General features: G+C 63.5%; 187 protein-coding genes, 1 tRNA gene and 1 riboswitch. Of the genes, 94 read left to right on the top strand and 94 right to left on the bottom strand.

Features of this window, described 5'->3' with window-relative positions; all coding sequences use genetic code 11:
- From QCE73_RS02805 to QCE73_RS02785, 5 genes are all read right to left on the bottom strand, one after another.
- Positions 1–189 (bottom strand): hypothetical protein (locus QCE73_RS02805; RefSeq protein ID WP_309879673.1); only part of this gene is annotated, 189 nt, incomplete at its 3' end.
- Positions 155–1,003, bottom strand: a complete 849-nt coding sequence (gene fghA, locus QCE73_RS02800; protein ID WP_035497846.1) for an S-formylglutathione hydrolase — start codon at positions 1,001–1,003, stop codon at positions 155–157. The genes QCE73_RS02805 and fghA, both read right to left, overlap by 35 nt.
- Positions 1,004–1,017: 14 nt before the next feature.
- The gene (locus QCE73_RS02795) at positions 1,018–2,124 is read right to left on the bottom strand and encodes an S-(hydroxymethyl)glutathione dehydrogenase/class III alcohol dehydrogenase (RefSeq protein ID WP_086970359.1); all 1,107 of its coding nucleotides are present in this window, start codon (positions 2,122–2,124) and stop codon (positions 1,018–1,020) included.
- A 38-nt stretch (positions 2,125–2,162) separates the two neighbouring features.
- On the bottom strand, positions 2,163–3,377 hold the full coding sequence (locus QCE73_RS02790) for an AGE family epimerase/isomerase (protein ID WP_309879672.1): 1,215 nt from the start codon (positions 3,375–3,377) through the stop codon (positions 2,163–2,165).
- A 108-nt stretch (positions 3,378–3,485) separates the two neighbouring features.
- Positions 3,486–4,919, bottom strand: a complete 1,434-nt coding sequence (locus tag QCE73_RS02785) for an FGGY family carbohydrate kinase (protein ID WP_309879671.1) — start codon at positions 4,917–4,919, stop codon at positions 3,486–3,488.
- Between the two features lie 334 nt (positions 4,920–5,253).
- Between QCE73_RS02785 and QCE73_RS02780 the strand changes: the two genes are divergently transcribed.
- Positions 5,254–6,645 carry a nucleobase:cation symporter-2 family protein gene (locus tag QCE73_RS02780; RefSeq protein ID WP_035497842.1) on the top strand — a complete coding sequence of 464 codons (1,392 nt, stop codon included), beginning with the start codon at positions 5,254–5,256 and terminating at the stop codon, positions 6,643–6,645.
- Between the two features lie 161 nt (positions 6,646–6,806).
- On the opposite strand, the gene QCE73_RS02775 is transcribed toward QCE73_RS02780, so the two are convergent.
- The 3 genes from QCE73_RS02775 to QCE73_RS02765 are packed head-to-tail and all read right to left on the bottom strand — an operon-like array spanning position 6,807 to position 12,808.
- Complete coding sequence (locus QCE73_RS02775; protein ID WP_187607610.1) at positions 6,807–8,336, bottom strand: efflux transporter outer membrane subunit; 1,530 nt, start codon at positions 8,334–8,336, stop codon at positions 6,807–6,809.
- Between the two features lie 14 nt (positions 8,337–8,350).
- On the bottom strand, positions 8,351–11,524 hold the full coding sequence (locus tag QCE73_RS02770) for an efflux RND transporter permease subunit (RefSeq protein WP_035497840.1): 3,174 nt from the start codon (positions 11,522–11,524) through the stop codon (positions 8,351–8,353).
- A gap of 15 nt (positions 11,525–11,539) precedes the next feature.
- Complete coding sequence (locus QCE73_RS02765) at positions 11,540–12,808, bottom strand: efflux RND transporter periplasmic adaptor subunit (RefSeq protein ID WP_309879670.1); 1,269 nt, start codon at positions 12,806–12,808, stop codon at positions 11,540–11,542.
- 454 nt (positions 12,809–13,262) lie between these two features.
- On the opposite strand from QCE73_RS02765, the gene QCE73_RS02760 reads away from it, so the two are divergent.
- The gene (locus QCE73_RS02760) at positions 13,263–13,901 is read left to right on the top strand and encodes a TetR family transcriptional regulator (protein WP_035497985.1); all 639 of its coding nucleotides are present in this window, start codon (positions 13,263–13,265) and stop codon (positions 13,899–13,901) included.
- Here the strand turns inward: QCE73_RS02760 and QCE73_RS02755 are convergent.
- On the bottom strand, positions 13,890–14,522 hold the full coding sequence (locus tag QCE73_RS02755) for a cysteine hydrolase family protein (protein ID WP_309881894.1): 633 nt from the start codon (positions 14,520–14,522) through the stop codon (positions 13,890–13,892). The genes QCE73_RS02760 and QCE73_RS02755 overlap by 12 nt on opposite strands.
- A gap of 123 nt (positions 14,523–14,645) precedes the next feature.
- Between QCE73_RS02755 and QCE73_RS02750 the strand changes: the two genes are divergently transcribed.
- Positions 14,646–15,602 (top strand): helix-turn-helix domain-containing protein, encoded by a 957-nt coding sequence (locus QCE73_RS02750; protein ID WP_309879669.1) that lies wholly within the window; start codon positions 14,646–14,648, stop codon positions 15,600–15,602.
- Between the two features lie 4 nt (positions 15,603–15,606).
- On the opposite strand, the gene QCE73_RS02745 is transcribed toward QCE73_RS02750, so the two are convergent.
- The 6 genes from QCE73_RS02745 to QCE73_RS02720 form a co-directional block, all read right to left on the bottom strand.
- Positions 15,607–16,398: an SRPBCC domain-containing protein gene (locus QCE73_RS02745; protein ID WP_309879668.1), complete on the bottom strand. Its 792-nt coding sequence runs from the start codon at positions 16,396–16,398 to the stop codon at positions 15,607–15,609.
- 74 nt (positions 16,399–16,472) lie between these two features.
- Positions 16,473–16,850: a DUF427 domain-containing protein gene (locus QCE73_RS02740; protein WP_035497836.1), complete on the bottom strand. Its 378-nt coding sequence runs from the start codon at positions 16,848–16,850 to the stop codon at positions 16,473–16,475.
- Between the two features lie 145 nt (positions 16,851–16,995).
- Positions 16,996–17,478, bottom strand: a complete 483-nt coding sequence (locus QCE73_RS02735; protein ID WP_309879667.1) for a carboxypeptidase regulatory-like domain-containing protein — start codon at positions 17,476–17,478, stop codon at positions 16,996–16,998.
- 138 nt (positions 17,479–17,616) lie between these two features.
- On the bottom strand, positions 17,617–19,119 hold the full coding sequence (locus tag QCE73_RS02730) for a DegQ family serine endoprotease (RefSeq protein ID WP_309879666.1): 1,503 nt from the start codon (positions 19,117–19,119) through the stop codon (positions 17,617–17,619).
- A gap of 175 nt (positions 19,120–19,294) precedes the next feature.
- Positions 19,295–20,596 carry an ATP-binding protein gene (locus QCE73_RS02725; RefSeq protein WP_035497833.1) on the bottom strand — a complete coding sequence of 434 codons (1,302 nt, stop codon included), beginning with the start codon at positions 20,594–20,596 and terminating at the stop codon, positions 19,295–19,297.
- On the bottom strand, positions 20,596–21,258 hold the full coding sequence (locus QCE73_RS02720; protein ID WP_035497832.1) for a response regulator: 663 nt from the start codon (positions 21,256–21,258) through the stop codon (positions 20,596–20,598). Before QCE73_RS02720 ends, QCE73_RS02725 begins: the two co-directional genes overlap by 1 nt.
- Positions 21,259–21,513: 255 nt before the next feature.
- Here QCE73_RS02720 and dacB point away from each other — a divergent pair, with 255 nt between their 5' ends.
- Together dacB and QCE73_RS02710 are read left to right on the top strand one after the other, a co-directional pair.
- Positions 21,514–23,112 (top strand): D-alanyl-D-alanine carboxypeptidase/D-alanyl-D-alanine-endopeptidase, encoded by a 1,599-nt coding sequence (dacB, locus tag QCE73_RS02715; RefSeq protein WP_309879665.1) that lies wholly within the window; start codon positions 21,514–21,516, stop codon positions 23,110–23,112.
- Between the two features lie 256 nt (positions 23,113–23,368).
- Positions 23,369–24,475, top strand: coding sequence for an SGNH/GDSL hydrolase family protein (locus tag QCE73_RS02710; RefSeq protein ID WP_035497830.1), 1,107 nt, complete (start codon positions 23,369–23,371; stop codon positions 24,473–24,475).
- Between the two features lie 99 nt (positions 24,476–24,574).
- Here QCE73_RS02710 and QCE73_RS02705 read toward each other — a convergent pair whose 3' ends face one another.
- The 9 genes from QCE73_RS02705 to QCE73_RS02665 form a co-directional block, all read right to left on the bottom strand.
- Positions 24,575–25,606 carry an L-threonylcarbamoyladenylate synthase gene (locus tag QCE73_RS02705; RefSeq protein WP_309879664.1) on the bottom strand — a complete coding sequence of 344 codons (1,032 nt, stop codon included), beginning with the start codon at positions 25,604–25,606 and terminating at the stop codon, positions 24,575–24,577.
- An 18-nt stretch (positions 25,607–25,624) separates the two neighbouring features.
- Positions 25,625–26,812 carry a 5-(carboxyamino)imidazole ribonucleotide synthase gene (locus QCE73_RS02700; protein WP_309879663.1) on the bottom strand — a complete coding sequence of 396 codons (1,188 nt, stop codon included), beginning with the start codon at positions 26,810–26,812 and terminating at the stop codon, positions 25,625–25,627.
- Positions 26,813–26,878: 66 nt separating this feature from the next.
- Positions 26,879–27,400, bottom strand: a complete 522-nt coding sequence (purE, locus tag QCE73_RS02695) for a 5-(carboxyamino)imidazole ribonucleotide mutase (protein ID WP_035497827.1) — start codon at positions 27,398–27,400, stop codon at positions 26,879–26,881.
- A gap of 52 nt (positions 27,401–27,452) precedes the next feature.
- Positions 27,453–28,343 (bottom strand): phosphoribosylaminoimidazolesuccinocarboxamide synthase, encoded by an 891-nt coding sequence (locus QCE73_RS02690; RefSeq protein WP_309879661.1) that lies wholly within the window; start codon positions 28,341–28,343, stop codon positions 27,453–27,455.
- Positions 28,344–28,494: 151 nt separating this feature from the next.
- Positions 28,495–29,559 carry a class II fructose-bisphosphate aldolase gene (gene fba, locus QCE73_RS02685; protein WP_035497826.1) on the bottom strand — a complete coding sequence of 355 codons (1,065 nt, stop codon included), beginning with the start codon at positions 29,557–29,559 and terminating at the stop codon, positions 28,495–28,497.
- 174 nt (positions 29,560–29,733) lie between these two features.
- Positions 29,734–31,536, bottom strand: a complete 1,803-nt coding sequence (gene pyk, locus QCE73_RS02680) for a pyruvate kinase (protein ID WP_309879660.1) — start codon at positions 31,534–31,536, stop codon at positions 29,734–29,736.
- A 4-nt stretch (positions 31,537–31,540) separates the two neighbouring features.
- Positions 31,541–32,731 carry a phosphoglycerate kinase gene (locus QCE73_RS02675; RefSeq protein WP_035497825.1) on the bottom strand — a complete coding sequence of 397 codons (1,191 nt, stop codon included), beginning with the start codon at positions 32,729–32,731 and terminating at the stop codon, positions 31,541–31,543.
- Between the two features lie 394 nt (positions 32,732–33,125).
- Entirely contained in the window at positions 33,126–33,449 is a 324-nt protein-coding gene (locus QCE73_RS02670) for an AzlD domain-containing protein (RefSeq protein WP_238209858.1), read from the bottom strand.
- Entirely contained in the window at positions 33,446–34,213 is a 768-nt protein-coding gene (locus QCE73_RS02665; RefSeq protein ID WP_309881892.1) for an AzlC family ABC transporter permease, read from the bottom strand. Before QCE73_RS02665 ends, QCE73_RS02670 begins: the two co-directional genes overlap by 4 nt.
- Positions 34,214–34,561: 348 nt before the next feature.
- Here QCE73_RS02665 and QCE73_RS02660 point away from each other — a divergent pair, with 348 nt between their 5' ends.
- From QCE73_RS02660 to QCE73_RS02635, 6 genes are all read left to right on the top strand, one after another.
- Positions 34,562–35,482, top strand: a complete 921-nt coding sequence (locus QCE73_RS02660) for a branched-chain amino acid transaminase (protein ID WP_309879658.1) — start codon at positions 34,562–34,564, stop codon at positions 35,480–35,482.
- Between the two features lie 65 nt (positions 35,483–35,547).
- Positions 35,548–35,745: a zinc-finger domain-containing protein gene (locus QCE73_RS02655; protein WP_008351333.1), complete on the top strand. Its 198-nt coding sequence runs from the start codon at positions 35,548–35,550 to the stop codon at positions 35,743–35,745.
- A gap of 129 nt (positions 35,746–35,874) precedes the next feature.
- Complete coding sequence (gene waaF, locus QCE73_RS02650) at positions 35,875–36,948, top strand: lipopolysaccharide heptosyltransferase II (RefSeq protein WP_035497822.1); 1,074 nt, start codon at positions 35,875–35,877, stop codon at positions 36,946–36,948.
- A gap of 191 nt (positions 36,949–37,139) precedes the next feature.
- Complete coding sequence (locus QCE73_RS02645; RefSeq protein ID WP_035497821.1) at positions 37,140–37,586, top strand: nuclear transport factor 2 family protein; 447 nt, start codon at positions 37,140–37,142, stop codon at positions 37,584–37,586.
- Positions 37,587–37,627: 41 nt separating this feature from the next.
- Complete coding sequence (locus QCE73_RS02640; protein WP_250483115.1) at positions 37,628–38,701, top strand: YheT family hydrolase; 1,074 nt, start codon at positions 37,628–37,630, stop codon at positions 38,699–38,701.
- 6 nt (positions 38,702–38,707) lie between these two features.
- Positions 38,708–39,292, top strand: coding sequence for a DUF2946 family protein (locus QCE73_RS02635; protein ID WP_309879657.1), 585 nt, complete (start codon positions 38,708–38,710; stop codon positions 39,290–39,292).
- Position 39,293: 1 nt separating this feature from the next.
- Here QCE73_RS02635 and QCE73_RS02630 read toward each other — a convergent pair whose 3' ends face one another.
- The gene (locus tag QCE73_RS02630; protein ID WP_309879656.1) at positions 39,294–41,303 is read right to left on the bottom strand and encodes a M48 family metalloprotease; all 2,010 of its coding nucleotides are present in this window, start codon (positions 41,301–41,303) and stop codon (positions 39,294–39,296) included.
- 177 nt (positions 41,304–41,480) lie between these two features.
- Here QCE73_RS02630 and moaC point away from each other — a divergent pair, with 177 nt between their 5' ends.
- Positions 41,481–41,978, top strand: coding sequence for a cyclic pyranopterin monophosphate synthase MoaC (moaC, locus tag QCE73_RS02625; RefSeq protein WP_309879655.1), 498 nt, complete (start codon positions 41,481–41,483; stop codon positions 41,976–41,978).
- 6 nt (positions 41,979–41,984) lie between these two features.
- Here moaC and QCE73_RS02620 read toward each other — a convergent pair whose 3' ends face one another.
- From QCE73_RS02620 to recA, 8 genes are all read right to left on the bottom strand, one after another.
- A complete protein-coding gene (locus QCE73_RS02620) occupies positions 41,985–43,790 on the bottom strand; it encodes a Wzy polymerase domain-containing protein (RefSeq protein WP_309879654.1) in 1,806 nt (601 codons plus the stop codon).
- A gap of 178 nt (positions 43,791–43,968) precedes the next feature.
- Positions 43,969–44,562: a pilin gene (locus QCE73_RS02615; protein WP_309879653.1), complete on the bottom strand. Its 594-nt coding sequence runs from the start codon at positions 44,560–44,562 to the stop codon at positions 43,969–43,971.
- Between the two features lie 123 nt (positions 44,563–44,685).
- Positions 44,686–45,396, bottom strand: coding sequence for a TerC family protein (locus QCE73_RS02610; protein ID WP_309879652.1), 711 nt, complete (start codon positions 45,394–45,396; stop codon positions 44,686–44,688).
- Positions 45,397–45,506: 110 nt separating this feature from the next.
- The gene (gene sucD, locus QCE73_RS02605; RefSeq protein ID WP_035497975.1) at positions 45,507–46,388 is read right to left on the bottom strand and encodes a succinate--CoA ligase subunit alpha; all 882 of its coding nucleotides are present in this window, start codon (positions 46,386–46,388) and stop codon (positions 45,507–45,509) included.
- A gap of 101 nt (positions 46,389–46,489) precedes the next feature.
- Complete coding sequence (gene sucC, locus QCE73_RS02600; RefSeq protein ID WP_035497814.1) at positions 46,490–47,656, bottom strand: ADP-forming succinate--CoA ligase subunit beta; 1,167 nt, start codon at positions 47,654–47,656, stop codon at positions 46,490–46,492.
- Positions 47,657–47,764: 108 nt separating this feature from the next.
- Entirely contained in the window at positions 47,765–48,418 is a 654-nt protein-coding gene (locus tag QCE73_RS02595) for a DUF2889 domain-containing protein (protein ID WP_309881888.1), read from the bottom strand.
- A gap of 117 nt (positions 48,419–48,535) precedes the next feature.
- Positions 48,536–49,519, bottom strand: a complete 984-nt coding sequence (recX, locus tag QCE73_RS02590) for a recombination regulator RecX (RefSeq protein ID WP_309879651.1) — start codon at positions 49,517–49,519, stop codon at positions 48,536–48,538.
- A 19-nt stretch (positions 49,520–49,538) separates the two neighbouring features.
- The gene (recA, locus tag QCE73_RS02585; RefSeq protein WP_035497811.1) at positions 49,539–50,609 is read right to left on the bottom strand and encodes a recombinase RecA; all 1,071 of its coding nucleotides are present in this window, start codon (positions 50,607–50,609) and stop codon (positions 49,539–49,541) included.
- Positions 50,610–50,861: 252 nt separating this feature from the next.
- On the opposite strand from recA, the gene QCE73_RS02580 reads away from it, so the two are divergent.
- The 7 genes from QCE73_RS02580 to QCE73_RS02550 all read left to right on the top strand — a co-directional run bounded on the left by QCE73_RS02580 (position 50,862) and on the right by QCE73_RS02550 (position 58,239).
- Entirely contained in the window at positions 50,862–51,599 is a 738-nt protein-coding gene (locus tag QCE73_RS02580; protein ID WP_309879649.1) for a response regulator transcription factor, read from the top strand.
- A 5-nt stretch (positions 51,600–51,604) separates the two neighbouring features.
- Complete coding sequence (locus QCE73_RS02575; protein WP_309879648.1) at positions 51,605–53,197, top strand: sensor histidine kinase N-terminal domain-containing protein; 1,593 nt, start codon at positions 51,605–51,607, stop codon at positions 53,195–53,197.
- Between the two features lie 232 nt (positions 53,198–53,429).
- Complete coding sequence (locus QCE73_RS02570) at positions 53,430–55,088, top strand: MFS transporter (RefSeq protein ID WP_309879647.1); 1,659 nt, start codon at positions 53,430–53,432, stop codon at positions 55,086–55,088.
- Between the two features lie 95 nt (positions 55,089–55,183).
- Positions 55,184–55,260 (top strand) — tRNA-Met (locus QCE73_RS02565).
- A gap of 117 nt (positions 55,261–55,377) precedes the next feature.
- Entirely contained in the window at positions 55,378–56,238 is an 861-nt protein-coding gene (locus QCE73_RS02560; protein ID WP_309879646.1) for a MurR/RpiR family transcriptional regulator, read from the top strand.
- 106 nt (positions 56,239–56,344) lie between these two features.
- Positions 56,345–57,676: an aspartate aminotransferase family protein gene (locus tag QCE73_RS02555; RefSeq protein ID WP_309879645.1), complete on the top strand. Its 1,332-nt coding sequence runs from the start codon at positions 56,345–56,347 to the stop codon at positions 57,674–57,676.
- Positions 57,677–57,684: 8 nt separating this feature from the next.
- Positions 57,685–58,239 (top strand): carboxymuconolactone decarboxylase family protein, encoded by a 555-nt coding sequence (locus QCE73_RS02550; protein ID WP_309879643.1) that lies wholly within the window; start codon positions 57,685–57,687, stop codon positions 58,237–58,239.
- Positions 58,240–58,245: 6 nt separating this feature from the next.
- Here the strand turns inward: QCE73_RS02550 and QCE73_RS02545 are convergent, their stop codons facing one another.
- Positions 58,246–59,151, bottom strand: coding sequence for a glutamate/aspartate ABC transporter substrate-binding protein (locus QCE73_RS02545; protein ID WP_238209832.1), 906 nt, complete (start codon positions 59,149–59,151; stop codon positions 58,246–58,248).
- 190 nt (positions 59,152–59,341) lie between these two features.
- On the opposite strand from QCE73_RS02545, the gene QCE73_RS02540 reads away from it, so the two are divergent.
- Positions 59,342–60,010: a glycine zipper 2TM domain-containing protein gene (locus QCE73_RS02540; protein WP_309879642.1), complete on the top strand. Its 669-nt coding sequence runs from the start codon at positions 59,342–59,344 to the stop codon at positions 60,008–60,010.
- Positions 60,011–60,038: 28 nt separating this feature from the next.
- Here the strand turns inward: QCE73_RS02540 and QCE73_RS02535 are convergent, their stop codons facing one another.
- The gene (locus tag QCE73_RS02535) at positions 60,039–60,173 is read right to left on the bottom strand and encodes a hypothetical protein (protein ID WP_309879641.1); all 135 of its coding nucleotides are present in this window, start codon (positions 60,171–60,173) and stop codon (positions 60,039–60,041) included.
- On the opposite strand from QCE73_RS02535, the gene QCE73_RS02530 reads away from it, so the two are divergent.
- Entirely contained in the window at positions 60,151–60,642 is a 492-nt protein-coding gene (locus tag QCE73_RS02530) for a hypothetical protein (RefSeq protein ID WP_404989727.1), read from the top strand. The genes QCE73_RS02535 and QCE73_RS02530 overlap by 23 nt on opposite strands.
- A gap of 372 nt (positions 60,643–61,014) precedes the next feature.
- Here QCE73_RS02530 and QCE73_RS02525 read toward each other — a convergent pair whose 3' ends face one another.
- Genes QCE73_RS02525 through QCE73_RS02515 form a run of 3 tightly spaced genes read right to left on the bottom strand, consistent with a single transcriptional unit; the run spans position 61,015 to position 62,958 of the window.
- Positions 61,015–61,401: a hypothetical protein gene (locus tag QCE73_RS02525; protein ID WP_309879638.1), complete on the bottom strand. Its 387-nt coding sequence runs from the start codon at positions 61,399–61,401 to the stop codon at positions 61,015–61,017.
- 18 nt (positions 61,402–61,419) lie between these two features.
- On the bottom strand, positions 61,420–61,980 hold the full coding sequence (gene bamE / locus QCE73_RS02520) for an outer membrane protein assembly factor BamE (protein WP_309879637.1): 561 nt from the start codon (positions 61,978–61,980) through the stop codon (positions 61,420–61,422).
- A gap of 27 nt (positions 61,981–62,007) precedes the next feature.
- Positions 62,008–62,958: a peptidoglycan DD-metalloendopeptidase family protein gene (locus QCE73_RS02515; RefSeq protein WP_309879636.1), complete on the bottom strand. Its 951-nt coding sequence runs from the start codon at positions 62,956–62,958 to the stop codon at positions 62,008–62,010.
- A gap of 507 nt (positions 62,959–63,465) precedes the next feature.
- Between QCE73_RS02515 and QCE73_RS02510 the strand changes: the two genes are divergently transcribed.
- Positions 63,466–63,717, top strand: a complete 252-nt coding sequence (locus QCE73_RS02510) for a GlsB/YeaQ/YmgE family stress response membrane protein (protein WP_035497970.1) — start codon at positions 63,466–63,468, stop codon at positions 63,715–63,717.
- 58 nt (positions 63,718–63,775) lie between these two features.
- Here QCE73_RS02510 and QCE73_RS02505 read toward each other — a convergent pair whose 3' ends face one another.
- Positions 63,776–64,435 carry a DedA family protein gene (locus QCE73_RS02505; protein WP_035497800.1) on the bottom strand — a complete coding sequence of 220 codons (660 nt, stop codon included), beginning with the start codon at positions 64,433–64,435 and terminating at the stop codon, positions 63,776–63,778.
- Between the two features lie 211 nt (positions 64,436–64,646).
- Here QCE73_RS02505 and mutL point away from each other — a divergent pair, with 211 nt between their 5' ends.
- From mutL to QCE73_RS02490, 3 genes are all read left to right on the top strand, one after another.
- On the top strand, positions 64,647–66,599 hold the full coding sequence (gene mutL, locus QCE73_RS02500; RefSeq protein ID WP_309879635.1) for a DNA mismatch repair endonuclease MutL: 1,953 nt from the start codon (positions 64,647–64,649) through the stop codon (positions 66,597–66,599).
- The gene (gene miaA, locus QCE73_RS02495) at positions 66,596–67,543 is read left to right on the top strand and encodes a tRNA (adenosine(37)-N6)-dimethylallyltransferase MiaA (RefSeq protein WP_309879634.1); all 948 of its coding nucleotides are present in this window, start codon (positions 66,596–66,598) and stop codon (positions 67,541–67,543) included. The genes mutL and miaA overlap by 4 nt, the downstream gene beginning before the upstream one ends.
- Before the next feature lie 186 nt (positions 67,544–67,729).
- A complete protein-coding gene (locus QCE73_RS02490) occupies positions 67,730–69,004 on the top strand; it encodes a hypothetical protein (RefSeq protein WP_309879633.1) in 1,275 nt (424 codons plus the stop codon).
- Between the two features lie 167 nt (positions 69,005–69,171).
- Here the strand turns inward: QCE73_RS02490 and purM are convergent, their stop codons facing one another.
- Positions 69,172–70,227 (bottom strand): phosphoribosylformylglycinamidine cyclo-ligase, encoded by a 1,056-nt coding sequence (gene purM / locus QCE73_RS02485; protein ID WP_035497797.1) that lies wholly within the window; start codon positions 70,225–70,227, stop codon positions 69,172–69,174.
- Between the two features lie 249 nt (positions 70,228–70,476).
- Between purM and hda the strand changes: the two genes are divergently transcribed.
- From hda to QCE73_RS02450, 7 genes are all read left to right on the top strand, one after another.
- On the top strand, positions 70,477–71,271 hold the full coding sequence (gene hda / locus QCE73_RS02480) for a DnaA regulatory inactivator Hda (RefSeq protein ID WP_035497796.1): 795 nt from the start codon (positions 70,477–70,479) through the stop codon (positions 71,269–71,271).
- A gap of 11 nt (positions 71,272–71,282) precedes the next feature.
- Positions 71,283–71,969, top strand: coding sequence for an HAD family phosphatase (locus tag QCE73_RS02475; protein ID WP_035497795.1), 687 nt, complete (start codon positions 71,283–71,285; stop codon positions 71,967–71,969).
- Positions 71,962–73,542 (top strand): polynucleotide adenylyltransferase PcnB, encoded by a 1,581-nt coding sequence (gene pcnB, locus QCE73_RS02470; RefSeq protein ID WP_035497794.1) that lies wholly within the window; start codon positions 71,962–71,964, stop codon positions 73,540–73,542. Before QCE73_RS02475 ends, pcnB begins: the two co-directional genes overlap by 8 nt.
- A 78-nt stretch (positions 73,543–73,620) precedes the next feature.
- Positions 73,621–74,178, top strand: a complete 558-nt coding sequence (gene folK, locus QCE73_RS02465; protein WP_309879632.1) for a 2-amino-4-hydroxy-6-hydroxymethyldihydropteridine diphosphokinase — start codon at positions 73,621–73,623, stop codon at positions 74,176–74,178.
- Entirely contained in the window at positions 74,175–74,855 is a 681-nt protein-coding gene (locus QCE73_RS02460; protein ID WP_035497792.1) for a deoxynucleoside kinase, read from the top strand. The genes folK and QCE73_RS02460 overlap by 4 nt, the downstream gene beginning before the upstream one ends.
- Positions 74,856–74,902: 47 nt before the next feature.
- Entirely contained in the window at positions 74,903–75,718 is an 816-nt protein-coding gene (gene panB / locus QCE73_RS02455; RefSeq protein WP_309879631.1) for a 3-methyl-2-oxobutanoate hydroxymethyltransferase, read from the top strand.
- A gap of 98 nt (positions 75,719–75,816) precedes the next feature.
- On the top strand, positions 75,817–76,116 hold the full coding sequence (locus tag QCE73_RS02450; protein WP_035497790.1) for a hypothetical protein: 300 nt from the start codon (positions 75,817–75,819) through the stop codon (positions 76,114–76,116).
- Positions 76,117–76,128: 12 nt separating this feature from the next.
- Here the strand turns inward: QCE73_RS02450 and QCE73_RS02445 are convergent, their stop codons facing one another.
- Entirely contained in the window at positions 76,129–77,058 is a 930-nt protein-coding gene (locus tag QCE73_RS02445; RefSeq protein ID WP_309881886.1) for a CopD family protein, read from the bottom strand.
- 463 nt (positions 77,059–77,521) lie between these two features.
- Between QCE73_RS02445 and QCE73_RS02440 the strand changes: the two genes are divergently transcribed.
- The 4 genes from QCE73_RS02440 to QCE73_RS02425 all read left to right on the top strand — a co-directional run bounded on the left by QCE73_RS02440 (position 77,522) and on the right by QCE73_RS02425 (position 82,084).
- A complete protein-coding gene (locus QCE73_RS02440) occupies positions 77,522–78,268 on the top strand; it encodes a cytochrome c (protein ID WP_035497789.1) in 747 nt (248 codons plus the stop codon).
- A gap of 21 nt (positions 78,269–78,289) precedes the next feature.
- Positions 78,290–79,588: a cytochrome c gene (locus QCE73_RS02435; RefSeq protein ID WP_309879630.1), complete on the top strand. Its 1,299-nt coding sequence runs from the start codon at positions 78,290–78,292 to the stop codon at positions 79,586–79,588.
- A 100-nt stretch (positions 79,589–79,688) separates the two neighbouring features.
- A complete protein-coding gene (locus QCE73_RS02430) occupies positions 79,689–80,309 on the top strand; it encodes a hemolysin III family protein (RefSeq protein WP_035497787.1) in 621 nt (206 codons plus the stop codon).
- Between the two features lie 239 nt (positions 80,310–80,548).
- Positions 80,549–82,084, top strand: coding sequence for a DEAD/DEAH box helicase (locus QCE73_RS02425; RefSeq protein ID WP_309879629.1), 1,536 nt, complete (start codon positions 80,549–80,551; stop codon positions 82,082–82,084).
- A gap of 9 nt (positions 82,085–82,093) precedes the next feature.
- On the opposite strand, the gene QCE73_RS02420 is transcribed toward QCE73_RS02425, so the two are convergent.
- The 4 genes from QCE73_RS02420 to ggt all read right to left on the bottom strand — a co-directional run bounded on the left by QCE73_RS02420 (position 82,094) and on the right by ggt (position 86,870).
- Complete coding sequence (locus QCE73_RS02420) at positions 82,094–82,606, bottom strand: hypothetical protein (RefSeq protein WP_309879628.1); 513 nt, start codon at positions 82,604–82,606, stop codon at positions 82,094–82,096.
- Positions 82,607–82,645: 39 nt separating this feature from the next.
- Positions 82,646–83,470, bottom strand: a complete 825-nt coding sequence (locus QCE73_RS02415; RefSeq protein ID WP_035497784.1) for a ferritin-like domain-containing protein — start codon at positions 83,468–83,470, stop codon at positions 82,646–82,648.
- 280 nt (positions 83,471–83,750) lie between these two features.
- The gene (locus tag QCE73_RS02410; protein ID WP_309879626.1) at positions 83,751–85,103 is read right to left on the bottom strand and encodes an MFS transporter; all 1,353 of its coding nucleotides are present in this window, start codon (positions 85,101–85,103) and stop codon (positions 83,751–83,753) included.
- A 129-nt stretch (positions 85,104–85,232) separates the two neighbouring features.
- On the bottom strand, positions 85,233–86,870 hold the full coding sequence (gene ggt, locus QCE73_RS02405; RefSeq protein ID WP_309879625.1) for a gamma-glutamyltransferase: 1,638 nt from the start codon (positions 86,868–86,870) through the stop codon (positions 85,233–85,235).
- A gap of 464 nt (positions 86,871–87,334) precedes the next feature.
- On the opposite strand from ggt, the gene QCE73_RS02400 reads away from it, so the two are divergent.
- Positions 87,335–87,532, top strand: a complete 198-nt coding sequence (locus tag QCE73_RS02400; RefSeq protein WP_035497782.1) for a hypothetical protein — start codon at positions 87,335–87,337, stop codon at positions 87,530–87,532.
- Positions 87,533–87,608: 76 nt separating this feature from the next.
- On the opposite strand, the gene QCE73_RS02395 is transcribed toward QCE73_RS02400, so the two are convergent.
- Positions 87,609–87,989 carry a hypothetical protein gene (locus tag QCE73_RS02395; RefSeq protein ID WP_309879624.1) on the bottom strand — a complete coding sequence of 127 codons (381 nt, stop codon included), beginning with the start codon at positions 87,987–87,989 and terminating at the stop codon, positions 87,609–87,611.
- A 224-nt stretch (positions 87,990–88,213) separates the two neighbouring features.
- Here QCE73_RS02395 and glpK point away from each other — a divergent pair, with 224 nt between their 5' ends.
- Entirely contained in the window at positions 88,214–89,710 is a 1,497-nt protein-coding gene (glpK, locus tag QCE73_RS02390; protein WP_309879623.1) for a glycerol kinase GlpK, read from the top strand.
- A gap of 114 nt (positions 89,711–89,824) precedes the next feature.
- Positions 89,825–89,988, top strand: a riboswitch (FMN riboswitch).
- A gap of 151 nt (positions 89,989–90,139) precedes the next feature.
- The gene (gene ribB / locus QCE73_RS02385) at positions 90,140–90,877 is read left to right on the top strand and encodes a 3,4-dihydroxy-2-butanone-4-phosphate synthase (RefSeq protein WP_309879622.1); all 738 of its coding nucleotides are present in this window, start codon (positions 90,140–90,142) and stop codon (positions 90,875–90,877) included.
- A 12-nt stretch (positions 90,878–90,889) separates the two neighbouring features.
- Here the strand turns inward: ribB and QCE73_RS02380 are convergent, their stop codons facing one another.
- Genes QCE73_RS02380 through QCE73_RS02370 form a run of 3 tightly spaced genes read right to left on the bottom strand, consistent with a single transcriptional unit; the run spans position 90,890 to position 93,188 of the window.
- On the bottom strand, positions 90,890–91,576 hold the full coding sequence (locus tag QCE73_RS02380; protein WP_309879621.1) for an HAD family hydrolase: 687 nt from the start codon (positions 91,574–91,576) through the stop codon (positions 90,890–90,892).
- A 37-nt stretch (positions 91,577–91,613) separates the two neighbouring features.
- Entirely contained in the window at positions 91,614–92,792 is a 1,179-nt protein-coding gene (locus tag QCE73_RS02375) for an MFS transporter (RefSeq protein ID WP_309879620.1), read from the bottom strand.
- A gap of 12 nt (positions 92,793–92,804) precedes the next feature.
- On the bottom strand, positions 92,805–93,188 hold the full coding sequence (locus tag QCE73_RS02370; RefSeq protein WP_309879619.1) for a VOC family protein: 384 nt from the start codon (positions 93,186–93,188) through the stop codon (positions 92,805–92,807).
- 113 nt (positions 93,189–93,301) lie between these two features.
- Here QCE73_RS02370 and QCE73_RS02365 point away from each other — a divergent pair, with 113 nt between their 5' ends.
- The 16 genes from QCE73_RS02365 to QCE73_RS02290 all read left to right on the top strand — a co-directional run bounded on the left by QCE73_RS02365 (position 93,302) and on the right by QCE73_RS02290 (position 109,056).
- The gene (locus QCE73_RS02365; RefSeq protein ID WP_404989759.1) at positions 93,302–94,273 is read left to right on the top strand and encodes a LysR substrate-binding domain-containing protein; all 972 of its coding nucleotides are present in this window, start codon (positions 93,302–93,304) and stop codon (positions 94,271–94,273) included.
- 112 nt (positions 94,274–94,385) lie between these two features.
- On the top strand, positions 94,386–95,747 hold the full coding sequence (gene miaB / locus QCE73_RS02360) for a tRNA (N6-isopentenyl adenosine(37)-C2)-methylthiotransferase MiaB (RefSeq protein WP_309879617.1): 1,362 nt from the start codon (positions 94,386–94,388) through the stop codon (positions 95,745–95,747).
- A 21-nt stretch (positions 95,748–95,768) separates the two neighbouring features.
- Positions 95,769–96,887: a PhoH family protein gene (locus tag QCE73_RS02355; protein WP_309879616.1), complete on the top strand. Its 1,119-nt coding sequence runs from the start codon at positions 95,769–95,771 to the stop codon at positions 96,885–96,887.
- Positions 96,884–97,348: an rRNA maturation RNase YbeY gene (ybeY, locus tag QCE73_RS02350; RefSeq protein WP_309879615.1), complete on the top strand. Its 465-nt coding sequence runs from the start codon at positions 96,884–96,886 to the stop codon at positions 97,346–97,348. Before QCE73_RS02355 ends, ybeY begins: the two co-directional genes overlap by 4 nt.
- A 34-nt stretch (positions 97,349–97,382) precedes the next feature.
- Complete coding sequence (locus QCE73_RS02345; RefSeq protein WP_309879614.1) at positions 97,383–98,075, top strand: gamma-glutamylcyclotransferase; 693 nt, start codon at positions 97,383–97,385, stop codon at positions 98,073–98,075.
- Positions 98,076–98,306: 231 nt separating this feature from the next.
- Entirely contained in the window at positions 98,307–98,606 is a 300-nt protein-coding gene (locus tag QCE73_RS02340) for a type II toxin-antitoxin system HigB family toxin (protein WP_309879613.1), read from the top strand.
- A complete protein-coding gene (locus tag QCE73_RS02335; RefSeq protein ID WP_309879612.1) occupies positions 98,603–99,022 on the top strand; it encodes a helix-turn-helix domain-containing protein in 420 nt (139 codons plus the stop codon). Before QCE73_RS02340 ends, QCE73_RS02335 begins: the two co-directional genes overlap by 4 nt.
- Positions 99,023–99,155: 133 nt before the next feature.
- Positions 99,156–100,061 carry an HlyC/CorC family transporter gene (locus QCE73_RS02330; RefSeq protein ID WP_035497772.1) on the top strand — a complete coding sequence of 302 codons (906 nt, stop codon included), beginning with the start codon at positions 99,156–99,158 and terminating at the stop codon, positions 100,059–100,061.
- 77 nt (positions 100,062–100,138) lie between these two features.
- A complete protein-coding gene (lnt, locus tag QCE73_RS02325; protein ID WP_309879611.1) occupies positions 100,139–101,806 on the top strand; it encodes an apolipoprotein N-acyltransferase in 1,668 nt (555 codons plus the stop codon).
- Between the two features lie 183 nt (positions 101,807–101,989).
- Complete coding sequence (glyQ, locus tag QCE73_RS02320; protein WP_075583802.1) at positions 101,990–103,018, top strand: glycine--tRNA ligase subunit alpha; 1,029 nt, start codon at positions 101,990–101,992, stop codon at positions 103,016–103,018.
- Positions 103,019–103,035: 17 nt separating this feature from the next.
- A complete protein-coding gene (gene glyS, locus QCE73_RS02315; RefSeq protein ID WP_309879609.1) occupies positions 103,036–105,135 on the top strand; it encodes a glycine--tRNA ligase subunit beta in 2,100 nt (699 codons plus the stop codon).
- A 9-nt stretch (positions 105,136–105,144) separates the two neighbouring features.
- Positions 105,145–105,717, top strand: coding sequence for a D-glycero-beta-D-manno-heptose 1,7-bisphosphate 7-phosphatase (gmhB, locus tag QCE73_RS02310; RefSeq protein WP_035497767.1), 573 nt, complete (start codon positions 105,145–105,147; stop codon positions 105,715–105,717).
- 12 nt (positions 105,718–105,729) lie between these two features.
- Positions 105,730–106,503 carry a 1-acyl-sn-glycerol-3-phosphate acyltransferase gene (locus QCE73_RS02305; protein ID WP_035497765.1) on the top strand — a complete coding sequence of 258 codons (774 nt, stop codon included), beginning with the start codon at positions 105,730–105,732 and terminating at the stop codon, positions 106,501–106,503.
- Positions 106,504–106,585: 82 nt separating this feature from the next.
- Entirely contained in the window at positions 106,586–107,506 is a 921-nt protein-coding gene (locus QCE73_RS02300) for a M48 family metallopeptidase (protein WP_035497960.1), read from the top strand.
- A gap of 81 nt (positions 107,507–107,587) precedes the next feature.
- Positions 107,588–107,974 (top strand): lactoylglutathione lyase, encoded by a 387-nt coding sequence (gloA, locus tag QCE73_RS02295; RefSeq protein ID WP_238209787.1) that lies wholly within the window; start codon positions 107,588–107,590, stop codon positions 107,972–107,974.
- A gap of 152 nt (positions 107,975–108,126) precedes the next feature.
- Positions 108,127–109,056 (top strand): DMT family transporter, encoded by a 930-nt coding sequence (locus QCE73_RS02290; RefSeq protein WP_309879608.1) that lies wholly within the window; start codon positions 108,127–108,129, stop codon positions 109,054–109,056.
- A gap of 1 nt (position 109,057) precedes the next feature.
- Here QCE73_RS02290 and QCE73_RS02285 read toward each other — a convergent pair whose 3' ends face one another.
- Positions 109,058–110,074, bottom strand: coding sequence for a DedA family protein/thiosulfate sulfurtransferase GlpE (locus QCE73_RS02285; RefSeq protein ID WP_035497759.1), 1,017 nt, complete (start codon positions 110,072–110,074; stop codon positions 109,058–109,060).
- 150 nt (positions 110,075–110,224) lie between these two features.
- Between QCE73_RS02285 and QCE73_RS02280 the strand changes: the two genes are divergently transcribed.
- Positions 110,225–111,085 (top strand): MBL fold metallo-hydrolase, encoded by an 861-nt coding sequence (locus tag QCE73_RS02280; protein WP_309879607.1) that lies wholly within the window; start codon positions 110,225–110,227, stop codon positions 111,083–111,085.
- Here QCE73_RS02280 and QCE73_RS02275 read toward each other — a convergent pair.
- On the bottom strand, positions 111,082–111,717 hold the full coding sequence (locus QCE73_RS02275) for a FadR/GntR family transcriptional regulator (protein ID WP_309879606.1): 636 nt from the start codon (positions 111,715–111,717) through the stop codon (positions 111,082–111,084). The two genes, QCE73_RS02280 and QCE73_RS02275, sit on opposite strands and share 4 nt — an antisense overlap.
- Before the next feature lie 182 nt (positions 111,718–111,899).
- Here QCE73_RS02275 and dgoD point away from each other — a divergent pair, with 182 nt between their 5' ends.
- Positions 111,900–113,048 carry a galactonate dehydratase gene (gene dgoD, locus QCE73_RS02270; RefSeq protein WP_309879605.1) on the top strand — a complete coding sequence of 383 codons (1,149 nt, stop codon included), beginning with the start codon at positions 111,900–111,902 and terminating at the stop codon, positions 113,046–113,048.
- A gap of 5 nt (positions 113,049–113,053) precedes the next feature.
- On the opposite strand, the gene pabB is transcribed toward dgoD, so the two are convergent.
- The 4 genes from pabB to grpE form a co-directional block, all read right to left on the bottom strand.
- Positions 113,054–114,841: an aminodeoxychorismate synthase component I gene (gene pabB, locus QCE73_RS02265; protein ID WP_309879604.1), complete on the bottom strand. Its 1,788-nt coding sequence runs from the start codon at positions 114,839–114,841 to the stop codon at positions 113,054–113,056.
- Between the two features lie 37 nt (positions 114,842–114,878).
- Positions 114,879–116,015: a molecular chaperone DnaJ gene (gene dnaJ, locus QCE73_RS02260; RefSeq protein ID WP_035497750.1), complete on the bottom strand. Its 1,137-nt coding sequence runs from the start codon at positions 116,013–116,015 to the stop codon at positions 114,879–114,881.
- A gap of 236 nt (positions 116,016–116,251) precedes the next feature.
- Positions 116,252–118,207 carry a molecular chaperone DnaK gene (dnaK, locus tag QCE73_RS02255; protein WP_035497748.1) on the bottom strand — a complete coding sequence of 652 codons (1,956 nt, stop codon included), beginning with the start codon at positions 118,205–118,207 and terminating at the stop codon, positions 116,252–116,254.
- A gap of 249 nt (positions 118,208–118,456) precedes the next feature.
- Positions 118,457–119,047: a nucleotide exchange factor GrpE gene (grpE, locus tag QCE73_RS02250; protein ID WP_238209780.1), complete on the bottom strand. Its 591-nt coding sequence runs from the start codon at positions 119,045–119,047 to the stop codon at positions 118,457–118,459.
- 361 nt (positions 119,048–119,408) lie between these two features.
- Here grpE and QCE73_RS02245 point away from each other — a divergent pair, with 361 nt between their 5' ends.
- Positions 119,409–119,570, top strand: a complete 162-nt coding sequence (locus QCE73_RS02245) for a hypothetical protein (RefSeq protein WP_181291003.1) — start codon at positions 119,409–119,411, stop codon at positions 119,568–119,570.
- Here QCE73_RS02245 and QCE73_RS02240 read toward each other — a convergent pair.
- The 3 genes from QCE73_RS02240 to hrcA all read right to left on the bottom strand — a co-directional run bounded on the left by QCE73_RS02240 (position 119,542) and on the right by hrcA (position 122,182).
- Positions 119,542–119,949, bottom strand: a complete 408-nt coding sequence (locus tag QCE73_RS02240; RefSeq protein WP_035497744.1) for an RNA-binding S4 domain-containing protein — start codon at positions 119,947–119,949, stop codon at positions 119,542–119,544. The two genes, QCE73_RS02245 and QCE73_RS02240, sit on opposite strands and share 29 nt — an antisense overlap.
- 25 nt (positions 119,950–119,974) lie before the next feature.
- Positions 119,975–121,042, bottom strand: coding sequence for a ferrochelatase (gene hemH, locus QCE73_RS02235; RefSeq protein WP_035497742.1), 1,068 nt, complete (start codon positions 121,040–121,042; stop codon positions 119,975–119,977).
- Positions 121,043–121,165: 123 nt separating this feature from the next.
- Positions 121,166–122,182, bottom strand: coding sequence for a heat-inducible transcriptional repressor HrcA (gene hrcA, locus QCE73_RS02230; protein ID WP_035497740.1), 1,017 nt, complete (start codon positions 122,180–122,182; stop codon positions 121,166–121,168).
- Between the two features lie 185 nt (positions 122,183–122,367).
- On the opposite strand from hrcA, the gene QCE73_RS02225 reads away from it, so the two are divergent.
- Positions 122,368–123,264: an NAD kinase gene (locus QCE73_RS02225; RefSeq protein WP_035497738.1), complete on the top strand. Its 897-nt coding sequence runs from the start codon at positions 122,368–122,370 to the stop codon at positions 123,262–123,264.
- A gap of 31 nt (positions 123,265–123,295) precedes the next feature.
- On the top strand, positions 123,296–124,948 hold the full coding sequence (gene recN / locus QCE73_RS02220) for a DNA repair protein RecN (protein ID WP_309879603.1): 1,653 nt from the start codon (positions 123,296–123,298) through the stop codon (positions 124,946–124,948).
- Between the two features lie 9 nt (positions 124,949–124,957).
- On the opposite strand, the gene glnE is transcribed toward recN, so the two are convergent.
- Complete coding sequence (glnE, locus tag QCE73_RS02215; protein WP_309879602.1) at positions 124,958–127,750, bottom strand: bifunctional [glutamate--ammonia ligase]-adenylyl-L-tyrosine phosphorylase/[glutamate--ammonia-ligase] adenylyltransferase; 2,793 nt, start codon at positions 127,748–127,750, stop codon at positions 124,958–124,960.
- A 183-nt stretch (positions 127,751–127,933) separates the two neighbouring features.
- Between glnE and QCE73_RS02210 the strand changes: the two genes are divergently transcribed.
- The 4 genes from QCE73_RS02210 to aroG all read left to right on the top strand — a co-directional run bounded on the left by QCE73_RS02210 (position 127,934) and on the right by aroG (position 136,142).
- Positions 127,934–132,223, top strand: coding sequence for a YhdP family protein (locus tag QCE73_RS02210; protein WP_035497734.1), 4,290 nt, complete (start codon positions 127,934–127,936; stop codon positions 132,221–132,223).
- 68 nt (positions 132,224–132,291) lie between these two features.
- The gene (locus QCE73_RS02205) at positions 132,292–133,122 is read left to right on the top strand and encodes a carbon-nitrogen hydrolase family protein (protein WP_035497733.1); all 831 of its coding nucleotides are present in this window, start codon (positions 132,292–132,294) and stop codon (positions 133,120–133,122) included.
- Positions 133,123–133,270: 148 nt separating this feature from the next.
- Positions 133,271–134,737 (top strand): metalloprotease TldD, encoded by a 1,467-nt coding sequence (gene tldD, locus QCE73_RS02200; RefSeq protein WP_035497732.1) that lies wholly within the window; start codon positions 133,271–133,273, stop codon positions 134,735–134,737.
- A gap of 331 nt (positions 134,738–135,068) precedes the next feature.
- Positions 135,069–136,142, top strand: a complete 1,074-nt coding sequence (gene aroG / locus QCE73_RS02195; protein WP_035497731.1) for a 3-deoxy-7-phosphoheptulonate synthase AroG — start codon at positions 135,069–135,071, stop codon at positions 136,140–136,142.
- A gap of 70 nt (positions 136,143–136,212) precedes the next feature.
- Here the strand turns inward: aroG and QCE73_RS02190 are convergent, their stop codons facing one another.
- A complete protein-coding gene (locus QCE73_RS02190; protein WP_309879600.1) occupies positions 136,213–137,160 on the bottom strand; it encodes a hypothetical protein in 948 nt (315 codons plus the stop codon).
- 35 nt (positions 137,161–137,195) lie between these two features.
- A complete protein-coding gene (locus QCE73_RS02185; protein WP_309879599.1) occupies positions 137,196–137,759 on the bottom strand; it encodes a cob(I)yrinic acid a,c-diamide adenosyltransferase in 564 nt (187 codons plus the stop codon).
- A 251-nt stretch (positions 137,760–138,010) separates the two neighbouring features.
- On the opposite strand from QCE73_RS02185, the gene QCE73_RS02180 reads away from it, so the two are divergent.
- The 6 genes from QCE73_RS02180 (at position 138,011) to proC (ending at position 145,085) form a co-directional block, all read left to right on the top strand.
- Positions 138,011–139,429: an FAD-linked oxidase C-terminal domain-containing protein gene (locus QCE73_RS02180; protein ID WP_309879598.1), complete on the top strand. Its 1,419-nt coding sequence runs from the start codon at positions 138,011–138,013 to the stop codon at positions 139,427–139,429.
- A gap of 110 nt (positions 139,430–139,539) precedes the next feature.
- Positions 139,540–141,051: an FAD-linked oxidase C-terminal domain-containing protein gene (locus QCE73_RS02175; RefSeq protein WP_404989758.1), complete on the top strand. Its 1,512-nt coding sequence runs from the start codon at positions 139,540–139,542 to the stop codon at positions 141,049–141,051.
- Positions 141,052–141,195: 144 nt separating this feature from the next.
- Complete coding sequence (gene glcE, locus QCE73_RS02170; RefSeq protein ID WP_035497728.1) at positions 141,196–142,284, top strand: glycolate oxidase subunit GlcE; 1,089 nt, start codon at positions 141,196–141,198, stop codon at positions 142,282–142,284.
- Positions 142,285–142,292: 8 nt separating this feature from the next.
- The gene (gene glcF / locus QCE73_RS02165) at positions 142,293–143,519 is read left to right on the top strand and encodes a glycolate oxidase subunit GlcF (protein ID WP_309879595.1); all 1,227 of its coding nucleotides are present in this window, start codon (positions 142,293–142,295) and stop codon (positions 143,517–143,519) included.
- Between the two features lie 44 nt (positions 143,520–143,563).
- Positions 143,564–144,259 carry a YggS family pyridoxal phosphate-dependent enzyme gene (locus tag QCE73_RS02160; RefSeq protein WP_309879594.1) on the top strand — a complete coding sequence of 232 codons (696 nt, stop codon included), beginning with the start codon at positions 143,564–143,566 and terminating at the stop codon, positions 144,257–144,259.
- Between the two features lie 13 nt (positions 144,260–144,272).
- Positions 144,273–145,085, top strand: a complete 813-nt coding sequence (proC, locus tag QCE73_RS02155) for a pyrroline-5-carboxylate reductase (RefSeq protein WP_309879593.1) — start codon at positions 144,273–144,275, stop codon at positions 145,083–145,085.
- A 51-nt stretch (positions 145,086–145,136) separates the two neighbouring features.
- On the opposite strand, the gene QCE73_RS02150 is transcribed toward proC, so the two are convergent.
- The gene (locus tag QCE73_RS02150) at positions 145,137–146,066 is read right to left on the bottom strand and encodes a class I SAM-dependent methyltransferase (RefSeq protein ID WP_309879592.1); all 930 of its coding nucleotides are present in this window, start codon (positions 146,064–146,066) and stop codon (positions 145,137–145,139) included.
- Positions 146,067–146,099: 33 nt separating this feature from the next.
- On the opposite strand from QCE73_RS02150, the gene QCE73_RS02145 reads away from it, so the two are divergent.
- On the top strand, positions 146,100–146,342 hold the full coding sequence (locus QCE73_RS02145; protein ID WP_309879591.1) for a hypothetical protein: 243 nt from the start codon (positions 146,100–146,102) through the stop codon (positions 146,340–146,342).
- Positions 146,343–146,701: 359 nt separating this feature from the next.
- Here QCE73_RS02145 and ubiA read toward each other — a convergent pair whose 3' ends face one another.
- The 5 genes from ubiA to recG form a co-directional block, all read right to left on the bottom strand.
- Complete coding sequence (gene ubiA, locus QCE73_RS02140) at positions 146,702–147,562, bottom strand: 4-hydroxybenzoate octaprenyltransferase (protein ID WP_309879589.1); 861 nt, start codon at positions 147,560–147,562, stop codon at positions 146,702–146,704.
- A 117-nt stretch (positions 147,563–147,679) separates the two neighbouring features.
- Complete coding sequence (locus QCE73_RS02135) at positions 147,680–148,168, bottom strand: Dps family protein (RefSeq protein ID WP_035497719.1); 489 nt, start codon at positions 148,166–148,168, stop codon at positions 147,680–147,682.
- Positions 148,169–148,312: 144 nt separating this feature from the next.
- Positions 148,313–148,465, bottom strand: coding sequence for a hypothetical protein (locus tag QCE73_RS02130; protein WP_309879588.1), 153 nt, complete (start codon positions 148,463–148,465; stop codon positions 148,313–148,315).
- Between the two features lie 226 nt (positions 148,466–148,691).
- Positions 148,692–149,651, bottom strand: coding sequence for a hydrogen peroxide-inducible genes activator (locus tag QCE73_RS02125; RefSeq protein WP_035497718.1), 960 nt, complete (start codon positions 149,649–149,651; stop codon positions 148,692–148,694).
- 130 nt (positions 149,652–149,781) lie between these two features.
- Complete coding sequence (recG, locus tag QCE73_RS02120) at positions 149,782–152,040, bottom strand: ATP-dependent DNA helicase RecG (protein WP_187607517.1); 2,259 nt, start codon at positions 152,038–152,040, stop codon at positions 149,782–149,784.
- Positions 152,041–152,043: 3 nt separating this feature from the next.
- On the opposite strand from recG, the gene queA reads away from it, so the two are divergent.
- The 5 genes from queA (at position 152,044) to secF (ending at position 158,007) form a co-directional block, all read left to right on the top strand.
- Positions 152,044–153,090: a tRNA preQ1(34) S-adenosylmethionine ribosyltransferase-isomerase QueA gene (gene queA / locus QCE73_RS02115; RefSeq protein ID WP_309879587.1), complete on the top strand. Its 1,047-nt coding sequence runs from the start codon at positions 152,044–152,046 to the stop codon at positions 153,088–153,090.
- A gap of 46 nt (positions 153,091–153,136) precedes the next feature.
- The gene (tgt, locus tag QCE73_RS02110; RefSeq protein ID WP_309879586.1) at positions 153,137–154,297 is read left to right on the top strand and encodes a tRNA guanosine(34) transglycosylase Tgt; all 1,161 of its coding nucleotides are present in this window, start codon (positions 153,137–153,139) and stop codon (positions 154,295–154,297) included.
- A 209-nt stretch (positions 154,298–154,506) separates the two neighbouring features.
- Positions 154,507–154,836: a preprotein translocase subunit YajC gene (gene yajC / locus QCE73_RS02105; protein WP_035497714.1), complete on the top strand. Its 330-nt coding sequence runs from the start codon at positions 154,507–154,509 to the stop codon at positions 154,834–154,836.
- Positions 154,837–154,963: 127 nt separating this feature from the next.
- Positions 154,964–157,030, top strand: a complete 2,067-nt coding sequence (gene secD, locus QCE73_RS02100) for a protein translocase subunit SecD (protein WP_309879584.1) — start codon at positions 154,964–154,966, stop codon at positions 157,028–157,030.
- A gap of 26 nt (positions 157,031–157,056) precedes the next feature.
- Positions 157,057–158,007 (top strand): protein translocase subunit SecF, encoded by a 951-nt coding sequence (gene secF / locus QCE73_RS02095; RefSeq protein ID WP_035497712.1) that lies wholly within the window; start codon positions 157,057–157,059, stop codon positions 158,005–158,007.
- A 115-nt stretch (positions 158,008–158,122) separates the two neighbouring features.
- Here the strand turns inward: secF and QCE73_RS02090 are convergent, their stop codons facing one another.
- A complete protein-coding gene (locus QCE73_RS02090) occupies positions 158,123–158,866 on the bottom strand; it encodes a DUF5672 family protein (protein ID WP_309881883.1) in 744 nt (247 codons plus the stop codon).
- On the opposite strand from QCE73_RS02090, the gene QCE73_RS02085 reads away from it, so the two are divergent.
- Entirely contained in the window at positions 158,756–159,127 is a 372-nt protein-coding gene (locus tag QCE73_RS02085) for a hypothetical protein (RefSeq protein ID WP_309882022.1), read from the top strand. The two genes, QCE73_RS02090 and QCE73_RS02085, sit on opposite strands and share 111 nt — an antisense overlap.
- A gap of 142 nt (positions 159,128–159,269) precedes the next feature.
- On the opposite strand, the gene QCE73_RS02080 is transcribed toward QCE73_RS02085, so the two are convergent.
- From QCE73_RS02080 to QCE73_RS02070, 3 genes are all read right to left on the bottom strand, one after another.
- Positions 159,270–159,848: a YceI family protein gene (locus tag QCE73_RS02080; RefSeq protein WP_035497711.1), complete on the bottom strand. Its 579-nt coding sequence runs from the start codon at positions 159,846–159,848 to the stop codon at positions 159,270–159,272.
- A 56-nt stretch (positions 159,849–159,904) separates the two neighbouring features.
- Complete coding sequence (locus QCE73_RS02075; RefSeq protein ID WP_309879583.1) at positions 159,905–160,462, bottom strand: YceI family protein; 558 nt, start codon at positions 160,460–160,462, stop codon at positions 159,905–159,907.
- 116 nt (positions 160,463–160,578) lie between these two features.
- A complete protein-coding gene (locus tag QCE73_RS02070; RefSeq protein ID WP_309879582.1) occupies positions 160,579–161,148 on the bottom strand; it encodes a cytochrome b in 570 nt (189 codons plus the stop codon).
- A 460-nt stretch (positions 161,149–161,608) separates the two neighbouring features.
- On the opposite strand from QCE73_RS02070, the gene QCE73_RS02065 reads away from it, so the two are divergent.
- The 5 genes from QCE73_RS02065 (at position 161,609) to QCE73_RS02045 (ending at position 166,088) form a co-directional block, all read left to right on the top strand.
- Positions 161,609–162,289: a paraquat-inducible protein A gene (locus QCE73_RS02065; RefSeq protein ID WP_187607509.1), complete on the top strand. Its 681-nt coding sequence runs from the start codon at positions 161,609–161,611 to the stop codon at positions 162,287–162,289.
- Positions 162,286–162,975 (top strand): paraquat-inducible protein A, encoded by a 690-nt coding sequence (locus QCE73_RS02060; protein ID WP_309879581.1) that lies wholly within the window; start codon positions 162,286–162,288, stop codon positions 162,973–162,975. Before QCE73_RS02065 ends, QCE73_RS02060 begins: the two co-directional genes overlap by 4 nt.
- On the top strand, positions 162,968–164,641 hold the full coding sequence (locus tag QCE73_RS02055; protein WP_309879580.1) for an MlaD family protein: 1,674 nt from the start codon (positions 162,968–162,970) through the stop codon (positions 164,639–164,641). The genes QCE73_RS02060 and QCE73_RS02055 overlap by 8 nt, the downstream gene beginning before the upstream one ends.
- Complete coding sequence (locus QCE73_RS02050) at positions 164,638–165,339, top strand: PqiC family protein (protein WP_309879578.1); 702 nt, start codon at positions 164,638–164,640, stop codon at positions 165,337–165,339. Before QCE73_RS02055 ends, QCE73_RS02050 begins: the two co-directional genes overlap by 4 nt.
- Positions 165,340–165,476: 137 nt before the next feature.
- The gene (locus QCE73_RS02045) at positions 165,477–166,088 is read left to right on the top strand and encodes a glutathione S-transferase C-terminal domain-containing protein (protein WP_309879577.1); all 612 of its coding nucleotides are present in this window, start codon (positions 165,477–165,479) and stop codon (positions 166,086–166,088) included.
- A gap of 266 nt (positions 166,089–166,354) precedes the next feature.
- Here QCE73_RS02045 and QCE73_RS02040 read toward each other — a convergent pair whose 3' ends face one another.
- The 3 genes from QCE73_RS02040 to QCE73_RS02030 form a co-directional block, all read right to left on the bottom strand.
- Complete coding sequence (locus tag QCE73_RS02040; RefSeq protein WP_035497706.1) at positions 166,355–166,912, bottom strand: TetR/AcrR family transcriptional regulator; 558 nt, start codon at positions 166,910–166,912, stop codon at positions 166,355–166,357.
- Positions 166,913–167,064: 152 nt separating this feature from the next.
- The gene (mnmA, locus tag QCE73_RS02035) at positions 167,065–168,195 is read right to left on the bottom strand and encodes a tRNA 2-thiouridine(34) synthase MnmA (protein ID WP_035497705.1); all 1,131 of its coding nucleotides are present in this window, start codon (positions 168,193–168,195) and stop codon (positions 167,065–167,067) included.
- Positions 168,196–168,202: 7 nt separating this feature from the next.
- Entirely contained in the window at positions 168,203–168,685 is a 483-nt protein-coding gene (locus QCE73_RS02030; protein WP_309879576.1) for an NUDIX hydrolase, read from the bottom strand.
- Between the two features lie 227 nt (positions 168,686–168,912).
- On the opposite strand from QCE73_RS02030, the gene QCE73_RS02025 reads away from it, so the two are divergent.
- Genes QCE73_RS02025 through QCE73_RS02015 form a run of 3 tightly spaced genes read left to right on the top strand, consistent with a single transcriptional unit; the run spans position 168,913 to position 171,841 of the window.
- Positions 168,913–170,058 (top strand): Re/Si-specific NAD(P)(+) transhydrogenase subunit alpha, encoded by a 1,146-nt coding sequence (locus tag QCE73_RS02025; protein WP_035497703.1) that lies wholly within the window; start codon positions 168,913–168,915, stop codon positions 170,056–170,058.
- Positions 170,059–170,077: 19 nt separating this feature from the next.
- On the top strand, positions 170,078–170,398 hold the full coding sequence (locus tag QCE73_RS02020) for an NAD(P) transhydrogenase subunit alpha (RefSeq protein WP_035497951.1): 321 nt from the start codon (positions 170,078–170,080) through the stop codon (positions 170,396–170,398).
- Positions 170,399–171,841 (top strand): NAD(P)(+) transhydrogenase (Re/Si-specific) subunit beta, encoded by a 1,443-nt coding sequence (locus QCE73_RS02015; RefSeq protein WP_035497701.1) that lies wholly within the window; start codon positions 170,399–170,401, stop codon positions 171,839–171,841.
- A 71-nt stretch (positions 171,842–171,912) separates the two neighbouring features.
- Here QCE73_RS02015 and QCE73_RS02010 read toward each other — a convergent pair whose 3' ends face one another.
- On the bottom strand, positions 171,913–172,131 hold the full coding sequence (locus tag QCE73_RS02010; protein WP_075583800.1) for a hypothetical protein: 219 nt from the start codon (positions 172,129–172,131) through the stop codon (positions 171,913–171,915).
- 224 nt (positions 172,132–172,355) lie between these two features.
- Here QCE73_RS02010 and QCE73_RS02005 point away from each other — a divergent pair, with 224 nt between their 5' ends.
- The 9 genes from QCE73_RS02005 (at position 172,356) to ruvB (ending at position 181,963) form a co-directional block, all read left to right on the top strand.
- On the top strand, positions 172,356–173,660 hold the full coding sequence (locus QCE73_RS02005) for a class I SAM-dependent RNA methyltransferase (RefSeq protein WP_238285092.1): 1,305 nt from the start codon (positions 172,356–172,358) through the stop codon (positions 173,658–173,660).
- Positions 173,661–173,836: 176 nt separating this feature from the next.
- Complete coding sequence (locus tag QCE73_RS02000) at positions 173,837–175,234, top strand: aminopeptidase P N-terminal domain-containing protein (RefSeq protein WP_309879574.1); 1,398 nt, start codon at positions 173,837–173,839, stop codon at positions 175,232–175,234.
- A 2-nt stretch (positions 175,235–175,236) separates the two neighbouring features.
- The gene (locus tag QCE73_RS01995; protein WP_309879573.1) at positions 175,237–176,433 is read left to right on the top strand and encodes a UbiH/UbiF/VisC/COQ6 family ubiquinone biosynthesis hydroxylase; all 1,197 of its coding nucleotides are present in this window, start codon (positions 175,237–175,239) and stop codon (positions 176,431–176,433) included.
- Between the two features lie 211 nt (positions 176,434–176,644).
- Entirely contained in the window at positions 176,645–177,739 is a 1,095-nt protein-coding gene (gene dusB / locus QCE73_RS01990) for a tRNA dihydrouridine synthase DusB (RefSeq protein ID WP_187607498.1), read from the top strand.
- On the top strand, positions 177,736–177,969 hold the full coding sequence (locus tag QCE73_RS01985; protein ID WP_008351548.1) for a Fis family transcriptional regulator: 234 nt from the start codon (positions 177,736–177,738) through the stop codon (positions 177,967–177,969). Before dusB ends, QCE73_RS01985 begins: the two co-directional genes overlap by 4 nt.
- Positions 177,970–178,033: 64 nt before the next feature.
- Positions 178,034–179,599 carry a bifunctional phosphoribosylaminoimidazolecarboxamide formyltransferase/IMP cyclohydrolase gene (gene purH, locus QCE73_RS01980; protein ID WP_309879572.1) on the top strand — a complete coding sequence of 522 codons (1,566 nt, stop codon included), beginning with the start codon at positions 178,034–178,036 and terminating at the stop codon, positions 179,597–179,599.
- A gap of 88 nt (positions 179,600–179,687) precedes the next feature.
- Complete coding sequence (ruvC, locus tag QCE73_RS01975; RefSeq protein ID WP_035497948.1) at positions 179,688–180,230, top strand: crossover junction endodeoxyribonuclease RuvC; 543 nt, start codon at positions 179,688–179,690, stop codon at positions 180,228–180,230.
- A gap of 33 nt (positions 180,231–180,263) precedes the next feature.
- Positions 180,264–180,845: a Holliday junction branch migration protein RuvA gene (ruvA, locus tag QCE73_RS01970; protein WP_035497690.1), complete on the top strand. Its 582-nt coding sequence runs from the start codon at positions 180,264–180,266 to the stop codon at positions 180,843–180,845.
- Between the two features lie 56 nt (positions 180,846–180,901).
- Complete coding sequence (gene ruvB, locus QCE73_RS01965; RefSeq protein WP_309879570.1) at positions 180,902–181,963, top strand: Holliday junction branch migration DNA helicase RuvB; 1,062 nt, start codon at positions 180,902–180,904, stop codon at positions 181,961–181,963.
- Between the two features lie 262 nt (positions 181,964–182,225).
- Here ruvB and QCE73_RS01960 read toward each other — a convergent pair whose 3' ends face one another.
- The 19 genes from QCE73_RS01960 to tssH form a co-directional block, all read right to left on the bottom strand.
- Positions 182,226–183,383: a type VI secretion system ImpA family N-terminal domain-containing protein gene (locus QCE73_RS01960; RefSeq protein ID WP_309879569.1), complete on the bottom strand. Its 1,158-nt coding sequence runs from the start codon at positions 183,381–183,383 to the stop codon at positions 182,226–182,228.
- 5 nt (positions 183,384–183,388) lie between these two features.
- Positions 183,389–184,453, bottom strand: a complete 1,065-nt coding sequence (gene tssG, locus QCE73_RS01955; protein WP_309879568.1) for a type VI secretion system baseplate subunit TssG — start codon at positions 184,451–184,453, stop codon at positions 183,389–183,391.
- The gene (gene tssF, locus QCE73_RS01950) at positions 184,453–186,345 is read right to left on the bottom strand and encodes a type VI secretion system baseplate subunit TssF (protein ID WP_309879566.1); all 1,893 of its coding nucleotides are present in this window, start codon (positions 186,343–186,345) and stop codon (positions 184,453–184,455) included. Before tssF ends, tssG begins: the two co-directional genes overlap by 1 nt.
- A 79-nt stretch (positions 186,346–186,424) precedes the next feature.
- Positions 186,425–186,985 carry a type VI secretion system baseplate subunit TssE gene (gene tssE, locus QCE73_RS01945; protein WP_309879565.1) on the bottom strand — a complete coding sequence of 187 codons (561 nt, stop codon included), beginning with the start codon at positions 186,983–186,985 and terminating at the stop codon, positions 186,425–186,427.
- Positions 186,986–186,989: 4 nt separating this feature from the next.
- The gene (locus QCE73_RS01940) at positions 186,990–187,778 is read right to left on the bottom strand and encodes a type VI secretion system accessory protein TagJ (protein ID WP_309879564.1); all 789 of its coding nucleotides are present in this window, start codon (positions 187,776–187,778) and stop codon (positions 186,990–186,992) included.
- A complete protein-coding gene (locus tag QCE73_RS01935) occupies positions 187,775–188,479 on the bottom strand; it encodes a TagK domain-containing protein (RefSeq protein WP_309879563.1) in 705 nt (234 codons plus the stop codon). Before QCE73_RS01935 ends, QCE73_RS01940 begins: the two co-directional genes overlap by 4 nt.
- A 333-nt stretch (positions 188,480–188,812) precedes the next feature.
- Positions 188,813–189,367: a hypothetical protein gene (locus QCE73_RS01930; RefSeq protein WP_309879562.1), complete on the bottom strand. Its 555-nt coding sequence runs from the start codon at positions 189,365–189,367 to the stop codon at positions 188,813–188,815.
- A 16-nt stretch (positions 189,368–189,383) separates the two neighbouring features.
- Positions 189,384–191,543: a LysM peptidoglycan-binding domain-containing protein gene (locus tag QCE73_RS01925; protein WP_309879561.1), complete on the bottom strand. Its 2,160-nt coding sequence runs from the start codon at positions 191,541–191,543 to the stop codon at positions 189,384–189,386.
- A 2-nt stretch (positions 191,544–191,545) separates the two neighbouring features.
- Entirely contained in the window at positions 191,546–192,100 is a 555-nt protein-coding gene (locus tag QCE73_RS01920) for a hypothetical protein (RefSeq protein ID WP_309879560.1), read from the bottom strand.
- Positions 192,081–195,026: a type VI secretion system tip protein TssI/VgrG gene (locus QCE73_RS01915; RefSeq protein ID WP_309879558.1), complete on the bottom strand. Its 2,946-nt coding sequence runs from the start codon at positions 195,024–195,026 to the stop codon at positions 192,081–192,083. The genes QCE73_RS01920 and QCE73_RS01915 overlap by 20 nt, the downstream gene beginning before the upstream one ends.
- A gap of 61 nt (positions 195,027–195,087) precedes the next feature.
- Positions 195,088–199,101, bottom strand: coding sequence for a type VI secretion system membrane subunit TssM (gene tssM / locus QCE73_RS01910; protein ID WP_309879557.1), 4,014 nt, complete (start codon positions 199,099–199,101; stop codon positions 195,088–195,090).
- A gap of 31 nt (positions 199,102–199,132) precedes the next feature.
- Positions 199,133–200,407, bottom strand: a complete 1,275-nt coding sequence (tssL, locus tag QCE73_RS01905; protein WP_309879556.1) for a type VI secretion system protein TssL, long form — start codon at positions 200,405–200,407, stop codon at positions 199,133–199,135.
- Between the two features lie 71 nt (positions 200,408–200,478).
- Positions 200,479–200,742: a PAAR domain-containing protein gene (locus QCE73_RS01900; protein WP_309879555.1), complete on the bottom strand. Its 264-nt coding sequence runs from the start codon at positions 200,740–200,742 to the stop codon at positions 200,479–200,481.
- An 11-nt stretch (positions 200,743–200,753) separates the two neighbouring features.
- Positions 200,754–202,097, bottom strand: coding sequence for a type VI secretion system baseplate subunit TssK (gene tssK, locus QCE73_RS01895; protein WP_309879554.1), 1,344 nt, complete (start codon positions 202,095–202,097; stop codon positions 200,754–200,756).
- Between the two features lie 33 nt (positions 202,098–202,130).
- Positions 202,131–202,646, bottom strand: a complete 516-nt coding sequence (tssJ, locus tag QCE73_RS01890) for a type VI secretion system lipoprotein TssJ (protein ID WP_309879552.1) — start codon at positions 202,644–202,646, stop codon at positions 202,131–202,133.
- Between the two features lie 99 nt (positions 202,647–202,745).
- Positions 202,746–203,231: a type VI secretion system tube protein Hcp gene (locus QCE73_RS01885; protein WP_309879551.1), complete on the bottom strand. Its 486-nt coding sequence runs from the start codon at positions 203,229–203,231 to the stop codon at positions 202,746–202,748.
- Positions 203,232–203,355: 124 nt separating this feature from the next.
- Positions 203,356–204,852 carry a type VI secretion system contractile sheath large subunit gene (gene tssC / locus QCE73_RS01880; RefSeq protein ID WP_309879550.1) on the bottom strand — a complete coding sequence of 499 codons (1,497 nt, stop codon included), beginning with the start codon at positions 204,850–204,852 and terminating at the stop codon, positions 203,356–203,358.
- Positions 204,853–204,890: 38 nt separating this feature from the next.
- Positions 204,891–205,421 carry a type VI secretion system contractile sheath small subunit gene (gene tssB / locus QCE73_RS01875; RefSeq protein WP_309879548.1) on the bottom strand — a complete coding sequence of 177 codons (531 nt, stop codon included), beginning with the start codon at positions 205,419–205,421 and terminating at the stop codon, positions 204,891–204,893.
- Positions 205,422–205,476: 55 nt separating this feature from the next.
- On the bottom strand, positions 205,477–208,185 hold the full coding sequence (gene tssH, locus QCE73_RS01870) for a type VI secretion system ATPase TssH (RefSeq protein WP_309879547.1): 2,709 nt from the start codon (positions 208,183–208,185) through the stop codon (positions 205,477–205,479).
- Positions 208,186–208,396 lie beyond the last annotated feature (211 nt).

Below are 208,396 nucleotides of genomic sequence, written 5' to 3'. Positions count from 1 at the left end.
GACCGCGGGCGGTGAGAAGCTGCTTTCTTTGGTTACTTTCTTTGCAGCAGCAAAGAAAGTGACCCCCGCCCCGGGGAGGGGCAGTGCTAATAGACCACCGCGAAATCGGGATTCCACGAAAGCGAAAGCGAAAGCGAAAGCAAAACCAAAAAGCTCACCGACACAAAACCCGCGCATGATGCGCGACATGCTCCCCGACGAAAGTCGAAATAAAGAAATACCCGTGGTCATACCCTTCATGACGCCGCACGATCACCTCGTGCCCCGCCCCCCGCGCATTGCGCTCCAACACATCCGGATGCAACTGCTCGGCAAGAAACTGATCCGCCAATCCCTGATCGACGAGAATACCGCCTTCGAACCGCGCCGCCGCATCCCCCTTGATGAGTTCGCTAGCATCGTATTGCTTCCACGCTTCGCGATCGTCCCCGAGATAGCCCGAAAACGCCTTCACGCCCCACGGACACTGCGAAGGCGCCGCGATCGGGGCGAACGCCGACACCGACCGGTACAGCTCAGGATTGCGCAACGCGAGCACGAGCGCGCCATGACCGCCCATCGAATGTCCGAAGATGCCGATGCGATCCTCACGCACCGGCAACTCGGCGAGCACCGTCTCGCGCAATTCCTGCGTCACATACGAGTACATCCGATAACGCCGTGCCCAAGGCTCGCGCGTCGCATCGACATAAAAGCCCGCCCCGACGCCGAAATCCCACGCATCTTTCTCGCCCGCAATATCCGCCCCGCGAGGCGAAGTATCCGGCGCGATCAACGCGATACCGTGTTCCGCCGCATAACGCTGCGCGCCCGCCTTGATCGGAAACGTCTCTTCCGTGCAGGTGAGGCCAGCGAGATAAAACAGCGCAGGCACTTTTCCGGACGACGCCCGCGCAGGCAAAAACACGGAGAAACGCATCGGCAGGCCGATAGTCTGCGATTCGTGCCGATAGATGCGCTGCACGCCGTCGAAGCATCGATGTTCTTCCACGAGTTCCAGCATGGCGTTTTCCTCGCTCAATAAATGACGACGGAACGGATCGACTCGCCCTTCTTCATCAGGTCGAAGCCGTCGTTGATCTGCTCCAGCTTGAGATGATGCGTGATCAGATCGTCGATATTGATCTTGCCTTCCATGTACCAGTCGACGATCTTCGGCACGTCCGTGCGCCCGCGCGCGCCGCCGAACGCGGAGCCTTTCCATTCGCGGCCCGTCACGAGCTGGAACGGGCGCGTGCTGATCTCTTCGCCCGCCGCCGCCACGCCGATGATGAACGACTGGCCCCAGCCCTTGTGCGTGCATTCGAGCGCCTGACGCATGAGCTTCACATTGCCGACGCACTCGAAGGAATAGTCCGCGCCGCCATCGGTCAGTTGCACGATATGGTCGACGACATTCTCGACTTCCTTCGGGTTGATGAAGTGCGTCATGCCGAACTTCTTCGCGAGTTCGACACGGCCCGGATTGATATCCACGCCGATGATCTTGTCCGCGCCCACCATCTTCGCGCCCTGAATCACGTTCAGCCCGATGCCGCCCAGCCCGAACACGACCACATTCGCGCCCGCTTCCACCTTCGCCGAATAGACGACCGCGCCGACGCCCGTCGTCACGCCGCAACCGATGTAGCAGATCTTGTCGAACGGCGCGTCTTCGCGGACTTTCGCGACCGCGATTTCAGGCACCACGATGTAGTTCGAAAACGTCGATGTGCCCATGTAGTGGAACAAAGGCTTGCCGTCGAGCGAGAAACGCGACGTGGCATCGGGCATCAGGCCTTTGCCTTGCGTCGCGCGAATCGCCTGACAGAGGTTCGTCTTGCGCGACAGACAGAACTTGCACTGACGGCATTCCGGCGTATACAGCGGAATGACGTGATCGCCCTTTCTCAACGTGCCGACGCCCGGCCCGACATCCACGACGACGCCCGCGCCTTCGTGTCCGAGAATCGCCGGAAAGATGCCTTCCGGGTCCGCGCCCGACAGCGTGTAGTAATCGGTGTGACAGATGCCCGTCGCCTTGACTTCGATCAGGACTTCACCCGCGCGCGGGCCTTCGAGATCGACTTCCTCGATCGTCAACGGCTTGCCGGCTTCCCATGCGATTGCTGCTTTCGTCTTCATCGTTCAGCTCCTGTAGTTTCGGTGATGCGGATTCTCTTTTAGCGCACGACGTTCAGGACTTCGTAGCATGCGCCCATCGTGTGATAGTCGACCTTTCCGGCCGGGCTCTTCTCGTCGCTGTACTGGCGGTTGTCGCGCGTGAGAATGCGATACCACGCGCCCCACTTGTGATCGACGAAATGCTCCCAGCTATACGCCCACAGGCGGTCGTAATCGTTCCAGTAACGCACGGCGAGCGCGGCGTCGCCGTCGCGTTGCGCGTGGTCCGCGAGCAGCGCAGCCGTCGCGAGCGATTCCGCCTGCACCCAGAAATACTTGTCCTCGTCGTAGAACTTGCCGTCGGGATCGAAGCCGTACACCATTCCGCCGTGCTCGTGGTCCCACGACAGTTCCAGCGCGCGGTCGAACAGTTCGCGCGCACGCGTGACATGCCACGCCTCGGGCCGATGACGGTCGAGGATCAGCAGCAGCTTCGCCCATTCGGTCTGGTGCCCCGGCTGAAAGCCCCACGGCCTGAAGATGTTGCTGCGATCGCCCTTGTTGTAATCCCAGTCGATCGACCAGTCCGGCTTGTAGTGTTCCCACACGAGTCCGCCCGCGAGCGCGGCCTGACGGTTCACCATGTTGTCGGCGAGCAGGGCCGCGCGGTCGAGATAGCGCGCTTCGCCCGTCGCTTCGAACGCGGCCAGCAGCGCCTCGCAGGCGTGCATGTTCGCGTTCTGGCCGCGATAGTCGGACACCTGCCAGTCGGCGCTCGCTTCGTCCTTGTAGAGGCCGTGCTGCGCATCCCAGAAATGCGTCTCCATCAGGTTCCAGGTTTCGTCGAGATAAGCGCGCGCCTCGTCGAATCCCGCTTCGACCGCCTTCGCATAAGCGAGCACGACGAACGCGAGGCCGTAGCAATGGTTGGTCGCATCGGTGACTTCGCGTCCGTTCAGTGTCCACGCATAGCCGCCCGTCTGCGGATTGCGATGAAACTCGCGCAGGTATTCGATGCCATGCGCCACGCCGCCGCGATATTCGTCGAGACCGAAGTGCTTGTACGCCATCGCGTAGTTGAAGACGAAGCGCGTACTCGACACGAGATGTCGCGAGGTGCGGTCGTAGATCGTGCCGTCGTTCTTGTAGTAGTGGAAGAAGCCGCCCGCAGGATCCATGCAGTGCGGATGGTAGAAGGTCATCGTGCGCAACGCGTGATCGAGCAGGAACGCGCGCGCGCGGAAATCGGGATGTGACGGCGAAGGTGCGGGCATGGCTGAGTTCGATGTGGTCTCGACGAAGCGCGCTTCGGTTACCGCTCATATGAAGCGACGCTTCATGCTCCCCGACGCGGATTGCATCGGGATTAAAGGTACGAAAGTTTAAGCGGACTCGCGCCCGATCGTGAACCAGTCTTCGGTACGCCTGTACAGATCGATGAAACGCGCGAGCCGTGCGTCGAGCGAAGCGTTCGCTTGCGGCGTCGCGACGAGCGTCGCCATGGGTGCGAGCGATGCGAGATCGTCGATGCGCCAGTGGCCCGCCGCGATGCCGCCGAGGATCGCCGCGCCGCGCGTCGCCGCGTTCGGGCAGTCGACGGCGTGCAGCTCGACGCGCAATGCGTCCGCGAGCAACTGCCGCCAGCGCGCATCGACGGAGCCGCCGCCCGCGAGCAGCATCGAATCGAGCGGCGTGCCGTTCGCGCGAATCGCGTCCAGTCCGGCACGCAAGGCGAATGCCACGCCCTCGAACGCGGCGCGCATCATCGTGGCGCGTGTGTCGTCGAGACCGAGTCCGAGCCAGCCGCCGCGCGCGCCGGGGTTCATCCACGGGGAGCGTTCGCCGCTCAGATACGGCAGGAAGCTCACGGAGGCGCTGGCGTTCGCGGCGAAGGCATCGTCGTAGGCTTGCGGCCACGACGCGTAGCCGAGCCACCCGCGCACCGCTTCCAGCGCGACGCCGACGTTCTGCATCGCCGCCATGCGATACCACGCCCCCGTCGCCGCACGATAGGTGTGCAGGCCGTGCACGGGCGCGGGCGCAGCGGCGCACATCACGACGATCTGGCCGCCGGTGCCGGTGGTGAGCAACGCGTCGCCGTCGGCCGACAGCCCGCTGCCGAGCGCGGCGCACGGCGTATCGCCCGCGCCGACGGCCATCGGAATGCCCGCGCGCAAGCCGAGTTCCGCCGCCGCTTCGCCCGATAACGCGCCGCCGCGCTCATGCGATGCCGCGAGCGGCGCGAACCATGTGCGCGGCAAGCCGAGCGCGTCGATGAGCGCATCGTCCCATTCGCCCGATGGCGCCGCGAGCGCGGTCGCGCAGGCATCGGAGGCATCGGTGACGAAGCTTCCGCCGAGCTTCGCGCGCAACCAGTCCTTCGGCTGCAACGCCCGGCGCGCGGCCTTCGCGATCTCCGGTTCGTGCGCCACGAGCCAGCGCAGCAGCGGCCCCGCCATCCCAGGCGCGACCGGATTCGGCTGCGGCGCGGGCCATGCGTCGAGCAGATCGCGGGCGCGCGTATCGGGCCAGAGCATCGCGGCGCGCAGCGCGTGGCCATCGGCGGCGGTCGGCACGACGCCGTGCATCTGCCCGGAAAAGCCGATTCCGCTCACCGCTTCACGCTCGTCCGCCGGCAAACGCGACGCGGCGCCGACGAGCGCGGAGTACCACGCATCGACCGTGGTTTCGGCCCAGCCGGGCTGCGCGCTGGTCACCGAATACGCCGCGCTCGACGATGCGATTTCGCGCCCGTCTTCATCGACGATGGCGAGTTTCAGGGAGCCCGTACCGAGATCGATGCCTAAAAAACGCATGGGATTCCGAGTCTGAAAAGACGTTAGGGAAAACGCGTAAAACGCGGGTATACCCCGCGATCGCGCGATGAACACGAAAAACGGACTATACGCGCGGCGTGATGAACATCATAACGAGCGCTCGAAGAAAGCGGCCTTTCGTCACGCGACGAAATTCCGGCGATGTGCGTCAAACCCTTTGCAGCAAGGACTTGCGCATGTTCGCGCCACCGGTGGCGCGCGAAACCCATATCGACGGGCGAACGCGACGTATAGCGCCGCGTGGTCTTGTTCGTGCGTTCCGATGCACTTAACTTGGAGGCCATTCAAATGGAAGGTGACATAGGAGAGAGACATGGCTTCAAGTTCGGTGAACCCGTCCGTGCATCCGTGCGACGAACGGCTGCCCGCCGGTCAACTGCTGACGCTCGGCATACAGCACGTTCTCGTGATGTACGCGGGCGCGGTCGCGGTGCCCCTGATCCTCGGCGCGGCGATGGGACTGCCAAAAGACCAGGTCGCGTTCCTCATCAGCGCGGACTTGTTCTCGTGCGGCGTCGCCACCTTGATTCAGACGCTCGGGCTGTGGATCTTCGGCATTCGCCTGCCCGTGATCATGGGCTGCACGTTCGCGGCCGTCGGCCCGATGGTCGCGATCGGCACCAATCCCTCGCTCGGCATTCTCGACGTGTTCGGCGCGACCATCGCGGCGGGCGTGATCGGCATCTTCCTCGCGCCGATGATCGGCAAGCTGTTGCGATTCTTCCCGCCGGTCGTGGTCGGCACCGTGATCGCGGTGATCGGTCTCTCGCTGATGGGCGTCGGCATCAACTGGGCGGCGGGCGGCGTCGGCAATCCCGAATACGGTAATCCGGTGTTTCTGCTGCTGTCGCTCGTCGTGCTCTCGCTGATCCTGCTCATCAACAAGTTCGCGCGCGGTTTCATCGCGAATATCTCGGTGCTGCTCGGGATCGTCGCGGGCTTCGTGATCGCCGCGCTGCTCGGCCGCGTGAACATGGATGGCGTCGCGCACGCACCGTGGGTCGGCATCGTGCTGCCGTTCCACTTCGGCATGCCGCATTTCGATGCGCTCTCCGTCGCGACGATGGTCATCGTCATGTTCGTCACCTTCATCGAATCGACGGGCATGTTCCTCGCGGTCGGCGATCTCGTCGAGCGTCCGGTCGATCAGAAAGCGCTCGTGCGCGGCCTGCGTGTCGATGGACTCGGCACGCTGATCGGCGGCATCTTCAACTCGTTCCCGCATACGTCGTTTTCGCAGAACGTCGGTCTGATCGGCGTGACGGGCGTGAAGAGCCGCTTCGTCTGCGCAACGGGCGGCGTGATTCTCGTCGTGCTCGGCCTCTTCCCGAAGATGGCGCAGGTGGTCGCTTCGGTGCCGCCGTTCGTGCTCGGCGGCGCGGGCATCGTGATGTTCGGCATGGTCGCGGCGAACGGCATCAAGACGCTGTCGCGCGTGGACTTCTCGAAGAACCAGCACAACCTGTTCATCGTCGCGGTGAGCGTCGGGATGGGCATGGTGCCGGTCGTCGCGCCGAAGTTCTTCACGCAACTGCCGCATGCGCTGGAGCCGATTCTCCATAGCGGGATTTTGCTGGCGTCGGTGTCGGCGGTCGTGTTGAACATCGTGTTCAACGGCGTGCGCAAGGAACGCGACGCGCGGCGCGATGCGCGAGAAGCCGCGCATGAGTTCGAAGGCGCGGCCCACGCGGGCGACGCGCACTAAGGATGTCGTGACCCTGGAAGTGCTTGCTGGGTGTTTGCGTTGGGCGCCGCGGTGAAAACCGCGGCGTTTTTTTTGGCTGACCGATTTGTCGCGAGCGCCGAAAAGCGCGCAAGAAAAAGCCCGGCGCGTGGCCGGGCTTCGTTTCAATCACGTCGGGCAGATCAACTCGCCGCGGGCGCCGAGGCCGGCTGCGGCGGCGCGCTCTGCGAGCCGTAGTCGACGGGCGCATCGGCGGGGCGCGGCGCTTCGCCGGCACGCTCGATCCATCCGCCGCCCATGAACTGATACAGATCGACGAGGTTGGTGAGGCGATTCAGCCGCGCCGTGATCAGCAACTGCTGCGCTTCGTACAGCGCCGTCTGCGCGGTCAGCACCGCGAGATAGCTGTCCACGCCATTGCGATAGCGCAGGTCCGACAACTCCAGACGCCGGCTCTGCGAATTCACGAAACGCTCGAGCGACTTGATCTGCTCGTCGAACGTGCCGCGTGCCGCGAGGCCGTCCGCGACTTCGCGGAACGCGGTCTGGATCGCCTTCTCGTAGTTGGCGATCTCGATGCGCTTCTGCACGTTCGCGAGATCGAGGTTGGCCTTGTTCTGGCCGCCCTCGAAGATCGGCACCGTGATCTGCGGCGCGAACGACCACGCAGCCGAACCGGGCTTGAACAGACCGCCGAGCGTCGGCGAAAGCGTGCCGAAGCTGCCCGTCAGCGAAACGCGCGGGAAGAACGCCGCACGCGCCGCGCCGATGTTCGCGTTGGCCGCGAGCAGCGACTGCTCCGCCGCCGCGATATCGGGACGGCGCGTCAGGAGATCGGACGGCAGACCCGCCGGAATATCCGACAGCAGGTTCTGCGTGTCGAGCGGCATGCCGGGCGGCAGGTCCGCGGGCAACGGTTCGCCCACGAGCAGCACCAGCGCGTTTTCCGCCTGCGCGCGCAAACGCGACTGCGTTTGCAGATTCGCCTGCGCCTCTTCGACGACGCCTTCCGACTGGCGCAAGTCCAGTTCGGTGCCCGTGCCGTTGTCGTACTGCAGCTTCGTGATGCGGAACGACTCCTGCGCCGTCTTCAGCGTGTTCAGCGTGACGGTGAGCTGATCGTCGTAGGCGATCATCGTCAGATACTGATCCGCCACCGACGACACCAGCGCGATCTCCGCCGCCTTGCGCGATTCCGCGGTCGACAGATATTGCGCGAGCGCCTGATCCTTCAGGCTGCGGATGCGCCCGAAGAAGTCGATTTCCCACGACGCGTTCAGGCCGACCGAATACGTGTTCGAGATCGTCTGGTCGAAGAACGACAGATTCCGCGGCGTGCGCTGCTTGCTCTGCGACGCGGCTGCGTCGAGCGTCGGGAACAGGCCGGCGCGCGTGATCTGATACTGCGCGCGCGCCGCCTCGACGTTGAGCACCGAGACGCGCAAGTCGCGATTGTTCTTCAGCGCGAGCTCGACGATCTTCTGCAGACGCGCATCGGCGAAGAAATCGCGCCAGCCGATCTCGGGCGCGCTCTGCCCGTTCGCGCTGCGGCCATTGCTCGCCGACGACGACGCGTCCGGCTGGTGCGCGTACACGCCGCCTTCCGGAAACGTCTGCGTGACGGGCGCCGCCGGCTGCTCGTACTTCGGCTGGAGCGTGCAACCCGCGGCGAATACCGCTACGGCGGCCGCGATCAAGGAATGTTTAAGCATTTCTATGTCCTTCCTTATCGGGAGCCATTCTGCGAGCCGCCATGCGGACCTTCGATATCGCCCGATGTACCCGGCGACGGCACGTCCTTGCTCTTGCTGAATTTCGAGATCACGACGAAGAACATCGGGATCATGAAAATGGCAAGGAAGGTCGCGGTCAACATGCCGCCGATCACGCCGGTGCCAATCGCGTGCTGGCTCGCCGAGCCCGCGCCGTTACTGATCGCGAGCGGCATCACGCCGAGAATGAACGCGAGCGACGTCATGAGAATCGGGCGCAACCGCAGGCGCGCCGCTTCCATCGCCGCTTCCACGGTCGACATGCCCTGGATGCGCAACTCGCGTGCGAATTCCACGATCAGAATCGCGTTTTTCGCCGACAGGCCCACCGTCGTCAACAGACCGACCTGGAAGAACACGTCGTTTTCCAGGCCGCGCAGTGTCGCGGCGAGCAGCGCCCCGAGCACGCCGAGCGGCACGACCATGATGACCGAGAACGGAATCGACCAGCTTTCGTACAGCGCCGCGAGACACAGGAACACGACGAGGATCGAGATGCCGTACAGGATCGGCGCCTGCGAACCCGACTGACGTTCCTGATACGACAGACCCGTCCACTCGTAGCCGATGCCCGCCGGCAGCTTCGCCGCGATCGCTTCCATGGCCGTCATCGCCTGGCCGGTCGACTTGCCCGGTGCTGCCGCGCCCTGGATTTCCACCGCCGAGATGCCGTTGTAACGCTCGAGCTTCGGGGACCCGAAGGTCCAGTTGCCGGTCGCGAACGCGCCGAACGGCACCATCGTTCCCGCGCCATTGCGCACGTACCACTTGTTGATGTCTTCCGGATTCATGCGGAACGGACCGTCGCCCTGCACGTAGACCTTCTTGATCCGGTTATCGACATCGAGGAAGTTGTTCACGTACTGCGACGCCCAAGCGATCGAGAACGTCTGGTCGATGTCCGAAATCGCGACGCCGAGCGCGTTGGCCTTCTCGCGGTCGATGTTCACCTTGAACTGCGGCGTGTCGTTCAGGCCGTTCGGACGAACCTGCGCGAGCGTCGCGTCCTTCGACGCCATGCCGAGCAGCATGTTGCGCGCTTCCATCAGCTTCGCGTGACCGAGGCCCCCGCGATCCTGCAGCTCGAAGTCGAAGCCCGCCGCGGTGCCGAGTTCAGGGATCGAAGGCGGATTGACCGGGAAGATCATCGCGTCCTTGTAGGGCGCGAAGTGCATGAACATCCGCCCGACGAGCGCCTGCACCTTCTGGTCGCTGTGCTGCCGGTCCGCATATTCCTTCATCCGCACGAACACGAGACCGGAGTTCTGGCCGCGGCCCGCGAACGAGAAGCCGTTCACCGTGAACACCGATTCGACGATCGCCTTCTCGTCCTTCAGCAGATATTCCTGCACGTCCTTCAGCACATGCGCCGTGTATTCCTGCGTGGAACCGGCCGGCGCCTGCACGAGCACGAACATCGTGCCCTGGTCTTCGTCAGGCAGGAACGACTTCGGCAGACGAAGGAACAGCATGCCCACCGCGACGATCACCACGATATAGATGATCAGCCAGCGGCCCGAGCGCCGGATCACGTGCTGCACGCCGCTGTGGTACTTCTCCTGGCTCTTGTTGAAGGTGCGGTTGAACCAGCCGAAGAAACCCTTCTTCTCGGGCTGATGCCCTTCCGGATGCGGCTTCAGGATCGTCGCGCACAGCGCCGGCGTGAGAATCAGCGCGACCATCACGGACAGCACCATCGCCGCAACGATCGTCAGCGAGAACTGCCGGTAAATGGCGCCGACCGAGCCGCCCGAGAACGCCACCGGCACGAACACCGCCGACAGCACGAGCGCCACGCCGATCAGCGCGCCGGTGATCTGGTCCATCGCCTTGCGGGTCGCCTCGCGCGGCGATAAATGCTCCTCGGACATCACCCGCTCGACGTTTTCCACGACCACGATCGCATCGTCCACGAGCAGACCGATCGCGAGCACGAGGCCGAACATCGACAGCACGTTGATCGAAAAGCCCACCGCCGACATGATCGCGAACGTGCCGAGCAGAACGACCGGCACCGCGATCGTCGGGATGATCGTCGCCCGCAGGTTCTGCAGGAACAGATACATCACGAGGAACACGAGCACGATACCTTCGATCAGCGTCTTGACCACTTCCTCGATCGACAGGCGCACGAACGGCGTCGTGTCATACGGATACTTCACGACGAGGCCGTGCGGGAAGTACTTCGAGAGGTCGTCGATCTTGGCCCGGACCGCCTTCGCCGTGGCGAGCGCGTTCGCGCCCGTCGCGAGCTGGATACCGAAGCCGGCCGTCGGCTGCCCGTTGTACTTCGTGTCGAAGTTGTAGTTTTCGCCGCCGAGATCGATCTTCGCGACATCCTTCAGGCGCACTTGCGAGCCGTCCTGATTCACCTTCAGCAGGATGTTGCCGAACTGCTCGGGCGTGCGCAGCAGCGTCGCTTCGGTGATGGTCGCCTGAAGCATCTGCCCCGCCACCGCCGGCGTGCCGCCGAGACCGCCCGCCGCCACCTGCACGTTCTGACTGTTGATGGCGTTCTTCACGTCCACGGGCGTGAGCGCGTAGTTCGTGAGCTTGGTCGCATCGAGCCAGACGCGCATCGCGTACTGCGAGCCGAACAGCGTCGTGGTACCCACGCCGTCAATACGCGAGAGCGGATCCGCCACGTTCGACGCCACGTAGTTCGCGAGGTCGTACTTGCTCATGCTGCCGTCTTCGGACACGAACGCGAGCACGAGCAGGAAGCTCGAACTCGATTTCGTGACCTTCGTGCCGAGCTGCTGCACGACCTGCGGCAGGAGCGGCGTGGCGAGCTGCAGCTTGTTCTGCACCTGCACCTGCGCGATGTCGGGGTTCGTGCCCGCCGCGAACGTCAGCGTGACGGTCGCCGTGCCCGAGTCATCCGATGTCGACGACAGATACAGCAAGTGATCGAGACCGGTCATCTGCTGCTCGATCACCTGCGTCACCGTGTTTTCGACGGTGCTCGCGGATGCGCCCGGATACGTCGCGCTGATCTGGATCGCAGGCGGCGCGATCGTCGGATACTGCGCGACCGGCAGCGTGAAGATCGACGCCATCCCCGCCAGCATCAGGATGATCGCGATCACCCACGCGAAGATCGGTCGATCGATAAAAAACTTTGCCATGTAACAGGCTCCCTTTTATTGCGCGCCCGAAGCGGCCGATGCTGCCTGCGCACCACTCGCGCCGCTTGCGTTCGCCGGAGCGGCGGCGGCGCCCTGCGCGCCCGATGCGCCCGGCGCCTGAGCTGCCTGCGCGTCCGACGCCGGATACGGGAATTTCGCGTCGACCGGCTTCACCTGCATGCCGGGCTTCGCCTTTTCCACGCCGTTCACGATCACCCGATCGCCCGGGTTCAGGCCGCTGTCGACCACCCAGTTGTTGCCGTAGGTGGCGCTCGTGACGAGCTGGCGCAGTTCGACCTTGTCGTCCTTGTTGACGACGAGCGCGGTCGGCGTGCCCTTCTGGTCATGCGTGACGCCGATCTGCGGCACGACGAGCGCGTGATCGTTCGTGCCTTCCTGAATGCGCGCGCGCACGAACATGCCCGGAAGGAGCACGCGGTCCTTGTTCTGGAAGATCGCGCGCACGGTCACGGAGCCGGTGCTCTGATCGACGCTCACGTCGGAGAACTGCAGCTTGCCCTGCTCCGTGTAGGTGCGGCCGTCTTCGAGCACGAGCGTGACCTTTGCGGCGTGGATGCCTTCGGTCTGCAGGCGGCCTTCCTGGATCTGCCGGCGCAGTTGCAGGCCTTCGACGCTCGATTGCGTCAGGTCGACGTAGATCGGATCGAGCTGCTGCACGGTGGTCAAGAGCGTCGCGGCGCTCGCCTGCACATACGCGCCCGGCGTGACCTGCGAAAGGCCGGTGCGGCCGGTGATCGGCGAGACGACATCGGTGTAGCCGAGGTTGATCTGCGCGGTATCGACCGATGCCTTGCCCGCGGCGACATCCGCCACGGCCTGGCCTTGCGCGGCCACGGCGTTGTCGTAATCCTGCTTCGACACCGCGTTGGCCGCGACCAGGATCTTGTAGCGCGACACGAGCGCGTTCTGCGACGCGACGTTCGCCTGCGCCTTCGCCAGCGTCGCCTTCGCGTTGTTCAGCGTGGCGATGTACGGCGCCGGATCGATCTTGTAGAGCCGCTGACCGGCCTTGACCTCGGAGCCTTCCGTGAACTCGCGGCGCAGCACGATGCCATCGACCCGGGCGCGCACTTGCGCGACGAGGTAGGCGTTGGTGCGGCCCGGCAAATCGACGACGACCGGCACGCTCGTCGGCTGCACGGTGACGGTGCCCACTTCGGGCGTTTGCGGCGGAGGCGCTGATTGTTTTTGCCCGCACGCTGCCAGGAACACGGCAGCCGTCGCGGCGGTGATTAAGCGGAGTGGAATCCGTTCGACGCGCATGGAGCGACCTCTGTCTAAGACGAAGAGTGAAGTAAGTGCGCGGCGGCCTTCCCCGGGCAATGCCGCGCACAAGCGTCCTTCAGGACGCTGCCAATAAACAAAACTTATCCGACGATTGAGCGGCGACGCCGGCCAGCGGCCGGCATTTCATGCACGTGCGCGACGCTCTGAAGCGCCGCCAGTGGCCCAAGGACGGCCGAACGCGCAATGGAAACGAAAGCTTAATTCGGAATCTGCTCGCCCGCGGCTGAAATTTGTGAATATCGGTGGACGGGTGGTATTGTATATACATTCGTGGATGAATGTATAAATGCGTACAGGTTTATCCCCATTCGAGGCGAAAAACACCTTTGCAGGCGTTCGACTTCGGTCGGCCAACCTTAGACAAGGGGCGCGCGACGCCCCGTTCAACGGCAGCAAGAGCAGGAGCAGACGGCCCGAAAGGCCGCACGATATGGTCAGACGAACCAAGGAAGAAGCGCAGGCGACGCGCAATCGAGTTCTCGACGCGGCCGAGCGCGTCTTCTATGAGAAAGGTGTATCGCGCACGACGCTCGCGGATATCGCGCAGGCGGCGGGCGTGACGCGCGGCGCGATTTACTGGCATTTCGCCAACAAGGGCGATCTCTTCAACGCGATGTTCGACCGCAGCCTGCTGCCGCTCGACGAGCTCGTCGCGACCACGCTCGACGGCAAGGAAGAAGACCCGCTCACGCGCCTTCGGGAGCTGTTCGTCTGGTGCATGCGCAACATCACGGCCGACGAGCAGCGCCGGCGCGTCTTCGACATCCTCTTTCTGAAATGCGAGTTCGTCGAGGAAATGGGACCGGTGCGCGAGCGGCATCAGAACAACATGCGCGACGGCATGGAGCGCATCGAGCGCGCGCTGCGCAATGCCGTCGAAAAAAAGCAGCTTCCCGCGACGCTCGACACGAACCGCGCGACGACCATGCTTCACTGCATGTTCACCGGCATCCTGCACGATTCGCTGATGCTGCCGGACCTCGTCCATCCGGAGCGCGACGCCGAAGCACTCATCGACGCGTGCTTCGACGCGCTGCGTTGCAGCCCGGCCCTACTCTCAACGGCCTGAATTCGAGGCGCGCGCCCGCTGATTCGACGCGTAGATGTTGTCGCGCGCGGGCGGCTCGCCGCTTTCCAGCGCGCTGATCCAGTCGTCCGTGGCGAGCACAGCGGCGAAACGTGACTGCATCACCACCGTGAACACGCGGTGAATCTCTTCCGCACTCGCACGGCCCGCGCTGTTTTCGTAGGGCACGGCGCCCGTCGCATCCACGAGGAATTCCACCGCGAGACCGGCATGCACCGCGTGCTTCACGGTCGAGTCGTCGCAGTTGTGCGTCATGTAACCCGCGATCACGATCGTGTCGATGTCGTGCGCCGTCAGCCAGTCGGCGAGATCGGTGCCGGCGAATGCGCTCGGCAGCGATTTCTCGACGTAATGCGCACGCGGCCGCGACGCCACCGTTTCGTGCAGCTCGGCCATCGCGGAGCCGCGCGCGAAGATCGGCGCGCTCGCCGGCGCGAAATTCTGCACGACGACCACCGGCACGCCGTGCTTTTCGGCCGCATCCATCGCGCGCGCGATATTCGCAAGCGACACGTTCACATCGGGATATTCGATCAACAGGTTGCCATCGACGTACTCGTTCTGCACATCGATGACGATCAGGGCGCGGCGCGGCATGGTCAGCTCCTTGGTGGATGGTCGAAGCATTGTCGCTGCGCCAGCGCGATGTCCAGAAGTGGCCCGATCGCCAACTTTCATCGGAATCGGGCCAAAATGCACGTATTCGATGTTTTGCCGGAGCCGCGCATGACCCGCCATTCGATCGCCGTCGTCGCGTTCGACCGCATCAGCCCGTTTCACCTCGCGGTGCCGTGCATCGTGTTCGGCGAGGAGCGCGGCGGGATCGGCGTGCCGTCGTTCGACTTTCGCGTCTGTGCCGCCGAACCGCACGCGCTCGCGACATCCGCGGGCTTCACGATCGCGGCCCGGCATTCGCTCGATGCCCTCGCCGACGCCGATGTGATCATCGTGCCGTCGTGGCGCGATCCGGACGAGCTGCCGCCCGCTGCGCTGCTCGATGCGCTTCGCGCGGCGCACGCACGCGGCGCGCATATCGTCGGGCTGTGCCTCGGCTCGTATGTGCTCGCGGCGGCGGGCCTACTCGACGGCCGCGCGGCCACGACGCACTGGGCGTGGGCCGATGATTTCGCGCGGCGCTATCCGCGCGTGCGGCTCGATCCGAACGTGCTCTATATCGACGATGAGAACATCACGACCTCGGCCGGCACCGCGGCGGGACTCGATTGCTGCCTGCACGTGCTGCGCAGGCTGGCGGGCTCGCACGCGGCGAATCAGGTGGCGCGCCGGCTCGTCGTGCCGCCGCATCGGCAGGGCTCGCAGGCGCAATTCATCGACGAGCCGATTCCCGAACGCCAGAACGGCGAAAAGCTTGCCGGACTGCTCGACTGGCTGCGCGCCAATCTGCAAACGGATCATTCGCTCGATGCGCTCGCCGCGCGCATGGCGATGAGCCGTCGCAACTTTACGCGGCGCTTTCGGGAAACGACGGGCGCGACGGTCGGCGCATGGCTCGTCGGGCAACGTATCGCGCTCGCGCAGCGCTTGCTCGAAGATACGGACCTGCCGATCGATCGCATCGCGGAACGAAGCGGCTTTCGCACCGGCGCGACGCTGCGCCAGCAGTTCGCAGAGACGCTGAAGACGTCGCCGTCGGCTTATCGACGGGCGTTTCGCGGGACGTAGCCGGTCATTGCAGCCCGATGTGCTGCGCGAAATACGCGAACAGCGCGACGCACACGAGCATCACCGCCCAGGCCCAGATGGGCAAGCCGAGCGGATGCGGATCGTGGGAATGATCGCGCTCGTGATGCCCGAAGGCATGTCCGTGCAGACGATGCCGCAGCACGCCGCTCGCGTGGGCATCGGCGGACGGTGCGCGCATCGCGCCGGGGCGACGCGAGAATGCCGCCGACATCGCGCTCGGCCGCAGGAACACGTGCCGGCGTTCGGCGCGCTCGCCCGCCGCGCGCATCGACGGCAAGGCGTGCTTCGCGCGCACCACTTCGCAGAATTCGGCGAAGAATTCGTCGGCGCCTTCGCGCAGCGCGTTTTCGATCTGGCGTGCAGGCAGGCCGGCGAGCGGCCCCGAGACCGTCGCCCAGACGGTGTATTCGATCCAGGTCGCGCCGCCGCCGTCGTCCGGATTCAACGCGACCGCGATCTGTCCGCGCAAGGAGCCGACGCCCTCGCCGCGCGCCTTGAAACTCAACGTGCGGGCGTACACGGCATCGTCGGATTGGGCGATCTCGCTTTCCACATGCCCCGCCTGACGCGTGCGCCCGGCGGCATGCGCGCGGATCTCGTAGCGCGCCCGCAGCGCGCCGAGCGGCACGGTCAGCGTGAGGACATACTCGCCGCCGGGCGTGCGCGTGAACGACTCGCAATTGTCGAGGCTCGCGCGCAGCAGCGCGAGATCGGAGAGCGCCTCCCGGACATGCGCCGGGTCGAGCGGAACGCACAATGCATCGGTGACTTCCATCCGAGCCTCCGGCAAAAGGATCGCATGCGTTCGTTATGGCTGAGCGGGCGCGAGGTGTCTGTTCGGCTGCGCGCCTATGACGTTTCGTCGATACGATCGACACGCGAAACGTAAAACGCGAGATAGCCCTTGATTTTCACGGCGGCGTCGAGCGGCGATTCGTAGCTCCACGCGGCGTTCTCCACCGGGCCGTCTTCGGTCAGCAGATGATAGTGCGTGGCCTCGCCCTTGATCGGGCACTGCGTGGTGTGGATGGAGCGTTCCAGACGCGCCATGTTCACGTCGGCGCGCGGGAAGTAGTGCACGTTTTCCGCACCCGGCTCGATGAGCGTGAGGGACGCGTGCGTATCGGCGTAGGTCACGCCCTGATGGATCACGCGGCAGCGGCGGCCATTCAGCGTGATCTCGATGTGATGCGCCGTCTGGTGCCCGTCGTTCAGTTCCGTGCCCATCGTGCTGCCCCTCCCGCGTGAAAACCGACATCCCAAGAAAAAGCCACGAGTCATCGAGACGCCCGCGGCTTAATTATGAGACAAACTTCCGATTCTGCGTGAGCGCTTTCGATGCCCCGGGCGTATCCCCTTTGGACGCTCGCGCTTACTGAATGTTCCAGTGGAACGCCGCCTTGGCCTTGCCGGGCCCGGCGATCGTCACTGCCTGCTTTTTCTCCTGATCCTTGTACTTCGCGTAGACCGTATAGCTGCCCGGCGGCAGCTTGACGAGCATGTAAGGTCCCATCGACTCGGCGGAAAGCGCTTCGCCGCCCTTGCCATCGACGATGCGTACGTGCACACCCGAGAGGTAATCGGCGGTCGGGCCCGTGAAGCGCAGCGACAACGGCCAGTGCGCCTGTTCACGCAACAAGGCGCGCGACTCGTCGAGGCCCACGCCGCCCGACGTATAGGAGACGTCGCCTTGCTGCTGAATTTGCGGCAGACCGCCGCCGTTGGTGTTGCCCGCGCTCGACATGTCGCTCGTCGTGCCGCCCGATGCCTGCGCCCAGGCGCCGCCCGCCATGCCGGCGCTCATCGCCGCAACGAGAACTGCGGCCGTCAGCCTGCACGTGGTCTTGTTCGTCATGTTTTTGCTCCTTAGTCCGATGCCGCCGCGCCCGGGAGCCGGCGGCGTCACGCCCGATGCGTCGATTTCACGCGATGGGGCACCAGGGAACCGTGGAGCATGGTTCGTGCCCGCATCGCGTGGACCAGCGCACGCGCGTCAGCCGAGATCGACCGGAACGAAGATCTGGGCATCGTCGCGCTGGATCAGCAGCGCGATGCTGTCGCCCGCGCGCTGGACCATCGACTTCAACTGTTGCACCGACGTGACCGGCTGGCCGTTCACGGCGAGAATCACATCGCCCGGCTGGATTCCCGCGTTCGCCGCCGCGCCGTTCGACTGCTGCACGAGCAGGCCGCGCGAGAGCGAATCGCTCTGCTTCTCTTCCGGCGTGAGCGGGCGCACCGCGACGCCCAGACGCGCGTCCTGCGCCGATGCGCTGTCGTCGCCGCCCGTGTTCGCGCTCGCGGTCTTCGCATCCTTCAGCGCGCCGATCGTCACGGAGAGCTCCTTCGCGCCCTTGTCGCGCCACACCGTCACTTTCGCGGCGGTGCCCGGCGAGAGGCCCGCGACCTGCGACGGCAGCGAGGTCGAATCGGTCACCGGCACGCCGTTCAGCGCGGTGATCACGTCGCCCGGCTGCAAGCCGCCCTTCGCGGCCGGTCCGCCCGGCTCGACCGAACTCACGAGCGCGCCTTGCGGCGACTTCATGCCGAACGAGTTCGCGAGCGTCTGGTTCATGCCCTGCACCGTCACGCCGAGACGGCCGCGATCGACGTGACCCGTCTTGATGAGCGCGTCCTTGACCTTGATCGCCTCATTGATTGGGATAGCGAACGAAAGGCCCTGGAAGCCGCCCGTCTGCGAATAGATCATCGAGTTGATGCCGATTACTTCGCCCTGCAGATTGAAGAGCGGACCGCCCGAGTTGCCCGGATTCACGGGCACGTCGGTCTGGATGAACGGCGTGTAGTTTTCGTTGGGCAGCGCGCGCGACTTCGCGCTGATGATGCCCGAGGTCACGGTGTTGTCGAAGCCATACGGCGAGCCGATCGCGACGACCCACTGGCCGACCTTGCTGCCGTTGGGATCGCCGATTTTCACGGTCGGCAGGTCCTTCGCGTCAATCTTCAGCACGGCGACATCCGATTGCTTGTCGGCGCCGATCACCTTCGCGCGATATTCGCGCTTGTCCGTCAGCTTCACGGTGACGACGTTGGCGTTGTCGACGACATGCGCGTTCGTCAGGATGTAGCCGTCGCTGCTTACGATGAAGCCGGAGCCGAGACCTTCGCTCGGACGATCCGCGCCGGGACCGCCATCGCCGCCGCCGAAGCCGGGCATGCCGCCGAAGCGCTTGAAGAACTGGTAGAGGGGATCGTCCGGATCCATCGGCAATTGATTCTGGCTGCGGCGATTCGACGTCTGCTTGACGACGTGCTTCGCGCTGATGTTCACCACGGCCGGACCGTAGGTTTCGACGAGACCGGAAAAGTCAGGAATGCCAGTTTTTGCCGCGGCTTCGGCGGGCATCATCGCCGCCGCGGCTGGCGCGATGACCTGCGGCGCCGGCACGTTGTTGTGTCCAGCCACGTAGCCCGCCGACAAGGCAACTGCAACGGCCGCTGCGACGGCGCTGCGGGTGAGGATCTTCGCTTTCATCGTGTGCTCCTGACGAGGGGATGCGCTCTTGAAATAGCGCGCTGATTCGATGGAGCAAGATTACGGGGTGTCGCTTAATCCTTTCTTAAAAAACGAAAAAGGGCGTCTGTTCCCGCGAACAGACGCCCTTCGTAATGCTGCTTGCTTATACGTGAGAGACGCCACGAACGCGGCATCAGAACGTCACGATGACCTTGAGCCCGCCCGCTTCCGATTGTCCGAGCGACACTACTGCACCGTGCTGAACCGCGATGCGACGCACGATCGCGAGACCGAGCCCGCTGCCCGCCACGTCGGTGCGTGCGCGATTCGCGCCCTCTCCCACGCGATAGAATCGGTCGAACACGCGTTCGCGTTCTTCTTGCGGGATGCCCGGCCCGGTATCGGAGATTTCGACGACAGAACGCCCGTCCCGCGACATCAGGCAGACGTCCACGCGTCCACCTTTGGGCGTGTACTTCGTCGCGTTATCGATGAGATTGTTGAACATCACGCGCAGCGAATCCGCATCGCCCTTCACGGTCGCCGGCTCGCTCGCTTCGATGCCGAGATCGACGCCGCGCTCCTGCGCCACCAGCACATAACCGCGCACGCATGCTTCGAGCAGTTCCCGCAAATCGACTTGCGTCTCGACGCCCTTGCCGTCGGGCTCCGATCGCGCTAGCGCGAGCAATTGTTCCGCGAGCCGCGTGGCGCGCGCGATGCCTTCATGCAGATCTCCGAGCGCTTCGCGGCGCGTTTCGTCGTCCTGCGCGCGCGCGACGAGCTGCGCCTGAATCTGCACGGCCGCGAGCGGCGTGCGCAGTTCATGCGCGGCATCGGCGACGAAGGCTTTTTGCGTATCGAGCGCAGCCGACAGCCGCGAAAGCAGCGCATTCAACGCGCGCACGACCGGCCGCACTTCCTGCGGCAGACGTTGATCGGAGAGCGGATCGAGCGCCTCGGGATGACGCGTATCGAGCGCGCGCGTCACGCGCTGCAAGGGCGCGAGTCCGAGCCCGACGATCACCCAGATCGCGAGCCCGAGCAGCGGCAGCAGCAGCACGAGCGGCCACAGCGTGCGCCACGCGACGCCTGCCGCGACGCGATTGCGGATCGACAGCGGCTGCGCGAGCTGCACGACGTTGTCGCCGACGATCGCGCTATACACGCGCCATTCGCCGCGCGGCGTGGATTCGGTGGAAAAACCCAGTTCGGCGTGCGGCGCGAGCGGCACGCGCGGATGCGAGTAGTACATCAGCACGCCGTTGCGATTCCAGATCTGGATGACGACGCCCTCGTCGCTCTCGCTGCGCGAACTCAGCACCGAAGAAAACGGCTCCGACGGCAGCGCGGCCGCGATCTGCTGCAACTGGTAATCGAAGAGTTCGTTGGCTTCCGCGAGCGCCTGCCGATAGATGAGCCATCCTGCAAAGCCCACGCCGACGATCACGAGCGCGAGCAGCCAGATCAGCAATTGCCGGCGGATCGACCGCATCAGGCGTCCTTCGCGACCATGTAGCCTAGGCCACGCACGTTGCGGATGAGATCGGCGCCGAGCTTCTTTCTCAGCGAATGGATATACACCTCGACGGTGTTGCTGCCGATTTCCTCGCCCCAGCCGTAGATCTTTTCTTCGAGCTGGCTCTTCGACAGCACCGCGCCGGGCCGCGCCATCAGCGCTTCGAGCAGCGCGAATTCACGCGCCGACAGCGATACCGGCGCGCCCGCGAGCGTCACCTGATGACCGACCGGATCGAGCGTCAGTTCACCGTGCCGCACGAGCGACTCGCCCCGCCCCGCGTGCCGGCGGATGAGCGCACGCATACGCGCGCCGAGCTCGTCGAGATCGAAGGGCTTGACGAGGTAATCGTCCGCGCCGGCGTCGAGCCCTTTCACGCGATCCGCGATGGCGTCGCGCGCCGTGACGATCAGCACCGGCAGCGAGTTGGCGCGCGCGCGCAATGTCTTCAGCACGTCGAGGCCGTCGCGTTTGGGCAGACCGAGGTCGAGCAACATCAGGTCGTAAGACTCGCCCGTGACCGCGGTCAGCGCGGCCTCGCCGTCCTGCACCCAGTCGACTGCGAAGCCGTCCGCGCGCAGCGCCTTGCGCACGCCTTCGGCAATCATCCGGTCATCTTCGACAAGCAGGATTCGCATGGCACATGTCTGTTCGTGGTTACATGGGCGGCCTCAAAGCCGCGACCCATTGTAGCCGCGCAGGCTCGCCACAGGCTTAAACGGGACTTAACCGCGCGGATCGTCCACTTTCGGAAGACAACGACGTGTCGCGCCCGATTCCGCATCGCCCGGCGGCGATTTTCCGCCCGTACGATTTCCGCAAGGCAGCTTGTCTACAATAGCCGCTTCCCGCGCGCCGCCGCCCGTCATCAGCCCCAATAACAACGCTCGTCCATGCCGCCTGTTTTTCGTTCCGTGTCCTCCCGTCTCTCTTCCTTCGCGCTCGCCGCAGCCTTCGCATGCGTCGCGCTCGGTCATATGCCGGATGCACATGCGCGCGGCGGCGGCTCGAAGGCCGATTCGCAAGGTCACGCGCCGCAGCGCGCGGCAATCGGCGGGGCCAAGTCGAAGCGCGCGAAGGCCGAGCGCGCCGCTAAGGCGAGCGTGCCCGCCGGTCCGCTGCCCGCATCGGTGATGACGGCGCTCGCGCACGCGCACGTGCCGCTTTCGTCGATGAGCGTCGTCGTGCAGCGTGTCGGCGCGCCGCTGCCGCTCGTGTCCGTCAACGCGAACGAGCCGATGCTGCCCGCCTCGACGATGAAGCTCGTCACCACCTACGCCGGCCTCTCGATGCTTGGCCCGGACTATCGCTGGAAAACGACCGCGTATGCCGACGGCGAAGTCGATGCGCAGGGCGTCCTGCACGGCAATCTGTATATCCAGGGCACCGGCGATCCGAAGCTCGTGCCGGAAGAACTGATCGATCTCGTCGAGCAGGTGCGCAAGAACGGCATCACGGGCATCGACGGCGCGCTCGTGCTCGACAAGCGCTACTTCGACGCCTCCACGCGCGATCTGCCCGCCTTCGACAACGATGATTCCGCGCCCTACAACGTCGGCCCGGACCCGCTGCTGTACGCGTTCAAGTCGCTGTCCTTCACGCTGACGCCGAGCCCCGACGGACAAGTCGCCATCGACGTGCTGCCGCAACTCGCGCAGTTGCAGATCGACAACGAACTGCGCGTCACGCGCGGCGCGTGCACCGGCTCGCTCCAGGCGGCGTCGCCGAGCGTCGCGCAGACGCAGGGCGGCTTCGTGCAGGCATCGTTCATCGGCGACTATCCGTTGCGTTGCGGCTCGCGCACGATCAACGTCGCCGCGCTCGATCACTCGACGTTCTTCGCGGGCGGCTTCCTCGCGCTCTGGAAGCAGGCGGGCGGCACGTTCCAGGGCGCGACACGCGAAGGCGCGACGCCGTCGAATGCGCGGCTCGTCGGCACGCATCGGAGTCCGGTGCTGTCGGACGTCGTGCGCGACATCAACAAGTTCAGCAACAACGTGATGGCGCGCAACCTGTTCCTCACGATCGGCGCGGCGCAAGCGAAGCCGCCCGCGACGACCGCGAAATCGGCAACGGCGATCCAGGCGTTCCTGAAGCGCAGCGCCCTGTCGATGAGCGGCTTGACGCTCGACAACGGCTCGGGTCTTTCGCGCGACGAGCACATCTCCGCGAGCTCGCTCGCCGATCTGCTGATGGCGGCGAACGCAAGTCCGGTCGCGCAGGTGTTCGTCGAATCGCTGCCGGTCGCGGGCGTCGACGGCACGATGCGCAACCGTCTCACCAACGCGGGCGCGCTCGGCAATGCGCACATCAAGACCGGCACGCTGCGCGACGTGCGGGCGATCGCGGGCTACGTCGGCGCGGCGAACGGCGAGAGCTATGTCGTCGTGAGCTTCATCAACGATCCGCGCGCCGAAGGCGCGCGCGCCGCGCACGATGCGCTGCTCGAATGGGTCTACGAAGGCGCGCGCAAGCCGGGCGCGGCGGATTGAACGGCGCTCGCGGTATCGGCTGAGCACGCCGTCCGCGGGCACGGACGCCCGAACGGACCGAAGATTTCTTCTACGAAGTGACACCCGGGAAGATGCGCGCGGCGTGTACGCTGTCGGGCACGCCGCTGGCCCGGTGCGGGTGTGCATCGGGCGGGCGTGCGGCATCGCTTAAACTCGCAGGTACGCGGCGTGCGGATCGCACAAGGTCAGGCGCCGCAATCGAACTAGAAAACACCGAAGAAGGGAGACGAGGTCCATGAAGAAGCAACGCTCGACGCGCGCCGCACTGGTGCGCTTTGCCCAAGTCGCGACGGCCAGCGCGGCCTTTGCCCTGATCGCCGCGTGCGGCGGCGGCGGCGATGACAACAATTCCACGCCGGCGGGCGGCGTGAAGCTGCAGATCGTTTCGTTCGGCGACAGTCTTTCCGATGTCGGCACGTATGCGCCGGTCGCGGCGGCGAACTTCGGCGGCGGCCGATTCACGACGAATCCGGGTCAGGTCTGGGTGCAGAATGTCGCGCAGTATTACGGCGACACGCTCACGCCCGCGATGACAGGCGGCTTCGGCACGCCGCCTGCCGTGCAGGCGGGTCTCGGTTACGCGCAGGGCGGATCGCGCGTGACGAATCCGATCGGCATCGGGCACGCGACGACCGATCCGGCGAACTACACGCAGGCGCTGACGGTTCCGGTCGTCACGCAGCTTTCGAACTATCTGTCGGCACACGGCAGCTTCAATTCGAACCAGCTCGTCATCGTCAACGGCGGCGCGAACGACATCCTGTTCAATCTGCAGGCCGTGCAGGCGGGTCAGCTTACGCCGACCGCGGCTACGGCGGCGATCGTTCAGGCGGCGATCGATCTCGCGGGCGTGATCGGCAAGGTCGTGCAGAGCGGCGCGACGCACGTGCTGGTGTCGAACGTCCCCGATATCGGCACGACGCCGCAGGGCATGATGAGCAACGCGACGACGCGCGCTTTGCTCTCGCAGGCGTCGCTCGGCTTCAATCAGGCGCTGGCGGCGGCGCTGACGCAAAGCGGGCTGATGTCGAAGGTCATTTACCTCGACATCGTTCCGCCGCTCGCCAATATCACCGCGAATTTTGCGCAGTTCGGCTTCACCGTGTCGAACACCGGCACGGGCTGCAATCTGCAGGCGATGGCCGCGGCGGCGCAGAAGTTCGGCGAGCCGAACCCGCAGGCTTTCGCGACCTCGCTGTTCTGTTCGCCGGAGACGCTGACGGTCGCAGGCGCGGATCAGACGTACATGTACGCCGATACCGTGCACCCGACGACGCATCTGCACGCGCTGTATGCGCAGACGGCTGAGCAGACGATCGCGAAGTCGGGCTTGGGTAAGTAAGCGGGCTCTTTGGGTCGTAAATGGAAAACCGCCCGGCGATCTCTCGCCGGGCGGTTTTGTTTCGAGGCCTGAAAAAGCGATGAGTTACGGCGCGCGCAATCACGCTTCCTCTTCGAACGCCGCCGCCGCCCTCCCCAGCCGATCGTTCACCGCGACCCACTCCACCGTCTCCGGCAGTTTCTCGATCAGAATCCGCTCGACATTCGCCCGATCCAGCGCACGCAACAAGCCGTACAAGTTGCGCGCATAACTCTGCGGATCTTCCGGCGCGGCGACGAAATGCACATGCCCCGCGTGCGCCCATTCGCCCGCGCTCGACGGCCGGGCCACCAGCGCGACTCGTCCGCCACCCGATCGATCGAACGCCGCGAGCAACGGCTCGATCGACGCAAACGGCAGCAACGCCAACGGCGTACGCGGCGCGTAATGCGCCTTCAGCGTCCCCGAGGCGCGCGGCGCCGTGGCATCCGACCCATCCGGCAACCTCGGCGCAATACCGATCACATCCGCGATCTGCCGCGGACTCACATGCCCCGGCCGCAGCAGCGCCGGAAATCCGCGCGACAGATCCAGAATGGTCGATTCGATGCCGACGTCCGCCGCTCCGCCATCGAGCACATGCACCGCGCCGCCAAACTCGTCGCGCACGTGCTGCGCGGTCGTCGGACTGACATGACCGAAGCGGTTGGCCGAAGGCCCCGCGACGCCGCCCTGCTTGCCGGTGCCCATCCGCCGCTCATGAAACGCCGACAGCAGTTGCTGCGCCACCGGATGCGACGGACACCGCACGCCGACCGAATCCTGGCCGCCGCTGACCGCCGCCGGAATATGCGCCGCGCGCTTGAGAATCAACGTCAACGGGCCTGGCCAGAAGGCATCGATGAGCTTCTGCGCGTCGGCGGGCAGCTCGCGCACCCAGTAGCCCGGATCGGCTTCGGGCGCGAGGTGCACGATCACCGGATGATTCGCCGGACGGCCCTTCGCCGCGTAAATGCGCGCGATGGCGTCGGGATTCTCGGCGTCGCCGCCGAGCCCGTAGACCGTCTCGGTCGGAAACGCGACGAGTTCGCCCGCGTCGAGCAAGGCGGCGGCTTCGTCGATCTGCGCCGCGCTCGGATAAATGATGGTCATCGCTTCTACTACAAAGGCTCAGTCGAGCGGGATATGCAGCATGCGCGCGCAGTCGCGCGCCGCCGTGCGCGCTTCCTCGAGCGTCGCCGCCGTGAAGTTGATGTGGCCCATCTTGCGGCCCCGGCGCGCATCTTCCTTGCCATACAGATGCAGCCGCGCGGCCGGCATCGCCGCGACTTCCGTCCATGCGGGCGAGCGGGCCTTGTCGCCGTCGAACCAGATATCGCCGAGCAGGTTCAGCATCGCGGCGGGCGAATGCTGGCGCGTATCGCCGAGCGGCATGCCGGTCATCGCGCGGACCTGTTGCTCGAACTGGCTCGTGGCGCAGGCATCGACCGTGTAGTGGCCGGAATTGTGCGGACGCGGCGCCATTTCATTGGCGATGAGCGTGCCGTCTTCCAGCACGAAGAATTCGACGCACAGCACGCCGACATAGCCGAGCTTCGCGGCGATGGTGAGCGCCGCGTCCTGCGCCTGAGCGACGAGCGATGCCGACGCATCGGGCGCGGGCACGACCGTCTTCGCGAGAATGCCGTTCACATGCACGTTCTGCGCGAGCGGGAACACCGCCGACTTGCCGTCGCCGCCGCGCGCGATCAGCACGGACACTTCGTACTTGAGCGGCATGCGCTTTTCGAGCACGCACGGCACGCCCGACAGCGATGCATACGCGTTGCGCACGTCCGCGACGTTGCGCACGCTGACCTGTCCCTTGCCGTCGTAGCCGAGACGCGCGGTCTTGAGAATGCCCGGCAGCACCGCCGCGATTTTATCGTCGGGCAGCGCGGCGAGCGCCTGCGGCGATTCGATCACGACATGCGGCGCGACCGGCACGCCCGCCGCCGCGATGAAGCGCTTCTCCGCGACGCGATCCTGCGCGATTGCCACGCAGCCCGCGGCCGGACTCACGAACGTGCACGACGCGAGAAATTCGAGGCTTGAAGAAGGCACGTTCTCGAATTCCGTCGATACCGCCGCGCACAGGCGGCCGAGTTCGGTGAGCGCGGCGCGGTCGTCGTAGGCGGCGCGGATGTGGCGATCCGCGACGGCGCCGGCGGGGCTCGTCTCGTCAGGATCGAGCACGGCGACGCGATAGCCCATCGATTGCGCGGCGAAGCAGAACATGCGGCCGAGCTGGCCACCGCCGACCATGCCGAGCCATGCGCCCGGCAGGATGGGAGAGATCGGGGAATTTTGTGGGTTCATCGTGGGCTTGGGTGGCTGGCTGTGGGCATCAGCGATTGCGCGGCGCGCGGTCCGCGCGCGGGGTCATCAAAGCGGCGGCAGCGCCATGTCCCGCGCCGCCTGATTCTGCTTCACACGGAATGCGGCCAGCGCGTCGGCGTATTTCGCCTCGGCGACGCTCAACATCGACACCGCGAACAGCGCCGCGTTCGCCGCGCCCGCCTCGCCGATGGCGAAGGTCGCGACCGGCACGCCCTTGGGCATCTGCACGATCGAATGCAGCGAATCGACGCCCTTCAGATACTTGCTCGCCACCGGCACGCCGAGCACCGGCACGGTGGTTTTCGCGGCCAGCATGCCCGGCAGATGCGCCGCGCCGCCCGCGCCCGCGATGATCGCGCGCACGCCGCGCTCACGCGCGCTTTCGGCGTAGGCGAACATCTCGTCCGGCATGCGATGCGCCGAGACGACTTTCGCCTCGTACGGCACGCCGAATTCCTGAAGCATCGCGACGGCGTGCTTCATCACGTCCCAGTCGGAACTGGAGCCCATCAACACGCCGACGAGCGGCGCTTCGTGCGTGTGGGCGCCGGTCTGTACTTCGCTCATTCCTTTTCCCTTGAAATGCGCGTGCCGCTTCCCTGAAGCGGCACATATCGGATTACGACAAAGTCTTGCCCGTGAGGCGCTGCAACGCTTCCTGATACTTTTCCGACGTCTTCGCGATCACGTCGTCGGGCAGCTTCGGCGCGGGCGGCTCCTTCTTCCACGGTTGCGTTTCGAGCCAGTCGCGCACGAACTGCTTGTCGAAGGACGGGGGATTCGTGCCGACCTGATAACCGTCGGCGGGCCAGAAGCGCGACGAATCGGCGGTCAGCACTTCGTCCATCAGGAACAGCTCGCCCTTGTTGTCGAGGCCGAACTCGAACTTCGTATCCGCGATGATGATGCCGCGCGTCGCCGCGTACTCGGCCGCTTCCTTGTACAACTGGATGGAGATGCGCTTGATCGTCGCCGACAGCTCCGTGCCGATGCGTCGCTCCATCTCATCGTAGGTGATGTTTTCGTCGTGATGACCCATTTCGGCCTTCGCCGCGGGCGTGAAAATAGGCTCGGGCAGTTTCTGCGCGTTCTGCAAGCCCGGCGGCAGCTCGACGCCGCACACCGCGCCCGTCGCCTGATAGTCCTTCCAGCCGCTGCCCGCGAGATAGCCGCGCACGACCGCTTCGACGAGAATCGGTTCGAGCCGCTTCACGACGACCGCGCGGCCCGTCACCTGCTCGACTTCTTCGGCGGCGACGACGGTCGAAGGATCGATGCCCGTGTTGTGGTTCGGCACGATGTGACCGAGCTTCTCGAACCAGAAATCGGCCATCGTGTTGAGCACGCGGCCCTTGTTCGGAATCGGCTCGCCCATGACGACATCGAATGCGGAAAGGCGGTCGGTCGTAACGATCAGGAGCTTGTCCTGACCGACTGCGTAATTGTCGCGGACCTTGCCGCGGCCGAGCAGCGGCAGCGATTTGATCGTGGATTCGTATAGCGTGGACATCGTCATGTACCGGAAGGGTTCTGAAATGGTGAACGCCGCGCTTCGCCTTCGAGCGCGGAAAGAGAGAAAAAAAGCGAACGGGCTCCGAACCCGGAACCCGTTGATTTTACTTTACAAATAACGCCTGGCTCAGATCAGGCTTATTTCGCGCTCATTTCACGATCTGCGCGAGCGCGCCGGACTTGTACTTCTCGGCGATCTTGTCGAGCGAAACCGGCTTGATCTTGCCCGCCATGCCTTCGCAACCGAACTGCATGTAGCGCTGACGGCAGATTTCCTTCGCCGCTTCGCGCGCGGGCTTGAGGTAATCGCGCGGATCGAACTTCGACGGATTTTCGAACAGATAGCGGCGAATCGCGCCGGTGATCGCGAGGCGCAGATCGGTATCGATGTTCACCTTGCGCACGCCGTGCTTGATGCCTTCCTGGATCTCTTCGACCGGCACGCCGTAGGTTTCCTTCATGTCGCCGCCGAATTCGCGTATCTCAGCCAGCAGTTCCTGCGGCACCGACGACGAGCCGTGCATCACGAGGTGCGTGTTCGGAATGCGCTGGTGAATTTCGCGGATGCGGTCGATGGCGAGGATATCGCCCGTCGGCTTCTTCGAGAACTTGTACGCGCCGTGCGACGTGCCGATCGCGATCGCCAGCGCATCGCACTGGGTCTGCTTCACGAAGTCGGCGGCCTGCTCGACATCGGTGAGAAGCTGCTCGCGCGTCATCGTGCCTTCGGCGCCGTGGCCGTCTTCCTTGTCGCCCTTCATCGTTTCGAGCGAGCCGAGCACGCCCAGCTCCGCTTCGACGGTGACGCCGATCGAATGCGAAAACTCCACGACCTGCTTCGACACCGCGACGTTGTATTCGTACGACGCGACGGTCTTGCCGTCGGCTTCGAGCGAGCCGTCCATCATCACGCTGGTGAAGCCGGAGCGGATCGCGGCCATGCACACGGCCGGCGACTGGCCGTGATCCTGATGCATCACGACCGGAATATGCGGATACGACTCGACGGCCGCTTCGATCAGATGACGCAGGAACGCTTCGCCCGCGTACTTACGCGCGCCGGCGGACGCCTGCATGATGACGGGCGCGTTCACTTCGTTCGCGGCCGACATGATCGCCTGCACTTGTTCCAGATTGTTGACGTTGAATGCCGGGAGGCCGTAGCCGTGTTCGGCCGCGTGATCCAGCAGTTGACGCATTGATACGAGAGGCATTGTGGTGAAACTCCATGATGTGAAACGAATTCTGCAGCGCGCTCGATTCCGCTCTCGGGCGGTTTTCGGCTTTATCGTTGCGTGGACTGACGCATCGGTCTGCGTCGTCTTGCGCGCTTGAGCGAGCGCCCGCCGCTGCTCGCGCGGCGGGCGCTCCGGACTTCCCGAATACGCTTAGAAGTGGTCGCCCACACGCACGATCTTCAGCGTGTTGGTGCCGCCCGCCTGACCCATCGGCTCGCCGACGGTGAGCACGACCATGTCGCCGCGCGCCGCGTAGCCCTTCGACACGACCACTTCGAGCGCCTGATTCAGCGCGGTGTCGCGGTCCATGTTGGTATCGACGTGCAGCGGCGTCACGTTGCGGTACAGCGACATCGTGCGCTCGCTCGACACGCGCGGCGTCAGCGCGAAGATCGGCACGTGCGTCCAGTGACGCGACATCCACAGCGCGGTCGAGCCGGATTCGGTCAGCGCGACCACGGCCTTCGCGCCCAGGTGATACGCGGTGAAGAGCGCGCCCATCGCGATGGACTGGTCGATGCGCGTGAACGTGCGGTCGAGGAAATCGCGATCGAGCTGCGACTCTTCCGACTTCTCCGCTTCGACGCAGATGGCGGCCATCGTTTCGATGGTCGTCACCGGATACTTGCCTGCTGCGGTCTCGGCGGAGAGCATCACGGCGTCGGTGCCGTCGAGCACGGCGTTCGCCACGTCCGACACCTCCGCGCGCGTCGGCACGGGCGCGTGGATCATCGATTCCATCATCTGCGTGGCGGTGATCACGAGCTTGTTCGACTCGCGCGCCATGCGGATCATGCGCTTTTGCAGCGCCGGCACCGCCGCGTTGCCCACTTCCACGGCGAGATCGCCGCGCGCGACCATGATGCCGTCCGATGCGTCGAGAATGCCCTGCAACGCCGGAATCGCTTCGGCGCGCTCGATCTTCGCGATCATCTTCGGCTTGATGCCGTACGGCGCGCCCGCGATGTTCGCGAGCTGACGCGCCATCTCCATGTCGGTTGCGTTCTTCGGGAACGACACCGCCACGAAGTCCGCGCCGAGCGACATCGCCGTCTTGATGTCCTCCATGTCCTTCTCGGTCAGCGCGGGCGCGGTGAGGCCGCCGCCCTGGCGGTTGATGCCCTTGTTGTTCGAGAGCTCGCCGCCGACCTTCACCGTCGTGTGGATTTCCTCGCCGATCACGCGCGTCACGTCGAGCACGATGAGACCGTCGTTGAGCAGCAGCACGTCGCCCGCGCGCAGATCGCGCGGCAGATCCTTGTAATCGAGGCCGCAGCGCTCGTTGTTGCCGAGCGGACAGTTGGCGTCGAGGATGAACGGATTGCCCGCGACGAGCATCGTCTTGTTGTTCTCGAACTTGCCGACGCGGATCTTCGGGCCTTGCAGGTCCGCCATGATCGCGACTTCGCGGCCCACCTGACGCGCCGCCTCGCGGACGATTTCGGCGCGCTGGCGGTGGTCGTCGGCGGTGCCGTGCGAGAAGTTGAAACGTACGACGTCGAGACCCGCCTGCAGCATTTGCAGCAGGATGTCAGGGCTCGTGGAAGCCGGGCCGATGGTGGCAACAATCTTTGTAGCGCGATGCATGGAATTCCTCGTCTCAGTAGGATCGCCCGTAACTACGCTGCGAGCACGTTGCGCTTGCGGCGAGGTGTTGCTCACCGGTTGCGCGCGCGCGCCGGATCGTGCCGGCGTCGCTTTGTCGATTTCTTTCAGGGCATGGGCGGGCAGGCCGCCGATGATGACCGGAGGCGTCGGCGGCACTGCGGCCGCGGCTTCGCCTTCGGGTGATGCCTGATCGGGTTGAGCCGCTTCCGCGATCGCCAGGGCTGCTTCAGCGGCGGCATCGAGCGCGCCGCTGTCGATCACGTCCTGCGTCACTTCGTCTTGCGCGCCGCCGGCTGCTTGCGCGCCCTTCTTTCCTGCTTTCGCCGGATTGCTTCGGGCCGTCAACGCCTTAAGCCCGCGACTCGAGCACTTCCACCGCGGGCAGCGTCTTGCCTTCCAGGAACTCCAGGAACGCGCCGCCGCCGGTCGAGATGTAGCTCACCTTGTCGGCGATGTTGTACTTCGCGATGGCCGCGAGCGTGTCGCCGCCGCCCGCGATCGAAAACGCCGACGAGCTGGCGATCGCCTGCGCGAGCGTCTTCGTGCCGTTGCCGAACTGGTCGAACTCGAACACGCCGACCGGGCCGTTCCAGACGATCGTGCCGGCCGTTTCGAGCTGCGCCGCGAGCGCCTTGGCCGTATCCGGGCCGATGTCGAGGATCAGGTCGTCGTCGGCGACATCCGCGACGGGCTTGATTTCCGCCTTCGCGGTCGGCGCGAATTCCTTCGCCGTCACGACATCGCTCGGAATCGGCACCGATGCGCCGCGCGTGCGCGCCTGCTCGATGATTTCCTTCGCTTCGTCGACGAGATCGGCTTCCGCGAGCGACTTGCCGATCTTGAGACCCGACGCCAGCATGAACGTATTCGCGATGCCACCGCCGACGATCAGCTGATCGACCTTCTCGGCGAGCGACTTCAGAATGGTGAGCTTGGTCGACACCTTCGAGCCCGCGACGATCGCGACCAGTGGACGCTTCGGGTTGCCGAGCGCCTTGCCGAGCGCGTCGAGTTCGGCGGCGAGCAGCGGGCCCGCGCACGCGACAGGCGCGTACTTCGCGATGCCGTGCGTCGTGGCTTCGGCGCGGTGCGCGGTGCCGAACGCGTCGTTCACGTAGACATCGCAGAGCTTCGCCATTTTTTGCGCGAGGCCGTCGTCGTTCTTCTTCTCGCCCTTGTTGCAGCGGCAGTTTTCCAGCAGCACGACGTTGCCCGGCTGGACCTGAACGCCGTCGACCCAGTCGGCGACGAGCGGCACGTCGCGCCCGAGCAGTTCCGACAGACGCGCGGCGACCGGCGCGAGCGAGTCTTCCGGCTTGAACTGGCCTTCGGTCGGACGGCCCAGATGGGACGTGACCATCACGGCCGCGCCCGCGTCGAGGGCGGCCTTGATCGCCGGGACGGAGGCGCGCACGCGCGTGTCTTCGGTGATGTTGCCGTTATCGTCTTGCGGCACGTTGAGATCCGCGCGGATGAACACACGCTTGCCGGAGACTTTGCCTTCGGCGATCAGATCGGTGAAACGCAGTACTTTCGTCATGGGAGTCAACGTAGGTAAAGAAGCGGTTCGGGCGGGGACGGCCGTCGGGGCGGCCGGTTCGTGGAGTCGCCGCGTGCGGGCCGCCGGGCAGGACGGCTCGCGCGCGGATCAGGCTGGAGGCGAAGGCCGCGCGGTAAAGCCGAACGCGCGTGCCGGAAGCGGGAGAAAGGGATCGGACAGATGAATCCGGAGATGCGCGCGAGACCCGCTCGGGCGCAGCGACGCAGCCGGGAGCGGCGGATTGGAAAATCGTAGCGCGGTGACTGCCGGACACACTTTCGACCTCGCTCACTCGGGAAAGACCATCATTTTAACCGATCGCCTTGACGGCTTTTAGCGGGCAATCGTTGATGACGCGTATTTGGCGACGACGCATTCATCACGCTCGGCGACTTCACGCCGCGAGCCGCAGCAGCGTGAACACGAGCATGCCGACGGCGATCGTGCCCATCATGCCGCGCCGCCACAAGTAGTATGCGAGCCCGGCCGCCGACGCCCACAGCGCATGATTCGACAGTGCGAGCGAAATGCCCGTGGACGTCTCCAGCAGATCCGGCACGACGACGCCCGCGAGCGCCGCGGCGGGCGCGTAGCGCAGCACGCGCTGCACGCGCGGCGGCAGCACCATGCGCTCGCCGCCGATCAGAAAGAGCGCGCGCGTCACCGCGGTGACGAGGCCCATGCCGAGAATCGCGAGCCAGACGTGCAGCGCGCTCATCGGAGAGGCCTCGTCGCGGCGGGCTTGTCGTCCTTGTCGCCGGCGACGGGCTTCGGTCCGGTGCGCTCCGCGATCACGTCCGCGAGCGTACCCGCGAACAGCGCCGCGAACACCGCGAGCGGCAGGCCGAAGCGATACGGCAGATCGAACGCCAGCAGCGCGACCACACTGGCGACGGCGACGGCCGCGAGCGTCGAGCGCGTCGCGATCGCCGAAACGATGAGTGGAATCAGCGCGAGCGTGCCCGCGAGTTCGAGGCCCCAGTTATCGGGGATCAGGCTCGCGAGCAGAATCCCGATCACCGACGAGCTCTGCCACGACAGCCAGCTCGACACCGCCAGCCCCCAGAAGAACGCTTCCTTGCCGGGCTGCCAGCCGACCGGAAAATTGCGCTTCGAAAACATCAGGTAGATGATGTCGCCGTTGAAATAGCCGAGCAGCAGGCGGCGCTTGAGCGGCAGATAGGAGAAATGCGGCGCGAGCCCCGCGCTGAAGATGACGAAGCGCAGGTTGACCATCGCGGCGGTCAGGAGAATGGTCCAGAGCGGCAGCTTCGCGGCGAAGAGCGGCAGCACCGCGAGTTGCGACGAGCCCGCGTACACCGCGAACGACATGCCGAGCGCCTGCGGCACGGTCAGCACGGACTTCGTCATCGCGATGCCGGTCACGAGACCCCAGGAGAACGTCGCCAGGACGGCGGGCGAGAAGGTGCGCACGCCCTCGAAAAACGCGCGGCGATTCGTGTCGGACAGCCGGTCGAGCATGAGCGAATGCGAGGCGAACAGGACAACCCGTGATGCCATTGCGCGGCCTCGATCGATTGCGCGATGGATCGGGAAAAACCGGGAAAATCGGAAATGGTGAGCTTCGCCGTTTCGTTCCGCTTTTTTTCAGCGGACGGCGAAAGGGAAATTATAGCGTCGTGAAAGGCGCTCCAAGATCGGTTTCGTCGCGAAAAGACGCTAAAATGACGGTCTTTCGCTGCCTTTGCGCCCTCGCCGCGCGTCTTCCCCAAGGAATCCACGCAAGAAAGCGCGCCGGGCGCCGCTGCCCCTTCAGAACGCGGGCGGCCTGCCGAAACCCACTTGAACCGAGACAGCTAGGAGAACCGTATGTCAATGGCCGACCGCGACGGCAAGATCTGGATGGATGGCAAGCTGATCGACTGGCGTGATGCCAAGATCCACGTTCTGACGCACACGTTGCACTACGGCATGGGCGTTTTCGAAGGCGTGCGCGCGTACAAGACCGCGCAGGGCACGGCCATCTTCCGCCTGAAAGAACACACGAAGCGCCTGCTGAACTCGGCGAAGATCTTCCAGATGGACGTCCCGTTCGATGCCGCCACGCTCGAAGCCGCGCAACTGGAAGTCGTGAAGGCGAACGATCTGGAAAGCTGCTACATCCGCCCGATCATCTGGGTCGGCTCGGAAAAGCTCGGCGTTTCGGCCAAGGGCAATACGATCCACGTGGCCATCGCCGCTTGGCCGTGGGGCGCGTACCTCGGTGAAGACGGCCTCGCGAAGGGCATCCGCGTGAAGACGTCGTCGTTCACGCGCCATCATGTGAACGTGTCGATGGTCCGCGCGAAGGCGTCCGGCTGGTACGTGAACTCGATTCTCGCGAATCAGGAAGCCGTCGCCGACGGTTACGACGAAGCCCTGCTGCTGGACGTCGACGGTTACGTGTCCGAAGGCTCCGGCGAGAACTTCTTCCTCGTGAACAACGGCAAGATCTACACGCCGGACCTGGCCTCGTGCCTCGACGGCATCACGCGCGACACCGTCATCACGCTCGCGCGCGATTTCGGCATCCCGGTCATCGAAAAGCGCATCACCCGCGACGAGGTCTACACCTGCGACGAAGCGTTCTTCACCGGCACCGCCGCCGAAGTCACGCCGATCCGCGAGCTCGACAACCGCACCATCGGCTCCGGCGCGCGCGGCCCGATCACGGAAAAGCTGCAAAGTGCGTTCTTCGACGTCGTCGGCGGCAAGAACGAGAAATACGCGAGCTGGCTCGCGAAGGTTTAATCGACCTCATGCGACGCGGCGGGCCGAACGCTCGCCGCGCGCTGGACATCTGACAAGAGATAGCAATGAGCGACCTGAAGGAAATGCCGCTGGTGGAATTGTCGGCGAAGGACCTGCCCGCCTTCTGCCCGAACCCGAAGATGCAGCGCTGGAGCACGCATCCGCGCGTGTTCATCGACGTGACGCACGGCGAAGCGCGCTGCCCGTACTGCGGCACGCGCTACAAGCTGAAAGACGGCGAAGTGCTCAAGGGCGGTCACTGAGAAGCCGTCGGGCGCCGGCCGCGCCCTGATCGTTTGCGCCGCGCAGCATCGGCGCACGTCAACCCACACCAATCGACGGCCCGCCCCAAGGCGGTGGGCCGCGTTTATTTTGAGATCGGATAACGACAGATGCGCCGTGCGCTGGTTATAGCACCGAACTGGATCGGTGACGCATTGATGGCGCAGCCGCTCTTTACGCTCTTGCGCAAGCTCCATCCGCGCATCGCGATCGATGCCGTCGCGCCCACCTGGGTCGCGCCCGTGCTGGAACGCATGCCCGAGATCCGCGATGTCTACGCGACGGACCTCGCCCACGGCAAGCTGCAACTGCTGCGCCGCTGGCAGCTTGCGAGCGATTTGCGCGATGTCGGCTACGACGCCGCCTACGTGCTGCCCAACTCCGTCAAATCCGCGCTGATTCCGTGGATGGCGGGCATCAACTTGCGCATCGGCTACAAGGGCGAGAGCCGCTACGGGCTCTTGAACGTGCGCCACGCGAATCCGCCGAAGACCGAGCGCCCGCCGATGACCGCGCATTACGCCGCCCTCGCCTACACGCCGGGCGCGAAGCTGCCGTTCGTCGACAGGTTCGCGCAGCCCGAAGCGGCCGCGGCGCCCGACGCGCAGACCCTTCCCGTGCCGCGTCTCGAATCCGATCCGAACGAGGCCGCTCGCGTCTCGACGCGCTTCGATCTCGACACGCGCGCGCCGCTCGTCGTGTTTTGTCCGGGCGCGGAATACGGCCCGGCCAAGCGCTGGCCGCCGGAGCATTTCGCGTCGCTCGCGCAGTTCATCGCGCAGTCGTTCCCGTATGCGCGCATCATCGCGCTCGGCTCGAAGAAAGATGCGCCGATCGCGCAGGCCATCGCGGAGCGCGCGCCGATGGTCCGCAACCTGTGCGGTCAGACCTCGCTCGGCGAAGCGTGCGCGCTCATTTCGCGGGCGAGCGCGGTCGTCACCAACGATTCCGGCCTGATGCACGTCGCGGCCGCGTCGCGCCGGCCGCTCGTCGCGGTCTACGGCTCGACCGATCCGCGCCACACGCCGCCCTTGTCCGATCTCGCAAAGGTACAATGGCTGCATCTTGAATGCAGTCCGTGCTTTGCCCGCGAGTGTCCGCTCGGCCATCTGAACTGCTTGCGCGAACTCTCGGCCGAACAGGTCTTCGGCGATCTGCGCGGGATGCTGCTCGCGCATCGTTGATGTTGCGCTCACGCGTCGAAACGCGTGTCCAACAAGACGGTTTCCAGCCGTGTGTGCGGGTGCGGACACGCGAATGTCTCCGAACGGGGGCATGCTTTGACCAATGACCGATGCAGCGCGCCGTTCCGTTGCCTGCCGCCATCAGCGGCTTCGCGCGACGCGCAGCACCGAATGCCAGAGACCCACGAGCCATGCCACGTTTCGCCCGCCTCTTCGAAGCCGCCGCCGATACTCTCAACGCTTACTATCAGGCAGTCGCGGACAACAGCATCGACAGTGTGATGTCGTTGTGGATCGACGAGGATTTCGCCACCTGCGTCTGCGCGGACGGCACGCATCTGCACGGGCTGGAAAGCATCCGCGCCGGTCTCGGCAAGCAATTCGAAACGCAGGCGGTAACCATCGAGCCGCTCGATATCCGCGTGTACGACAGCCTGGGGACGGTCGTGTATGCGATCGCCGAGGCGCATCAGCCGGCCACGCCGGCGAGCGTACCGCGCATGATCTACACGACTTACGTGATGGTTCACGAGCGCGGCGAATGGCGCATCGCGCATATTCACGCGAGCGAGATGCCGATGGAAACGGCGGGCCAGTTCGCGGCGAAGCTGCGTCACGGCCAGGGACCGCTGCACTGAAGACTTGAAGCGCTGAAGAAGACGTCTGTCGGGGAGGGGCCATGAAGCGCGATCCGTTGTTGAAACACGATTCGTCGTTCGTGGACAAAGCGCCTGCCGTAGCACTGAAGGCAACCGCGCGCGTGCCGGGGCTGCCGGGGGCGGACTGGCTCTATAACGCCCCGCGCTGGCTGCCGACGAGCCATGCGCAGACCATCGTCCCTGCTCTGTTCGGCCGCAAGCCTGCCGTGAGTTATCGCCGCGAGCGCTGGAACACGCCCGATGGCGATTTCATCGATCTCGACTTCCTCACGCACGATCCCGGCGACGAACCCGCCGCGAACGCCCCGCTCTTCGTGCTCTTTCACGGCCTCGAAGGCAATTCCGACTCGCACTACGCCCGCACGATGATGGCCGCCGCCCGCGCGCGCGGCTGGCACGGCGTCGTGCCGCATTTTCGCAGTTGCAGCGGCCCGCTCAACCTGCTGCCGCGCTTCTATCATCTCGCGGACAGCGCCGAAGTCGACTGGATCCTGCGTCGGCTCGCGCAATCGCATCCCGGGCCGATCGTCGCGGCGGGCGTATCGCTCGGCGGCAACGTGCTGCTGCACTGGCTGTGCAAGAACGGCAAGGATGCGTCGATCGTCAGTGCCGCCGCAGCCATCTCCGCGCCGCTCGACGTCCATGCGGGCGGCCTCGCGATTTCGCAGGGCTTCGGCATGGTCTATACGCGCAGCTTTCTGAAGTCGCTGAAGAAGAAGGCGCTCGCGAAGCTCGGCCAGTATCCCGGTCTTTACGATCGCGACGCCGTGCTCGCCGCGCGCACGCTCTACGAATTCGACAACGTCGTCACCGCGCCGCTGCACGGCTTTCGCGACACCAATCACTATTGGTCGACAGCGACGATCCGCGCGCATCTGAAGCACATCGAAGTGCCCGCGCTGCTTCTGAACGCGCGCAACGATCCGTTCCTGCCCGAGTTCGCGCTGCCGTCGGTGGCCGAAGTGTCGGCGCGCGTCACGCTCGACCAGCCGAATCACGGCGGGCACGTCGGCTTCATGACGGGACCGTTTCCCGGCCGGATCGACTGGCTGTCGCTGCGCGTGTTCGGTTATCTGGAGAACTTCGTTTCGTGAACCACCATGGATGAAATCGTCAGGCAGGCGCTCGCCAAATGGCCCAATGTTCCGCATTGCACGGGCTGGCTGCTGCTCGACCGGCGCGGCCAGTGGCGCATGCGCGACGACGCCGCGCAGACCGCCGGCGAACTCGGCACGCCGATCCGGCATGAAGCGCTGCTGGGCTTCATCAATCGCAACTACGAGAGCGATGCCGACGGTCAGTGGTTCTTCCAGAACGGTCCGCAGCGCGTGTACGTCGAGCTGGCGTACACGCCGTGGATCGTGCGCCTGCACGCGGCGGACGGCACATTGCGCCTGACCGATCAGGCCGGCGCGTCGTTCGGTCCTGCGCACGCGTTCATCGACGACGAAGGCGGCATCCTCTTTTCCGATGACGCATCGCCCGCGCGCGTGGCCGCCCTGCACGATCACGATATAGAACTGTTCGCGAATCACGCGTCGCTCGACGATGCGGGCAAGGGCGGCGTGTTCCATTGGCGCGATGGCGTCGATCTGCCCGTGCAGCCGATCGCGCGCGCCGACGTCGCGACGCGCTTCGGTTTCGTCTCGAGTCCCGCCGACCGCGCCGCCGCGAAGAAAGACTGATCTAGCTGTTCTTCTCCATCTCGCGCTCTTCCTTGTAGCGCGTCTCGAAATCGCGCAGGCGCGCGGAAATCGTCGAGAGATCGTAGAAGCTCGCGGTCTTCACATCGCGCGCTTCCTTCAGTTGCCGGATCGCGGATGGCCACGCGCCGTCCAGCGCGAACTTCTCGGCCATCGCCTGATGCTGTTGCAGCGGATCGTTGAGACCCGCGCTCGCCTGCGCGAGATAGAACCACCAGTCGGGCCGCGCCGGTTCGGCGCGCGTTTCGCGGCGTGCGAGCGTCTGCGCTTCGGCAAAGCGGCGTGCGGAAAGCAGCGCCTGCAGATGCACGTCGATGGCCGCGTGCGATTCCGGCCAGCGTTTTTGCGCGATGTCCGCGAGACGAATCGCGTCGTCGTTGCGGCCCGCGCGGCGCGCGATGTCGGCCGCGAGCACGTCGAGGCTCGGCGTGCTGCGTAGCGCCGGCGGCGCGGGCTGGGCTTTCGTCGCCGGCGCCGGCGCCGACCGGCCTTCTACATGAACCGGCGGCAGAGCGATGTCGCTGCTCGCGCGAGACGGCTTCGCTGGCGTCGAATCGGGCTGCGGCGCGTTGCCGAGATTCAGCGCCGCCCGTGCGTTGTTGAGCGGCGTTGCGGTCATCGAAGGGTCCGCGTTGCGCAGCGATTGCTCGCCGCCCTTGCGCGACGTCACGGCCGGCGCGGCCGCGACCGTTTCCTGCGATGGCCGCGCGCGATCCTCCTGCCGAACCTGCGCCGATGCCGCCGCCGTGCTCGCCTCCTCGCCCTCGAACAGCTTGCGCGCTTTGGCGAGCGCGTCGCTGGCGGCGTCGTAATTGCCCATCAATGATTGCGCGAGCGCGATCCCATACCAGTTCGACGCCGGATTGAGCGCCGTCTGATCCTCGATTTCCGATTTGAGCCGGCTCGCGACCTCGCGATAGTCGCTCGCGTAGTTCACCTGGAGCACGCGGGCGCGGGCGCGCACGAACGCATATTCCGCCGATTGACGCGGCTGCCGGTACGGCACGCGCCGCGCGCGGCCTTCCATGTCGGCGATGCGATCCGTCGTGAGCGGATGCGTGCGCACGTAGGGCGGCACGCCGTTATCGGCCATCGAATAGCGGTCGAGGCGCTCGAAGAACGCGACCATCGCATACGGGTCGTAACCGGCGGCGGCGAGCATCTGAAAGCCGACGCGATCGGCCTCGTGCTCGGCCGCCCGCGAGAAGCGCAGTTGATTGTCGACGGCGAACGCCTGGCCGCCCATCGCGATGCCCATGCCCAGATCGCCGCTATGCGCGAGTAGGCCCGCGAGCATGCCGGCGACCATCGCGGCGAGCGCCGCGTATGTGCTCTTTTCCTGCGTGCCGAGCATCCGTGCGATGTGACGCTGAAGCACGTGCCCCATTTCGTGGCCGATCACCGACGCCAGTTCCGATTCGGTCTGCGTCGCGGCGATTAAACCCGTATTCACGCCGATGAAGCCGCCCGGCATCGAGAACGCGTTGATCTGCGAATCGCGCACGGCGAACAGGTCGAAGTCGGGCCGATAGCCGCCGAGATACTGCACGGCCGCGGCGGCGGACAGCTTCGACGAGATCGAATCGAGATAGTCGCGCAGCAGCCAGTCGTCGAGATAGTCGGGATCGGCGCGCACTTCGCGCATCATCCGCTCCCCGACCTTGCGCTCGGCCTGCGGAGTGAGCGAGCCGCCGGAGCCATCGCCGAGATCCGGAAGCTGCACCGACGAAAGCGGCGCGCGCAGGCCGGACATCGTGCCGGGGCGATTCGCGAAGCGGCTTTCTGCGCCGCCGTAGACGCCGAAAACGCCTTCCGCGACGTTGGCCGGCACATCGCTCCCGACATTTTCCTGCGATGACCGCAATTGCGACGCCGCGAGCGTGCCCGTCGCGTTCGCGGAAGGCGAGCCCGATTGCGCCAACGCCGCGGGCGGCATGGCGAGGGCGATGCACAGCAGGGAGATGAGCACGCGGCTCGGACGTGTCGGATGCATGGCGCGAAACGGTCGAAGCGCCGATGGTCGGCTCGAAAACTAAAACGAGCTTATCGTATCAAGTGTTGCGTGTGGGGCGTCTCGCGTCGGCCGTACGTGGCCGCGGACGGCCGACGTTTCGTGAAAAACCGCGCGAAATCACGCTGGTATGATAGGCGCCCATTCGAAGGAGACGCTATGTCCGGACTCACCCATTTCGATGCCGCCGGAGAGGCCCACATGGTCGATGTCAACGCGAAGAACGAAACGCGGCGCATCGCCGTGGCGCGCGGCTCGATCGCGATGCTCGACGGCACGCTCGCGCTGATCCGCGAAGGCCGCGCGAAGAAAGGCGACGTGCTCGGTGTCGCGCGCATCGCCGCGATTCAGGGCGCGAAACGCACCGCCGATCTGATCCCGCTGTGTCATCCGCTGGCGCTGACGCGCGTCGCGGTGGATTTCACGATCGACGAAGCGCTGCCCGGCGTGCATTGCGAAGTGCGCGTGGAGACGGTCGGGCGCACGGGTGTGGAGATGGAAGCGCTGACCGCCGTGCAGGTCGGATTGCTCACGATCTACGACATGTGCAAGGCGGTGGATCGCGGGATGACCATCACGAACGTGCGCGTGATGGAGAAGCATGGGGGGAAGTCGGGCGACTGGGTGGCGGCGGATCAAACAGCGCCGGCACCCTGACCTTCCTCACTCCTCGTCGTCTTCCGCTGACGGCACCTGACTCTGCGCCGGCACCCCATACAGCTTCACCAGATCCGCCCTGAAGGGAGCCAGCGACGTGCCGGCTTCATCGACCAGATCGTAGACGGCGGCAAGCTGCTTCGGCCAGTCGTGTAGTTGCGTCGCGAAAATCTTCAGGCGCGCCATCGTGTCGAGCGCTTCGGCGCGTTGTCCGGCGAGCGCCTGCAGCACCGCGTATCGGCGCAGCACCGTTTCGCCCGGCAACAGCGCGATCGCCTTCCTGTGCGCGGCGAGCTTCGCCTCGACGTTCTGCGCGTTGATCGGCAGCAGCGTCGCCGCACCGTATTCGCCCCATGCCGTGAACAGGAACGAAGGATTGTCGCGATACTGCTCCGCCGGCCGCGAGCCGTAATAGAGCACTTCGGCGCGATTGTAGTCACGCAGCGTCGGATAAAGCGCCGCCAGCCCGCCAAGCACGAGCACGACATACACGCCATACGACAGCGGACGCGCGACGAGCCGCAGCGGCCGCGTCTCAAGCAGCCCGATGACGAGCATCGCCGGCATCAGGAAGAACATGTACTGCTGCGGATACTCAACGAGCGCATGCATCATCAACACGCCGAGCAGCGACAACGCGAAAATGCGCGCCGGCGTCTGCGGCGCGCGCAGCACGCGGATCAGCCAGAACACGATGCCCGCGACGAGAATCGCCATGCCGAGCGCGCCCGTTTTCGCGAGCAGGTCGATGAAGATGTCGTGCGCGTTATTCGCAATCTCCACGCCGCCGAGATCGCGGACGAGATCGAACTGATAACGCGGAAACTCGCCCCAGCCGACGCCCAGCATCGGATGCGTCTTGAACATCGTCCAGCCGTATTTCCAGAGCGCCAAGCGCGGCGCGATCTGACTGGCTTCCTGCATGCGCTCCGCCGCCGATTGCGCAAGCCCGAAGTCGTAGCGGACGTTCGCCCAGCGCACCGCCGCGTTCACGGCGAAGAAGACGATTGCAAGCAGAACCGGGACGATCCACGCGCGCACATCGCGCCGGCCCGGCCCGTCGAAACCTTCCGACACGACCGGACGCCCGATCACGAACGCCATCCAGAATCCGGCGACGACGATCACCGCCGTTTGCAGCCACGGCCCGCGCGAGACCGTGAGCGCGAGGCCGAGCGAATACACCGCCGACAGAATCAGCCACAGCACGATCGGGAGCCGCCGCGCCTGCACGAAATACAGCGCGCCCGCCAGCGCGAACGCGATCACGGTCGCGAGGTGATTCGCCTGCGCCATGTTGCCGAAAGGACGCCGTTCGACCATCACGTTGTACGCGACCACGAACGGCGTGAACTTCACTTCGAGATGCAGCAACTGCACGATCTGGCAGAAGACCGCGAACAGTCCGCCGACCATCAACGCAGCCGCGCCGATTCTCAGCGTCTTCTCCGCGAGCCCCGCCCGCACGAGTCCGAAGCCCGTATGCACCGCGACGAACGACGCGAGCAGATACGCGCCGCCGAGCCAGTTCATCGATGGCTGAGCGACCGGCAGCAGCAGCGTCTGCGCGACGAGCAGCAGGCCGAACGCGAGCGGCATCAGCGCGACGACCGGCGATGCGAACGGCACCTTCGGCTCGGACACGCGCACGAGCAGCGCGACCGTCGCGCCGAGCGCCAGATAGAGCGCGAGCGCGCTGTATTCGGCGTAGAAAGTCGGAATCGGATACGTGTGGTTGACGACCGCGAAGGGAATCGTCAACGCAAGACACAGAACGGCAAAACAGAGAAAGCGTGCGTATTGGGAAGGCATAGGGACAGGGAACGTCGGCAACCGGCGCACTATACAAAACTTTGCCCCCGCTGTCCGTCGAACGGCCGGAATTGCTACGAAATCGCTGCTTTTCGCGCAAAAACGACGCTGCATCGACGCGGCGGCGCCGTAAATCCTGCCGCCGCGCTTCCCCCTGCATCGCGATCTTTCGCACCGCTTACGCGCGGCACTCCGGCGGGGCAAGGTTCGCCCGGAGCGTCGCCGCCTGCGCGGGCAATGGGCCGGCGCCCGGCGCGGGCAGCGACGAATCCGTTTTCGCCGCCGCGAAGCATTCCCATGTCACCGATCCCGCCTGCACGACGCCGCGGCTCAGCGCGATGCGCGCGGTCGGGGTATCGGCGTTATCGGGCGTCGAAGGCACGAGCACGAGCGTGTTCGATCCCTCGGGCGCGACGCGCGTCGTGTAGGCGATCGTGATCTGCCCGGTGTCGCTGTCGACGTGAATCGACTCGACGTTGCGCGTTCCGGGTGGCGACGCGAAGCCGCCCGCGAGATCCGCGCCGCTCGCCGCGTTCTCCGCAACCCCGAGCCGCGCCGCCGCCGCGAGCGTGATGCCCTCGCCCACGCGACTTCGCGCGAGATAATCCTGATACGCGGGTATCGCATACGCCGCGACCACACCGACGATCGCAAGCACGATCATCAGTTCGATCAGCGTGAAGCCGCGCGTCTGCACTTCGTCCGCGCGCCGCCCGAACCACCATGCGCGCCGTTCGCGCGGCGCGTCCAAATCACAAGCCATCGTCGTCATTGCTGCTCCAGAAAATCAAAAAGCGCCCCGCCGCGAGATGCGATCAGGACGCTTCGATCGTATGGAGGGAGCGCAACGAGCAACAGTCGGCCAAGTGGCCTAGGAGATTTCGTGGGCGCGCGCTCAGCCGGCCGCGCGATTGCCCTCGGCGAGCGCGCGGCGCTTTAGCAGCCAGCCCAGCGCGACGACCAGGAACGCCCCGGCGACGCGCGCCGCATATCCGGCGACCTCGGTATTGAGCGCGGGCCATCGGTCGATGAACGGATCGTCGATGATGAGTCCGCCCGCGATCCATCCGAGCAGTCCCGCGCCGACCAGCACGACCGCTGGAAAACGGTCGAGCAGCTTCAGCACCAGCGTGCTGCCCCACACGATGAGCGGAATGCTCACGATCAGCCCGAAGATCACCAGTGCGAGCCGATGACGCGGATCGGCGGCTTCGGCAGCGCCGGCGATCGCGATCACGTTGTCGAGGCTCATCACGGCATCGGCGACGATGATCGTCTTCACCGCCGCCCACAGACGGTCCGATGCGTTGATCTCGTGCTCGTCATGATCCGGCTGCATCAGCTTCACGCCGATCCACAAAAGCAGCATGCCGCCCACGAACTTGAGGAACGGAATGTCGAGCAACATCACGGCGAACGCGATAAGCACGACGCGCAGGATGATCGCGCCGAGCGTGCCGAGCACGATGCCTCGCGTGCGCTGCTGATCCGGGAGGTTACGGCATGCGAGCGCGATCACGACGGCGTTGTCGCCGCCGAGCAGGATGTCGATCACGATGATCTGGACGACCGCGCCCCAGTGAAGCGTCGAAAAGAATTCAAACATGAGGCAGAAATAAAAAAGCGAGGAAGCAATGCTCCCTCGCTTTTTGTTGGCTTATATACGAAAGGAATCAGTAAGAGTACCAAACCCTCGCGTAAATTGCCCGCTCGATGTCAGAGAACCGACTTCAGCAGACGCGCCATCTCCGACGGATTCTTCGTGACCTTGATGCCGCACGCGTCCATGATTTCGAGCTTGGCGTCCGCCGTGTCCGCACCACCCGAGATCAGCGCGCCAGCGTGGCCCATGCGCTTGCCCGGGGGCGCCGTCACGCCCGCGATGAAGCCGACGACCGGCTTCTTCATGTTGTCCTTGATCCAGTAAGCGGCGTTCGCTTCGTCCGGACCGCCGATCTCGCCGATCATGATGACGGCGTCCGTGTCCGGATCGTCGTTGAACATCTTCATCACGTCGATGTGCTTGAGACCGTTGATCGGATCGCCGCCGATACCCACCGCCGACGACTGGCCGAGGCCGAGCGCCGTCAACTGGCCGACCGCTTCGTACGTCAGCGTGCCCGAGCGCGACACCACGCCGATGCGGCCTTTCTTGTGGATGTGACCCGGCATGATGCCGATCTTCAGCTCGTCCGGCGTGATCGTGCCGGGGCAGTTCGGTCCGAGCAGCAGCGTCTTGCGGTTTTCGCGGCGCATGCGGTCCTTGATTTCGAGCATGTCGCGAACCGGAATGCCTTCCGTGATGCAGATCGCGAGATCGAGATCGGCCTCGACGGCTTCCCAGATCGCGGCGGCTGCGCCCGCGGGCGGCACGTAGATGACCGAAACGGTCGCGCCGGTTTCCGCCTTCGCTTCCTTGACGGATGCGTAGATGGGAATGCCTTCGAAGTCTTCGCCGGCCTTCTTCGGATTCACGCCCGCGACGTACGCTTCACGGCCGTTCGCGTATTCGCGGCACGCGCGCGTGTGGAACTGGCCGGTCTTGCCGGTGATGCCCTGCGTGATGACCTTCGTGTCTTTGTTGATCAGAATCGACATGTAGTGACCTCTGTTCGTTTGGCGTCGCCAAAGCTCGCGCTCGGCGACCGCCATTCGTATCTGGTGGAACGCTCTCTTAGGCTCGGTAAGCGAAACCGCGCTTACTTGCCTTCGGCTGCCGCGACGACCTTCTGCGCGGCTTCTTCCATGCTGTCCGCCGAGATGATCGGCAGGCCCGAGTCGGCCAGCATCTTCTTGCCGAGGTCTTCGTTCGTGCCCTTCATGCGCACGACGAGCGGCACCTTCAGGTCCACGGCCTTCGACGCCACGATCACGCCTTCCGCGATCACGTCGCAGCGCATGATGCCGCCGAAGATGTTCACGAGGATGGCCTTGAGGTTCGGATTCTTCAGCATCAGCTTGAACGCTTCGGTCACCTTTTCGGTCGTCGCGCCGCCGCCGACGTCGAGGAAGTTGGCCGGCTCGCCGCCGAACAGCTTGATCGTGTCCATCGTCGCCATCGCGAGGCCCGCGCCGTTCACGAGACAGCCGATGTTGCCGTCGAGCGAGATGTACGCGAGGTCGAACTTCGACGCTTCGACTTCAGCCGGATCTTCTTCGTCCAGATCGCGGTAAGCGACGATTTCCGGGTGACGGAAGAGCGCGTTCGAATCGAAGTTGAACTTGGCGTCGAGCGCGATGACCTTGCCTTCGCCGGTCAGGATCAGCGGGTTGATTTCCGCGAGCGATGCGTCGGTTTCGTAGAACGCCTTGTACAGACCTTGCAGGATCGCGCGCGCTTGCGGAATCGATGCGTCGGGAATGCCGATCTTGCGTGCGAGGTCATCGGCGTCTGCGTCTTGCAGGCCGGTCGACGGCTCGACGGCGAACTTGTGCAGCAGCTCGGGCGTCTTTTCCGCGACTTCTTCGATGTCCATGCCGCCTTCGCTCGACGCCATCACGACGATCTTCTGCGAAACGCGGTCGAGCACGAGGCCGACGTAGAGTTCCTTCTTGATGTCCGCGCCTTCTTCGATCAGCAGGCGATTCACCTTCTGGCCTTCGGCGCCGGTCTGGTGCGTGATGAGCTGCATGCCGAGGATCTGGTTCGCGTATTCGCGGACCTGCTCGATCGACTTCGCGACCTTCACGCCGCCGCCCTTACCGCGGCCGCCGGCGTGAATCTGCGCCTTGACGACCCAAACCGGGCCGCCCAGCTCTTCCGCGGCCTTGACCGCATCATCCACCGAGAACACGGGTTTGCCGCGCGGGACCGCGACGCCGAATTTCCGCAGGATTTCCTTACCCTGGTACTCGTGAATCTTCATGCGTGATTCCTTCAGTCTGAGAGTTGGAGTGAACTTCTATGTGCTTGAACCGCTTATTTTTCGATTCTTGTTTGAATTCCATGCGTGCGCGCAAGCGCTGCCTGCGCGCTACGAGGCGGACTTTGTCTCCGGCCTGTCCTGTACCGTTGTGCCGGTGTCCGTTTGCCCGGCGGGTGCGTGGCCGAACCAGCGCGGGTAATACTCTTTGACCGCGGGGCCCTCGAAACGCAACGCGTGACATCGGCCGAGCTGGAACGGCGGCTCGTCCTGCGGTGCGGTGGCGGAGGGATTGGCGGCGTCGGATTGATTGAACGGATTGCCGTCCTCGATCTTCCAGACGTCGCCGGCGAATGCCTGAATGGCCGCGGTCGGCAAGACGCCGCACAGTTCGGTGAGATGCGTGCAGCCGGCCGCGCCGCGCAGCAGACGGCTGGCTTCGCGGCGAAAACTTTGGAGCAGATTGAGTCCGATGAGCTTGCGATAGACCGGGTTGGACTCGGCGCACAGCGCGCCATAGGGCGACCAGTCCGACGATGCTTCGACGTCGACGATGGTGAGCTTGCGGTCGATGGTGATGCGCAGCCAGAGTTCATGGATCGGCAGGCCGTGTGGCCGGACGCCCGTGGCGAGGCGAAAGTCGCGCGGCTTCTCATCGGTTAGACAGGCGTCGATATCCCAGAGGCCATCGTCGCGCTCGAACGCTTCCAGCCGAATCGCGCGACGGTGGCGCAATTGTCGGGGAGCGGGAGGCGAGAGAGGCATGCTGGAAGTGAGCCGGTACAGGGGAAACCGTGGAATTTTAGCATATTGGGTATTTGGAGCCGGACATGCGTTCCACGAATGAAACGTGCGTGCGATTTCGCCCAAGCAGGCCGACATTCAGTCGTCGACGATCTCTTCGCTCCAGTCTTCGTCGCCGCCCTTCAGGATCTTGCCGATCGTGCCGCTCGAAAAGCCGCGCGCGGCCAGAAAGCGCGCCTGCTTCGCCCGTTCGGCGGGCGTCTCGGGCGGCACGCCGTACTTCTTCTCCCACACGGCTTGGGCGCGCGCGGTTTCGGATTGCGCGAGCTTGTCGGCGGTTTCACTGATGAGCTCATCGCCGACGGCATGGCGCTTCAACTCGCTGATGATCCTGCTGCCGCCCATTCGCGACGCCCGCCGATGCACGACGCTCTCGACAAAGCGCTCGTTCGACAGCCAGCCATCGCGTTCGAGGCTGTCGAGCAGCGATTCGAGCAAATCGGCTTCATCGACGTACGGGCGCAGCTTGCGCGACAACTCCGCCCGGCTATATTCGCGCCGCGAGAGAAACGCGAGCGCGCGTCCCTTGAGCGAGCGCTGCGGGCGTTTGGGATTGTTGACTTCGGTCGCCGAAGGCTTTCGGGTGCGTTGACTGGAGCGGCTGTAAACCGGTTCGGCCGATTCGCCACTTGCCGGCTCGGCAGGCGCGCATTGTTCGAAGGGCTCGAAAGGATCGGCGTCTTCGAACGGGTCCGTGAAGGGAATGAGATCGGGTTCGGAGGGTTTGCTTGCGGGCGCGGCGGGCTGCGGCGCGCGATCGACGGGACGTGCTTTCGGCTGCCCTGTCGCCTGGTTCAGAATGGCGCGCGATTGATCCTGACTCAGGGCGCTTTTGCTGGCGACCTCGCTGTTTACACCGTCTTTAGCGGGCTCAAAAACGCGACGCGCCGACGCGAATGACTTCGCGTCGGCGCGCTGCTTGCTATTGCGTTTGGAGCCGCTCGACTTCGACGATGCACCACGCCGCTCGCTGCTTCGTTCGTAGCGATCGGCAGAGTCGGAACCGCTCTCGGTTCCGTCATCCGCCATGTCAGCCTTCGATCCGAACCGACGCTTCTGCATCGTCCTTCAAGCCTGATGCTTACTCGTCGTCGGCCGTTGCAGCGCCTGCGACAGCAGCTTCGCCCAACGCGGCGACACCCAGCGATGCGCGGATCTTGTTTTCGATCTCGCGTGCGATGTCCGGATTTTCGCGCAGGAATTCGCGCGCGTTGTCCTTGCCCTGACCGATGCGATCGCCGTTGTAGCTGTACCAGGCGCCGGCCTTGTCGACCAGCTTCGCCTGCACGCCGAGATCGATGATTTCGCCCTGACGCGAGATGCCTTCGCCGTACAGGATGTCGAAGATGGCTTCGCGGAACGGCGGCGACACCTTGTTCTTCACGACCTTCACGCGCGTCTCGTTGCCGATGACTTCGTCGTTCTTCTTGATCGAGCCGATACGGCGGATATCCAGACGCACCGACGAATAGAACTTGAGCGCATTACCGCCCGTGGTGGTTTCCGGGTTGCCGAACATCACGCCGATCTTCATGCGAATCTGGTTGATGAAGATCACGAGGCAGTTCGTGCGCTTGATCGTACCGGTGAGCTTGCGCAGCGCCTGCGACATCAGACGCGCTTGCAGACCCGGGAGCGAATCGCCCATTTCGCCTTCGATTTCCGCCTTCGGCACGAGCGCCGCGACCGAGTCGATGACGATCATGTCGATGGAACCGGAGCGCACCAGCGCATCCGCGATTTCCAGCGCCTGCTCGCCCGTGTCCGGCTGCGAGATCAGCAGATCCTGCGCGTTCACGCCGAGCTTTTGCGCGTATTGCACGTCGAGCGCGTGTTCTGCGTCGATAAACGCTGCCGTGCCGCCGAGCTTCTGCATCTCCGCGATCACCTGCAGCGTGAGCGTGGTCTTGCCCGACGACTCCGGACCGTAGATTTCCACGACACGGCCGCGCGGCAAGCCGCCGACGCCGAGCGCGATGTCCAGTCCGAGCGAACCGGTGGAAACCACCTGAATGTCTTCGACCGCCTCACCTGCGCCGAGCCGCATGATCGACCCTTTGCCGAATTGCTTTTCGATCTGCGAGAGCGCGGCGGCCAGGGCCTTGCTCTTTTCCGCAGTCATTCCAGCCGGGCCTTTCTTGCTTTCTTCCATGAATCGTCCTTTGCTATGATGAACGGCGTCTGAGGCAGTGTTCACGGGCTTTTCCGTTGCTCGATCGAGCATACGAAACCACGCTTCACACTCACGCAGACACTGTATAAAAAAACAGTAGTTTTTGCAAGCATGCAACAGCGCGGCGCAGCTTTTTTTCCACGCCGCGCGAGACGCGCCAAAACTACGAAACACCTGGAGACCGCCGCGCCGGGCGACAAACGGTGCCGGCAATATAAGGCGCACACGACGATGCGAATCCTCATTGCCGAAGACGACAGCATACTCGCGGACGGCCTCGTCCGATCACTCCGCCAATCGGGATACGCCGTCGACCATGTGAAGCATGGCGTCGAGGCGGACACCGCGCTTTCCCTTCAGACTTTCGACCTGCTGATACTCGATCTCGGCCTGCCGCTCATGCCCGGTCTCGAAGTCCTGCGCCGCCTGCGCGCGCGCAACTCGCAGATGCCCGTGCTGATCCTCACCGCCGCCGACAGCGTCGATGAACGCGTCAAGGGCCTCGACCTCGGCGCGGATGACTATATGGCCAAACCCTTCGCGCTGAACGAGCTCGAAGCACGCGTGCGTGCGCTCACACGGCGCGGCGCGGGCGGCGGCCCGACGGTCGTCAAGCACGGTTCGCTTTCCTTCGATCAGGTCGGGCGGATCGCGACGATCGGCGATCAGGTCATCGATCTGTCCGCGCGCGAGCTCGGCGTGCTCGAAGTGCTCTTGCAAAGGACGGGCCGGCTCGTGTCGAAGGAACAGCTCGTCAATCATCTGTGCGAATGGGGCGAGGAAGTCAGCAATAACGCGATCGAGGTGTACGTGCATCGGTTGCGCAAAAAGATCGAGCCGAGCGGCGCGAAGATCATCACGGTACGCGGCCTCGGTTACACGCTGGAGAAAGCGGGCGTCACCTCGCCTGGCACGAACGGCGCGGGGCCTCAACCGTCGGGCGTCGCCGTCGGCCAACACTATAAGTAGCCTGCATGGCGTCGCCCGCTTCCACCGAATCGCCCGAGTCGCGAGAGTCGAAAAATCACGCAAAAGCGAGCGCCGACGATTCCGACGCCCAGCGCGACGCGCGCTATGCCAACCCTTTCGCGCCGCCCGACGAGCTCGAGCCCGACGACGAGACGCATCCGCGTTCGCTCTTCGGCGAGATTCTCGACTGGATGCTCGCGCCGCTTCTGCTGCTCTGGCCGATGAGCATCGCGGTGACGTATCTCGTCGCGAAGTCGATCGCGAACGGGCCGTTCGACCGCGCGCTCGAAGCCGACGCCTACGTGCTCGCGCGCCAGATTCAGCCGGTCAACGGCGTCGCCGAATTGCGGCTTCCGGACGCGACGCGCGATTTCCTGCGCGCCGATAACGTCGACAGCGTGTTCTTTCAGGTGCTCGGCACGCGCGGCGAGCTGGTCGGCGGCGACCGCGACATGCCCTTGCCGCACGACGACGATCGTCCGCAGCCGGGCATCGTCGAGTTTCGCGACGATGTGCTGCGCGGCAACGACATCCGCGTCGCGTATACGACCGTCGATCTGCCCGGCCTCGCGCCCGGCCGCGATCCGGACAGCGCGCAGCCGGTGCTCGTGCAGGTGGCCGAAACGCTCGACAAGCGCAGCCAGCTCGCCAACGACATCATCAAGGGCGTGATCCTGCCGCAGTTCGTGATCCTGCCGCTCGCGATCATCCTCGTATGGTTCGGGCTGTCGCGCGGGCTCGCGCCGCTGCATGCGCTGCAATCGAACATCCGCGCGCGCCGCCCCGACGATCTCTCGCCGCTCCAGGCGGGCAGCGCGCCGCCGGAGATCGCGCCGCTCGTCGCGTCGTTCAACGATCTGCTCACGCGCCTCGAACAGAACATGGAGTTTCAGAAGCGCTTCATCGCCGATGCCGCGCATCAGATGAAGACGCCGCTCGCGGGCCTGCGCATGCAGGCGGAACTGGCGATGCGCCAGGATGTATCGACGGAAGTGCAGCACTCGCTCGAACAGATCGCGATGAGTTCCGAGCATGCCGCGCGCCTCGTGACGCAACTGCTCGCGCTCGCACGCGCCGAGAATCGTGCGACGGGGCAGATATTCACGCCGATCGTGCTGACCGATCTCGCGCGGCTCGCCGTGCGCGACTGGGTGCAGGCCGCGCTCGCGAAACGTATGGACCTCGGTTATGAAGAGCCGCCGTTTCCGGTCGAAGTGGAAGGCAACGTCGTGATGTTGCGGGAGATGCTGTCGAACCTGATCGACAACGCGATCCGCTACACGCCGGCGGGCGGGCGCATCACCGTGCGCGTGCGGACCGACGATAACGATCTCGATCTCGTGCATCTCGAAGTGGAAGACACGGGCCTCGGCATTCCGGCCGCGGAACGCACGCGCGTGGTCGAACGCTTCTATCGCATACTCGGGCGCGAGGGCGACGGCAGCGGACTCGGCCTTGCGATCGTCAAGGAGATCGCGACGATGCACGGCGGCTCGCTCGCCATCGAAGATCATGTGTATCAGGAGAGCCCGAGACTCGCCGGAACCCTCGTACGGGTCAGCCTCCAGCGGGTTTTTCCTGCCCGGGACAAACCCTGAGCGTAAGTCTCGCCTAGCCGGTTTGCTCGCGCGAGAAGAACGAGCTTAAAAGAATTTAAACGATCGTTCGAATCACATGCCGGCCAATTCCGCGAACATCCCCGTTACGGCCTCGATGTTGCCCGTCAGTCACCGCGTCAGAACGCCGTAAGTTTTCGTTCCAATAATCTTTGCACCGGAGCCGCCTAGTCGCGGACCGATGTATTCGAAAATTCAAATCAGGAGACGATACATGGCTACGGTTGAGGGGCGCGTGTCACACGCACCGATGACGGCGGAGGAGAAGAAAGTCATCTTCGCCTCGTCGCTGGGCACGGTGTTCGAATGGTATGACTTCTATCTGGCGGGCTCGCTCGCCGTCTATATCAGCAAGACCTTCTTCTCGGGCGTCAATCCGACGGCCGGCTTCATCTTCACGTTGCTGGGCTTCGCCGCGGGCTTCGCGGTGCGTCCGTTCGGCGCGATCGTGTTCGGCCGGCTCGGCGATATGGTCGGGCGCAAGTACACGTTCCTCGTGACCATCGTGATCATGGGTCTGTCGACGTTCCTGATCGGCTTCCTGCCGGGATACGCGACGATCGGCATCGCGGCGCCGGTCATCTTCATCGCGATGCGGCTGCTGCAAGGTCTCGCGCTCGGCGGAGAGTACGGCGGCGCGGCGACGTACGTCGCGGAGCACGCGCCTTCGAACAAGCGCGGCGCGTGGACGGCGTGGATCCAGACTACCGCGACGCTCGGCCTGTTCATCTCGCTGATCGTGATTCTCGCGGTGCGCACGATCATGGGCGAAGAGCAGTTCGGCGCATGGGGCTGGCGCATTCCGTTCCTCGTGTCGATCCTGCTGCTCGCCGTGTCCGTGTGGATTCGCATGAAGCTGCACGAGTCGCCGGTGTTCGAGCGCATCAAGGCGGAAGGCAAGACGTCGAAGGCGCCGCTCACGGAAGCGTTCGGCGAATGGAAGAACCTGAAGATCGTGCTGCTCGCGCTCTTCGGTCTGACGGCGGGCCAGGCGGTCGTGTGGTACACGGGCCAGTTCTACTCGCTCTTCTTCCTGACGCAGACGCTGAAGGTCGATGGCACCAGCGCGAACATCATGGTCGCGGTCGCGCTGCTGATCGGCACGCCGTTCTTCGTGTTCTTCGGTTCGCTGTCGGACCGTATCGGGCGCAAGCCGATCATCATGGCCGGCTGTCTGATCGCCGCGTTGAGCTTCTTCCCGCTCTTCAAGGCGCTCGCCCACTACACGAACCCGACGCTCGAAGCCGCGACGCAGAAGTCGCCGATCGTCGTGATCGCCAATCCGGACGAGTGCTCGTTCCAGTTCAATCCGGTGGGCACGGCGAAGTTCACGAGCTCCTGCGATATCGCGAAGAGCGCGCTGTCGAAGGCGGGTCTGAACTATGAGAACGTGGCGGCGCCCGCGGGCACGCAGGCGCAGATCAAGGTCGGCGAGACGGTGGTGAACACGTACGACGGTAAGGCCACCGACGCGAAGGCGCAAGGCGCGGCGTTCGACAAGACGCTCGCCGGCACGTTGAAGAGCGCGGGCTATCCGGCGAAGGCCGATCCGGCGCTGATCAACTGGCCGATGGCGATCGTGGTGCTGACGATCCTCGTGATCTTCGTGACGATGGTGTACGGGCCGATCGCGGCGATGCTGGTCGAGATGTTCCCGGCGCGAATCCGCTATACGTCGATGTCGCTGCCGTATCACATCGGCAATGGCTGGTTCGGCGGCTTCCTGCCGGCGACGGCCTTCGCGATCGTCGCGGCCAGGGGCGATATCTACTCTGGCCTGTGGTATCCGATCGTGATCGCGCTGGCGACGTTCGTGATCGGCATGCTGTTCGTGAAGGACACGCGCAAGTCGAATGTCTATCACGAGGATTGATGCGGGCTTCGCCTGCCCTTCCACGCGGTTCTTAAGAATTCGCGTGGAAGGGGTTGACAGCCTGTACGACGCTCGCCATAATCTCGTCTTCTTTCGGCGAATTAGCTCAGTCGGTTAGAGCGACGGAATCATAATCCGCAGGTCCGGGGTTCGAGTCCCTGATTCGCCACCAGCTTCAAGAAAAAGCCGCTGTCCCACAAGGACAGCGGCTTTTTGCTTTCCTCCTCACGCGCGTTCCCCATCCCCCTCATGCTTAAATAGCGCATCCGCTTCCTCAAGCATCCAGAACGTGCCCACCTTCGACCAACTCGCCGCGACCATCCGCGACCGTTTCCCCGACCTGAGCCCGCAATTCCAGGCCGGCGCCGCGTTCCTTCTCGACTATCCCGACGAGGTCGCAGTCCTCTCGATGCGCAAAGTCGCCGAACTCGCGAAGGTGCAACCCGCCGCGATGGTCCGTCTGTCGCAACAACTCGGCTTTCCCGGCTGGAACGAACTCCGCGAAATCTTCGTGAGCCGCGTCCGCACGCGTCCCGAACCGCTGACGACGCGCGCCCGCTCGCTCGTAAAGAGCGGCGCCGACAATCACCTGAGCCGCGATCTCGCGCAAGCGCAATCGCACAACCTCGATCTCACGCTCGCGCAAAACGCCGACAGCGTCGTCGATGCGGCGAAGGCACTGAAGAAGGCGCCGCATGTCCACGTCGCGGGCTTTCGTTCGTGTTATCCCGTCGCGTTCAGCCTGCTCTACGGCTATCGCCTGTTCCGCCCGTCAGTGAGCCTCGTCAGCGGCGAGGCCGGCACGCTCGAAATGCAGTTGCGCGGCATCGAAAAGCGGCACGCCGTGGTCGTCGTGAGCTTCGCGCCGTATTCCGTCGAAGCAGTGCGCGTCGCGCAGGCGGCTATCGAGCGCGGCGCGAAACTCATCGCGCTCACGGACAGCGCCGTGTCGCCCATCGCGTTGAATGCGGATCACACGCTGATCTTCTCGCACGAATCGCCGTCGTTCTTTCCATCGCTCGTCGCGGCGTCGGCGCTGGCGGAAATGCTCGTCGCGCATCTGCTCGCGCTCGAAGGCAAGGATGCAGTCGCCAATCTGGAGCAGGCCGAAGCCGCGCTGCACTCGCAAGGCGCGTACGCGGCGAGCTGACCGGGCGCGCAACACGCTGCCGATGCATGCACACTTGACAACAAATGTTGTTGACGCGTTAAAATCACACATCGCGTGTTGCGAGCGCATTCAAAAGGCAGGGATCATGTCCACGGTATTTCATCGGGCGCCGCGCGCCAAGCTTCCCGTCGCGGTTCGTGGCGACGGCATCGAGATCGTCGATTCGACCGGCAAGCGCTACATCGACGCGTGCGGCGGCGCGGCCGTCTCGTGTCTCGGTCACAGTCATCCGCGCGTGATCGACGCGATCCAGCGCCAGGTGCAGCAATTGCCCTACGCGCACACGTCGTTCTTCACGACGGAGCCCGCCGAAGCGCTCGCGAACCTGCTCGTCGAAGCCGCGCCGAAGAATCTCGGTCACGTCTATTTCGTGTCCGGCGGTTCGGAAGCAATGGAAGCCGCGCTCAAACTCGCGCGTCAGTATTTTGTCGAGAAAGGCCAGTCCGAACGGCGACATTTCATCGCCCGGCGGCAGAGCTATCACGGCAACACGCTCGGCGCGCTCGCTATCGGCGGCAACGCATGGCGTCGCGAGCCGTTCCTGCCGATCCTGATCGAGGCGCATCACGTCACGCCCTGCTTCGCGTATCGCGAGCAACGAGCGGGCGAAACCGACGAAGCCTTCGCGCAACGTCTCGCCGACGAGCTCGAAGCGAAGATTCTCGAACTCGGCGCGGAATCGGTGGCGGCGTTCGTCGCGGAGACGGTCGTCGGCGCGACGGCAGGCGCGGTGCCGCCGGTGCGCGAGTACTTCCGCAAGATCCGCGCGGTCTGCGACAAATACGGCGTGCTGCTGATCCTGGACGAAGTGATGTCCGGCATGGGCCGCACCGGTTATCTGTTCGCGTGCGAGGAAGACGGCGTATCGCCCGATATTCTCGCGATCGCGAAGGGACTCGGCGCGGGCTATCAGCCGATCGGCGCGACGCTCGTCAGCAACGAGATATTCGACACAATCGTCGGCGGCTCGGGCTTCTTCCAGCACGGGCACACGTATATCGGTCACGCGACGGCGTGCGCGGCGGCGCTCGAAGTGCAACACGTCATCGCCGAAGACAAGCTGCTCGACAACGTGAAGGCGCGCGGCGAGCAGTTGCGCGCGGCATTGCGCCAGCGTCAGGAGAATCATCCGTTCATCGGCGATGTGCGCGGGCGCGGCCTTTTCACCGGCGTCGAACTGGTGCGGGATCGCGAGAGCAGGACGCCGTTCGATCCCAAGCACAAGCTGCACGCCGTCATCAAGAGCGAGGCGATGAAGCGCGGCCTCATGGTCTATCCGATGGGCGGCACCGTCGATGGCCGCATCGGCGATCATGTGCTCATCGCGCCGCCGTTCATCACCACGGCCGAACAGATCGAGACGATCGTCGAGCGTCTCTCCGATGCAATCGACGGCGCGCTTTCCGCCATCGCATGAGAACGATCATGAGCAAACGACTCCCCGACTTCCAGCCCGCCGCCGCATCCGACGAACAAAAAGCCGTGTTGCAGGACATCCTGAACGGCCCGCGCGGCAATCTCAACGGCCCGTTTCTCGGCTGGATCTTCAGCCCCGAACTCGCGCAGAACGCGCAGAAACTCGGCGCATTCTGCCGCTACAAAACGGGCCTGCCGCTGCGGCTTTCGGAACTCGCGATTCTCGTGACCGCGGCGCGCTGGCGCTCGCAGGCGGAATGGCACATCCATCATCCGATCGCGCTCGATGCCGGCCTCCCCGCCGATATCGCTGAAGCCGTGCGCCGCGGCCAGACGCCCGCTTTCGCCGATGCCGACGACAAACTCATCTTCGATTTCGCGACCGAACTCTATGAAACGAAGCGCGTGAGCGATGCGACTTACGATGCCGCCGTCGCGCGCTTCGGTCATACGGTCGTCGTGAATCTCGTCGGCTTGCTGGGCTATTACGCGCTCGTCGCGATGACGCTCAATACCTTCGGCATGCGCGCCGAAGGGCAGACCGAGCTGCCCTTCAGCGAATAAGCATCGTCACTCGAACGCCTTGTCGTTCGGCTCGGCGTAGAGCTTCTGCATCGTCTCGCTCATCGGAAAATCGAAGTTGATGTTCTTGGGCGGGACGGGCTTCATGAACCACTTGTCGTACATCGTTTTGATCTCGGGGCCCTTCATCACCTGGCTCATCGCATCATCGACGAGCTTTTTGAATTCCGGATCGTCCTTGCGCATCATGAAGCCGTACGCCTCCGACGACTGCGGCGTGCCGACGAGCACCCAGTCCGACGGCTTCGCGGTCAGCGAGCGCGTGCCTGCCAGCAGCACGTCGTCCATCATGTAGGCGACCGCGCGCCCGGTTTCGAGCGTCGCGCGTCCCTCGCCGTAGTCCTTCGCGCTGATGATGCTCATGTTCATCTTCTTCTCTTCGTTCATCTTGCGAAGAATGCGCTCGGACGTCGTGCCCTGATTCGTCACGACGGTCTTGCCCGCGAGATCGGGAAAATCCTTGATGCCCGAATCCTTCTTTGTGAGCAGGCGCGTCGTCGCGACGAAGAATGTGTCGGAAAACGCGACCTGATTCTGCCGCGACACGAGATTGGTCGTCACGCCGCATTCGAGATCGACCGTGCCGTTCTGCACGAGCGAGATCCGGTTCTGCGACGTCACCGGAATGAAGCGCACGCGTAGATCCGGATGCTTAGTCTTCGCCTTGACCGCATCGATCACCTTGTTGCACAAGTCCTGCGAAAAGCCGACGACGTTATTGTTCGCATCGACATAAGAGAACGGCACCGACGTTTCGCGGTGGCCGATCGCGATCAGGTTGACGCTCTGAATCTTGGCGAGCGTCGGCTGCCCGTCCTGGCCGTAGCTCGCGCCCGTGACGAGCGATAGCGCGGCGAACGCGACAGACGATGCCAGCAGCGGCGTGGATTTCATGACGACCTCGTTTCATGTGTAGTGATACATATGTTGCCATCGACAAAATAATTGCAACATATGTATTCGCCCTAGGCCGGCTTGAAACCGTGCGCGCTGCGACGTTTGCTTACAAATGTCACAGCAAACGCGTGCACCGCCTGCGTCGGGCGGCGTTATAGCTGGCAGGCACCCACAGGAGTCGCTTGCCATGAACGCCGTTCCCGAAATTCAAACGAAGCCGTCCCGCATTCATCCGCTCGTCGCGGCAGCCGCTGTGTCGATCATCCTCGCGTGCGGCACCGGCGTCGCGGCGATGACGGGCCTCCTGCCGTCGTCGAAGGCGACCGCCACGACGGTCACGGCTTCACCGCTCGTCGATGCCCAGACGGCCAAGGCCGTGCCTGTCACGCAGGCTTCGCCGGCCGCGGCGCAACAGCCCGCGTCGCTGCCGCGCGCCGTGCGCGGACATCATCCGACGCCGGTGCACCGGCCCGCGCCGGTTCAGGAAAACACGTCCTCCACGCCGAATCCCGCGCCCGCCTACGACCCGTACGCCGGCGAAGTGACCGCCGTCAACGCCGTGCAGGCCGCGCAGCCGACGACCGGCATCGGCGCGATCGGCGGCGCGGTGGTCGGCGGGCTCGCGGGCACGCAGATCGGCAATGGCCGCGGACGCACGGCGGCGACGATCATCGGCGCGATCGGCGGCGGGCTCGCGGGGAACCAGATCGAACACGTGGTTCACAAGTCGACGACCTATCAGGTGCAGGTGCGCATGAACGACGGCAGCGTGCGCAGCTTCAACTACGAAGCCGCGCCGGGCGTCGCGGTCGGCCAGAAGGTGCACGTCTCCGGCGAAACGCTGACGCCCGCCTGAGCGAGCGGTCGCGCGCCTTAAGACAGCGCTAATTTTCCGGTGCGATGATGCTTTCCACGCCAAACGCATCCAGCAAATACGGCGTCCCGGCGCAGCAGACTGCGCCGGCCCGCGCGAACACCTCTTTCGGGAGCCCTGCCGTGAAGAAGAAATCGACGAACATGAAATCCGCCCGTCCCGCGATGTCGCCGCTCTTGCGCGCGCTGACGTACAGCCGCGCGGCGCGCGAACCGATGATCGACGCGATGCTGCTGCGTTGCTATGCGGCGCTCGACGCGTTCGATCGCGGGCACGGCTCGCAGCCGCTCTTCATGACGCTGTGCCGTCATATGCTGGTCGCGGAAGAGTTGTGCCAGCTCGGCCACGCGCCGGAATTCGAAGACGACATCACGCTCGCGCACGAGGCGCTGGTCGAACTGGATGCGCGTCATTCCGCCGACGGCGCCTGGACGCTCGACGCCGATGAACACGCGCGCCTGTGCGCCGCGCTCGCCGTGCTGGCGGAGCAACTCGAAGTCGCGACGCTCGAACACATCGCTCAGGCCGAAGCGCGCATGGTCACTCAATCGCTCGTCGCGGCGAACATGCGTTCGGACATCGGGCATCCGCAGGCGGTGTCGTCGGCAGGCTGAATATCGCTACGGGATCAGTACTTTCCCTCAATGTGCTTATCAATTGCGGATGTGTTTGCAACCGTACATTCTTAGGAATGGCGCTTGGCAATACTTATTCCAGCGCACGGGGGGAAGCAGCAGAACGCGCTGAGAGACCGACGAACAGGATGGGCGGCACTCGACCGGGTGACGGGTAGAAGCGAAGCGCGTGAACAAAAAACCAAAGCGCAAGTTTTTATCGACGACGCGGCGAGTAGCAGGCGAAAGATGCCGGCGCCCCGACAAAGAAGCTCAAAAGCCGGCAGCCGCCGGCTTTTTCTTTTGCGATGTCTGCGGTGTCGCGTGGTTTCGGATTTCGACGCGATGCGCTGAACGGCGTCTGAGACGCGCTCAGCGAAAGTCCGCAAAAAGGCTTTCCGCGCATTCGACGCACCAGTTACGCGACACCTTGTCGGGAAGCGCATCCCACAGGTGGCCGTATGCGCACTTCCAGCGCAATGGCGTCGCGGCATCGACATAGCGGCGCGAGAGCAACGCGCCGCCGCGCACCCGCGCCACTTCGCGCAGACGCTTCGTCTCCAGTTCGAGGCGCTCGGCCGCGCAATTCATGCAGCGCACGTTCTGCGCGACGCCGACCGTCCTGTCCCAGCGATGCCCGCGGTCGCACTCCCAGCGAGTGAGCGTTTTTTCGCCAGAATCGCGCAGCATCTGATCGCGATAACGCGACGCCTCGTCCATCAGACGAAGGCGCGTGTTGCAGATGACGTAATCGCTCATCGTTCTCGTGCTTTGGTGTCAGCGCTGACCGCCGCGGATCGCTTCGGACCGCGAGGTCGTCACGACGATGCCGTCAGGACCGAAGTGCGCGTTGAACATCGCGTCCTGATTCACGCCGTCTTCGAGCCAGTGCCAGCTCCAGACGCGCTCCTTCTTCAGGCGATACTCCGCGATCTCGGTCGGCTTGCCGAGCAGTCTGCGCACTTCGTCCATCGTCATGCCGGGCCGCACCTTCGCGAAGTTTTCCGCGGTCAGCACCTGCGTCACGGAGACGAAGAGGCCGTCCGAATCGACATCGACCATATAGGTGCTGGTTCCCGCCGGACCGCGCGGATATTCCAGGCGCTTGCTGCCGTCGGTGAATGAGCGCTCGGTTTCAGGCTCGCCCATCTGATCGCGGATCTGCGCCTCCGTCGTGACGCCGGGCTGCAGGTTTTTGAGCAGCAGGGTATCCGGCTTCACTGCGTTGAAGAATGCCTTGAGCTTGTTCAAGCCTTCCTCGCTCTGCTGCTGATCGCATCCCGAAAGCAGCGATGTCAACGAAGCCGCGGCCAGCGCGGCGATTACGATCTTCTTCACCTTCTATCCCCTTCCTGCCGCGCCGGATCAGCCACCCGCCGCGCCGAGCAGCGGCATCGGATCGACTGCCGCACCCGACTTTCTCACTTCGAAATGCAACGATGGCGTGCCGCTCGGTCCCGTGCCCATGTCCGCGATGGTGGCGCCCTGCTTCACGGTATCGCCTTCCTTCACGAGCAGCTTCTCGTTGTATGCGTAGGCGGTCAGATAGTCGTTGCCATGCTTGACGATGATCATGCGGCCGTAGGAACGCAAGCCGCTGCCCGCGTACACCACCTTGCCCGACGCCGCCGCCTTGACCGGCTGTCCGACCTTGCCCTCGATATCGATGCCCTTGTTGCCGCTCGCGCCGAACTTGCGCACGACGTCGCCATGGACGGGCCAGACGAAGGTGCCCTTCGGCGCGGTCGCGGTGACGGCCGATGGCCGCTCTTCGTTCGCCGCAGCGGGCTTGTCGGCCGCGGGCTTCTGCGCCGCCGATTTCTCCGCTGTCGATTTCTCCGGCGTCGGCAAAAGCGGCGGCTGCGCGATCTTCGACGTGGCGGCCGATGCGCCCGCAGCCGTCGAAGCCGTCGTCGATGCGCCCGGCGGCGCGACACGCAACACCTGCCCGACGTTCACCTGCCTGCTTTCCGGCAGCGTGTTCCATTTGGCGAGATCGGCGGGCTTCTGCTTGAAGGTGCGCGAAATGCCATAGAGCGTGTCGCCCGGTTTCACGCGATAGAAGCCCGGCTCGACCGGCGCGGCAACCGTGGGCCCGAGCGGCACGACCGGTGCGGGCGTCACGCCGGGCGATGTGCCCTGCACGACCGGCGGCGCGCTCAACGCCGAATTTTCGACGATCGGCGCAGGCGTGCGCGGCGTCGACGTGCAGCCCGCCAATCCCGCCGCCATCCCCGCCACGAGCGCCAGGCCCGCGATCGCCCCGCGCGAATCGGCTACGAAGCCTTCCTTGTGCATCACCACCAGCTTTCTCATGCTTGTCGTCTTGAACTATTTCAACTTGCCGGTTGCGCTCGTCGGCGCGGCGTTTTTCATCACGCGCAGACGCTTATCGCCACCCCGTACACCGCCGTTCCGCCGCATCGGAGAATGCCACAGCCGGACGCCAACGCCATGAATGCCAGCGCGACCCACAGTCCGGACATCGCGCGCATCCGCTCACCACACACACTTCTCAAATACCTAAGAAACACGATCCCGCCAGCATAAAACATTACAGAAACAAATTCGCCTCAGTGACCTAAACGACACACTCCGGGAAATGGCCGACCAAACCCTTTGGCATTCTAACTTTTTGACTTAAATGGCCGCGTTCATGCGTCGTCGGTTGTCCGGTTCATCGACGCTCGCCCAGATTGACAATCCTTGACATTTGACGGGCCACTGTCACGGACATTTCCGCTACATTGCCCGCGCCCGGATGCAGGTTTCGATTGCATCCCGCAACCATCAATTCGACAGGAGTCTCAACTCATGCAAATCATGCAACACGGAATCATCCTCAGTCTGATCATCGGCGGTGTCGCTGGCTGGCTCGCCGGCCTCATCATGAACGGCACGGGCTTCGGCGTGATCGTGGATATTCTCGTCGGTATCGTCGGCGGCGTGATCGGCGGATGGATCTTCGGCACGCTTGGCCTCTCGTTTGGCGGCGGCATCCTCGGTACGCTGATCACGGCCGTGGTCGGCGCGGTGGTGCTGCTTTTCATCATCCGCCTGTTCCGCCGCGCCTGACGCAACTGCGCAGCGCCCGCGAGGCCGGCATTCGTCGGTCTCGCGGGATTCCCCAGGCTCAAGCCTTCGAATTGCGGCGGCTCATCTTCCAGAGCGCGCCGATCGCGACCGGCACGACGGCGGCGCCGATCCCCACCAGCACTATCACGTTCAGATACTGCTTGATGAACGGAATGTTGCCGAAGAAATAGCCGAGCAGCACGAGCAGCAGCACCCAGATGAGCGCACCCATAATATTGAAGAACTGAAAGCGCGCGTGACTCATCGACGAAACCCCCGCGACGAACGGCGCGAAGGTCCGCACCACCGGCACGAAACGCGCGATCACGATGGTCTTGCCGCCGTGCTTCTCATAGAAGTTATGCGTCTTTTGCAGCGCGGCCCGGTCGAGGAAGCGCTCCAGCACGGGAATGTTCGTGTCGAAGACTTTGGGCCCGATGGCGCGGCCGATCCAGTAATTCACCGTGTTGCCCGTCACCGCCGCGATGAGCAGCAGCACGATCAGCGCGACCAGATCCATCTCGTGCGACGCCGCGAACGCTCCGCCGATGAACAGCAGCGAATCGCCCGGCAGGAACGGAAACACGACGAGCCCGGTTTCGCAGAACACGATCAGGAACAGCACCGCGTAGACCCAGGCGCCGTAATTCTGGATGAAGACGCCAAGCGACTTGTCGATGTGAAGGATGAGTCCCAGGAATTGCAGCAACGTATCCAAAAATCTTTCCTCAAAAAGTTGAGCCGGCGAAGGAAAAGCGGCGCATCGGCATCGAAAGCGGGAGTCGCGCCATGATACCGAACCGGTACGTCGGGCCGGTTAAAAAACCGTATCGCGGCGTGATCGTGCGGTGCGTTGGCGGGCATGGACGGCCAGTCCGGCGCGAAATGGACGAAACGGCCGAAACGATGCGAATCGTTATAATTTCGCCATGTCCGAGCTCAACGAAACTTCCGCTGGCGATTTGACCGCCGACGGCGCGCGCCGTTCGCGTGCCATCGCCCCGCTGCCCGACCAGCTCATCAGCCAGATCGCCGCGGGCGAGGTGGTGGAACGGCCGGCGTCGGTCGTCAAGGAATTGCTGGAAAACGCGCTCGACGCGGGCGCGACGACGTTGCGCATCACGCTCGACGAAGGTGGCGTGAAACGCATCGTGATCGCCGACGACGGCAGCGGCATTCCACCGAACGAGCTTCCGCTCGCGCTGATGCGCCACGCGACGAGCAAGATCCGCTCGCTCGCGGAGCTGGAAGCCGTCGCGACGCTGGGCTTTCGCGGGGAAGCGATCGCGTCGATCGCATCGGTTGCCGAACTGTTCATCACGAGCCGCACCGATAGCTGCCCGCACGCCACGCGCATCGACGCGCAGACGGGGGCGATTTCGCCGGCGGCCGGCACCGTCGGCACGACGATGGAAGTGCGCGAGCTGTACTTCAACACGCCCGCGCGCCGCAAGTTCCTGAAGAGCGAGCAGACCGAACTCGGCCACTGTCTCGACGTGATTCGCCGCACGGCGCTCGCGCGGCCCGACGTCGCGATTTCGGTGATGCATAACGGCAAGGCCGTCGAGCACTGGAACGCGAGCGATCCGCAAACGCGCGTCGCGAAGATTCTCGGCGAGGTGTTCGAAACCGCGCATCTGCCGCTCGACGAGCGCGCCGGGCCGCTCGCCGTCTATGGCTGCGCGGGCCTGCCGACCGCGAGCCGCGGTCGCGCCGACCAGCAGTATTTCTTCGTGAACGGCCGCTTCGTGCGCGACAAGCTGCTCACGCACGCGGTGCGCGCCGCGTATGAGGACGTGTTGCACGGCAATCGCTATCCGGCGTACGTGCTGTTCCTCGATCTGCCGCCCGAATCCGTCGATGTGAACGTGCATCCGTCGAAGATCGAAGTACGCTTTCGCGATTCGCGCTCGATTCACCAGTATGTCTTTCACGCCGTGCAACGCGCACTCGCGCGACATGCGGGCGCTTCGCCGGAGACGACATCGGGCGGGCACGCGGCGCAATTGCAGCCGACCGGCCCAGCGTCGTTCAGCGCGAAGCCGTTTGCCGGTGCGCCCGACACGCTCAATCTGAAAAGCGAGAACGGCACGAACTGGATGCGCCAGTCGCGCATGACGCAGGGCACGCTGCCGGTCGCGCAGCCGCTCGCGCTGTATGACGCGCTCTTCGGCCGCAAGGACATCGGCGCGGGCACGCCGAACGCGACGACTTCCATCGACACGCCTTATCCGGGCGTGGACGAGCGGCCATCGGCGCCGGTCATGGCGAACGACAGCGCGCTCGATCACGCCAGCGAACAGCCGCTCGGATTCGCCGTCGGCCAGATTCATGGCATCTACGTGCTGGCGCAAAACGCTCGCGGTCTCGTGATCGTCGATATGCACGCGGCGCACGAACGCATTCTCTATGAGCAATTCAAGCACGCGCTCGCCGATCGCGCGATCGCGGTGCAGCCGCTCCTGATTCCCGTGTCGATGACGGCCGAACCGGTCGAGATCGGCATCGTCGAGGAAGAGCGCGACACGCTCGATGCGCTCGGCTTCGATCTCGCGGTGCTGTCGCCGACATCGATCGCGATCCGCGCGGTGCCCGCGTTGCTGAAGGACGCCGATCTGCAATCGCTCGCGCGCGCCGTGCTCGCCGACCTGCACGCGTATGGCGGATCGCGCGTGCTCACCGAGCGTCAACACGAATTGCTGGGCACGCTCGCGTGTCATAACGCGGTGCGCGCGAATCGCCGGCTCACGCTCGACGAGATGAACGCGCTCCTGCGCCAGATGGAAGCGACCGAGCGCGCCGATCAGTGCAATCACGGCCGGCCGACGTGGTTTCAGCTCACGCTCGCCGATCTCGACCGCCTTTTCATGCGCGGACAATGAGCGATACCGCTTTGCGCGTGGCCTGTCTGCTCGGGCCGACGGCGTCCGGAAAAACGGCGGCCGCGCTCGCTTTCGCGGCGCGGCATCCGGTCGAGATCGTCAGTGTGGATTCGGCGCTCGTCTATCGCGAGATGGATATCGGCACGGCCAAGCCTGACGCGGTGGAGCGCGCGGCGGCGCCGCATCATCTGATCGACATCATCGATCCCGCCGAGACGTATTCCGCCGCGCAGTTTCGCGCCGATGCGCTGCGGCTGATCGGCGAGATCGTCGCGCGGGGAAATGTGCCGTTGCTGGTCGGCGGCACGATGCTGTACTACAAGGCGCTGACGCAAGGTCTCAACGATCTTCCCACAGCCGATGCCGACGTGCGCGCCGCGCTCGACGCCGATGCCGCACGCGACGGCTGGCCCGCGCTGCACGCGCGGCTCGCAACCGTCGATCCGCAAACGGCCGCGCGGCTCGCGCCGAACGACTCGCAACGCATCCAGCGCGCGCTCGAAATCTTCATGCTGACCGGACAGCCGATGTCCACGCTCCTCGCCGCACCACGCACCCAGCATGTGGATGCGCCGTATCGCTTCGTGCCGATCGCGCTGGAGCCGTCCGATCGCGCGGTGCTGCATGCGCGCATCGCGGCGCGCTTCGATGCGATGCTCGCACGAGGTTTCATCGACGAAGTGAGACGGCTGCGCGCGCGCGGCGATCTCGATCTGTCGATGCCGTCGATGCGCTGCGTCGGTTATCGGCAAGCGTGGGAGTACCTCGACGGCGCGACGGGCTACGACGAGATGCGCGACAAGGGCATCTTCGCGACGCGGCAGTTGTGCAAGCGTCAGTTGACGTGGTTGAGGGCGATGCCGGAGCGTGTCGTCGTGGATTGCTGCGCGGAGGATGCGACGGAACGGGCGTTGGAGGCTCTCGTTCGCAGTCCGAAAATCTGAAAAAACAGACCGAAACATTGCGTGTAATCGTTTCAAACCGCTAGCATCTTCCAATCCGCCTGGTGCAAAGAACGCGCTACCAAGCGGAGATGCTGTTCCATCTATATTTCGCATGACGAACTAATTGCCTTCAGGCAGTCATTTTTTGGCGAAGGTGGAACCGGTTTCAATCAAACGAGGAAAATAATGTTGTCGAGAAAGCAGCAGGTTGCAACGCGCGCAATGCGCACGTGTTTGGTGCCCGCCGCAAGCTTCCTCATAGCGGTAACGCTGAGCGCGTGCGGAGGTTCGGATGGAGTGGCAGGCGGAGATATCGCCAGCGTGGCGAAGAGCGCGGGCGCGCCTGCGGGCGCTTCGGACGCCGTGACTCAAACAAGCGATGCGTCGAGTTTCTTCGATGGAATCTTCAATACGACTTCCGGCGCCGGCTACTACATATTCGGCTGGAATTCCATTCAAAGCCCTAAGACTGGCGGAGCGCTCTTGAAGGATCCGGTGAGTCCGCCTGCGGGCTCCATGACGGAACCAGCGCCCCGCGATACTGGAATCACGCGTACCCGGTTCGGCGTGATCGACGGTTCCGATACCACGCTGCGTCAGTCTTATGTTCCGCTTACCGGGAACGACACGCTGCAATACAGCAAGATGGTGTACATCACGGCTGAAGGCGCGTTCCCCGCGGACAGTTTGCCTTACGACGATCTCGGCCCGCAAACGAAGATCTTTCAGCGCTCGCCCGACGGATTCGATTTCGGCGTAAAGGGCATGTCGACGCCGCTTTATCATGTGACGCTGGACGTGCAGAACGTGGCCGGACAGTCGGTGAAGTCGGTTGTCAAGCTTTTCCAGGGAGGTGACCCGGTACCGCCCCCAGACTTGCTCTATCCCAAGACAGTCACGGTGGACTATGTTGCAAATCCGCTTACCGTGAACATGCCCCGTCTGGTCTTTCCGTCGTCGGACACGACACTCATGCCTGCAGGCTCACAGTTGTTCGTGCCGACCTACACGGCTCAAACTGAATTCCTTCGCGTCGATCTTTCGAAAGTTCAATTCGACGGAACCATGCAAGACTTCAAAAAGAGTACTGTCATTCCAATAAGGGATATCAAGACGCTCGGTGGCTACCAAATCTCGGCGCCAGCGGGTACGGGAGCTGACAGCGGTCGATTCCTGACTGCCGATGACAAATATGTCGAGTATCAAGGTAAAGTTTATCTAGGCGAACTAATCTCCTCCGGGACGCGTTTGACCGCACCAGTTTCCGAAACCTCGACAACGATCAAATATCACGTGACAGCTCCGCGCCCGGCCTTCAACAAGATCGCCGCCGCGTTCCTCACGAGACAACTTGGTTCTACTCCCCAGCAGACCCATGACGTTATGTATATTCCGGGTAGCTGTTACCAGTGGATGTACATAGGTGGCAATTCGACATACGAAAGTCGCTGCGGTTATTAAACCAACTGCTTTCAATATAAGGCGCATCAGTTCGATTTGAACCGCCGTGCAATAACGCTTGGCTCGAGCAAAAATGGCGAGGGCGACCGTAATCGACCCGCCAAAAAACAGAAACCCTCGCGCAAAGCGAGGGTTTTTGCCTTCGAACAAGCCAGATCGCGCGGCGCTCAAACCACCACCGTCTGCGCCTCCCCTTCCTTGCTCTCGCGCACGACGCCGATCTGCCACACCTGCTCACCCGCGGCGGAAAGCAAACCGGTCGCCGCCTGCGCATCTTCCGCCGCGACGATCACAGCCATCCCGATACCGCAGTTGAACACGCGATGCATCTCCGCATCCGCGACGCCGCCGTGCTTCTGCAGCCACGCGAACAGCGGCGGCAACGGCCACGCGCGATGATCCAGCTCGGCCGTGAGCCCTTCACGCAGCACGCGCGGAATGTTCTCGACGAGCCCGCCGCCCGTGATATGCGCCATGCCTTTAACGGTCACGCTTTGCATCGCCGAAAGCAGCGGCTTCACGTAGATGCGCGTGGGCGCCATCAGTGCGTCGGCGAGCGAGCGGCCGTCGAAATCGGCGTTCAGATCGGGGTTCGCGCGCTCGATGATCTTGCGCACCAGCGAATAACCGTTCGAATGAATCCCGCTCGAAGCCAGCCCGAGCACGACATCGCCCGGCTTGATCGTGCTGCCGTCGATGATCTTGCTCTTTTCCACCGCGCCGACCGCGAAGCCCGCGAGATCGTATTCGCCATCGGGATACATGCCCGGCATTTCCGCCGTCTCGCCGCCGATCAGCGCGCAGCCCGCCAGCTCGCAACCGGTCGCGATGCCCTTCACGACGTCCGCCGCCGTATCGACGTCGAGCTTGCCGCACGCGAAGTAATCGAGGAAGAAGAGCGGCTCGGCGCCCTGCACGAGGATGTCGTTCACGCTCATCGCGACGAGATCCTGGCCGACGGTGTCATGCCGGTTCAGCGTGAACGCGAGGCGCAGCTTCGTGCCGACGCCGTCCGTGCCCGACACGAGCACCGGTTCCTTGTACTTCTTCGGCACTTCGAAGAGCGCGCCGAATCCGCCGATGCCGCCCAGCACGCCGTCGCGCAATGTTTTCTTGGCAAACGGCTTGATCCGGTCGACGAGCGCGTCGCCCGCGTCGATGTCCACGCCCGCGTCGCGATACGACAAACCCTGGGCGTCCGGAGCGGATTTCGGTTGATTCATGGGGAGGAAGCGAGAAGGTCGGTAAAATGCGATTTTACCCGATGATGACCCGACGACGGTCGGCAGACTGGATTTTCCCGCGTTCGCCAGAAATCGCGAAGGCGCTCTTTTCGAGATCGAAAGCGGTCTCGACGGCGCCCGAACCATTGGCGCACAGGGCGCTCCGCTGCGGCTTTGCGCGTATACCCGCAGCTCATCCGGCCGTTTTCAAGATATGCCCGACTCAAGGCCCGACGACACCGATCTCCCGTGCAACGCCAACTGACGCTCGATCTGGGCACGCCGCCGCCCGCCACCTTCGACAATTTTTTCGCCGCCGGCAATCACGAACTGATCGCGCGGCTGCGTGAGCTCGAAGGCGCACTCGCGGCCGGGCCGGTCGCCGACCGCACGTTCTACGTGTGGGGCGAGCCGGGCAGCGGCCGCAGCCATCTGCTGCAGGCGCTCACCTACGAAGCGAACGGACTCGCGCGCTATCTGGGCCCGCAAAGCGCGCTCAACGCATTCGGTTTCGATCCGCAAGTCACGCTCTACGCCGTCGACGATTGCGACCGGCTGTCGGCCGCGCAGCAGATCGCCCTCTTCAATCTCTTCAACGAAGTGCGCGCGCATCCGACGAGCGCGCTCGTCGCGACCGGCAACGACGCGCCGCTCGCGCTCACCGTGCGCGAAGACCTGCGCACGCGGCTCGGCTGGGGTCTCGTGTTCCATCTGCAGCCGCTTTCCGACGACGCGAAGGTCTCCGTGCTGAAGCACGCGGCGCGCGAACGCGGCATCGTGCTTGCCGAGGGCGTGCCCGGCTATCTGCTCACGCATTTCCGGCGCGACATGCCGAGCCTCATGGCCCTGCTCGACGAACTCGACCGCTTCTCGCTGGAGCAAAAGCGCGCGGTGACGCGCCCGCTCCTGCGCACGATGCTCCAGCAAACCGGCCGCGCCGCGCCGCTCGTTTCCGTGTCCGCGCACGAACGGACGCCGGGCGATCCGGCCGCGCCCGATTCCGGCCCGGCCGCGCCGGACAACGCCCCGACCCGCTTCAAGTAAAATGCGCACCCATGAACCTCGCCCTCTTTGATCTCGACCACACGCTCATCCCCACCGACAGCGACCACGAATGGGGCCGCTTCATGGTGAAACTGGGCATCGTCGAGGCGGAATCCTTCGCGCGTCAGAACGATGCCTTCTACGCCGATTACAAGGCGGGCGTGCTCGACATCAACGCATATCTGCACGCGATGCTCGCACCGCTCGCCAAGTACTCGCGCGAGCAACTCACCGACTGGCACGCGCAGTTCATGCGCGAGGTGATCAATCCGCGCATCGTGCCGGCGGCCGTCACGCTGGTGCGCGAGCATCAGGACGACGGCGATCTCTGCTGCCTCGTCACGGCGACCAACGCGTTCATCACCGCGCCGATCGCGGAAGCCTTCGGCATCGAAACGTTGATCGCATGCGAAGTGGAAACCGTGGACGACCATCCGCACGGCGCGCTCACCGGCCGGCCCACCGGCACGCCGAGTTATCGCGAAGGCAAGATCGTGCGGGTCGAGCAATGGCTCGAATCCATCGGCAAGAAGCTTTCCGATTTCAAGCACAGCTATTTCTACAGCGATTCGCACAACGACATCCCGCTGCTGGAACGCGTCACCGATCCTGTCGCGACCAATCCCGACGACACCCTGCGCGCGCATGCGCAAGCCAAAGGCTGGCGCATCCTGAACCTGTTCGACACACGTGATTAAAAAACTTATCCGCAAGCTGTTCGGGCAAGATAGCGCCGACTCCAACGAAAGCGCAGCGAACGACATCCCGGCTGATTCGCCCGACGCCAAACCCGCTCGCAAGAGCACGCGCAAGAAGGCCGCCGCGCCCGTGAAGCGCGACCCGAACGTGCCGGTCATCCTGTCGTCGGACATTCACGGCATCGATCCGTCGCTGATCTCGAAGAACGCGGTCCGCGTGACAGATGGCCTGCAGCACGCGGGGCATCGCGCGTTCATCGTCGGCGGCGCGGTGCGCGATCTGCTGCTCGGCGTCGCGCCGAAAGACTTCGACGTCGCCACCGATGCCACGCCCGATCAGGTGCAGAAGCTCTTTCGCCGCGCGCGCATCATCGGGCGGCGTTTTCAGATCGTGCATGTGCAGTTCGGCCAGGAGATCATCGAGACATCGACGTTTCGCGCGTTGATGGACGTCCCGCCCGAGCCGGCTTCCGAACCGCCGCGGCGGCTCAGGCGCGGCGAGCTCGATGGCCGCACGCATGCCGTCGATGCGAGCGGCCGCGTGTTGCGCGACAACGTCTGGGGCGAGCAGCACGAAGACGCCACGCGCCGCGACTTCACCATCAACGCGATGTACTACGATCCGGCCACGCAAACCGTGCTGGACTATCACGACGGCATGGCCGACATCCGCGCGCGGCTGCTGCGCATGATCGGCGATCCGGCGACGCGTTATCGCGAAGATCCGGTGCGCATGCTGCGCGTCGTGCGTTTCGCGGCGAAGCTCGGCTTCGAGATCGACGAAGCCACGCGCGCGCCGATCAAGGACCTCGCCGACCTGATGAACAACGTGCCGGCCGCGCGTCTCTTCGACGAGATGCTGAAGCTGCTGCTCTCCGGTCATGCGCTCGCGTGTCTCACGCGTCTGCGTCAGGAAGGCCTGCATCACGGCGTGCTGCCGCTGCTCGATGTCGTGCTCGAACAGCCGCACGGCGAGAAGTTCGTCACGCTCGCGCTCACGAGCACCGACGAGCGCGTGCGTGCGGGCAAGCCCGTTTCGCCGGGCTTTCTCTTCGCCACGCTCTTGTGGCACGACGTGCAGACGCGCTGGCAGCAATACACCGCGAACGGCGAATATCCGGTGCCCGCATTGCATCGCGCGATGGACGATGTCCTCGACATGCAGACCGAGAAGCTCGCGATCCACAAGCGCTACTCGTCGGACATGCGCGAGATCTGGAGTCTTCAGCATCGGCTGGAAAAGCGCGGCCGCAGCGCGCTTAAGCTGCTGGAACACCAAAGATTCAGAGCGGGGTATGATTTCCTGCTACTGCGTTGCGAATCGGGCGAGCTCGATGCGGCCATCGGCCAGTGGTGGAGCGACTTCATCGACGCCGATCATGCCGAGCGCGAAACGCTGCTGTCGCAAGGCGGCAAGGAGCGCAGCAGCGGCCCGAAGAAGCGGCGTCGTCGCAGCAACGCGAAACGTCGCCCGGGCGAGCCGGGTGCGCCCGATGATCAAGCCGCGCAAGGAAACGATGGCGACGCGATCCCGAGTGCGGCGAACAAGCACGAAGGCGCCGACAACGAGTAACGCCGGTTTTGGTTACAGTAGCGAAGAGCGATCCTGCTTTCCCGCTTTTCGCTGTGACCCACGCGTAGGACTTCTGCCATGACGATTGCTTATCTGGGCCTGGGGGCGAATCTCGGCGATGCGCGCCAGACCCTGAAAGACGCAGTCGTGTGTCTCGCCCAGCAGCACACGATCACCGTGCTCGCGAAATCGAGCGTCTATCGCACCGCGCCGGTCGATGCATCGGGCGACGACTACTTCAATTGCGTCGTCAAACTCGAGACGAGCCTCGCCGCGCGATCGCTGCTGCGTCTGTGTCATCACATCGAGGAACAGTTCGGGCGCGAGCGTCCGTATCGCAATGCGCCGCGCACGCTCGATCTGGACATCCTGCTGTACGGCGCATCGAGCATCGACGAAGCGGATCTCGTCGTGCCGCATCCGCGCATGACCGAGCGCGCTTTCGTGCTCGTGCCGCTCGTCGAGCTGGAGCCCGATCTCATTCTTCCCCAGCGCGGCCGCGCCGATGCGTTCATCGCGGGCGTCATTGATCAGCGCATCGAAAAGGTCGCGACGTGCCAGTGCATCGTCGGTGCGAATCCGCGTGACACCGACGCAACCGCCACCCCTTCCAACGACAAGACAGACTGCCGATGAGCGTTCCGCCACTCACCGTGACCGCGCCGCAACTGCGGCCGCCGCATCGTTATATCGCGATCGAAGGGCCGATCGGCGTCGGCAAGACGACGCTCGCGACGCTGCTCGCCGAACGCTGGTCGATGCGCACGCTCTTCGAGCGCCCGCAGGACAATCCGTTTCTCGAACGCTTCTATCGCGATACGACGCGTCACGCGCTCGCCACGCAGTTGAGCTTCGCGTTGCAGCGCGCATCGCAGACACAGGAAGCCGCCGATATCGTGACGAGCGGCGCCGCGTTGATGACCGACTTTCTCACGCAGAAGAGCGAGCTCTTCGCGCGTCTCACGCTGCCCGACGACGAGTTTCAGCTATACAGGGACGTCGCCTCGCGCATACATTCGAGCGGGCCCGCGCCCGATCTCGTCGTCTATCTGCAGGCGAGCCCGGAAGTGCTCTTCTCGCGCATCCAGAAACGCGCGCTGCCGATGGAGCTGCAAATCTCCGATTCGTATCTGCGCGCGCTCTGCGATGCGTATAACGACTTTTTCTATCACTATGACGCGACGCCGTTGCTCACCGTGAATGCGGAGCACCTGAACCCGCTTGCATCGGATGACGATCTCGCGCTCCTCGTCGAGCGCATCGAATCGATGCGCGGACGCAAGGAATTCTTTGTCAAAGGCGTATCGGTCTGAGCGCGTCGCGCAGCCACCCTCTTTAGCGACTCTATAGTGAAACGATCATGACGTATCTGCAGGAAACGAATCGCTCGACGATCACCGTACCCAAGCTTCAAACCATGCGCGAGACCGGCGAACGCATCGCGATGCTCACGTGCTACGACGCGAGCTTCGGCGCGCTGCTCGAACGCGCGGGCGTCGATGTCATGCTGATCGGCGATTCGCTCGGCAACGTGCTGCAAGGGCACAGCACGACGCTGCCCGTCACGCTCGCCGACATCGCGTATCACACGGCATCGGTCGCGCGCGGCAACCGGAGCGCGCTCATCGTCGCGGACATGCCGTTCGGCACGATCGGCTCGAAGGAAGATGCCTACGCGAACGCCGTGCAACTGATGCGCGCGGGCGCGCAGATGGTCAAGATCGAAGGCGGCGAATGGCTCGCGGACACCGTGCGCTTTCTGGTCGAGCGGTCGATTCCGGTGTGCGGGCACGTCGGGCTCACGCCGCAATCGGTGCACGCGTTCGGCGGCTTCAAGGTGCAGGGCAAGTCCGAAGCGGCCGCCGAGCAGATGAAGCGCGACGCCATGGCGCTGCAGGACGCGGGCGCGCAGCTGATCGTGATCGAAGCGGTGCCTACGCTGCTCGCGCGCGATGTCACGGAGGCGCTCGCGATTCCGACCATCGGCATCGGCGCGGGTATCGACTGCTCGGGACAAGTGCTCGTGCTGCACGACATGCTCGGCATCTTCCACGGCAAACGGCCGCGCTTCGTCAAGGATTTCATGCAAGGCCAGTCGAGCATTTTCGCGGCCGTAGAAGCCTATGTGCGCGCCGTGAAGGACGGCACTTTCCCGGGCCCCGAGCATACGTTCTGAGCGATGCCGCGCGCCCACGATCTGCGTTTTTTCGTACATACTGCCAAGCTTCCTGCGCGTACCCTTGCCAATAGTCACTAAAAAGAGCGAGAACGATCATGTGGCACGTCCTTCCCGATGAATATGTCCGAGCCCAACTGGCCGTGGGCTCACTCGTCGCGCTGGGCGTGGCGCGTGTGGTGGCGGCGGGAATCGGCGCGCAGCATAACTGGCGCATCGCGGCGGTGACGCGCTGGTTCATCGGCGCCGCGGTCGTGTTCTGCCTGCCGCAGTTGCTCGAAGTGATCTTCTTCGCGGACTCGCATACGGCGTTGGTCGAGCTGCAAGGCAAGATCATCGGCTGCGCGGTGGCACTCTTTTGCGCGCCGATCGTCTCTCACAAACTCGGCTACGAATAAGCGCGCGCGGCTTCAGCCCGCGAGCGCCGATCCGGGCACGCTGTGCGACAGCACGGCCGCCGCCACGAACACCCCGGCCATCATCACGGCTTCGATGCGCATCACGTTGATGACCGTGTGGGCGTCCATCGTCGATGCCGAGCGTTGCAGACGCGGCAACGCCGACCATCGATTCAGCGCGCCGAACGCGAGCGCCGCCGCGACCAGCGCGAGTTTGACGATCAACACGTGACCCCAGACGCTCGCAGTGAGCGCCGCGAGCGAGCCGCCGACGCCGCGCCAGCCGTTGAACGCGCCCGTCAGGACCACAAGCGCAACCGCGACCGACGCCGCTTTCGACATGCGTGCGACCGTGCGAATCAGGACCGCGCGCACCACCGACGTATCGAGCGCCGGCAACACGAACGCACCCGCGATGACGATGCCGCCCCACGCGGCCGTCGCGAGCAGATGCAGCGTTTGAACGCCTTCCGCGAGAGAGAACGCGCCTGCATCGGCGGCGTGGCCGATCGCCGACTTGCCCGCCGCGACGATCAGCGCTGCAAGCATCGCCATTCCGATCCGCGCCATCGACAGCGAAGCGCCGCTCGCCGCGAGCAACAAAAGCACGCTGCCCACGAGCGCGACCGACCAGCCGATGCCCGCGTGCGTGCTCGTCGCGACGAGCCACAAGGACGCGCCCGCTTGCGAAATCGGCGCACCGCTCATCGCCGCCGATTGCAGCCATAGCGAGACGAAGCTGCACAAAATCAGCACGATCGCGGCGATCGGACCGCTGCGCGCAGCACGCCGCCAGCCATATCGCGCAGGCGACACGGCTGCGAACGCTTGTTCGCGCGACAGCCAGCCGTTCAGCAGCAATGCGCCGAGCGCGCAGGCAAAGGCGAGATCGGCGAGCGCCGCGAAGGCCATCTGCGCAAGCCAGAGAGGATCGTCGTTCATCATGCGGAAGCGGTCGCGGTGCGAGCGGGCATCGCCGAAAGGAAGCTCATCGAAGGAAGTCTGCGGAGTCTAAACGAACGTCCACGGTGCAGCACAGCATCGAACGTCGTCGAAACGCCTTGAATTTTTGCCGGGGGCTTCCGAAACTGCATGAAGCACATCGATCAGGCGGCTCCCGCGTCGAGTCGAATATTTGTCGAAACGCAATGGACGATTCGTGCCTATTAAGTTCGTCGCGGGCGGTCAAGAGCCGCGCGGCATATTGTCGCGAATGCGCTGCAGCGGGACTTAGAGCGAGATTGTGTCAAATAGTCATCATCATGCATCGATGATAGAATGCCGCGTCGCATCAGAGGCTCGTCGAGCCGCTGTGGCCGTGGTCCGCCACCCACCGCCCCCTGCGTGGCCGTGGTTCGCCACCTTCGCACCGAGCCGCACGAAGCTCGGCAGGTCCCCGAATTTCATGGAGTGTCGCGTGTTTTCAAGACGCATTTTTCGTCCGCTGCTCGCTATGGCTTTTGCCTCGGCTCTGGTAGGCAGCGCTGGCGTTTTCAGCTCCGCCGCGCAGGCGCAGAACCAGCCGATCGCACCGGACACGATGGCCGCGCGCGTGCAAGGCTGTACGGCGTGCCACGGCGTTCATGGTGAAGGCACGGACAACGACTACTTCCCGCGTCTTGCCGGCAAGCCTGCCGACTATCTGTACAACCAGCTCCAGAATTTCCGCGAAGGCCGGCGCAAGTACCCGCCGATGAACTACCTCGTCACGTATCTCTCGGACGATTACCTTCATCAGATCGCGACGTACTTCTCGAATCAGCGTCCGCCGTATCCGCCGCCCGCCAAGACGAACGTCTCTTCGACGACGCTCGCGCGCGGCCAGCAGATCGTGCTGAACGGCGATGCATCGAAAAACATTCCCGCGTGCGCGGCTTGCCACGGCAAGGGCCTGACCGGCATGCAGCCGGCCATTCCGGGTCTCGTCGGCCTGCATTCGGACTACATCAGCGCGCAAGTCGGCGCATGGAAGTCGGGCACGCGTCACGCGAAGGCGCCCGATTGCATGCAGCAGATCGCCTCGCGCCTGACGGATGACGACGTGACCGCCGTCGCCGCATGGCTGTCCACGCAAACCGCACCCGCCAACCCGGTGCCCGCGCCTGCTGGCTCGTTGAAGATGCCGCTCAAGTGCGGCAGCGAACTGCAATAAGGCGTCTGGAGCGACAACATAATGAAACGCAAGTCCCTGTTCGCACTTTCCTCGGCTGCCGTGGTGGCAGCCGTCGCAGCCGCCGCCGTTCTCTGGTCGGGCGGCGATAATCTGCATTCGGGCGGCGCCATCGCGGCGACGCCGGCCGACAAGGCCGCGCTCATCAAGCAAGGTGAATACCTCGCGCGCGCCGGCGACTGTATCGCGTGCCACACGGTGCGCGGCGGCAAGCAATTCGCGGGCGGCCTGCCGATGGCCACGCCGTTCGGCACGATGTTCACGCCGAACATCACGCCTGACGATCAATACGGCATCGGCAAGTGGACCTCCGACGACTTCTATCGCGCGATGCACACGGGCCGTTCGAAGGACGGCAGCCTGCTCTACCCCGGCTTCCCGTTCACGAGCTACACGAAGGTCACGCGCGCCGACTCCGACGCGATCTATGCGTACCTGCGTTCCGTGACGCCCGTTTCCGAGCCGAGCCGTCCGCATGAACTGCGCTTCCCGTTCAATAACCGCAACCTGCTGATCGGCTGGCGCACCCTCTTCTTCAGCGAAGGCGAGTACAAGCCGGATCCGACCAAATCGGTCGAATGGAACCGCGGCGCGTATCTGGTCGAAGGCCTCGGCCATTGCGCGATGTGCCATACGTCGATCAACGCGATGGGCGGCCCGGTCAGCTCGGCGGCCTTCGCCGGCGGCCTGATCCCGCTGCAGAACTGGTATGCGCCGTCGCTCACGTCGAACAAGGAAGCGGGCCTCGGCGACTGGGACCTGAAAGACATCAACGATCTGCTGAAGACCGGCGTGTCGCAGCGCGGCGCGGTGTTCGGCCCGATGGCCGAAGTGGTCCACAACAGCCTGCAGTACATGACCGACGCGGACGTCAACGCGATCTCGACCTATCTCAAGTCGATCCCGCAGAAGAAGGAAGCGCCGGAAGTCATGCAGCTCGAGACGTCCGAGAAGTTCGGCGGCGAGCTGCTGACGCTGGGCAAGAAGGTCTACACCGAAAACTGCGCGAAGTGCCATCAGGAAACCGGTCTTGGCAAGCCGCCGGCGTATCCGCCGCTCGCCAACAACCAGTCGATCCAGATGCCGTCGGCCGTCAACCCGATCCGCATGACGCTGAACGGCGGCTATCCGCCGAGCACGGAAGGCAATCCGATGCCGCACGGGATGCCGCCTTTCGCGCAGTCGTTGTCGGATACGGAAGTGGCCGCGGTCGTGACGTACATCCGTATGTCGTGGGGCAACCACGGCACGCCGGTGTCGCCGCAGCAGGTGAGCAATCTGCGTTCGGCACCGCTCGACTGAGGTACGCCGCGGTCATCCGTCAATAGAGCGTACAATACGCATTTGGGGCGCAGCCTTCGTAGTTGGGGCCGCGCCCCTTGTCTTTTGGCGGATCCAATTCATGCACGCAGGCGAGCGTTTCAACAGCATCAGCCATCTGATCGGCGCGCTGCTGTCGGTGGCGGGTCTGGCGACGCTCGTGACAATGGGCGCACTGGACGGCGACGCCTACAAGGTCGTCAGTTTCGCGGTGTATGGCGCGATGCTCTGCGCGCTCTACATCATCTCGACGCTGTATCACTGCGTGCGCTCGCCGCGCATGAAAGCGATACTGCAAAAGTGCGATCACTCGGCCATCTACTTGTTGATAGCCGGCAGCTACACGCCGTATACACTAGTGACCTTGCGTGGTCCCTGGGGCTGGTCCCTCTTCGGCGTGAGCTGGGGACTTGCGGTGCTCGGCATCACGCAGGAACTGACGCTCGGGCGCCGAACCCGCAGCGTATCGATGGTGCTGTACGTGCTGATGGGATGGCTCGCGCTCGTAGCCATTCATCCGCTCGTGACGGCGCTGCCGCCCGCGGGGACCGCGTGGCTGGTGGCGGGCGGGGTCGTGTACACCGCGGGCATCTGGTTTTTCATCAACGACGAGCGCATTCGGCATGGACACGGAATCTGGCATCTGTTCGTGCTCGCAGGCAGCCTGTGTCAGTTCGTGAGCGTCGCGCGCTACGTCGCGTGAGCATCGGCTGAAACGGGCGCCGCCGCGTCGAAGTGTCCATCGATGCAACTTAGCGCCAGATGACGTGTCTTGATAGCACGTCGACCCTCGCGGCAACGTCCGGCGATCGCTGATCGCCGAATGGCCCGCCGCCCGATTTTTCTTCGAGCGATGCACATGCGCTCTGCCGGCCGAACCACGATTCGCCGCAGCCTGATTCGCATGCGCGCCGCTCGACACAACGAATAAGTATCCAATTTATGTCTTTTGATTCACTCGGTCTGTCGGAACCTCTGCTTCGCGCCGTCAACGAACTCGGCTATTCCAGTCCCACTCCCATCCAGCTCCAGGCGATTCCCGCGGTCCTGAAAGGCGGCGACCTGCTCGCGGGCGCGCAGACCGGTACGGGCAAGACCGCCGGCTTCACGCTGCCGATCCTGCAACGCCTGTCGCAACTCGCGCCCGCCTCGGGCGGCGCGAAACGCCCGGTGCGCGCGCTGATCCTCACGCCGACGCGCGAACTCGCCGCGCAGGTCGAGGAAAGTGTCCGCGCGTACGGCAAGTATCTGAAGCTCAAGTCGACTGTGATGTTCGGCGGCGTCGGCATCAATCCGCAGATCGATGCGCTGCGCCGTGGCGTCGATATCGTCGTCGCGACGCCGGGACGTCTGCTCGATCACATGCAGCAAAAGACGATCGACGTTTCGCAACTCGAAATTCTCGTGCTCGACGAAGCCGATCGCATGCTCGACATGGGCTTCATCCACGACATCAAGCGCGTGCTCGCGCGTCTGCCGGCTAAGCGTCAGAATCTGCTGTTCTCGGCCACGTTCTCCGATGAGATCAAGGCGCTCGCGGACAGTCTTCTCGATTCGCCCGCGCTCATCGAAGTCGCGCGTCGCAATACGACGGCCGAAAAGGTCGAGCAGAAGATTTATCCGGTCGATCGCGATCGCAAGCGCGAGCTGCTCACGCATCTGATTCGCGGCAACAACTGGTTTCAGGTGCTCGTCTTCACGCGCACGAAGCACGGCGCGAACCGCCTCGCCGAGCAATTGACGCGCGACGGCATCAGCGCACTCGCGATTCACGGCAACAAGAGCCAGTCGGCACGCACGCGCGCGCTCGCCGAATTCAAGGATCAGACGCTGCAAGTGCTGGTCGCGACCGATATCGCGGCGCGCGGCATCGACATCGATCAACTGCCCCATGTCGTCAACTTCGATCTGCCGAACGTGCCGGAAGACTACGTGCATCGCATCGGCCGCACGGGTCGCGCAGGCGCGGAAGGCGAAGCGGTATCGCTGGTGTGCGTGGACGAGCATCAATTGCTGAAGGACATCGAGCGCCTCATCAAGCGGCCGATCCCGAGCGAAGTGATCCCCGGCTTCGAACCCGATCCGAACGCAAAGCCGGAACCGATCCAGCGCCGCAGTCAGGGCCGCGGCCAGGGACAAGGTCAGGGTCAGGGGCGTCAGAATCCGCGTAACGCCGAGGCACGTCCGAACGGCGAAGCGCGACGCAATGGCGAACCGCGTCGCGAAGGCGGCCGTCCGACCGGAGAAGCCCGTGGCGCGCGGCCGGTGAAGGGCAACACTGGCAACGCTCAGCCTTCGCGCGAAGCGCGCAATCCAAGCAAGCAAAGCAAGCCGAGCGCAAACGCGGCCCCCGCGCAGCGACGTCAGGAACCGGTGCAGACCGGTCACGCCGCGAATTCGCGCAAACCGTCGGGGAATCCCGGTGCGCTGCTCAGCGGCCGACGCGATGCGTTGCGATCGGGCGATCGCAGCCGCTAAAGCGATGTTTCAGGCGGCGGCGCTCGCCGCCCGCTTCAGCCATTCGAGTTGCTCGCGCCAGCGCGCGAGCGCCGATTGCGCATCAGTCAGTTCGAAGACGATTCCGTTCGTGAGTCGCGCATATCCCACCCGCTGAACTTCACCAGTCTCGATCGTGCCAACGAAGCACGCCAGCGGCACGTCGTCGAGCGGCACGCGGCGCGCATCCAGATGCACCTGATAGAACGCCTCGTCGAATACGAAGGCGAGAGTCGCGCGTCCGGTCGCGGTGATGGCCTGCGCCGTCCGCGACGACGGCCATAGCGCGAAAGCAAGCGTGCGCGCATCCGGCGCAAGCAGCTCGCCGACGCCGAGCAGCGCGGTTCGCACGCGATGTCCGTGATCGGCCGCGCACAGCGACGCGGTGAAACCAGTATCGACGCCGGTGAGCGTACCGTCGAAGAGCGCACGCAACTCGGGCGGCCACTCGTCGAAAACGGTGTGTGAAGAGAGCGACGGCTGCGGTGCGTTGGAATCGGACATGGAAAGATGCCGGCTTTGAACCGGCATCGTCGAGCAAGGTTAGCGGAAGAACAACTGCGTCATCTTCGAGAGCGGATAGTGCACGCCGGGCTGAATGCGCGCGGGCAAATCGAGCGGCTTGAGCAGCATCTTGATGGCCTGATCCGCGGACAGATTGCGCCGCACGAGCGCATTCACGCGCGCGGAAAGTTCGCGGTTGTACTCGGCATCCTGCGCACGCTCAGGATAACGAACGGCGAACACGTGCCGCAGCGCGATTTCCGAATCCTCGCTCTTCAACTCCATCACGCGCCGCACGAGCGCGCCGAGCACGGCCAGGCGGCCATTGCCTTCGATCTTGTTCCACTTCTTGAAGAAGTGAAAAAAGTGCTTGTAGTGCCGCACTTCGTCCGTACGGATGTTGTCGGTGATTTCCTTCAGCACCGGCTCGTCCGAACAATCGTTGATTGCACGATAAAGCGTGGCGGTTCCCGTCTCGACGACGCAACGCGCCACCATTTCGAGCGCTCGCTTCTTCTCGAACTCCTCGTAGGAACACGTGAGCGAGTATTCGTCGAAGAAATTCCTGAACGCGGTGTCCCAGTCGAACTCCGGCCACACGTGGTGGATGTACGTCTTGAGCGCCCTTCCGTGCTGCATCTCTTCGGGCTCCCATTCATCGTTCAGCCACGCCGAGATCTCGGGATCGTCGTGAAAATACTTGCTGAGATTGCTCGTATAAAGATCGGTGCCGCTCTCGATGAACGAGCAGGCGCACAACAACAAGAGAAGATGCTCGTTGGATGCAGCCTTCTGACGATCGATCCGCGAGAGATCGATATCTTCGATGCGCCAAGGCATCACGTGTGTACTGTTTGTATGCATATATCGCGCTCCCAGGCTGGACTGAACGCGCCATCGGCCGACAAGAGCCGGCCGAGGTTCAGGCGACGCCGTGAACGATTCAGTCCTGGCGTCCTCAACTTCAAGTGTCAGCGGCTCGTTTTTCCATCTTAGCCGCCCTGCAATGAGTTTGCAGACTTGGGGACAGACTCACGCGCGGCGCGCCGGTTCCGTGCGTGCCGAATTCTTACAACGTCTGACGAGTAGTTGTGGATGCGCTAGAGCATGAAACGTGCCGGCTGAGCCACGGCAATTGCTTCGATTACGCGCGAGAACTACGTGTTACGCGCATGCGCCACGCGACGATCGCCAGCGATACACCCGATAACACAGCAGCCAGCAGCACGTAGTAGCTCGGCGCGAGCTTGTCGCCGGTGACGTGAATGAACGCTTCGACGATCGTCGGCGCGAAGCCTCCGAACAACGTGACGCCGAGCGCGTAGCCGATCGACAGGCCGGTCGAACGCACCCGCGTAGGGAATATCTCCGACATGAGCGCGGGCATCGGACCGGAATACGCCGCCTTCAGAATGCCCGCTACCGATTGCAGCATGACGAGCGATGCAATCGTCGGATGCGCCTGCAGCCACGCAAACATCGGATAAATCGTTACGCCCATGAAGATCGACGTGGCGAGCATGATGCGGATGCGCCCGAGCCGATCGGAGAGCGCGCCCATCAACGGCGAAAAAATGAACTGAAGTCCGCCATTGAGCACCACGACGGCGAACGATGCCGTCGCCGGAAGATGCAACTGCTTGACCGCGTACATCGGCATATAGAGCTGCAGGACGTACACGCCGACTGTCGATTGCGCCACGATGCCCACGGCGAGCAGCAGGTTCAGCCATTGGTTCGAGAAGGAAACGCCGGGGGCACTTGCCTTCGCGTTGGAGCGCGTCGCGAGAAACTCCGGCGTTTCGTCCAGGTGCGAGCGGATGTAGTAGCCGACCGGCCCGACGAGCAGACCGAAAACGAAAGGAATGCGCCAGCCCCAGCTTTCGAGCTGCGGCTGCGGCAGCCAGGCGCTCAGAACCGAGCCGAACGCCGCAGCCATGATGGCGGCGAGTCCCTGGCTCGCGAACTGCCAGCTCGCGTAGTAGCCACGCCGCGCTTCGCTATGCTCGACCATGAACGCGGTCGCGCTGCCGAACTCGCCGCCGACCGCAAAGCCTTGCACAAGACGCGCGAGCAGGATCAGCAGCGGCGCAGCGATACCGATGTGTCGATACGAAGGCATCACGGCCATCGTGAACGTGCCGACCATCATCAGCAAAATGGCGAGCGTGAGCGCGGCCTTGCGCCCCTTGCGATCGCCGTAGACGCCGAGCACGATGGCGCCCAGCGGCCGCATCAGGAACGAGATGCCGAACGTGCCGATAGCCAGCATGGTCGACAGCCATTCATCGTTCGACGGAAAGAACGCCTTCGCGATGACCGTCGCGAAATAGCCGTAGACGAGAAAGTCGAACCACTCGAGTGCATTGCCGATCGATGACGAGAACACGATGCGACGGATCATCGCCCTCGATGGCGCCGCTTTCGGTGCGGATGTTTCGCCATTCGCCGGCGCTGCGCCCTGTGCATCGCGCGCTCCATACGTTTGTTCGTTCATGATTTCTCCTCCCCCTGCTTCCCCATCGTGGATACGGGCGTGCGTATCCCTGTCGCCTGCAAAATCGCAGCGATCGATGCGGTTTTTTTATGACGGAGACCGCTCGATGCGCGGTCTCCGATGGTGGCTTTAGAACCCTGCTGCGAGTCCGTCGCGCCGGCTGTCGCTTGCCGCGACATACCCGCGCTCGGGATCGTTGCGATCGAGCTTCCAGATGTATTGGCCCGAGCCGAAGTCCATGTACGGATCGTCGACGGACTTGATCGTGTGGCCGAGGCCTTCCAACGCACGCGCGGTTTCGGGATCGAGCGTGGCCTCGATGTCGATCGTGAAATCGCGATTCACCTTCCATCGCGGTGCATCGCACGCCGCCTGCGGCTGCTGCCCGTAGTCGAGCATGCGCACGATCGATTGCAGATGGCCTTGCGGCTGCATATCGCCGCCCATCACGCCGAAGCTCATGACGGCTTCGCGCTGACCATCGACTTCCTGCGTGAGGAACGCCGGGATGATCGTGTGGAACGGGCGCTTGCCGCCTTCCACGACGTTCGCGGACTTCGGATCCATGGAGAAACCGCAGCCGCGGTTTTGCAGCGCGATACCCGTGTCGGGCACGACCACGCCCGAGCCGAAGCCCATGTAGTTCGACTGGATGAAGCTCACCATCATGCCGCGCTCGTCGGCGACCGACATGTATATGGTGCCGCCAGCCTTCGGCATGCCGAAGTCGAACTGCGTCGCCTTCGACGGGTCGATGAGCTTGGCGCGCTGCGTCAGATAAGCGTCGTCGAGCATCTGCTCGGGTGTCACTTCCATGGAACGCGGATCGGCGACGTAACGATAAACGTCGGCGAAGGCGAGCTTCATCGCCTCGATCTGCAAATGCTGCGACTCGATGCGATCGACGCTCAGCGCGCTCACATCGAACTTGTCGAGAATACCGAGCGCGATGAGCGCCGCGATGCCCTGCCCGTTCGGCGGAATCTCATGCACCGTGTAGCCGCGATAGTCCTTGCTGATCGGCTCGACCCAGTCCGCGCGATAGTTGCGCAGGTCGTCCATCATCATCGCGGCGCCGCCCTCACGCGCGAACGCGGCGATGCGCTCGGCGATCTCGCCTTCGTAGAACGCACGCGGGCCATGCTGTGCGAGCAGGCGCAGCGTTTTCGCGTGGCCCGGGAAGCGCACGAGTTCGCTCACTTCGGGCGCGCGTCCGCGCGGCATGAACACGTCCGCGAAGCCTGGCTGATCCTTAAGCTCCGGCACCGCCGCCGCCCACTTGTACGCGACGATGCTCGCCACCGCATGACCACGCTCGGCGATCTCGATGGCCGGCTCCATCAGGTCCGCGAAGGGCAGCGAGCCGAACTTCGAATGCAGCGCCTCCCATCCGGCGATGACGCCCGGCACCGTCACCGCATCCCAGCCGCGCTTGGGTTGCCGGGCGAGGCCGTTCTCTTCGCCGTACTTGCCACGGAAGTAGTCGACGTTCCACGCCGCCGGCGACACGCCCGACGCGTTCAGACCATGCAGCTTCTTGCCATCCCAGACTAGCGCGAAGGCGTCGCCACCCAGCCCGCATGACACGGGTTCAACGAGGGTGATGGCCGCCGCAGCAGCGATGGCTGCGTCGACGGCATTGCCGCCTTTCCACAACATGCGCAGGCCGGCCTGCGCGGCCAGCGGATGCGACGTTGAAACGATATTGCGGGCGAACACCGGCAGGCGCGGCGTGGGATAGGGGTTTTGCCAGTTGAAGCGAGTCATTGAATGAAGTCCGAGATACCTGCGGGCAGAACATGGCGGGCGATTTTGTGAGCCGGCCGGGCAAAAGAGGAATATTGCATTGTCCGCTTAATCCAAAACAAATTCATTTATCGTATAAATTAATGAAAAGTGCGCATGAATCGGTCGCAGAGTTCCGCTCCGATCGTTGCGCTTACAAAGCACCTTGTTTGTGTGCGCCGCCGCACGAACTTCAAGTTGATTCTCCGAATTTGCGTAAGCGATGGACCGCTTCCACAGCCGGAAAAAGTCAAAGCGAAAATTTTCAACGCGCATTTGGCACTTGTCAGACACTTGCCTACAATCCCAATTCCCGGCATTCGCAGTACAAAAATTCAATGCGTTTGCCCGGCGTTTTTTCAGTTTTCCCGTACAACGTTTCGAAGCAAAAAGATCCGGCTTACAAAGCCGGCTGCTTATGCCGTTCGGTCGTCATGGAGAACACAATGCTGAGTCCGCACGAATTTGCCACGCTGCTACTGGTTCAGGAAGCACCCAATCAGGTCGATATGGAACGCCAGGAGCTCGACGCTCTGCTCGAACGTCAGCTCGTTCAACTCGAAAATCTCGCATCCGGACGCCAGCAATGGCGCCTCACCGCCACCGGCGATTCGACCGTCAAGGCTTTCAAGCGTTACTCGTAGCACGCGTAGCAGGGCTCGGGACGCGGCCCTCGGCCGCGTCCGCTTCACCTCCTCTCATATCTCTCGACGAGTCACTTCAGCCGGCACGCAGGGTCGGGTCGACCGCGGCACGCCAGCTCAGCGCCTGTGCTCGCTGATCCAGGAAGAAACTCGCCCACGCGCTCTGCGCCTCGAGACCGGGATTCGCCTGATAGGTGCGATAACGCTCGGCGATCGCCGTCTGGAACGCGCAGAAGCGCTCTCTCGACAGCCCGCCGCGTCGCTCGGCCACATAAGCGTCGTAAAAGGTCGAATAGACCGATTGCGCATCCGCGCCGTAATCGACCGGAGACGTTCCGCACATGCCCTGAAGAGCACTGAACGAGGGCGCGCCCATCGTTCCGTCCAGACTGGGCGTTCCCACGCAGCCCGCCAGCAACGCCGCACTCAGCACGCCTGAAACCCACAGCATTCGCATGGCACTCACCTTCGATCGAATTTCGTGCCGCCAGTATCGGACGAACGGAACCGTCGCGCCACTCGGCCAAATGGCATAGGCCAAATGACATTCGAGCCAGATGTGTCACGCGGCCTATGCCATTCGGCCAGGTTGTCCGCGGGGCCTCGCTCCGATAGATTGCGCAAACGGACATCGGCTGGCGCGGCACGACGCGTCGATGTCGGCTCAAATCGGAGATGACCATGCAGGATCAGTACATTCTCGCGCTCGACCAGGGCACGACCAGTTCGCGCGCCATGCTGTTCGACAGAAACGGCAACGTCGTGTCCGTGGCGCAGAAGGAATTCCAGCAGATTTATCCGGAAGCTGGCTGGGTCGAGCACGATCCGCAGGAGATCTGGTCGACGCAGGCCGGCGTCGCCGCCGAAGCCGTCACGCGCGCCGGCGCGAGCGCTTCGTCGATAGCGGCGGTCGGCATCACGAATCAGCGCGAAACCACGATCGTCTGGGACCGCGAGACGGGCAAGCCGATCTACAACGCGATCGTCTGGCAGGACCGTCGCACGGCCGGCTTCTGCGACGAACTCAAATCGCGCGGCCTCGAATCGATGGTGCGCGCGAAGACGGGCCTGCCCATCGACGCGTATTTCTCGGCGACGAAGATCCGCTGGATTCTCGACAACATCGAGGGCGCCCGCGACAAGGCGAAACAAGGACGACTCGCGTTCGGCACCGTCGATAGCTGGCTCGTATGGAATTTCACGCGGCAGGGCCTGCATGTCACGGACATCACGAACGCATCGCGCACGATGCTCTTCAACATTCATGAGCGACGCTGGGACGACGAGCTGCTCGACGCGCTCGACATACCGCGCAGCATGCTTCCCGAAGTGCGCACGTCGTCCGAGATCTATGGCACGACGCGAGGCACCGTGTTCGCCGCGGACGTCCCGCTCGCGTCGCTTGCCGGCGATCAGCACGCGGCCCTCTTCGGACAGATGTGCACGGATTCCGGCATGGTGAAGAACACCTACGGCACCGGCTGCTTTCTCGTCATGAATACGGGCGACAAGCCGATCGAGTCGCGCAACAACCTCGTTACGACGATCGCCTGGCAGATCGGCGATGAGGTCAATTACGCGCTCGAAGGCAGCATCTTCATCGCGGGCGCCGTCGTGCAATGGCTGCGCGACGGGCTCGGCCTCATTCGCCACGCAAGCGAAATCGAAACGCTCGCGCGCGGCGTGCCGCATAGCGACGGCGTCTATCTCGTGCCCGCGTTCGCCGGGCTCGGCGCGCCGCACTGGAACGCGCGCGCACGCGGCACGCTCTTCGGCGTGACGCGCGGCACGACATCGGGTCATATCGCGCGCGCGGCGCTCGATTCGATCGCCTATCAGTCGCTCGACGTGCTTAAGGCAATGGAAGCGGACTCGGGCATGCGCATCGGCGAATTGCGCGTCGATGGCGGCGCCTGCGCGAACAATCTGCTGATGCAGTTTCAGGCCGACATCCTCGGTGTCGAAGTCGCGCGCCCGCGCGTCGCGGAAACGACGGCGCTCGGCGCGGCGTATCTCGCGGGGCTCGCGGTCGGCTACTGGAAGGATATCGATGAACTCAAGGCGCAATGGCAACTGGAGCGCCGGTTCAGTCCGTCGATGCCGGAACCGGAGATCGAGTCCTGTATCGCCGGATGGCAACGCGCGGTCAACGCAGCGAAGGCATGGGCCGACAGCTAGCGAAGCCGAAGCGCTCATGTCGTTTTCCGGAACGCCGCGCCATGCGGCGGTGCAAAAATCGCCGGCGTGCGGTATCCTAAAAAAGCTGTCGAGGCTTCGGCCGCGCAGCATTCAGTACGTCTTCAGGGCGGGGTGTAATTCCCCACCGGCGGTATGTGGCGAGGCCTCGCGGCCGGACCATGAGCCCGCGAGCGCCCGCGCCGGCATCATGCGCGGGGTCAGCAGATCTGGTGAAATGCCAGAGCCGACGGTCACAGTCCGGATGAGAGAAGATGTGCAGATGGTCATGTCCGTTCCCCTTGGCGAGTCTTGCATCGCGCCGAACCGGACGACGCCGCGCCTTCGGGCGTGTCGCCGCGGGGTGTCGTTCTGTCTGTTTGCAATGCCCTGAAACGTTTTTCGCTTAATTTTCTCGCGAGAGCGTTTCACATGTCCCAGACCCAAGCCAGCAACAGCCTGTCGTTCGCCGCACCCTCCGTCGTCGCTGACGACGCCTTTGCCGATCTTTCCCAGCTCGCTTCGCTCGACGTTCCGCCGCGTATCGCCGCAGCGCTCGACGCCATGCGCGAAGGCCGCCCCGTCGTCTTGCAGGACGATGACGATCGCGAAAACGAAGCCGATCTGATCGTCGCCGCCGAGAAACTCACCGACGCCACCATGGCCCTTCTGATCCGCGAATGCAGCGGCATCGTGTGCCTGTGCCTGCCCGACGACCGAGTGCGCGCGCTCGAACTCCCGCCGATGGCCGCCGCCAACGGGAGCCGCTACGGCACCGCGTTCACGGTGTCGATCGAAGCGCGCGAAGGTGTGACGACGGGTGTATCGGCGGCGGATCGCGTGACGACGATTCGCGCGGCCATCGCCGATCATGCGAAGCCTGGCGATATCGTCCGGCCGGGCCACGTCTTCCCGCTGCGCGCGATGCCGGGCGGCGTGCTTGCACGGCGCGGCCATACGGAAGGCACCGTCGATCTGGCGATCCTCGCGGGACTCAAGCCCGCGGGCGTGCTGTGCGAACTGATGAACCCGGACGGCACGATGACGCGTGGCGAGCAAGTCGAGCGCTTCGCGCAGGAGCATCGCCTGCCGATGCTGACCATCGCCGAACTGGTCGCATTCCGCACGGCGCTCGCAGCGGCGCGCGAGACCGTGGAAGAAGCAGCCTGAGTCTCTACGCGCTCAGGACAGCACGTCGCCGAAATCCCCGCGCACGCCCGCGGCGACGAGCCCGGGAAGTTCGTCCATGTGCTCCATGATCCGTGTGATGCCGGTTTCGCGCAGCACCTGCGCGTAGCCGGACGGAATATGGCTCGCACCGACGAACGCGATGGTCTTCATGCCCGCCGCGCGCGCCGCCGTCAGCCCGGCGACGCTGTCTTCCACGACGAGACAGCGCTCGGGCGCGACATCGAGCGTGCGCGCCGCGAGCAGATAGACATCGGGATAAGGCTTCGGCCGTTCGACCTGCTGCGCACTGAACACGCGCGCGCCGACGACTTCGTCCAGGCCCGCGCGCCGCACCGAAGCGCGCACGCGCTCCAGACGGCTGTTCGACACCACCGCGACCGGCAAGCCGCAAGATTCGAGCGCCGCGCGCACGCCGGCGATCGGTCCGACCGAGCGGGCGAGTTCCACCGCGACGCGCGCCTCGATCGTGTTGACGAAATCCGGCGGCATCACGATACCGAACTTCGTCTCCAGATAGGTCAGGAAGCGCGAAGTCTGCTGCCCGAAAGCCGTCTTGACGGCCGGTTTGAAGTCGATGCCGGGAAACGTCTCGGTCAGGACGTCCAGCATCACGCGATCCGCGATGACTTCGCTATCGACGAGCACGCCGTCGCAATCGCAGATGAGATGATCGATCATGTTGGCTCGAATTACGTTGAGCCAACATGATAAGCGTTCAGCAAGCGTCGGCTGCTTTTACTTCGGATGTAATGCGCGGCGCATCCAGGCGCGCGGCGAACCACGTCACCGCGAGGGCCGCGAGCGCGACCGCCGCTGCCGCCCACGGGAGCGCATCGAGGCCGTGACCGTGCGTCAGCACCGCGCCGCCGAGCCACGCGCCGCCTGCATTGCCGACATTGAACGCGCCGATATTGAGCGTCGATGCGAGATTCGGCGCGTCCTTCGCCTTCTCGACCACGCGCGCCTGCAACGGCGGCACCGTCGCGAACGCCGCGATGCCCCACACGAAAATCGTGACGATCGCGCCGATCTGACTGTGGCTCGTCTTCGCGAACACGGCCATGATGATCGCGAGCGCGAACAGAATGCCCATCAGCGAAGGCATCAGCGCGCGGTCGGCGAGCTTGCCGCCGATCGTATTGCCGATCGTCAGCCCGACGCCGAACAGCACCAGAATCAGCGTGACGGCGCGCGGCGAGAAACCGCCGACCTGTTCGAGAATCGGCGCGATATACGTGAACACGACGAACACGCCGCCGAAACCGAGCACGGTCATCGAGAGCGCGAGCCAGACCTGGCCATCGCGCAGCACGCGCACTTCGCGTCCGAGTCCGCTGGGCGCGGCATCGTGACGATTCGGCACGAGCGCGGTCACGCCGAGCGCGGAAAGCACGCCCAGTCCCGCGACGATCCAGAACGTCGCGCGCCATCCCAGCTCCTGACCGATGAACGTCCCGAACGGCACGCCCAGCACGTTCGCGAGCGTGAGCCCGGTGAACATTAGCGCGATGGCGCTTGCGCGCTTGTCCGCCGGCACGAGCGACGCGGCCACGACCGCGCCGATGCCGAAGAACGAGCCGTGCGCGAACGACGTCACGACGCGCGCCGCCATCAGCAGGCCATAGTCCGGCGCGACCGCGCACAGCACATTGCCGACGATGAACACGAGCATGAGCCCTTGCAGCGCGAGCTTGCGCGGCAGCTTGCTCGTCAGCACGGCGAGCAGCGGCGCGCCGACTGCGACGCCGAGCGCGTAACCGGTGACGAGCAGGCCCGCTGACGGAATCGACACCGACAGATCGTGCGCGACGTTGGGCAGCAGGCCCATGATGACGAACTCCGTCGTGCCGATGGCGAACGCGCTGATCGCCAGCGCGAGAAGGGGAAGAGGCATGGTGGCTCCAGATCAGAATTGGGCGGTCACGAATTCGACGACCACGCCCGGGCCCAGCCGCACGAAGAGCTGAAGCTCGCGGGCGAGCGGCACTTCGGCGAACTGGTAGGCATAGCCGTGGCAATCGAGACGTTCGAGCAATGCGCGCCACTCGGCTTCGTCGTCGATGCGCAGCGCCAGATGGTCGATGCGCATTGCGCCCGGCCGTTCGGCGGAATGCGACTCCGCGACGCCCGAGGCGACCAGATGCACCGCCGGCCGCGCGCCGAGATAAAGCCAGTAGCCGCCGACGCCGAACGGTGGCCGTGGCCCGACTCGCATCCCGGCGATATCGACGAAGAAGCGCATGAACGCATCGCAGTCGGGCGCGACGAGGGTGACGTGATCGAGTTGCATGACGCGAATGCTCCGCAAAGGGTTAACGCTTAGGCGGCATTTTGCGGGCTATGCATCGCTTTGAGAATTGGTCTACGCTTTGAATCATTATCAAACTGGATTTGAAAATGACGATGGATCGGCTCGGCGACATGCGCCTTTTCGTGGAAGCGGCGGCGGCGGGCAGTCTGTCGGCGGCGGGGCGCAAGCTCGGACTGTCGCCGGCTGCGGCGAGCGCGCGGCTCATCAAGCTGGAAAAAGCGCTGCGCACGCGGCTTTTCGAGCGCACGACGCGCCAGTTGCGCGTCACCGACGAAGGCCGCCTGTATCTTCAGCACTGCCGCATCGCGCTGCAGGCGATCGACGACGCCGAAGCCGCGTTGCAGGCCGGCCAGAACGTCGTGCGCGGCAAGGTGCGCATCTCGGCGACGTCGAATTTCGGGCGCTCGATGCTGCGCGGCTGGATCGACGAATTCAGCGCGCTGCATCCGGACGTACGGTTTGCGCTCACGCTGTCGGATTCGGTGTCGAATCTGTTGCTGGAGGAGATTGATCTCGCGATTCGCTTCGGCGCGCCGCCCGACAGCGGACTCGCCGCTCGCGCGCTCGCACCGAACCGACGCGTGCTGTGCGCATCGCCCGAGTATCTCGCGCGCAAGGGCGTGCCCAGGACGCCCGCGGAGTTGATGGGTCACGATTTCGTCGTCGTGGTCACGGCAAGCGGGCCGCTCAACGAGCTCGATTTCGTGCGCGGCGACGAGCGCTACGCGTACACGATCCCGCTCGCGGACGCCTGGGAAACCAACGACGGCGCGATGACTCGCGCGTGGGCGCTCGCGGGCCACGGCATCGCGCATAAATCGATATGGGATATCGCCGCCGATGTGCGCGCCGGCACGCTGAAGATGGTGCTGCCCGACTGGTGCACGCATGAGGCCGCCGTGCACGCCCTCTTCCATGCGAACCGCTACATGGCGCCGCGCGTGCGCGTGCTGCTGGATTTTCTGGTCGGGCGTTTCGAGAAAACGACGCACGAATTGCTCGGCGATCTGGCGTATCCGCCCGAGCCGCGCCCATCGCGTCAGGAATGGCCGTCGGCGCTATAATATCGGGCTAAATTACAGCAAAAAGCGGGCAGATCGCTGTAGAAGTCCGCGAAACTCCTTCAATCCCCTTTACCAGCGCCCCCAGATCAACCACTGTGACCGGCGACGATTCATGACCAAGAAAGTTTATGTAAAGACCTTCGGCTGCCAGATGAACGAGTACGACTCCGACAAGATGGTCGACGTGCTCGGTGCAGCGGAAGGACTCGTCAAGACGGACACGCCCGAAGACGCGGACGTCATTCTCTTCAATACGTGCTCGGTGCGCGAAAAGGCCCAGGAGAAAGTGTTCTCCGATCTCGGCCGCGTGCGCGAGCTGAAGGAAGCGAACCCGAATCTGCTGATCGGCGTCGGCGGTTGCGTCGCGAGCCAGGAAGGCGCGTCGATCGTCGCGCGCGCGCCGTATGTCGATCTCGTGTTCGGTCCGCAGACGCTGCATCGCCTGCCCGCGATGATCGATCAGCGCCGCGCTACCGGCCGCGCGCAGGTCGACATCACGTTCCCGGAAATCGAGAAGTTCGATCACCTGCCGCCCGCGCGCGTCGATGGACCGAGCGCGTTCGTGTCGATCATGGAAGGCTGCTCAAAATATTGCAGCTATTGCGTCGTGCCCTACACGCGCGGCGAGGAAGTCTCGCGCCCGCTCGATGACGTGCTCACCGAGATCGCCGGCCTCGCCGATCAGGGCGTGCGCGAAGTCACGCTGCTCGGCCAGAACGTGAACGCCTATCGCGGCGCGCTGACCTTGGGCTCGCATGACATCGCGGATTTCGCGACGCTCATCGAGTACGTCGCGGAGGTGCCGGGTATCGAACGCATTCGCTATACGACCTCGCATCCGAAGGAATTCACGCAGCGCCTCATCGACACCTACGCGAAAGTGCCGAAGCTCGTCTCGCATCTGCATTTGCCGGTGCAGCACGGCTCGGACCGCATTCTGATGGCGATGAAGCGCGGCTATAGCGTGATCGAGTACAAGTCGGTCATCCGCAAACTCCGCGCGATTCGTCCGGATCTGTCGCTGTCGACGGACTTCATCGTCGGTTTCCCCGGCGAGACCGAGGACGATTTCAACAAGATGATGGCGCTCGTCGACGAGATGAGCTACGACACGAGCTTTTCGTTCATCTACAGCCCGCGCCCCGGCACGCCCGCAGCAAACCTGCACGACGATACGCCGCGCGAAGTGAAGCTCAAGCGTCTGCAACATTTGCAGGCGACCATCGAGGAAAACGTGCAGCGCATCAGCGCATCGATGGTCGGTAGAGTCGAGCGTATTCTGGTCGAGCGGCCCGCGCGCAAGGACCCGAACGAGCTTGCCGGGCGCACGCAGAACAACCGCGTCGTCAATTTCCCCGCGCCGGCCGAATCGCACGCGCGGCTGATCGGCCAGATGATCGACGTGAAGATCGTGCATGCGTATCCGCACTCGCTGCGCGGCGAACTCGTCATGGCGCCCGAGCTGACGCACTAAAGAAAGGAACTCAAGTTCACCTTGAAGAACGCTCCTACGCAGCATCTGGAATTCACCGCACCGCGCGAGGACAACGCGCGGCTCGCCAACCTCTGCGGCCCGCTCGACGAAAACCTGCGGCAGATCGAGCAGGCGCTCGACGTGACGCTTTCGCGGCGCGGCCACAAGATCGCGATTCGTGGCCGTGGCGCGAAAGTCGCGCTCGCGGCGCTCGAGAACTTCTACAACCGCGCGCGCGATCCGATTTCCGTCGACGACATTCAGCTTGCGCTCGTCGAGGCGCGCCATGCGACGCGCCGCGCGAGGGATGCGCGCGAAGCCAACGGCGAAGAAGGCGAAATCGATCCGCGTTTTCGTGGCGATCCGGATCATCCTTTCGATGAACCGAGCGCGACGATCGACCTCGGCGAAGACGAAGATCACGGTCCGAAGCTCTACACGCGGCGCGCCGATCTGCGCGGACGCACGCCCGCGCAGCGCGAGTATCTGAAGCAGATCATCGCGCACGACGTGACCTTCGGCATCGGGCCGGCGGGCACGGGCAAGACGTATCTCGCGGTCGCCTGCGCGGTCGATGCGCTCGAACGCGATCAGGTGAAGCGCATCGTGCTGACGCGGCCGGCCGTCGAAGCGGGCGAGCGGCTCGGCTTCCTGCCGGGCGATCTCGCGCAGAAGGTCGATCCGTATCTGCGTCCTCTGTATGACGCGCTTTACGATCTGCTCGGCTTCGACAAGACGGCGAAGATGTTTGAGCGCCAGATGATCGAGATCGCGCCGCTCGCGTACATGCGCGGGCGCACGCTGAATCACGCGTTCATCATTCTCGACGAGGCGCAGAACACCACGCCCGAGCAGATGAAGATGTTCCTCACGCGTATCGGCTTCGGCTCGAAGGCGGTCGTCACCGGCGACACCACGCAGGTCGATCTGCCGCGCGGCCACAAGAGCGGGCTGATCGAGGCGCAGCATGTGCTGTCGGAAGTGCGCGGCATCGCGATCACGCACTTCACGTCGGCGGATGTGGTGCGGCATCCGCTCGTCGCGCGCATCGTCGAGGCTTACGACGCGCAATCGCAGAAAGATGCGGCGATCGCCGAGGCCGCACGCGTCGCGCAACAATCGCAGCCAAAGCCCGAATGAAGCCGCGCCTCGCTTTGACGATGCAGTTCCCGGCGGCAAAAGCGTATCCGTCGCACAAGGCGATCCTGCCGCGCGCGACGGTCGCCCGCTGGATCAAGGCCGCGCTTTTCGCCGATGCCGAACTGACCGTGCGCTTCGTCGATGAGGAAGAAGGCCGGATGCTCAATCGCACGTATCGGCAGAAGGATTACGCGACGAACGTGCTCACGTTCGCCTACGCGGAAACCGAGGACGATCCCGTCGCGGGCGATCTGATTCTGTGCTGCCCGGTCGTCGAGCGCGAGGCGGACGAACAGGGCAAGCCGCTTGCCGCGCATTATGCGCATCTTATTGTCCACGGCACGCTGCATGCGCAGGGCTACGACCACGAAGTCGAAAGCGAAGCGCAAGAGATGGAATCCATCGAGACGGATATCATGCAGTCTCTGGGATTTTCCGATCCTTACGTGCCTTTGACCTGAAGCCGGTCGATGTCCTCGATGTTTTGAACGCGCCGTGAACGACAAGACGCCCGAACCCGCGCAACCCGCACTTTCCGAAGCCGACCCGACGCCCGCGCCCTGCCCGGACTATCCGCCCGCGCTCGGCGAATCCGCGCTGCTGACGGACGAGGAACTGGCCGCGTCGCGCGACGCGGCGCTCGTTCATTGGGACCGGACGTCGGATTTATGGCTCTTCGGTTACGGCTCGCTGATCTGGAACCCCGGCTTGCCGACGCTCGAAGCCGTGCGCGGCAAGGTGCATGGCTACCATCGCGGGCTCTATCTGTGGTCGCGCGTGAATCGCGGCACGCCGGAACAGCCTGGCCTCGTGCTGGCGCTCGATCGCGGCGGCTCGTGCACCGGCATGGCGTTCAGGCTCGCGGGCGCCGATGCGATCGAGCATCTTCAGGTGCTGTGGCGCCGCGAAATGGCGATGGCTTCGTATCGGCCCGCGTGGCTGCCCTGCACGCTCGCGGACGGACGGCGCGTCGAGGCGCTTGCGTTCGTGATGCGTCGCGATGCGACTTCCTATACCGGCAAACTCGCCGATCCGATCGTGCGCACCGTGCTCGGCTGCGCGAGCGGCCGTTACGGCACGACGCTGGATTACGTCAGCCGGACCGTCGAGGCGCTGCGCGAAAGCGGGATGCCGGATCGGGCGCTCGAAGCGTTGTTGAAGCGGTGTCAGGCGCAGGGGAATAAATGACGCGCGTGCTTTTTGCATACGTATGAATTTCTCGCTGCGCATCGTCCGTTCGGCTAACGCTCGCGGTCGGACATACTTTTCGCATAATTTTCCGTTAGGGTTTTGCTTCGAGGCAATCCAGAGGCACACGAACTTCGCATATTGCGAACTTCGCGTTTTGCGAATAAAGTAGATTCCGATTCGAGGCGCATGCGATGACCGAAGCGAGATCTGTAGAGGCGAGAAAGCGGGATGCGGGTGATTTCACGAAAAGTGCTCACGGAATTCATTGACAAACATCCTGCCGCGTCGAGTTCTCTCCTTGCGTGGTACAGATTGGCCGTCAAATGCCAGGCGGATGATTTGACCGGTTTGCGGAAAACCTTCAACACGGTCGACTATGTTCCGGCGCAGTACTACGTGTTCGATGTGGGCGGCAACAATTTTCGCGTGATCGCCGCAATCCACTTCAATCGGCAGATGTTGTTCGTCCGCCATGTGTTGACGCACAAACAGTACGATCAATGGACCGAAGCAAACCGACGTAAATGAAAGCTCGTAGCTCATCGGGAGGCGCTCCCGAATTCGCGAAGACGTGGATCGCGCTACAGGAACAGATTTTCCTCAAACCGATTCGCAACGACGATGACTATCGCAAGATGGTCGCGCTTGCCAACGAACTGGCCGATCACCTCGAAGGTGACGAAGGTCCGCTTGCAGACCTGTTTGGCGTGGTCACGGATCTCATCGAGGTATGGGAATCGCATCAGCCGGAACTGCCGAAGGCCGAGCCGAAAGACGTGCTGCGCTATCTGCTGGACACGCACGACCTCAAGCAGAAGGATCTCGCCGACATCGCTTCGCCGACCGTGATCAGCGACATCCTCGCCGGCCGACGCGCGATCAGCAAGAGCGTCGCGAAGGCATTGGCCGAACGATTCGGCACCGACGTCAGCGCTTTCGTGTGATCTCGACCCATCATGTCCGGACGTTTGCTGCACTCATCCAAATATGCCCGCCGCGCCACCCAGCCCGCGTTTTTCCTTGGTGTATGCTTAAACTTCCGCTAACCTGCGCCCGGGAACTCCCGGGCGCTCCGCTATGAACGAACCCTATCCCAGTCGACGCCACACCGACAAACCCGTGGAAAAGCGCTCTCTTCTCGAACGCCTGACCGATTTCATCTCGCACGAGCCCGAATCGCGCGACGAACTTCTTGAAGTGCTCCAGGACGCGCACGAGCGCAACCTGCTCGACGCCGATTCGCTCTCGATGATCGAAGGCGTCTTTCAGGTGTCCGATCTCTGCGCGCGCGACATCATGGTCCCGCGCGCACAGATGGACGCCATCAACATCGCGGAAACGCCCGCCGAATTCATCCCCTTCGTGCTCGACAAGGCGCACTCGCGCTATCCCGTGTACGAAGGCAATCGCGACAACATCATCGGCGTGCTGCTCGCGAAAGATCTGCTGCGCTACTACGCCGAAGAAGAATTCGACGTGCGCGGCATGCTGCGCCCCGCCGTTTTCATTCCCGAATCGAAGCGCCTGAACGTGCTGCTGCACGACTTTCGCGTGAACCGCAATCACATCGCGATCGTCGTCGACGAATACGGCGGCGTGGCGGGCCTCATCACGATCGAAGACGTGCTGGAGCAGATCGTCGGCGACATCGAGGACGAATACGATTTCGACGAAGAAGCCGGCAATATCATCGCGACGCCGGACGGCAAGTATCGCGTGCGCGCGCTGACCGGCATCGAACAATTCAACGAGGAATTCGGCACCGATTATTCCGACGATGAAGTCGATACCATCGGCGGCCTCGTCACGCATCGCTTCGGGCGCGTGCCGCATCGCGGCGAGAAGGTGCGCATCGACGATTTCGCGTTCGAGATCCTGCGCGGCGACGCCCGGCAGATTCACGTTCTTCTCGTGCGGCGCGTGCCGAACCTCGCGCAGCAACATCATCACGCGGGCGACGACGAAGACGAATTGCGCGACTGAGCGCATCGCGGGCGTCGGAACGAATCCGCGCCCGCATCTTCCCTTCGTACGCTTTCGTTTCATCTCGACCGTCATCAATGGCCGATTCATCGTTTCGCTCCATCTCCCGTCAACGCGACGCATCCGTCATCGCCGAGTCGCCGCGCGCTTTGCCCTTCTGGCATTACCTCGTCGCCGCCGTGCTCGGCGCCGTCAATACGCTCTCCTTCGCACCGACGCCGCACGGCGGCTGGATAGAGCTCGTCATCTTCGCGCTGTTTTTCGCGTGGCTCACGCGCACCGACAACTGGCGCAGCGCCGCCGCGACCGGCTGGGCGTTCGGCTTCGGCAACTTCGTGACCGGCGTGTGGTGGCTCTATGTGAGCATGCATGTCTACGGCGGCATGGCCGCACCGCTCGCCGCGGCCGCCGTCGCGCTGTTTTCGCTGTATCTCGCGATTTATCCGGCGCTGTCGAGCGTGGTTTGGTCGTTCGTCGCGGGCCGCGCGCGCTTCGGCGATGAAGACATCGCGACCGCACGCGACATCGATGCCTCGCAGCGCTTTGCGCCGACATGGCACGGGGCGTTTGCGTTCGCGAGCGCGTGGGCGCTCGGCGAATGGCTGCGCGGACTCGTGTTCACCGGCTTTCCCTGGCTCGCGAGCGGTTATGCGCAAGTCGACGGACCGCTCAAGGGCTTCGGCTCGATCGTCGGTGTATATGGTGTCGGCTGGGTGCTCGCGCTCGTCGCCGCGCTGATCGTGCAGGCGATCCATCACTTTCGCAAGTCGCGGCGGCTCGCCTACGCGCCGGGCATCGCGGCGATCGCGCTGATCGTCGCGGGCATGTTGCTGTCGTTCGTCCAATGGACGACGCCCGCCAATGCGCCGCTCGACGTGCGTCTCCTGCAAGGCAACGTGAAGCAGGAGATGAAGTTCGAACAGGCCGGCGTCGATGAATCGCTCGCGCTCTACCAGCGGCTCATCACCGAGAAACCGGCCGATCTGATCGTCACGCCGGAAACCGCGCTGCCCGTTTTGTCCGTGCAGATTCCTCAGGACTTCGCCGTCGCGATCCGCAACTTCGCGGACAACACGAACTCGTCGATTCTCTTCGGCGCGATCGGCGTCACGATTCTTCCGGACGGCCGCGCGACCGATTTCACCAACAGCCTCTTCGGGCTCACGCCGCACGTGAACGGCGTGTATCGCTACGACAAGCATCATCTCGTGCCCTTCGGCGAATTCGTGCCGCTCGGCTTTCACTGGTTCGTGCGCATGATGGGCATTCCGCTCGGCGATCTCGCACGTGGGCCGGTCGCGCAGAAAGCGTTCATCGTGCACAACCAGCCGGTCGCCGTCGACATCTGCTACGAGGACATCTTCGGCGAAGAGATCGCGCGCACGATCCGCGAGCAGGAAACGCCCGCGGGCATTCTCGTCAACTCGACGAATCTCGCGTGGTTCGGCAATACGATCGCGCTCGATCAGCATCTTCAGATCGCGCGCATGCGATCGATCGAAACCGGCCGGCCGATGCTGCGCGCTACCAACACCGGCATGACAGCGGTGATCGCGGCGAACGGCGATGTCGTGTCGAAGCTGCCGACCTTCACGACCGGCGTGCTCGAAGCGCACGTACAAGGAACCTCGGGCAGCACGCCGTATGTGACGAGCGGGAACATGACGGTGATCGCGATATCGCTGTTGTTGCTCGCGTTCGGGTTCGCGTTCGCGCCGAACCGGAAACGTCCGGGCACGCACTGAACATCGACTGAAACGCGGCCGCGTCGCACCGGGCGACGCGGCTCGCGCGGCCCGCCCTTCTCCCAAAAAGCCGCACCCGCCCTGCCGTTCGGCTAAAATTCTCCGTTTCAGCACTTTGGCCGAGCCTCCGAGTCGCGTCGTCACGACGATGGCCGCGCCGCGTCCGCCCCGCACAAGGCAATCATGCTCACATTCCAGCAAATCATTCTGACGCTGCAGTCCTACTGGAACGAGAAGGGCTGCGCGCTCCTCCAGCCGATCGACATGGAAGTCGGCGCGGGCACCTCGCACGTCCACACGTTCCTGCGCGCGATCGGCCCCGAGCCGTGGCGCGCGGCCTACGTTCAACCGTCGCGCCGCCCGAAGGACGGCCGCTATGGCGAGAACCCGAACCGCCTCCAGCACTACTATCAGTATCAGGTCGTGCTCAAGCCCGCGCCTGAAGACATCCTCGATCTGTACCTCGGCTCGCTCGAAGCGCTCGGCTTCGATCTGAAGCAGAACGACGTGCGCTTCGTCGAGGACGACTGGGAGAATCCGACGCTCGGCGCGTGGGGTCTCGGCTGGGAAGTGTGGCTCAACGGCATGGAAGTGACGCAGTTCACCTACTTCCAGCAGGCGGGCGGCATCGATTGCAAGCCGGTGCTGGGCGAAATCACCTACGGCCTCGAACGTCTCGCGATGTACCTGCAAAAGGTCGAGAACGTGTACGACCTCATCTGGACCGAATGGGAAGAAGACGGCCCGAACGGCCGCGTGCTGCGTCAACTGACTTATGGCGACGTGTATCACCAGAACGAAGTCGAGCAGTCCACATATAACTTCGAGCACGCGAACGTCGATCTGCTCTTCACGTTCTTCAAGAGCTACGAAGAAGAAGCGAAGAAGATGATCGATGCGAAGCTCGCGCTGCCCGCGTATGAACTCGTGCTGAAGGCAGGCCACACGTTCAATCTGCTCGATGCGCGCGGCGCCATTTCCGTGACGGAGCGCGCGGCGTACATCGGTCGCATCCGTGCGTTGTCGCGCCTCGTCGCGCAGGCTTACTACGATTCGCGCGAAGCGCTCGGCTTCCCGATGCTCGGCAACCCGGTGCGAGGCGATCGCGATCTCGTCACCGACGAGCAGGAAGCGCAGCGTCCCGCATGGGCGCCGCCGCTGAAACCGGAAAGCACGCCGCCGGGCGAACGCAGCAACAACGAACAGGTTTGACGAGGCTCGACAGAACAATGACGCAATCCAACCACGCTTCCCTGCTCGTCGAACTGCTCACCGAAGAACTGCCGCCGAAAGCGCTCGCGCGTCTCGGCACCGCTTTCGCCGAAGGCATCGTCGAGCGTCTCGCCGCGCGCGATCTGATCGACGGCGCGCCCGCGTTCGAAAAGTACGCAACGCCGCGCCGCCTCGCCGTGCTCATCAGGAACGTGCGCGATGTCGCGCCGGAAAAGCAGGTGCGCGAGAAAGTGCTGCCCGTGTCGGTCGCGCTCGACAAGGAAGGCAACCCCACGCCGCCGCTCGCGAAAAAGCTCGCTGCGCTCGGCTTCCCCGACTTCCCGCTCGCCGAACTCGAACGCGCGCAGGACGGCAAGGCGGAAGCGTTCTTCCTGCGCTACGCCGCGCCCGGCGCGACGCTCGCCGACGGTCTGCAAGCCGCGCTCGACGAAACTCTCGGCAAGCTGCCGATTCCGAAGGTCATGACCTATCAGCGTCCGGACGGCACCAGCGTGCAGTTCGTGCGTCCGGTGCAGCGCCTCGTCGCCATGCACGGGCGCAACGTCGTGCCGGTGAGCGCGCTCGGCGTCGATTCGGGCGATACGACCGTCGGTCATCGATTCATGTCGGAAGGCTTCGTTGCGATTCCGAACGCCGACGAATACGCCAACACGCTGCGCAGCAAAGGGCATGTCGTCGCCAATTTCGACGATCGCCGCGAATCGATTCGCACGCAGCTTCTGGCGTTCGCCGGCGACGACCGCGTCGTGATGCCCGAAGCGCTGCTCGACGAAGTGAACGCGCTCGTCGAATGGCCGGTCGTGTACGAATGCCGCTTCGACGAGGAATTCCTGCAGGTGCCGCAGGAATGTCTCATCCTCACGATGCAGACCAACCAGAAGTATTTCGCACTCACCGACCAGCACGGCAAGCTGCGCTCGCGTTTCCTGATCGTGTCGAACATCGATACGAAGACGCCCGACGAGATCGTCGAAGGCAACGAGCGCGTCGTGCGCCCGCGTCTCGCCGATGCGAAGTTCTTCTTCACGCAGGACAAGAAGAAGCGTCTCGAAGACCGCGTGCCGCTGCTCGCGAACGTCGTCTATCACAACAAGCTCGGCTCGACGCTGCAACGCGTCGAGCGTGTCGAGGCGCTTGCAGGCGAAATCGCACCGATGGTCGGCGTCGATGCCGCTTTGACGCGCCGCGCCGCGCGTCTCGCGAAGGCCGATTTGCTGACCGACATGGTCGGCGAATTCCCCGAGCTGCAAGGCACGATGGGCACGTATTACGCGCGTCACGACGGCGAGCCGGAAGAAGTCGCGCTCGCGTGTTCGGAGCACTATCAGCCGCGCTTCTCGGGCGATGAAACGCCGTCGACGGGCGTCGGCGCGGCGGTCGCGCTCGCGGACAAGCTGGAAACGATCGTCGGCATCTGGGGCATCGGTCTCGCGCCGACGGGCGAGAAAGACCCGTTCGCGCTGCGCCGTCACGCGCTCGGCGTGCTGCGCATCCTGCTGGAAAAGAAGCTGCCGATCGATCTGCGCGATCTCGTCGGCATCGCTCAACGCCAGTTCGCGGGCATGCCGCAAGTCGCCGATTCGACCGAAGCCATCTACGCGTTCTTCCTCGATCGCCTGCGTGGTCTGTTGCGCGAACGCGGCTTCGAAGCGAACGATATCGAAGCGGTGCTGAGCCTGAACCCGACGCGTCTCGACGACATCGTCGCGCGCCTCGATGCCGTGCGCGAGTTCGCCGCGTTGCCCGAAGCGGCGGCGCTCGCGGCCGCCAACAAGCGCATCTCGAACATCCTGAAGAAGTCGGAGCAAGGCGCGCCTTCGTCGGTGAACAAGGAACTGCTCGTCGAAGCGGCAGAGAAGAATCTCTACGCGCAGATCGAACAGGTGACGCCGCGCGTGCAGAGCCAGCTCGCGGCGCGCAACTATACGGAAGCGCTGACCGCGCTCGCCGCGTTGCGCGAGAGCGTCGACACGTTCTTCAACGACGTGATGGTGAACGCGGAAGATCCCGCGCTGCGCAACAATCGGCTTGCATTGCTCAACGCATTGCATCAGCAGATGAACTGCGTCGCCGATATTTCGAAGCTCGCTGCCTGACGCGCCGCCATGGTCATGAACCGAAAACTGGTCATCCTCGATCGCGACGGCGTGATCAACGCCGACTCCGATGCGTTCATCAAGTCGCCGGACGAATGGGTCGCCATTCCCGGCAGCCTCGAAGCCATCGCGCGCCTGAATCAGTCGGGCTATCGCGTGGCGATCGCATCGAATCAGTCGGGCATCGGGCGCGGTCTCTTCGACATGGCCGCGCTGAACGCGATGCATCAGAAGATGAATCGCGCGGTCGCGGCCGTCGGCGGACGTATCGACGCGGTGTTCTTCTGCCCGCACACGGCGGAAGATCAATGCGATTGCAGAAAGCCGAGGCCCGGCATGTTGCAGCAGATCATCGATCGCTTCGAGATCGATCCTGAAGACACGCCCGTCGTCGGCGATTCGCTGCGCGATCTGCAAGCGGGCGCGGCGCTCGGCTTTCCCACGCATCTCGTGCTCACCGGCAAGGGCGAAAAGACGCTCAAGGAAGGCCAGTTGCCCGAAGGCACCGTGGTTCACAAGGACTTGCGCGCGTTCGCGCTCGAGTTTCTCGCACGGCATCAGGACCGCTCCGCGGCCCAGTAACACCGAGACGTCATGCGCTTCATCCGTTCGCTGCTGTTGATGCTTTACTTCATCGTGTACACGACGCCGTACGCGATCGCCTGTTTCATTGCGTTTCCGTTCATGCGCGCCGACAAGCGCTACTGGATGGCGGCCGGCTGGTGCAAATCGACCATCGTCGTGCTGCGGCATCTGATCGGGATTCGCTACACGATCGAAGGCATGGAGAACCTGCCGGACGGTCCGGCCGTGCTGCTGTCGAAGCATCAGTCCGCATGGGAGACGCTCGCGTTTCCCGCGCTGATGCCGCGCCCGCTCTGCTACGTGTTCAAGCGCGAGTTGCTCTACGTGCCGTTCTTCGGCTGGGCGCTCGGGCTGCTCAAGATGGTCCACATCGATCGCAAGCAGGGACGCGATGCGTTCGCATCCGTCACGAGCCAGGGCCGCGCGCGCATGGACGAAGGCGCGTGGGTCATCATGTTTCCCGAAGGCACGCGCACGCGCGTCGGCAGCCAGGGCAAGTACAAGACCGGCGGCGCGCGCTTCGCCGTCGTGACCGGCGCGCCGGTCGTGCCGATCGCGCACAACGCCGGTCACGTCTGGCCACGCAATTCCTTCATCAAATATCCGGGTATAGTCACGGTGTCGATCGGCAGGCCGATCGATACAGCCGGTCTCACGCCCGAGGAAGTGAACACGCGCGTCGAAAGCTGGATCGAGGCGGAAATGCGCCGCATCGATCCGCACGCTTACGCCGCGCCGAACGCGCAGCCGGGTGAAGCCGGCGCCGCGGGCGCGGGCCGCTGAAGCGGCAGCGTTCGAATCGAGCCGCGGCGTGCCTTACTCATTCTTCTCGTCATTCCTGCGCCGTGAGCGCAAAGCCGAGCCGATGCAGAAAGCCCCATCGCGACAGCGCCCCGCCGTCGCGCTCGATACCCTGCAACTCGATCTGCCGTTCGAGCATGCGCCGGCATACTCCGGCGCACCGCCCGCGAACGGACCCGCTCCGCTGCGCGGCGATGTTCCCGCCGCCGATCCCGTTCCCGTTCTCACGCCCCCCGCTCCGGCTACACCGCTTCCCGATGGCGTGCGTCTGCGCCGCATCGCGTTGAAGGCGGGCGCGCTGGAGTATCGGTTGAGGCGTTCGGCGCGGCGCACGATCGGCTTTTGCATCGACGGCACCGGGCTCGCGATCACCGCGCCGCGCTGGGTGACGATCGCGGACATCGAAAGCGCGATCCTCGGCAAGCAGAACTGGATCGTCAAGAAGCTCACCGAATGGCAGACGCGCGTCGAGCAGCGCGCGCTGCCGCGCATCGACTGGAAGGATGGCGCGCAGTTTCCGTATCTCGGCAAGACGATCAGCGTGTCGCTCGGCTCGTCGGCAAGCGCGCTTTCTTTCGACGACAAGACCAACGTGCTCTCGCTCGCGCTGCCCGCACTCGCCGACGCGCAGCAGATCAAGGATCGCGTGCAGGGCTGGCTGCAATCGGAAGCGAAGCGCATCTTCGGCGAGCGGCTCGCGGTGTATGCGGCGAAGCTCGGCGTCGAGTATCGCGCGTATGCGTTGTCGTCGGCGGCGACGCGCTGGGGCAGTTGTTCCAGCGACGGCAAGATCCGCCTGAACTGGCGGCTCATTCATTTCCCGATGTCGATCATCGATTACGTCGTCGCGCACGAGCTCGCGCATCTGCGCGAGATGAACCACAGCCCGCGCTTCTGGCAGACGGTCGAATCCATCTTCCCCGAGTTCCGCGAAGCGCGGCATACGCTCAAGCATCATCCGCCGGATCTGCTGCCGGCGCTCTGAGGTGTCGTCAGCGTGCGGCGGGCGCCGACGGTACAATTTCCTTCCTGTCCCCCGCAAACGACACACAACAGGAACCCCACCATGCGACTCCTCCATACGATGCTGCGCGTCGGCGACCTGCAGCGTTCCATCGATTTCTATACGCGCATTCTCGGCATGAAAGTGCTGCGTCAAAGCGAAAACACCGAGTACAAGTACACGCTTGCGTTCGTCGGCTACGGCCCGGAAAGCGAGAACAGCGTCCTTGAGCTGACCTACAACTGGGGCACCGACAAGTACGATCTCGGCACGGCCTACGGCCATATCGCGCTCGAAGTCGACGACGCCGCCGGCGCATGCGAGCGCATTCGCCAGGCAGGCGGCAAGGTCACGCGTGAAGCCGGACCGGTGAAAGGCGGCACGACGGTGATCGCGTTCGTCGAAGATCCGGACGGCTACAAGGTCGAGCTGATCGAAAAGCATTCGTAACGCACGCAGCACATCGCGCGCCGCGCATTCGTCGCGGCGCGCAATCTCCACGGGCTCATCACGACCTTTCGCTCATCGAAGGCCGTTCGCTGGCACAATCGACGCTCCAAATCAGTGCATGGCCTCTCCGGCCACGCTTACCGAGCCAGCCGATGAGCACGCCGTCCGTCTCCCTGCGCCGCGCCCCCGACGCCACCGCCATCATCGTGATGATCGCGCTGTGCGGCGCGTGGGGATTCCAGCAAGTCGCGATCAAGGAAGCGAACGCATCGATTCCACCGATGCTGCAAGCCGGCATCCGCTCGCTGATCGCGACATGCCTCGTGTGGATATGGACGCGCACGCGCGGGGTGCCGCTCTTCCAGCGCGACGACACATTGCCCGCCGGCCTGCTCGCGGGCCTGCTGTTCGGCGGCGAGTTCGTCTGCATTTTCTTCGGCCTGAGTCTCACCACCGCGACACGCATGGCCGTGTTTCTCTACACCGCGCCCTGCTTCACCGCGCTCGGCCTGCACTGGTTCGTCGCGGGCGAGCGACTTTCGCGCACGCAGTGGTGCGGCATCGTGCTCGCGTTCTGCGGCATCGCGCTCGCGTTCGCCGACGGCTTTTTGCACGGCAATCCGAACAGCGCATCGACGATGCGGGGAATCGCGGGCGATGCGCTCGGCATCATGGCCGGCATCTTCTGGGCCGCGACGACGGTCGTCGTGCGCGCGTCGTCGCTATCGCATGCGAGCGCGAGCAAGACGCTGTTCTATCAGCTGGCGGTGTCGGCGGTGCTGCTGCTCGTGCTCGCTGCGGGCATCGGACAGACGCACGTCGGCGCCGTCTCGCCGCTCGCGATCGCGAGCCTCGCGTATCAGGCGATCGTCGTCGCGTTCATCAGCTATCTGACATGGTTCTGGCTGCTCACGCGCTATATGGCGTCGCGGCTTTCCGTGTTCTCGTTTCTCACGCCGATCTTCGGCGTCACCTTCGGCGTGCTTCTGCTCGGCGAGCAGTTCACCGCGCGGTTCATGGTCGCCGCGGCGATGGTGCTCACGGGCATCGCGCTGGTGAACCGTCCCGCGCGCCGGACGTAGCTCACTCCGGCGCGGTCGCGCGAATCGTGACCATGTCGTGATCGATGTCGTCGTCGTGACCGGACGCGGCACGGAGGTGCTCCGCCGGCATCGGTTCGACCGGATAGCCGTGCTTCTCCCACGCATCCAGCCCGCCCTTCAGCGGCCGCACATGGCTGAAACCCTTCGCGCGCAACTGCCGCGCGATGATCTTCGCGGTCGCCTCGTTCGGGCACACGCAATACACAACCACCTCGTGCTCCGAATACAACTGATCGACGCGATCCGGCGAATCGAGGTCCAGCGCGATCGCGCCGGCGATGCGATACGGCTCGCGGCGACGAATCTCCGCCGGGCGCGCATCGTAGATCACAGGCGGCGCGTCGGAACGCATCATCGAGTCGAGCTGATCCGGCGTGATGTGATACTTCGCGAGCCACTGGCGAAACTGTTCGCGCCGGATCCATCGATACAGCAGGAAGCCGAGCGCGACCATCACGAGAATGTCGATCACCGTCGTGCCATTGGCGCGCACCAGCACGACGAGCCGCGCGATTTGTTCCTGCAGCGCCGCGCCGCCGAGCATCCAGAAACTCGCCCACGCCGTCGCGCCGATCAGGTCCCACAAGATGAACACGCGCACTTCGATCTGCGTAGTGCCGAGCAGCGGCGCCGACACGAGCCCGAGCCCCGGCACGAACTTCGACAGCGCGAGCAGCGGCACGCCGAAACGCTCGAACCAGCGGCGCGCGGTGCGCAGCGTCGAATCGATGGACAGCGAGAAGCGCACGAGCGAATTGAGAAAGCGGCGGCCGTAGAGGCGGCCCGCGGCGAACCAGAGCGAATCCGCGATGAGCACGGCGAGCACCGCGGCCGCGAGCATCTGCCAGAACGGCGCGTTGCCGGCGGCGACGATCGTACCGGCGAGAATCAGCATCGGCGCGGCGGGGACGGGCACGCCGAGTTGCGTCGCGAGGACGCTGACGAAGACGGCCCACGCGCCCCACGACGACGCGAGCGAAGTCGGGACGTGCGGCATTCGAACCTCTTGATCGAGCTTTCGTGGAGGTGAGCGCCGGCGCGTTGGGGTCCGGCGCAAAGGGTTACACTGTATCGCGATCCCGACAAACACGCCCAATCGATCCGGGCGACGAGAGCGGGACGCGAGGCAACAACCGGGGGAGTCAGCGTGCAAGCCATCACTCAGCCTTTCTTCGACATCAACACCGGCACGATGACGTATGTCGTCTACAAGGAGGCCGGTTCGGCAGCGGCGATCGTCGATCCCGTGCTCGACTACGATCCGAAAGCCGCGCGCACCTCGACGCAATCAGCCGATGCGGTCGTCGCGTTCGTGCGCGAAAAGCGGCTCTCCGTCGAATGGATTCTGGAGACGCACGCACATGCCGACCATCTTTCGGCGGCGCCGTATCTGAAGCGCACGCTGGGCGGGAAGATCGCCATCGGCGAATCGATACGCGCCGTGCAGGGCGTGTTCAAGAAGATTTTCGATCTCGAACCGGAGTTTCAGCTCGACGGCTCGCAATTCGATCATCTGTTTTCGGACGGCGAGCGCTTCACGATCGGCGAGATCGAGGCGACCGCGCTGTTCGTGCCGGGCCACACGCCCGCCGACATGGCGTATCGAATCGGCGATGCGGTGTTCGTCGGCGACACGCTCTTCATGCCGGACGTCGGCACCGCGCGCTGCGATTTTCCCGGCGGCAGCGCACGCAGGCTGTATCGATCGATCCAGCGCCTGCTCGCGCTCGATCCGGAAACGCGCCTCTTCGTCTGCCACGACTATCCGCCCGACACGCGCGACCCGCAGTGGCAAAGCACGGTGCGCGAGCAGCGCGAGAAGAACATTCACGTCGGGGGCGGCAAGACCGAAGACGAATTCGTCGCGATGCGCGAGGCGCGCGACGCGACCCTCGGCATGCCGACGCTCATCTTGCCCGCGATCCAGGTGAACATCCGCGCCGGCCACTTTCCTGACGCGGCCGGCAACGGCACGACCTATCTGAAGATACCGTTGAACGCGTTTTAGCCTTCGATTCTGCCGCGCGTCACGCCGAGCAAATTGGCCATCGCGCGGCGCGCACCGGCCGAATCTCGCGCGACGATCGCCTTAAACACGGCCGTATGTTCCGCGAGCGACGCGTTGTAGACATCGGCGCGCTTGGCGTTCAGCCGCAGTTGGCCTTCCAGCGTGCGCTCGATCAGCGCGCCGAGCGGTATCAGCAATTCGTTGCTGCACGCGGCGAGCACGCACAGATGGAAATCGAGGTCCGCGCGCACCCATTCTTCGACATTCTGCGCGCCGACCATCGCCTGATGTGCGCGCGTGAGGCGCTCGCGCGTGCGTTCCTCGTGGTTATCGGCGGCGAGCGCGGCGGCGTACGGCTCGATCATCTCGCGCATTTCCTGAAGCTTGAGCGCGAATTGCAGCGGCGGCGCGACGCGCGAATACCAGTCGAGCATGTCGGAATCGAGCAGATTCCAGGCATCCTTCGCGCGCACGCGCGTGCCGACTTTCGGCCGCGACTCGATCAGCCCTTTCGACGTGAGCGTGCGCAACGCCTCGCGGAGCACCGTGCGGCTCACGCCGAAACGCTCCATCAACTCCGCTTCGCGCGGCAAGGGCGATCCGGGCGCGACGTCGCCACGCAGAATCGCCATGCCCAGTTCATGCGCCACGCGGCCATGTAGATCCCGGTGAATGATGGTCTCCTTTAGGTATGGGCACGATTATGGAGTATTCGGCTGATGTTTCGAAAGGTCCGTCAGAATTCAATAATACTATTAATATGCCTAAACGGCGGCTTTTTGCTAACATGTAGATCCCTTCAAGGAGACGCTCAATGAAAATCACGAAGCTCGAGACCTTCATCGTTCCGCCACGCTGGTGCTTCCTCAAGATCGAAACGGACGAAGGCATCACCGGCTGGGGCGAGCCGGTCGTCGAAGGCCGCGCGCACACGGTCGCCGCCGCCGTCGATGAACTCGCCGATTACCTCGTCGGCCGCGACCCGCGCAATATCGAAGACCTCTGGCAGGTCATGTATCGCTCCGGCTTCTATCGCGGCGGTCCTATCGGCATGAGCGCGATCGCGGGCGTCGATCAGGCGCTGTGGGACATTCTCGGCAAGTATCACGGCGTGCCGGTTCACGCGCTGCTCGGCGGCCAGGTGCGCGACAAGATCAAGGTGTATTCGTGGATCGGCGGCGACCGTCCGAGCGATGTCGCGAACAACGCGCGCGCGGTGGTCGATCGCGGCTTCAAGGCCGTGAAGATGAACGGCTCGGAAGAGTTGCAGATCATCGATACCTTCGACAAGGTGCAAGGCGTCATCGACAACGTGCGCGCCGTGCGTGAAGCGGTTGGTCCGAACGTGGGCATCGGCGTCGACTTTCATGGCCGCGTTCACAAGCCGATGGCGAAGGTGCTCGCGAAGGAACTCGATCCGTTCAAGCTGATGTTCATCGAAGAGCCGGTGCTGTCGGAGAACGTCGAGGCGCTGCGCGATATCGTCAACCAGACGAGCACGCCGATCGCGCTCGGCGAGCGGCTCTACTCGCGCTGGGACTTCAAGCACATTCTGGCGGGCGGTTATGTGGACATCATTCAGCCGGACGCGTCCCATGCGGGCGGCCTGAGCGAATGCCGCAAGATCGCGACGATGGCCGAAGCCTACGATGTCGCGCTCGCGCTGCACTGCCCGCTCGGTCCGATCGCGCTCGCGACCTGCCTGCAGATCGACGCGGTGAGCTACAACGCGTTCATTCAGGAGCAGAGTCTCGGCATCCACTACAACAAGGGCAACGACCTGCTCGATTACATCAAAAATCCGGAAGTCTTCAAGTACGAAGACGGCATGGTGACGATCCCGCAGGGGCCGGGATTAGGCATCGAGGTGAACGAGGAGAAGGTGCGCGAGATGGCGAAGGTCGGGCATCGCTGGCGCAATCCGGTGTGGCGTCACGCGGACGGCAGCGTCGCCGAGTGGTGATGCGTTCAGCGCCGAAGTCTTGCCTTCACGCCGCTGCGTAATGCGTTGCTGATGAGCAGGTCTTCGGCCTGCTGCAAGTCGTCCATCGTCAGCGTGCGTTCGGCGGCGCCGAGTTCTTCGATGAGCACGGCGCGCATCACGCCCGGCAACACGCCGGCGTCGATGGGCGGCGTGAACCACCGGCCGCCGATCTTCACGAAGACGCTGGAACGGCCGCCTTCGGTCAGCTCGCCGCGTTCGTTGACGAACAACATGTCGAAGGCGCCTTCGGCTTCTGCGGCTTTCCATGCGCGATCGTAGTCGGCGCGGCGCGTCGTCTTGTGACGCAGCAGCGGATCGCCGGACGACTGCGGCGCGAAGCCGCGATCGGATGCGAGCAACACATCCACGGTATCCGACGGCAACGGTGCGAGCGGCGCGCTCGTGATCGCGATGCGTCCGCTCTTGTCCAGCGCGATGCGCATACGATACGGTTTGCCCGCGTCGAATCCCGCACAATGCTGCTCGATTTGAGCCGAGAGCGTGGACTCGTCGAACGCAAAGCCGAGATACGCGGCGCTCGCCTTCAATCGCGCGACGTGGTGCGCGTAGTGGCGAACGCCTTCATCGCGCGTCGCATAGATAGTCTCGAAAAGCTCGAAGCCGGGGTCCGCGCCGGTCAGGAAGCGTGCTTTCAACAGACACTCCTCGTATTCGTCGGCGGCGACGCTATCGAGCACGATGCCCGCGCCGATGCCGAGCACGCCACGCCTGCCCGCGGCATCGACGACGATCGTGCGAATCGCCACCGACATGCAGAAATCGCCGCTTGCATCCAGCCAGCCGATCGCGCCCGTATAGAGGCCGCGCGGCGTGCTCTCGATTTCGTCGATCAGCTGCATCGTCCGATACTTCGGCGCGCCGGTGATCGAGCCGCACGGAAAGAGCGCGCGCACGATTCCCGCGAACGAGGTGCCGGGAATCACGCGCGCTTCGATCGTCGATGTCATCTGCCACACCGACGCGTAAGGCTCGACCGAAAACAGCACGGGCACATTCACCGAACCCGTGACCGCCACGCGCGACATGTCGTTGCGCAGCAGATCGACGATCATCACGTTCTCGGCGCGATTCTTCGGATCGTGGCGCAGCGCCTCGGGATCGGCGTCGCGCGGCGCGGTGCCTTTCATCGGCCGGGCGCGCAGCAGATCGCCCTGCTTTTCGACGAACAATTCCGGCGAGCACGACACGACCGATCTGCCATCCGGCAACGCGATCAACGCGCCGTAATGCACGGCCTGCCGCTCGCGCAATCGCCGATACAGCGCGAGCGGCGCGCCGAACACGTCGAAGTTCAGCCGGAACGTGTAGTTGATCTGATACGACTCGCCTTCGCGCAACGCGTCCTGCACGGCGGCGATCGACGTGTCGAATTCATCGCGCGTAACGCTCGCTTCGATGCCCGCGACGCCTGCCGTCAGGTCATCGCCTTCGGACGCGAGCCATGCGTCGACTTCATCGCGCGAAAGCCACGCGCACTCGCGGAACATGAGCACGCGCAGCGCATGATCGTCGCCGCGTCCGATGCTGCCGAACTGGAGATTGCGCCCGAACTCGTAATCCGCGACGACGACCGCATGAAGACCGCCTCGCAGATCGCGCTCGATCTCGCCGCAGACCGCGTCGAGCTCACGCGCATCCACGCACACGCGTTCGTGCGCGAAGTCCGTGTACAAACGACTCGACCGCCTTTCGGCGGTCGCATCGCAATCGTCGAGCAGCGCGAACACCGCGCTGCGCTCTTCGGTTTTCATCGTCATGCTCGCACGACGTACACCGCACTCAACCGCATCAGTCGAAGAAGCTCTTCACGCGGTCGAACCAGCTCTTGCTTTGCGGACTATGCCGCGCGCCGCCCTGCTCCAGCGACTTTTCGAACTGCTTCAGCAGATCGCGCTGCTGCTCCGTGAGCTTGACCGGCGTTTCCACCTGCACATGCACGTAGAGATCGCCGGCGATGCTCGAACGCAAGCCCTTGATGCCCTTGCCGCGCAGCCGGAACGTCTTGCCCGACTGCGTGCCTTCCGGCACCGTGAAGCTCGCGCGGCCCGCCAGCGTAGGCACTTCGATCTCGCCGCCCAGCGCCGCGGTCGTGAACTGGATCGGCATCTGGCAGTGCAGGTCGTCGCCGTCGCGCTCAAACACCGTGTGCTGCTTGATGTGGATTTCCACGTACAAGTCGCCGTTCGGGCCGCCGTTGATGCCCGGCTCGCCGTTGCCCGCCGAGCGGATGCGCATGCCGTCGTCGATGCCCGCCGGAATCTTCACTTCCAGCGTCTTCGTTTCCTTCACTTTGCCCGCGCCGTGGCAGTTCGCGCACGGATCGGGGATGTAGCTGCCGCTGCCGTGACACTTCGGGCACGTCTGCTGGATGCTGAAAAAGCCCTGCGACATGCGCACCTGGCCCTGGCCGTGACAGGTCGGGCAGGTTTCCGGCTTGGTGCCCGGCTTCGCGCCCGAGCCGTGACAGACGTTGCAGTTCACCCAGCTCGGCACGCGGATCTGCGTGTCGTAACCGTGCGCCGCCTGTTCGAGCGTGATCTCCATGCTGTAGCGCAGGTCCGCGCCGCGATACACCTGCGGTCCGCCGCGTCCGCCGCGAGCAGCGCCGCCCGCGGCCTGTCCGAAGATGTCGCCGAAGATATCGCCGAAGGCATCGGCGAAACCGCCGAAACCTTGCGCGCCCGCGCCCGCCATGTTCGGATCGACGCCCGCGTGGCCGTACTGATCGTACGCGGCCCGCTTCTGCTGGTCGGAGAGCATTTCGTAGGCTTCCTTCGCCTCCTTGAAATTCTCTTCCGCCTTCTTGTTGTCCGGATTGCGGTCAGGGTGATACTTCATCGCGAGCTTGCGATACGCCTTCTTGATCTCGTCGTCGCTCGCGTTTTTCGCGACGCCCAGAACGTCGTAGTAATCCCGTTTCGCCATGTCGGTTCGATGCCGCCGCGCTTACCCGCGACGGTTCCTGTCAGATGCTGCGAGTCCGTTGCTTCGACTCGCGCGTAAAACTTCGCGCGCCTCGCCTAAATCAAGACGCCTCTGAAAAAACAACGTGCCCGGAGAGCCGTGAGGCTCGCCAGGCGCGTTACACGTAAGACGCGTGACGCGTCCCGGTGGTGCCACCGAAAGGCGCGCGAGCGTTGCCACTCCCGCGCCCTTGCGGCTTAGTCCTTCTTCACTTCCTTGAAGTCGGCGTCGACGACATCGTCGTGGTGCTGGCTCGCGCCCGCATCCGCCGATGCGCCCGCGCCTGCCGCACCAGCCGCCGCGCTCGCCGCGCCTTGCTGCGCCTGCATGTCGGCGTACATCTTTTCGCCGAGCTTCTGCGAGGCTTGAGCCAGCGCCTCGACCTTCGCTTCGATCGTGGCCTTGTCGCTCGAATTGCTCTTCAGCGTTTCTTCGAGGTCCTTCAGCGCCGCTTCGATCTTTTCCTTCTCCGAAGCGTCGACCTTGTCGCCGTATTCGGCGACGGCCTTCTTCGTGCTGTGGACCAGCGCGTCGCCCTGGTTGCGGGCATCGGCCAGCTCGCGCAGCTTGTGATCTTCCTCGGCGTTGGCTTCGGCGTCCTTCACCATCTTGTCGATTTCCGCGTCCGTCAGACCCGAGTTCGCCTTGATGGTGATCTTGTTTTCCTTGCCCGTCGCCTTGTCCTTCGCGCCCACGTGCAGAATGCCGTTCGCGTCGATGTCGAAGGTCACTTCGATCTGCGGCGTGCCGCGCGGTGCGGGCGGAATGCCTTCGAGGTTGAACTCGCCGAGCAGCTTGTTGCCCACGGCCATTTCACGCTCGCCCTGGAACACCTTGATCGTCACGGCGCCCTGGTTGTCGTCGGCCGTCGAATACACTTGCGAGTGCTTCGTCGGGATCGTCGTGTTCTTGTTGATCATCTTCGTCATCACGCCGCCGAGCGTCTCGATGCCGAGCGACAAAGGCGTCACGTCGAGCAGCAGAACGTCCTTGCGGTCGCCCGACAGAACCTGGCCCTGAATCGCGGCGCCAACGGCCACGGCTTCGTCCGGGTTCACGTCACGGCGCGGATCCTTGCCGAAGAACTCCTTCACCTTTTCCTGCACCTTCGGCATACGCGTCATGCCGCCGACGAGAATCACGTCGTCGATGTCGCCGACCTTCACGCCCGCATCCTTGATCGCGATGCGACACGGTTCGATCGTGCGCTCGATCAGTTCTTCGACGAGCGCTTCGAGCTTTGCACGCGTGAACTTGAGGTTCAAGTGCTTCGGACCCGACGCGTCCGCCGTGATGTACGGCAGGTTGATGTCGGTCTGCGCGGTGGACGACAGTTCGATCTTCGCCTTTTCAGCGGCTTCTTTCAGGCGCTGCAGCGCGAGCACGTCCTTGCTCAGGTCGACGCCCTGTTCCTTCTTGAACTCGCCGATGATGTAATCGATGATGCGCTGGTCGAAGTCTTCACCGCCGAGGAACGTGTCGCCGTTCGTCGACAACACTTCGAACTGCATTTCGCCGTCCACGTCCGCGATCTCGATGATCGAGATATCGAACGTGCCGCCGCCCAAGTCGAACACGGCGATCTTGCGGTCGCCCTTTTCGGCCTTGTCCAGACCGAACGCGAGCGCGGCTGCCGTCGGCTCGTTGATGATGCGCTTCACTTCCAGACCGGCGATGCGGCCCGCGTCCTTGGTTGCCTGACGCTGACTGTCGTTGAAGTACGCCGGTACCGTGATCACGGCTTCCGTGACCGGCTCACCGAGGTAGTCCTCGGCGGTCTTCTTCATCTTGCGCAGCACTTCGGCGGAAACCTGCGACGGCGCGAGGTTCTTGCCGTGCGCCTCGACCCATGCGTCGCCGTTGTCGTGCTTGACGATCTTGTAGGGCATCAGATTGATGTCCTTCTGCACTTCCTTCTCTTCGAAGCGGCGGCCGATCAAACGCTTGACCGCGTACAGCGTGTTGCGCGGATTGGTGACCGACTGACGCTTGGCAGGCGCGCCGACGAGAATTTCGTTGTCATCCATGTACGCGATGATCGACGGCGTCGTGCGCGCGCCTTCCGAATTCTCGATGACCTTGACCTGATTGCCTTCCATCAGCGCCACGCACGAATTCGTGGTGCCGAGGTCGATGCCGATGATTCTGCCCATTTTTTATACTCTCCTAGCTTTGATCGCAGTGGCGTTGCGGCGGCGGTGTGTCGTGCCTGACGCCGGCTTTTGCCGATTTACCGGGCCGAACGCCCAAAATTCATACCTGTACGCAAGATAAGAGCGCCGGTTTCGATTTCAAGACCCTGAACACGATGAGGTCTATAACTTTTTTCGTGCGACGCCGATCTTTCGGTGCGCTGTCGAAGACCGCGAAGGCGGCCGGAACGACGGCGCACCGGCTGCGCATTACTTCGGCGCGGCGACGGTCACGAGCGCCGGACGCAGCACGCGATCCGCGATCACATAGCCCTTTTGCAGCACCGTGACGACGGTGTTCGGATCCTGCTCGGCCGGAACCATCGAAATGGCCTGATGGCGATGCGGATCGAATTTCTCGCCGACAGGATTCAACGCGATGACGCGGCCCTTCTCCAACGCGCCGGTGAGCTGACGCAGCGTCAGTTCGACGCCTTCGCGAACCTTGGCGAGATCCGACGACTGGTCGGCGAGCGCGGCTTCGAGGCTGTCGAGCACCGGCAGCAGGTTCTCCGCGAAATTTTCGATGGCGAATTTATGCGCCTTCGCGACGTCTTCCTGGCTGCGGCGGCGGACGTTTTCCGTCTCGGCCTTGGCGCGCAGGAAGTCTTCCTTGAGCGCCGCGATGGTGGCCTGCGCTTCGGCCAGCGCGGCCTCGGCCTCGTTCGGCGCAGCTTGCGGCGTGGCAGCCGCTTCTGCCGGCGCGGCCTGCGCCGTGCTGGTGGTGTCTGCGGCCTGGCGCGCGTTCTCGTCGGCGGGCGTCGGGTTCTGGCTCGCTGAATTCTCTTGCGTGTTTTCCATGTCGCTCAATATCTATTGCTGTTGAGTTGAATCGGTTGCGAAAGCGGCGGAGCGCAGTCCGGAACGCGTTTTTCGCACTAGCGGCGGAAATTGGGGCGTCGAAGGCATTTTCAAGGCTATTGCGCGAATTTTTCGGACCAATTCAAGCGCTCCGATGGCGCCGAAATGGCCGGTAACCCACACTTCGCCGCAGCGCGCAATTTCAGATTGAGGGAAAGCCCTGACTCGCCTACACTTCAATCAAGCACCGCAGGACGCACGTTTACCCTAATCCTACGAAATGCTTCAATCCGCTTACAGCCCTTGCCCGTTTCCTGAACCGGCCGCTTTCTGACCGGGCAACCCGTTCTCCGGGGATACCATGAAACTGACCTTTGCTATCGCGGTGGTCGCCCTGGTACTCGTCGCGGGAACGACCACCATCTGCATGTCCGGCGTCGTGACGGACCGTAACACCGAGTACGGTGGCGTTCACGCGACCATCGAAAGCTACTTCAATCCGAACGAGAAAATTTGTCGATAGTCCGCCGGTCGCGCTTCGTCGGCCTGCCCTGCAAGCCGGCTGCGGGTTCGCGGAACGTCCTGCGACGCTCGGCTTCGGCCGTGCGCTTCGCCCGGCCTTCCTCGGTTTCCGCATAGAGCGTCTGCGCGACCGTCGCCGGGCCGCGCACGTCGCATAGCCCGCGCACTTCGACCTGCCACACGAGCCGCTCGATATCGATCTCGACGATATCGCCGACACGCACGTCCTTCGACGGCTTCACGTTCGCCCCGCCGATCGTCACACGGCCCTTTTCCACCGCATCGCTCGCGAGCGAACGCGTCTTGAAGAAACGCGCCGCCCAGAGCCACTTATCGATGCGCAAACGCGCGCCAGGTTCCGTCGAAATCTTGTAGTTCATGGGTGAATGCTTGAAAAAGCCGTGCTCAGGCCACCGCGGAAAGCGGCTGCACGGTCTGTACGGGCCACCCCTGCAGATGCTGCGCGGCGATTTCGCCGAGCCCCTTGATCCACGCGGGCGTCGCGTTCAGACAGGGAATCCGGTGGAAATGCCTGCCGCCGGCCTTCAGAAATTCGTCGCGCACCTCGATGCCGATTTCCTCGATCGTTTCCAGACAATCCGCCGTGAAGCCGGGACAGAACACGTCCACGCGCGCGACGCCGCCCGCGCCGAGTTCCGTGACCGTCGGCGCGGTGTACGGCTGAAGCCACTCCGCGCGGCCGAAGCGTGACTGGAACGTGACGCGGCATTCCACCGGCGTGAGCCCGAGCGCGGCCGTGAGCAGGGAGCCGGTCGACTGACACTGGTCGTGATACGGGTCGCCGAGATCCATCGTGCGTTTCGGCACGCCGTGAAAGCTCAGGACGAGCTTGTCGCCCGCGGCGAAATCCGGCTGGCCGTGATGCCGCCAATAATCGCGCACTTGTTCGGCAAGCGCGCCGATATACGCGGGATGATCCGCGTAATGGCGGATCGTGCGGATTTCCGGCTGATTGCGCACGCGCTTGAGCGCGGCGAAGGCATCGTCGAACGCGGTGGCTGTCGTGGACGACGAGTATTGCGGATACATCGGCAAGAGAAGAATGCGATCGGCGCCTTCGAGCTTCAACTGATTCAGCATCGCGCCGATGCCGGGCGACCCATAGCGCATCGCATAGTCGACGATCACGTGATAGTCGTTCGCCGCGAACAGCCGCCGCAGACCCTCGACCTGCTTTTCCGTATGCACGCGCAGCGGCGAGCCTTCGGGCATCCACACTTGCGCATATTTCCTGGCCGACGCGCGTCCGCGAAACGGCAGGATCAGCGCGCGCAGAATGACCTGCCACACGAGCGACGGAATTTCGACGACGCGCGGATCGGACAGAAACTGCGCCAGATACTTGCGCACCGCCCGCGGCGTGGGCGCGTCCGGCGTGCCGAGATTGATCAGCAGCACCGCGACGCGATGCGAAGCGCTGGGCTGCGAGGGCAACTCGAGGTCGAAACGCATAGGGCAAGCAGGCCGGAAGAGTGGTCGTCTAAAAGTTGAGAACCATTATAGCGGCGGGCTTAAGCGGGCATCATTGGCCGAACGGCCTAGTGGCGCGACCTTGCGTGCCGCGCCAAGATGGCGTCACTGATGACTGAGTGACATCGAGAGCAGGCGCGCGGTGATGTCCACGATCGGAATCACGCGGTTATACGCCATGCGCGTCGGGCCGATCACGCCGAGCGTGCCGACGATCTTCCCGTTGACCTCGTACGGCGCTGTCACGACGCTCATTTCCTCGATCGGCACGAGATTGCTCTCGCCGCCGATAAAGATTTGCACGCCTTGCGCGTGGCTCGATACATCCAGCAATTGCAGGAGGCTCGTCTTTTGGTCGAACAAATCGAAAAGCTTGCGCAGCCGCGCCATGTCGGACGAAAGGTCCGCCACTTCGAGCAGATTGCGCTCGCCGGAAATGAGCACGGTGTCCATAGGGTCCGTCTCGGCGGTGCTCGCGACCACGGCCGCCTGCATGAGCGTGGTCATGTCGCCGCGCAACTGGTCGATTTCCTCGCGCAGACGGCGGCGCACTTCGTCGAAGGACAGGCCCGCGAAATGCGCGTTGATGTAATTGGACGCTTCGACGAGCTGCGAGGGCGAGTAGTCGCGCTGCGTCGCCATCATGCGGTTCTGGACGTCGCCTTCGGGCGTCACGATGATGAGCAGGATGCGCTTGTCCGACAGCCGCATGAACTCGATCTGCTTGAACATGTGGCTGCGGCGCGGCGTGAGCACGACACCCGCGAACGACGACAGACTGGACAGCACGCTCGCCGCCGCCGCGACGATTTTCTGCGGCTCCTCGCCCTGCAGCCGGGTCTTGACCGCGGTGGTCATGGCTTCATCTTGCGGCGCTTCTACAGTCAGCATCGTATCGACGAAGAGCCGGTAGCCGCGCGGCGTGGGAATGCGTCCCGCCGACGTATGCGGGCTCGAGACGAGGCCGAGCTCCTCGAGATCCGACATCACGTTGCGGATCGTCGCGGGGCTCAGTTCGAGACCGGAATGGCGTGATAACGTGCGCGAACCGACCGGCTGACCTTCGGCGATGTAGCGCTCGATCAACGTTTTCAGGAGGGTTTGTGCACGTGGGTCTAGCATGGGGAAATTTTAGCTCAACGAGTCGGAGGGCGGCGAGCCGCGCCGTGTGCGCTGCGTTCAACGTCCGCTCCATTCTAGCGATAAACGACGGGCGTGCCGTGCGGCGTCTTGCGGTCCCGTCGCAGCACGCTCGTCCGCCATCGCCCGCGGTTCTTTTCGCTCTCTGACTATGGTGTAATGCCGGCATGGAAATTGGCCAATTCAAGACCGTCGCCCTCGTGGGGCGCACCAACACGCCGGGCATCGAGGCGCCGCTGAGATCGCTCGCCGGTCTTCTGGCGCAGCAAGGCTTCGAGGTCGTGTTCGAGGCGGGCACCGCGAAAGATGTCGAGGTGACGGAGTTTCCGGCGCTCTCCATCGCGGAGATGGGCGCGCGCGCGGACGTCGCGATCGTGCTCGGCGGCGACGGCACCATGCTCGGCATCGGCCGGCAGCTCGCGCCGTACAAGACGCCGCTCATCGGCGTGAATCACGGGCGGCTCGGCTTCATCACGGACATTCCGTTGAAGGCGATGCAGGAGATCATTCCGCAGATGCTCGCCGGGCAGTTCGAGCGCGAGGAGCGCAGCCTGCTCGAAGCGCGCATCATGCGCGACGACAAGCCGATCTATCACGCGCTGGCGTTCAACGACGTCGTGGTGAATCGCAGCGGCTTCTCCGGCATGGCGGAACTGCGCGTGTCGGTGGACGGCCACTTCATGTACAACCAGCGCTCGGACGGCCTGATCGTCGCGACGCCTACGGGCTCGACCGCCTACGCGCTGTCGTCGGCGGGGCCGATCCTTCATCCGCAGTTGCAGGGCTTCGTGCTCGTGCCGATCGCGCCGCATTCGCTGTCGAACCGTCCGATCGTGCTGCCCGACGATTCGAAGGTGACGATCCAGATCATCGGCGGGCGGGACGTCAACGTGAATTTCGACATGCAGTCGTTCACCGCCGTCGAACTGAACGACGCGATCGAAGTGCGGCGCTCGAAGCATACGGTGCCGGTGCTGCATCCGGTCGGTTACAGCAGCTACGCGACGTTGCGCAAGAAGCTGCACTGGAACGAGCATCCGTCGCAGGACGCCTCTTCTCTCTGAACTTCCCGAATTCCCCTTCCCCGAAGCGTCCATGCTCCGTCATCTTTCCATTCGAGATTTCGTCATCGTCGCCACGCTGGACATCGATTTCGATCCAGGTTTCACGGTCTTTTCGGGAGAAACCGGCGCGGGCAAGTCGATCCTGATCGATGCCCTCGCACTCACGCTCGGCGCGCGCGGCGAGGCGAGCGTCGTGCGCACGGGCCAGGCGCGCGCGGATATCACCGCCGAATTCGGCACGCATCCTCAGGTCACGCGCTGGCTGGACGAGCACGCGTTGTCGCAAGACAGCGACTCGGTCATGCTGCGCCGGGTGATCGATTCGGGCGGCCGCTCGCGCGCGTTCATCAACGGCACGCCAGCGACGCTCGCGCAGCTTCGCGAAGTGGGCGAAATGCTCGTCGACATTCACGGGCAGCACGCGCATCAGTTGCTGATGCGTCCCGACGCGCAACGCGAACTCTTTGACACGCACGCGCAGTTGCTCGATACCGCCGGCGCGGTGAATCGCGCGTGGCGCGCCATGCGCGATGCGCAACAGGCCGTCGAGACCGCGCAAACTCGCGACCGCGAACTGCAACTGGAACGCGAGCGTCTCGCGTGGCAACTGAGCGAATTCGACAAACTCGCGCCGCAACCGGGTGAATGGGAAGAAGTGAGCGCGGAGCATCATCGGCTGTCGCATTCGGCAAGTCTCATCGACGGCGTGCAGGGCGCACTCGGCGCGCTCTCCGAATCGGACGAAGCGATGATCTCGCAGCTCGGCACGATCATCTCGAAGGTGCGCAGTCTCGCCGATATCGACCCCGCGCTGAACGACGTGCTCGCGTCGCTCGAACCGGCGGAAATCCAGTTGCAGGAGGCGTCGTATTCGCTGTCGCACTACGCGCAGCGGCTCGAACTCGATCCCGACCGGCTCGCGCAAGTCGAAAGGCGCATGGATCAACTGCACTCGACGGCGCGCAAGTTCCGCCTTCAGCCCGAGACGCTGCCCGAAGAACACGAAGCGCGCCGCCAACAACTCGCCGATCTCGATGCCGCCGCCGATCTCGACGCGCTCAACGCCGTAGCGGAGAAAGCGAAAACCGAATATCTGGCGCAGGCCAAAGTGCTGTCGAAAGCGCGCGCAAAGGCCGCGAAGCATCTGTCGAACGCGGTCACTGCCGGCATGCAGGAATTGTCGATGGCGGGCGGCAGCTTCGACGTCGCGCTCGTGCCGCTCGCGGAGGGCGGTGCGAACGGGCTGGAGCAGATCGAGTTCCGCGTCGCCGGTCACGCGGGCGTCGCGTTGCGGCCGCTCGCAAAAGTCGCGTCGGGCGGCGAACTGGCGCGCATCAGCCTCGCGCTCGCCGTGATCGCGAGCACCGCGAGCCCGACGCCCACGCTCATCTTCGACGAAGTGGACACGGGCATCGGCGGCGGTGTCGCGGAAGTCGTCGGGCGTCTGCTGCATCAACTCGGGCGCGACCGTCAGGTGCTGTGCGTCACGCATTTGCCGCAAGTGGCCGCGCGCGGCGATCAGCATTTCCAGGTCGCGAAATCGCCCGACGATGCCGGCGGCACCGTGAGCACGGTGACGCCGCTCGACAAAAGCAGGCGCGTCGAGGAAGTGGCGCGAATGCTCGGTGGCCTCGAAATCACCGCGACCACGCGCAAGCACGCGAAGGAAATGCTGGCCGCCTGAACGCCGGGCTCAGCCCGCCACGGCGAACACCCGATTCCACAACGCTGTTACCGCGTCGCGTTCGGCCTGAACCTCGGCCGGATCGACGCGCGCTTTCTCCATGCCGTCGAGCCGCAGCGTGTGCTGAAGCTTGCGGTAGTGCCGGTAAGCCGCGCCGATCACATCGGCCTGATCTTCGGCGATCAATCCGCTTTGCGCGGCGATCTTGAGCAGCGTGATGTTGCCCGCGTTGCGTAGAAACGCGCGATGCTCACGCGTATGCAGCAGCACCCAGTACTGCACGATGAACTCGATATCGACCATGCCGCCGCGATCGTGCTTCAGGTCGAACAGCTCGCTGCGATTCGGATGGCCGTCCGCGACGCGCTGGCGCATCGACGCGATCTCGCGTGCCAGTGCGGCGGCGTCGCGCTCCATGACGAGCACGTCGGCGCGAATCTTCTCGAACTCCGCGCCGATTTCCGCGTCGCCCGCGCTGTAACGTGCGCGCGAAAGCGCCTGATGCTCCCAGACCCACGCGGTGTTCGCCGCGTCGCCCTCGCGAATCTGATAGCGGCGAAACGTTGCGAGGTCGGTCACGAGCAGGCCGGATTCGCCGTTCGGGCGCAGGCGCAAATCGACATCGAACAGCGTGCCCGCGCCCGTCGCCGCGGTGAGCCACGTGATGAGGCGGCGCGTGAACATCGCGTAGATGTCGGAGGCGGCGTCGTCGTCATCGTCGTAAAGGAAGATGAGATCGAGATCCGACGCGTAGCCCAGTTCCTTGCCGCCCAGCTTCCCATACGCGATGACCGAAAAGCGCGGCGTCTCGCGATGCCGTTTCGGGAACTGCTTCCACACGGTGCGCACGGTCACGTCGAGCACGGCGTCGGCGAGTTCCGAGAGACGGTCGCTCACATGCTCGACGCTCAGATGACCGGCGAGATCGATCAGCAGAATGCGAAAAACTTCGGCCTGATGCGCATGACGCAGCAGATCCATCTGATGTTCGACGTCCTCGGCGGCGTCGAGCCGCGCGATCAGCGAACGCTTGAACTCGGACCAGTCGAACGGGCTGGCGATGGCTTCGTCGTCGAGCAATTCGTCGAGCAACTGCGGATGGCGGATCAGATAGCCCGCCGCCCAGCGCGAACCCGATAGCACCGACAGCACGCGCTCCAGCGCCGCCGGATATTCGGTCAGCAGCGCGAGATACGCGCCGCGTCTGCCGATGGCATCGAGCAGATCGAACAGACGCACGATGATGTCGCCGCGCTTGCCCGCATCGATCGACTGCACGGCTTCGAGCGCCCGCTGCGCGACGATGTCGAAGCGCTCCCGGCTCTGCGACGGCAAGCCGGCATAACGCGCCGAATTCCACACGCCCGTCAGACGCGAAAGCACCGGCGCGGGGTCCGCGAAGCCGAGTTCCGCGAGACGCGCGGCGAGCTCTTCCTGCGCGGAGTCGTCGGCGAGCGCGCTGCTCCAGATCCACGACGCCGCCGAATCTTCCGAGACGCCGCAGCCGCCCTGCCCGCTCACCTTGTCGGCGAAGATCGCATCGAACTGCTGCTCGACGAGCTCGCGATGCGCGTCGAGCTTGTCCATCAGCGCGGCATAGTCCACGAAGCCGAGCGACTTGGCGAGCAACGTGCGCTCGTCGTCCGCGACGGGCATCGCGTGCGTTTGCGCGTCGTTGCGATATTGCAGCCGATGCTCGACCGTGCGCAGGAACAGATACGCGTCGGACAGTGCCTCGCAGACATTGGGCGCGAGCAGGCCGTTGGCGGCGGCGCGGTCGAGGACCGCGAGCGTCGGACGAATGCGGAAATCCGCTGCCTGGCCGCCGCGAATCAACTGGAATACCTGCGCGCTGAACTCGATCTCGCGGATGCCGCCGCGTCCGAGCTTGATGTCGTCGGCCTTGTCGGGACGCATCGACGCGCGCCGCCGCGCTTCCTGCCGAATCTGCTGATGCAGCGAGCGGATCGCCGCGATCACGCCGTAGTCGAGATAGCGCCGGTAGATGAACGGCGTCGCGATCGCTTCGAGCTGCTTCGCGAGGCGCTTCGCGGAATCGCTCTGCGTCTCCGAAACGAGCCGCCCCTTGATCCACGCGTAGCGCTCCCACTCGCGGCCCTGCACGTAGAAATACTCTTCGAGCATGCCGAGGCTGCACACGAGCGGGCCGGAATCGCCATTGGGCCGCAGCCGCATATCGACGCGGAACACGTAGCCGTCCTGCGTGATCTCCGCGAGCGCGCCGATCAGACGTTTGCCGAGCCGTGTGAAGAATTCCTGCGTCGGGAGTGCGGAGCGCGTGCCGCCCGAGGTCTCGCCGTCCTCTTCATAAACGAAGATCAGGTCGATGTCCGACGATGCGTTCAGCTCGCGCCCGCCGAGCTTGCCCATGCCGACGACGCCGAGCGTCAGCCGCTCGCCGTCCGGTCCGCGCGGCTCGCCGAAGAGCGCTTCGAGATCCGCCGACAACACCGCGAGCGCACGCTGCACGGTGACTTCGGCGAGATCGGTCATCGCGCCGGTGACTTCGGCGACGTCGGCCGCGCCGGCGAGATCGCGCTCCATCACCGTACAGAACACGTCGGTTCGAAGACGCCGCAGCGCGGTCTTGAGCGCGGCTTCGTCGAGCACGCCGTTTTCGGTGCATGGCGTGCAGTGCGCATCGAGGCGCGCTTCGATCCATTCGCGCGTGATGCGCGAGCGCGCCCACTGCGCGACATTCGACGCCAGTTCGGGCCGCGCCGCATACGCGCGCGCCGCATAGTTGGAATAGTCGGAACTGAGAAGAGTGGCGTCGGTCATGAAAGGTTGGGTTCGCTCATTGCTTCCGGTAAGACATCGCACTTCATGCAACGCGCCGCGAGTCTTGCCGGGCGCGGCTTTGCGAGCATCCACGAGTGCACGGGCCGCGGCCATCCCCGCGATGCCCGTGTTACATTTCAGCGTCAAACACGCAAAACTACCATATCGCCCGACAGCCGCAGCATGTCCGACAGCAGACGATCCGTCGACCCGAACGAAGTTGGACAAGCCAAGCCCAGCGGCAACGCCGAGCGCGTGCTTTCACGCGTCTTCAAAATCATTCTCGTCGTCGCGGCCATCGCGTATTTCGTGGTCGCGGGCGTGTATGTCGGCCTGCGCTATGTCGTCATGCCGCAGGTCGATTCGTTCCGGCCGCGCATCGAGCAGCTCGTCTCGTCGAAGATCCACGCGCAATTGCATATCGGCAGGATTTCCGCGCGATGGTCCGGGCTTTCGCCGACACTCGATATCGACAATCTGAGCATCGATGCCGCCGATGGCTCGCCGGGTCTCGCCGTGCCGCACGCGAGCGCGAGCATCGCGTGGGCGTCGCTGCTGCATCTGCGGCCCAAGCTCGCGGACCTGACCGTCGATGGTCCCGACGTGATCATCGCGCGCAATGCGGACGGCGGGCTGTCCGTCGCGGGCGTGCCGCTGCCCACGCATCGCACCGGCTCGAACGCGTTCACGACCTGGCTGCTCGGCCAGGACCGCATCCTTCTGCGCGACGGCACGCTGCGCTGGCGCGACGCGCAACGCTCGGCGCCCGAGATCGCGTTCAAGCGCCTGAATCTCGCGATCCTCAACGACGGCACGCGCCATCGGCTCGCGCTCAAGGCGCCCGCCGACGGCGACGTGCTGCACGGCCCGCTCGACTTTCGCGCGGACTTCCGTCATCAGCCTTTCTCCGCGATGGGCGCGCCCGCGAACTGGACCGGCCGTCTCTACATGTCGACGGGCCCGGTCGATCTGCCGATGCTCGCGCGCTACGTGAAGCTGCCGTTCCAGATGTACGGCGGGCGCATCAACAACCAGATCTGGCTGAACTTCGCGGGTGGCCAGTTGCAGAACGCGACCGGCGAACTGACTGGCGCGAACGTGGCGCTGCGCGTGCGCGCGACGCAGCCGCGTCTCGATCTGCCGATCGCGCGCTTCGGCTGGAGCATCGAGAAGAAAGACACCGAGTACACGCTGAATCTGCGCGACCTTCATGCGGAGCTCGGCCAGCCGCCGCTCGATGACGGCACGCCGGTCGCGCGCCTGCTCGTGTCGCGCTCGCTGACGGGCACGTTCCGGCCGCCAAGCGCCGGCAAGGGGCAACTGGTGCGGTTGACGGGCGATTCCGTCGATATCGGCATCCTCGCGGAATTCGTGCGCGCGCTGCCGGTGCCGGCGAGGGTGCTCAACGAGCTCGTGCGCTTCAATCCGCGCGGCCAGGTGGCGAACTACACGATCTTCACCGAGCGCGCCGCGCCGAAGACCGAGGAAGAAGCGCAGCAACAGCGCACCAAGGGCGACGCGCCGCTGCTGCATTACGCGTTCAAGGGCGATCTCGAAGGCCTGAGTGTGCAGGCGCAGGAGCCGCCGCCCGGCCTCACGATCAACAACCATCCGCGTGCGGGCATTCCGGGCGTCGAGAATCTGTGGGGCAGCGTCGACGCCAACGAGAAGGAAGGCAGGATCACGATCGACACGAAGAACGCGGCCGTCATCATTCCCGGCGCGTTCGACGATCCGCGTCTCACCTTCGACTCGCTGCAGGGCAACGCGCACTGGACGGTCGCGGACGCCATCGCGCCGGGCGAATTGCGCCGCGCCTTCACGATCCATATCGACCGGCTGCGCGTCAAGAACGCCGACGCCGAAGGCGAAGCCACCGCCGACTACTGGAACCAGGGCCACGGACGCGGCAATCTCGATCTGAAGGCGAAGGTCGCGCATCTGAAGGTGACGAGCCTCGTGCGCTATCTGCCGACGAGCCTGAACGAGCGCGTGCGCGTCTATCTCGGCCATGCGCTGCAGGCGGGCGTCGCGAAGAACGGGACGATCGAAGTGCACGGCGATCTCACGCGCTTTCCCTACGCGAAATTTCCCGACGCGGGCATCTTCCGCATCAACGCGCCGTTCACCGGCGGCAAGTTCGACCCGACGCCGTTTCCGCCGCGCAAGATGGCCAACGGGCTGCCGAACTTTTGGCCGGCGTTCGAGGGCATCGACGGCACGTTCACGCTCGCGCAGAACAAGCTCGGCTTCGATATCGACAAGGGGCATTACCGCAACGTGAAGGTCTCGAAGGTCGTCGGGCGCATCGACGATACGGGCAATCGCGAGACCAAGCTGTGGATCGACGGTCACGCGCGCGGCCCGCTCGCCGACATGCTGCAATACGTCGACGACAGCTCGCTCGGCCTGATGGCGAAGCACGCGACGCGCAAGATCGACGCCAAAGGAGACGCGTCGCTCGCGCTCACGCTCGGCATTCCGCGCTATCGTCCGCCCGCGCCGCTGCCGCCGCTCAAGCCCGACTACAAAGGCTCGATCACCTTCGCCGACAACGAAGTCACATACGGCAATCTGCCGCCGCTCACGCATCTGCGCGGCCGCGCCGACTTCGCCGCGAAGACCGTGACGCTCGACGGCCTGACCGCGCAACTGCTCGGCGGCGACGTGCGCGCGAAAGGCGGCGTGCAGCCCGACGGCAGCTATGCGATCGACGTCAACGGGCGCATCGGCGCGGATGCCGCCACGCGGCTCAACCGGCGGATCACGCCGCAGGTCGCGGAATTCATGAAGCGCATCAACGGCGCCGCGCCGTACGAGCTGCACGTGCACGGCGTGAAGAACGCGCTGCCGAACGTGCAGGCGAACTCGGATCTGACGGGGCTCGGCATCGATCTGCCCGCGCCGTTCGGCAAGGCGCAGGGCACGCCGATGCCCTTCTCCTTCACCTTCCAGCCCTCGCCGGGCAGCGCGTCGGATCTGCACGACGCGAAGTTGAGCTTCGGGCCGGTGGCGGCGCATTACGTGCTCCAGCAGATCGGCCGCGCGCAGGTCAAGATCGATCCGCAGAACGCCGCCGAGCCGATGAACATGCGCGCGCGTCTGAAAGTCGTGCGCGGCGCGATCGGCGTGAACAAGTCCGCCGATTTGCCGGCCGAGGGCGTCAGCGTGGACGCCGATCTGAACGAACTCGATGCCGACGCATGGCGCAAGACCTTCGCCGACATCAGCGCCGCCAGCACCGCGACACCGGAAGCCGCGGCCGCCGCGAACGCGCCGCGCCCGCCGATGAGCGAGAACGTCAAGCAGTTCATTCCGACGCGCGCCGCCATCCACTTCACGACCCTCAAGCTGCTCGACCGACGCTGGGAGAACATCGCGATCGGCGCGAGCGGAGCGGATCGCAAGTGGCAGGCGAACATCGCATCGGATCAGGTGTCGGGCGATGTCGCCTGGACGCCGGGCGCGACGAGAGACAGCCCCGGCACCCTGCAAGGGCGTTTCGCGAAGGTCGTGATTCCGGAGAAGATGGCGGGCGATACCGTCGGCCCGGTCATCAGGAAGCCGCCGCGCAATGTGCCGACGATCGATCTCATCGTGAACGAGCTCGTGTTTCGCGGTCACAGTCTCGGTCGGCTCGAAGTCGACGCGCACAACGAGGTCATCGCCGACGAACCGATCTGGACGCTCGACAAGCTCGAACTCATCAACCCCGACGCGACGCTCACGGCGAACGCGACGTGGCGCACGCTGCCGGGCGGCGTCTTGAAGGCAGACACGGAAGACGCGATCCCGCGCCGCACGTCGCTCGATTTCAAGCTCGATGTGAAGAACGGCGGACAGTTGATCGATCGTTTCGGCGCGCCGCATGTCGTCAATTCGGGCAGCGGCACGGTCTCGGGTCACGCGGGCTGGAACGGCGGTCCGACTGCCGTCGATGTGAATACGCTCGATGGCAACGTCGCCGTCGATCTGCGTCACGGCCAGATCCTGCGCGCGCCGGGCGCGGCGAAGTGGCTCGGTATCTTCAGTCTGCGCAGTCTCGCCAATCTGCTGACGCTGCACTTCGAGGATGTCGTCGGCAAGGGGCTGCCGTTCGAGAAGATCACGGGCAATGCGAAGATCGTCGACGGCATCAGCCGCACGGACGACTTCCTGATGGTCACGTCGCCCGCGCGGGTGCAGATGCAAGGCATCGTCGATATGCCGAAGCAGACGCAGGATCTTCACGTGAAGGTGGTGCCGACGGTCGGCGCGGGCGCGGCGGCGATCGGCGCGGCGGTGATTAATCCGCTGCTCGGCCTCGGCGTGCTCGCGGCGGACATCGCGCTGTCGGCATCGATTCAGAAAGCTTTCGCGCTCGACTATTCGATCACCGGCTCGTGGAGCAAACCCGTCGTTAAGCGGCTCAATGGCGATCAGGGTAAGATCGAAACACCCGCCGCCGCCGTGGTTCCGTCCGCTGCCCGCTGAAAACGGGCGTTTGCATCCGCCCCGGCGACGCCGTTTTCGTCCCCTTTTTTCTACCAGCGCATAGAGACATGAGCGAAAGATCGAGCGAAAGCGCGGCCCCGTTTCAGGTCGCCGCGCTCCAGATGGTCAGCACGCCGGACCGCGACCGCAATCTTGCCGACGCCGGCCGCCTCATCGCCGAAGCCGCACGCGGCGGCGCGCAACTGGTGCTGCTGCCCGAATATTTCTGCTACATGGGCTTCAAGGACACCGACAAGCTCGCGATCCGCGAAACGCCCGGCTCGGGTCCGATCCAGCAATTTCTGTCCGATGCGGCCCGCGAGCATCGCGTGTGGATCATCGGCGGGACGCTGCCGCTGCGCTCGCCCGAAGAGAACCGCGTGCTGAACACGACGCTCGTCTTCGATCCGAGCGGCACGCAGGTCGCGCGCTACGACAAGATTCATCTGTTCAATTTCGAAAAGGGCGAGGAATCGTTCGACGAAGCGCGCACCATCTGTCCGGGCAGCGAAGTGCGGACCTTCGACGCGCCGTTCGGACGCGTGGGATTGTCGGTGTGCTACGACCTGCGCTTTCCGGAGCTGTACCGAAAGCTCGGCGACTGCGCGCTGATGGTCGTGCCTTCCGCGTTCACTTACACGACGGGCCGTGCGCACTGGGAAACACTGCTCAAGGCGCGCGCCGTCGAGAATCAATGCTATGTGCTCGCCGCGGCGCAGGGCGGCAATCACGAGAACGGACGCCGCACGTGGGGTCACAGCATGCTGATCGATCCGTGGGGCGAAATCGTCGACGTTCGGGACGAAGGGCCGGGCGTCGTGATCGGCGGCATCGATTTGCAACGCATCGCAGCCGTGCGGCAGAGCTTGCCGGCTTATCGACATCGCGTGATCGGGTGATCGCGCGGCTTACTCGGATCAACTCGACTGATGACTTGAAGACGCGGGTTTCTCCCCGCACATGAAGCGACTGGATCAGACCGTAGAATAGTCTGCAATTCGTCTGAAATATCATCGAACTCGTCACAGAACACGCAATAGGCACCGCATGAACATCATCGAACCCGGCATTCGGAATCTGGTCACGGCGAAGGACGTTTTGCTCACGCCCTACGGCCTCGACGAAGGACTGATCACCCGCACGCTCGCGGAAATCTTCACGCATCGTGTCGATTACGCGGACCTCTATTTCCAGTCCACGCGCAGCGAAGCGTGGAGTCTCGAAGAAGGTATCGTCAAATCGGGCAGCTTCAGCATCGATCAGGGCGTCGGCGTGCGCGCCGTGTCGGGCGAGCGCACGGCGTTCGCGTATTCGGACGACCTGTCGCCCGAATCGATCCGTCAGGCCGCAATCGCGACGCGCGCAATCGCCAAAGCCGGCGGCGGCAAACACAAGATCAAGCCGGCGAGCACGCTCACGGGCGTGTCGGGGCGCGATCTGTATCTGCCCGCCGATCCCTTGCATTCGCTCGATGCGAACGCCAAGGTCAAATTGCTGGAGCGCGTCGAGCAGATGGCGCGCGGCAAAGACCCGCGCATCACGCAGGTGATGGCCGGTCTCGCCGGCGAGTATGACGTCGTGCTGGTCGCGCGCAGCGATGGCGCGCTCGCGGCGGACGTACGACCGCTCGTGCGCGTATCCGTTACGGTGATCGCCGAGCAGAACGGCCGGCGCGAAATCGGCTCGGGCGGCGGCGGCGGACGTTTCGACTATGGCTATTTCACCGATGCCATCCTGAACAAATACGTCGACGATGCCGTGCACGCCGCGCTCGTCAACCTCGAAGCGCGCCCTGCCCCGGCAGGCGCGATGACCGTCGTGCTTGGGCCGGGCTGGCCGGGCGTGCTGCTGCACGAGGCGGTCGGACACGGACTCGAAGGCGATTTCAACCGCAAGGGATCGTCGGCGTTCGCGGGCATGATCGGCGAGCAGGTGGCGGCGAAGGGCGTCACGGTGGTCGATGACGGCACGCTGCCGAATCGGCGCGGCTCGCTCAACATCGACGACGAAGGCAACCCGACGCAGTGCACGACGCTGATCGAGGACGGCATCCTGAAGGGCTACATCCAGGATTCGCTCAACGCGCGTCTGATGAAGATGCCGGTGACGGGCAACGCGCGCCGCGAATCGTACGCCGCGCTGCCGATGCCGCGCATGACGAACACGTACATGCTCAACGGCGACAAGGACCCGCAGGAGATTCTCGCGTCGGTGAAGAATGGCTTGTACGCGGTGAATTTCGGTGGCGGTCAGGTCGATATCACCAACGGCAAGTTCGTGTTCTCGGCGTCCGAGGCGTACATGATCGAGAACGGCAAGATCACGTATCCGGTGAAGGGCGCGACGCTGATCGGCAGCGGGCCCGAATCGCTCAAGTACGTGACGATGATCGGCAACGACATGTCGCTCGATAGCGGCGTGGGCGTGTGCGGCAAGGAAGGCCAGAGCGTGCCGGTGGGCGTCGGTCAGCCGACGTTGCGTATCGAGAAAATGACGGTCGGCGGGACGGTGTGATTTCGATGCGGGTTTTCCGCATCGGGCGGGGTTATTTGCGGCGGCGCCGCGCTGCCCGATGCGGATTGTCCGCGTTTTTGTAGTTGCAGGGTTGTCAGCGCCGTGCGTTTGCGGTTATAAAAGCAGTCACAACTTTTTCGACACACCTTCGATCCATCATGTCCGCCAAGTTTTATTTTTATTTCTTTTGGCATCTCAAGCCGCTGGCGGATCGAGAGGGGTGAGTCGTACACAGGTTGAACAGACCGAATTCCCGAAAAAACCGCCAGCAAGCCTGGCGGTTTTTTTTCGTCTCATAGTTTGATTAGAACGCTGCCGTTGGAGAACCGACATGCCCCCGCACAATACCGATGATGTTCGTATCCGCGAGTTGAAAGAGCTGACGCCGCCCGCGCATCTGATCCGCGAATTCCCCTGCGCCGAGCCGGTTTCGGAGCTCATCTACAACGCGCGACAGTCGATGCATCGCATTCTTCACGGGATGGATGACCGGTTGATCGTGATCATCGGGCCTTGCTCGATTCATGATCCTCGCGCGGCGCTTGAATATGCCAGGAAGCTGATCGAGCAGCGCAAGCGTTTCGCGGGCGAGCTGGAGATCGTGATGCGGGTGTATTTCGAAAAGCCGCGGACGACCGTTGGATGGAAGGGGCTCATCAACGATCCGTATATGGATAACAGCTTCAAGATCAATGACGGGTTGCGGGCCGCGCGAGAGTTGCTCATGCATATCAACGAGCTTGGGCTTCCCGCTGGCACCGAGTATCTCGACATGATCAGTCCGCAATACATCGCCGATCTGATTTCCTGGGGGGCGATTGGGGCGCGCACTACCGAATCTCAAGTGCACCGCGAGCTTGCTTCCGGCTTGTCTTGTCCGGTGGGATTCAAGAATGGCACTGATGGGAATGTGAAGATCGCTGTCGATGCGATCAAGGCGGCGTCGCAGCCGCATCATTTTCTCTCGGTTACTAAAGGCGGGCACTCGGCGATTGTTTCTACCGCGGGAAATGAGGATTGCCATATCATTTTGCGCGGCGGTAAAGCGCCCAATTACGATGCGGCGAGTGTCGATGCTGCTTGTAGCGATATCGGGAAGGCTGGTCTTGCCGCGCGGTTAATGATTGACGCGAGCCACGCCAACAGCTCGAAGAAGCACGAGAATCAGATTCCGGTTTGTGAGGATATTGGCAAGCAACTCGCCGCTGGGGATGAGCGGATCGTGGGGGTGATGGTGGAGTCGCATCTTGTTGCGGGGCGGCAGGATTTGAAGGAAGGGTGCGAGTTGACGTACGGGCAGAGCGTTACTGATGCTTGTATTGGGTGGGATGAGAGTGTGAAGGTGCTTGAGGGATTGGCAGAAGCCGTTAAGCAGAGGCGAGTAGTACGCGGCGGGGGTAATTAAAATCAGTAAGCGGTCGCATCGAGCCGCGACCGCTTATTCCGACGGCGGAACAGGTGATGGGCTTTGCGATCTATGAGCGCGGGCGAGGAACGGATGCGCAAGACGCTTCCGTTCCGCAAGTGAGGCAGCGTCCCCATTCATACGACAGAACGTTTCCTTTACATTCTAATGATGCACAGGCAATCCGTTCGACGTTCTGAGTTTCATCGCAGACGAAGCACCACACAGTTTCCGAGTCGTGCTTGTTCGGCTCAAGCATCGCTGTCCTGGGTTCGCGTTCGTCGTAACCGTACACTCCGCCAAACACGCAGCACGGGCAGAGATAGTTTCTACGCCTCTTGTCGAACGCAAAGTAGGTTTTTATCTGGGCTGAAGTGAGCAGATCGCGTACGGCGCCAAATTCGCCGACTAACCGATAATCCGCGTAAGTCTCAGGGTTCATAAGAGCAACCGGAGTACTGTGAAGGTAGTCACGCCTGACCTTCACCCAATTTTCCTCCCTTCCTAAATGCTGGTTGATGGACAAGACGATGCACATCAAATCAGACGCCAAGATCGATAAACGACTACCGGCACTGTGAATAAGAGAATTTCGTTGTCGACGCAATCGTTCATATGCCTGCGCAAATTCGTTGTCAAGGGATTCATCGCATACAGCGCGATATATTTTGATGAGATCCTGGGCATCAACGGTTCTAAATTCTGAAAATGCCCTCGATTTTCTAGTGTATTCTTGCGTACATTTATTTTTTCCCACTCCAAGCAAGAAATGAACTCCCGCTTTCGCAATGCGTGCTTTTAGCAAAAACTCACTTCCCTGTTGCGCAATGGTTAGCCCGGTGGATAATTGAATCTTGGCCGCTTTCCAGTAGGCGGAGTTTTTTGGGTCTTTTTCAACCTCTCGATAGTCGAGCATGTCAAAGTCGCAAACGAGCGTAGCGGCTGCGTCCCAAGCGACATTGAGTAATTGCATGCCGACAACTTCAAAGTCGTCGGAGGTTGGGATTTCTGTAAGCACGGTGGCAATATCAATGAGGCGCCGGGTGCATATCGTTAAGCATTAGACCCTCTCGGCGAGTCCCATAGAACGTCAGCGCCACCATCAACGCGATTTAGTACGCGGGATAACACGAACATCAAATCCGACAACCGATTCACATACCTCCGCGGCGCCTCATTAACTCCCGCGGTCTCTACACGCCCCAGCGCCACGATCGCCCTTTCCGCCCTCCGACAAACAGTCCTTGCGACATGCGCCAGCGCGGCCGCCCTAGACCCGCCCGGCAAAATAAACTCTTTGAGCGGCGGCAGCGTCGCGTTGTACTCTGCGAGCCACGCATCGAGCCGTGCAAGATGCGCCTCCTGAATCATCGAATGCCCCGGAATCGACAACTCACCACCCAGATCAAACAAATCATTCTGAATCCGCGTCAACGCATCGCGAATATCCGAAGGCATCGGTTCACACAAAAGCACGCCGATACACGAATTCAACTCATCCACATCCCCGATCGCGGCAATCCGCGCATCGTCTTTCGAAACGCGGCTTCCATCGCCCAATCCTGTCGTTCCATCGTCGCCGGTACGCGTGGTGATCTTGCTCAAGCGGTTACCCATCGCTGACTCCCTGATAAGCAGACAAAAACCCGACCCATTATAGGCAGACCCACGCGCCCAAAACGCCTCAAAAACCCCGCCCCGCCGACCTTCCCCCCGACGGCGTAAAATGAGATAAACACCGTACGGCTTTCGCGCCGATCGCAAGCCTGGGCAAAAGCGACCAGTCGCAAAGGCATCACGCGAAAAGCCGCAACGCTCATACCAAGCGCGCAATCAAGAACACAAATCCGCACCGCCCGGAGACACTTGTGAACCACCCCACCGAGCATCAGGCGCTCGCAAAACGCCCCTTCCCCGCCGCGCTTCTCGAAGCGCTGAAGCAGCAATTCGCCGACCGCGTCTCCACAGCGCAAGCAGTCAGAGAACATCACGGCCGAGACGAATCGCCGTTCGATCCGCAACTTCCCGACGCCGTCGTCTTCGCGCGCAGCACCGATGAAGTGCAGACCATCGTGAAGCTCTGCGCCGAACACGGCGTCCCGATCATCCCCTACGGCAACGGCTCCTCGCTCGAAGGGCACTTGCTCGCCGTCCAGGGCGGCGTCTCCATCGATCTGTCCGAGATGAACCAGATCGTCGCGATCAACGCCGAAGACCTCACGGTCACGGTGCAACCCGGCATCTCCCGCAAGCAACTGAACGAAGCGCTCAAAGACACGGGCCTCTTTTTCCCGATCGATCCGGGCGCGGATGCGAGCATCGGCGGCATGTCCGCGACGCGCGCCTCCGGCACCAACGCCGTGCGCTACGGCACGATGCGCGAGAACGTCCTCGGGCTCACCGTCGTGCTCGCCGATGGCCGCGTCATCAAGACCGGCACGCGCGCACGCAAATCGTCGGCGGGCTATGACCTCACGCGTCTTTTCGTAGGCTCCGAAGGCACGCTCGGCGTCATCACCGAAATCACGGTGCGGCTCTATCCGCAGCCCGAGGCGATTTCAGCGGCCGTGTGCGCATTTCCGTCGATGGGAGACGCCGTGCGCGCCGTCATCGAAACCATTCAGATGGGCGTGCCGATCGCGCGCGTCGAGTTCGTCGACAAGCTCGCCGTGCGCGCGATCAACCGTCACTCGAATCTGACGCTGCGCGAATCGCCGATGCTGTTCTTCGAATTTCACGGCACCGAATCCGGCGTCAAGGAACAGGCGCAGACCGTGCAGGACATCGTCGCGGAGAACAAGGGCGAGGACTTCGAATGGGCGACGCGCCCCGAAGACCGCAGCCGTCTCTGGAACGCGCGCCATTCGGCCTACTTCGCGATGCTGCAACTGAAGCCCGGCTGCCGCGCCGTCACCACCGACGTCTGCGTGCCGATCTCGCGTCTCGCCGAATGTGTCGAGGAAACGGAAAAGGATCTGCGAGGCTCGTACTTGCCGAGCCCGATCGTCGGGCACGTCGGCGACGGCAACTTCCACGTCGCGATGCTGCTCGATCCCGAGAAGCCCGAAGAGCTGGAAGAAGCGGAGCGCATCAATCGACGCATCGTCGGACGCGCGCTCGCGATGGGCGGCACCTGCACCGGCGAACACGGTGTCGGGCTGCACAAGATGGGCTTCCTGATCGATGAGCATGGCGCAGACGCCATCGCGACCATGCGCGCCATCAAACAGGCGCTCGATCCGAAAAACCTGATGAACCCGGGGAAAATCTTCGCTTTCGAAGGCTGACGAAGTCGCGCAAGATGCAAGCATCAACAAGCATCAAATAAGCGCGACTGTCTGCGCAGGCATCAAAAGGAGGAGACATGAACGCACCCGACGAGCTCAAAGCCGAGCAGATGCCGCCCAATCTGCCCTACGAGGACGCGCCCGCGCTGACCGAAGATCAGCTCGCCGCGCGTCAACGCGAGGTCGTGCAGGCGCTGATGGCCGTGCTGCCCACGCACTGTCTGCTCTTTCGCGACGAAGACACCGCCGCGTATGAATGCGATGGCCTCGCCGCGTATCGGCGGCTGCCGCTCGCGGTGGCGCTGCCGGAAACCGAAGCGCAGGTGCAGCGCGTCGTGCAGATCTGCGCGCGTCTTTCCATTCCGATCGTCCCGCGCGGCGCGGGCACCGGACTCTCCGGCGGCGCAATGCCGATCCGCCACGGCATCGTGCTGTCGCTTGCGCGCTTTCGCAAGATCGTCGAAGTCGATCCCTATGCGCGCACCGCCACCGTGCAACCGGGCGTGCGCAATCTCGCGATTTCGGAGGCGGCCGCGCCCTACGGCCTGTATTACGCGCCCGATCCGTCATCGCAGATCGCGTGCACGATCGGCGGAAATGTCTCCGAGAACTCCGGCGGCGTGCACTGCCTGAAATACGGCCTCACGGTGCACAACGTCCTGCGCGTGCGCGCGGTGACGATGGACGGCGATGTCGTCGAGTTCGGCTCGCTCGGCCCCGATGCGCCGGGTCTCGATCTGCTCGCGGTGCTCATCGGCAGCGAAGGCATGTTCGCGATCGTCACCGAGATCACCGTCAAGCTGATCCCGAAGCCGCAAACGGCGCAGGTCATCATGGCGAGCTTCGACGACGTCGTGAAAGGCGGCAACGCCGTCGCCGCGATCATCGCCGCGGGCATCATCCCGGCCGGCCTCGAAATGATGGACAAGCCCGCGACGCGCGCCGTCGAAGAGTTCGTCAACGCGGGCTACGACCTCGACGCCGCCGCGATCCTGCTATGCGAATCCGACGGCACGCACGATGAAGTCGCCGAGGAAATCGTCCGCATGACGGCTGTCCTGCGTGAGCACGGCGCATCGCGCATCCAGATTTCGCGTTCCGAAGCCGAGCGCCTCAAGTTCTGGTCCGGCCGCAAGAACGCGTTTCCGGCGGCGGGCCGCATCTCGCCGGACTATTACTGCATGGACGGCACCGTGCCGCGCCGGGCGATCGGGCCGCTGCTCGCACGTATCGAAGAGATGGAGAAGAAGTACGCGCTGCGCTGCATCAACGTGTTCCACGCCGGCGACGGCAACATGCATCCGCTGATTCTCTTCAACGGCAACGATCTCGACGAATGGCATCGCGCCGAGGCGTTCGGCTGCGCCATCTTGGAGTGTTGCGTCGAACTCGGCGGCACGGTGACGGGCGAGCATGGCGTGGGCATCGAGAAGATCAATTCGATGTGCGTGCAGTTCTCGCCGGAAGAGCGAGACGCGTTCTTCGCGGTCAAACGCGCGTTCGATCCGCCGGGTCTGCTCAACCCCGACAAGGGCATCCCGACGCGCGCGCGCTGCGCCGAGTACGGCAAGATGCATGTGCGCGGCGGGCTGTTGCCGCATCCCGAATTGCCGCGTTTCTGATTTCTCACGAAGCGCGGCGCGCGTTCCGCTATCCATGTTTCTCCGAGTGCGGCGGCGTTAAGCGGCCGGTACAATCGACCGGACAGCCGTCAGAAAGCTGACACAGAAGTCGAAGCCCGAAATCGACGAACTAGCGGAACACCCATGGAACAGGACGACATCGTCGCCGGCTGGTCGGAGAGAATCGCCCGGGCCACGGAATCCGGCACGCTGCTGCGCATCCGCGGCGGCGGGACGAAGGACTGGTACGGCCAGACGCTCCAGGGAGAAATCCTCGACACGCGGGCGTATCGCGGGATCATCGAATACGATCCGGCGGAACTCGTCATCACCGCGCGCAGCGGCACGCCGCTGGCCGAAATCGAAGCGGCGCTGCGAGCGCACAACCAGATGCTGCCGTTCGAGCCGCCGCACTTCGGGCGCAACGCGACACTGGGCGGCTGCATCGCCGCGGGGCTCGCGGGTCCGCGGCGCGCCTGGACCGGCGCGCCGCGCGATTTCGTGCTCGGCGCGGTCGTCATGAACGGGCACGGGCAAGTGCTGCATTTCGGCGGTCAGGTGGTGAAGAACGTCGCCGGCTATGACGTGTCGCGCCTGCTCGCGGGATCGCTCGGCACACTCGGGCTGATCCTCGAACTGTCGATCAAGGTGTTGCCGCGCCCCGTCGCCGAAGCCACGCTGAAATTCGACATGCACGCGACCGACGGCGTGCGCAAGCTCAACGAATGGGGCGGCCATCCGTTGCCGATCTGCGGCAGCGCGTGGCGCGACGGCACGCTCGCGCTGCGTCTCGCGGGCGCGGAAGCGGCCGTGAAGACGGCGCGCAATACGCTCGGCGGCGAGGTCGTCGATGCGGTCGAAGCCGACCGTTTCTGGATCGGCATGCGCGAACAGACAGACCCGTTCTTCGCGGTGATCGAACCGCGCTCGGCGCTGTGGCGGCTCGCGTTGCCGTCGATCGCGGAGCCGCTGCATCTGCCGGGCGCGCAACTGATGGAATGGGGCGGCGCGCAGCGCTGGTGGATCACCGATACCGATCCGCAGACCGTGCGCATCAGCGCGAAGCAGGCGGGCGGACACGCGACGATTTTCCGCGCGGGTTCCGCCTACGATCGCAATGCAGGCGTGTTCACGCCGCTGCCCGCGCCGCTGATGAAGATTCATCGTGGATTGAAAGCCGCATTCGATCCGGCGCGCATCTTCAACCGCGCGCGTTTGTATCCCGACTTCTAGGCGCCTCGATGCAAACCAATCTCGCCGATTTCATCCGCGGCACGGCCGATGGCGACGAAGCCGACGCCATCCTGCGCAAGTGCGTGCACTGCGGCTTCTGCACGGCGACCTGCCCGACGTACCAGATACTCGGCGACGAACTCGACGGGCCGCGCGGGCGCATCTATCTGATGAAGCAGATGCTCGAAGGCGCGCCGGTCTCGCGCAGCACGCAACTGCATCTGGATCGCTGTCTCACGTGCCGCAATTGCGAGAGCACGTGCCCATCGGGCGTGCAGTACGGTCGGCTCGTCGAGATCGGGCGCAAGATCGTCGAAGAGAAAGTCGAGCGGCCGATGCGTCATCGCCTGCAACGGCGCCTGCTCGCGAGCTTCCTGCCGAACAGCACGCTCTTCACGCCCGCGATGAAGCTCGGCCAGCAGTTCCGCGGCATCCTTCCTCGCAAGTTGCGCGCGAAGATTCCCGTGCCCGAGCGGCCGCTCGCGCCGCCCACGAACAAGCACGAACGCAAGATGCTGATGCTCGCGGGCTGCGTGCAGCCGGCGATGATGCCGAACGTCAACACGGCGACCGCACGCGTCTTCGATGCGCTCGGCATCGAGATCGTCACGGCGCCGTCGGCGGGCTGTTGCGGCGCGATTCGCCTGCATCTCGGCTACAACGAAGACGCGCTCGACGATGTGCGCAACAACATCGACGCATGGTGGCCGTATGTGGAAAGCGGCGTCGAGGCGATCGTGATGAACGCGTCGGGCTGCGGCGCGACGGTGAAGGAGTACGCGCATCTGCTGCGCAACGATCCCGCGTATGCGGAGAAGGCGCAGAAGATCGTCGATCTGACGCGCGATCTCGCCGAAATCCTGCCGATGTACGAAGAGGAACTCGTCGCGCTTTCGCGCCGGCGCGGCGTGCATACCGTGGCGTTCCATCCGCCGTGCACGTTGCAGCATGGACAGCAGATTCGCGGACACGTCGAGCATCTGCTGACCGCGCTCGGGCTCGAAGTGCGCCTGCCCGCAGATAGCCATCTGTGCTGCGGATCGGCGGGAACGTATTCGGTCCTGCAGCCGAAGCTCTCGTACACGCTGCGCAATCAGAAGCTCGATCGGCTGGAGAAGCTGGAGCCGCAATTGATCGTGTCGGCGAACGTCGGCTGCATCGCGCATCTGCAAAGCGGCACGTCGACGCCGGTCACGCACTGGATTCAACTGCTGGAGCATCTGCTGTACGGTTGAGCGATTCGTATAATGGCCGGATGGTTCTCTAGGCTGGCTCAGGTATGTCCATCGCTCAACACCTCGAAGAAGTCCGTCAACGCATCGCGAAGGCCGCGCAAAGCGCATCGCGCGATGCGGCTTCCGTCACGCTGCTCGCCGTGTCCAAGACCTTTCCCGCCGACGACGTGCGCGCCGCCTTCGACGCCGGCCAGCGCGCGTTCGGCGAGAACTACGTGCAGGAAGGCATCGCGAAGATCGCGAAGCTGGCCGATCTGCGCGGCGATATCGAATGGCATTTCATCGGGCCGCTGCAATCAAACAAGACGAAGCTCGTCGCCGAGCAGTTCGACTGGGTGCATTCCATCGACCGGCTGAAGATCGCGGAGCGGCTTTCCGCGCAACGTCCCGACGGCACGCCCGCGCTCAACGTCTGCATTCAGGTGAACGTGAGCGGCGAGGCGTCGAAGAGCGGCGTCGAGCCGGAGGAAGCCGCCGCGCTCGCACATGCGGTCGCCGCCCTGCCAGGTCTCCGTCTGCGCGGCCTGATGGCGATACCCGAGCCCGCCGATACCCTCGACGCGCAACGCGTGCCGCACGCCCGCCTGCGCGATCTGATGAACACGCTGCGCGCCGGTGGCCTCGATCTCGACACGCTCTCGATGGGCATGTCCGCCGATCTCGAAGCCGCCGTGCTCGAAGGCGCGACGATGGTGCGCATCGGCACCGCGATTTTCGGCGCGCGCACTTACACCACCTGACCTCACCTCAACCATGAAAATTGCATTCATCGGCGGCGGCAACATGGCCGCGGCGCTCATCGGCGGTCTCGTCAAGCGCGGCGTCGCGCCGTCCGACATCTACGCCATCGACATCAACGACGAAGCGCGTGCGCGCACCGCGAAGCAATTCGGCATTGCCACGGGCGCGGCCGTCGATGCGAAGCTCGCCGGTTACGACGCGATCGTGCTCGCCGTGAAGCCGCAAGTGCTCAAGAGCGTGGCCGAAGCGCTGGCGCCGCATCTGTCGAAGCAGACGATCATCAGCATCGCGGCGGGCATTCGCGCGACGGATCTCTCGCGCTGGCTGAACGGCTACACGCAAATCGTGCGCACGATGCCGAACACGCCCGCGCTGATCGGCATGGGCGTGACGGGTCTCGCCGCGCTGCCCGGCGTGAGCGATGCGGCGAAGGCGCTCAGCAGCGAGGTGCTGGAAGCGGTCGGCACGGCCGTCTGGTTCGACGACGAAGCGAAGCTGGATGCCGTCACCGCGATCTCCGGCAGCGGCCCGGCCTACGTGTTCTATTTCATCGAAGCGATGCAGGAAGCGGCGCGTCAACTCGGCATGGACGAGGCGCAAGGCCGCGCGCTCGCGGTCGCCACGTTCACGGGCGCGGCGCAACTGGCGGCGCAATCGGGCGAGCCGGCGAGCGTACTGCGCGAGCGCGTGACATCGAAGGGCGGCACGACGGCGGCGGCGCTCGCATCGTTCGATGCGCAGGGCGTGAAGGATGCGATCGTGCGCGGCGCGCTGGCGGCGCAAGCGCGGGCGAAAGAGATGGGGGATGAGTTGGGCGGGGCTTGAGCGGCGGTGCGCCGAACGAGCGGCGCGCGCAGGCACGCGCGCCGCGCTCCATCAAAGCTTCTGCACGACAAACTCAATGCCGGATTCCGCGAATGCGGTGCGCGTCTGGTCGAAGCGCTCCATGCTGGGCAGAAAGCTGTGATCCAGAAGCTCGGCCTTCTTCACGCTGACTTCGCGCTCGAAATCGCGCAGCAAATCGAGCACGTTGATTGAAACGGGCGACCAGCTCTCACGCTTGAAGAGGGTGAACGTGTGCTTGTGGTCGTCGTTGAATGTCGATGGCCATACCCCCTGCTCGTACAAGTCCTCGTCCGGCACGGTGATGACGAGATGGCCGCCCGGCTTGAGCACGCGCAACCAGTGTCGCAGCGCGACGCGCGGATCGACCACATGTTCAAGGCAGTGCCCCGAATAGACGAAGTCGAAGCTGTCGTCCTGAACGTTTTCGAGGTACTGCGCGTCCCCCTGCGCCCACTCATAGACCGTCACGCTCTCGATGCGCGGAAACAGCGCGCGATACAGCGCAATGCTGTCGTTGCCGCCGCCGATATCGAGCCCCTTGCCCACGAGCCAGCGATTGCCGAAGCGAGCGTCGAGCAGACGGCGATTGATCGATATGCATGTCGTCCCCGGAACGCCCAACCTGAAAGCAAACGGCTGTGTCTGGTCGCCGGGCAGCACCCATTTCTTCAGTGCGTATTCACCCCACGCCCGCGGCCATAAAACCGCGTAGCCGGTTTCCTCTTCATGCCAGTGGACTGTATGCGTGGCGTCGAAGGACTCAAGCAAGCTGAGAAACGCCGCTTCCTGATCGAAGCCGTTCTCGGCCCAATCCGGAAGCGTCCCTCCGCTCGTCCGGAAGTCGCGCCGGTAAATGCGCACATCGTCCAGCACGATGAGCGCGTTATCCGTTCGGCCGTGCAGGAGTTCGAGCTCGGCGAGCAGCGGCAGGCGCTCGGTCGCGCTATGTTCCTGGCTCATGTGGCTCTTGCCGCCGTAGTCCGCGCCGGGATAATGCGCGTCCAGAAAAACGAGGCAGCGTTGCTCGGTCAGCGCGTCTTTCACGGGCGCCGACCGCAAGAAAGCGAGACTGTCGGCATTCGCTACATAGAGACGTTCGCTCTGTTCCACCTCAGCGAAAAGCGGCTCGAAGATTTCGCACGACAGCGCTTTCGTGAAACCGGCGGACAGAGCGGCTCGGCAGGAGCCACCTTTTCCATAACCGGTTTCGATGAGATGTGTAATCTGATTTTTTGAAACGAGTGCAGCCAGGTCGAAGCGGGCAAGAAAACCCATAATTGAAGTACCGAGAATGAACCAAGCGAACGATCGCCGCCGCGCGAGGAAAAAAACCTGCGGCGTGATCGGCTTGTCGAAGGAAAGGACGGTGCTTTCGATATGAATCACCGGGCGCCGTGAGACGCGTCTCTTTCAGCGTTCCCAGGAATTAATCGTTTGCCTAACTTACGACCTTATCAAAACATAAGCCCGCGAAGCCGCGATGTGAACAATTTTGTCGTTCTCAGGCTGTTTCGCGGACTGGCATAAAGCGGCGAGTTGCCGCTTTGAGCAACGCGCCTTGCGCACGTTGCGACATTCGATCCACGCAAAAACAATCAGTTCGCGAACGCGTAATGCAGCGCGATCCCCGCGAACAGCATGCCCCCGAGCCAGTTGTTGTGCTTGAACGCGGCAAAGCACGCCATCCGCTCGCGATTGCGGATCAGTCCGTAGTGATAAACCGCGCAACCCGCTGCCGCGAGCCAGCCGAGCCAGTACAGCCAGCCATAGCCCAGCGCGATGCCGATGCCCACGTAGATCGCGAGCGTCACCGCGTAGCACAGCATGACGGCCAGCACGTCGTATCGGCCGAACGTGAGCGCGGACGTGCGGATGCCGATCTTGATGTCGTCGTCGCGATCGACCATTGCATATTCGGTGTCGTAGGCGACCGACCAGAACACGTTCGCCGCGAGCATGATCCACGCGAGCATCGGCACATGGTTTTGCACGGCGGCGAAGGCCATCGGGATGCCGAAGCCGAAGGCGATGCCGAGATACGCCTGCGGAATCGCGAAGAAGCGCTTGGTGAACGGATACGTGCCCGCGACGAACAGCGCGAACACCGACAACTCCTTGGTCAGCGTGTTGAGCGGCAGGATCAGCAGGAACGCGACGAGCGCGAGCGCCGTCGCGAGCGCCACCGCTTCCCATGCCTTGATCTTGCCCGACGTGATCGGCCGCCCGGCGGTGCGCTTCACGTGGCGGTCGAAGTCGCGGTCGGCGTAGTCGTTGATCGCGCAGCCCGCCGAACGCATCAGGATCGTGCCGATCGTGAAGATGACGAGCAGCATCGGCGACGGACGGCCATCGGATGCGATCCACAGTGCGTTGAGCGTCGGCCATAGCAGCAACAGGCTGCCGATGGGCTTGTCGAGGCGCACGAGGCGCATGTACAGCGGAAGACGGGCGAGCATGGCGGAGGTCGATGCAGAGAAACGCGGTCCGGCTATTTTAGATCAGCGTGCCGGAACACCCCGAAAGCAAAAACCCCGCATGAGAGCGGGGTTCGTCGCTTCGCAACCGAAGAAGGATCAGGCCAGCATCGCGCGCAGCATCCACGCGGTCTTCTCGTGCGTCTGCATGCGTTGCGTGAGCAGATCGGCGGTCGGCTCGTCGTTGGCGGCTTCGGTCGCCGGGAAGATCTCGCGCGCCGTGCGCACCACCGCTTCCTGGCCTTCTACCAACTGGCGGATCATCTCTTCGGCAGCCGGCACGCCGTCCGCTTCCGGAATCGACGACAACTTCGCGAACTCCTTGTAGCTGCCCGGCGCATGCACGCCCAGCGCGCGAATGCGTTCCGCGATCGAATCGACGGCGAGCGCGAGTTCGGTGTATTGCGTCTCGAACATCAGATGCAGCGTGTTGAACATCGGACCCGTGACGTTCCAGTGGAAGTTATGGGTCTTCAGATAGAGCGTGTATGTGTCGGCCAAAAGCCGGGACAGCCCGTCGGCGATCTTCTTGCGGTCTTTGTCGCTGATGCCGATATTGACGGCAGGTGCAGTGCCTTTCTTCGCCATGATGACTCCGTGAGAGAGTGATTCGAACGGTGCGAGCGCCGCTTGCATCGCCTTGTCGCGCGGCGCTTCGAGCGCTCGACAGTTTATCTTAGAGAAACGGGGAACGCCTTATCGCGACAAGACTTTCGAGCGTCTTGCCGACCCTCACGCACCGACTACCCCGCTCGCGACGACGAGTCCATAGCCAGCCGCAACGATGCCGAATGCAAGCGCGACGCGCACCGTGCGCGACGCGTGAAGGCTGGATGCTTCGATATGCTCGACCGCCTGTGCGATGTGATTCAACGCTTGCGACATGATGGTTTCCCCCGTTGTGGTCTTGGGACCGATAGAGGGAGCTTACACAAAACTATCGAAATTTATAATTTAATTAATTTTATTTATTCGATAGTCATTCGCGGCGGAATTCTAAAGTCGGACCGAGTGAACTGCTTAGACAACCTAAGCAATCGGCAAAGAAGGACGAAAGTCAGAAGCGCTGCGTTTCGTCAGAACCACAGCGCATCCAATCGCGCGAACAGCGTCAGTTCACCGCCACCGGCATATCCAGCTTCTTGACGCCCGGCAAATCGCAATTGGCGATCGCTTCGGAGATCGCGTCGATGGCCGGCATGCGCGTGAAGCTCTTGCGCCACGCGAGCACGACACGCCGGTCCGGCACCGGCTCATCGAACGGCACGTAGCTGAGCAGGCCGGAATCGATGCCTCCCGCGTGCGGCCTCACCTCGCTCACCGACATGCGCGGCAGCACCGTGATACCGACGCCGCTCGCGACCATATGACGGATCGTCTCCAGCGAGGAGCCTTCGAACGTCTTCTGGATGCCGTCCGCGTTCTGCGAGAAGCGCATCAGTTCGGGGCACACGCCGAGCACGTGATCGCGGAAGCAATGACCGCTGCCGAGCAGCAACATGGTTTCCTGCTTGAGATCGTCCGGATCGATCTTCGCGCGGTTCTCCCACGCGTGTCCGGAAGGCATCGCGACGACGAACGGCTCGTCGTAGAGCGCGCGCACCATCAAGCCGGTTTCGGGGAACGGCAGCGCCATGATCGCGACATCGATTTCGCCCTGCTTCAGGAGCTCGATCAGCTTGAGCGTGTAATTCTCCTGGAGCATGAGCGGCATCTGCGGGACCGACTTGATCATCTGCTTGACGAGCGTGGGCAGCAGATACGGTCCGATGGTGTAGATCACGCCGAGGCGCAGCGGTCCGACGAGCGGATCTTTTCCCTGCTTGGCGATTTCCTTGATGGCGAGCGTCTGTTCGAGCACGCGCTGCGCCTGCGTCACGATCTGCTCGCCGATCGGCGTCACGCTGACTTCGCTCGTGCCGCGCTCGAAGATCTGCACATTGAGTTCGTCTTCGAGCTTCTTGATTGCCACCGACAACGTCGGCTGGCTGACGAAGCACGCCTCGGCCGCGCGACCAAAATGCCGCTCGCGCGCGACCGCGACGATGTACTTCAGTTCAGTGAGGGTCATTGGCGGCCAATGAAATACGTTGATTCAATAGGTTTGAGTTATACACCTGCCAACCGTCGTTCGACAACTTCTGCCGATTCGCCGGTCCGCGTCGGTTAAATAGGGACCGACATGGTCCGCGCGAGTTCAGTCAGGCCTTCAAATAGTGCTCCCTCGCGCCGAGCCAGCGGGCGAGGTGCCGCGTGACCGCGTCGGGGAATTGCGCGAGCATCTGATCGGCGGCGGCGCGCGCCGGCTCGATCAGCCAGCCATCGTTTTCGAGACTCGCGAAACGCAGCATCGCTTCGCCCGATTGCCGCGCGCCGAGAAACTCGCCGGGTCCGCGAATCTCGAGATCACGACGGGCGATCTCGAAGCCATCGGTCGTCTCGCGCATGGTTTTCAGGCGCGCGCGCGCGGTCTGCGATAGCGGATTCGCATACATCAGCACGCACACGGACGCGGCGCTGCCCCGCCCCACGCGCCCGCGCAACTGATGCAACTGCGCGAGGCCGAAACGCTCCGCATGTTCGATCACCATCAGCGACGCGTTCGGCACGTCCACGCCGACTTCGATCACCGTCGTCGCGACGAGCAATTGCACTTCGTTGCGCGAGAACGCGTCCATCACGCCGGCCTTTTCGGCGGGCGCGAGCCGTCCATGAACCAGCCCGACGCGCAGTTCGGGCAGTGCGGCGACCAGCGTCTCGTAGGTCTCGACAGCCGTCTGCAACTGCAGCGTCTCGCTCTCCTCGATCAGCGGACAGACCCAGTACACCTGGCGTCCGGTCAGCGCCGCTTCGCGCACCCGGCCGATGATCTCGTCGCGCCTGCCGTCCGATACCACTTTGGTGAGAATCGGCGTGCGGCCGGGCGGCAGTTCGTCGATGGTCGAGACGTCGAGATCGGCGTAGTAGGTCATGGCGAGCGTGCGGGGAATCGGCGTCGCGGACATCATCAGTTGATGCGGCTGGAAATCGCGTGCGCCATCCGCCGCGTTGAGCGCCTTCGCGCGCAAGGCAAGCCGCTGCGCGACGCCGAAGCGATGCTGCTCGTCGACGATCACGAGCCCGAGGCGCGCGAACTCCACCGCATCCTGAATGATCGCGTGCGTGCCGATGACGAGTTGCGCCGTGCCGAGCGCCGCCGCCTCCGTGGCTGCGCGCTTTTCCTTTGCCTTCAGGCTGCCCGCGAGCCACGCGACCGTGACGCCGAGCGGCTCCAGCCAGCCGCGCAGCTTGCGCGCGTGCTGCTCCGCGAGGATTTCGGTCGGCGCCATGAGCGCGGCCTGATAGCCCGCATCGATGGCCTGCGCCGCGGCCAGCGCCGCGACGATCGTCTTGCCGCTGCCGACATCGCCCTGAAGCAGACGCTGCATCGGATGCGCGAGCGTCAATTCACCCGCAATTTCCGCGACCACGCGCTGCTGCGCCCCGGTCAATGCGAACGGCAAGGCGCGCAACAGCTTCACGACGAGCGAAGCGTCATCGTCCGGCAGGCGGCGCGGCATCGCGGGCGCGGCGCGCGTGCGCCGTTCCTCGTGCGCGCGCTTGAGCGACAGTTGCTGCGCGAGCAATTCCTCGAACTTGATGCGCGTCCACGCCGGATGCGTGCCGTCGATCAGCGCGGTTTCATCCGAATCCGCGCGCGGATGATGCAGCGTCTTCACGGCATCCAGCAGTCCGGGCACGTTCAGCGGCGCGAGATGCGCGCGCGCGATCGGCTCGGGCAAGAGTTCCGGCAGCGACACGCGCGAGATGGCGGAATCGATCGCCTTGCGCAAGTACGCCTGCGAGATGCCCGCCGTGGACGGATAAACCGGCGTGAGCGCTTGCGGCAGCGGCGCGCCGTCATCGACGGGACGCACCGCCGGATGCACCATCTCCATGCCGAAAAAGCCGCCGCGCACGTCGCCGCGCACGCGCAGGCGCACGCCGATGGCCATTTGCTTGACCTGCGAGCCGTAGAAGTTGAGGAAGCGCAGCGTGAGTTCGTCGCCGGCGTCGTCGTTGATCTTCACGAGCAACTGGCGACGCGGCCGATACGCGATCTCGTTGTCGAACACGACGCCTTCGGTCTGCGCGATATCACCCGGAATCAGTTCGCCGATGGGCGTGAGCGAGGTCTCGTCCTCATAGCGCATCGGCAGATGCAGCACGAGATCGATGTCGGATTTCAGGCCGAGCTTCGCGAGCTTGTCCGCCGTCCTGACGACGGGTTTCGGCTTCTTCTCGGCGCTTTCGGCCGTCTTTGCCCGCTTGCGCGCGACAGGCGCTTCGGCTTCGTCCGCAGTCGGGAGCGCATCGGTCGGGGAAGCCAGGCGGCGGTCGGACAAGGGCATTGACTCTCTTCGCAAGTACAATATGAGGTTTGTTCGGCGCGTTTCTCGTGTCGTTCGCGCTTCGTTCACGCCATGTTCACGCTTTCCGATTTCGATTTTAATCTGCCGCCCGAGCTGATCGCGCAGAGCGCGCTCGCCGAGCGCAGCGCGAGCCGACTGCTCGAGGTGGACAACCGCGCCACGCCCGCTACGCTGATCGACCGGCGTTTCTCCGAACTGCCCGATCTGATCGCGCCGGGCGATCTTTTGGTGTTCAACGATACCAAAGTCCTGAAGGCGCGCTTCTTCGGCCAGAAGGCCAGCGGCGGGCGCGTCGAGGTGCTGGTCGAGCGTCTGACCGGCGCGACCACGGCGCTCGCGCAGATTCGCGCGAGCAAGAGCCCGGGTGAAGGCACCACGATCCGCCTCGCCGATGCATTCGATGTGACCGTCGGCGAACGCGTCGAGCCGTTCTACACGCTGCACTTTCCGGCCGAATGCCTGACGCTCATCGAGCAATACGGGCGCTTGCCGCTGCCGCCGTATATCGAGCACGACGCCGATGCCTACGACGAAACGCGCTACCAGACGGTGTATGCGGCGAATCCGGGCGCGGTGGCCGCACCGACCGCCGGCCTGCATTTCGACGACACGCTGTTCGCTGAGCTCGATGCACGCGGCGTCGAGCGCGCGACGCTGACGCTGCACGTCGGCGCGGGCACGTTCCAGCCGGTGCGCGTGGAGAACATCGCAGAGCACAAGATGCACAGCGAGTGGTACGACCTGCCGCAATCGCTCGTCGATCGCATCGCGGCGGTGAAGGCGCGCGGCAATAGCGTCATCGCGGTCGGCACGACGTCGATGCGCGCACTCGAAGCCGCCGCGCGCGATGCGGCAAACGCCGGCCGGCCGCTCGCCGCGACGCAGGCCGAAACCGATATCTTCATCACGCCGGGCTACGGATTTCGCGTCGTCGACCGGCTGGTGACGAACTTCCATCTGCCGAAGTCGACGCTGCTGATGCTCGTGTCCGCGTTCGCCGGCATGGAGACGATCCGCGATGCGTACAGGCACGCGATCGAAGAGAAGTACCGTTTCTTCAGTTACGGCGACGCCATGCTGCTGACGCGCCGCGACTAGTTTTTTAACCAATGCGCTGGACTGTTTTCCAGTGGCAGGAAATCAAATGACCGCAACCCATACCCCGCCCGAGAACGGGCTCAAGTTCGAATTGCTGACGACCGACGGCCAGGCGCGCCGCGGCCGTCTCACGCTCAATCACGGCGTCGTCGAGACGCCGATCTTCATGCCGGTCGGCACCTACGGCACCGTCAAGGCGATCCAGCCGCGCGAACTCGAAGAGATTCGCGCGCAGATCATCCTCGGCAACACATTCCACCTGTGGCTGCGTCCGGGGCTGGAAGTCATCGGCGCGCACGGCGGCTTGCACAAGTTCATGGGCTGGAACCGGCCGATTCTGACCGATTCCGGCGGCTTTCAGGTGTTTTCGCTCGGCGAACTGCGCAAGATCACGGAAGAAGGCGTCACGTTCGCGTCGCCGATCAATGGTGACAAGCTTTTCCTGTCGCCCGAAGTGTCGATGCAGATTCAAAAGGTGCTGAACTCCGACATCGTCATGCAGTTCGACGAATGCACGCCCTACTCGACCAACGGCATTCCGACTTCGCACAAGGACGCCGCGGATTCGATGCGCATGTCGATGCGCTGGGCGAAGCGCTCCATCGACGAATTCAACAAGCTCGGCAACCCGAACGCGCTCTTCGGTATCGTGCAGGGCGGCATGTTCGAAGACCTGCGCGACGAATCGCTCGCCGGTCTTTCCGACATCGGCTTTCATGGCCTCGCGATCGGCGGGCTGTCGGTCGGCGAGCCGAAGGAAGACATGATGCGCGTGCTGAATCACATCGGCCCGAAGCTGCCGGCCGACAAGCCGCATTACCTGATGGGCGTCGGCACGCCGGAGGATCTTGTCGCGGGCGTCGCGGCGGGCGTCGACATGTTCGACTGCGTGATGCCCACGCGCAACGCGCGCAACGGCTGGCTCTTCACGCGCTTCGGCGATCTCAAGATCAAGAACGCGACGCACAAGAACTCGATGAAGCCGCTCGACGAGAGCTGCGGCTGCTACACGTGCCGGAACTTCACGCGCGGCTATCTGCATCATCTGCATCGCGTCGGCGAAATTCTCGGCGCGCAACTGAACACGATTCACAACCTGCACTACTACCTCGAACTGATCGGCGAAGTGCGGGAATCGATCGAAAATCATACGTTCGAAGCGTTCCGCAAGACCTTTGCGGAGAATCGCGCGCGCGGAGTCGATTAAGCCGGGTCTTGAAACGGTACGACAAGCATTACAATCGCCTTTCTACCGCTTGCGGGAAATGCCGCGAAAGTCCGGGACACCGAGTCGTAACGGCTTGATGGCAAAGCGCATTCCCGGAGTGTCGCGGCATACGCGAGTGGTAGAATACCGGGCTAATTTCCATTCGAGTTTTTCGAACGTATTTGTGACGTTTTAACGGAGAGACCAACGTGTCGTTCATTTCCAATGCTTATGCACAAGGCCTTACCGCGGGTGGCGCGGAATCGAGCCTGATGAGCTTCCTGCCGCTGATCCTGATGTTCGCGGTGCTGTACTTCATCATGATCCGTCCGCAGATGAAGCGTCAGAAGGAGCATCGCAACATGCTCTCCGCCATGGCCAAGGGCGATGAAGTGGTGACGAACGGCGGCATCGTCGGCAAGGTCACGAAGGTCACGGATGCTTACGTGGGCGTCGAAATCGCCGAAGGCACGGAAATCACCATCCAGAAGGCTGCCGTGACGACCATTCTCCCGAAGGGCACGATCAAGTCGCTGTAAGGCCACTCGTTCCACCGCGTCCGGCGCGGCCTCGCTCACCGAGCCGTCCGAGTCTTCACGACCGGCTCATCGCGCATAACGCCGGACGCCCTCTCCTCCGAAGCCAACTTTCCGGTCGGCCATCCCCATGAATCGTTATCCCCTCTGGAAGTATGTCGTGATGCTGGTGGCGCTCGTCATCGGTCTCGTGTACACGCTCCCCAACTTCTTCGGCGAGGCGCCCGCAGTTCAGGTGTCGAGCGGCAAGGCGACGGTCAAGCTCGATTCCTCGACGCTTGCGAATGTCGAATCCGCGCTCGCTGCGAGCAACATCAAGGCCGACGAAGTCACCTTCGATAATTCGCAGCTCAACGCGAACATCCGCGTGCGCCTGAAGGACACCGACACGCAGTTGCACGTGAAGGATCTTCTCTCGAAGGCGCTGAATTCCGATCCGACCGATCCGCAGTACATCGTCGCGCTGAATCTGCAGAGCGCTTCGCCGCGCTGGCTGACGGCGCTGCATGCGCTGCCGATGTACCTCGGTCTCGATCTGCGCGGCGGCGTGCACTTCCTGCTGCAGGTCGACATGGCCGGCGCGCTCAACAAGAAGCTCGATTCCGATGCCGCCGACGCGCGCACCTATCTGCGCGATCGCAATATCCGCGACGGCGGCGTGAACCGCGTCGGGCAATCGGTGGTCGTGAACTTCTCGGATCAGGCGGGCGCGGACAGCGCGCGTACGCAGCTCCAGACGGGCGTGTCCGAACTGCAATGGACGACGCGCCAGAGCGGCGACGGCTTCCAGGTGGTCGGCACGTTCTCGACCGCCGCTCAGAAGATCGTCGAAGACAGCGCGCTCAAGCAGAACATCACTACGCTGCATAACCGCGTGAACGAACTCGGCGTCGCGGAGCCGGTGATCCAGCAGCAGGGCTCGGACCGCATCGTGGTCGAGTTGCCGGGCGTGCAGGACACCGCGAAGGCGAAGGACATCATCGGCCGCACGGCGACGCTCGAAGCGCGCCTGGCCGATCCGGTCAACACCTACATCGGTCCGAACGACGCGGTGCCGCCCGGCGACGAAGCGTTCAAGCAGGGCGACCGCCTCGTGCTCTTGCGCAAGCAGGTGATCTTCACCGGCGACCGCATCATCGACGCATCGGCGGGCTTCGACGAGCATCAGCGCCCGTCGGTCAATATCCGTCTGGACTCGGCCGGCGGCCGCGCCGTGTCGGCGGTGTCGCGCGACAACATCGGCAAGCCGATGGCCATGGTCCTGTTCGAAAAGGGCAAGGGCGAAGTGCTGACCGTCGCGACGATCCAGTCCGAACTCGGCGACCGCTTCTCGATCACCGGCCAGCCGACGCCGCAAGCCGCCACCGATCTCGCGCTGCTGCTGCGCGCCGGCTCGCTCGCGGCGCCGATGGACATCATCGAGGAACGCACGGTCGGCCCGAGCCTCGGCGCGGACAACATCAAGAAGGGCTTCGATTCGGTGACCTACGGTTTCGCCGCGATCGCCATCTTCATGATCGCGTACTACCTGCTGTTCGGCGTGTTTTCGATGCTGGCGCTGTCGGTCAATCTGCTGTTGCTGGTCGCGGTGCTCTCGCTCCTGCAGGCGACGTTGACCCTGCCGGGCATCGCGGCTATCGCGCTCGCGCTCGGTATGGCGATCGACGCGAACGTGCTGATCAACGAACGTATCCGCGAGGAACTGCGTAACGGCGCGCCGCCGCAGACCGCGATTCAGGAAGGCTTCAAGCACGCCTGGGCGACGATTCTCGACTCGAACGTCACCACGCTGATCGCCGGTCTCGCGCTGCTCGCGTTCGGTTCGGGTCCGGTGCGCGGCTTCGCGGTCGTGCACTGTATCGGCATTCTCACGTCGATGTTCTCCGCCGTGTTCTTCTCGCGCGGCCTCGTGAATCTGTGGTACGGCGGCAAGAAGAAGCTGAAGTCGCTCGCGATCGGTCAGGTGTGGCGTCCGGAAGGCGCGAACGCCGAAGCGGCCGCGGCGGCCTATCTCGCGGCGCAGCGCGGCGAAGAATCGCCCGTCGACGAAATCGTAAAGACCGCGAAGGGCAAGACGAAGACGGCAGTGGCCGCGCCGCGCCCGGCGCCTCAGGCGCAAGCGCGCTCGGGCAAGCCGACGGTGCGCCGTCGTTCGGGCCCCGGCATCGATCAACAGAAACCGGGCGAGTCCCGCTGATTCCGCTGAGTCCGGAGAGATAGACAATGGAATTCTTCCGTATTCGCCGCGACTTGCCGTTCATGGAACGCGCGTTGATCTTCAACGTGATTTCGTTCGTGACGTTTCTCGTGGCCGTATTTTTCCTCGTGCATCGCGGGCTGCATCTGTCGGTGGAGTTCACCGGCGGCACGGTCGTCGAAGTGCAGTATCCGCAAGCCGCGCAGCTCGAACCGGTGCGCGCGTCGATGTCGAGGCTCGGGTACCCCGACGCGCAGGTGCAGAACTTCGGCACGTCGCAGGATGTGCTGATTCGTCTGCCGCTCAAGCAGGGCCTGACGTCCGCGCAGCAGAGCGATCAGGTGATGACCGCGCTCAAGACCGACAACGCTGAAGTGAAGCTGCAGCGCGTCGAGTTCGTCGGTCCGCAGGTCGGCAAGGAACTCGTGACGAACGGCCTGCTCGCGCTTGCGTGCGTGGTGATCGGCATCGTGATCTATCTGTCGTTCCGCTTCGAATGGAAGTACGCGGTGGCGGGCATCATCGCCAACCTGCACGACGTGGTGATCATTCTCGGCTTCTTCGCCTACTTCCAGTGGGAGTTCTCGCTGTCCGTGCTGGCGGCAATTCTCGCGGTGCTCGGCTATTCGGTGAACGAGTCGGTGGTTATCTTCGACCGGATTCGCGAAACCTTCCGCAAGCAGCGCAAGATGACGGTGAGGGAAGTGATCGACCACGCGATCACGAGCACTATGTCGCGAACCATCATCACCCACGGCTGTACGGAAATGATGGTGCTGTCGATGTTCTTCTTCGGAGGCCCGACGCTGCATTACTTCGCGCTGGCGTTGACCGTCGGTATTCTGTTCGGTATCTATTCGTCGGTGTTCGTCGCGGCGGCGCTCGCGATGTGGTTCGGCGTGAAGCGTGAGGATCTCGTAAAGGACAAGAAGGACAAGTTCGATCCGAACGATCCGAACGCGGGCGCGCAGGTTTGAGCGTGAACCTGGTGTCTGCGTAGAAAAGCAAAAGGGCCGGTCTGTGAAAGACCGGCCCTTTTTGTTTGCGGCTCACCGCCTTCGGCCCGACGGAATTCGCTCAACCCGAAACCGTTCAGGGCGCAGGCTCGCGGATCAGCGCTTCGCAACGCGACACGCAATATTCGGCCAGATCCGCGCTCATGCCTACTTTGAGGAGCGTCTCTCGCACATGATCGGCGTCGACCGTTTGCATCATGCCGGAGTACAAGATCCTGACCGGAACGAGCCGGTTGCGAACGAGGTAGTTTGCCAGCAGGCAGATCATGCTGTCCGTGGCGACCGTGCCCGGATGCGCCATATCGACCAGTTCCCTTAGTTCCAGGTCAGTCAGGTGTTGGAAAAAGTTATGCGGAGAATGAAATCCGAACGTCGGCCCTGATGGCGCGGCATTTTCATATGAGAACCGGTCCGCAACTTCATTGGGCGAAAACTTGATGCCATGTTGCGCCTCCAGAACCGGTCGATAAATCCGGCCGATCAGCTCGTCTTCGTTGATTCCGTCACGCAGCGGAAATTCATCGCTCGCAAGCAGATGCATGAGTTTCGCCGAGCGCAACGAGAATCCGCCATTTCCGACGGACATGCCATCGTTATACGACGGCCAGCGCGCGCCGATATAGTCGTAGTCCAAAAAGTCCGCGCTCCACGCCGAGGGATCGACAACGTAACCGTCCCATTGCACGAGCAAGACCCACGGCGTGTGGATATGGCGAATGACGTTCTTGAGGATGAAATCGTTATACTGCTCGCGCGACGCGATGTGAGGCGTAGTGACGATTCGCGCTTCGGTATCGACTTCTTCATGCGTGAAGAGCACGACATCGCCGAACTTGCAATGTCTGCTCGAAATCTCCAGCGCACGCGACGCCAGCCGGGGATTGAGCGAGTCCACGGCACATATCGTCACGTTGCTCAGATCGGTTCTGGAGTCGCTATTCATTGCACCAGCTTGTTTTCTGATGGTTGTTTATCTTGCTTTCATGCAGCCATGCACGCTGCTGACGTGCGCAGAATAGCAGTCCGCCTTGCCGAATCAGCAAAAGTCTGTGGCTTGTCTGGAAAGGGGAACAACGACTGACGCGCATCGGAGCGACGAAACTCCGAATTGAACAACGCGGGGGAAAATGGAGAACTTCAGGCAAGACGCCGGAGCGCCTGTCGTCATGCGGCGCCGCTTCGCGTCGGCGCGCGAAGCGGCTTGCCGGTAAAACCGAAGAAGCTTACTGCTTCACGCCTTCGGCCTGAATATGCAGCACCGTCTTCAGGCTGAAACCATACGCCTTGCCGTAGTCCATTCCGAAGTCGCCGCGATCGAAGGTCGTCGTCGCTTCCACGCCGCACACTTCCTTCTTCATCATCGGATTCACGAAGCATTTGAAGCTCTCGACCTTCAGGTTGATCGGCTTCGTCACGCCGTGCATCGTCAGCGTGCCGATCACTTCCGAGGGCTGGTCGCCGTCGAACTTGATCGACGTGCCCTTGTACTCGGCCGTCGGATACTTCGCGACGTCGAAGAACTCGGCCTTCTGCAGGTGCTCGTCCAGCTTCGGATTGCCCGTGTTGACCGACGACAGGTCGATCGTCACGTTCACCGTGCCGGTCTTCGCCGCGCGATCCAGCGTGACTTCGCCGCTGCTCTTGTTGAACTTGCCGCGCCACGTCGACACGCCGCCGAAGTGATCGGCTTCGAAGCTCGGATACGTGTGATTCGGGTCGAGCTTGTACGTGTCGGCGGCCATCGCGCCGAACGACAGACCCAGTGCAACCGCGCCCGCGGCGATGATCGAAAGCTTTTTCAAGTTCTTCTCCTGACTAACTAGGTACGCTGAATATGCGTGTGTGACAAAACCGCCGCTCACTTCTTCGCGGCAACGATGTGAAACTTGATGACGACGTCGTCCGCGACGATCGACGTGTCTTTCCATTCGCCCGTCCCGACATCGAACTGGGTGCGCTTGATCGGCAGCGCGCCGTCGAAGGTTTCCGTCGCGCCCTGCTGCGTGACCGTCACAGGAACCGTGACCGTCTGCGACTTGCCCTTGATCGTGATCTTGCCGGTCACGTTGTACTTGTTGCCGCCGGCCGGCGCGATCGCGCTTGAGACGAAGGTCGCCGTCGGGAACTTGGCGGCATCGAACCATTCCGCGCCGCGAACCTGCTTGTTGTAGTCGTCGTCGCCGAGGTCGTAGCTGCCGGTGTCGATCGTGATGTTCGCCGTGCCCGCGGCCGGCTTCGCCGGGTCGAAGGCGATCTGCGCGCTGAACTTGTTGAACTTGCCGTCGGTGGGGACGTTCATCTGCTTCGACGTGGCGATCACCGTGCTCTTGCTTGCATCCACCTGCGCCTGTGCGCCGGCGACCAGAGCAAGCGAAGCCGCCGTAGCCAGCATCCAACGATTGAGTTTCACTTTCATGTGTGCCCTATTCAAACAGTCCGATCGAACAAACCGGTATTGGAAATCATTAGAACGCGATAACAATCAGCCGCCGGGAAACGACCTGCCAACGGCGAAGAAACAATGCGATGCGCTTACTTGAGGAACGGCAGCATACGAGCGAGCAAGCCGTCGCGATCGACGAAATGGTGCTTCAGCGCAGCGAGCACGTGCATCACGACGAAGAACAGCAACGTGTAGTTCAGCGCGACATGCACGATGCGCAGCGTCGCCTTCAGCGCCTTGTCCGGACCGATGATCGTCGGCAGCGGCAGCACGCCGAGATAGACCACCTGAATGCCGGCCGCCGAACTGTAGAGATAACCGGACGCGGGAATGACGAGCATCAGCAGGTAGAGCAGAAAATGCGTCAGGTTCGCCGCGTTGTGCTGCCAGCGCGGCATGCCGTCGGGCATCGGCGGCGCCTGATGCGTCGCGCGCCAGATGAGGCGCAACAGCGCGAGCGCGAACACCGTCACGCCGATCCACTTGTGCCACGAGAAGTACTTGAGCTTCGTCGGCGTGATGCCCGGGATGTCGGTCATGATCCAGCCGAGCCAGAAGCCGCACACGATCAACAACGCGATCAGCCAATGCAGCCCGATCGCCGTGGCGCTGTAGCGTTGCGCCGGCGGCGTCGCCGCGATGCGAGCGGTGCTTTCCATTTTCCTTTCACCTCATATGTTCGATGTTGCCCTGCCCCGTCGCCAGCCGACGACAGGTGTTCAAGGCCGCCATGCTACATCAACGATAACGAATTGCCAGCGCGCGCGAAAAAGCCCGCACCGAACCCGCAAAGCCAGTCCCGGCGCGGCTTTGCGGGCAATCGAGCCATGTTGCGGAGCCTTTGCGTGCCGCGCATGCAACGAACTATTCCACGCGTGCAACGGTCGATGAAGGCGCGAACAAGCGGCGCGATCCGCGCTTGATTCCGGCATCGATGTATTAACGAGCGGAGCGGCGATTTCATTCCGCGCGCGCGAAGCATCCCGCTCAATCCGTCGGCGACTCGCCATTTGATACCATGCTGTTACTTTTTGTGCTGGCCCACGGCTTGCTAAGCTCCGTCGGAGCCGGCCTTCGCGGCGCCCGACCACTATGCTCGACAAGTCTCGGGCCTCGACCATGAACGCGAACGAACCGGATGATCTCATCGCGTGTCACGAATGCGACGCGCTCTTCCATAAACGTGCGCTGCCTCAGCGCACTTCGGCGAAATGTCCGCGATGCGGATCGCTGCTCTATCGCAGCATCTCGTCGAACCTCGACAAAATCTGCGCGATGACGCTCGCGGCGCTCGTCACGTTCGTGATCGCGCAGGGCTTTCCCATCGTCGAGCTGGATGCGAACGGCCTCACGTCTCAGACCACGCTCATCGGCGCGATCGTCGCGCTGTGGAACGAGCAGATGGAGTTGATGGCGGTGCTCGTCTTCTGCTCGACGATTCTGTTTCCGTTGTGCGAACTGCTCGCGCTGCTCTATGTGCTGCTGCCGCTGCGCTCGGGCTACGTTCCGCCGGGCTTCAATGCGCTCCTGCGCGGCATTCAGTTCGTGCGTCCGTGGGGCATGATCGAAGTCTTCATGCTCGGCGTGCTCGTTACGCTCGTGAAGATGGTCAGCATCGCGCGCGTGATTCCCGAAGCGGCGCTCTTCGCGTTCGGCGCGCTGACGCTCATGTTTGCGGTCGTCGTGAGTTTCGATCCGCGCGCGCTCTGGGACATCGCGACCGAACTCGGCCGGCGCGACGCGACACAGCGCGCGAACGGCCGCAAGCGCATCCCCTCTGAAGCGAGGCAGAAATCGTGAACGATCCGATCGATCCGGCCGATCCGGCAACCGGCGAGCAAGCTAGCGAGACTTACTACACCACGGCGTCGCGCGCGAACGTCGTGTCGTGTCATGCCTGCGGGCTTGTCCAGCCGCTCGCGCGCACCGTCGAGAAGCAACGCTGCACGCGCTGCGACGCGGTGGTGCACCGGCGCCATCCCGACAGCATCGCGCGCACCTGGGCGCTGCTCATCAGCGCGGCGATTCTTTATATCCCGGCGAATCTCTTTCCGATCATGCACACGTCGTCGATTCTCGGCTCCGAGGACGACACCATCATGAGCGGCGTCGCGCTCTTCTGGAACGACGGCGACTACCCGCTCGCCGCGGTGATTTTCGTCGCCAGCATTCTCGTGCCGATGCTGAAGCTCGCCACACTCGGCTTTCTCACCATCAGCGTGCAGCGACGCTCCGTCTGGCGGCCACGTCAGCGCACGACGCTCTTTCGCATCGTCGAAGGCATCGGGCGCTGGTCGATGCTCGATGTCTTCGTGATCACGCTCACCATCGCGCTCGTGCGCTTCAAGTCGCTCGCGGTCATCACGCCGGGGCCGGGCGCGCTCGCGTTCGCATCGGTCGTCGTGCTGACGATGATCGCGTCCATGCAATTCGACCCGCGCCTCATGTGGGACAACATCGAACCGTCAGGAAAGAGATATGACTAGTGCCCAAGGTCCGAACGACCCGAAGCAGCCGGCGCCGCCCGCCGGCAACGGCGACAAGGGCAACAGCGGCGGCCTGCCGCCGAATCTGCCCGAACCCGTGATCGAGCCGCGCAGCCGCTGGCTGCCCTCGCTGGTGTGGGTCATTCCGCTCGTCGCGGCGCTGATCGGCGTGATTCTCGTCGTGAAGACGGTGTCGAGCCGCGGACCGACCGTGACCATCAGCTTCGTGAGCGCGGAAGGTCTCGAACCGGGCAAGACGAAGGTGAAGTTCAAGGACGTCGATATCGGCACGGTCAAAACCATCACGTTGTCGAAGGATCATTCGCGCGTGCTCGTCGACGTTCAGCTCACCAAGGAAGCCACCGATTTCGCCGTCAAGGACACGCGCTTCTGGGTCGTGCGCCCGCGCGTCGCGGCAAGCGGCGTGACCGGTCTGTCGACGCTTCTGTCGGGCGCGTACATCGGCGTCGATGCGGGCAAGTCCACCGACGACCAGACCTACTTCGTCGGGCTGGAGACGCCGCCCGCCGTCACCGGCGACCAGAAGGGGCACACGTTCACGCTGCACGGCGAGTCGCTCGGCTCGCTCGATATCGGCTCGCCGGTCTATTACCGGCGCGTGCAGGTCGGGCAGGTCGTCGCCTTCTCGCTCGACAAGGACGGCACCGGCGTCACCCTTCAGGTGTTCGTCACCTCGCCCTACGATCAGTACGTCGGCACCAACGCGCGCTGGTGGCATGCGAGCGGCGTCGATCTGCGGCTCGATTCGAGCGGCTTCACGCTCAACACGCAGTCGCTCGCGACGGTCGTGCTGGGCGGCATCGCGTTCCAGACGCCGCCGAACCAGCAGTCCGGACCACAGGCGCAAAACAACGCAACGTTCCGCCTCGCCGGCGATCAGGCCGACGCGATGCGCGATCCCGATGGCCAGCCGGTTCATGTCGTGATGAACTTCAATCAGTCGTTGCGCGGGCTGTCGGTCGGCGCGCCCGTCGATTTCCGCGGCATCGTGCTCGGTCAGGTCACGGGCATCGGCGTGCAATACGATCCGAAATCGCACGCGTTCATGATGCCGGTCACGATCGATCTCTATCCGGATCGTCTCGGCAGGCGCGCGAAGCAGGCGCTGCCCGAGCAAGGCACGACGGCGAGTCAGGACATGCTGCAACTGCTCGTGAATCGCGGTTTGCGCGGACAGTTGCGCACCGGCAATTTGCTGACGAGCCAGTTGTATATCGCGCTCGACTTCTTCCCGAAGGCTGCGCCCGCGAAGGTCAACGTCGCCAACGATCCGCTCGAACTGCCGACCGTGCCGAACACGCTCGACGAGCTGCAACTTCAGATCGCCGATATCGCGCGCAAGATCGACAAGATTCCGTTCGACGAAATCGGCACCAATCTGAACGGCTCGCTGAAGAACGCGAACGCGCTGTTCGACCGGATGGACAAGGAAGTCATGCCGGAAATGCGCGACACGCTCACGCAGGCGAAGAAGACCTTCGGCCAGGCGCAATCGACGCTGCAATCAGACTCGCCGCTTCAGTCGGACGTGCATCAGGCGCTGCAGGAACTCACGCGCACGCTGCAATCGCTCAACTCGCTCGCGGATTATCTGGAACGCCATCCGGAATCGCTCTTGCGCGGAAAATCGGGAGACAAACCATGAAGTTCGGCTCGTTGATGTTGACCTTGAGCGCATCGGCGATGCTCGCCGCCTGCGCTTCGCCGGCGAGCCGTTTCTACACGCTCGGCGGCGGCGATGCGCGTCCCGTGCCGTCCACGCAGGCGTCGTTCTATTTCGAGCTCGCGCCCGTCGACGTGCCGCAGCAGGTCACGAAGAATCAGTTGGTGGTGCAGACGAGTCCCGCGCAGGTTCGCGTGCTCGAAGATGAGCGCTGGGCGTCGCTGCCCGGCGACGAAGTGCGGCGCGCGCTGTCCGCCGATCTCACGCAGCAGCTCGGCGCGATCGATGTATATGGCACGCCGCATCCGGAGTCGGTGCCGGTGTATCGCGTGAAGGTGAACGTGCGGCGCTTCGAATCCTGGCCCGGCTCGCAGGCCGTGATCGACGCCGTGTGGAGCGTGCGCGCCACCGGATCGGATACGGTACTCACGTGTCGGACCGTCGCGCAGGAACGCGTGGACGCGGGTTACGACGCGCTCGTCGAAGGCCATCGCAAGGCGGTCGATACGCTCGCCTCCGCGATCTCCGCGGGCGTGCGCAGCCTGAGCGCCCTCCCCGCAACGACGAGTGCGCCGGTCACGTCCGCGAAAGGCAAGAACAACGCGAACGCGAAGCCCGCAGCCGCGCCGGTTTTGCCGTGTCCGTCCACGAACGGCGCGACGACAGCCAGCGCGCAATGATCCACGCCACGCCGGGCGCGCCTCATGTTGTCGGCAGACGACATCGGCGACGCAAGCCATCTCTAATTTGCCGATGGTTCGTGCGCGCCCGGTTAAGATCGTCGTCGCCCGCATTCCGAATCAAACCTGAAAATTAGATGATGAAACTGATCGGTTCGCATCCCAGCCCGTTCGTCCGCAAAGTGCGGATCGTCATGGCGGAAAAGAAGATCGATTGCGAACTGGTGCTCGAAGACGTCTGGGCATCCGATTCGAAGATCCACGACTACAACCCGCTCGGCAAGGTGCCGTGCCTCATTCTGGACGACGGCGAAGCGGTGTTCGATTCGCGCGTGATCTGCGAGTACGTGGACACGCTTACGCCTGTCGGCAAGCTGCTGCCGCAGGAACGCCGCGAGCGCACCGAAGTGCGTTGCTGGGAAGCGCTCGCCGACGGCATGCTCGATGCCGCCGTGCTGATCCGTCTCGAAGGCGTCTTGCGCGAAGAAGCGCATCGCAGCGAAAAATGGACGACGCGCCAGCGTCAAAAGATCGAGGATGGTCTGCGCGCGATGGCGCGCGGTCTCGGCTCGAAGCAGTGGTGCTCGGCGAACCGCTTCACGCTCGCGGATATCGCGTGCGGCTGCGCGCTCGGATATCTCGACTTCCGTATGCCCGATCTGAACTGGCGGGATGCGCATCCGAATCTCGACAAGTACTACGCGCGCATCTCGCAGCGCCAGTCGTTCGTAGATACCGCGCCGGTCTGATCGCGAGGCCGGAGCGCCGGAATGCCCGTGCGTGGTGGGAGCTTTTAAGCCGCATCTACTACTAGATAGATATTGAATTGCAATAGGACTATTCAATGTCCGATGCAGGCGCTTTCTTCCCGAAACACCCGCCCTTTCGCCATATCGACGGACGAAAACACGGTGGCGCTCGGGAAACTGTCTTAGCCCGTCAAAATCTATCTACGCAGTGATAGATAACCAACTGTGAATTCACCGGTTTCTCACAAGGTTATCCACAGCTTTATCTACCGGCGGAAGGCGTCGGCGATCTCTTCCAGACGCGCGCGTGTCTGAAACAGGCGGCAGGCGAGCAGGCTTCCCTGAAACGCGGCGTATAAGGTGCGCGCCGCGGCCTCGGGTTTGCCACCGGCATCGAGCGTGTCCTGCGCCTCACCTTCCGCGAGCACTTTCGCCAGCCAGTTTTCGTTCGCCTTGTAGAACGACTGCACGACGTGGCGGACCTTCTCCGGCAGCGATTCGATGTCCGCCGCGAGCATGCCGCACAGGCAAATCTGGTTGCCGCCGCCGATGATTCGCCCGAACAGCTTCGTATACCGATCGAGCTTCTTGTCGGCGGGGGCGGAACTGTCGATCGCGTAGATCGACGACATCACGTCCGCGCTGTACGCGTTCACGGCTTCGAGCGCGAGATCTTCCTTGGTCGGGAAGTAATAGTGGATGCTCGAAGTTTTCACGCCGACCAGATCGGACAGGTCGCGATAGCTGAATCCGTTGTATCCGCGCGTCATCAACAGGGTCTGGGCGTGATCCAAAAGCGCTTCGCGTACCGTGTTCTTGTCCATTTGTCTCATTGCCCATAAAGCTGACGTGCGTAATTTATCTATCACTAGATAGACGGTCAAGCGCTTGTATCAAAAAGTTTTTATCGAATCGATGGAAAATAAAAAAGCCCTAACCGAAGTCAGGGCTTGTCGTCCGATCGCTGCGGGCGATGCTAGCGTGCGGCGGAAAGCGCCGCTGTTTGCGTCGATTCCCGCCCCGCCGCCGCGTGCTCGATGATGCCGCCGCCCAGACACACATCGCCCTGATAAAGCACGGCGGACTGTCCTGGCGTGACGGCCCATTGAGCGTCGTCGAAATGAAGCGCGAAGCGGCCGTCGTCCGCTTGCGCGAAGCGGCACGCCGCGTCCTGCTGCCGATACCGCGTCTTGGCGCCGCACGCCGCACCTTCGTCAGGCGCAAAGCCCGCGACCCAGCTCGTATTGCCCGCGACGAGCGTCGGCGACAGAAGCCACGGATGATCGTGGCCCTGCACCACGTAGAGCGTGTTCGTCGTCATGTCCTTGCCGGCGACGAACCACGGCTCGCCGCTGCCGTCCTTCGCGCCGCCGATGCCAATGCCCTTGCGCTGCCCGAACGTATAGAACGCCAGCCCGATATGCTCGCCGACGACCTTTCCGTCGGGCGTCTTCATCGGACCGGGTTTGGTCGGCAGATAGCGGTTCAGGAATTCGCGGAACGGACGTTCTCCGATGAAGCAGATGCCCGTCGAATCCTTTTTCTTCGCGTTCGGCAGGCCGATCTGCGCGGCGATCTCGCGCACTTTCGTCTTCGGCATTTCGCCGAGCGGGAACAGTGTCTTCGACAGTTGCGCCTGATTCAGCCGATGCAAGAAGTACGACTGGTCCTTGGTCGAATCGGTGGCCTTGAGCAACTGGAAGAGCCCGTTCTGCTCGCGCACGCGCGCGTAATGGCCCGTCGCGATGGTTTCCGCGCCGAGCGACATCGCGTGATCGAGGAACGCCTTGAACTTGATTTCCGCGTTGCAGAGCACGTCCGGATTGGGCGTGCGGCCCGCCGAATACTCGCGCAGGAACTCCGCGAACACACGGTCCTTGTACTCGGCGGCGAAGTTGACCGCCTCGACGTCGATGCCGATCAGATCCGCGACCGACACCACATCGATCCAGTCCTGCCGGGTCGAGCAGTATTCGCCGTCGTCGTCGTCTTCCCAGTTCTTCATGAAAAGGCCGACGACATCGTAGCCCTGTTCCTTCAGGAGCCATGCCGTCACGGACGAATCCACGCCGCCCGACATGCCCACTACCACTCTTCGCTTGCTCATAGGGATATCACGCCCGCACCACCGGCGCGACCGAATGCGTATGAATGAAATCGAGCGGCACGCGCCGCCCGGATAAATAATCGTCGACACACTTCATCACGAGCGGCGTCCGATGCCGCTCGACGGACGCACGCAACTCGTCGGCGGTGAGCCACAGCGCGCGCACGATGCCTTCATCGAGAGAACGTTCGGTCTCTTCGCCCAGCGACTTGCCGCAGAACGTGAACCGCAGATACGTGACGTCGCGGCCCGGTCGCGCGAAGTGCGTCATATACGCGCCGACGAGCGCCTCGGGCTCGAAGCGATGCGCCGTTTCTTCGAGCGTCTCGCGGATCACCGCCTCGACGAGCGTTTCGCCCGCTTCGAGGTGACCGGCCGGTTGGTTGATTCGCAGCCCCGCGGACGTGTGCTCTTCGATGACGAGAAATTTTCCGTCCCGCTCGACGATTGCCGCCACCGTAACGTGTGGGGCCCAAGTGTCTGATTTCATGGCGAGATATTTTACCGTCCCGGAGACGATCCCGCGCGTCCCGTTCTAGGGGTAAGCGCTGACGTGGGGCGGATGGAACAAGTGCCGGATCGGATCCTTGCGGGCGCAATCTTCGGTTACAGTTGCGATAGCCGTTAGTTCCAGCATTTGAAATAACTACTCAGCCTTAAGCCTTCCTAACCCTTTCCCCGGGGCGAAAGAGGCAACAAAGACAGGAGGATTTGAAGATGCACATCGGAGTGCCTGCTGAAACGCGGGCGAACGAGGCGCGCGTCGCCGCTACGCCCGAAACGGTCAAAAAGCTCGTCACGCAAGGACATCGCGTTTCTGTCCAGAGCGGTGCGGGCTTGCCGGCAAGCTATATCGACGATGCCTTCGCGCAAGCGGGCGCGGATCTCGTCGATGCGGCCACGGCCTTTTCCGCCGAAATCGTCCTCAAGGTGCAATCGCCGAGCGAAAGCGAACTGGCGATGCTCAAACCGGGCGCCGTGCTCATCGGCATGCTCGATCCCTTCAACACTGAAAACACCGCGCGGCTCGCATCGTCGGGCGTCACTGCGTTCGCGCTCGAAGCCGCGCCGCGCACGACGCGCGCGCAGAGCCTCGACGTGCTGTCGTCGCAGGCGAACATCGCCGGGTACAAGGCTGTGCTGATCGCCTGCCAGTATTACCAGCGCTTCATGCCGATGCTGATGACCGCCGCCGGCACCGTCAAGGCTGCGCGCGTGCTGGTGCTCGGCGCGGGCGTCGCGGGTTTGCAGGCGATCGCCACCGCCAAGCGTCTCGGCGCGGTCGTCGAAGCATCCGACGTGCGTCCGGCCGTGCGGGAGCAGATCGAATCGCTCGGCGGGAAATTCGTCGATGTGCCCTTCGAAACCGATGAAGAACGCGAAGCTGCGGTCGGCGTCGGCGGCTATGCGCGTCCGATGCCGCCAAGCTGGCTCGCGCGGCAGGCGGCGCAGGTGCACGAACGTGCGAAGGCGGCGGATATCGTGATCTCGACGGCGCTGATTCCCGGCCGTCCCGCACCGACGCTCATCTCCATCGAAACGGTCAAGCACATGAAGCCGGGTTCCGTGATCGTCGATCTCGCCGCGGGTCGCGGACCCGAGTTCGAGGGACGCAAAGGCGGCAACTGCCCGCTCACCGAAGTCGATCAGGTGGTGATGAAGCACGGCGTGCATATCGTCGGCCATACGAATCTCGCTTCGATGGTCGGCGCCGATGCCTCCGCGCTCTACGCCCGCAATCTTCTGGACTTCCTGAAGCTCATCATCACCAAGGAAGGCACGCTCAACATCGACCTCGCGGACGACATCGTCGCGGCCACGCTCCAGTGCCGCGATGGACAAGTCACGCGTGCGGCCGCTTAACGCCGATACGGAGACGCACATGGATGTCATCAATCACACGGTGATCAACCTCATCATCTTCGTGCTGGCCATTTACGTCGGCTATCACGTCGTGTGGAACGTCACGCCTGCGCTGCATACGCCGCTGATGGCCGTGACCAACGCGATTTCGGCGATCGTCATCGTCGGCGCGATGCTCGCGGTCGGCCTCACGGTCGGCGTGGCCGGCAAGTTCTTCGGCACGCTCGCCGTGCTGCTCGCGGCGGTGAACGTGTTCGGCGGCTTTCTCGTCACACGGCGAATGCTCGAGATGTTCAAGAAGAAAGAGCCGAAGAAGCTTGCGGTCAAGGAGGGCGCGTAAATGAGCCTCAACGTCGTCACCCTTCTGTATCTCGTCGCCTCGGTGTGTTTTATCCAGGCGCTCAAGGGCTTGTCCAATCCTAAGACCGCGCGTATCGGCAACACGTTCGGCATGGCCGGCATGGCGATCGCCATTCTGACCACGCTCGCGCTGATCGTGAAGCAGGCCGCGTATCTCGAAGCGAATCTGGCGCTCGGGTTGTCACTGCTGTTCGTCGCGCTGATCGTCGGCGGCGGCGCGGGCGCTTACATCGCGGCGAAAGTCGAGATGACGAAGATGCCCGAGCTCGTCGCGGCGATGCACTCGCTGATCGGTCTCGCGGCCGTGTGTATCGCGTATGGCGTGGTCGCCGAACCTGCGGCGTTCGGACTCGCGCCGCTTGGCGAGCCGATTCCGTACGGCAATCGCGTCGAGTTGTTCATCGGCACGTTCGTCGGCGCGATCACGTTCTCGGGTTCGGTCATCGCGTTCGGCAAACTGTCGGGCAAGTACAAGTTCCGGCTGTTTCAGGGCGCGCCGGTCGTGTACTCGGGGCAGCATCTGATCAATCTGCTGCTGGCCATCGCGATGGTCGGCTTCGGCGTGATCTTCATGCTCACCGAGTCGTGGCTGCCGTTCATCATCATGACGATCATCGCGTTCGCGCTGGGCGTGTTGATCATCATCCCGATCGGCGGCGCGGACATGCCGGTGGTCGTGTCGATGCTCAACTCGTACTCGGGCTGGGCGGCGGCGGGCATCGGCTTCTCGCTGAACAATCCGATGCTGATCATCGCGGGTTCGCTGGTGGGTTCGTCGGGCGCGATTCTGTCGTACATCATGTGCAAGGCGATGAATCGGTCGTTCTTCAACGTGATTCTCGGCGGCTTCGGCGGCGAGGCGGGCGGTGCTTCTGCGGGCGGCTCGACGGAGCAGCGTCCGGTCAAGTCCGGTTCCGCCGATGACGCCGCGTTCATGCTCGGCAATGCGGAAAGCGTGGTGATCGTGCCGGGTTACGGCCTGGCCGTGGCGCGCGCGCAGCATGCGCTGAAGGAGCTGACGGACAAGCTCGTCGAGAAAGGCATTGATGTGCGCTACGCGATTCACCCGGTCGCGGGACGGATGCCGGGTCACATGAACGTGCTGCTCGCCGAAGCCGAAGTGCCGTACGAGATGGTGCACGAGATGGAGGACATCAACAGCGAGTTCGGTCAGACGGATGTGGTGCTCGTACTCGGGGCGAACGATGTGGTGAACCCCGCCGCGAAAACCGATCCGAAATCCGTTATCGCCGGCATGCCGATTCTCGAAGCGTACAAGGCGCGGACGATCATCGTGAACAAGCGGTCGATGGCGGCGGGTTATGCCGGGCTCGATAACGAACTGTTCTATATGGACAAAACGATGATGGTGTTCGGTGACGCGAAAAAGGTGGTGGAAGACATGATGAAGGCGGTGGAATAAGGCCCCGTGTAGTCCGACAGCCGCGCCTCGGTGGATTCCGGGCGCGGCTGCGGGGTCAAGAAGGCTCGTACTTAATCTGCTGCCCGCCAGTGATCGGGATTGCCCTTGTCCGTTTTTCTCACACGCGCGACCAAAGGTTTATGGCCGTTGGCTCGCGCGGCCTTTATCGCTTCCGCTTGCGTCCTGTAGTCCACGGTGGTCAGTCGCAGCGTGGCTGACAGTTCGAGTGCGTAGCCTTCGATTGCTCCCTCGCGATGCTTCGGAAGTGGTTCAACGTACACGTTCGGCATGGAATCTCCTTTGATTGGCGGGCTTCGCCAAATCAAACTCTGGAGATCTAGCCGACGTAGCAACAGACGAACTTTCCGAATTCGGCAGGACAGAAACGACCGGCCGACGGTTCGCATCCGTCGCCATCGCAAAAGCGCGAGTTCGTTTGCCTGGCGCGACGACGTCCGGGCCCAGTGGAGCACGCGCGTACAATACCGCCTTTAAACGTCCCTCAAAGCAGCTCATGTCCTCCCCACTCTTCGACTGGTTTGTCCCCTGCCCGCGCGGTCTCGAAGCGCCGCTCGCCGCCGAGCTTTCGGAGATCGGAGAGCGTCATGTGGCGAACGCACCGCTGTCGGGCGGCGGATCGCTGATCGTCGGCGCGCAAGTGCCCGGCGGCGTCCACTTCCGGGGCGGCTGGGTCGCGGGCATGGCGGCGAACCTGCATTCGCGCATTGCGAGCCGCGTGCTCCTGAAAGTCGCGCAAGGCCCGTATCGCAGCGAGCAGGACATCTACGAACTCACGCATCGCCAACGCTGGGAGCAATGGTTCACGCCCAGCCAGACGATGCGCGTCGATCTCACCGCGATCAAATCGCCGGTGAAGAGCCTCGAATTCACGACGCTGCGCGTGAAAGACGCCGTTTGCGACCGCCTGCGCGACGTCGCCGGCGCGCGTCCGAGCATCGATACCGCGCAGCCCGACGTCCGCGTGTTCGCGTTCCTCACGGTGAACGAGTGCACGCTTTATCTCGACACCTCCGGCGAACCGCTTTTCAAGCGCGGCTGGCGCCTGGACAAAGGCGCCGCGCCGCTACGCGAAAATCTCGCGGCCGGCATCCTGCGCCTCACCGGCTGGACCCCCGGCACGCCGCTTTTCGATCCGATGTGCGGCAGCGGCACCTTCCTCGCCGAAGCGGCGCAAACCGCGCTCAACATCGCGCCGGGCAACGACCGGCGTTTCGGCTTTGAAAAGCTGAAGCCGTTTCATCCGGGCATGTGGCAGAAGCTCAAAACGGCCGCCCTCGAACAACGCCGCGCCGCCCGCGCCACGCAAGCCGAGCTGAGCATCTTCGGCAGCGACATTTCCGGCGACATGCTAGAAAAGGCGCGCGCGAACCTGGGCCGCGCAGGCATCACCGATTTGTCGCTCAAACAGATCGACGCCCGCAACATGGTCCCGCCGACCGACGCGCCGGGCATCCTCCTCGCGAATCCGCCGTATGGCGAGCGGATCGAAGTGCGCGGGCGCGGTCCGCGCGGCGAGATCCGCGATACGCCGCGCTCCCGCCGCGAGGACGACGACACATTCGCCCGCGCGCAGCCCGATCCGGCCGATACGGAATTCTTCGTCTCGTTCGGCAACGCGCTGAAGCAGCGCTTTCCCGGTTGGCGTGCATACGTGCTCACGTCCGACCGCAAGCTGCCGGGCCTGTTGCGGCTGCGTGAATCGACGAAGACGCCGCTTTTCAATGGCGCGCTCGAATGCCGCCTGTTCCGCTTCGATCTGATCGCGGGCAGCGTGCGCAATCGTCCCGCCGGCGAATGAGCCGCGTCGCCGTCCGCGCCTCCTTCGAAACAAGTATGCAGCGGCGGCGCGCGTGAAACCATTCGGCCGAATGGCATAGGCAGATTTACGGGCGATACGGCGTCGTCCCGAATGCGTTTCGGCCTATGCCGATTGGCCAGATGCCGTGATCGCGAAGCCGGCGCTACAATCGGCGCATGAACTCACCGACCGAACTCGCCAGTCCCATCGCCGTCGATATTTACCGCGCGCGCCGCGAGCGCGTGCTCGCCGCGCTGCGTGCGCGAGGCGGCGGCGTCGCCATCGTGCCGACCGCGCCCGAAGTCATGCGCAACCGCGACACGGACTACCCTTTCCGGCATGACAGCTACTTCTACTATCTGACGGGCTTCAACGAACCCGAGGCAACGCTCGTCCTGAACGCGAGCGCGAAGGAAGGCGAGCCCGCATCGATCCTCTTCTGCCGCGAAAAAAACGCGGAGCGCGAAACGTGGGAAGGCTTTCGCTTCGGCCCGGAAGCCGCGCGCGACGCCTTCGGTTTCGACGCCGCGTTGCCCATCAGCGCGCTCGACGAGGAAATGCCCCGGCTCATCGCCGACAAGCCCGCGCTGCACTACGCGCTGGGCACATCGGAAGAACTCGATGCGCAAGTGCGCGACTGGCTTGCTGCCGTGCGCGCGCAGAGTCGCACCGGCGTGCGCGCGCCCGCCAGCGCGGAGCATTTGCTGCCGACTCTCGACGAGATGCGCCTCGTGAAAGACGCGCACGAGATCGCCATCATGCGCCGCGCGGCATCGATTTCGGCCGAAGCGCACCGCCGCGCGATGCGCGCATGCCGCCCCGGCATGCGCGAGTACGAGATCGAAGCCGAACTGCTTTACACGTTCCGCCGACACGGCGCGCAGGCGCCGGCATACGGATCGATCGTCGCGGCGGGGGCGAACGCTTGCGTGCTGCACTATCCGGCGGGCAACGCGATCGCGCGCGACGGCGACCTGATCCTCATCGACGCCGCGTGCGAACTCGACGGCTACGCATCCGACATCACGCGCACGTTCCCCGTGAGCGGCCGCTTCACGTCCGCGCAACGAGCGCTCTACGACATCGTGCTCGCGGCCCAGGCCGCAGCCGTCGATGCGACGCGCCCCGGCGTGAGCTTCGACGCACCGCATCAGGCGGCGTTGAGAGTGCTGTCGCAAGGCTTGCTCGACACCGGCATCCTCGACAAGACAAAGTTCGGCAGCGTCGAAGATGTCCTTGCGCAACGCGCCTACGCGCGCTTCTACATGCATCGCACGGGGCACTGGATCGGCATGGACGTGCACGACGCGGGCGAATATCGCGAGGCCGACGGCCCGCTCGACGAGCAAGGCGCGCGTCCCTGGCGCATGCTCGCCCCCGGCATGGCGCTCACGGTCGAACCGGGTCTCTACGTGCGCGCCGCCGAAGATGTGCCGGAGCAGTACTGGAACATCGGCATCCGCATCGAGGACGACGCCATCGTCACGGAAAGCGGCTGCGAGCTGATAACGCGCGAGGTGCCCGTCGCCGCCGACGAGATCGAAGCGCTGATGCGCGATTCAAACGCAAACTGAACATGAGCGACGTCCAAGACATCGAACCGCATTTCGACTACGACATCGCCATCGTCGGCGCGGGGCCGGTCGGGCTCGCGCTCGCCGGCTGCCTCGCGCGGCGCAGCGCGACCTCGCGGCTCTCCATCGCGCTGATCGACGCACGCACGCCCGATGCCGCCGCCAGCGATCCGCGCGCCCTCGCGCTGTCGCACGGCAGCCGCGTGATGCTCCAGCCGCTCGGCTTCCCCGGTGACGCCACGCCGATCCGCCGCATTCACGTGTCGCAGCGCGGACACTTCGGCCGCACGCTGATCGAGCACGACGAGCACGAATTGCCCGAACTGGGCTATGTGGTGCGCTACGGCTCGCTCGTCGGCGCGCTCGCCGATGCGGTGCGCGCGACCAACGTCGACTGGTGTACCGATACCTCCGCCCTCGCGCCGCTGCAGGATCACGACGGCGTCACGCTGCCGCTTCAGTCGCCGGGCGGCGAGCGCACGATCCGCGTGAAAGTGCTCGTGAATGCCGAAGGCGGTCTGTATCAGAAGAGCGATGTGACCGCGCCCGGCGAGCGCCGCGCGCGGGATTATGGGCAAACGGCCATCGTCGGCACGGTGAGCGTGTCGGATCCGCGCGCGAATGTCGCGTGGGAACGCTTCACCAACGAAGGGCCGATCGCGCTTCTGCCATGCGGCGGCCAGCGTCACGCGGACTACTCGCTCGTCTGGTGCTGCACGCCCGACGAAGCCGCGCGCCGCATGCAACTCGACGACGACACTTTCCTCGCCGAACTCGGCGCCGCCTTCGGCACGCGCATGGGCCGCTTCACGCGCATCGCGTCGCGTGCGGCGTTCCCGCTCGGCCTGACTGCGCTCGACGTGCTCGTCGACAGGCGCACCGTCGCCATCGGCAATGCCGCGCAGACGCTGCATCCGGTCGCGGGTCAGGGCCTGAACCTCGGCTTGCGCGACGCGCTCGCACTCACCGACGCGTTGTCCGCCGACGGACCGCGCCCGCTCGCGCTCGCCCGTTTCGCGCAGCGCCGCGCGCTGGACCGGCGCCTGACGATCGGCGCCACCGACACGCTCGCGCGCATCTTCACGGTCGATTTCCCGCCGCTGGCCGCGATGCGCGGTCTCGCCCTCACCGCGCTCGAGTTCCTTCCGCCGGTGAAATCCGCGCTCGCCCGGCAGATGATGTTCGGCCAGCGACGTTGATCCGGCACGGAAAAAGGCAACCATCTGCACTAACCGAAGGAACTTATCCTCTATGAACGCGCCTTCTTTCATAGAAGATTTAAAGACTTGCATGCGATTGCTCTTAAATTCAGCACGCTCTTCGCGTTAAAATATGCGTTTCCCCTCAAGCAACGTTGCATCCGCCTGACCCGGCTTTCGCCGGAAACGCAGCGCGGATCGTTTAGCCTTCATGCCCACCATCGGTTCACACGTTCTGCGCAATAACCTGTTCGTCGCTCCGATGGCAGGCGTCACCGACCGCCCGTTCCGGCAGCTCTGCAAGCGCATGGGCGCGGGCTACGCGGTGTCTGAGATGGTCGCGTCGAACGCGCAGTTGTGGAAAAGCGAGAAGACCATGCGCCGCGCAAATCACGCGGGCGAAGTCGAGCCGATCTCGGTGCAGATCGCCGGGGCCGATCCCCAGATGCTGGCGGAAGCCGCGCGCCACAACGTGGCGAACGGTGCGCAGATCATCGACATCAACATGGGCTGTCCGGCGAAAAAGGTGTGCAACGTCGCGGCGGGGTCGGCGCTGCTGCAGAACGAACCGCTCGTCGCGCGCATCGTGGAAGCCGTGGTGCAGGCGGTCGGCGTGGGTCCGGACGCCGTGCCCGTCACGCTCAAGATTCGCACGGGGTGGAATCGCGAGAACAAGAACGCGCTGACCATTGCGCGGATCGCGCAGGAAGCAGGCATTTCGATGCTCACCGTCCACGGCCGCACACGCGCAGATCTCTACAAGGGCGACGCGGAGTACGACACCATCGCGGCCGTGAAGGCGTCGGTGACCATTCCCGTCGTCGCGAACGGCGACATCACGACGCCCGAAAAAGCGCGCGACGTGCTCGCCGCGACCGGCGCCGACGCCATCATGATCGGCCGCGCGGCGCAGGGTCGTCCGTGGCTGTTTCGCGAAATCGAACATTTTCTGAAGACGGGCGAGCGCCTGCCGCCGCCGCGCATCGACGAGATCCAGCAGGTGATGAACGAGCACCTCGAAGATCACTACGCCTTTTATGGGGAATTCACGGGCGTACGGACTGCGCGCAAGCATATCGGCTGGTACACTCGCGGCCTTTCCGGCGCCAACACCTTCCGGCACCGGATGAATACGCTGGACACGACCAAAGAACAATTGCTCGCCGTCAACGAATTCTTTGACGCACAAAAGGCGTTGTCGGACCGCCTCGTCTATGTGGACGAGTCCGGTGACGCCGAAGACGCGGACGGGGAAGAATCGTGCGGCGGGAACAACAACACGACAGACCGACTGATTGCCGCATGAGCAGACATAACATCGAACAATGCGTCCGCCAGAGCCTCGACAACTACTTTCAGGACCTGGACGGCTCCAACCCGCACGACGTATACGACATGGTGATTTCGTGCGTGGAAAAACCGATGCTCGAAGTGGTGCTCGAGCAGGCGGGCGGAAACCAATCGCTCGCTGCCGAGTATCTCGGCATCAACCGCAACACCTTACGCAAGAAGCTTCAGCAGCACGGATTGATTTGATTCTGCGGACTGAGGCGCGCGCCTTGGTCCGGCCTGGTTTCCCTTTTCGGTTTCAGTGTTCATCATGATCAAGCAAGCGCTCCTCTCCGTTTCCGACAAATCCGGCATCGTCGATTTCGCCAAATCGCTGTCGGCGCTCGGCGTCAAGCTCCTCTCGACCGGCGGCACCGCGAAACTGCTCGCCGACGCGGGCCTGCCCGTGACCGAGGTCGCCGACTACACCGGCTTCCCGGAAATGCTCGACGGGCGCGTGAAGACGCTGCATCCGAAGGTTCACGGCGGGATTCTCGCGCGCCGCGACCTGCCCGAGCATATGGCCGCGCTGGAAAAGCACGATATTCCGACCATCGATCTGCTGGTCGTCAATCTTTATCCGTTCGTGCAGACGGTGTCGAAGGAAGAGTGCTCGCTGGAAGACGCGATCGAGAACATCGATATCGGCGGCCCGACCATGCTGCGCTCGGCGGCGAAGAATCATCGCGACGTGACGGTTGTCGTCGATCCGGCCGATTACGCCGCCGTGCTCGACGAGATGCGCGCGAACAATAATGCCGTCGGCTACAAGACGAACTTCCGTCTCGCGACGAAGGTGTTCGCGCACACCGCGCAATACGACGGCGCGATCACGAACTATCTGACGAGCCTCACCGAAGAGTTGCAGCATGCGAGCCGCAACACGTATCCGGCGACCTTCAACATGGCGTTCGAGAAGGTTCAGGATCTGCGCTACGGCGAGAACCCGCATCAGAGCGCGGCGTTCTACCGCGACCTTTCGGTGCCCGCCGGCGCGCTCGCGAACTACGAGCAGTTGCAGGGCAAGGAACTGTCGTACAACAACATCGCCGATTCCGATGCCGCGTGGGAATGCGTGAAGACGTTCGATGCGCCCGCGTGCGTCATCATCAAGCACGCGAATCCGTGCGGTGTGGCCGTCGGCGCAGATTCGGCCGAAGCGTACTCGAAGGCGTTCAAGACGGACCCGACCTCGGCGTTCGGCGGGATCATCGCGTTCAATCGCGAAGTCGATGAAGCGACCGCGCAAGCGGTCGCGAAGCAGTTCGTCGAAGTGCTGATCGCGCCGTCGTTCAGCGACGCGGCCCGCGCCGTGTTCGCGGCGAAGCAGAACGTGCGTCTGTTGCAGATCGCGCTCGGCGACGGTCACAACACGTTCGACCTGAAGCGCGTCGGCGGCGGCCTGCTGGTGCAATCGCTCGATGCGAAGAACGTGCAGCCGCACGAACTGCGCGTCGTGACGAAGCGCCACCCGACGCCGAAGGAAATGGACGATCTGATGTTCGCGTGGCGCGTCGCGAAGTACGTGAAGTCGAATGCGATCGTGTTCTGCGGCGGCGGCATGACGCTCGGCGTCGGCGCGGGCCAGATGACCCGCGTGGATTCGGCGCGCATCGCGGGCATCAAGGCGCAGAACGCCGGTCTGACGCTGAACGGCTCGGCGGTGGCCTCGGATGCGTTCTTTCCGTTCCGTGACGGCCTCGATGTCGTCGTGAATGCGGGCGCGACCTGCGTGATCCAGCCGGGCGGCTCCATGCGCGACGACGAAGTGATCGCCGCAGCCGACGAGCACAATGTCGCGATGATCGTCACCGGCACGCGTCATTTCCGTCATTAATCCCGTCCGCTTCATTTAAGATTGGCCTGTTTGCGCTAGAACGGCGCAAGCAGGCCTTTTTGATTTGGACTACGCGCATCGCGAACGAATGAGAATCCTCGGCATCGACCCCGGCCTGCGCGTGACGGGCTTCGGCATCATCGACAAGACGGGGCACACGCTCACTTACGTGACGAGCGGCGTCATCAAGACGGCCGATGCCGACTTGCCTTCGCGTCTGAACACCATCTTCAGCGGCATCTCGACGCTCATCGCGCAGCACAATCCGGATCAGGCCGCGATCGAAAAAGTCTTCGTCAACGTGAATCCGCAATCGACGCTGCTGCTCGGGCAGGCGCGCGGCGCGGCCATTTGCGGGCTCGTCGCGAGCGGCGTGCCGGTCGCGGAATACACGGCGTTGCAGTTGAAGCAGGCCGTGGTCGGCTACGGACGCGCGACGAAGGAACAGATGCAGCAGATGGTCGTGCGTCTCTTGAGCCTCTCCGGCGTGCCGGGCACCGACGCCGCCGACGCGCTCGGCATGGCCATTTGTCACGCGCACGGCGGCACCGGTCTCGCGGCGTTGGGCGGCATCGCGCCGGGGCTTGCGAAGAAAGGCTTGCGCGTGCGGCGCGGCAGGCTCATCGGCTGATAAGGCCAATAACACTTTTCCTGGTTCAAACACATGATCGGTCGCATCGCCGGCGTTCTGCTGGAAAAAAATCCGCCGCACCTGCTCGTCGATTGCAACGGCGTCGGCTACGAAATCGACGTGCCGATGAGCACGTTCTACAACCTGCCGAACGCCGGCGAAAAAGTCGTGCTGCTCACGCAACTGATCGTGCGCGAGGATGCGCATCTGCTGTACGGCTTTCTCACCGCGCAGGAACGCTCGACGTTCCGCGAGTTGCTGAAGATCAGCGGCATCGGTGCGCGGATGGCGCTGGCGGTGCTTTCGGGCATGAGCGTGCACGAACTCTCACAGACCGTGACGACGCAGGACGCCGCGCGCCTCACGCGCGTGCCCGGCATCGGCAAGAAGACGGCGGAGCGGCTGCTGCTCGAACTGAAAGGCAAGCTCGGCGCGGATCTCGGCGCGATCGCGGGCACGGTTTCACAGTCCGATCACGCATCCGATATCCTCAACGCGCTGCTCGCGCTCGGCTATTCCGAGAAGGAAGCGCTCGCCGCCGTCAAGAACGTGCCGGCGGGAACGGGGGTGTCCGAAGGCATCAAGCTGGCGCTGAAGGCGCTCTCGAAGGCGTGACGGCCTAGGCCGTTCGGCCAGCTTCGCCGCGAGAAACCTCGCTGTACAATCGACCCATGATCGAAACCGACAAACTCGCCGCCGAACGCGTCATCTCGGCCAAGCCCGTCTCGCCGAACGAGGAAGCGTTCGAGCGCGCGCTGCGCCCGCACAAGCTCGACGAATACATCGGGCAGGAAAAGGCGCGCGGGCAGCTCGAAATCTTCATCGAAGCGGCCAAGCGGCGCTCCGAAGCGCTCGATCACGTACTGCTGTTCGGGCCGCCGGGTCTCGGCAAGACGACGCTCGCGCATATCATTGCGCGGGAAATGGGCGTGAATCTGCGGCAGACTTCCGGCCCGGTGCTGGAGCGCGCGGGCGATCTCGCCGCGCTCCTCACCAATCTCGAAGCGAACGACGTGCTGTTCATCGACGAGATTCACCGGCTTTCGCCGGTCGTCGAGGAAATCCTGTATCCGGCGTTAGAGGATTATCAGATCGACATCATGATCGGCGAAGGACCGGCCGCGCGCAGCGTGAAGCTGGATCTGCAGCCGTTCACGCTCGTCGGCGCGACCACGCGCGCGGGCATGCTGACGAATCCGTTGCGCGACCGCTTCGGCATCGTGTCGCGGCTTGAGTTTTATAACGCGAGCGAGCTGGCGCGTATCGTGGCGCGGTCGGCGTCGCTGTTGAAGGCCGAGATCGTGCCCGAGGGCGCACTGGAAATCGCGAAGCGCTCGCGTGGCACGCCGCGGATCGCGAACCGCCTGCTGCGCCGGGTGCGCGACTACGCCGAAGTCAGAGCGGACGGCATGATTACCTCCGATGTCGCCGACCGCGCGCTGAAGATGCTCGATGTCGATCCTGTCGGCTTCGATCTGATGGACCGCAAGCTGCTCGAAGCGATCCTGCACAAGTTCGACGGCGGGCCGGTCGGCGTGGACAATCTCGCCGCGGCAATCGGTGAGGAGCGCGATACGATCGAGGACGTGCTGGAGCCGTATCTGATCCAGCAAGGCTTTTTGCAGCGCACGCCGCGCGGCCGCGTCGCGACTATGCTTACTTATCGGCACTTTGGTATTGCTGCGCCGGATGCAGGGCCGATTCGGGATCTTTGGGATACGAGCAACGGGTAAGCCGGAGCAACCCGGTGCAACACCACGCCGTGGAAGCAGCCGCAGTCGCGCGGGTATTGAGCCTTTCGCGCCTCACGGCAAACGATCGCTTGTCGCAGTGTGCAACAGGCGCAAGAGACCTCGCATCAATCGCACGCACTTCGCAACGCGCGTTTCTCTTTTTGCCATGCCTAAGTTGCGCAACGACGCTGCGAGCGATCAGTTCAAAGTTGTCTGAACTGATCGCAATCAATTTCGTGGCGGCGAACAAGAAGCCTGCTGTCTAAATATCCCACTCCGCCAGCAGTTCAGCCGGAATAGCCTTCACAACGTCCGAATAACGCTTGCCCACGAATGCTTCCGCTCGTTTCAGCAACACTGGAATCGGACTGCTGGGCTCATTCATCTCGAACCAGAGCCGCGCCGCGCGAATTGAAGCCAACGCGCTTTGCCTGTCGTTTGACGGTGCGTGCGGCTCGAACGGTGCAAACGGCGTGACGCCTCGCGTCGGAGTCTTGATATGAACCGACTCGACTTCATCGGCGCCAGGGATGTCTACCGCCCCCTCTTCGTCTGACGCGTCGGAGTCCGCGTCGTCAACTCCGGCCGTCAAAACGTCGGCTGCGAGCGGCTCGTCGTGCGTCGCTGGCGCTGCCTCGTCGGCGATCGGAAGCCGGAAAAGCTCCAAGAGCCTCACCAACGGCGCAAGGTCGGGCCGATTGTCACCCAACTCCTCACCGCACCACTTATCGATCGTTTCGAGATGCGCCAGCGTCGCTTCGAACGCGGCCATCGTCGCGGACTGCTGCATCCGCAATTCTCGCAATTGCAGCACGACGGAATCCGGCGCAAGCGCGTCCGCCGGGCGCGGAACGGCAAACGCGCGCTCGACGTCACGCACCCGCAAACGCGCAACTGTCGATTTCACCAGCACGATTTCGCGCACGTCGGCCATCAGCCCTTCCGGATCGACCAATCCCAGCAGCGCGTTCATGCGCATTTCCTGCACTTCGTCGCGCCCGTAATCCTTTCCCTCGCAAGGATGCACTTGCTCCGGGTACGTCTGGAGCCAGGCTGCAAGCTGACCCACGCCCTCGGGCAGGCCAGTCGCACCCGCCTGGCGTGTCCGGCAGCGCGCGTGCAGAACGGCTACCCGGATATCCTTGGTGCGGCGAAGCAAACGCTGGCAATCTCGGCCTATATCGCCCCAGTTGATCGGATCGGCGGCGCCGACGAATGAGCCGTACTGCACGTCCTGCCTCGCCACCGTGCTGGCGAACAGCACGACAAAGTCGTGGTCGTATTCGAGGTCCGGCCCGCACGGTTCGGCGTCCGTGACGGGCGTCGTCCATTCGCAGGGCACGTCCTCCGATTGCACGGCGTCCGTGCGGTGTTGCTTCTGTTTGTCGGCTGGATTCTTGTCCACCGTATGAGACACCATTTAATTTACCTGTATGTCGGAGTGCGACGCACGAACTGATGCGCGTAGCGTTCGGGCTCGAAGACCATGCCCTTGATAGGCCGATCGGGATTCGGGCGGCCCAGCCAGCCGGACCAGCCCATCTGCTGCTCGCGTCCCATCTGCGCGGGGGGTGCACTCGCGGGATTGATGCGCAGTTCGAGTTCCCATCCGAGTTCTCTTCCGACAAAGGCACGCACCCATTCGACCAGATGCGGCAGATCTGCGCCCTTGGGCGTGAAGCGCAGGTACGACTGCAAATCCACAGGTCCGATCACGATTCGAAACCGGTGTTGCCGGTCTGGCGCGACGCGCCCGAGCATCGCGCCCCGTCCCATCATTGCGCCCGGTCCCGCAGCACCTATACGGCCCTGGTCCTTCGTATCGATGTCGATCCAGTGAAAAATTCGCTCTTGTATCTCGACCGGCACGGAGAAGTAATGTGCGAGAGTCGCGCGCAAGCCTTCGGCATTTCGCGACTCCCGCACCAGATGCGCCGACGCAGCCAGCCGCGCATGCGACGGCAAGGCCCTCTCACGCATCTCTTTGGCATCCTGACCCGACAGGCTCGCGATATAGAAAGAGAAACTTTCGTCGTCGACCCGGTCCAGACCAGCCGCCGCTTGCGCTGAAGCCCATGCCCGATAAAACAGCGCCAGCGCGCGGTGATGAAAGATATCGAAGAAATCGACGGTGGTCGTGTCGTTGCGGCCCTGTTGACGATCACGCGCCATTTCCGTTACATGGATAGGCAATGGGCCGTTCGGCCCGAGCATGCCCAAGCTGAATAAGCTGATCCGGAGATGCTCGCCGGATCGCTCGACACCCGCGATGTCACGAGGCGCGAAGGCGAGCGTCGGCGTCTGTCCGAGACGAAACGGCTCGGTGCCCGGGCGCCGTGCGGTACCGATCGCTTCAAGGCCAGGATGCGCGGCGATCCTGCGCAACAAGGCCAGAAAGCCATGACGCCACGGCTCGGCTTCCAGGGTTTCGAGCATTTTGGACGACAGCGTATTGTCGCGAATCAGATCAGGGAGCGTCACGCGCCTCATCACACGACCCCACGCGTGCCGGTGCGTACCTGCCAGGTGTGGATCAGGCCGCGCTGCATGGAATGAAGTTCCGTTTGCGTGAAGCTGTTGATCGACACATGGCGCGCGAGCCACTGCTCGAGAATCAACCCGAACAGATACGGACTCGCACCTGAGAAACCGCTTTCATCGATCGTCAACGTACACTCGATGCCGCGTCCGAAGGTCATCGGTCCCGTGCCGGGCAGTTTGCGGGTCACCGGTCGCGTCTTCACGCCGACGAGTCCTTCGATCTGACGCTGATAGTCGCTGTCGTCGTCCATTACGTATAGACGCAGCAGGTCGCGCAGCGCCTGTCCACCGGGGCGGTGATCCAGATCTTCCAGCGCCAGATAGTTGAAGTTGAGTTGCCGGATCAATCGCCAGGCCATCTCTCGATCCGCATACGGCGGACGCGGCGCGCTCGGCGCGCGTATCAGCCCGATGCTCGCGATCGGTCCGGAGGACTCGCCCGCGTCCAGATCGCTCTCACCGTTACGGGGCACGAGCGTCGCGAGATCGCGATTCGTCACCAGTGCATCGACCGATATATAGCGAATCCCTTCAGGATACGGCGCCTCTTTCTGATCCACCAGCGAGAGGAATAGCTCCGTGCCGATATACGGCGTGCGCGTCCCATAGCGGCGCGCGGAATCGGAGTGCAGCCTCCGTTCACGGCGGATAGAAAAGTAGCGGCCGTAGTTGCCCTCATCGTTGTTCAGCGTCTGATAGAGCGGTCTGAAGGACAACTCTTCCGAATTGATGCCAACCTGCCCATAGACGGTCTGCACGGAGTACACCTCGTAGTCGAGCGGCGCGAGGCGCGCCGGCACGACGTGGCACTCCGTGTCACCTGGCTCGAGCCTGACGCGGTCCGTATGCTTCTCGAACAGATTGATGACCGGCGTGCAATACAGCGCGAAACGAGACGCATCGACCAGATTGGCCAGTTGGCCGGGCGGGCGATCGAGGAGAATCACGATCTCCGCTTCGCGCTTGTCGATGCTCGAAAGCCCACGCGCCAATCCATTGAGGGCGAAGAACCAGAAACGCGCCGGGCATGCGAAGTACTCGTGCAGCAAATTGTGGCCGTGGAATTTCGCCCAGGTCAGCGGCAGCAGGTTCTGATCAGTGCCCAAGCCGTCGTGCTCGACGGCGTTCTCCGTCACGAAGCACGGACGATGCGACGTCGATCCAAATTGGCCGGGCGCCCCGATCACGGTCGCCAGACTGGACACGTGCACCAACTCGTAAAGATGCGACGCGACCTGTTCGTCACCGGCGAGATACACCGGAAGCCGGTCGAGACCCGCGATGTCCGAGAAGCTGATTTCGCCTGTGGTCTCGAGCTTCAGACGCAGTGCACCCCGCACCTGCCGGTCGGGCGACACATAGCGGCTCAGCGATGGAATATCGGGCGGCACGCCAGTCAGGCGGGCCTCCTTAATGCGCACCGGCCAGACGGTGACATCCTGACCGCTTGTAAAGGTGCAGGCAGTCTTCTCGCCTTCGGCAACCTCGGAGGTGAGTGTGGTGCCGCGCGGCACTTTATAGCCTTTGATAAGCGAGCCTGCCTGATCGCCAGGAAAGACTCGAGCAACGGCGATTGACGGTGTCGGCGCGACGTAATTCGGATAGATCACCTCGAGCAGCCGCCCGGTGAAACGCGGGAACTCGGCATCGAGCTTGAGTTGCGTGCGCGCCGCCATGAAGCAGAACGATTCGATCAACCGCTCGACATACGGATCGGCCACCTCGCCTGCCTGCATGCCGAGCCGACGAGCGATCTTCGGATGCGCCTGCGCAAACTCGACGGCGAGCTCGCGCATGTAGATGAGTTCCTGGTTGTAGTAATCCAGCAATCGAGGATCCATTGAGAGTCTCGTCTTGTTCGTCTCTGTTCGTTAGCACGGTGGCGTGCATGCGTGGGCGGTCGCCTGCGCGCCTGTGCGCTCAATCCGCGCTTGCACTATTCATGTCGATCTGACTCGTCTCCAGATCGAGCGAGCTCTGCACCATGAATTCGAGTGGATACGGGTCCATCTGGATTTCGCCGCGAACCTCGAACGACAGGACGTTGCGATGCGCCACACCCTTATCCGCATCCAGCACCCGGATAGTGAGCGAGTCCGAGCGAAGACGTGGCTCGAATCGCTCGATCACACGGCGAAGCGCCTGCTCGATGTTGGGCCATTGCAGCGACGAAAGAGATTCGCCCGTCAGCGGCGGTACCCCAAAGTTCACGGTCGACTCCACGGCCTGTGGATAGCGCTCGCTATCGATCCGGTCCTCGATGTTCGTCGTGTTGAGAAGATATGTCAGGTCGCGCTGGACGATGCTGCGCATCTGTCTGCGCGACACTGCGTACGCGTCGGGTGACTCGGACGTACTTCGCGGTTCGTCGTCGCGCAGGCGGTCGAGCAGGGTCGGCATGATGCGCGCGTCGGTGCGGCGCGGCGCGCGCGCGGCGTTACCGCCATCAGGCAACGGGACTTTACGACGGGTCACGGACATCTTCTCAGGCTGCCTGTGCGTCCGCCGTTGCGCGTGCGCCGAAGTCGCCGAGCAGCCAGTCGAACACGCCGAAGTCTCCCTGCGCCGTCGCCCACGTCTTCTGCCCGAGCGCGATGACGCCGGTACGGCCGGCTTCACGCCAAACCGTTTCCCGGCCGCGGCGAATGGAGTCGGAGCCGGTCTCCGAGCCCGCATAGCGCGCGGGAACGAAGCCGCGCACGGTGCTGCCGTCGATCAGTGTCAGCACGCACGGCGCCCAAATGAGATCGATCAGCGCACTCGGCGGAGTGACGTGCCATGTGGCGATGTCGGCGAACGGCACCCAGCGGTAATGGCCGGCGGTAATGATCTCGAACACGGGGCCAAGGCGAGAGTCGCTGTCCGCCACCCACTCGGCGACACCTTGTGGCGTCCGCGCGGCGGTGAGCGGCGCGGCATCCAGCGCCGCTTCGCGTGCGGCATCGGCTTCGTCGATACGGCCTTCGGCGCTCAGGCGCAATGCCTCGGAGAGTCCTTCGATCCAGACGGGCGGCTCCAGCACGAAGGAAGGCTTTTCGTGGCCTGCCATGACCTTCGCGCGCCAGCACTCTGCCCGAACCAGATCACGAAACACCTGCGCCATGCGATCCTGCTCCTTGCCGAGCTTCGCCCACAATTGCAGTTGCTGCATGGCGCGCGTCCAGTCACCCGTCATGCACAGCAGTTGGAACAAGGCCCAGCGATGAGAAGTGTTGGCCGGCTGCGCGCGGATCTGCGTTTCGGTTTCGTGAATTTGTTGTTCTAACGGTGTCATGCTATTTCCTCTGGTCCTTCGTGATCGGCAGCCGCGGGGGCGACGAAAGCGCTGTCGACCGACAATACGTGATGCTCGCGCCTGTTCAGGGCGGGTGGCAAGGCGGCCGAACGGCGCGCCTCCGCCGCGTGATATTCGACCGGTGCGAAAAGACGCAACACTTCCGGCACGGCGTCTACTTCCAGGTCGTCGTGGCCGGGCGTCATCTGGCCGAACGCGTCCTCCAGGGTGTGCTGACCTGAAAGCAACGCCTCGATCGATTCGTACTGCGACGATGCCTTCGGAGCCTGCCAGCCATGCTCGGCAGCCTCGATCATTGGCGGAGGCGCAGGTTCGTTCTCTTGCCAGGCCCATGACCCCATAAGGACGTCGTGCGGATCGGCGAGCGCACGCCAGTATTGGCGTTGCAGCGAGTTGATCAGATCCTTCGAAGCATTGGATGCCGCGGATGCATTCGTCTGGTGGTCCGATGCCGCCGCCATTTCGGCCCGAATGGATTCGAGACCGGCCTCGTCAGCCGCTCCGCCTATGAGGCCGAGGACCGGGTCGCTCTTCAACTGGCTGTCGGCGTCGGAGAGGAGGTCTATCCAAGTGCTGTCTGTCTCACGCTGGTGAGCGTTGCCGGGTGCGCGCATCTCGCTGACGATCTTTCTCGCCGCAGCGGTACCCCGGCGCCGCCATGGAACCTTCAACATCGACATAGTAAGAACACTTAACTAACTCCAAGACGCGTATTAGACAGTACGGGTGAAGAGACGTCTATCGGTTGGCTTGGCTGTGTGAAGATTAGTTACGCTCTTCGATGTTTTGGTGGAGAGCAACCCAGACAATGCCGTCGTTCGGCCATCGGATAACCGGTGGCCGCGCGAGTCAGCTGACCTTGGAGTGTCGCCATCGTTCCGCCTGACTAGGTTTGATGGCGGGACGAACGCTGAAGGGGCGTCAGCCACCGTAGGGGTAGCCAGAAGCTGTTCAGATCACCCGAATTCAACAGCAAATCTCCGACTTATAGCGATTGACGCGGAAAACGAAGATTAATTCAGCACTGCTATCTTGCCGTCAGGTTGAATCTGATACTTACCAACCAGTTTGCGCGGTGATTTGATACCCGAGTTTGGTTTCCTCGAATAAACGAAGACTCGATAGCTCTTGTCGATTACGAAATCGCGTGTCACGGAACCAGCTTCCATATCACCCACCCCGATAACCCGATGATCGACAAGTCGGTCGTTGATTAGAGTAAAAACAGCGTATGTCGCCACATTATCCGAAAAATCTTGAGCGACTAAGACCCGCGTTGACCCTAGGTCTCCGAGAAATGCATACGACGTGTCCTCCGGAAACGGGCCAAGCTTCAGCGCTTTCGCCACACGAAGCAACGTTTCGTGAAGTCCATCTTTGATACCATCCAAGACATAATAGGAAAATTGATCGCATGTTTTTTGCGGTATCGTGGTATTTATGCATTTCCATTCGACTTCATAATCGTAAGGCAATGGAATTTTGTTCAAGGCCTCGCTGGCACATACAATCTTCGAGAGACCGAAACATAAAAATATAAAACTAAAAATTATTGCTTTAAGTTTCATTGAAAAAAATCCAAGCTTACTGATTAATACCGATACAGGAGCACAGAAGAATTCTGCCGTCCTTTCTAGCCATATCAAACAACGTATCTCCGTGAGCAGCTACCGAAGACTGCACAAAAAACCGATGATCCTTATATTTCTGCTCGTACTGTCGAACATCAACGTGAACCCAACTTTTCGCACCCTGTACGGCGGACTCCATCCCCATCTGGTTTAGATTGTTCCAGCCCATGTGGGCTCCCAGATGCTTGATGAAAATCTTGTCTCGTATCTCTTGAATCACTCGAGACCTGACCACCCTCTCCCCTCCTTTGCGAAAAAGCAAATCGAGCGCTTTTCCCATGTGATTCGTCGTTGCTCTCTTATGTATTTTGTTATCCTCGTGACATCGATAACCACTTGATATTCTATCGAACGAATATCCCAGCTCCCGTTCCTTTTCCAAATAAAAGTACATCGATTTCATCATCCAGATTAGCGAACGATGAATTCCTGGATACTCTTCGCGATCAGATCCCAGACTTCTAGTATACGGATCATTGTGATGCGCACCATTACCAAAGCCGTTGCATTTTCTGCATCGGCAGACGATTTTTCCGAACACCGCATCGATAGTCTCGCGACTTTGAGCCCTGAACTTATCTAGGGCGATAATCGTATTGCCACATATACGCCCTGTCGACGGAACACCCATGTAGTCCTTCTGAAACTGCTTTACAGCGGCCTCGGTTAAACTCGTGAATTCATCCGAAGGTATCGCGCCTCCAAAGCCAGCTAATCGGATGTTGATTTCCTCTATAAGCTTTCCTCGATCACCTTTCTTCAGACAACCATTTTGATTATCACACCTCGCTCCTTGGATTAGCGTCTGAGGACTACCATTATCTTTGCTGTAGCCAGCGATTGACACCGGTCCTGGCGTTGGGTTTGGAAAAGCTATGGCGATCGGAGCTTTTGCATCTTTCTCCGACCTAGGCTTGCGAACATTCGATGAGGCTTGATTTGCGGCATCTGACGTTGCGCCAGACGACGGGTTGGTGTTAGATGCGTCCGAACGGTCCGGTGAGCTCGTCGCTGACGGATTCGCAACTTCGACGTCTGCTGGCTTCGAGATGCTATTGCTTTCGGGCCTTGACTTAGCGGACGAAGCCTTTGCAGCGGACCCACTTGCTCCAGAATCATCCCCGCCAACGTTGACGTGGGCAGTGCTCACCCCCGCGGAATGCGCGGTCTCGCGGTGCTGTACTGGCGGCACAATCAATGTGTGGCCCATTCTGATGTTATCTACATCGTGTATCTTGTTCCGACTAGCCAGCCAGTCGACAGTCGTGTGAAATCGCTTGGCGATGCTGCCGAGCGTGTCTCCCCTCTTTATCGTGTACGAGCCGCGAACGTAGCTCCCCTCACGGTCTGATTTCTTTTTGAGTGTGACTGAATATTTTGTCTTGGGACTGGTCAATGAGATAAAAAACGCATCGGAATCGAATAGGAAATCCTTCACCCCCTGCCATTCTTGCCTAACGTTTTTTACGTACAGGGTGACCGGATCGCCGTGTTTGACATGTTCCTCTATCGTGACTCCGTGATGTCCATCCGCGCCAGTTTTTCCTTGAACGATGATCTTCTGATTCTTGTTGGTAACCTTGTATTCAAGGTGCTTTACAGGCTGCCTCATCTGATCAACAACCCTTAGACGCGCACTGGTACCCTTATAGCGGTACCATGCAAAGTCGTCGACATCCGTGCCAGCAACTTGGACCTGCTCCAAAGCGTCAAAATTCCATTTCGGCTGCACCCTATACATCGTCGGGAACTTTGCGTGCAGCGCTGCCTGGGCTTTTGGGCTGTAATAAAGAACAATATTTCCGCAGCCGTCTATTTCAGTCCCATCGATAATTGGCTTTATCGCGTCGACGAGAATTTGCAACCTCGGCGTCGTGATCTTTCCCGTGGTCATTTCTGCAAAAGCCCGCTGGTAAAGGACCGTCTTTTGGCTGTACGCATCAAATCCGCTTCTCATAACAACTGAAGCTGCAGATTCAAGTTTTTTCCATTCTTTGTATCTAACCCGATTCATGATGCAATTGGCAATAGCTCTTTGACTGGCCACGCTCTGACCGCCGGCTTCACCATAAATCGTGGCAGCGATCAATTTAAAATCTTCCGTGTAACTCATTCTTATTTATCCGAGCAAGCGTTCTTGATTACGATTCGCTGCGCTTCCTGACGCTCATCGCGATATCCAATGAAAAAATCACCTTTTTCGAACTTGGCGGCTTCGACGAGCGTCATAAAAGTGGCTGTTCTCATCGGTCTAGGTTTGAATGTTTTCACGTCGACATCTCGTATTTTTTTGCCCGCGATATCAAAGCGGATAATATTCCAGTCTTGCATATAAGCGACGCACTTATTTGACTCGTCAAACGATAGCAAATCCGAGTAATTTCCGATCACCCCCGTTTCATCCACCAATTGAGCCCCACTGCATACCGATCCGCAACTGAAAATCACTGCGGCCGTATTGCCATACCACTTGATACCGAGATTGCTCCCCACTACATCAAGCGCTCCGGCCTTTGTGCCGGTCTGATAGCTGGCTTTACAATTAAATCCATCCCGATCACAGTCGATGTTGATTTTCACTTGGTGATTCGGCGAAAAAAATTCTTCTGCATGCACCATGCCTGATGCAAGCGAGGTGAAAAGAACGAATTCAAACAGCCTGATTCTCATCTTCAAAACCCTCTGTAGCATACCCACTCTCATCCGAAGTGATTTCGGTGACCCAGTCTTCCCCGCCAACAAACACATCCACTTCCTCTTCCTTCTCACCACCGATCCGCTCAGTACGCCCGTGTTCGTCGAGATAGCCCTGTAGAATCACGTCTCCATTTTTACGGATAACGTGATAAGGCACACTAGTCATTTCATCCTGATAATGCAGATCGTAGACGTCGAGCCGATTGCTATATTCACAAGCGTACGGCGGCGACGTGTGAGGGAGTTCCAACGGAATGCTATCCGGACCCGCCATCTGACGGGCAGCGGAATGAACCTCCCATTTCCCATTGGTTCCTTCGTAGATGCCGTCACTATTGATTCGAATGAAGCTGGATCCTCCGTTTAGAAGAATTTCCTTGGCGGTCAGCTCGATTCGTTTCTCAGTGCTGATCAACTTCAGCACTTTCTTCGCAATGAGTTCAATATTATCTGACTGCGCCTGAATCTCAATCTTCCCGGATGCAGCAATGAACTTCATGCCGAGTTGTTGAGCAAACAGAGAAACCTTCTGTCGCACACTCGCAAATAGCGACTTTGCCGCTGCAATTCCGATGCTTTCGCCGGCCGTTATGCTCGTATCCGCAGAGCTAGCCATGTGCGTGCTTCCAGCGGTCGTCAATTCTGTCCCTGCGCGGCTGGCGAGCACTAAGTGAGGTTTTTCAAGTTCGGGAAACGCACTTTCCGCTGAGTCCTTTCTTGTCTCGCCATTTCCCAAACCGAATCTCTGAGCGAGGGACGAGATATCCTGACTGACATCCTTGGAGACAGACTTGCCGCCCTTAGTGCTCGGCTCCGCCGCGGTGACAGAACGGGCCATATCAAAAGGAGAGGCAGAAGTGTCGCTGTCGCCGAACGAACCGACGACGTTGGCTAACTCCGCCAGGGCGCCACTTGATGCTTCCAAAAACGATCCGACGATCTCACGGATATGGGTCTCGAGTCCGTTTGCGACTGCGCTCTGATCCGAATATTCCTGTGCTTTGGCACTTTTCGCGGCCGACGCCAAACTATCCTGCAGTCGCTGCGCGGCGGCCAGCCTTTGGACAGTTTCGTCCACGGTCTTCACCGGAGCCGTTGCCCCGTCGCGCGCCTCCGTCGTTATCAACATCCCCTTGTTCGCCCGCGCCACACCCCAGGAATCGGTCGCCAGTTCCCATCCCTCCCCCCGCCCCTCTCTCCTCCCCGTATCCCCCTCGATCCGAGTGTTATAGCCGAGCACCAACCGCGAGTTCGCGTAATCGCTCGCGACCTGCACCTGCAGTTTCCCCGGCGTGTCATCCATCACTATCTGATTCGACTGACTACCTTCCAGACTGCGGCTGCGCAGTCCGCTCAACGCCTGATTCTTAGGTAATTGCCACGGCGGCTGATTGAAATCATTCACCTGCCGATCCGCGATAAACGGCTTATCCGGGTCGCCTTCGTGGTAGCTGACTGTTACTTCCTGCCCGATGCGGGGCAGCGCGATGAACCCGTAGTTGCTCCCTTGCCAGGGCGACGACACCCGCACCCAGCAACTCGACTGCTCGTCCTTCCGGCCAACGCGATCCCAGATGAACTGAATCTTCACGCGCGCATAGCCGTCGACCCACATCGGCTGCTCATCCGGGCCGACCACCACGGCCGTTTCCGCGCCGCATTGCGGCTTGTTCCTCGGCTGATTCTTGAAGAACGCATTCGCCGACTGCAACGCGAAGTCGCAACGGCACTCGTAAGACGCTTCCCCGCTCGTCTCGCCGTTGTTGCGGATATGCAGATCGATCCCGCTCACCAGATATTCGGCATTGACCGCCTTGTCCGGATGATCGGTCAGAAAGAACGTATGGCCGACCGCCAGGCCGCGCAGATTGCCTCGCCCCTTCAGGCGCAGCTGCCGCGCGCGCAGCGCATCGGCGCGTACGCCGGCCAGATAGTGCGCTTCGCCCACGAAATCGTTCGGCTTTCCGGCCAGGCCAGTCGCCCCCGCTCGTGGTTGCGAAAACTCGCCCCAACCGTAATGCTCGGCGTCGTCGAATGACGCGAAGCTTTCGCGTTCGACCTTATCGGTGAGCTTCGCGCGCGAGAGCGTCGGATCGTAATCGGTCAGCGTCACCGCGCCGGCGGTTATCGCATGGGACACCTTCAGTCGATGGATATGCTCTTCGTCGATGCGCGCGCCGATCGGCGGCTGATAGCGAATCGAGTCGTACATGTTCTCGTGCGGCCGATGCCCGCCTGGCGAATCGCACAACACGAGCGTCGAGTCGTCCATGAAAAAGTACACGCCCCACTCGCGCCACAGCCGCGTCAAAAAATGGAAATCGGATTCCCACATCTGCCGTACATAGTCGCGCTTCGGGTACTTTCCGTGCAGGCCCGGCGCTGCGAGCCGCAACTCATACTGGAATGGATATAGCTTGGTATCGAGCACGGCCTGCGTGATCTCGACTACGCTCTTGTTCTGGAAGATGCGGTTTTCGCGATTGCGTGTAGCAAGCCAAAACCACGGCCTCACAGTGGCCTGATAGTAAGTGTGCTTGTCGTCCTCTCCGGTGAGCGCGAACTGCGTGATTAGTCCAGTAACGACGCGCGTACCCGCGCCCACATTGCCTTGCCCGAGATTGCCGGGCAGGCCCGGGACGAACTCGCCCTTGCCCTCGAAAGCGATGGATAGCGAGAGTTCGGTGCCGACCAGCTTGCTGGCATCGACTAGCGCGCGCGCTTTGTAGACGGGAAGCGCCGACGCATGATGCGTCTTGAGCGCAACGGTATAAGCGTAGAGCTTGCCGAGCTTCTCGCGCCCGTCGAGCGAAGTCACGGACAACACAGACTGCCCGGCCCATTGCGGAAGTGCCGCGCCGGATATCTCGACGACGCGTTCTTGTTGCATGATGTTCATTCAATTCCCCTTATGCGTTCGCGCGCACCGAGGTGCGCGTCACGCGTAAATCAACTCGCGTTTAACCTGCATGCGCCGGAGCGGCCGGCAGGCCCGGCGGCGGGCCGCTGTCAGGCAAACTCAAGAAGGTCGCCATCGAACTCGGACATTGAAACGATTTCAGTGCATCGCTCGTAAGCGGATTGGGAACGCTGCCCGCGCTCTGGATATCGAGCACTGCCTTGCGCCCGTCGAGGGCGAAGGCCGCGCGCGTATGTCCAGCGCTCGCGGTTTCCGTTATCTGGCCTTTCTGGATCAGACGCATCAGCGCCCACGGCCCATCAACGGCAATGGTCGACGTGTCTGGCTTGATGCGGGGATTCGCGGTCAGTTCGACATGTGCGCCGCCGCGCGGCCCCGGCCAATTCACGGTGAACGGCGTGACCGGGCCATGCTGATACAGCATCGTTTGGCCATCGATGTCCAGCGAAAGGCTCATCACATTCGGATCGAGCTCGATGATGCGGATGTCAGCCTTCCACGCCATCTGCTTCTTGGCTGGGTCATTGAAGAACACGTCCCGGATCACCTTGGCCTTCTGAAACGGCACCAGGTCAGGCCCCTGCACCGGCTCGGTCGCACCAGGCAGCGTGCGATAGCGCCACGGATTGGCCGACGTATCGACAAAGGGCGCGAGGGTCTTGTTGAAGAAGTCATCGATGACACCGCCCTGTGCGAACATACGTGTGAAATCGTCGATACCGACATCGCGCGTACTGGTCGGCGAAAACGGAAAGTTGCCTTCGATGACCAGCCGGCACGTGTCGCCGACGACGGCCTGCAACTGACGCGACAGCAACTGTCCGATGCCTCGATTCACTTCGCGCGAACCATTGGCCGCGAGCTGCAGCAGCACTGCGCGCAGCGGCGCGGGCATCGTGTTGGCCGTCATCTTCAGTTTGGCGCCCGCGTCACTCGCCGGCGGCATGCTGTTGTTGGCGATCGCGTTGTCGGAGATCGTCAGCGCGGTGTAGTAATCGTTGAGCAGCGCGGTGACGCCGTCCAGCCCGGTCTTGTCGGTTTGGGCGCCAGCGGTGGGTTGAGCCCCGGGCTGTGAGTCCGAGTTGCCGGTCGCCACTTCGCGCAGGGCGGCGAAATGGCTGTCGACGAGTTCACGCTCAACCCGCTCCGAGGCTCGAATGCCGAGCGTTTTGTCTGCCTTCGTGGTGATCTGGCTCGTGGCCTTCTGGAGCAGCGAACCATCCGGTGCGGCCTGGCTCTGGGTAAGCGTAGTCTCCCGTGTGGCCGCGCGCACCAGTCGTGCGAGCGGCGAATCCGGCGCGGCAAAGCCGCGCAGCACCTGCAGGTCGAACGCGAGGCTCGTGCCGCTGACCGTGCGGATGTCGCCGAGGAACGCATCCCACTGTTGAGCATATTCGAGCAGATACTGACGGCGCACAGCGTCGGTCAGCGCGTCGTCCGCGCCGGCGGCGGAACGGATCAGGTCAACAGTTTTTTTTTGAGCGTCGTCCAGATAGGAGCGGCCCATCACCCACGCATCGTTGTCGCGAGCGATCTGGACGAACTCCGACAGACGCTTGTCGAACAGGTTGCGGTAGCCGTCGTACGTATAGAGGCCCGGAACGCCGCGCGAGAGCGGCGCTCCGCTCGCCCGCGTGAAGACCGTGCCGGCCTGCGGCCCGACCGCGCGCAGCAGCGTGAACTCGTCGGGTGCCTCCTTCATCATCGCTTCCTTGGCGCGCTGATAGAGACGCTCCGTGGCGTTGCTGCCATCGAGAAAAGCGCGCGCCTGCTGGATCAGGGCATCGTTGCGGATGAGCGGGGACTGCACTACGCGCTCGCCCGAGAACAATTGCTGCACGTGGTCGATCATCGATGCACGCCCGCCAAAAGCCGCCGCGCTATCGTTCTTCGCCCAGTCATCCAGCACCCAGGCCTTGACCGTGGCAGCGTCAAAGCGCGACCTGTCTTGCAGCATCAGGTACACGCGCAGCGCGTCGTAGGTCATTCTGGAGTCCTGCCCCGCGATACCCTGCGCAATCACGGCTTCGATGCGTCGCACGATCTGCGGTAACAGCAGGTTGTCCTCCAACGCCCTGTACGTCACGCGGCTTTCGTCGACGATGGCGCCTGGCGTATACAAGCCGTAACGCCACGCGCTTTCGGGATCGGACAAGTCCAGCCCGGAGTAGGTCGGCAGGTAGCGCGCTTCGGTCAGCGCGTCGGGCACGGCATCGGGCTTCGGATCCTTGTAAAGCGCGGTGACGCGCGCGGCCAACGCGTGGACCTTACCCTCCATCACGGCCAGATAGCGGTCGTTGTGGCCGAAGCTGACGTACATTCCCGTCGCCAGCCACGCGAACATAACCAGCGCGAGCGTGTGACCGATCAGCCGCAACAGTCGATAGCGGTACTCCCAGCGCAGATTCGAACTGACCAGATGCGCCTCCGGAAACACCACCTGGTTGAGGAGGCCCTGCAGGAAGTAGCTCTGATGTGTCTCGGGCAGCGAAACACCAGCGGGCTGATCCGCCAGTGAGGCGAACAGACGTTGCGTCACCGTGCGTCGATCGGCCACCAGTTCGACGCCGCGCTGCTGCGCGCTCGTGAAGTAGACGCCGCGCAAGGTCGAATGCAGTTGCGTGTCGTCATAGCGGGAATCGAGAAAGACACGATCGAGCAGGTCGATCAGCCGATGCGTGAGCGCCTCGAACTCCTCAGGCAGCGCGGACAGACGGCGACGCCGAGTGACATCGTGTTCGTCCTGCAAACGAGTGTCGATCGCGGCGGCCAGGCGATCCGTAAGCAGATTCAATTCGCTTTGACAACGCGCGTGTAATCCCTCTTTCGCGATGGTTTCCTTCGCATAGGGCAGCGTGAAGCCCCAGGCCTGGGCCCGGCCTTCGGAGGTCAGCGAACTGAAGTACTCGGAGAAGCCCGTCAGTCGGTCCAGCTTGGTCACGATCAGATACACCGGGAAGCGGATGCCCAATTCCTGACGCAGTTCGTTGAGCCGGCCGCGCAAGGCCGCCGCTTCGGCAATGCGAGCGTGCTCGTCGCCACTGAGCAGCGTTTCGAGATCGACGCTCAACAATGCTCCATTGATTGGCGCGCGCGGACGATGGCGGCGCAGCATGCCGAGAAAGCCCAACCATTCCGCGCGATCGAGCGCTTGGGGATCGATGGTTGCGACCATCGGCGGCGCGGGCTCGCTCGCCTGAGCCGCTGCGTCCGGCAGTCGCCCCTCCGCTCCAGGATCCCGCACGGCCGCGGTGTCGGCGGCCGCGGTCAAAGCGGAGGCCATCCTGCTGCCCGGCGACGTGCCATGTCGCGTGTAATAGCCGATCGTGTCGATCAGCACGGCGTCGTTGGTCAACCACCAGTCGACAGAGGCGGCCTCGCCGTTCACTTCGCCGGCGGCGCGTTGCATCTGTTCAGCCACCGGAAACGTCAGGCCACCGTTCAACAGGGCGCTCGATTTTCCCGAACCGTTCGAGCCGAGCGTGATGTACCACGGCAGCTCGTACAGATAGCGCTGACCCTGAAAGAGTCTGCCGATGCCGCGCGCGCCGGTACGCATCGACTTGAGACGGGCAATGGCACCCGACACGATGGGCTCGAGCCGCTTCAGACGGCCTGCGGCCGGCGACTCCTCTTTCGCGCGGCCAAACTGCATGACCTTCTTCAGGAACGCGGCGTCTTCGTGCATCCGCTGCGTGATGCGGAAGCCCCAATACACGATGAATAGCAGCAGCACGACCGCAATCGTCGCCACGCGCGTGGCCGCTGGCTCGAACGGCGCGTTCTGCCCGAAGGCGATCAGCGACGACGCATTCCAGATCAACAGGCACAGCGCGGTCGCGACGACGACGCTGAGCCACCAACCGGCGAGCCAGAACAGCATGCCGGCCAACATCAGCGCGATGACGATCACGCGCATGCCGATGCCGGTCAGAGGACGAATCTCGCCAAACGAAAACGATGGTCCCACGAACCATACGACGAGCGCGACGATCATGAGCGCCACGAAAGCGAGGAACTGGCGCGAGACCAGGAACGACAGGAACTTCTTCATTTAATTTCTCGGAGTTCGATCCGTCTCGCCGTCAGGGCGTGACGACGATCGCAACACGGCGGTTCTGCGCACGACCTTGTGCGGTACGGTTATCGCCAATCGGATCCGCTTCGCCCTTGCCCTCAGCCGTGAGGCGGTTTGCCGCCACGCCGGCGGATTGCAGCATCTGCATGACCTGCGCCGCTCGCTCCTCCGACAGCATCTGGTTCGAGGCGAACGCGCGACTGCGGATCGGTACGTTGTCGGTGTAGCCAAGGACGGTCACCTTCCCAGGCACCTTGACAATCTCACCGGCGATTTTTGCAATCAGCCCGCTCATCGTCGTCTTGACCGCCGCGCCGCCCGGCTGGAACATTTCGTCGCCCCGGAAGGTCACCGCGCTGTGGCCCGCGTCTTCATCCACGCTGACCGTGCCTGCGGCAATCTCATTCCTGAGAAGTTCCCTCAAGTGCAGCATGGCTGGCGCAGGCGGCGGCGTCAGGTGGCCGATATCCGCGATCTGCTTCTGGACCTCCGCGCCGCGAGTCATCAGCTGGTACTTGTAGACGCCGAACAAGCCGAGAAGGCACGCCGCCAGCAGAATGCAGGTGAGCCACACGGGAAAGTCGTATAGCGACATGCGCTTGCGCCGCGCGTCCGATTGCCAGTGCGGAGACAGGGACATCGGCAGGGCGTCGCGGCCAGCCGTGATCTCGGTATAGAGACGCTGACGCACGGCGTCGTGCTTGCGCGTGCCATCGCTGTCATATCGATAACGTCCGATGAAGCCGAGACTCAGAATCCGATAGATCACTTCGAGCAGATCGCGGTGCTCTTGCGTGTCGCTCAGCAAACGGCCGATCAGCAGGTAGGTCTTGTCGCCGCCCTTGGTGTCTTCGTGGAAAGTCGAAGCCAGTCCTTTGCGGATCCAGTCTGCCGCCGCATCGGTCGCATGCCCCCAACTCGTTTGCCCGACGCTTTCGTCGAGCGCGGTGCACAGGCAATAGCTCGCGCCGATCATGTGATCGCGCCTGATGTTCGACTGCTCGCAGAGTCGCCTGAAGCTCCTGACTTCCTGCTCGAGCAACTCGCGCAGGCGCAGCCCTGCGCCGGCCTGGAGATGCTTCGGCATGTCGGCGAGCGCTCGCAGCAGTGGACGCGCAGCCTCGAGCAGCGGGTTGCGCGCCTCCTTGACCGCGATCAGCCGGTCGCGAAGCGAAACCGCATCGGCCGGCGGCGCGTTCGAGGCAACGCTCGACGGATACGGTTCGTCCGCGTACGCCACGGTGGCGTCCGACGGGTAGTCGGGATTGGTGGGTTGACTCATAGCGTTAGAACTTGGTGCGAATCGCCATGACGGGGCGTCGGCGGCATGGCGACCGCCCCGTCACGGCCTGATTACGAAACGGACAGAGTGGGCTGGAGACTGACGAGCGTGCAGCCGCACTGCGCGCGATGTCCCTCGAGCGCGACTGGAACATCCGCGCACAGAAACGATGCTTCGCCCTCCGCGATCACATTCGCGCCGTGCTCCTCGCAGCGGACGGGATCGCCGACGCGAGTCATCGCGCGGCCGTCGATCAAATCCACCGGGGAACCGGCGATGACTTGCCCGCCGTGCGGCGCGAGCGTGTCGCCAACAACAATGACGTGTCGAGTCATGAGAGATCTCCCTATCCGCGCACGCCCCACAGCTGCAGGTCGAGTTGCGGGAAGTCGCCGGCGACGTGCAGCGCGAGCCCGCCGAAGCGCGCCACTTCTTCCCAAAGCGGGCCGTTCTGCGTGAGTTCGAAATACAGGTAGCCCGCGTTGTAGGGGATCTGGCGGGGCGCGACCGGCATCGCCTGCAAGCCGATGCCGGGCAGATGGCTGCGCACGAGATCCTGCAGCTTTTCGGACGGACCGGCCTTGGCCTGCGTCTGGAAGCGCTGCTGCAGCACGTCCGGCGGCATGGCCGCATTGACGGCCAGCACCACGGCAGTGAAGTCGCGCATCTCCGCTGGATCGATCACAGCGTTGCTCAAACCGTGTCCCTGCTCGACCAGCATGATCTTTTGGGCGCTGCGCACCAGCACCTGATTGAGCATGTCGTGGATCTCATCGACGAGCGGCCTCAGACAGGTATGCGGCTCGCCGTGCGTGTACGACGGAACCGTCAGCGGCCGCCGTGTTCCAGGCCGCAGATGTGTCGACAGTTCGCCCGCCATGCCGAGCAACAATTGGTAGATGTCGGCGGGCGAGGTGGAAGGCACGAGCAACAGATGCTTCAGTTGCGGCTCGTAGCAGTTGAGGATCTGCAACAGCAGATAGTCGCTGACCGTCGCGGCGCTGGCCGTGCTGTTGACGCTGCCGGCAAGGCGGCTGGCGAGCGCGTCGGCACGCATGCGCGCGAGGTCCTGAACCTTGAACAGCCAGCTCATCAGGAGCTCGCTCGCGCCGAATCCAGTGACGGTCGGAACGAGCGTGGTATCGAGTTCGAGGCTCCCGTCTGCGCGAATGGCCGTCACGCGAGTGAGCGGCAGACCGATCCACGCTTCCCCCATCTCCTTTTCCGGCACTAGGCGCAAACGCAGGCTGGACAGTTGGACCAATTCCGGCGCGAGGCCGACCGAATTCGTGTCGCGCAGTTCGGTGTCGAAAACCTGATAGCGCGCCAGCGACTCGGGAGAGGCGTCGAATGTGGTTTCCTCGCAGTTCGGCAGCCGCACAGGCACAGCCAGGAAAATCACCTGTCCGAGATGCTCGTGGCGGACCGTCAAGGGCACGGGAAGCGGAGTGTTGCCGGGGGCGTCGAACGGCGTGCCGTCTGCGAACACGCCGGTCGCCGATTGCAGAATGACCTTGCCGAGCGCGAGCGACTCCGGATCGAGGCGATAGTGTGTGAAACCGAAGAAAAACGGCGACAGCGGCGTCGCACGCATATGCGCGTACTTCTCGAAGTAGCGCTCCTGCTGCTGGAACAACTGTGGCCGGAAGAACAGTCCTTCCTGCCAGGTGACCTTTGCATACCAACTCATGATCTCGTCCGCTAAGTGATTCTTGTACGCGATTTATTTACTTTCGGGCTTCGCGGCGTCGGTGATCCTGACCGCCTTGGAGCCCACCGTGATCGTCAACTTCACTTTAGGCGTGAAGCGATACCAGGCGGCGTCGGGCGCCGGCGACAGCGCAAAGGTTTCGCGCCACACCGCATTGGGCAAATCGCGGTAGGCAGCGATCACGCCGATCGCCGTCGTCTCGGGATCACCGCGCCGCAAGATCTGCTTCTTGTCGCCGGGGCGCATCTCGAACTCGTCGCGCTTCACAAGATCGTTCGCGAGCAAAGTCTTGTCTTGCGTCTGCAAGGAAAAGAAATCAGCGCTGTTGAATACGCCATCGCTCTTGAGCTCGTAGATGCGCACGACGATCGGCGCGGCGCGACCCTTTTCGTCGAGATTGACGTCGCTCTGCGCGGCGACGTTGAGCTCGAGCCGGGTCGGCTCTTTCGGCTTGGGCTCGCTGCTGCTGGCGCACGCCGAAAGCCACAGGGCGCACGCCAGAGCTGCGATGGTCAGAGTCAAACGCATGCTGAATACTTTCGGAATCCGGTGAATCTGGAAAACACTTGAACGCAATCGCCCGGCGAGAGCGGACTCCCGCCGGGCCATGAGGCTAGTCAGTCAACTTCAGACTTCCTTGTTGCCCTTGATGTCAAAGCCGGCCGTGACCGCGCCGCCCGAACCGCCTTGCGCGTTCTGGACGACGTACTCCTGCTTGACCTTGGCGAACGAAAGCGAAACGCTCTCGCGGCTGTGATCGCTGTCGTTGCGGCTGCCCGACGGCGCGACACGCGTAACGAGCACGTCGCTCATCGTGATCTTGAGGTACTCGAGCGGGTTACCGCCGGCCTTGCGCATGATGAGCGCCGCCTGATCGATATGCTTGCCGGTCAGCGCGTACTTCATCAGGTTCGGGCTCGAACGGTCGATGTTGTGTTCGAACTTCAGGTCAGACACGGTGGCTTTGCCAGCGCCGCCACCGCTACCCGAGTGCATCGTCGATTCCTGACGAATCTCCCAGTTCCAATTGAGGACTTCGATCTCGTCCTTGTGCTTGTCATCAAGCGATTCGCCGGTGATGCCGTCGATTTTCAGGAAAATGTCCTGTGCCATATAACACTCCTTATTGTTATCAAAGTACCGACGGGATCGCATCGATGATGCTCACCCGTGGTCGAGGGTCGCGTCGCAGACGCGATTTCTGAGGTCGGACACTTGTCAGACCGCTTTTCCAGATTTACGCCGCATCCTTGATCGAAGGCAGCTTCGTCACCAGTCGGAGCGAAACGGTCAGGCCCTCGAGTTGGAAATGCGGACGCAGAAAGAACTTGGCCTGGTAGTAGCCGGGGTTGCCTTCGACATCCTCGACAACCACTTCGGCCGCTGCCAACGGACGCTGCGCTTTGGTTTCCTGCGACGAGTTGACCGGGTCGGCATCGACGTAGTGCATGACCCACTCGTTCAACCAGCGTTGCATGTCGTCGCGCTCGCGGAACGCGCCGATCTTGTCGCGGACGATGCACTTCAGGTAGTGCGCGAAACGCGAGCATGCGAACAGGTACGGCAGCCGCGCGGACAGCGCCGCATTCGCGGACGCGTCGGCGTCGTGATACTCGGCGGGCTTTTGCAGCGACTGCGCGCCGATGAAGGTCGCGTGATCGGTGTTCTTGCGGTGGATCAGCGGTATGAAGCCGCTCTTCGACAACTCGGCCTCACGCCGGTCCGAGATCGCGATCTCGGTCGGGCACTTCATGTCGACGCCGCCGTCATCCGTCGGGAACGTGTGGCACGGAAGGTTTTCCACCGTCCCGCCCGACTCAACGCCACGGATCAGCGAGCACCAGCCGTACTTCTTGAACGAGCGATTGATGTTGACGCCCATCGCGTATGCGGCATTGGCCCACGCATAGCGGCTGTGATCCGCGCCGCCCGTTTCCTCTTCGAAGTCGAATTCATCGACCGGATTGGTGCTCGCGCCGTATGGCAGACGCGACAAGAACCGCGGCATCGCGAGGCCGATGTAGCGTGCGTCCTCGGTATTGCGCAGCGAGTTCCAAGCGGTGTACTCGAGGTTTTGCGTGAAGATCTTCGTCAGGTCGCGGGGGTTGGCGAGTTCCTGCCACGATTCCATCTGCAGCACGGAGGGTGCCGCACCGGCGATGAACGGCGTATGCGCCGCAGCCGCGACTTTCGCGATCGAGCCAAGCAGATCGACGTCGGTTGGTGTGTGATCGAAGAAGTAGTCGGCCATCAGGCAGCCGTACGGCTCGCCGCCGAGCTGGCCGTATTGCTCTTCGTAGATCTGCTTGAAAAGCGGACTCTGATCCCACGCGATGCCCTTGTAGCGCCGCATGGTCCGGTGCAATTCGTTCTTGGACAAATCCATGAAGCGGATCTTCAGGTGTTCGTCGGTCTCCGTGTTCGACACGAGATGATGCAGACCGCGCCACGCCGATTCCAACTGCTGGAAGTCCGCATGATGCAAGATCAGGTTGATCTGGTCCGAGAGTTTGCGATCGATCTGCGCGATGATCGCCGCGATACTCTTGTAAGCGTCGTCGCTGATCGTGATCGACTGCGACAGCGCTTGCGCGGCAAGGGTCTGCACCGCGAACTCGACGGCTTCGCGAGCCAGTTCGGTCTTCGGGCGGAACTCCTTTTCAAGCAGTTCGGTGAAATCGGATTGTGCGTACGCTGCCTGGGCGAGCGCCGCTTCTGGTGCTTTCTTGTTCATGGTGTGAATCCTTGAATTCAATCGTCAGGGCTACGCGCTTACTCTTCGCCGGCGGCGTCGCCCACGGCACGCTCGGGCTTCGGCGCGGCGGCCAGCGACTTGAGCAGAGCCGGGTCTTGCAGCAGTTTCGTGACAAGGGCTTCCGCGCCCGACTTCCCGTCCATGTAGGTCTGCAGGTTGGCGAGTTGCGTACGCGCCTCGAGCAGTTGGCGCAACGGCTCGACCTTGCGCGCGATCGCGGCAGGCGAAAAGTCCTCCATGCTCTCGAAGGTCATGTCGACCATCATCTGCCCCTCGCCGGTGAGCGTGTTGGGCACCGCGAACGCGACGCGCGGGCGAATCGCCTTCATGCGCTCGTCGAAGTTGTCGATGTCGATGTCGAGAAACCGGCGGTCGGACACCGGCGGAAGCGGTTCCACTGGATGCTTGCCCGACAGATCGGCGAGCACGCCCATCACGAACGGCAGTTCCACCTTCTTTTCCGAGCCGTAGACTTCGACGTCATACTCGATCTGCACGCGGGGCGCCCGGTTGCGCGCGATGAATTTCTGCGAACTGCTTGAAGTCATAAACAGTATTCCTAACTTAGTATATGAAAAGGCTAAGCTGCTAAAAAGCGGCCGCTTAGTCCGGCTCGCCGGCAGGCGCGCATTCAGCCTCGAAGGCGAGTGCGCTTGACGGCACGGCATCCGCGTCGGTCACGTCGATCGCGATTTGCGCAATCTTCTTCCGGGCCGCGAATCCGTCGAGCCAGAGTGCAGACAGGCGCGGCAATATGTGCTGCTCGATAAAACCGATCAGCACCCGCGCACCGGTTTCTTGCACGAGGCAGCGCGCGACGACGTAGTCGATTACGGCGTCGCTGTAGCGCAGCGCGATGCCGTGGCTCTCAGCCATCCGGCTGACCACGCGATTCAAATGGAGACGCACGATGCGTCCAAGCGCGTCATCGGCCAGCGGGCGATACGGGACCACCGTCACGCGTCCAAGAAACGCAGCCGGGAACACCTTGAGCAGTTCGGGCGTTAGTGCCTCGCGCAGCGCCGTCGCGTCGGGGGCGAGCGACGAATCGGCGCACAAACTGGAGGTTAGATCACTGCCGACGTTGCTGGTCAGCAGAATCGCAGTGTTGCGGAAATCGATGTAGCGGCCGTCACCGTCCTCCATGTAGCCCTTATCGAACACCTGGAAGAACATCTCGTGAACGTCGTGATGCGCTTTTTCGATTTCATCGAGCAGGACAACCGAGTACGGGCGACGACGGACGGCTTCGGTGAGCACCCCACCCTCGCCGTAACCCACATAACCCGGCGGCGCGCCCTTGAGACCGGACACGGTGTGCGCCTCCTGATACTCGCTCATATTGATGGTGATCAGATTCTGCTCCCCACCATATAGAGCGTCGGCAAGCGCCAGCGCGGTCTCGGTCTTGCCGACGCCGGACGGACCGACGAGCAGGAACACGCCGAGTGGCTTCTTCGGATCGGTGAGACCGGCGCGAGCCGTCTGCACGTGCTCGCCGATGCGGCGCAACGCGTCGCCCTGGCCGATCACGCGAGCTTCGAGCGTGTCGGGCAGCGCAAGGACAGCGCTGAGTTCGTCGGTCATCATGCGGCCGACCGGAATGCCGGTCCAGTCCGAGACGATTTCGGCGACGATCGCATCGTCCACCTCGGGGAAAACCAGCGGCTTGTCGCCCTGCAGTTCGGCCAGCGCACGTTCGAGCGCACGCAGCGTATCCAAAGATGGCGCCGGTTGCGCATCCGCCCCGTCGCTGAGTTGTTGCGACCCGGCCGCCGACACCGCTTCACGTGCGGCGAGCAGCTTCTGGGCCGCCTCGGCCTGCTTGCGCCAATCTGTTTCGACGGCGACTTCGCGCGTCGCCAGTTCGTCGATGCGCGTGCGCACCTGACTCAACACCTTGCCGGATTCGATGCCCAACTGCGCCTCGCGGGCGAGCAGGCTTTCCTCCGCGCGGGCCGCAGCCAGCCGCTGGCGCACGTCGTCCAGCTCGCGCGGCGTCGCATGCAGCGACAGCGCGACTCGGGCGCAGGCCGTGTCGAGCAGGCTGATGGCCTTGTCAGGCAACTGGCGCGCGGGAATGTAGCGATGCGACAGCGTGACCGCCGAGCGAATCGCACTGTCGCGTACAACTACGCCGTGATGATGCGACAACGTTTGCGTGAGACCGCGCACCATATCGATCGCCGCCGCCTCGGACGGCTCGCCCACCTGGAGCACCTGGAAGCGCCGGATGAGCGCGGGATCCTTCTCGATGTGTCGCTTGTATTCGGCCCAGGTCGTCGCGCCGACGGTACGCACCTTGCCTCGCGCGAGCGCAGGCTTCATCAGGTTGGCAGCGTCGCCGGTCCCTGCCTGACCACCCGCGCCGATCAGCGTATGAACCTCATCGATGAACAGAATCACTGGTGCAGTGGACTTGGCCGCCGCTTCGAGCACGCCCTTCAGACGCGCCTCGAATTCGCCCTTCATGCTCGCGCCCGCGAGCAGTGCGCCGGCATCGAGGCTGAGCAGGCGCACATCTGCGAGTCTGGGAGGCACGTTGCCGGAGGCGATCGCCTGGGCCAGCCCCTCGACCACAGCGGTCTTGCCGACACCTGCTTCGCCGGTCAGCAGCGGATTGTTTTGCCGACGTCTCAACAGCACGTCGATCATCGTGCGGATTTCGAACTCGCGACCGATCACCGGCTCGATCTCACCCGCGCGGGCACGCGCCGTCATGTCGGTGCAATATTGCTCCAGGCCAGCGCTCTTGCCGGCAGCCGACATAGCGCCGGAAGCTTCGCCAGGCGCGGAATCTGGATCGAATTCGCTATGGTCGTACGTGCGGTCCTCAGCTTCAGGCGAGCCGTCGATCCATTCGACGAACAGTTCATCGGGCTGATCGACCGGAATTTTGGCGAACGCGGAAGAGATCGACAGCAGCACGCGGCGCAGTTCTGCGTTACCCGCCAGGGCCGCCAGCAGCCAGGCGCCACGCACGCGGCGATCGCCGTGGCTCAGCGTGGCGAGAACCCACGCGCGCTCGATGGCCGTTTCGATATGCCAGGAAAAATCGCTGATTGAACTTGCGCCAGCGGGCAATGCAGCCAGCGCGCGCGTGAAGTCGCGATCGAGAGCGTCGCGGTCGATGCCCGCATGTCGCACGATACGGTGCAGATCGCTGTCGGGCTGCTGCAGAATCTGATGCAGCCAGTGCACGAGCTCGACATACGGATTTCCACGCAACTTGCAGAAGGAGGTGGCTGATTCGATGCTTCGGTAAAGTGTGACGCCTAGCTTACCGAACAGTGCCTGACGAGAAATGGTCATACTTGGTCTATGTTATTTTTAACTCTCGACTGCGCCGCACTAGCACACGGCCGCCTTTCCTCTAGATTTTTTGAAACGCACTCCTAATTACAAATTTGCAACAAATTCCTATTCTTACTGTGTCATAAAATACCGGGGAGAGTACAGCAGAACGGACATCGCTGAAGTCGCTTGGAAATGTGAGCAGCGATGCGCCATCGAAGCGTAGCAA

It is taken from the genome of Caballeronia sp. LZ029 (genome assembly GCF_031451275.1).
Classification (GTDB): domain Bacteria; phylum Pseudomonadota; class Gammaproteobacteria; order Burkholderiales; family Burkholderiaceae; genus Caballeronia; species Caballeronia jiangsuensis.
The sequence above is the reverse complement of the archived record's forward strand: the minus strand, read 5'-3'. Positions and strand labels throughout refer to the sequence as shown.

Excerpts from the sequence above, each read along its gene's own strand:
- QCE73_RS02150 (WP_309879592.1), bottom strand. The coding sequence starts at position 146,066 with ATGAGCCAGGAACATAGCGCGACCGAGCGCCTGCCGCTGCTCGCCGAG.
- QCE73_RS02240 (WP_035497744.1), bottom strand. The coding sequence starts at position 119,949 with ATGAACTACAAGATTTCGACGGAACCTGGCGCGCGTTTGCGCATCGAT.
- QCE73_RS01935 (WP_309879563.1), bottom strand. The coding sequence starts at position 188,479 with ATGTCGATGTTGAAGGTTCCATGGCGGCGCCGGGGTACCGCTGCGGCG.
- secF (WP_035497712.1), top strand. The coding sequence starts at position 157,057 with ATGGAATTCTTCCGTATTCGCCGCGACTTGCCGTTCATGGAACGCGCG.
- QCE73_RS02675 (WP_035497825.1), bottom strand. The coding sequence starts at position 32,731 with ATGACGAAAGTACTGCGTTTCACCGATCTGATCGCCGAAGGCAAAGTC.
- QCE73_RS02665 (WP_309881892.1), bottom strand. The coding sequence starts at position 34,213 with ATGCTCGACCGGCTGTCCGACACGAATCGCCGCGCGTTTTTCGAGGGC.
- tssG (WP_309879568.1), bottom strand. The coding sequence starts at position 184,453 with ATGAGGCGCGTGACGCTCCCTGATCTGATTCGCGACAATACGCTGTCG.
- glcF (WP_309879595.1), top strand. The coding sequence starts at position 142,293 with ATGCAAACCAATCTCGCCGATTTCATCCGCGGCACGGCCGATGGCGAC.
- QCE73_RS02730 (WP_309879666.1), bottom strand. The coding sequence starts at position 19,119 with ATGAAAGCGAAGATCCTCACCCGCAGCGCCGTCGCAGCGGCCGTTGCA.
- QCE73_RS02445 (WP_309881886.1), bottom strand. The coding sequence starts at position 77,058 with ATGAACGACGATCCTCTCTGGCTTGCGCAGATGGCCTTCGCGGCGCTC.
- QCE73_RS02475 (WP_035497795.1), top strand. The coding sequence starts at position 71,283 with ATGAACCTCGCCCTCTTTGATCTCGACCACACGCTCATCCCCACCGAC.
- QCE73_RS02300 (WP_035497960.1), top strand. The coding sequence starts at position 106,586 with ATGCAGAAAGCCCCATCGCGACAGCGCCCCGCCGTCGCGCTCGATACC.
- QCE73_RS02185 (WP_309879599.1), bottom strand. The coding sequence starts at position 137,759 with ATGGGTAACCGCTTGAGCAAGATCACCACGCGTACCGGCGACGATGGA.
- QCE73_RS02515 (WP_309879636.1), bottom strand. The coding sequence starts at position 62,958 with ATGAGAAAGCTGGTGGTGATGCACAAGGAAGGCTTCGTAGCCGATTCG.
- QCE73_RS02750 (WP_309879669.1), top strand. The coding sequence starts at position 14,646 with ATGACCCGCCATTCGATCGCCGTCGTCGCGTTCGACCGCATCAGCCCG.
- QCE73_RS02710 (WP_035497830.1), top strand. The coding sequence starts at position 23,369 with ATGAAGAAGCAACGCTCGACGCGCGCCGCACTGGTGCGCTTTGCCCAA.
- dusB (WP_187607498.1), top strand. The coding sequence starts at position 176,645 with ATGCCCACCATCGGTTCACACGTTCTGCGCAATAACCTGTTCGTCGCT.
- QCE73_RS01925 (WP_309879561.1), bottom strand. The coding sequence starts at position 191,543 with ATGAGTTACACGGAAGATTTTAAATTGATCGCTGCCACGATTTATGGT.
- QCE73_RS02055 (WP_309879580.1), top strand. The coding sequence starts at position 162,968 with ATGACTAGTGCCCAAGGTCCGAACGACCCGAAGCAGCCGGCGCCGCCC.
- waaF (WP_035497822.1), top strand. The coding sequence starts at position 35,875 with ATGCGCCGTGCGCTGGTTATAGCACCGAACTGGATCGGTGACGCATTG.
- QCE73_RS02015 (WP_035497701.1), top strand. The coding sequence starts at position 170,399 with ATGAGCCTCAACGTCGTCACCCTTCTGTATCTCGTCGCCTCGGTGTGT.
- glcE (WP_035497728.1), top strand. The coding sequence starts at position 141,196 with ATGGAACAGGACGACATCGTCGCCGGCTGGTCGGAGAGAATCGCCCGG.
- gmhB (WP_035497767.1), top strand. The coding sequence starts at position 105,145 with ATGGTCATGAACCGAAAACTGGTCATCCTCGATCGCGACGGCGTGATC.
- miaB (WP_309879617.1), top strand. The coding sequence starts at position 94,386 with ATGACCAAGAAAGTTTATGTAAAGACCTTCGGCTGCCAGATGAACGAG.
- recX (WP_309879651.1), bottom strand. The coding sequence starts at position 49,519 with ATGCAGAAGCGTCGGTTCGGATCGAAGGCTGACATGGCGGATGACGGA.
- dnaJ (WP_035497750.1), bottom strand. The coding sequence starts at position 116,015 with ATGGCGAAACGGGATTACTACGACGTTCTGGGCGTCGCGAAAAACGCG.
- recN (WP_309879603.1), top strand. The coding sequence starts at position 123,296 with ATGCTCCGTCATCTTTCCATTCGAGATTTCGTCATCGTCGCCACGCTG.
- hemH (WP_035497742.1), bottom strand. The coding sequence starts at position 121,042 with ATGCGTTTCGACCTCGAGTTGCCCTCGCAGCCCAGCGCTTCGCATCGC.
- QCE73_RS02420 (WP_309879628.1), bottom strand. The coding sequence starts at position 82,606 with ATGTCCGATTCCAACGCACCGCAGCCGTCGCTCTCTTCACACACCGTT.
- QCE73_RS02660 (WP_309879658.1), top strand. The coding sequence starts at position 34,562 with ATGTCAATGGCCGACCGCGACGGCAAGATCTGGATGGATGGCAAGCTG.
- QCE73_RS02040 (WP_035497706.1), bottom strand. The coding sequence starts at position 166,912 with ATGGACAAGAACACGGTACGCGAAGCGCTTTTGGATCACGCCCAGACC.
- QCE73_RS02380 (WP_309879621.1), bottom strand. The coding sequence starts at position 91,576 with ATGATCGATCATCTCATCTGCGATTGCGACGGCGTGCTCGTCGATAGC.
- gloA (WP_238209787.1), top strand. The coding sequence starts at position 107,588 with ATGCGACTCCTCCATACGATGCTGCGCGTCGGCGACCTGCAGCGTTCC.
- QCE73_RS02145 (WP_309879591.1), top strand. The coding sequence starts at position 146,100 with ATGCGCGTCCAGAAAAACGAGGCAGCGTTGCTCGGTCAGCGCGTCTTT.
- QCE73_RS02085 (WP_309882022.1), top strand. The coding sequence starts at position 158,756 with ATGGCGAATGACGTTCTTGAGGATGAAATCGTTATACTGCTCGCGCGA.
- QCE73_RS02370 (WP_309879619.1), bottom strand. The coding sequence starts at position 93,188 with ATGCAACTCGATCACGTCACCCTCGTCGCGCCCGACTGCGATGCGTTC.
- QCE73_RS02225 (WP_035497738.1), top strand. The coding sequence starts at position 122,368 with ATGGAAATTGGCCAATTCAAGACCGTCGCCCTCGTGGGGCGCACCAAC.
- ggt (WP_309879625.1), bottom strand. The coding sequence starts at position 86,870 with ATGACTCGCTTCAACTGGCAAAACCCCTATCCCACGCCGCGCCTGCCG.
- QCE73_RS01940 (WP_309879564.1), bottom strand. The coding sequence starts at position 187,778 with ATGACACCGTTAGAACAACAAATTCACGAAACCGAAACGCAGATCCGC.
- QCE73_RS02705 (WP_309879664.1), bottom strand. The coding sequence starts at position 25,606 with ATGACCATCATTTATCCGAGCGCGGCGCAGATCGACGAAGCCGCCGCC.
- queA (WP_309879587.1), top strand. The coding sequence starts at position 152,044 with ATGTTCACGCTTTCCGATTTCGATTTTAATCTGCCGCCCGAGCTGATC.
- QCE73_RS02375 (WP_309879620.1), bottom strand. The coding sequence starts at position 92,792 with ATGCCTCTTCCCCTTCTCGCGCTGGCGATCAGCGCGTTCGCCATCGGC.
- QCE73_RS02525 (WP_309879638.1), bottom strand. The coding sequence starts at position 61,401 with ATGAGCGATTACGTCATCTGCAACACGCGCCTTCGTCTGATGGACGAG.
- QCE73_RS02775 (WP_187607610.1), bottom strand. The coding sequence starts at position 8,336 with ATGCTTAAACATTCCTTGATCGCGGCCGCCGTAGCGGTATTCGCCGCG.
- sucD (WP_035497975.1), bottom strand. The coding sequence starts at position 46,388 with ATGTCGATTCTGATCAACAAAGACACGAAGGTCATCACGCAGGGCATC.
- QCE73_RS02030 (WP_309879576.1), bottom strand. The coding sequence starts at position 168,685 with ATGAAATCAGACACTTGGGCCCCACACGTTACGGTGGCGGCAATCGTC.
- fba (WP_035497826.1), bottom strand. The coding sequence starts at position 29,559 with ATGCCTCTCGTATCAATGCGTCAACTGCTGGATCACGCGGCCGAACAC.
- QCE73_RS02785 (WP_309879671.1), bottom strand. The coding sequence starts at position 4,919 with ATGCGTTTTTTAGGCATCGATCTCGGTACGGGCTCCCTGAAACTCGCC.
- fghA (WP_035497846.1), bottom strand. The coding sequence starts at position 1,003 with ATGCTGGAACTCGTGGAAGAACATCGATGCTTCGACGGCGTGCAGCGC.
- dgoD (WP_309879605.1), top strand. The coding sequence starts at position 111,900 with ATGAAAATCACGAAGCTCGAGACCTTCATCGTTCCGCCACGCTGGTGC.
- QCE73_RS02020 (WP_035497951.1), top strand. The coding sequence starts at position 170,078 with ATGGATGTCATCAATCACACGGTGATCAACCTCATCATCTTCGTGCTG.
- QCE73_RS02440 (WP_035497789.1), top strand. The coding sequence starts at position 77,522 with ATGGAGTGTCGCGTGTTTTCAAGACGCATTTTTCGTCCGCTGCTCGCT.
- QCE73_RS02430 (WP_035497787.1), top strand. The coding sequence starts at position 79,689 with ATGCACGCAGGCGAGCGTTTCAACAGCATCAGCCATCTGATCGGCGCG.
- QCE73_RS02365 (WP_404989759.1), top strand. The coding sequence starts at position 93,302 with ATGGATCGGCTCGGCGACATGCGCCTTTTCGTGGAAGCGGCGGCGGCG.
- QCE73_RS02075 (WP_309879583.1), bottom strand. The coding sequence starts at position 160,462 with ATGAAAGTGAAACTCAATCGTTGGATGCTGGCTACGGCGGCTTCGCTT.
- pabB (WP_309879604.1), bottom strand. The coding sequence starts at position 114,841 with ATGAAAACCGAAGAGCGCAGCGCGGTGTTCGCGCTGCTCGACGATTGC.
- QCE73_RS02050 (WP_309879578.1), top strand. The coding sequence starts at position 164,638 with ATGAAGTTCGGCTCGTTGATGTTGACCTTGAGCGCATCGGCGATGCTC.
- QCE73_RS02740 (WP_035497836.1), bottom strand. The coding sequence starts at position 16,850 with ATGGGCACGGAACTGAACGACGGGCACCAGACGGCGCATCACATCGAG.
- QCE73_RS02335 (WP_309879612.1), top strand. The coding sequence starts at position 98,603 with ATGAAAGCTCGTAGCTCATCGGGAGGCGCTCCCGAATTCGCGAAGACG.
- tssF (WP_309879566.1), bottom strand. The coding sequence starts at position 186,345 with ATGGATCCTCGATTGCTGGATTACTACAACCAGGAACTCATCTACATG.
- QCE73_RS01920 (WP_309879560.1), bottom strand. The coding sequence starts at position 192,100 with ATGAGAATCAGGCTGTTTGAATTCGTTCTTTTCACCTCGCTTGCATCA.
- QCE73_RS02620 (WP_309879654.1), bottom strand. The coding sequence starts at position 43,790 with ATGCCTTCCCAATACGCACGCTTTCTCTGTTTTGCCGTTCTGTGTCTT.
- QCE73_RS02635 (WP_309879657.1), top strand. The coding sequence starts at position 38,708 with ATGGATGAAATCGTCAGGCAGGCGCTCGCCAAATGGCCCAATGTTCCG.
- tssB (WP_309879548.1), bottom strand. The coding sequence starts at position 205,421 with ATGACTTCAAGCAGTTCGCAGAAATTCATCGCGCGCAACCGGGCGCCC.
- QCE73_RS02245 (WP_181291003.1), top strand. The coding sequence starts at position 119,409 with ATGAAACTGACCTTTGCTATCGCGGTGGTCGCCCTGGTACTCGTCGCG.
- moaC (WP_309879655.1), top strand. The coding sequence starts at position 41,481 with ATGTCCGGACTCACCCATTTCGATGCCGCCGGAGAGGCCCACATGGTC.
- QCE73_RS02550 (WP_309879643.1), top strand. The coding sequence starts at position 57,685 with ATGAGCAAACGACTCCCCGACTTCCAGCCCGCCGCCGCATCCGACGAA.
- QCE73_RS02655 (WP_008351333.1), top strand. The coding sequence starts at position 35,548 with ATGAGCGACCTGAAGGAAATGCCGCTGGTGGAATTGTCGGCGAAGGAC.
- tssC (WP_309879550.1), bottom strand. The coding sequence starts at position 204,852 with ATGAACAAGAAAGCACCAGAAGCGGCGCTCGCCCAGGCAGCGTACGCA.
- QCE73_RS02275 (WP_309879606.1), bottom strand. The coding sequence starts at position 111,717 with ATGGCGATTCTGCGTGGCGACGTCGCGCCCGGATCGCCCTTGCCGCGC.
- QCE73_RS01985 (WP_008351548.1), top strand. The coding sequence starts at position 177,736 with ATGAGCAGACATAACATCGAACAATGCGTCCGCCAGAGCCTCGACAAC.
- QCE73_RS02160 (WP_309879594.1), top strand. The coding sequence starts at position 143,564 with ATGTCCATCGCTCAACACCTCGAAGAAGTCCGTCAACGCATCGCGAAG.
- sucC (WP_035497814.1), bottom strand. The coding sequence starts at position 47,656 with ATGAAGATTCACGAGTACCAGGGTAAGGAAATCCTGCGGAAATTCGGC.
- QCE73_RS02450 (WP_035497790.1), top strand. The coding sequence starts at position 75,817 with ATGTGGCACGTCCTTCCCGATGAATATGTCCGAGCCCAACTGGCCGTG.
- QCE73_RS02760 (WP_035497985.1), top strand. The coding sequence starts at position 13,263 with ATGGTCAGACGAACCAAGGAAGAAGCGCAGGCGACGCGCAATCGAGTT.
- ubiA (WP_309879589.1), bottom strand. The coding sequence starts at position 147,562 with ATGCTCGCCCGTCTTCCGCTGTACATGCGCCTCGTGCGCCTCGACAAG.
- QCE73_RS02610 (WP_309879652.1), bottom strand. The coding sequence starts at position 45,396 with ATGTTTGAATTCTTTTCGACGCTTCACTGGGGCGCGGTCGTCCAGATC.
- QCE73_RS02135 (WP_035497719.1), bottom strand. The coding sequence starts at position 148,168 with ATGGCGAAGAAAGGCACTGCACCTGCCGTCAATATCGGCATCAGCGAC.
- tgt (WP_309879586.1), top strand. The coding sequence starts at position 153,137 with ATGACCGCAACCCATACCCCGCCCGAGAACGGGCTCAAGTTCGAATTG.
- QCE73_RS02765 (WP_309879670.1), bottom strand. The coding sequence starts at position 12,808 with ATGCGCGTCGAACGGATTCCACTCCGCTTAATCACCGCCGCGACGGCT.
- QCE73_RS02340 (WP_309879613.1), top strand. The coding sequence starts at position 98,307 with ATGCGGGTGATTTCACGAAAAGTGCTCACGGAATTCATTGACAAACAT.
- QCE73_RS02490 (WP_309879633.1), top strand. The coding sequence starts at position 67,730 with ATGTTGTCGAGAAAGCAGCAGGTTGCAACGCGCGCAATGCGCACGTGT.
- QCE73_RS02415 (WP_035497784.1), bottom strand. The coding sequence starts at position 83,470 with ATGCATACAAACAGTACACACGTGATGCCTTGGCGCATCGAAGATATC.
- purE (WP_035497827.1), bottom strand. The coding sequence starts at position 27,400 with ATGAGCGAAGTACAGACCGGCGCCCACACGCACGAAGCGCCGCTCGTC.
- ruvA (WP_035497690.1), top strand. The coding sequence starts at position 180,264 with ATGATCGGTCGCATCGCCGGCGTTCTGCTGGAAAAAAATCCGCCGCAC.
- QCE73_RS02535 (WP_309879641.1), bottom strand. The coding sequence starts at position 60,173 with ATGTTCGTCGATTTCTTCTTCACGGCAGGGCTCCCGAAAGAGGTGTTC.
- ybeY (WP_309879615.1), top strand. The coding sequence starts at position 96,884 with ATGAAGCCGCGCCTCGCTTTGACGATGCAGTTCCCGGCGGCAAAAGCG.
- QCE73_RS02175 (WP_404989758.1), top strand. The coding sequence starts at position 139,540 with ATGCCGCCCAATCTGCCCTACGAGGACGCGCCCGCGCTGACCGAAGAT.
- QCE73_RS02070 (WP_309879582.1), bottom strand. The coding sequence starts at position 161,148 with ATGGAAAGCACCGCTCGCATCGCGGCGACGCCGCCGGCGCAACGCTAC.
- QCE73_RS02720 (WP_035497832.1), bottom strand. The coding sequence starts at position 21,258 with ATGCGAATCCTGCTTGTCGAAGATGACCGGATGATTGCCGAAGGCGTG.
- QCE73_RS02645 (WP_035497821.1), top strand. The coding sequence starts at position 37,140 with ATGCCACGTTTCGCCCGCCTCTTCGAAGCCGCCGCCGATACTCTCAAC.
- QCE73_RS02630 (WP_309879656.1), bottom strand. The coding sequence starts at position 41,303 with ATGCATCCGACACGTCCGAGCCGCGTGCTCATCTCCCTGCTGTGCATC.
- QCE73_RS02510 (WP_035497970.1), top strand. The coding sequence starts at position 63,466 with ATGCAACACGGAATCATCCTCAGTCTGATCATCGGCGGTGTCGCTGGC.
- QCE73_RS02670 (WP_238209858.1), bottom strand. The coding sequence starts at position 33,449 with ATGAGCGCGCTGCACGTCTGGCTCGCGATTCTCGGCATGGGCCTCGTC.
- QCE73_RS02580 (WP_309879649.1), top strand. The coding sequence starts at position 50,862 with ATGCGAATCCTCATTGCCGAAGACGACAGCATACTCGCGGACGGCCTC.
- QCE73_RS02735 (WP_309879667.1), bottom strand. The coding sequence starts at position 17,478 with ATGACGAACAAGACCACGTGCAGGCTGACGGCCGCAGTTCTCGTTGCG.
- dnaK (WP_035497748.1), bottom strand. The coding sequence starts at position 118,207 with ATGGGCAGAATCATCGGCATCGACCTCGGCACCACGAATTCGTGCGTG.
- QCE73_RS02205 (WP_035497733.1), top strand. The coding sequence starts at position 132,292 with ATGAGCGAAAGATCGAGCGAAAGCGCGGCCCCGTTTCAGGTCGCCGCG.
- QCE73_RS01995 (WP_309879573.1), top strand. The coding sequence starts at position 175,237 with ATGAGCGACGTCCAAGACATCGAACCGCATTTCGACTACGACATCGCC.
- glpK (WP_309879623.1), top strand. The coding sequence starts at position 88,214 with ATGCAGGATCAGTACATTCTCGCGCTCGACCAGGGCACGACCAGTTCG.
- tssJ (WP_309879552.1), bottom strand. The coding sequence starts at position 202,646 with ATGCGTTTGACTCTGACCATCGCAGCTCTGGCGTGCGCCCTGTGGCTT.
- tssL (WP_309879556.1), bottom strand. The coding sequence starts at position 200,407 with ATGAGTCAACCCACCAATCCCGACTACCCGTCGGACGCCACCGTGGCG.
- QCE73_RS02700 (WP_309879663.1), bottom strand. The coding sequence starts at position 26,812 with ATGAACCCACAAAATTCCCCGATCTCTCCCATCCTGCCGGGCGCATGG.
- miaA (WP_309879634.1), top strand. The coding sequence starts at position 66,596 with ATGAGCGATACCGCTTTGCGCGTGGCCTGTCTGCTCGGGCCGACGGCG.
- QCE73_RS02425 (WP_309879629.1), top strand. The coding sequence starts at position 80,549 with ATGTCTTTTGATTCACTCGGTCTGTCGGAACCTCTGCTTCGCGCCGTC.
- QCE73_RS02615 (WP_309879653.1), bottom strand. The coding sequence starts at position 44,562 with ATGACGACGATGGCTTGTGATTTGGACGCGCCGCGCGAACGGCGCGCA.
- dacB (WP_309879665.1), top strand. The coding sequence starts at position 21,514 with ATGCCGCCTGTTTTTCGTTCCGTGTCCTCCCGTCTCTCTTCCTTCGCG.
- QCE73_RS02745 (WP_309879668.1), bottom strand. The coding sequence starts at position 16,398 with ATGGAAGTCACCGATGCATTGTGCGTTCCGCTCGACCCGGCGCATGTC.
- QCE73_RS02575 (WP_309879648.1), top strand. The coding sequence starts at position 51,605 with ATGGCGTCGCCCGCTTCCACCGAATCGCCCGAGTCGCGAGAGTCGAAA.
- QCE73_RS02555 (WP_309879645.1), top strand. The coding sequence starts at position 56,345 with ATGTCCACGGTATTTCATCGGGCGCCGCGCGCCAAGCTTCCCGTCGCG.
- QCE73_RS02570 (WP_309879647.1), top strand. The coding sequence starts at position 53,430 with ATGGCTACGGTTGAGGGGCGCGTGTCACACGCACCGATGACGGCGGAG.
- aroG (WP_035497731.1), top strand. The coding sequence starts at position 135,069 with ATGCCCCCGCACAATACCGATGATGTTCGTATCCGCGAGTTGAAAGAG.
- QCE73_RS02065 (WP_187607509.1), top strand. The coding sequence starts at position 161,609 with ATGAACGCGAACGAACCGGATGATCTCATCGCGTGTCACGAATGCGAC.
- QCE73_RS01915 (WP_309879558.1), bottom strand. The coding sequence starts at position 195,026 with ATGAACATCATGCAACAAGAACGCGTCGTCGAGATATCCGGCGCGGCA.
- grpE (WP_238209780.1), bottom strand. The coding sequence starts at position 119,047 with ATGGAAAACACGCAAGAGAATTCAGCGAGCCAGAACCCGACGCCCGCC.
- tssH (WP_309879547.1), bottom strand. The coding sequence starts at position 208,185 with ATGACCATTTCTCGTCAGGCACTGTTCGGTAAGCTAGGCGTCACACTT.
- QCE73_RS02595 (WP_309881888.1), bottom strand. The coding sequence starts at position 48,418 with ATGCCTCTCTCGCCTCCCGCTCCCCGACAATTGCGCCACCGTCGCGCG.
- QCE73_RS02305 (WP_035497765.1), top strand. The coding sequence starts at position 105,730 with ATGCGCTTCATCCGTTCGCTGCTGTTGATGCTTTACTTCATCGTGTAC.
- QCE73_RS02690 (WP_309879661.1), bottom strand. The coding sequence starts at position 28,343 with ATGTCCACGCTATACGAATCCACGATCAAATCGCTGCCGCTGCTCGGC.
- QCE73_RS02005 (WP_238285092.1), top strand. The coding sequence starts at position 172,356 with ATGTCCTCCCCACTCTTCGACTGGTTTGTCCCCTGCCCGCGCGGTCTC.
- lnt (WP_309879611.1), top strand. The coding sequence starts at position 100,139 with ATGGCCGATTCATCGTTTCGCTCCATCTCCCGTCAACGCGACGCATCC.
- QCE73_RS02000 (WP_309879574.1), top strand. The coding sequence starts at position 173,837 with ATGAACTCACCGACCGAACTCGCCAGTCCCATCGCCGTCGATATTTAC.
- QCE73_RS02290 (WP_309879608.1), top strand. The coding sequence starts at position 108,127 with ATGAGCACGCCGTCCGTCTCCCTGCGCCGCGCCCCCGACGCCACCGCC.
- ruvC (WP_035497948.1), top strand. The coding sequence starts at position 179,688 with ATGAGAATCCTCGGCATCGACCCCGGCCTGCGCGTGACGGGCTTCGGC.
- QCE73_RS02790 (WP_309879672.1), bottom strand. The coding sequence starts at position 3,377 with ATGCCCGCACCTTCGCCGTCACATCCCGATTTCCGCGCGCGCGCGTTC.
- QCE73_RS02400 (WP_035497782.1), top strand. The coding sequence starts at position 87,335 with ATGCTGAGTCCGCACGAATTTGCCACGCTGCTACTGGTTCAGGAAGCA.
- QCE73_RS02395 (WP_309879624.1), bottom strand. The coding sequence starts at position 87,989 with ATGCGAATGCTGTGGGTTTCAGGCGTGCTGAGTGCGGCGTTGCTGGCG.
- glyQ (WP_075583802.1), top strand. The coding sequence starts at position 101,990 with ATGCTCACATTCCAGCAAATCATTCTGACGCTGCAGTCCTACTGGAAC.
- secD (WP_309879584.1), top strand. The coding sequence starts at position 154,964 with ATGAATCGTTATCCCCTCTGGAAGTATGTCGTGATGCTGGTGGCGCTC.
- hrcA (WP_035497740.1), bottom strand. The coding sequence starts at position 122,182 with ATGCTAGACCCACGTGCACAAACCCTCCTGAAAACGTTGATCGAGCGC.
- tssM (WP_309879557.1), bottom strand. The coding sequence starts at position 199,101 with ATGAAGAAGTTCCTGTCGTTCCTGGTCTCGCGCCAGTTCCTCGCTTTC.
- ruvB (WP_309879570.1), top strand. The coding sequence starts at position 180,902 with ATGATCGAAACCGACAAACTCGCCGCCGAACGCGTCATCTCGGCCAAG.
- ribB (WP_309879622.1), top strand. The coding sequence starts at position 90,140 with ATGTCCCAGACCCAAGCCAGCAACAGCCTGTCGTTCGCCGCACCCTCC.
- QCE73_RS02435 (WP_309879630.1), top strand. The coding sequence starts at position 78,290 with ATGAAACGCAAGTCCCTGTTCGCACTTTCCTCGGCTGCCGTGGTGGCA.
- QCE73_RS02770 (WP_035497840.1), bottom strand. The coding sequence starts at position 11,524 with ATGGCAAAGTTTTTTATCGATCGACCGATCTTCGCGTGGGTGATCGCG.
- QCE73_RS02130 (WP_309879588.1), bottom strand. The coding sequence starts at position 148,465 with ATGTCGCAAGCGTTGAATCACATCGCACAGGCGGTCGAGCATATCGAA.
- mutL (WP_309879635.1), top strand. The coding sequence starts at position 64,647 with ATGTCCGAGCTCAACGAAACTTCCGCTGGCGATTTGACCGCCGACGGC.
- QCE73_RS02640 (WP_250483115.1), top strand. The coding sequence starts at position 37,628 with ATGAAGCGCGATCCGTTGTTGAAACACGATTCGTCGTTCGTGGACAAA.
- panB (WP_309879631.1), top strand. The coding sequence starts at position 74,903 with ATGACGTATCTGCAGGAAACGAATCGCTCGACGATCACCGTACCCAAG.
- QCE73_RS02210 (WP_035497734.1), top strand. The coding sequence starts at position 127,934 with ATGTCCGACAGCAGACGATCCGTCGACCCGAACGAAGTTGGACAAGCC.
- QCE73_RS02545 (WP_238209832.1), bottom strand. The coding sequence starts at position 59,151 with ATGAAATCCACGCCGCTGCTGGCATCGTCTGTCGCGTTCGCCGCGCTA.
- glnE (WP_309879602.1), bottom strand. The coding sequence starts at position 127,750 with ATGACCGACGCCACTCTTCTCAGTTCCGACTATTCCAACTATGCGGCG.
- QCE73_RS02010 (WP_075583800.1), bottom strand. The coding sequence starts at position 172,131 with ATGCCGAACGTGTACGTTGAACCACTTCCGAAGCATCGCGAGGGAGCA.
- glyS (WP_309879609.1), top strand. The coding sequence starts at position 103,036 with ATGACGCAATCCAACCACGCTTCCCTGCTCGTCGAACTGCTCACCGAA.
- recA (WP_035497811.1), bottom strand. The coding sequence starts at position 50,609 with ATGGAAGAAAGCAAGAAAGGCCCGGCTGGAATGACTGCGGAAAAGAGC.
- QCE73_RS01900 (WP_309879555.1), bottom strand. The coding sequence starts at position 200,742 with ATGACTCGACACGTCATTGTTGTTGGCGACACGCTCGCGCCGCACGGC.
- purM (WP_035497797.1), bottom strand. The coding sequence starts at position 70,227 with ATGAATCAACCGAAATCCGCTCCGGACGCCCAGGGTTTGTCGTATCGC.
- QCE73_RS02780 (WP_035497842.1), top strand. The coding sequence starts at position 5,254 with ATGGCTTCAAGTTCGGTGAACCCGTCCGTGCATCCGTGCGACGAACGG.
- proC (WP_309879593.1), top strand. The coding sequence starts at position 144,273 with ATGAAAATTGCATTCATCGGCGGCGGCAACATGGCCGCGGCGCTCATC.
- tldD (WP_035497732.1), top strand. The coding sequence starts at position 133,271 with ATGAACATCATCGAACCCGGCATTCGGAATCTGGTCACGGCGAAGGAC.
- QCE73_RS02410 (WP_309879626.1), bottom strand. The coding sequence starts at position 85,103 with ATGAACGAACAAACGTATGGAGCGCGCGATGCACAGGGCGCAGCGCCG.
- purH (WP_309879572.1), top strand. The coding sequence starts at position 178,034 with ATGATCAAGCAAGCGCTCCTCTCCGTTTCCGACAAATCCGGCATCGTC.
- tssK (WP_309879554.1), bottom strand. The coding sequence starts at position 202,097 with ATGAGTTGGTATGCAAAGGTCACCTGGCAGGAAGGACTGTTCTTCCGG.
- QCE73_RS02540 (WP_309879642.1), top strand. The coding sequence starts at position 59,342 with ATGAACGCCGTTCCCGAAATTCAAACGAAGCCGTCCCGCATTCATCCG.
- QCE73_RS02025 (WP_035497703.1), top strand. The coding sequence starts at position 168,913 with ATGCACATCGGAGTGCCTGCTGAAACGCGGGCGAACGAGGCGCGCGTC.
- QCE73_RS01930 (WP_309879562.1), bottom strand. The coding sequence starts at position 189,367 with ATGAAACTTAAAGCAATAATTTTTAGTTTTATATTTTTATGTTTCGGT.
- QCE73_RS01960 (WP_309879569.1), bottom strand. The coding sequence starts at position 183,383 with ATGGTGTCTCATACGGTGGACAAGAATCCAGCCGACAAACAGAAGCAA.
- QCE73_RS02460 (WP_035497792.1), top strand. The coding sequence starts at position 74,175 with ATGAGCGTTCCGCCACTCACCGTGACCGCGCCGCAACTGCGGCCGCCG.
- QCE73_RS02795 (WP_086970359.1), bottom strand. The coding sequence starts at position 2,124 with ATGAAGACGAAAGCAGCAATCGCATGGGAAGCCGGCAAGCCGTTGACG.
- QCE73_RS02330 (WP_035497772.1), top strand. The coding sequence starts at position 99,156 with ATGAACGAACCCTATCCCAGTCGACGCCACACCGACAAACCCGTGGAA.
- QCE73_RS02045 (WP_309879577.1), top strand. The coding sequence starts at position 165,477 with ATGATGAAACTGATCGGTTCGCATCCCAGCCCGTTCGTCCGCAAAGTG.
- folK (WP_309879632.1), top strand. The coding sequence starts at position 73,621 with ATGACGATTGCTTATCTGGGCCTGGGGGCGAATCTCGGCGATGCGCGC.
- QCE73_RS02125 (WP_035497718.1), bottom strand. The coding sequence starts at position 149,651 with ATGACCCTCACTGAACTGAAGTACATCGTCGCGGTCGCGCGCGAGCGG.
- QCE73_RS02285 (WP_035497759.1), bottom strand. The coding sequence starts at position 110,074 with ATGCCGCACGTCCCGACTTCGCTCGCGTCGTCGTGGGGCGCGTGGGCC.
- QCE73_RS01885 (WP_309879551.1), bottom strand. The coding sequence starts at position 203,231 with ATGGCACAGGACATTTTCCTGAAAATCGACGGCATCACCGGCGAATCG.
- mnmA (WP_035497705.1), bottom strand. The coding sequence starts at position 168,195 with ATGAGCAAGCGAAGAGTGGTAGTGGGCATGTCGGGCGGCGTGGATTCG.
- tssE (WP_309879565.1), bottom strand. The coding sequence starts at position 186,985 with ATGTCCGTGACCCGTCGTAAAGTCCCGTTGCCTGATGGCGGTAACGCC.
- QCE73_RS02725 (WP_035497833.1), bottom strand. The coding sequence starts at position 20,596 with ATGCGGTCGATCCGCCGGCAATTGCTGATCTGGCTGCTCGCGCTCGTG.